Source organism: Lacticaseibacillus rhamnosus (genome assembly GCF_900636965.1).
Classification (GTDB): domain Bacteria; phylum Bacillota; class Bacilli; order Lactobacillales; family Lactobacillaceae; genus Lacticaseibacillus; species Lacticaseibacillus rhamnosus.
Genome location: NZ_LR134331.1, coordinates 2421340 through 2652025, shown reverse-complemented (window position 1 = coordinate 2652025; position 230686 = coordinate 2421340). Strand labels below are relative to the sequence as shown.

General features: G+C 46.8%; 210 protein-coding genes, 10 tRNA genes, 3 rRNA genes, 3 pseudogenes and 1 riboswitch (2 of these 227 running past the window's edge). Of the genes and pseudogenes, 176 read left to right on the top strand and 50 right to left on the bottom strand.

The window, feature by feature from the left end; translation table 11 throughout:
- Positions 1-292, top strand: partial view of a DUF1002 domain-containing protein gene (locus tag EL173_RS13400; RefSeq protein ID WP_005685212.1) — the final stretch only. 692 nt of this gene lie to the left of the window's left edge; 292 of the gene's 984 nt are visible here — the last part of the coding sequence; its start codon lies off the left edge, out of view; the stop codon is at positions 290-292.
- A 49-nt stretch (positions 293-341) separates the two neighbouring features.
- A complete protein-coding gene (locus tag EL173_RS13395) occupies positions 342-620 on the top strand; it encodes a hypothetical protein (RefSeq protein ID WP_005690974.1) in 279 nt (92 codons plus the stop codon).
- Between the two features lie 101 nt (positions 621-721).
- On the opposite strand, the gene EL173_RS13390 is transcribed toward EL173_RS13395, so the two are convergent.
- On the bottom strand, positions 722-1231 hold the full coding sequence (locus EL173_RS13390; protein ID WP_005690976.1) for a YbhB/YbcL family Raf kinase inhibitor-like protein: 510 nt from the start codon (positions 1229-1231) through the stop codon (positions 722-724).
- Positions 1232-1362: 131 nt separating this feature from the next.
- Between EL173_RS13390 and EL173_RS13385 the strand changes: the two genes are divergently transcribed.
- The 8 genes from EL173_RS13385 (at position 1363) to metG (ending at position 10034) form a co-directional block, all read left to right on the top strand.
- The gene (locus tag EL173_RS13385; protein WP_005690978.1) at positions 1363-2289 is read left to right on the top strand and encodes a hypothetical protein; all 927 of its coding nucleotides are present in this window, start codon (positions 1363-1365) and stop codon (positions 2287-2289) included.
- 361 nt (positions 2290-2650) lie between these two features.
- A complete protein-coding gene (locus tag EL173_RS13375; RefSeq protein ID WP_005685217.1) occupies positions 2651-3343 on the top strand; it encodes an NAD-dependent protein deacylase in 693 nt (230 codons plus the stop codon).
- 34 nt (positions 3344-3377) lie between these two features.
- Positions 3378-3974 carry a TMEM175 family protein gene (locus tag EL173_RS13370; protein ID WP_014571654.1) on the top strand — a complete coding sequence of 199 codons (597 nt, stop codon included), beginning with the start codon at positions 3378-3380 and terminating at the stop codon, positions 3972-3974.
- A gap of 24 nt (positions 3975-3998) precedes the next feature.
- Complete coding sequence (locus EL173_RS13365; protein WP_005685219.1) at positions 3999-4904, top strand: lactate/malate family dehydrogenase; 906 nt, start codon at positions 3999-4001, stop codon at positions 4902-4904.
- Between the two features lie 157 nt (positions 4905-5061).
- Positions 5062-5541 (top strand): NUDIX hydrolase, encoded by a 480-nt coding sequence (locus EL173_RS13360; protein ID WP_005690983.1) that lies wholly within the window; start codon positions 5062-5064, stop codon positions 5539-5541.
- Positions 5534-6346: a DUF72 domain-containing protein gene (locus tag EL173_RS13355; RefSeq protein WP_005690985.1), complete on the top strand. Its 813-nt coding sequence runs from the start codon at positions 5534-5536 to the stop codon at positions 6344-6346. Before EL173_RS13360 ends, EL173_RS13355 begins: the two co-directional genes overlap by 8 nt.
- A gap of 311 nt (positions 6347-6657) precedes the next feature.
- Entirely contained in the window at positions 6658-7533 is an 876-nt protein-coding gene (gene pepI, locus EL173_RS13345) for a proline iminopeptidase (protein ID WP_014571653.1), read from the top strand.
- Between the two features lie 518 nt (positions 7534-8051).
- On the top strand, positions 8052-10034 hold the full coding sequence (gene metG / locus EL173_RS13330) for a methionine--tRNA ligase (RefSeq protein WP_005690996.1): 1983 nt from the start codon (positions 8052-8054) through the stop codon (positions 10032-10034).
- A 58-nt stretch (positions 10035-10092) separates the two neighbouring features.
- Here the strand turns inward: metG and EL173_RS13325 are convergent, their stop codons facing one another.
- The 8 genes from EL173_RS13325 to EL173_RS13285 all read right to left on the bottom strand — a co-directional run bounded on the left by EL173_RS13325 (position 10093) and on the right by EL173_RS13285 (position 18655).
- Positions 10093-10539 (bottom strand): hypothetical protein, encoded by a 447-nt coding sequence (locus EL173_RS13325; protein WP_005690997.1) that lies wholly within the window; start codon positions 10537-10539, stop codon positions 10093-10095.
- 50 nt (positions 10540-10589) lie between these two features.
- On the bottom strand, positions 10590-10802 hold the full coding sequence (locus EL173_RS13320; protein WP_005690999.1) for a helix-turn-helix transcriptional regulator: 213 nt from the start codon (positions 10800-10802) through the stop codon (positions 10590-10592).
- 163 nt (positions 10803-10965) lie between these two features.
- The gene (locus EL173_RS13315) at positions 10966-12879 is read right to left on the bottom strand and encodes an ABC transporter ATP-binding protein (RefSeq protein ID WP_005691001.1); all 1914 of its coding nucleotides are present in this window, start codon (positions 12877-12879) and stop codon (positions 10966-10968) included.
- A complete protein-coding gene (locus EL173_RS13310) occupies positions 12866-14692 on the bottom strand; it encodes an ABC transporter ATP-binding protein (RefSeq protein WP_005691004.1) in 1827 nt (608 codons plus the stop codon). Before EL173_RS13310 ends, EL173_RS13315 begins: the two co-directional genes overlap by 14 nt.
- A gap of 53 nt (positions 14693-14745) precedes the next feature.
- Positions 14746-15657 (bottom strand): sensor histidine kinase, encoded by a 912-nt coding sequence (locus tag EL173_RS13305; RefSeq protein ID WP_005691006.1) that lies wholly within the window; start codon positions 15655-15657, stop codon positions 14746-14748.
- Entirely contained in the window at positions 15644-16348 is a 705-nt protein-coding gene (locus EL173_RS13300) for a LytR/AlgR family response regulator transcription factor (RefSeq protein WP_005691007.1), read from the bottom strand. The genes EL173_RS13305 and EL173_RS13300 overlap by 14 nt, the downstream gene beginning before the upstream one ends.
- A 135-nt stretch (positions 16349-16483) precedes the next feature.
- Entirely contained in the window at positions 16484-17365 is an 882-nt protein-coding gene (locus tag EL173_RS13295) for an aldose 1-epimerase family protein (protein ID WP_014571651.1), read from the bottom strand.
- A 291-nt stretch (positions 17366-17656) separates the two neighbouring features.
- Positions 17657-18655 (bottom strand): tagatose 1,6-diphosphate aldolase, encoded by a 999-nt coding sequence (locus EL173_RS13285; RefSeq protein WP_005691013.1) that lies wholly within the window; start codon positions 18653-18655, stop codon positions 17657-17659.
- Positions 18656-18869: 214 nt separating this feature from the next.
- On the opposite strand from EL173_RS13285, the gene EL173_RS13280 reads away from it, so the two are divergent.
- The 7 genes from EL173_RS13280 (at position 18870) to EL173_RS13235 (ending at position 24461) form a co-directional block, all read left to right on the top strand.
- Entirely contained in the window at positions 18870-19361 is a 492-nt protein-coding gene (locus tag EL173_RS13280; protein WP_014571650.1) for a PTS sugar transporter subunit IIA, read from the top strand.
- A 6-nt stretch (positions 19362-19367) separates the two neighbouring features.
- Positions 19368-20147 (top strand): TatD family hydrolase, encoded by a 780-nt coding sequence (locus tag EL173_RS13275; protein ID WP_005691016.1) that lies wholly within the window; start codon positions 19368-19370, stop codon positions 20145-20147.
- The gene (gene rnmV / locus EL173_RS13270) at positions 20144-20713 is read left to right on the top strand and encodes a ribonuclease M5 (protein ID WP_005691019.1); all 570 of its coding nucleotides are present in this window, start codon (positions 20144-20146) and stop codon (positions 20711-20713) included. The genes EL173_RS13275 and rnmV overlap by 4 nt, the downstream gene beginning before the upstream one ends.
- The gene (rsmA, locus tag EL173_RS13265; protein ID WP_024305727.1) at positions 20700-21590 is read left to right on the top strand and encodes a 16S rRNA (adenine(1518)-N(6)/adenine(1519)-N(6))-dimethyltransferase RsmA; all 891 of its coding nucleotides are present in this window, start codon (positions 20700-20702) and stop codon (positions 21588-21590) included. Before rnmV ends, rsmA begins: the two co-directional genes overlap by 14 nt.
- Before the next feature lie 557 nt (positions 21591-22147).
- Positions 22148-22399, top strand: coding sequence for a Veg family protein (locus tag EL173_RS13245; protein WP_005685240.1), 252 nt, complete (start codon positions 22148-22150; stop codon positions 22397-22399).
- 249 nt (positions 22400-22648) lie between these two features.
- Positions 22649-23527 (top strand): 4-(cytidine 5'-diphospho)-2-C-methyl-D-erythritol kinase, encoded by an 879-nt coding sequence (gene ispE / locus EL173_RS13240; protein ID WP_005691026.1) that lies wholly within the window; start codon positions 22649-22651, stop codon positions 23525-23527.
- Positions 23528-23582: 55 nt separating this feature from the next.
- Positions 23583-24461: a cation diffusion facilitator family transporter gene (locus tag EL173_RS13235; RefSeq protein WP_005685242.1), complete on the top strand. Its 879-nt coding sequence runs from the start codon at positions 23583-23585 to the stop codon at positions 24459-24461.
- A gap of 92 nt (positions 24462-24553) precedes the next feature.
- Here the strand turns inward: EL173_RS13235 and EL173_RS13230 are convergent, their stop codons facing one another.
- Both EL173_RS13230 and EL173_RS13225 read right to left on the bottom strand, forming a co-directional pair.
- The gene (locus EL173_RS13230) at positions 24554-25315 is read right to left on the bottom strand and encodes an ABC transporter permease (protein WP_005691028.1); all 762 of its coding nucleotides are present in this window, start codon (positions 25313-25315) and stop codon (positions 24554-24556) included.
- Positions 25312-25962 carry an ABC transporter ATP-binding protein gene (locus tag EL173_RS13225; protein ID WP_005685245.1) on the bottom strand — a complete coding sequence of 217 codons (651 nt, stop codon included), beginning with the start codon at positions 25960-25962 and terminating at the stop codon, positions 25312-25314. The genes EL173_RS13230 and EL173_RS13225 overlap by 4 nt, the downstream gene beginning before the upstream one ends.
- A gap of 221 nt (positions 25963-26183) precedes the next feature.
- Between EL173_RS13225 and purR the strand changes: the two genes are divergently transcribed.
- From purR to EL173_RS13195, 6 genes are all read left to right on the top strand, one after another.
- Positions 26184-27032, top strand: a complete 849-nt coding sequence (gene purR / locus EL173_RS13220; protein ID WP_005685246.1) for a pur operon repressor — start codon at positions 26184-26186, stop codon at positions 27030-27032.
- Complete coding sequence (locus tag EL173_RS13215) at positions 27029-28234, top strand: VanZ family protein (protein ID WP_005691032.1); 1206 nt, start codon at positions 27029-27031, stop codon at positions 28232-28234. The genes purR and EL173_RS13215 overlap by 4 nt, the downstream gene beginning before the upstream one ends.
- 333 nt (positions 28235-28567) lie before the next feature.
- On the top strand, positions 28568-29956 hold the full coding sequence (glmU, locus tag EL173_RS13210) for a bifunctional UDP-N-acetylglucosamine diphosphorylase/glucosamine-1-phosphate N-acetyltransferase GlmU (RefSeq protein ID WP_005691034.1): 1389 nt from the start codon (positions 28568-28570) through the stop codon (positions 29954-29956).
- 97 nt (positions 29957-30053) lie between these two features.
- Positions 30054-31028: a ribose-phosphate diphosphokinase gene (locus EL173_RS13205; RefSeq protein ID WP_005691037.1), complete on the top strand. Its 975-nt coding sequence runs from the start codon at positions 30054-30056 to the stop codon at positions 31026-31028.
- A gap of 96 nt (positions 31029-31124) precedes the next feature.
- Positions 31125-31454, top strand: coding sequence for an ASCH domain-containing protein (locus EL173_RS13200; RefSeq protein WP_005691038.1), 330 nt, complete (start codon positions 31125-31127; stop codon positions 31452-31454).
- A gap of 88 nt (positions 31455-31542) precedes the next feature.
- A complete protein-coding gene (locus tag EL173_RS13195; RefSeq protein WP_014571648.1) occupies positions 31543-31977 on the top strand; it encodes a hypothetical protein in 435 nt (144 codons plus the stop codon).
- Positions 31978-32128: 151 nt separating this feature from the next.
- Here the strand turns inward: EL173_RS13195 and mscL are convergent, their stop codons facing one another.
- Together mscL and EL173_RS13185 are read right to left on the bottom strand one after the other, a co-directional pair.
- Complete coding sequence (mscL, locus tag EL173_RS13190) at positions 32129-32509, bottom strand: large-conductance mechanosensitive channel protein MscL (RefSeq protein ID WP_005714120.1); 381 nt, start codon at positions 32507-32509, stop codon at positions 32129-32131.
- A 62-nt stretch (positions 32510-32571) separates the two neighbouring features.
- Positions 32572-33630 carry a YdcF family protein gene (locus tag EL173_RS13185; protein ID WP_014571646.1) on the bottom strand — a complete coding sequence of 353 codons (1059 nt, stop codon included), beginning with the start codon at positions 33628-33630 and terminating at the stop codon, positions 32572-32574.
- A gap of 71 nt (positions 33631-33701) precedes the next feature.
- Between EL173_RS13185 and EL173_RS13180 the strand changes: the two genes are divergently transcribed.
- Positions 33702-34154 (top strand): NUDIX hydrolase, encoded by a 453-nt coding sequence (locus tag EL173_RS13180; protein WP_005685256.1) that lies wholly within the window; start codon positions 33702-33704, stop codon positions 34152-34154.
- 11 nt (positions 34155-34165) lie between these two features.
- Here EL173_RS13180 and EL173_RS13175 read toward each other — a convergent pair whose 3' ends face one another.
- The gene (locus EL173_RS13175; protein ID WP_005691048.1) at positions 34166-35518 is read right to left on the bottom strand and encodes an HD domain-containing protein; all 1353 of its coding nucleotides are present in this window, start codon (positions 35516-35518) and stop codon (positions 34166-34168) included.
- Positions 35508-36356: a lipoate--protein ligase family protein gene (locus tag EL173_RS13170; protein ID WP_019728263.1), complete on the bottom strand. Its 849-nt coding sequence runs from the start codon at positions 36354-36356 to the stop codon at positions 35508-35510. Before EL173_RS13170 ends, EL173_RS13175 begins: the two co-directional genes overlap by 11 nt.
- A 412-nt stretch (positions 36357-36768) precedes the next feature.
- Here EL173_RS13170 and EL173_RS13165 point away from each other — a divergent pair, with 412 nt between their 5' ends.
- The 5 genes from EL173_RS13165 (at position 36769) to EL173_RS13145 (ending at position 40033) form a co-directional block, all read left to right on the top strand.
- Complete coding sequence (locus tag EL173_RS13165; RefSeq protein WP_005685261.1) at positions 36769-37215, top strand: YwiB family protein; 447 nt, start codon at positions 36769-36771, stop codon at positions 37213-37215.
- Positions 37216-37267: 52 nt separating this feature from the next.
- On the top strand, positions 37268-37939 hold the full coding sequence (gene rpoE / locus EL173_RS13160; protein WP_014571645.1) for a DNA-directed RNA polymerase subunit delta: 672 nt from the start codon (positions 37268-37270) through the stop codon (positions 37937-37939).
- Positions 37940-38166: 227 nt separating this feature from the next.
- Positions 38167-39042 (top strand): TMEM175 family protein, encoded by an 876-nt coding sequence (locus tag EL173_RS13155; protein WP_005691054.1) that lies wholly within the window; start codon positions 38167-38169, stop codon positions 39040-39042.
- A gap of 250 nt (positions 39043-39292) precedes the next feature.
- Positions 39293-39649 carry a hypothetical protein gene (locus EL173_RS13150; RefSeq protein ID WP_005691056.1) on the top strand — a complete coding sequence of 119 codons (357 nt, stop codon included), beginning with the start codon at positions 39293-39295 and terminating at the stop codon, positions 39647-39649.
- A 39-nt stretch (positions 39650-39688) separates the two neighbouring features.
- Positions 39689-40033: a hypothetical protein gene (locus EL173_RS13145; protein WP_005691058.1), complete on the top strand. Its 345-nt coding sequence runs from the start codon at positions 39689-39691 to the stop codon at positions 40031-40033.
- A 100-nt stretch (positions 40034-40133) separates the two neighbouring features.
- On the opposite strand, the gene EL173_RS13140 is transcribed toward EL173_RS13145, so the two are convergent.
- The gene (locus EL173_RS13140) at positions 40134-41321 is read right to left on the bottom strand and encodes an NAD(P)/FAD-dependent oxidoreductase (RefSeq protein ID WP_005691059.1); all 1188 of its coding nucleotides are present in this window, start codon (positions 41319-41321) and stop codon (positions 40134-40136) included.
- A 430-nt stretch (positions 41322-41751) separates the two neighbouring features.
- On the opposite strand from EL173_RS13140, the gene EL173_RS13135 reads away from it, so the two are divergent.
- From EL173_RS13135 to EL173_RS13100, 3 genes are all read left to right on the top strand, one after another.
- Complete coding sequence (locus EL173_RS13135) at positions 41752-43356, top strand: CTP synthase (RefSeq protein ID WP_005686647.1); 1605 nt, start codon at positions 41752-41754, stop codon at positions 43354-43356.
- A 940-nt stretch (positions 43357-44296) separates the two neighbouring features.
- On the top strand, positions 44297-45556 hold the full coding sequence (locus EL173_RS13105; RefSeq protein ID WP_019728457.1) for a UDP-N-acetylglucosamine 1-carboxyvinyltransferase: 1260 nt from the start codon (positions 44297-44299) through the stop codon (positions 45554-45556).
- 96 nt (positions 45557-45652) lie between these two features.
- The gene (locus EL173_RS13100) at positions 45653-45904 is read left to right on the top strand and encodes a type B 50S ribosomal protein L31 (RefSeq protein WP_005686641.1); all 252 of its coding nucleotides are present in this window, start codon (positions 45653-45655) and stop codon (positions 45902-45904) included.
- A gap of 435 nt (positions 45905-46339) precedes the next feature.
- Here EL173_RS13100 and EL173_RS13095 read toward each other — a convergent pair whose 3' ends face one another.
- On the bottom strand, positions 46340-46768 hold the full coding sequence (locus EL173_RS13095; protein ID WP_005710789.1) for a hypothetical protein: 429 nt from the start codon (positions 46766-46768) through the stop codon (positions 46340-46342).
- A 255-nt stretch (positions 46769-47023) separates the two neighbouring features.
- On the opposite strand from EL173_RS13095, the gene EL173_RS13090 reads away from it, so the two are divergent.
- The gene (locus EL173_RS13090; RefSeq protein ID WP_014571608.1) at positions 47024-47698 is read left to right on the top strand and encodes a DUF2238 domain-containing protein; all 675 of its coding nucleotides are present in this window, start codon (positions 47024-47026) and stop codon (positions 47696-47698) included.
- Between the two features lie 15 nt (positions 47699-47713).
- Here EL173_RS13090 and EL173_RS13085 read toward each other — a convergent pair whose 3' ends face one another.
- Positions 47714-48355, bottom strand: coding sequence for an SMI1/KNR4 family protein (locus tag EL173_RS13085; RefSeq protein WP_005691209.1), 642 nt, complete (start codon positions 48353-48355; stop codon positions 47714-47716).
- A 201-nt stretch (positions 48356-48556) separates the two neighbouring features.
- Here EL173_RS13085 and EL173_RS13080 point away from each other — a divergent pair, with 201 nt between their 5' ends.
- The 10 genes from EL173_RS13080 to EL173_RS13025 all read left to right on the top strand — a co-directional run bounded on the left by EL173_RS13080 (position 48557) and on the right by EL173_RS13025 (position 62374).
- Positions 48557-49321 (top strand): hypothetical protein, encoded by a 765-nt coding sequence (locus EL173_RS13080; protein ID WP_005691211.1) that lies wholly within the window; start codon positions 48557-48559, stop codon positions 49319-49321.
- A 146-nt stretch (positions 49322-49467) separates the two neighbouring features.
- Positions 49468-50856 (top strand): UDP-N-acetylmuramoyl-tripeptide--D-alanyl-D-alanine ligase, encoded by a 1389-nt coding sequence (locus EL173_RS13075; RefSeq protein ID WP_014571607.1) that lies wholly within the window; start codon positions 49468-49470, stop codon positions 50854-50856.
- Positions 50857-51129: 273 nt separating this feature from the next.
- Positions 51130-52638, top strand: coding sequence for a degradosome RNA helicase CshA (gene cshA, locus EL173_RS13070; RefSeq protein WP_005686635.1), 1509 nt, complete (start codon positions 51130-51132; stop codon positions 52636-52638).
- A gap of 168 nt (positions 52639-52806) precedes the next feature.
- On the top strand, positions 52807-53181 hold the full coding sequence (gene acpS / locus EL173_RS13065) for a holo-ACP synthase (RefSeq protein WP_005686634.1): 375 nt from the start codon (positions 52807-52809) through the stop codon (positions 53179-53181).
- Positions 53168-54307, top strand: a complete 1140-nt coding sequence (gene alr / locus EL173_RS13060; protein WP_064522064.1) for an alanine racemase — start codon at positions 53168-53170, stop codon at positions 54305-54307. Before acpS ends, alr begins: the two co-directional genes overlap by 14 nt.
- A 111-nt stretch (positions 54308-54418) precedes the next feature.
- A complete protein-coding gene (locus tag EL173_RS13055; RefSeq protein WP_005686632.1) occupies positions 54419-54667 on the top strand; it encodes an antitoxin in 249 nt (82 codons plus the stop codon).
- 19 nt (positions 54668-54686) lie between these two features.
- A complete protein-coding gene (locus EL173_RS13050) occupies positions 54687-55070 on the top strand; it encodes a type II toxin-antitoxin system PemK/MazF family toxin (protein ID WP_005686631.1) in 384 nt (127 codons plus the stop codon).
- 513 nt (positions 55071-55583) lie between these two features.
- Positions 55584-56111 (top strand): QueT transporter family protein, encoded by a 528-nt coding sequence (locus tag EL173_RS13035; protein ID WP_005691221.1) that lies wholly within the window; start codon positions 55584-55586, stop codon positions 56109-56111.
- Positions 56112-56406: 295 nt separating this feature from the next.
- The gene (gltB, locus tag EL173_RS13030; RefSeq protein ID WP_005691223.1) at positions 56407-60873 is read left to right on the top strand and encodes a glutamate synthase large subunit; all 4467 of its coding nucleotides are present in this window, start codon (positions 56407-56409) and stop codon (positions 60871-60873) included.
- Between the two features lie 64 nt (positions 60874-60937).
- Positions 60938-62374, top strand: a complete 1437-nt coding sequence (locus tag EL173_RS13025) for a glutamate synthase subunit beta (protein ID WP_019728346.1) — start codon at positions 60938-60940, stop codon at positions 62372-62374.
- A 79-nt stretch (positions 62375-62453) separates the two neighbouring features.
- Here the strand turns inward: EL173_RS13025 and EL173_RS13020 are convergent, their stop codons facing one another.
- The 4 genes from EL173_RS13020 to EL173_RS13005 all read right to left on the bottom strand — a co-directional run bounded on the left by EL173_RS13020 (position 62454) and on the right by EL173_RS13005 (position 66394).
- Positions 62454-63152 carry a L,D-transpeptidase gene (locus EL173_RS13020; RefSeq protein WP_014571605.1) on the bottom strand — a complete coding sequence of 233 codons (699 nt, stop codon included), beginning with the start codon at positions 63150-63152 and terminating at the stop codon, positions 62454-62456.
- Between the two features lie 296 nt (positions 63153-63448).
- Complete coding sequence (cbpA, locus tag EL173_RS13015; protein WP_005686626.1) at positions 63449-64114, bottom strand: cyclic di-AMP binding protein CbpA; 666 nt, start codon at positions 64112-64114, stop codon at positions 63449-63451.
- Positions 64115-64282: 168 nt separating this feature from the next.
- Complete coding sequence (locus EL173_RS13010) at positions 64283-64879, bottom strand: NAD(P)H-dependent oxidoreductase (RefSeq protein ID WP_005691229.1); 597 nt, start codon at positions 64877-64879, stop codon at positions 64283-64285.
- Positions 64880-64942: 63 nt separating this feature from the next.
- Complete coding sequence (locus EL173_RS13005; RefSeq protein WP_005691232.1) at positions 64943-66394, bottom strand: YhgE/Pip family protein; 1452 nt, start codon at positions 66392-66394, stop codon at positions 64943-64945.
- Positions 66395-66540: 146 nt separating this feature from the next.
- Here EL173_RS13005 and EL173_RS13000 point away from each other — a divergent pair, with 146 nt between their 5' ends.
- Positions 66541-67077, top strand: a complete 537-nt coding sequence (locus EL173_RS13000) for a PadR family transcriptional regulator (protein WP_005691234.1) — start codon at positions 66541-66543, stop codon at positions 67075-67077.
- Between the two features lie 128 nt (positions 67078-67205).
- Here the strand turns inward: EL173_RS13000 and EL173_RS12995 are convergent, their stop codons facing one another.
- Positions 67206-68576, bottom strand: a complete 1371-nt coding sequence (locus EL173_RS12995; protein WP_014571603.1) for a L,D-transpeptidase family protein — start codon at positions 68574-68576, stop codon at positions 67206-67208.
- A 407-nt stretch (positions 68577-68983) separates the two neighbouring features.
- Entirely contained in the window at positions 68984-69991 is a 1008-nt protein-coding gene (locus EL173_RS12990) for an L-lactate dehydrogenase (RefSeq protein WP_003662706.1), read from the bottom strand.
- Between the two features lie 433 nt (positions 69992-70424).
- Between EL173_RS12990 and pth the strand changes: the two genes are divergently transcribed.
- The 29 genes from pth (at position 70425) to rpoC (ending at position 103173) form a co-directional block, all read left to right on the top strand.
- The gene (pth, locus tag EL173_RS12985) at positions 70425-70982 is read left to right on the top strand and encodes an aminoacyl-tRNA hydrolase (protein WP_005691240.1); all 558 of its coding nucleotides are present in this window, start codon (positions 70425-70427) and stop codon (positions 70980-70982) included.
- Between the two features lie 75 nt (positions 70983-71057).
- Entirely contained in the window at positions 71058-74585 is a 3528-nt protein-coding gene (mfd, locus tag EL173_RS12980) for a transcription-repair coupling factor (RefSeq protein WP_014571600.1), read from the top strand.
- A 77-nt stretch (positions 74586-74662) separates the two neighbouring features.
- Complete coding sequence (locus EL173_RS12975) at positions 74663-76237, top strand: putative polysaccharide biosynthesis protein (RefSeq protein WP_005691245.1); 1575 nt, start codon at positions 74663-74665, stop codon at positions 76235-76237.
- Positions 76238-76243: 6 nt separating this feature from the next.
- Positions 76244-76507, top strand: a complete 264-nt coding sequence (locus EL173_RS12970; protein WP_005686616.1) for an RNA-binding S4 domain-containing protein — start codon at positions 76244-76246, stop codon at positions 76505-76507.
- A 92-nt stretch (positions 76508-76599) separates the two neighbouring features.
- The gene (locus EL173_RS12965; protein WP_005686613.1) at positions 76600-77001 is read left to right on the top strand and encodes an FtsB family cell division protein; all 402 of its coding nucleotides are present in this window, start codon (positions 76600-76602) and stop codon (positions 76999-77001) included.
- A 283-nt stretch (positions 77002-77284) separates the two neighbouring features.
- A complete protein-coding gene (locus tag EL173_RS12960) occupies positions 77285-77764 on the top strand; it encodes a S1 domain-containing RNA-binding protein (RefSeq protein ID WP_005691250.1) in 480 nt (159 codons plus the stop codon).
- Positions 77765-77884: 120 nt separating this feature from the next.
- A complete protein-coding gene (gene tilS, locus EL173_RS12955; protein ID WP_005691252.1) occupies positions 77885-79192 on the top strand; it encodes a tRNA lysidine(34) synthetase TilS in 1308 nt (435 codons plus the stop codon).
- A complete protein-coding gene (hpt, locus tag EL173_RS12950; protein WP_024129392.1) occupies positions 79192-79737 on the top strand; it encodes a hypoxanthine phosphoribosyltransferase in 546 nt (181 codons plus the stop codon). Before tilS ends, hpt begins: the two co-directional genes overlap by 1 nt.
- A 61-nt stretch (positions 79738-79798) precedes the next feature.
- The gene (gene ftsH / locus EL173_RS12945; RefSeq protein ID WP_005691256.1) at positions 79799-81949 is read left to right on the top strand and encodes an ATP-dependent zinc metalloprotease FtsH; all 2151 of its coding nucleotides are present in this window, start codon (positions 79799-79801) and stop codon (positions 81947-81949) included.
- Between the two features lie 318 nt (positions 81950-82267).
- A complete protein-coding gene (gene hslO / locus EL173_RS12930) occupies positions 82268-83152 on the top strand; it encodes an Hsp33 family molecular chaperone HslO (RefSeq protein WP_005691260.1) in 885 nt (294 codons plus the stop codon).
- Between the two features lie 62 nt (positions 83153-83214).
- Positions 83215-84216, top strand: a complete 1002-nt coding sequence (gene dusB, locus EL173_RS12925) for a tRNA dihydrouridine synthase DusB (RefSeq protein WP_005686603.1) — start codon at positions 83215-83217, stop codon at positions 84214-84216.
- Positions 84217-84363: 147 nt separating this feature from the next.
- On the top strand, positions 84364-85863 hold the full coding sequence (lysS, locus tag EL173_RS12920) for a lysine--tRNA ligase (protein ID WP_005691262.1): 1500 nt from the start codon (positions 84364-84366) through the stop codon (positions 85861-85863).
- 415 nt (positions 85864-86278) lie between these two features.
- Positions 86279-87848: ribosomal RNA gene (locus EL173_RS12915) — 16S ribosomal RNA — on the top strand.
- 89 nt (positions 87849-87937) lie between these two features.
- Positions 87938-88011, top strand: a tRNA-Ile gene (locus EL173_RS12910).
- Positions 88012-88045: 34 nt separating this feature from the next.
- A tRNA-Ala gene (locus tag EL173_RS12905) sits at positions 88046-88118 on the top strand.
- Positions 88119-88281: 163 nt separating this feature from the next.
- Positions 88282-91199: ribosomal RNA gene (locus EL173_RS12900) — 23S ribosomal RNA — on the top strand.
- A 110-nt stretch (positions 91200-91309) separates the two neighbouring features.
- A 5S ribosomal RNA gene (gene rrf / locus EL173_RS12895) occupies positions 91310-91426 on the top strand.
- Together the 16S, 23S and 5S rRNA genes with 10 tRNA genes alongside form the textbook arrangement of a ribosomal RNA operon.
- Positions 91427-91434: 8 nt before the next feature.
- A tRNA-Val gene (locus EL173_RS12890) sits at positions 91435-91507 on the top strand.
- A 2-nt stretch (positions 91508-91509) separates the two neighbouring features.
- A tRNA-Lys gene (locus EL173_RS12885) sits at positions 91510-91582 on the top strand.
- 15 nt (positions 91583-91597) lie between these two features.
- A tRNA-Leu gene (locus EL173_RS12880) sits at positions 91598-91680 on the top strand.
- A gap of 68 nt (positions 91681-91748) precedes the next feature.
- A tRNA-Gly gene (locus EL173_RS12875) sits at positions 91749-91820 on the top strand.
- Positions 91821-91831: 11 nt separating this feature from the next.
- Positions 91832-91917, top strand: a tRNA-Leu gene (locus EL173_RS12870).
- A 10-nt stretch (positions 91918-91927) separates the two neighbouring features.
- Positions 91928-92001: transfer RNA gene (locus EL173_RS12865), tRNA-Arg, on the top strand.
- Between the two features lie 50 nt (positions 92002-92051).
- Positions 92052-92123: transfer RNA gene (locus EL173_RS12860), tRNA-Gly, on the top strand.
- A 4-nt stretch (positions 92124-92127) separates the two neighbouring features.
- Positions 92128-92201, top strand: a tRNA-Pro gene (locus tag EL173_RS12855).
- Between the two features lie 238 nt (positions 92202-92439).
- Positions 92440-92907 carry a CtsR family transcriptional regulator gene (locus EL173_RS12850; protein ID WP_005686658.1) on the top strand — a complete coding sequence of 156 codons (468 nt, stop codon included), beginning with the start codon at positions 92440-92442 and terminating at the stop codon, positions 92905-92907.
- A gap of 39 nt (positions 92908-92946) precedes the next feature.
- On the top strand, positions 92947-95454 hold the full coding sequence (locus tag EL173_RS12845) for an ATP-dependent Clp protease ATP-binding subunit (RefSeq protein WP_005692081.1): 2508 nt from the start codon (positions 92947-92949) through the stop codon (positions 95452-95454).
- A gap of 441 nt (positions 95455-95895) precedes the next feature.
- Positions 95896-99498, top strand: coding sequence for a DNA-directed RNA polymerase subunit beta (rpoB, locus tag EL173_RS12840; RefSeq protein ID WP_005714598.1), 3603 nt, complete (start codon positions 95896-95898; stop codon positions 99496-99498).
- Positions 99499-99510: 12 nt separating this feature from the next.
- Positions 99511-103173 (top strand): DNA-directed RNA polymerase subunit beta', encoded by a 3663-nt coding sequence (rpoC, locus tag EL173_RS12835; RefSeq protein ID WP_014571597.1) that lies wholly within the window; start codon positions 99511-99513, stop codon positions 103171-103173.
- Positions 103174-103350: 177 nt separating this feature from the next.
- Here the strand turns inward: rpoC and EL173_RS12830 are convergent, their stop codons facing one another.
- Entirely contained in the window at positions 103351-103854 is a 504-nt protein-coding gene (locus tag EL173_RS12830; protein WP_014571596.1) for a peptidase, read from the bottom strand.
- 380 nt (positions 103855-104234) lie between these two features.
- On the opposite strand from EL173_RS12830, the gene EL173_RS12825 reads away from it, so the two are divergent.
- The 7 genes from EL173_RS12825 (at position 104235) to ahpC (ending at position 121069) form a co-directional block, all read left to right on the top strand.
- Entirely contained in the window at positions 104235-104774 is a 540-nt protein-coding gene (locus EL173_RS12825) for an MSCRAMM family protein (protein WP_005692088.1), read from the top strand.
- Positions 104744-115168: a SpaA isopeptide-forming pilin-related protein gene (locus tag EL173_RS12820; protein ID WP_020752300.1), complete on the top strand. Its 10425-nt coding sequence runs from the start codon at positions 104744-104746 to the stop codon at positions 115166-115168. The genes EL173_RS12825 and EL173_RS12820 overlap by 31 nt, the downstream gene beginning before the upstream one ends.
- Before the next feature lie 387 nt (positions 115169-115555).
- On the top strand, positions 115556-115972 hold the full coding sequence (rpsL, locus tag EL173_RS12815) for a 30S ribosomal protein S12 (protein WP_005686670.1): 417 nt from the start codon (positions 115556-115558) through the stop codon (positions 115970-115972).
- A 178-nt stretch (positions 115973-116150) separates the two neighbouring features.
- Positions 116151-116621 (top strand): 30S ribosomal protein S7, encoded by a 471-nt coding sequence (rpsG, locus tag EL173_RS12810; protein ID WP_003567577.1) that lies wholly within the window; start codon positions 116151-116153, stop codon positions 116619-116621.
- A gap of 89 nt (positions 116622-116710) precedes the next feature.
- Positions 116711-118813 (top strand): elongation factor G, encoded by a 2103-nt coding sequence (gene fusA, locus EL173_RS12805; protein ID WP_005692094.1) that lies wholly within the window; start codon positions 116711-116713, stop codon positions 118811-118813.
- A 431-nt stretch (positions 118814-119244) separates the two neighbouring features.
- A complete protein-coding gene (locus EL173_RS12790; protein ID WP_014571595.1) occupies positions 119245-120276 on the top strand; it encodes a helix-turn-helix transcriptional regulator in 1032 nt (343 codons plus the stop codon).
- A gap of 229 nt (positions 120277-120505) precedes the next feature.
- Positions 120506-121069 carry an alkyl hydroperoxide reductase subunit C gene (gene ahpC / locus EL173_RS12780; RefSeq protein WP_005686694.1) on the top strand — a complete coding sequence of 188 codons (564 nt, stop codon included), beginning with the start codon at positions 120506-120508 and terminating at the stop codon, positions 121067-121069.
- A gap of 171 nt (positions 121070-121240) precedes the next feature.
- Here ahpC and psiE read toward each other — a convergent pair whose 3' ends face one another.
- Complete coding sequence (gene psiE, locus EL173_RS12775; RefSeq protein WP_005686696.1) at positions 121241-121678, bottom strand: phosphate-starvation-inducible protein PsiE; 438 nt, start codon at positions 121676-121678, stop codon at positions 121241-121243.
- Positions 121679-122008: 330 nt separating this feature from the next.
- On the opposite strand from psiE, the gene rpsJ reads away from it, so the two are divergent.
- The 34 genes from rpsJ to truA all read left to right on the top strand — a co-directional run bounded on the left by rpsJ (position 122009) and on the right by truA (position 140567).
- Complete coding sequence (rpsJ, locus tag EL173_RS12770; RefSeq protein WP_005686699.1) at positions 122009-122317, top strand: 30S ribosomal protein S10; 309 nt, start codon at positions 122009-122011, stop codon at positions 122315-122317.
- A 25-nt stretch (positions 122318-122342) separates the two neighbouring features.
- Positions 122343-122975: a 50S ribosomal protein L3 gene (rplC, locus tag EL173_RS12765; RefSeq protein WP_005692102.1), complete on the top strand. Its 633-nt coding sequence runs from the start codon at positions 122343-122345 to the stop codon at positions 122973-122975.
- A gap of 22 nt (positions 122976-122997) precedes the next feature.
- Positions 122998-123621: a 50S ribosomal protein L4 gene (gene rplD / locus EL173_RS12760; protein ID WP_005686703.1), complete on the top strand. Its 624-nt coding sequence runs from the start codon at positions 122998-123000 to the stop codon at positions 123619-123621.
- Entirely contained in the window at positions 123621-123923 is a 303-nt protein-coding gene (gene rplW, locus EL173_RS12755; RefSeq protein WP_005686706.1) for a 50S ribosomal protein L23, read from the top strand. Before rplD ends, rplW begins: the two co-directional genes overlap by 1 nt.
- Before the next feature lie 28 nt (positions 123924-123951).
- A complete protein-coding gene (gene rplB, locus EL173_RS12750; protein WP_005686708.1) occupies positions 123952-124788 on the top strand; it encodes a 50S ribosomal protein L2 in 837 nt (278 codons plus the stop codon).
- A 39-nt stretch (positions 124789-124827) separates the two neighbouring features.
- Complete coding sequence (gene rpsS, locus EL173_RS12745; protein WP_003567557.1) at positions 124828-125109, top strand: 30S ribosomal protein S19; 282 nt, start codon at positions 124828-124830, stop codon at positions 125107-125109.
- A 17-nt stretch (positions 125110-125126) separates the two neighbouring features.
- Positions 125127-125480, top strand: coding sequence for a 50S ribosomal protein L22 (rplV, locus tag EL173_RS12740; protein WP_003567555.1), 354 nt, complete (start codon positions 125127-125129; stop codon positions 125478-125480).
- 13 nt (positions 125481-125493) lie between these two features.
- Positions 125494-126156: a 30S ribosomal protein S3 gene (gene rpsC / locus EL173_RS12735; RefSeq protein WP_005686718.1), complete on the top strand. Its 663-nt coding sequence runs from the start codon at positions 125494-125496 to the stop codon at positions 126154-126156.
- Positions 126157-126159: 3 nt separating this feature from the next.
- Positions 126160-126594 carry a 50S ribosomal protein L16 gene (gene rplP / locus EL173_RS12730; RefSeq protein ID WP_005686719.1) on the top strand — a complete coding sequence of 145 codons (435 nt, stop codon included), beginning with the start codon at positions 126160-126162 and terminating at the stop codon, positions 126592-126594.
- Positions 126584-126778 carry a 50S ribosomal protein L29 gene (rpmC, locus tag EL173_RS12725; protein WP_005686721.1) on the top strand — a complete coding sequence of 65 codons (195 nt, stop codon included), beginning with the start codon at positions 126584-126586 and terminating at the stop codon, positions 126776-126778. The genes rplP and rpmC overlap by 11 nt, the downstream gene beginning before the upstream one ends.
- A 20-nt stretch (positions 126779-126798) precedes the next feature.
- On the top strand, positions 126799-127062 hold the full coding sequence (gene rpsQ, locus EL173_RS12720; RefSeq protein WP_005699404.1) for a 30S ribosomal protein S17: 264 nt from the start codon (positions 126799-126801) through the stop codon (positions 127060-127062).
- A gap of 31 nt (positions 127063-127093) precedes the next feature.
- Entirely contained in the window at positions 127094-127462 is a 369-nt protein-coding gene (rplN, locus tag EL173_RS12715; RefSeq protein WP_003567546.1) for a 50S ribosomal protein L14, read from the top strand.
- Positions 127463-127491: 29 nt separating this feature from the next.
- Entirely contained in the window at positions 127492-127803 is a 312-nt protein-coding gene (gene rplX / locus EL173_RS12710; protein WP_005686725.1) for a 50S ribosomal protein L24, read from the top strand.
- Between the two features lie 24 nt (positions 127804-127827).
- Entirely contained in the window at positions 127828-128370 is a 543-nt protein-coding gene (gene rplE, locus EL173_RS12705) for a 50S ribosomal protein L5 (RefSeq protein WP_005686727.1), read from the top strand.
- Positions 128371-128384: 14 nt separating this feature from the next.
- Positions 128385-128570, top strand: a complete 186-nt coding sequence (locus EL173_RS12700) for a type Z 30S ribosomal protein S14 (protein ID WP_005686730.1) — start codon at positions 128385-128387, stop codon at positions 128568-128570.
- 25 nt (positions 128571-128595) lie between these two features.
- Entirely contained in the window at positions 128596-128994 is a 399-nt protein-coding gene (rpsH, locus tag EL173_RS12695; RefSeq protein WP_003567538.1) for a 30S ribosomal protein S8, read from the top strand.
- Between the two features lie 30 nt (positions 128995-129024).
- On the top strand, positions 129025-129555 hold the full coding sequence (gene rplF / locus EL173_RS12690; protein WP_005686731.1) for a 50S ribosomal protein L6: 531 nt from the start codon (positions 129025-129027) through the stop codon (positions 129553-129555).
- 37 nt (positions 129556-129592) lie between these two features.
- The gene (rplR, locus tag EL173_RS12685) at positions 129593-129952 is read left to right on the top strand and encodes a 50S ribosomal protein L18 (protein ID WP_005686733.1); all 360 of its coding nucleotides are present in this window, start codon (positions 129593-129595) and stop codon (positions 129950-129952) included.
- A gap of 22 nt (positions 129953-129974) precedes the next feature.
- Complete coding sequence (rpsE, locus tag EL173_RS12680) at positions 129975-130478, top strand: 30S ribosomal protein S5 (protein WP_005686734.1); 504 nt, start codon at positions 129975-129977, stop codon at positions 130476-130478.
- Between the two features lie 11 nt (positions 130479-130489).
- A complete protein-coding gene (gene rpmD, locus EL173_RS12675) occupies positions 130490-130675 on the top strand; it encodes a 50S ribosomal protein L30 (RefSeq protein ID WP_005686735.1) in 186 nt (61 codons plus the stop codon).
- A gap of 32 nt (positions 130676-130707) precedes the next feature.
- A complete protein-coding gene (rplO, locus tag EL173_RS12670; RefSeq protein WP_005692118.1) occupies positions 130708-131148 on the top strand; it encodes a 50S ribosomal protein L15 in 441 nt (146 codons plus the stop codon).
- Positions 131148-132470, top strand: a complete 1323-nt coding sequence (gene secY / locus EL173_RS12665) for a preprotein translocase subunit SecY (RefSeq protein WP_005692120.1) — start codon at positions 131148-131150, stop codon at positions 132468-132470. Before rplO ends, secY begins: the two co-directional genes overlap by 1 nt.
- A 147-nt stretch (positions 132471-132617) precedes the next feature.
- Complete coding sequence (locus EL173_RS12660) at positions 132618-133274, top strand: adenylate kinase (RefSeq protein WP_005686740.1); 657 nt, start codon at positions 132618-132620, stop codon at positions 133272-133274.
- A gap of 143 nt (positions 133275-133417) precedes the next feature.
- Positions 133418-133636, top strand: coding sequence for a translation initiation factor IF-1 (gene infA / locus EL173_RS12655; protein WP_003567521.1), 219 nt, complete (start codon positions 133418-133420; stop codon positions 133634-133636).
- Between the two features lie 27 nt (positions 133637-133663).
- The gene (gene rpmJ, locus EL173_RS12650; protein WP_003567518.1) at positions 133664-133780 is read left to right on the top strand and encodes a 50S ribosomal protein L36; all 117 of its coding nucleotides are present in this window, start codon (positions 133664-133666) and stop codon (positions 133778-133780) included.
- A gap of 32 nt (positions 133781-133812) precedes the next feature.
- The gene (gene rpsM, locus EL173_RS12645) at positions 133813-134178 is read left to right on the top strand and encodes a 30S ribosomal protein S13 (protein WP_005686742.1); all 366 of its coding nucleotides are present in this window, start codon (positions 133813-133815) and stop codon (positions 134176-134178) included.
- 20 nt (positions 134179-134198) lie between these two features.
- The gene (gene rpsK, locus EL173_RS12640) at positions 134199-134588 is read left to right on the top strand and encodes a 30S ribosomal protein S11 (RefSeq protein WP_003567514.1); all 390 of its coding nucleotides are present in this window, start codon (positions 134199-134201) and stop codon (positions 134586-134588) included.
- 74 nt (positions 134589-134662) lie between these two features.
- Entirely contained in the window at positions 134663-135601 is a 939-nt protein-coding gene (locus EL173_RS12635; protein WP_005686745.1) for a DNA-directed RNA polymerase subunit alpha, read from the top strand.
- A gap of 21 nt (positions 135602-135622) precedes the next feature.
- Positions 135623-136003, top strand: a complete 381-nt coding sequence (rplQ, locus tag EL173_RS12630) for a 50S ribosomal protein L17 (RefSeq protein WP_005686746.1) — start codon at positions 135623-135625, stop codon at positions 136001-136003.
- Between the two features lie 534 nt (positions 136004-136537).
- Positions 136538-137203 carry a hypothetical protein gene (locus tag EL173_RS12625; protein ID WP_019728461.1) on the top strand — a complete coding sequence of 222 codons (666 nt, stop codon included), beginning with the start codon at positions 136538-136540 and terminating at the stop codon, positions 137201-137203.
- A 136-nt stretch (positions 137204-137339) separates the two neighbouring features.
- Entirely contained in the window at positions 137340-138176 is an 837-nt protein-coding gene (locus EL173_RS12620) for an energy-coupling factor ABC transporter ATP-binding protein (protein ID WP_005686752.1), read from the top strand.
- A complete protein-coding gene (locus EL173_RS12615; RefSeq protein ID WP_005686754.1) occupies positions 138152-139018 on the top strand; it encodes an energy-coupling factor ABC transporter ATP-binding protein in 867 nt (288 codons plus the stop codon). The genes EL173_RS12620 and EL173_RS12615 overlap by 25 nt, the downstream gene beginning before the upstream one ends.
- Positions 139011-139808: an energy-coupling factor transporter transmembrane component T family protein gene (locus EL173_RS12610; protein ID WP_005686756.1), complete on the top strand. Its 798-nt coding sequence runs from the start codon at positions 139011-139013 to the stop codon at positions 139806-139808. Before EL173_RS12615 ends, EL173_RS12610 begins: the two co-directional genes overlap by 8 nt.
- A gap of 15 nt (positions 139809-139823) precedes the next feature.
- On the top strand, positions 139824-140567 hold the full coding sequence (gene truA / locus EL173_RS12605) for a tRNA pseudouridine(38-40) synthase TruA (protein ID WP_014571593.1): 744 nt from the start codon (positions 139824-139826) through the stop codon (positions 140565-140567).
- A gap of 219 nt (positions 140568-140786) precedes the next feature.
- Here truA and EL173_RS12600 read toward each other — a convergent pair whose 3' ends face one another.
- From EL173_RS12600 to EL173_RS12580, 4 genes are all read right to left on the bottom strand, one after another.
- Positions 140787-141548, bottom strand: coding sequence for a MerR family transcriptional regulator (locus EL173_RS12600; protein ID WP_005692133.1), 762 nt, complete (start codon positions 141546-141548; stop codon positions 140787-140789).
- A 342-nt stretch (positions 141549-141890) separates the two neighbouring features.
- The gene (locus tag EL173_RS12590; protein WP_005686763.1) at positions 141891-142112 is read right to left on the bottom strand and encodes a P8 family protein; all 222 of its coding nucleotides are present in this window, start codon (positions 142110-142112) and stop codon (positions 141891-141893) included.
- Positions 142113-142296: 184 nt separating this feature from the next.
- Complete coding sequence (locus EL173_RS12585) at positions 142297-143007, bottom strand: ABC transporter ATP-binding protein (protein ID WP_005692137.1); 711 nt, start codon at positions 143005-143007, stop codon at positions 142297-142299.
- A 1-nt stretch (position 143008) separates the two neighbouring features.
- On the bottom strand, positions 143009-144067 hold the full coding sequence (locus EL173_RS12580) for an ABC transporter permease (RefSeq protein ID WP_014571592.1): 1059 nt from the start codon (positions 144065-144067) through the stop codon (positions 143009-143011).
- A gap of 80 nt (positions 144068-144147) precedes the next feature.
- On the opposite strand from EL173_RS12580, the gene EL173_RS12575 reads away from it, so the two are divergent.
- The 14 genes from EL173_RS12575 (at position 144148) to EL173_RS12500 (ending at position 158930) form a co-directional block, all read left to right on the top strand.
- Entirely contained in the window at positions 144148-144765 is a 618-nt protein-coding gene (locus EL173_RS12575; protein ID WP_005692141.1) for a TetR/AcrR family transcriptional regulator, read from the top strand.
- A gap of 281 nt (positions 144766-145046) precedes the next feature.
- Positions 145047-145493 (top strand): 50S ribosomal protein L13, encoded by a 447-nt coding sequence (gene rplM / locus EL173_RS12570; RefSeq protein ID WP_005686771.1) that lies wholly within the window; start codon positions 145047-145049, stop codon positions 145491-145493.
- Between the two features lie 13 nt (positions 145494-145506).
- Positions 145507-145899, top strand: a complete 393-nt coding sequence (rpsI, locus tag EL173_RS12565) for a 30S ribosomal protein S9 (protein ID WP_003567483.1) — start codon at positions 145507-145509, stop codon at positions 145897-145899.
- 399 nt (positions 145900-146298) lie between these two features.
- Positions 146299-147483, top strand: a complete 1185-nt coding sequence (locus EL173_RS12560; RefSeq protein WP_019728459.1) for an MFS transporter — start codon at positions 146299-146301, stop codon at positions 147481-147483.
- A gap of 223 nt (positions 147484-147706) precedes the next feature.
- Complete coding sequence (locus tag EL173_RS12555) at positions 147707-149497, top strand: ABC transporter ATP-binding protein (RefSeq protein ID WP_015764722.1); 1791 nt, start codon at positions 147707-147709, stop codon at positions 149495-149497.
- Entirely contained in the window at positions 149484-151319 is a 1836-nt protein-coding gene (locus tag EL173_RS12550) for an ATP-binding cassette domain-containing protein (protein ID WP_015764721.1), read from the top strand. The genes EL173_RS12555 and EL173_RS12550 overlap by 14 nt, the downstream gene beginning before the upstream one ends.
- 93 nt (positions 151320-151412) lie before the next feature.
- Positions 151413-151631: a type II toxin-antitoxin system PemI/MazE family antitoxin gene (gene mazE, locus EL173_RS12545; protein ID WP_020752297.1), complete on the top strand. Its 219-nt coding sequence runs from the start codon at positions 151413-151415 to the stop codon at positions 151629-151631.
- Positions 151631-151978: a type II toxin-antitoxin system PemK/MazF family toxin gene (locus tag EL173_RS12540; RefSeq protein WP_005692155.1), complete on the top strand. Its 348-nt coding sequence runs from the start codon at positions 151631-151633 to the stop codon at positions 151976-151978. The genes mazE and EL173_RS12540 overlap by 1 nt, the downstream gene beginning before the upstream one ends.
- An 845-nt stretch (positions 151979-152823) precedes the next feature.
- Entirely contained in the window at positions 152824-153492 is a 669-nt protein-coding gene (locus EL173_RS12525) for a B3/B4 domain-containing protein (RefSeq protein WP_005692157.1), read from the top strand.
- 240 nt (positions 153493-153732) lie between these two features.
- Positions 153733-154551 carry an ABC transporter permease subunit gene (locus EL173_RS12520; RefSeq protein WP_014571588.1) on the top strand — a complete coding sequence of 273 codons (819 nt, stop codon included), beginning with the start codon at positions 153733-153735 and terminating at the stop codon, positions 154549-154551.
- Positions 154544-155245: an ABC transporter ATP-binding protein gene (locus EL173_RS12515; protein ID WP_005692159.1), complete on the top strand. Its 702-nt coding sequence runs from the start codon at positions 154544-154546 to the stop codon at positions 155243-155245. The genes EL173_RS12520 and EL173_RS12515 overlap by 8 nt, the downstream gene beginning before the upstream one ends.
- The gene (locus EL173_RS12510; protein ID WP_005692160.1) at positions 155242-156483 is read left to right on the top strand and encodes an acyltransferase; all 1242 of its coding nucleotides are present in this window, start codon (positions 155242-155244) and stop codon (positions 156481-156483) included. The genes EL173_RS12515 and EL173_RS12510 overlap by 4 nt, the downstream gene beginning before the upstream one ends.
- A complete protein-coding gene (locus EL173_RS12505) occupies positions 156434-157966 on the top strand; it encodes an AMP-binding protein (protein WP_005692161.1) in 1533 nt (510 codons plus the stop codon). Before EL173_RS12510 ends, EL173_RS12505 begins: the two co-directional genes overlap by 50 nt.
- Positions 157956-158930 carry an aliphatic sulfonate ABC transporter substrate-binding protein gene (locus tag EL173_RS12500; protein WP_005687795.1) on the top strand — a complete coding sequence of 325 codons (975 nt, stop codon included), beginning with the start codon at positions 157956-157958 and terminating at the stop codon, positions 158928-158930. Before EL173_RS12505 ends, EL173_RS12500 begins: the two co-directional genes overlap by 11 nt.
- A 206-nt stretch (positions 158931-159136) precedes the next feature.
- On the opposite strand, the gene EL173_RS12495 is transcribed toward EL173_RS12500, so the two are convergent.
- Positions 159137-161860: a family 78 glycoside hydrolase catalytic domain gene (locus tag EL173_RS12495; protein WP_005692163.1), complete on the bottom strand. Its 2724-nt coding sequence runs from the start codon at positions 161858-161860 to the stop codon at positions 159137-159139.
- 637 nt (positions 161861-162497) lie between these two features.
- On the opposite strand from EL173_RS12495, the gene EL173_RS12490 reads away from it, so the two are divergent.
- The 5 genes and pseudogenes from EL173_RS12490 to EL173_RS15425 form a co-directional block, all read left to right on the top strand.
- Positions 162498-164012 (top strand): MFS transporter, encoded by a 1515-nt coding sequence (locus EL173_RS12490; RefSeq protein ID WP_014571586.1) that lies wholly within the window; start codon positions 162498-162500, stop codon positions 164010-164012.
- 380 nt (positions 164013-164392) lie between these two features.
- Positions 164393-164447: riboswitch (Fluoride riboswitch) on the top strand.
- Positions 164448-164515: 68 nt separating this feature from the next.
- Positions 164516-164926: a fluoride efflux transporter FluC gene (locus EL173_RS12485; protein WP_005692166.1), complete on the top strand. Its 411-nt coding sequence runs from the start codon at positions 164516-164518 to the stop codon at positions 164924-164926.
- Positions 164920-165270, top strand: coding sequence for a fluoride efflux transporter FluC (locus tag EL173_RS12480; RefSeq protein ID WP_005692168.1), 351 nt, complete (start codon positions 164920-164922; stop codon positions 165268-165270). The genes EL173_RS12485 and EL173_RS12480 overlap by 7 nt, the downstream gene beginning before the upstream one ends.
- A gap of 148 nt (positions 165271-165418) precedes the next feature.
- Positions 165419-165694: a KxYKxGKxW signal peptide domain-containing protein gene (locus EL173_RS15430; RefSeq protein ID WP_370742813.1), complete on the top strand. Its 276-nt coding sequence runs from the start codon at positions 165419-165421 to the stop codon at positions 165692-165694.
- A pseudogene (locus EL173_RS15425) lies at positions 165622-166155 on the top strand (SEC10/PgrA surface exclusion domain-containing protein); the annotation flags it as partial. The gene EL173_RS15430 and the pseudogene EL173_RS15425, both read left to right, overlap by 73 nt.
- A gap of 985 nt (positions 166156-167140) precedes the next feature.
- Here EL173_RS15425 and EL173_RS12460 read toward each other — a convergent pair.
- Complete coding sequence (locus EL173_RS12460; RefSeq protein WP_014571584.1) at positions 167141-168043, bottom strand: metal ABC transporter solute-binding protein, Zn/Mn family; 903 nt, start codon at positions 168041-168043, stop codon at positions 167141-167143.
- Between the two features lie 340 nt (positions 168044-168383).
- Here EL173_RS12460 and EL173_RS12455 point away from each other — a divergent pair, with 340 nt between their 5' ends.
- Complete coding sequence (locus tag EL173_RS12455) at positions 168384-168893, top strand: hypothetical protein (RefSeq protein ID WP_005699231.1); 510 nt, start codon at positions 168384-168386, stop codon at positions 168891-168893.
- 127 nt (positions 168894-169020) lie between these two features.
- Here the strand turns inward: EL173_RS12455 and EL173_RS12450 are convergent, their stop codons facing one another.
- Positions 169021-169662 (bottom strand): SDR family oxidoreductase, encoded by a 642-nt coding sequence (locus EL173_RS12450; RefSeq protein ID WP_014570104.1) that lies wholly within the window; start codon positions 169660-169662, stop codon positions 169021-169023.
- Between the two features lie 278 nt (positions 169663-169940).
- Positions 169941-170858 carry a metal ABC transporter solute-binding protein, Zn/Mn family gene (locus tag EL173_RS12445; RefSeq protein ID WP_005692181.1) on the bottom strand — a complete coding sequence of 306 codons (918 nt, stop codon included), beginning with the start codon at positions 170856-170858 and terminating at the stop codon, positions 169941-169943.
- 197 nt (positions 170859-171055) lie between these two features.
- Between EL173_RS12445 and EL173_RS12440 the strand changes: the two genes are divergently transcribed.
- The 5 genes from EL173_RS12440 (at position 171056) to EL173_RS12420 (ending at position 174440) form a co-directional block, all read left to right on the top strand.
- A complete protein-coding gene (locus EL173_RS12440; RefSeq protein ID WP_005692182.1) occupies positions 171056-171175 on the top strand; it encodes a putative metal homeostasis protein in 120 nt (39 codons plus the stop codon).
- 84 nt (positions 171176-171259) lie between these two features.
- Positions 171260-171529: a 30S ribosomal protein S14 gene (gene rpsN / locus EL173_RS12435; RefSeq protein ID WP_005686799.1), complete on the top strand. Its 270-nt coding sequence runs from the start codon at positions 171260-171262 to the stop codon at positions 171527-171529.
- 339 nt (positions 171530-171868) lie between these two features.
- Positions 171869-172612 carry a metal ABC transporter ATP-binding protein gene (locus tag EL173_RS12430; protein ID WP_005692186.1) on the top strand — a complete coding sequence of 248 codons (744 nt, stop codon included), beginning with the start codon at positions 171869-171871 and terminating at the stop codon, positions 172610-172612.
- Positions 172609-173502: a metal ABC transporter permease gene (locus tag EL173_RS12425; protein WP_005686804.1), complete on the top strand. Its 894-nt coding sequence runs from the start codon at positions 172609-172611 to the stop codon at positions 173500-173502. Before EL173_RS12430 ends, EL173_RS12425 begins: the two co-directional genes overlap by 4 nt.
- Positions 173499-174440 carry a metal ABC transporter solute-binding protein, Zn/Mn family gene (locus tag EL173_RS12420; RefSeq protein WP_005692188.1) on the top strand — a complete coding sequence of 314 codons (942 nt, stop codon included), beginning with the start codon at positions 173499-173501 and terminating at the stop codon, positions 174438-174440. Before EL173_RS12425 ends, EL173_RS12420 begins: the two co-directional genes overlap by 4 nt.
- Positions 174441-174531: 91 nt before the next feature.
- On the opposite strand, the gene EL173_RS12415 is transcribed toward EL173_RS12420, so the two are convergent.
- From EL173_RS12415 to EL173_RS12405, 3 genes are all read right to left on the bottom strand, one after another.
- On the bottom strand, positions 174532-174864 hold the full coding sequence (locus tag EL173_RS12415; RefSeq protein WP_005686809.1) for an ArsR/SmtB family transcription factor: 333 nt from the start codon (positions 174862-174864) through the stop codon (positions 174532-174534).
- Positions 174865-174983: 119 nt separating this feature from the next.
- Positions 174984-175625 (bottom strand): cation efflux transmembrane domain-containing protein, encoded by a 642-nt coding sequence (locus EL173_RS12410; RefSeq protein WP_005692192.1) that lies wholly within the window; start codon positions 175623-175625, stop codon positions 174984-174986.
- 115 nt (positions 175626-175740) lie between these two features.
- Entirely contained in the window at positions 175741-175935 is a 195-nt protein-coding gene (locus tag EL173_RS12405) for a hypothetical protein (RefSeq protein ID WP_005692195.1), read from the bottom strand.
- A gap of 103 nt (positions 175936-176038) precedes the next feature.
- Between EL173_RS12405 and EL173_RS12400 the strand changes: the two genes are divergently transcribed.
- Together EL173_RS12400 and EL173_RS12395 are read left to right on the top strand one after the other, a co-directional pair.
- Positions 176039-177568, top strand: a complete 1530-nt coding sequence (locus EL173_RS12400; RefSeq protein WP_014571582.1) for a multicopper oxidase family protein — start codon at positions 176039-176041, stop codon at positions 177566-177568.
- A gap of 33 nt (positions 177569-177601) precedes the next feature.
- On the top strand, positions 177602-178972 hold the full coding sequence (locus EL173_RS12395; protein ID WP_005692199.1) for an MFS transporter: 1371 nt from the start codon (positions 177602-177604) through the stop codon (positions 178970-178972).
- A gap of 315 nt (positions 178973-179287) precedes the next feature.
- Here the strand turns inward: EL173_RS12395 and EL173_RS12390 are convergent, their stop codons facing one another.
- Both EL173_RS12390 and EL173_RS12385 read right to left on the bottom strand, forming a co-directional pair.
- A complete protein-coding gene (locus tag EL173_RS12390; RefSeq protein ID WP_005686819.1) occupies positions 179288-179653 on the bottom strand; it encodes a hypothetical protein in 366 nt (121 codons plus the stop codon).
- 288 nt (positions 179654-179941) lie between these two features.
- A complete protein-coding gene (locus EL173_RS12385; protein ID WP_005692200.1) occupies positions 179942-182659 on the bottom strand; it encodes an HAD-IC family P-type ATPase in 2718 nt (905 codons plus the stop codon).
- A 399-nt stretch (positions 182660-183058) separates the two neighbouring features.
- Here EL173_RS12385 and EL173_RS12380 point away from each other — a divergent pair, with 399 nt between their 5' ends.
- The 5 genes from EL173_RS12380 (at position 183059) to EL173_RS12345 (ending at position 187986) form a co-directional block, all read left to right on the top strand.
- On the top strand, positions 183059-184666 hold the full coding sequence (locus EL173_RS12380) for an Nramp family divalent metal transporter (RefSeq protein ID WP_005686822.1): 1608 nt from the start codon (positions 183059-183061) through the stop codon (positions 184664-184666).
- Positions 184650-184787: a hypothetical protein gene (locus tag EL173_RS12375; protein ID WP_005692204.1), complete on the top strand. Its 138-nt coding sequence runs from the start codon at positions 184650-184652 to the stop codon at positions 184785-184787. Before EL173_RS12380 ends, EL173_RS12375 begins: the two co-directional genes overlap by 17 nt.
- Positions 184788-185320: 533 nt before the next feature.
- Positions 185321-186064, top strand: coding sequence for a hypothetical protein (locus EL173_RS12355; RefSeq protein WP_014571579.1), 744 nt, complete (start codon positions 185321-185323; stop codon positions 186062-186064).
- A 175-nt stretch (positions 186065-186239) separates the two neighbouring features.
- Positions 186240-187619, top strand: coding sequence for a class II fumarate hydratase (locus EL173_RS12350; protein ID WP_014571578.1), 1380 nt, complete (start codon positions 186240-186242; stop codon positions 187617-187619).
- A 49-nt stretch (positions 187620-187668) separates the two neighbouring features.
- Entirely contained in the window at positions 187669-187986 is a 318-nt protein-coding gene (locus tag EL173_RS12345; protein ID WP_005692212.1) for an SHOCT domain-containing protein, read from the top strand.
- A gap of 24 nt (positions 187987-188010) precedes the next feature.
- On the opposite strand, the gene EL173_RS12340 is transcribed toward EL173_RS12345, so the two are convergent.
- Both EL173_RS12340 and EL173_RS12335 read right to left on the bottom strand, forming a co-directional pair.
- Positions 188011-189156 (bottom strand): NADH-dependent flavin oxidoreductase, encoded by a 1146-nt coding sequence (locus EL173_RS12340; protein WP_005692214.1) that lies wholly within the window; start codon positions 189154-189156, stop codon positions 188011-188013.
- A 29-nt stretch (positions 189157-189185) separates the two neighbouring features.
- The gene (locus tag EL173_RS12335) at positions 189186-189920 is read right to left on the bottom strand and encodes an SDR family oxidoreductase (protein WP_005692216.1); all 735 of its coding nucleotides are present in this window, start codon (positions 189918-189920) and stop codon (positions 189186-189188) included.
- Positions 189921-190379: 459 nt separating this feature from the next.
- Between EL173_RS12335 and EL173_RS12325 the strand changes: the two genes are divergently transcribed.
- From EL173_RS12325 to EL173_RS12245, 12 genes are all read left to right on the top strand, one after another.
- Positions 190380-191333, top strand: a complete 954-nt coding sequence (locus tag EL173_RS12325) for an aldo/keto reductase (RefSeq protein ID WP_005692218.1) — start codon at positions 190380-190382, stop codon at positions 191331-191333.
- Positions 191334-191503: 170 nt separating this feature from the next.
- Positions 191504-191845, top strand: coding sequence for a bacteriocin immunity family protein (locus EL173_RS12320; protein WP_014571576.1), 342 nt, complete (start codon positions 191504-191506; stop codon positions 191843-191845).
- A gap of 290 nt (positions 191846-192135) precedes the next feature.
- Positions 192136-192468, top strand: a complete 333-nt coding sequence (locus EL173_RS12315; protein ID WP_005692222.1) for a hypothetical protein — start codon at positions 192136-192138, stop codon at positions 192466-192468.
- Positions 192469-192640: 172 nt separating this feature from the next.
- Positions 192641-194068: an MFS transporter gene (locus EL173_RS12310; RefSeq protein ID WP_005692225.1), complete on the top strand. Its 1428-nt coding sequence runs from the start codon at positions 192641-192643 to the stop codon at positions 194066-194068.
- Between the two features lie 54 nt (positions 194069-194122).
- Entirely contained in the window at positions 194123-194563 is a 441-nt protein-coding gene (locus tag EL173_RS12305) for an RrF2 family transcriptional regulator (protein ID WP_005692227.1), read from the top strand.
- A gap of 320 nt (positions 194564-194883) precedes the next feature.
- On the top strand, positions 194884-195690 hold the full coding sequence (locus EL173_RS12295; RefSeq protein ID WP_005692230.1) for a CPBP family intramembrane glutamic endopeptidase: 807 nt from the start codon (positions 194884-194886) through the stop codon (positions 195688-195690).
- 49 nt (positions 195691-195739) lie between these two features.
- Positions 195740-195925, top strand: a complete 186-nt coding sequence (locus EL173_RS12290) for a hypothetical protein (RefSeq protein ID WP_005692232.1) — start codon at positions 195740-195742, stop codon at positions 195923-195925.
- Between the two features lie 385 nt (positions 195926-196310).
- Positions 196311-196496 (top strand): hypothetical protein, encoded by a 186-nt coding sequence (locus tag EL173_RS12285; protein ID WP_005686849.1) that lies wholly within the window; start codon positions 196311-196313, stop codon positions 196494-196496.
- Between the two features lie 59 nt (positions 196497-196555).
- Entirely contained in the window at positions 196556-196741 is a 186-nt protein-coding gene (locus EL173_RS12280; protein ID WP_005686851.1) for a bacteriocin, read from the top strand.
- Between the two features lie 468 nt (positions 196742-197209).
- Positions 197210-197368 (top strand): class IIb bacteriocin, lactobin A/cerein 7B family, encoded by a 159-nt coding sequence (locus EL173_RS12270; RefSeq protein WP_005692236.1) that lies wholly within the window; start codon positions 197210-197212, stop codon positions 197366-197368.
- A 178-nt stretch (positions 197369-197546) separates the two neighbouring features.
- Positions 197547-197846: a bacteriocin immunity family protein gene (locus EL173_RS12265; protein WP_005692238.1), complete on the top strand. Its 300-nt coding sequence runs from the start codon at positions 197547-197549 to the stop codon at positions 197844-197846.
- Between the two features lie 1467 nt (positions 197847-199313).
- Entirely contained in the window at positions 199314-199574 is a 261-nt protein-coding gene (locus EL173_RS12245; RefSeq protein ID WP_014571574.1) for a hypothetical protein, read from the top strand.
- Between the two features lie 119 nt (positions 199575-199693).
- Here EL173_RS12245 and EL173_RS12240 read toward each other — a convergent pair whose 3' ends face one another.
- Positions 199694-200470: a response regulator transcription factor gene (locus tag EL173_RS12240; protein WP_005692246.1), complete on the bottom strand. Its 777-nt coding sequence runs from the start codon at positions 200468-200470 to the stop codon at positions 199694-199696.
- Positions 200463-201776, bottom strand: coding sequence for a GHKL domain-containing protein (locus tag EL173_RS12235; RefSeq protein ID WP_019728291.1), 1314 nt, complete (start codon positions 201774-201776; stop codon positions 200463-200465). Before EL173_RS12235 ends, EL173_RS12240 begins: the two co-directional genes overlap by 8 nt.
- Before the next feature lie 175 nt (positions 201777-201951).
- Between EL173_RS12235 and EL173_RS12230 the strand changes: the two genes are divergently transcribed.
- Positions 201952-202086 carry a bacteriocin-like peptide, LSEI_2386 family gene (locus EL173_RS12230; protein WP_005692249.1) on the top strand — a complete coding sequence of 45 codons (135 nt, stop codon included), beginning with the start codon at positions 201952-201954 and terminating at the stop codon, positions 202084-202086.
- A gap of 248 nt (positions 202087-202334) precedes the next feature.
- A pseudogene (locus EL173_RS12225) lies at positions 202335-202964 on the top strand (cysteine peptidase family C39 domain-containing protein); the annotation flags it as partial.
- Between the two features lie 3 nt (positions 202965-202967).
- Here the strand turns inward: EL173_RS12225 and EL173_RS12220 are convergent.
- Positions 202968-204383, bottom strand: a complete 1416-nt coding sequence (locus EL173_RS12220) for an IS5-like element ISLrh2 family transposase (protein ID WP_019728464.1) — start codon at positions 204381-204383, stop codon at positions 202968-202970.
- A gap of 147 nt (positions 204384-204530) precedes the next feature.
- Between EL173_RS12220 and EL173_RS12215 the strand changes: the two are divergent.
- The 4 genes and pseudogenes from EL173_RS12215 to EL173_RS12200 all read left to right on the top strand — a co-directional run.
- Positions 204531-206108, top strand: a pseudogene (locus EL173_RS12215) (peptide cleavage/export ABC transporter); the annotation flags it as partial.
- A 12-nt stretch (positions 206109-206120) separates the two neighbouring features.
- Complete coding sequence (locus EL173_RS12210) at positions 206121-207500, top strand: bacteriocin secretion accessory protein (RefSeq protein ID WP_005692252.1); 1380 nt, start codon at positions 206121-206123, stop codon at positions 207498-207500.
- A 60-nt stretch (positions 207501-207560) separates the two neighbouring features.
- On the top strand, positions 207561-207971 hold the full coding sequence (locus EL173_RS12205) for a hypothetical protein (RefSeq protein WP_005692253.1): 411 nt from the start codon (positions 207561-207563) through the stop codon (positions 207969-207971).
- Positions 207972-208150: 179 nt separating this feature from the next.
- A complete protein-coding gene (locus tag EL173_RS12200; protein WP_005692255.1) occupies positions 208151-209506 on the top strand; it encodes a threonine/serine exporter family protein in 1356 nt (451 codons plus the stop codon).
- 299 nt (positions 209507-209805) lie between these two features.
- Here the strand turns inward: EL173_RS12200 and EL173_RS12190 are convergent, their stop codons facing one another.
- Complete coding sequence (locus tag EL173_RS12190; RefSeq protein WP_005692258.1) at positions 209806-210888, bottom strand: aldo/keto reductase; 1083 nt, start codon at positions 210886-210888, stop codon at positions 209806-209808.
- A 127-nt stretch (positions 210889-211015) separates the two neighbouring features.
- Here EL173_RS12190 and EL173_RS12185 point away from each other — a divergent pair, with 127 nt between their 5' ends.
- Entirely contained in the window at positions 211016-211306 is a 291-nt protein-coding gene (locus tag EL173_RS12185; RefSeq protein WP_005692260.1) for a bacteriocin immunity protein, read from the top strand.
- Between the two features lie 27 nt (positions 211307-211333).
- On the opposite strand, the gene EL173_RS12180 is transcribed toward EL173_RS12185, so the two are convergent.
- The 5 genes from EL173_RS12180 to EL173_RS12160 all read right to left on the bottom strand — a co-directional run bounded on the left by EL173_RS12180 (position 211334) and on the right by EL173_RS12160 (position 215395).
- The gene (locus EL173_RS12180; RefSeq protein WP_005692262.1) at positions 211334-212110 is read right to left on the bottom strand and encodes a hypothetical protein; all 777 of its coding nucleotides are present in this window, start codon (positions 212108-212110) and stop codon (positions 211334-211336) included.
- A 43-nt stretch (positions 212111-212153) separates the two neighbouring features.
- Positions 212154-212939, bottom strand: a complete 786-nt coding sequence (locus tag EL173_RS12175; RefSeq protein WP_005692264.1) for a hypothetical protein — start codon at positions 212937-212939, stop codon at positions 212154-212156.
- The gene (locus EL173_RS12170; RefSeq protein WP_005687855.1) at positions 212936-213268 is read right to left on the bottom strand and encodes a PadR family transcriptional regulator; all 333 of its coding nucleotides are present in this window, start codon (positions 213266-213268) and stop codon (positions 212936-212938) included. Before EL173_RS12170 ends, EL173_RS12175 begins: the two co-directional genes overlap by 4 nt.
- A gap of 130 nt (positions 213269-213398) precedes the next feature.
- Positions 213399-214046 (bottom strand): helix-turn-helix domain-containing protein, encoded by a 648-nt coding sequence (locus EL173_RS12165; RefSeq protein WP_014571570.1) that lies wholly within the window; start codon positions 214044-214046, stop codon positions 213399-213401.
- Between the two features lie 293 nt (positions 214047-214339).
- Complete coding sequence (locus EL173_RS12160) at positions 214340-215395, bottom strand: Mbeg1-like protein (protein ID WP_005692271.1); 1056 nt, start codon at positions 215393-215395, stop codon at positions 214340-214342.
- 192 nt (positions 215396-215587) lie between these two features.
- Here EL173_RS12160 and EL173_RS12155 point away from each other — a divergent pair, with 192 nt between their 5' ends.
- The 11 genes from EL173_RS12155 to proB form a co-directional block, all read left to right on the top strand.
- On the top strand, positions 215588-216796 hold the full coding sequence (locus EL173_RS12155) for a DUF2075 domain-containing protein (protein ID WP_005692273.1): 1209 nt from the start codon (positions 215588-215590) through the stop codon (positions 216794-216796).
- A gap of 168 nt (positions 216797-216964) precedes the next feature.
- The gene (locus EL173_RS12150) at positions 216965-217522 is read left to right on the top strand and encodes a hypothetical protein (RefSeq protein WP_014570066.1); all 558 of its coding nucleotides are present in this window, start codon (positions 216965-216967) and stop codon (positions 217520-217522) included.
- A gap of 274 nt (positions 217523-217796) precedes the next feature.
- On the top strand, positions 217797-220748 hold the full coding sequence (locus EL173_RS12145; protein ID WP_015764705.1) for an MSCRAMM family protein: 2952 nt from the start codon (positions 217797-217799) through the stop codon (positions 220746-220748).
- 1 nt (position 220749) lies between these two features.
- The gene (locus EL173_RS12140) at positions 220750-222105 is read left to right on the top strand and encodes a pilin N-terminal domain-containing protein (protein WP_005692279.1); all 1356 of its coding nucleotides are present in this window, start codon (positions 220750-220752) and stop codon (positions 222103-222105) included.
- Positions 222096-223649 (top strand): SpaH/EbpB family LPXTG-anchored major pilin, encoded by a 1554-nt coding sequence (locus EL173_RS12135; RefSeq protein WP_005692280.1) that lies wholly within the window; start codon positions 222096-222098, stop codon positions 223647-223649. The genes EL173_RS12140 and EL173_RS12135 overlap by 10 nt, the downstream gene beginning before the upstream one ends.
- A gap of 6 nt (positions 223650-223655) precedes the next feature.
- Complete coding sequence (locus EL173_RS12130; RefSeq protein WP_005692283.1) at positions 223656-224480, top strand: class C sortase; 825 nt, start codon at positions 223656-223658, stop codon at positions 224478-224480.
- A gap of 595 nt (positions 224481-225075) precedes the next feature.
- Positions 225076-225801 (top strand): hypothetical protein, encoded by a 726-nt coding sequence (locus EL173_RS12120; protein WP_005692288.1) that lies wholly within the window; start codon positions 225076-225078, stop codon positions 225799-225801.
- Complete coding sequence (locus tag EL173_RS12115; RefSeq protein WP_005692290.1) at positions 225798-226466, top strand: ABC transporter ATP-binding protein; 669 nt, start codon at positions 225798-225800, stop codon at positions 226464-226466. The genes EL173_RS12120 and EL173_RS12115 overlap by 4 nt, the downstream gene beginning before the upstream one ends.
- Positions 226467-226476: 10 nt before the next feature.
- A complete protein-coding gene (locus tag EL173_RS12110; RefSeq protein WP_015764703.1) occupies positions 226477-227646 on the top strand; it encodes an ABC transporter permease in 1170 nt (389 codons plus the stop codon).
- Positions 227647-228666: 1020 nt separating this feature from the next.
- A complete protein-coding gene (locus tag EL173_RS12100) occupies positions 228667-229209 on the top strand; it encodes a hypothetical protein (RefSeq protein WP_014571567.1) in 543 nt (180 codons plus the stop codon).
- Between the two features lie 1203 nt (positions 229210-230412).
- Positions 230413-230686: the 5' end (the start) of a glutamate 5-kinase gene (proB, locus tag EL173_RS12090; protein WP_005692297.1), read on the top strand. 563 nt of this gene lie beyond the right edge of the window; 274 of the gene's 837 nt are visible here — the first part of the coding sequence; its start codon is at positions 230413-230415; the stop codon falls past the right edge of the window.

Genomic DNA, 230686 nt, shown 5'->3' with positions numbered 1-230686 from the left:
TGACAGTCAGCTGAAACAGAATAATCTGACCACGATTATTAATAACAATCAGCGGCAATTAATCATTAACTTGCTAGTGAATGTCCAAAAGGCCGGTTCCTTGAAGAATACCGATTTTAAAGCGCAGGCTGGCAAACTGGCAGATTCAATTCAAAATTCAGCTAAAGGCTTATTCGACAAGCTTAATAGTAGTTTGAATACGCAGGAAAATCGTAATTTCCTACAGAAAATCTGGGACGGCATCGTTAGCTTCTTTAGTGGCATTGTCCAGTGGGTTCGCAGCATGTTTTAGTCAAATCGGACAGCTGCGTGGGATTGGCCATTAAGAGAGGTGAGGTTTCATGATGTTACCAAGTATGCTGGCAAGTACACAGAGCGAAAACGGACACACGCTAACAGGTGCCATCACGATTGGCGCTATTGTTGCCGTCATTATTATCCTGTTCTTGGTTGTTAAACTCCTCGGTGCGATTTTGCGGCACCCGTTTATCAGCTTGGCGCTGTTTGCACTCGGCGGTTTTGCAATTTTTAAATTTGCCTTGGTCGGTATTATCGGCATTGGCCTGTTAGCCGCGGTCGGTGCCGGAGCATTGTGGATGAACACCGGCGATGGCAGTTGAAGGACTGGACTGTAAAGTTGCAAAGTTGAGCTAAATTCAAAAAGCCTGCTGAAACTGATCAGCAGGCTTTTTGAGTAACTTACTTTTTAGCAACCCCGCACTTAAACCCGTGATGGGAGGTCAACTTCTGCCTGGGCTAAAATATGACCTTTCATGGCATGGCGGGCTTCATTTAACCAGAAACCCGGTTGCAGTGGTAACTTAGTATCTAACGCGAAAACAATCAACGTGTAATCGTGATCCTTGTCAGGTGGTTGCGGGCCAACATAGCCTTCCCGGGTAAACGGATCCGTGTTACCCACCAAATGACCGGCCGTCGCATTTTTACCTTCAATCATCGGCACGAGGTTATGATGACTGGCACCAGCAGGAATCTTAGTGACCGATGCCGGAATATTGGCTGCGTTCCAGTGAATCCACGGCAGACCGCCAACCGGAACGGCATCATAGTCGAGGAACCAAAGGGCAAAACTGACGGTACCTGCAGGGGCATCTTCAATCGTAAACGGAAAACTCGTAATCGGGTAACCGTTTTTAACATCAGCACCGGTAGCATGTTTGCCATAACGATCATCAAGCTGGCCGTTAACAAGTGGTACGGATAGTTTCATTTGAATTTCCTCCTTTTTATCGCTACCTTAATGATAGTGGATCAAAAACATGAAAGCCAATCGTTACCGGAAAAATGACTGCTTAATTGGCTCAATATTCCGATCACGCAGGCAAAAGGAGAATTATTGGCATGCAAGAAAATGTTCAGGTATTACTTGACGAGGTTAAACAACACTATGATCATCCGTTAGAAGTGGTCATTCAAGGCGAGGCAAGTGGGGTCTTGACTCACGACCAGAGCCATCAGCGATTGAAAAAAGATGGTACGCTAGAGGTAGTGGTGACGGATACAACGAATGCGGATTACACACTGAGTCACGAATTACTTCACTTGTTGTATCAGATGAAAGGCTATTCGCAGTTGCAATTTCATTTGCTAAGCGGTGATCCTCAAGTCGATGATCAGCTTTACGCCACCAGTACCGCTTTGTATAATGCGGCGATGCATATGTTGGTGGTGGCATGGCAACGCGAACACGGGTTAATCACGGATGCAGTCGTGGCGCAAGTGTTAGCCGGATTCAAGCAAAATGTACCTGCTGAAGCTGACGATCAATTGGTCATCTACCGAATTTTATCGTTACTTGATCTGTTAGGCTTTTTAGATGGCAAGCTGCCCGCTGATTTGGCAGCTGCCTACCCGCAAGCATTGCCTTACGCTCAAGAACTTTTTCAGTTGATTAACGAGCAGAAACTCGATTCACCGTTTGGGTTGCGCCGTGCCATCGTGCATTTGTTTAGCCGCTTTGATGCCTTAATTGAGCAACTAGGCTATCAACCCACAAACGATCAGGAATTCGCTACGTTGTCACCGGTTTTATCCAAACGGCAATTGCGACTCACCTTGGATCAGGTTTACCTAATCAAGCACAGTGGCTACCGCGATCGGGACACTAAGCAGCCTGCTTATGTTGCCATGGGTCGAAGTGATGACCAAAATGCCTTCGTCTTGCCGCTGTCCGAGAACGCAACAACGCCAGAAGCCTTCCAGCAGCTGTATCAACAACCGCTGAATGACGTTCTGGCGCAGTACCAACTGGATTATACAATCCGTTAATGATGACCGAAATTAATAAAGAAGCCGTTAGTGACGGATTGAATACCAAGCATGACTACCTGGTAAAGAACAATGGCAAAGAAAACTAAAACAATGGCCATAATCAAATAACTAAAGAAGTGCGACCACCGAAAGGATTTCATGACAATCAAGACACCTTTCTATCAATCTTTATATAGAATAATATTACACCTTTCGACCGTAGAATGTTAAGAAATACAAAATTATTTTTGGCGGCTGAATGCGCTGTCATGGACTTGAAACGACTTGTCAAGGGGAAACGTTGACGGCAATTAAATAATACTGGTTGGGATGCTTGCTATATTGGTGATAGGAAGAGATAACGACGGAGGGATGGCTAATGTTTGATTTACAGACGGCAGTGACTCAGGCTAAGTATGTGACGTTTATGACCGGAGCAGGGGTGTCAACGGCTTCGGGGATTCCGGATTATCGCTCAAAGGGTGGCCTGTATGCTGATAAGGTTGATCCCGAGTACGCGCTTTCCATTGATAATCTGCAGGCACATCATGAAGATTTTCATGAATTCGTCGTGAACAACATGTATTACCCTGATGCCAAACCCAATGTGATTCATGAAAAAATGGCGGCGATTAGTAATCAAAAGGGCGCCATTGTCACGCAAAACGTTGATGGACTTGACCGCCAAGCAGGAGCCAAGCATGTGGTCGAGTTTCACGGTAATCTGTACCGCATTTATTGTCAGCAGTGTCACCAACATTTTGATTATCAGACTTATTTGAAAAGCGACGTGCACGCAGCAGATGGCGGTATTTTACGGCCGGATATTGTGTTATATGGCGAACCAATCAACCCGGATACGGTCAGTGCCGCCATTAACGCGATTGCGTCGGCTGACTTATTGATTGTCGTTGGCACCAGTTTTGTGGTTTATCCATTTGCTGGACTCATCGGTTATGCGCAACCGGACGCGACGATTGTGGCCGTTAATCGGGAGCAGATCGCCTTGCCTCAAGGTGGCCACATGGTATTGGGAGATGCCACCGATATTTTTGCCGATTTGCACGTCTGATCATTTACAAGGTGCACGAAAAGGGGAATGGCTTGTGAACAAAGGACGGCTAGAAGCATTTACCGATGCTGTGATTGCCATTATTTTGACGATTTTGGTGTTGGAATTAAATCCGCCCCACAGCGGTTCATTGGCTTCGCTTTGGGAACTTCGCGGCGTGTTTGGTATTTACCTGGTCTCGTTTTTAACGTTGATGGTGTACTGGAATAATCATCATCACCTTTTTCAGCTGGTTAAGCGCATTGATTGGCGGGTAATGTGGGCCAACTCGCTATTTATGTTAGCTATTTCAATGTTTCCTTTTGCCACCAGCTGGGTTGGCGAAGGGCATGTTGAAGCGTTTGGACCGGAATTGATCTATGGCTTTGTGGTTTTAATGGCCAATATTAGTTATCTATTGTTGGTAGAGACATTGCGGCGAGTTAATGGACCACACTCTGAATTGGCTGCTTTATACAATCGCCAGCATAACTGGAAAGCAATCGGTTCGATCATCATCGCATTTGTTGCCATGATTTTGGCTTTGCTTTGGCCACCGTTAACGATCATACTGGACTTGGTAATGTTACTCTTGTGGGCCATCCCGGATCAGCGGGTTGAACGGCATTTGCTACATGGCCCGAAAAACTAAACTTTGTGAAAAGGGGTTTTTATCTTGGCAAGAACCATTGGTATTATCGGTATTGGACATGTTGGGGTGACAACAGCATTTAATCTCGTTAGCAAGGGGATTGCGGATCGTCTGGTGCTAATTGACCAAAAGGCTGATTTAGCTGAAGGCGAAAGTTATGATTTGAAGGATGCACTTGGTGGATTGCCGACTTATACCGAGATTATCGTCAATGATTACGATGCTTTGAAAGATGCAGATGTTGTCATTTCCGCGGTTGGCAATATCGGTGCGATTTCAAACGGCGATCGAATTGGTGAAACCCAAACGTCAAAACAAGCATTAGACGATGTGGCACCAAAGTTGAAAGCGTCCGGATTCCATGGCGTTTTGCTGGATATCACCAATCCTTGTGATGCTGTCACCAGCTATTGGCAATATTTACTTGACCTACCAAAGTCCCAGATTATTGGCACTGGCACCTCGCTGGATACTTATCGGATGCGGCGCGCGGTTGCTGAATCGCTAAATGTGAATGTCGCCGATGTTCGCGGTTATAACATGGGTGAGCATGGCGAGTCACAATTTACGGCGTGGTCAACGGTGCGGGTTAACAACGAGCCAATCACGGATTATGCGCAAGTAGATTATGATCAATTAGCTGATGCGGCGCGGGCTGGCGGCTGGAAGATTTATCAGGCCAAACATTATACCAGCTACGGCATTGCCACCATTGCAACCGAAATGACGCAGGCGATCATCAGTGATGCCAAGCGGATTTTTCCGTGCGCTAACTATGATCCTGAATTCGGTATCGCCATCGGTCATCCGGCGACGATTGGCAAGCTCGGTGTTGTTAACACGCCTAAGTTGAAGCTTACCGATGAAGAGCGCGCTAAGTATGTTCATTCCGCGGGCATCATTAAAGCTACAGTGGAAAAGATGAAGTAAGATTAATCCAGTAGCATTGATGTCATGCATAAAAAGACGCCAAATTGTGACCGGTATTCTCTAACGTTTTACTCCAACGTTGAGGGTGCTGATCAAATCGGCGCCTTTTTACTAGAGTTAATTTGAATGTTACGCCTTAATAAGGAGTTTTTCGGGTATGGTTAAAAAATATACGTTGGTGACTGTTGAAACGCCAAGTGGTTGGTTGTTAATCAACCGGACGAATCCACCGTATCGCGGGATGTGGAATACGTTGGGTGGTAAGTTCCTGCCTGATGAAACACCTGCTGTTTGTGCAGCACGGGAGTTACAGGAGGAAAGCCACATTATCATCCCTGCTCATGAGTTAACGGGCGTTGGGCGCGTTTTTTGGCATGTTGATGGCCAATTACGGGGTGAGCTTTACGCCTTTTTCGGGAAAACCGATGAGCCGTTTTTAGGACCGCAAGCGACGCGGGAAGGTATTTTAGCGACTTTTTCCAAAACGTGGCTGCTGGCGGATAATCCCGGGTTGGTGCCGGATCTGCAGCCGTTGCTGAAATATGCGTTGAATGGCGAAAAACATGATTATGCTTCCTACTTTAACGGCGACACGCTTCAGGCATTTCGAATTGCAGATGGTGAGTTCCATGATTAGGGTCGGATTAACCAGCGTGGCCGATCACCCTAGCTTGGCGGCCAATGGTAAGCGCAGTACGTTTGCTGATTACGCCCAGTATTTTCCGGTCATTGAACTGGATACCACGTTTTATGGGTTGAAAACCGCTGATCTAGTGCGACGGTGGCAGGCGCAGGTGCCGGCGGGCTTTCAGTTTATCGTTAAAGCAAGCAAATTGATGACGAAACATGCCGCAACGCAAGACTTGGTGGCCGAATTTTCGCGCTTCAACGACATGGTGGCGCCGTTGACTGCCACGCATCAATTACAAGCGGTTTTGTGCCAGTTCCCACCATACTTTGGCGTAACGGCGGAAAATGTCCGATATTTACAAAATATGAACCAATGGCTGCCTGATCTGCCGGTGGCTATTGAGTTTCGTCATCCTAGTTGGTACTTACCGGCGTATCGTGCCGCAACGATTGACTTGCTCAAAGCTGCTGGCGACATTCATGTGGTGGTCGATGAGGCGCAGACCGTGAGCGGTTCAGTCCCATTGGTGCCAATTGCCACGAACCCTGAACTGACAATTTTACGGTTACATGGGCGCAACCAGGCTTGGGGGCAAAGCGGTGCTAAGACAACGGAACGAACCAATTATCGGTACAGTCAAGCCGAGTTAGAGGCGTTTGCCTTAATCGTGAAGCATTTGAAAAGCAAAAATGTGACGGTTATCTTCAATAACAATGGCGGACATGACGCGGCAGCAAACGCTCAGCAGTTGATTGATATGTTAGGACTGGATTTTCCCGGGTTGGCGCCGCGGCAGTTGGATTTGTTTTAGCGTTTTAATGGTTTTTTTAGACAATTTTCATATTTTGTCTGACAGTATTGCCGATGCGTAGTAAAATCGCAGTAAGTACGTTAGGTTGCGTGCGTGCGATTTTTGGCAACGATAACGTAACGTGTTTGCTAGCGTAGAAGACCGTTTGTTCGTGCTCACCATAACGCGCTCCCCGGCACAGAAGTCGGAGTGTAAGGACCTTAAGCGCAATGGCCAAGAGCGGGCCATCACGCTTAAGGCCGCTTACACTCCGGTTTCTAACCGCGCCGGCTCGCGCTCACTTTCTTGAAAGGTCGAATGTTTGGATGGTTGTGAAGATTAAAGAAGGATACATGCCGTTTCATGAATATAAAACCTACTATCGCATTGTCGGTGAACCTAGTGCCGATAAAGCGCCGTTGTTGATTCATGGTGGCCCGGGTTCGTCGCATAATTATTTTGAGCTCATGGATGACTATGCCGAAACCGGTCGGCAGTTGATTATGTATGATCAGGTTGGCTGTGGTAAGTCATCGCTCCCGGAAGATCCGGGGGTTTATGTGAAGGAAACTTGGGCCGAAGAGCTTGTTGCTTTGCGTAAGTTCCTGCACTTGGATGAGTTACATATGCTCGGTCAGTCATGGGGCGGGATGTTGGAGATGTATTATCTGACTAGCTTTGACCCGCAAGGCATTAAAAGTGTCATGATTGATGGCTCACCGGCTTCAATTAAGTTGTGGGTTCAAGAGCAACATCGGCTAATCAAGTATCTTAGTTACGAAGACCGAGCGGCAATTGCTGAAGCGGAGCGCACCGGTGATTTTACCAACGTGAAGTATCTAGCCGCAAATGATCGCTACATGGAAAAATATTGCTGGGATGATCCAGATGAAAATTCGCCTGAACCATTACGTCGACCAACGAATGGGAAACGCGCTAGTCTGATTGCGGAAGGGCCAAATGAATTTACGGAAAATGGTACCATCAGTGATTTTGATGTGACCGACCAGTTGCACAAAATCCATGTGCCTGTTTTGGTGACGAGCGGAACGGATGATCTGTGCACGCCTTTGATTGCCAAAAGCGTGGTAGACCATATTCCCGGTGCAAAGTGGCACTTGTTCGCTAATAGTCGGCATTTGGCGCTGCTAGATCAACATGATGAGTTCATTCATGTTCTGGATCAATGGTTGGCGGCAAATGATTGACTGCTTGGGGCGTATGGATTTTGGCTTGAGAAGAGTAGCTGGATAAAGGTGGAACGGGCCATCGTGTCTGAGATCGCTTGTGCTCCAGCTTATGCCCATAACCGCGCTCACAGGGCCAGAAACCGGAGTGTAAGGACCTCAGGCGCAATGGTCAAAGCCCGACCATCACGCCTGAGGCCGCTTACACTCCGGTTTCAAAGCGGCCCTGTTCACGCTCACCATAACGCGCTCACCGGCGCAGAAGTCTGCGTGTAAGGACCTCGAACGCGATGGCCAAGCCCGGCCATCACGCTTAAGGCCGCTTATGTTCCAGCTTATGCCCATAACGCGCTCACCGGCGCAGAAGTCTGCGTGTAAGGACCTCAAACGCAATGGCCAAAACCGGGCCATCACGTTTGAGGCCACTTACACTCCGACTTCTAAGCGCGCCGGTTCACGCTCACTTCGATTTCTAAGCGTTCCTGCTCACACTCTGTTATACTAGACTCATTCTGAATTAATGTACGGGAGGCACTTGCATGGCAAGCAAACCAACTTTTTATGTGACGACACCGATTTATTATCCATCTGGCAAACTACATATCGGCAATGCGTATACGACCATTGCGGCAGATGTATTGGCACGATATAAGCGGTTGATGGGTTATGATGTTTTCTTCCTGACCGGGACAGATGAGCATGGCCTCAAGATTGAGCAAAAAGCCGACAAGCTAGGGGTCACACCGCAAGCTTATGTTGACGGGATGGCAGCACAGATCAAGCAACTGTGGAAAATGCTTGAGATCACGAATGATAAGTTTATTCGGACAACGGATAAGGAACATGTCGAGGCAGTTCAGGAAATCGTTGAACGGCTAATTAAGCAAGGCGATGTTTATCTGGGCGAATACACTGGCTGGTATTCAGTCGAGGATGAAGAATACTTTACCGAGTCGCAGCTGTCTGAAGTTTATCGTGATAAAGATGGCAAAGTCATTGGCGGCAAGGCTCCATCTGGCCACGAAGTTCAACTGGTTCATGAACCAAGCTACTTCTTTAAGATGAGCAAGTACACGGATCGTTTGCTGAAGTATTATGATGAGCATCCTGATTTTGTGCAGCCGGCATCGCGTAAGACGGAAATGATTAACAATTTCATCAAGCCTGGTCTAGAAGATCTGGCAATGAGCCGCACCAGTTTTAATTGGGGCGTTCAGATCCCGTCTGATCCTAAACACGTGGTTTACGTCTGGGTCGATGCGCTGTTGAACTATATTACCGCGCTGGGCTATGGCAGCAACGATCACGCCTTATTTGATAAATACTGGCCGGCTAATGTTCAGTTAATCGGGAAGGAAATTGTTCGCTTCCACATCATTTACTGGCCGATTATTTTGATGGCCTTGGATTTGCCATTACCGAAAAAGATTTACGCACATGGCTGGCTGGTCATGAAAGACGGCAAAATGAGCAAGTCAAAAGGCAATGCCATTTATCCGGACATGATTGTGGAACGTTACGGACTGGATGCGCTGCGTTACTACCTGATGCGCGCGATTCCATTTGGTAACGATGGCATTTTCACACCTGAAGACTTCATTGATCGGATTAATTATGATTTGGCGAACGATCTGGGCAACTTGTTGAATCGGACAATTGCCATGATTAACAAGTATGAAGGCGGAATTTTACCTGCCTTCAAGCCGGATGTTACCCCATTTGATCAGGACCTTGGCGATGTTGCGCAGGCAGCGTTGGCGCAATATCACAAGCTTATGGATGAATTACGGTTCTCAGACGCGTTGGATCAGGTCTGGAAGATCGTTTCCCGCGCCAATAAGTATATTGATGAAACCGAACCATGGAAACTCGCCAAAGACCCAGCCAAGAAAGACCAGCTTGATTCGGTCATGGCACACTTGGCTGAAAGTTTGCGCCTGATCGCTTTACTCATTCAGCCAGTGATGACCCATGCACCGGTTCAAATCTTCGGTCAACTTGGCTTAGATCACGAAAACGAAGATCACAAAGTCGTGAAGTGGGGAGCCTTGCCTGCTGGGGCCAAAGTCGTCGAACAAGGCACACCGATCTTCCCGCGGCTTGATGCTGAAGAAGAAGTAGCGTATATCAAGAGCAAGATGACGCCTGGCACGGCTAAAGCAGCTGTCGATGAAAAGACCCGCAAGCCGGAAATCGACTTCAAGCAATTCGATAAGAGCGAAATCCGAGTGGCAGAAATCTTAAACGTTGAACCGGTTAAGGGCGCTGACAAGCTGTTGAAGTTTACCCTTGACGCTGGTGATGAAGGTACGCGCCAGATTCTGTCCGGTATTCGTGAATTTTATCCGGATTACCAAAAGCTGAAAGGCAAAAAGGTCATGGCTGTGGTCAACCTCAAGCCACGCAAACTTAAAGGCGAAATGTCCGAGGGGATGCTGTTATCAGCCGAAAGTTTGGACGGCAAGAAGATCACATTGCTGGAAGTCTCAGAAAACCTGGAAAATGGCAGTTTGGTTGGTTAATTGAACGCTATAATAAAAGGGCACTTCAAAATGAAGTGCCCTTTTTATGCGTTTATGGTTACATTGTTCGATTCAAGTGTACCTGAAGGATGATATTGAGAATTGGGATCATAATAGTGCTTAGTGCAAGAAGAACTATGGCAACGCTTGATACGTCCAATGCTGCCATGACAAACAAGGCGGCGATGTTCAAAAGGACAATCCACTTAATAGAGAGAACGGCTGCTTTGCCGATAATCATTTGATTGCGCTCATCGTTCATCTCATTAGCAAGCCTCTTATCAGAAAGCGATCCATGTTGCAGCTTTTGGATTCGCTGAGTTTCGGTTCGCTGCTGAGTTGCAAAAATAGCATAGCTGACAAGGACCGCAACTGTTACCAAAAGAACCTTTTCGATACTTTCTGGAACAATGGCTTTGCTATACCGGTATAACATGGCAAAGCCAAAAGCGCCAAACCACGCTAACCAACTCGTTAAAGGCATAACGTGCAAAATTCTTTTCATGACGGTTACCTCCTTGGTAAAACAAACAGTGATTGATCATTCAGGATGGGTTATAGCAACTTCGAATCCGCACTTTCATCGATAAAAATGCGTTCGATGGGTAGGTTAAATACATGTGAAAGCTTAAATGCGAGTCCGAGTGAGGGGTTATATCTGCCGTTTTCGAGAGAACTAACGGTTTGGCGCGAAACTTCTAAGCGATCGGCTAAGTCTTGTTGCGTTAAGTGATGTTGATTGCGCAATGTTTCGATCCGATTTTCCAAAAGCTACACCTCGCTTTGTAAAGCTTACTTTACATCATGTAATATAATCTCTTTTGACTAAAATGTCAAGCAAACTTTACATTAGAATTTTAAAAATAATAAAAGGCACACCATGCCAAGATTCTTCATAGTGTGCCTTCTGGGAGACGTCAGAATAAGTTGTCTAATCCGCCACTGCAGTTGTTGTCGTTGCCACTTTTTTACGAGCCGCTTTGATGCGATCTTCGGTGTAGTATTGCGCCTGCGCATTGAATAAATCGCGATAAATACCGGGTTCTGCCATGAGGCTGTTGTGAGTACCGTCCTGAACAATCTTGCCGTGATCGAGTACAACAATTCGTTGCGAAAAACGGGTTGAGCTCATTCGGTGGGAGACGTAGATGGCAGTTTTACCCTCGATGAGCTCATCAAAGCGCTGGTAAATTTCATATTCCGAGATGGGATCGAGTGCTGCGGTTGGCTCGTCAAGAATCATGATCGGGGCGTCCTTGTACCACGCCCGTGCAATGGCAATCTTCTGGGCTTCACCGCCGGAAACGGTCACGCCGTCATCACTCAGCGCCGTCGTAATCGGCGTATCGATGGTTTTAGGCATACGCTTAACCCGGTCGGCTACATCGGCTACTTTCAGGGCTTTCCAGACCCGTTCACGATCGGGGTGAGCAGTAGCGGCAACATTTTCGGCAATGCTATAGGCAAAAAGCCGGAAATCCTGAAAAACCACACCCAAAAGACTGCGATATTCGTTTTCATCGTATTTTTGAATGTCGATATCGTTTAAGGTGATGATGCCTTCAGTGGGTTTAAATAGCCGCACGAGTAGTTTGATCAGCGTTGTTTTCCCACTGCCATTGCGACCGACTAAGGCAAGCCGTTCGCCGATGTTCAGTGTCAGATTCACGTGGCGCAAGGCCCATTGATCGCTGCCTGGATATTTGAAGCTGACATCATGAAACTGGATAGCGAATTCGTTGTCGTTGCGTTTTTCAACTGGCAGTGTGCCAGACTGATCATGGTCCGGCAAGTTGAGAAAATCAACGTAGAATTGCAAATAGTCAATCATGTTGACATACATGGCAACTTGCTGGAGAAATTGATAAGCGACTGTCATGAGTTGCTGAAAATACCCAACGGCAATCATGACGCTGCCAATGGCGAGAACCCCCATTAAGGCTTTGGCTCCGACAAGGATGTACAAACCGATGACGGATAAGGCAATAGCAACATTGGGCCAATGACCGAACTTAGCAATTTTCCAGTAGCCACTCTGAAGCTGATTCATAAAGCGGTGATTGCTGTCACGTTCATTCTTCATGACAAGCGCGGATGCCTGATAAAGCCTAATGACTTGATGATTGTCCATATTTTGCGTGAAGTTTGAAAAATAGGTGAATTGGCGGTTACTTGGCAGAATTTTTCTGATGAGTTGTTGCTGGATCTGATTACTGTGATGAACGCTCCAACTCCCCACGATGATTGGGAAAAGAAGTAACGCGATGATCAAAAGCGGATAACGGGCATCATTGAACCAAGTAGCTGCATGATTGGTTGCCTGCGTGAGGTTGATTAAAGTGGCGACCGCAAAACCGATGGCAATCACTAGCGAGAAGAAGTCTTGAAGGCCATCTTTCATAAGTGATGTGATCCCGCCACTAAAAGCCTTACCTTCTACGGCACCGGCGTATTGATTACGCATATTCGGATCTTGAAGCGTTGTATAGCTCACGGTGAGCAGCTTTTCAGTGGTGGCGCGATCAAGTCGTCGATTTACGCCGGTCTCATGGTCTTCAGCCAGTTTGGCAAACCAATTACTGGCAAGTTGCAACAGATATCTGGCAAGCAAAAAGCCACCAATGAGGAGAATGACTTGCCGAAAAGTTGCATGTTGCTGCAATTGATTCAAGACCACCCCTAAGAAGGCGATGTTTAAATAGGGGATACCGACAGTTGTCAAAGCGCGGAGAAATTCAATCGGGATGGCTAATTTATCGAGCTGGTGGATGATGCGAACCACTCGCAGTGCCCGGTTTGCGGTTTGCTTTGAAGGTTTTGGTTCAGAATGATTAGAAGTTGCCATTAGCCGTTACCTCCTTTGCAGCTGGTTGGTAATACTTGCTTTGAATCTGATACATGTGGGCATAGTGGCCGGCCTTAGCCATCAACTGTTCATGAGTGCCGGACTCAAGTACCTGTCCGTGGTCCATGAATAAAATGCGATCGCAAAAGCGGGTTGAAGCCAGTCGATGCGAGATGAACAGGGAGGTTTTACCGGCCGCTAGTTGGGCGTAATCCTGATAGATTTCATTTTCGGCAATGGCATCCAAGGCGGCAGGTGGCTCATCTAAAATGAGCACTGGTGCGTCTTTATATAATGCCCGAGCCAGCATCAACTTCTGCGCCTGACCACCGGATAATTCAACGCCATCATCGCTGGTGTATCGCGTCATGGGGGTGGCGGCTTTTTGCGGTAAGGTTGCTACGAGTGCGTCTAAGTTTGCGGCTTTCAATGCGCTCATGACGCGGGTTGCGTCTGAGTGGTTGGTCATTGCTACGTTATCGGCTAAACTCTGAGCCAGCACAATGGTTTCCTGAAAAACCGGTGCGAACAAAGCAAACCGAGCTGCTAGCGGTATTAGCTTCGCATCCAAACCGTTAATGGTAATGGTGCCTTCAGTGGGATGCAGCAGTCCCATCATCAGCCGGGCCAACGTTGACTTGCCGGCTCCGTTGATCCCGACAATGGCCAACTTTTGACCGGCTGTGAGTGTGAAGCTGACATCGTTAAGACTGGCACTTTTTGCTTCCGGATAGCGGTAAGTCACATGCGAAAACGTGATGGTGACAGGACGCTTGGCTAATTGAGCTTGCTCCGCTTTTGTCAGTGTCCGTGCCGGCGTTTGCGGTTGTAGTGCCATAAATTCGCGTACCTCTTGTAAGTCGATGCTGGCATTTTGCAAGCCGTTAAAATCAGTGAGTAATTGATCCAGCAAGGTGATGAAACTATTGGTCATGCCAAACATCAAGGTGAATTGGGCGATGGAAAGACGCCCGCGAAGAATCGCCGCAATTAAGGTGCCATAAACAATTGCGTCCCGCACCAAGCCGGCCAGTTGCCCCGCCTGTTCGCCTAAGAAGCGTCGGAGCGAGTTGCGGCGTTGCCAGGTATCTTGCAACGTCAACAGGCGATCGAGATGGTGATGGTACCAGTCGGCCATGCCGAACATGCGGATATCTTTTCCATTTTCCAAAGCATAGGCATTGCGGGTAATGTAATCTTGTTGGCGTCCCAACTTGTTCCACCTGACGTTATTTTGTTGATACCATTGCCGATACCAGCTCATACCGGCGTAACTAATTGCCGCACTGATTAAAACCAGTGCGAAAACCCACGGAACCGCAAACGACAGTGTCGCTAGAAAGACGATCAAGGTAGTCAGGTCAACCAAAGTGCCACGACCGTAAATGTAGATGGCTTCGGCTCCCGCTAACGTGTAACTCAATCCTTTTTTAAAAGCAGTGTGGGCTAGTTCTTGGAGTGTGCCGCTACTAATTTGATCGTAATCAAGATCCCACTGCTTTTGGTGGAAGTCCATTCCAATGTCACTTCGAACTGCAGAACTTGCAACACCGTCATGGGTCATAATCAGATACGCTATTTCACTGGTCAGTGCCAATCCTAGTCCGGTTAACACTGCCAGCCGGGCGAATTCGCCTAAGGTAGCATGATTGGTAATGGCACCGACCAACAGTGCAGGTGTAAAAACGCCCAGCAAAGCCGCAGCTGCCTTGTCAAGAGCCAAGCCACTTGCCGTCCATGCCAAAGCAGGTTTGGATTTGCGTAAATTGGCAAAGTACCAGCGAAGGTTATTCCATAGGCTATATTTTTTCATCGCATTCACCTCGTTGACTTTAACCTACCAAAAAACCGACTCGCTGACGCAAATTATGCGTGAGTGGTCGGTTTGGCTGCGTGAATGGGAATGGCAATTTCGGTCACAAAAACCGAAGCTTCATACTGACGATTGATCATGCCGTCATATTTTGCCACTAATTTATTGACCCGGCGAATGCCCAATCCTCGTTTATCGCTTTTGGTTGAGGCATATTGATAGTCAATGACTTGATCGGCCGGCCGGGTGTTGGTGACCGAGATGTAAAATTGCTGTTTAACGATGCCGATGTAAAGCCGTAGCTGACGTTTTTCGTGGGGTGGCTGTTCACTGATTGCTTCAATGGCGTTATCGAGTAAGTTTCCTAAGATCACAACAAGGTCAACATCCTTGATCAGTGGGGTGTTGCCGACAATGACTTTTTCGTTTACCGGAATGTGCAGTCGTTCGGCCAACGTCAATTTAGCATTTACGATGGCGTCAAGCATGGCGTTACCGGAATGCACGAGTGGATCAACCGCATCAAGCTTGTCTTCCAGTTCATTTAGATATTGGCGCGCGGCAGCAGTATCTTGATTGTCTAAGTAGGCTTTTAAAGCTTGGAGGTGGTCGTGATAATCATGCCGCCAGCCGCGCATATTCGCATAAAGTTCTTGTACTTCTTCTGAATATTGAGCCATCATTTTATCAAGACTGCGGGCAAACACCGCATCCTGGTCGTTGAGAAATTGGCGAATCAAGATGAACTCCAAACTGCCTGCTAACACAGTGATGGTAAAAAGCAAGCCGCGGACAACCGGAAGCGGCCATAACCACCAACTGCTCAACGATACGATGACAATGATGAGGTTTAACCAGCGCACCGGCCAGTTTTGCTGGCGCCGAAAAATCCACCATAACTGCGACATGCAACCTACTACTAGCAACCCAAAGGCGACCAGCCAGAACCAACTAATTGCTGTCATGGGTCAACCCCCGAAAATGCTTGAAGAATGCCTGTTTAACTAGCGGTGCCTGCTGGCGGGAAACGGGATAAGTGGTGCCATCTGCCATCACAACGGTTCGTTTATCCAGCTGCGAGAGGAAATTCAGGTTAATGACGATGGAGCGGTAAATCTGAATAAAGTTGTCATCTAAGCGCGGTAAAAAGTCTTTTAACTGTCCGTTTACCAGATAGTGATTTTTTTGCGTATGGACTTGAAGCCGGTGATCCGTGACTTCGATGGCGCTGATGTCATACATTGGCACGCGTACTAGACCGGCAGCGGTTTGCAATGCCAAGAGTTTTGGCTGCGTCTGGCCAGCTACCTTTTCAATTAGGTGCTTGAGTTTTGCTACCGTAAGCGGCTTGAGGATGTAGTCAATCGCGTTCACGTCGTAACCATCGAACACGAATTCATCATAGTTACTGACAAAAGCGATGGCGGTTTCGGGATCATGTTGGCGGATTTTTTTGGCAAGCGCCATGCCGTCCATGCCAGATCCCAACTTAATATCAAGCAACAGCAGATCGGCTGGTTTTTCTGCAAACAAGAACTGCTCGGCATTTGAATAAGCCGCCACCTGCAATGGCTGTGACGGTTGCGCTAACTGCCGAATGAGCTTGACCGTTGCTTCTCTAGTCGCTGCTTGATCATCAATGACTGCAATGTGCATGAACCCTTCATTCCTTTCACCGCTTTGGTGCTATTGTACCGCAACTATTTTGCAGCCGCTTAGTGATGGTGTTTGTACAAAAAGTGTGCACAAAAAAGCCGTCTGCATAAACTTCAGGCGGCATCAAAAGATTGTTTAGTGCAATTCAACTTTCAAGGCAAGCTGTTTATTGGCACCTGCAGAGAGTGTGGTGTTGCCAAGCTTGGTGTACCAATCGGATGGTTCGCCGGCTTGGTCAGGTAACCCGTCAAACGGTTCAACCGCAATAAACGGAGCCTTTTTATGTTCAGGACTCCAGATAGTGAGATAAGGGAAGTCATTGATATCAAGCGTGAGACTGTGCTTGTGATGCGGGGAGGATAAGGTTGCTTTGCTGATTTCACTGTTAGCAAGAATCACTAACCCACCGTCTAACAGATCATGTGTGAGTGGCAATTTATTGCCTTCTGCGCCTGCAATATCTTCAACGTCACCATTGCGAAACGGTACCGGCCCGATACCAAAGCGCTGCAACGGGCTATTCAACGGTTCAACCGTCAGATCGTAGTCGTCAAAGCTGCCATCCGCCTTCAGTGCAACGTTGAAGGCTGGGTGGAACCCTAACGCAAACGGCATCGAATTGCTGTCATCATTTGTCACGGTGTAATGAATGCTCAGACCATCTTCGGTTAGCATATAAGTAACGGCTAAAGTATATTTAAACGGGAACTTTTTCAAGGTTTCTGAATTTTGGTGCTGGGTGAACGTCGCCGCTGAGTCGCTATGATCGCTGACCTCAAAATCATAGTCACGAGCAAAACCATGTTGGCCCATCGGAAATGTTTTGGCACCTAGCCGATATTGGTCTTCGTTAGATTTACCAATGGCCGGGAACAGAATCGGTGCGTGGCGATTCCAAAAAGTCTTGTCGCCGTTCCAGATATAATCATAGTTATCGGTTTTGTTGACGAGTGACTGCAGTTCAGCACCGCGTTCGGCAATGCTGGCTTTAAATTGTTGATTCTCAATTGTGATCAAGCTTAACAACCTCCTAAAATAAGAAAACGCATTCATCTATCAGTCTACCACTGTGCCAGTCTGCTGCAATGGTTGTCGGTGATTTATCTTTGCGTTGGCCCTTACTCGCCATAACGCGTTCACCGGCGCAGAAACCTGCGTGTAAGGACCTTGGTTGCAATGGTCAAAGCCCGACCATCACGGCTAAGGCCACTTACACTCCGGTTTCTAAACGGGCTGGCTCACGCTCACCATATAAAAAACCAGCCGCATCTGTGGCTGGTTTTTAAACGATTAATTAGTTAAAAAGAATTAGCCTTCAACCTTGTCTGTCCAAGGAGTAGCAGTATCAGCCAAAACCTTGTTCAAACGATCAATGTTAGCTTTACCTTCCGTTTGCAGCCACTTCTTGCCGGCAGCTTCGCCTTCAGCAGCAAATGGCTTAACGCCTGGCTTCCAGGTTGCCCGGCCGCAAAGCACACCGTTAAAGGTTGAACCGGCTTCCTTAGCGAATTTGAGTTCTTCAAGGAACAGTTCGTTGGAAACACCAGCGGACAGGAAGATGAATGGCAAATCGGTTGCATCGGATTGAGCCTTATAGTACTTAGCAGCTTCTTCCTTGCTGTAAACCGGTGTTACGCCTTCATCGGTGTAGCCTTCAACAAACTTTTGATCAACCGGAACTTCAAGCTTCAAAACAGAAACGTTGTATTGCGGCTTGCTGAATTCCTTAGTGATCTTGATAACTTTTTCAGGCTTTGCTTTTGCCCATGCAGCGGTGCCGGTTTCGTTGGTCTTGCCATCGTAGGAAACTAATTCCAAGAACAGTGGCAAATCATTAGCCTTAGCTTCAGCACCAACCCGTTCAACAAACGCATATTTACGATCGTTGATACTATCAGGTTCGTCAGGGTCAATGTACAGCAAGAACTTGACTGCATCGCCGCCTTCGTTCTTGATGCGCAAAGCACTTTGGTTATCAATCAAATCTGGGAAACGGCCAGGTTCAGTCGCATCGTAGCCGGTCTTTTCATAGGAAAGCAAGAGGCCGGACTTAGGATCGCGAACCTTGGCAGCTGGCAGGCCATATTCTGGATCAAGCAGAATCGCGCTGGCGTATTTGGTTAATTCTTCAGAAACAGCTTTCTTGAAATCAACAATCGTGGTTTCGTCAGCTGGCTTGTTAGCTGCAGCTGCAAGCATCTTCTTCAGGGAACCGCGTTGGTCAATGGCTAAAGCCGAGATGACGTTGTTGTCATTGGACAATTGCTTCAAATGCTCTAACTGACCAGCAGTAAGTTTAACAGACATGTAAAAATACCTCCTAGGTAATCCTTAAATGTTCAGTACACGATTAGTATAGAACAAAATGACAATAATAGACATTTTTCGCCGATCATTTTCATGAAACTCAAAGAAAGTCAGTCAATAATAGAAGCTTTAGTCCCAAAACCACCTGCGAGCTGCTTGGCTTGGCGTGCTATACTCTAACCATATTGAGTTTATGTAAAGATAGGTGAAATGCTTGGCTGAGTTTAGTACAACCCCATTAGTTTACTTTTTAGAGACGCCAACCCAAGAAAGTTTTTTTGATGAGATTAGTCGCAAACTGGTTGCCCGCAATGTGATGCAGACAGAGGGAAAAGCGGCACTGATTGCCCGGGAGCAGACATTTCCTTCCGGTATGCAATTGAATCAGATTGCCAGTGGTTTGCCTAATATTGCGATACCACATTTAGAAGGCTCATTGGTGCAGACGGGCTGCTTAGTGGTGGTACATTTTGAAATCCCGGTTGCCTTCAAAGACTTGGCCGATGTGAGTCGGATTTTACCGGTTAGCTGGGCCTTTATGTTGTTCAATCCCGAGCTTAAACAACAACCGTTACGAATGGCACAGTTAATTCGAACTTTGACCCAGTCGCCGGTTGCCAAACTACAACGGCTTTTTGCGGCCAGAAAACCGACCCAAGTTGAGCAGTTGTTGCCACAATTACTGGCAGCAACGGAAAAGGAGTAAGCGTTGATGGACATTTTTGATTCCCATACCCACTTGAATGACACGCCTTATCATGGCAAGGAAGCAAGCTATATTGAAGCGGCGCGGCAGCTAGGCGTGAAGAAAATGGCGATTGTCGGCTCGGATACGACGTTGAACGCCGGCGCGCTGCAATTAGCCCATCAATATGCCAACTTATATGCAATTGTCGGTTGGCATCCGGAATCAAGCAAGGACTATGATGCCGCTAAAGAAGCCGTATTGCTGGAACAATTAGCTGATCCTAAAGTGGTGGCGTTAGGCGAAATCGGGTTGGACTATCACTGGAATACTTCGCCGCGTGAAATTCAACGGCGGGTATTCCGGCGCCAACTGGAACTGGCGCGCTCGCTGCATATACCGGTGTCCATCCACAGCCGCGATGCTTTTGAAGATACCTATACGCTTCTAAAAACGGCGCATGTTGAGGAATTTGGCGCGATTATGCACAGTTTCACCGGTGAAGCAGACTGGGCACGGCGGTTTTTGGACTTAGGGATGTATATTTCCTATTCCGGCATCGTCAGTTTCAAAAATGCTCCGGAAGAACATGCCAGCGCCAAGATAATCCCCAGTGACCGCTTGTTGGTTGAAACCGATGCCCCATATTTAACGCCAACGCCTTACCGTGGCCGCCAGAATCAGCCGGGCTATACGCGCTATGTGGTGGAGGCTTTAGCCAAACTACGCGAAACCACCCCAGAAACGATTGCTAAACAGACATGGGATAATGCCCACCGAATTTTCAAGTTAAAGGAAGACGCATGACAACGATTAAACAAATTGTGGTTGTAGAAGGCCGCGATGATACTAAGCGATTAAAAGAAACTTTTGGCAGGATCGATACCATCGAAACTCGCGGTAGTGCCATTGATGAAGCAACATTGGCGCGGATTCGGCAAGCCCAAGCAAAACGGGGCGTGATCGTCTTAACTGATCCTGACTTTCCTGGTGAAAAGATTCGCAAAACCATTTCGCGTGCCGTACCAGGTGTTACCCATGCATTTTTACCGCGGGCGGAAGGCGTGCCGGATCATAAAGGGTCGCTTGGGGTTGAGCATGCTTCTCCAGCGGCGTTGCGGGCTGCACTCCAGCACTTGTTTACTGAAGTGCCCGATGCTCCGCAAGTGATCAGTCAGCAGGATTTATTGGCAGCGCATTTGATCGGTGGAACCGGTGCTCGCGAGCGTCGGGAACAGCTAGGCGAACAGCTGCACATCGGTTATACAAATGGCAAACAGCTTTTACGGCGGCTGACTGAATTTCAAATCAGTCGCGCAGATTTTCTAGCCGCAGTTGCCCAGTTGAACGAAGGAGCGAATAACCATGCATGAAAAAGTGGCACAACCAGCCGTAACCAATGCCATTTTGAAGCGGCATGGCTTTCATATGCGTAAGGGGTTAGGGCAGAACTTTTTGACCGACCCGCAGATTTTGCAAAAAATTGTAGCAGCAGCTGATGTCTCCGAGCAAGATGATGTGATTGAAATCGGTCCCGGAATTGGTGCACTGACGCAGTTTCTGGCTGATCAGGCGCATCAGGTGGTGGCATTGGAAATTGACGATCGTCTGCTGCCGATTCTCGCGGAGACGCTTGCAGATTATCCTAATACAACCGTGGTCAACGAAGATGTTTTAAAAACGAATTTGACCGAGCTGGTAGCGACACATTTTGATGGGAACCACACGCTAAAAGTTGTTGCTAATTTGCCTTATTACATTACGACGCCGATTTTACTGCACTTGTTGCGGGCACATTTACCACTGCACAGCATGACCGTGATGATGCAAAAAGAAGTGGCAGCGCGATTAAGTGCGACCCCTGGATCGAAGGATTATGGCAGTTTAAGTATTGCCGTGCAACTGGTGGCAGATGTGGCGACAGCTTTTACCGTCAGCCGGCATGCGTTTGTTCCGGCACCAAATGTGGATTCGGCCATTGTTACGTTGACCCAGCGCCCAGAACCCTTGGCAGCGGTAAAAAATCCAGACAGTTTTGACCGGCTTGTCCGTGGGGCGTTTGCGTCTCGGCGTAAAACGCTTTGGAATAATCTGGTGGCTTTGTTTGGTAAACCGAATAAGGCCGCTATTCGTACGGCGCTCTCGGTGGCGGAGATTGCACCGGAGACGCGGGCAGAACAGTTGGCGATTACGGATTTTGCACGGTTGGATGAGGCGTTGCGGGGTGAAGGCTTGGGTATTGCGGGATAGCGGGTTGTCACGTTTGAGGTCATCCGTTCTCCTTTATGTCCATAACGCGCTCCCCGGCGCAGGAGTCTGCGTGTAAGGACCTTGGGCGCAATGACCAAGCCCGGGTCATCACGCCCAAGGCCACGCGTTCTCCTTTACGTCCATAACGCGCTCCCCGGCGCAGGGATCTGCGTGTAAGGACCTCAGGCGCAATGGCCAAGAGCGGGCCATCACGCCTGAGGCCACGTATTCTCCTTTATGCCCATAACGCGCTCCCCGGCGCAGAAGCCTGCACATAAGGGCCTTGGGCGCAATGGCCAAAACCCGGCCATCACGCCCAAGGCCACCCGTTCTCCTTTAGGCCCATAACGCGCTCCCCAGCGCAGGGATCTGCGTGTAAGGACCTCAGGCGCAATGGCCAAGCCCGGGCCATCACGCCTGAGGCCACTTACACTCCGATCCCTAACCGCGCCGGCTCGCGCTTACTTCCTATAAAAATCTTGCCGAAATAAGAAACACATGGTATAATTGCAAATTTCTTGCATTCATGTTATGATATATTGCAAGAGGTGAAGTGCATGCCAATCACACTAGCAAGCATCAAACGGAAGCTCGATGGGAAAATCGGTGAGAATTTAACGGTCGTTGCACAAGCAGGACGCAAGAAGGTTACTCGGCGTCGGGGGACCTTGAAGGAAACTTATCCGGCTATTTTTGTGGTCGATCTCGACCAGAATGAAAATGCGTTCGAGCGTGTCTCTTATAGTTACGCGGATCTTCTGACTAAGTCAATCAAGATCACCTTCGAAGGCGAAGAAAAAGCGTCATAATTTCAGATACTAACCGACGATTAAATCGTTTACTTTGAGCAGGCCTCGATGTCATTGGCATCGAGGCCTTTTGCTATCTTCTTGAAAGACTGATCTGTACAAGGTGACGAATTTTTGACACGCGGCAATGAAAATCCGGACGCAAAACAGTATACTGAAAATAATAACGATACGGTTGATGCATGCATCGGCGTTTGCAGTGTGCTGATCTACCTGCAAATACATGCATCGCCAGAGACTGGTGGTTAGATGGAACTGATCGAGAAAGCACCGGCCAAGATTAATCTAAGTTTGGATGCTTTGTATCGTCATGCTGACGGCGAACATGAGTGGCAGATGGTGATGACATCAGTTGATTTGGCTGATTACGTGAGCATCAAGCCTAGCCATAGCATTCAGGTTTCCACAGATAGCGGTTTTTTACCTGAAGATCCGCGAAATCTGGCCTATAAAGCGGCATTGGCGCTCCAACGCCATGCCAATATCCGCCAAGGTGCGCGGATTCATATTGAAAAACACATTCCCGTCGCTGCAGGTTTGGGCGGTGGTTCGAGTGACGCAGCCGCCGTTTTGCGTGGCTTGAATTCACTATGGCAGTTAGGTTATAGTCGCTCGCAGCTGGCTCGCATCGGCTTACAGGTTGATAGCGATGTGCCTTACTGCGTTTACTCGGAGACGGCCTTGGTTACCGGACGCGGTGATGTGGTCACCCCATTGGGAAGTTTACCGAACTTTTGGGTTGTTTTGGCTAAGCCGCGGGTGTCAGTGTCAACGCCAAGTATTCTTAATGCAATTGACTATCAGGCCGGCCTTTTGCACCCCAATACACCTGAAGTCGTTGCCGGGGTTCAAAACCATGATTTCAACCAAATGATTAGCGGAATGGGGAATAGTTTAGAGGCCATTACGGCAAGTCGTTATCCTGAAATGACCGCATTGAAACAGCGGTTAAAAAAGTACGGCGCAGAAATCGCTCAAATGTCAGGTAGCGGTCCAACTGTGTTTGGTCTTTGTCAGAAGCATTCTCGGGCGATGCGGGTTTACAACAGCATGAAGGGATTTTGTCGTGAGGTTTATCTGTTGCGGCCATTTTGCCTGTCAACGAATAGTCATCGGCTAAGGGGTTGATTTTTAGGTAGCACTAAACCATGATGGAAAAGGAAACTGAGGAGCTGATGATAAGATGGAACAAGTTCAGCCAAACAAAGCCTTTTTCTGGGGTATTCTGCTTAATTTGATTTACATTATTGCCGAGGTTGCGTTTGGAATCGGGATTGGCTCGGTTGCGTTGGTCGCCGATGCCATTCATAATATGAGCGACGTCCTAGGCTTGGGCTTAGCGTGGTTTGCGGAGTGGCTTTCCAATCGGCACCCGACTGTCCAGCGTACATACGGGTATAAGAGTTCGTCGATTTTAGCGGCGTTAGCAAATGCGGCATTTTTACTGGTGGCGATGGGTGCGATTATTGTCGAGGCGATTACCCGATTGTCACAAAATGCCCCGGTTGAAGGCGGCTGGATGATGGTCGTCGCTGGTGCCGGGATTTTGGTCAATGGCGCAACTGCAATTCTTTTTCATAGCGGCTCGCAACATGATTTGAACATTCGTGGTGCGTTTATGCACATGGCTGCCGATGCTGGCGTGTCGCTGGGAGTTGTTTTAGCCGGGGGATTAATCCTGCTGACTGGCTGGGAATGGCTTGATCCGGTCATGTCCATTTTAGTTGCAATTGTGGTTTTGATCGGGACTTGGGATTTATTGCGGGATGCCGTTAATTTAGCAATGGCCGCGGTGCCTAAGGAAATCGATCCAGTGGCGGTTAAAACATTGGTTAACGCCTATCCAACCGTTGCATCTTGCCATGACCTGCACATCTGGGCGCTGAGTACAACTGATGTCGCGTTGACGGTACATGTGGTGCGAACAACTGCTGAAGGCAATGACGCCTTCTTGGACGCACTGAGTTTATCGTTGCGAGAAAGCTTTGACATTGCCCACACCACGATTCAAGTTGAATATGGGCCGTATTTACCGGATAACAAAATGGAGAATCCTTACTGATAGCTGGTAAAAGCGCATCAATATAAAAAGTTGCTGCAGAGGCAAAAAGATTCGCTTCTGCAGCAACTTTTTATTTTCGGAGGACAAGGCCGCTAACGTAATTGCTTTTGATCATTATAAAAGCGGGGGTAACTGCGATAGACCGCGATAAAACTACCAAGGCTGGTGGCGCCTAGCAGCATGAAGGTTACCATGATCTGATACATAATGGCTTTGGTAGGATCGATACCGGCAAAAATCAAGCCGGACATCATTCCCGGTAAACTAACGAGCCCAACAGTTTTAGCCGAATCAATCGTTGGCGCCATGCCAGTTTTGATAGCATTGACGATGAGCGTCTGACTGGCTTGTTTGAGGTTGGCGCCCAATGCAAGACGTTCAAGTACTTGTGGTCGTAAGTCTTTAAATTCGGTGTTGAGGCTGCGGTAGGCTAAACCGATCGCGACCATGACGTTGCTGGCAATCATCCCACTGATCGGAACAATCTGTGCCGGAATAAACCGAATGGCCTTTACCGACACTAACATGAGCAGCGTTAACCCAGTTGCAGTGGTGACGGCTAACAGGCTGGTGACAAACGCAGCAGGAATGGTGCCGGCACGTTTTTTGGCATTCCAGGCAGCGTTGAAAATGATGATGGCTACCATGGCTAAAGTCAGCCAAACGGCATCCGCTTTAATAATATAGGTCAAAACAAACCCGACAACCGTTAGCTGGATGACCGCGCGTAGAACCCCTACGATCAGATCCTTGGTCATGCCCAGATCTTCTTTGAGGTTAATGACCAATGCAATCACAACTAGCGCTAAAGCCAACAAAAGTGCTAACGGCGAAACGATTAACTGACTATTCATACCTTGGCAACCTCCTCAAATTGACCGGCAACCAGCGTCATGAGATTCTTGGCGGTCTGCAGTTCACCTTCATCATGCGTCACACGAATCAACGTGATGCCTTTTTCATTTTGGCGATTCAGAAGTTCATGAATAATCGTTTTAGTATCCGGGTCGAGTCCGGTTGTGACCTCGTCTAAAAGCAGCACTTTAGGCGGGAAGAAAAGATGCCGCAACAAAGCGACTCGTTGGCGTTCACCACCGGATAAGTTTTGCGTTGGCGCATCGAGCATACTTTTAGCCAAATCGACACTTTCAAGCGCGGCTTCGGCTTGTTCGCGTGGCATTTCAGTGTTGCGAATCATAAATGGAAACCGCAGATCGTCAGCAACCGTGGCGCCAAATAATGCCGGTTGCTGGGCGCAGTAAGAAACTTCACGCCGATAAGCGATCGGATCGTAGTCGGCTTGGGCTTTACCGTTGTATAGAATGGTTCCGTTAGTTGGCGTCAATAAAGTCGCCAACAATCGCAACAAGGTGCTTTTACCAGAACCCGAATGGCCCGCAATGGTCAGATCAATCCCCCAAGGAATATCCAGATTGATGTCGTTTAAAATAGCTGTTTGCGTTGGTGCAAAGGTCATATGATGTAATTCAAAACAGTTCATGATGATTTCTCCACCCCTCTTTGTAACCATTCTAATATAGAAATAAATACAAGGCTACTGAGACGACTTAAAAATTATCTGAGTGAACTAGGGACAAATGCGAACGTTCGGTGAGAATTTGTCGTAAAAGGGTCGAAATTTTCGTTAAAAGCATTTATACTGGATAAGATTATCCCACAATGTTAATACAGAGCTAAATATTCGGAGTTAGGAGCGGAATAATGAAAGTTAGACGCAGCGATCGATTAATCGACATGACAAGGTACTTGTTGGAACGGCCTCACACACTGATACCGTTGACTTTTTTCTCAAAACGCTATGAAAGTGCCAAGTCATCTATTAGTGAGGATTTGGCTATCGTACGCCGGACTTTTGCCCAGCGACAAACCGGCATCCTTGAAACTGTGCCCGGTGCCGCTGGTGGGGTTCGTTATATCCCAATCATGGGTGAAGATGAGGCGGAAAATTTCATTGCGGCCATGGCCAAGCGACTTTCCGAGACTGATCGACTGTTGCCAGGCGGTTATGTGTATCTCTCGGACTTACTTGGTACACCGAGTGTTTTACGTCAAATCGGGCGGCTGATTGCGACCCAGTATCGCGAAGCCAATGTGGATGCGGTCATGACGGTAGCCACTAAAGGCATTCCGATTGCGCAAAGTGTTAGCCAATATCTGAATGTGCCGTTTGTTATTGTGCGCCGCGACTCCAAGATCACGGAAGGTTCGACGGTTTCGGTTAATTACGTTTCCGGATCCTCGGCTCGGATTGAAAAAATGGAGTTGAGTAAGCGCAGTCTGCCGGCTAATTCGCGGGTCTTGATTGTCGATGATTTCATGAAAGGCGGCGGCACCGTTAACGGCATGAAGGCGTTGATCGATGAGTTTAACGCAAAAATGGTCGGAATTACGGTTTTTGCTGAGGGCAAGTTTGACGGCGATCGCATGGTGAACGATTACACTTCGCTTATTCGCGTTGACAAAGTGGATACAAAGGCAAATACGCTGCATGCCACAGCCGGTAATTTTCTTAGCCAGAATCGGCAGTTGCTTGAGGTGAGTCATCAATGAGTGCTTACCTTGGACCGGTTAGAACAGCAGTAGTCACATTTCCGTTTTTAGCGCTGCTGCTTGCGCTACCGTTTCTGGTGGTTGTTTATCGGCGTTACGGTGCGTTTAGCTGGTGGCGGGCGATTGTCATTTATTCGTTTGTATTTTACCTGCTGTCGGCTTATTTTCTGATCATTCTGCCATTGCCGGCTCGTGAGGCTGTCGCACAGTTTACTGGGGCGAAGTATAATCTGACGCCGCTAATGGCACTGCGGTATTTCATTCATACGACCGTCTTTGTGCCGAGCAATCCTCACACCTGGCTGGCCGCGCTCAAGCAGTCCAGTTTCATTCAACCTTTCTTTAATATCGTTTTAACGATCCCATTTGGCTTTTATTTGCGGTACTACTTTAAACGCAGCGTACCGCAGATCATTGTGATGAGTTTTGGGTTGAGTTTATTCTTCGAGCTGACACAGCTGTCCGGATTATATGGCTTTTATCCGCGGCCTTATCGACTATTTGATGTGGACGATTTGATTCTTAACACGACAGGTGGTTTGGTTGGCGGGGTGCTGGCGCCGATTCTGATGCGGGCGTTGCCATCCCGCGATACCATTGACGCCAAAAGCCAGGCTCGTGGTGCGCGGGTGACTTTTGCCCGACGATTAGCCGCTTTTTTAGTCGATTTTGTCTTATTCAGCCAAGTTATCGGACTTATGATCAAATTCCTATTTCATTTGTTAGGGTTGGATCAATTGCCGGACTTTTTGAGTGAAGATGTTTTGCCGCTATTTTTTGTCTTCGTCATTTGGCCTGCCTTTAACAACGGCCAGACACTTGGAAAAGGATTGGTGCGCATTAAAATTGTGCGTACTGATGGTCAAGCTGTCGGATTTTGGCGGCTTTTATTGCGCGAAGGACTGCTATATGGCTTGGCGTTTTCCAGCTTGGTAGGGTTGAACAATTTCTTTATTGCGTATTTTGCTAAGTTTCAACGAACTCAGATTAATCTGGCTGCGTTAGGATTCTTTGCAGTTTTGGTCTTTCTGTTCATGATTAATTTTGTTTGGGAAGTGGGCTCACGGCATTTTCGCTTCTTCTATGATGCGTGGGCTGATACGACTCAAGTTAGTACGTTTGAAGTGCCAGCGGAGGTTAAGCAGCAGGTTGACGATGCGAAATCGGATGTGGATGAAAAGCATGACAGGTTGAATGAATAGTATTTGGAAAACAGGCTTGGGATGTCGACGGGCCTGTTTTTTGTTTTGGTTGGGTTTTAGGAGAGGGTAGGGTTTTGTGTGTAAGGATCTGGCGCGATGGTCAAAGCTCGGGCCATCACGTTTTAGGACGTACATCCACCTTTACGCCCATAACGCGCTCCCCGGCGCAGAAGTCTGCGTGTAAGGACCTAAAACGCAATGGCCAAGAGCGGGCCATCACGTTTTAGGCCGCTTACACTCCGACTTCTAACCGCGCCGGTTCGCGCTCAGTTGTTGTCAGTATCGGCTGGCTGGGCTATTATGAAATAAGATAATTAGGAATGGAGTATTCATATGTCAAAGAAATTCACCATCATTCTCGCGGCCGGTAAGGGGACGCGGATGAAATCGAAGTATTATAAGGTTTTGCAACCGGTCTGTGGTAAGAGCATGGTCGAGCATGTGGTGAGCCAGGTGGAAGCCATTCATCCTGACGCTATCGTGACCATTGTTGGCCATGGTGCCGAAGAAGTTGAAAAGACACTTGGAAAGCGGACTGAATTCGTGTTGCAGGCGGAACAGTTGGGCACCGGTCACGCGGTATTACAAGCAGAGCCATTGTTGGGGCAAAAGGAAGGCTCCACGCTGATTATGAGCGGGGATACGCCTTTGTTTACGGCTAAGACTCTCAATGATCTGTTTGCTTATCATGAAGCTAAAGGCGCCAATGCAACCATTTTGACTGCCAATGCCCCGGATCCTACTGGCTATGGTCGGATTATTCGCGATACTGACGGTAATGTCATTAAAAATGTGGAACAAAAAGACGCTACTCCGGAAGAAGCATTGATTTCCGAGATCAACACCGGGGTTTATGTTTTTGATAATCAGGCGTTATTCAAAGCGCTGCACCAGGTTAAGAACAACAATGCACAAGGCGAGTATTATTTGCCGGATGTCTTAGGCATTTTACGGGCAGCGGGTGAAAAGGTTGCTGCTTATCAAATGCCGGATTACACCGAATCTCTGGGCGTTAACGATCGGGTTGCATTGGCACAAGCGACCCGGCTCATGCAGCAGCGCATTAACGAGCAGCATATGCGTAATGGCGTCACGCTGATTGATCCGGCAACGACTTACATTGATACGGATGTGAAAATCGGTGCCGACACCGTGATTGAACCAGGCGTCTATTTGAAAGGTAAAACCATGATTGGTGAAGATTGCCACATTGGTACCCATTCAGAACTACTGGATGCCACGCTGGAAGATGATGTTACCGTGACAAGTTCCACCATCGAACACGCGGTGATGCACGCACACAGTGATATCGGCCCCAACTCACATTTGCGGCCAGATGCAGACATTGGCGAATACGTTCATCTTGGTAACTTTGTAGAGATTAAAAAAGCCAAGATCGGTGCACGCACCAAAGTCGGTCACTTGACGTATGTCGGTAATGCAACCTTGGGCAGCGATATTAATGTGGGTTGCGGCGTTGTGTTTGTTAACTATGATGGCGTTCAAAAATGGAATAGTACGATTGGCGACCATGCCTTTATCGGTTCTAACTCTAACATCGTGGCCCCAGTTGAAGTGGCGGATCATAGTTTCATTGCGGCGGGTTCGACGATTACAAAAGATGTACCGTTTCACGCAATGGCGATTGCCCGTGCGCGTCAAACGACCAAAGAAGATTACTGGAAACGACTGCCGCTCGCGAACGATCCAGATTGGAATTAGGTTATAATTCGTTTTATATGCTTGCTTTTTTTCGTCAATCCGCTAAGATTTTTGTGGAACAATTATTCGCAGCCTATAATATTTCGTGGAGGAACATATGTCTGAGCAATACGGTGACCCGAGATTAAAGATTTTTGCCTTGAATTCGAACAAACCACTGGCAGAGAAGATTGCTGCCGAGGTTGGTGTGCAACTGGGAAAGTCGTCAGTGAAGCGGTTTAGCGATGGTGAAATTCAAATCAACATCGAAGAAAGTATTCGTGGCGATGATGTGTATCTGATTCAGTCCACGTCCAGTCCGGTTAACGACAATCTGATGGAACTATTGATTATGATTGATGCTTTACGGCGGGCCTCGGCACATACGATTAATGTCGTGATGCCGTATTATGGCTATGCACGTCAGGATCGCAAAGCGCGGTCACGGGAACCGATTACTGCTAAACTGGTTGCCAACATGCTTGAACGTGCCGGTGCAACCCGGGTCTTAGCGCTTGATTTACATGCTGCCCAGATTCAGGGCTTCTTCGACATTCCGGTTGACCATCTTGTCGGTGCACCATTGTTAGCCGACTACTTCTTACGCAACCATTATGACGGCGCTGATACGGTTGTGGTTTCGCCTGATCACGGCGGCGTGACCCGGGCGCGTAAATTAGCAGAATTTCTCAAGGCGCCGATTGCAATTATCGACAAGCGGCGGCCACGGCCAAACGTTGCTGAAGTTATGAACATCGTCGGCAATGTTACCGGTAAACAATGTATCATTATTGACGACATGATCGACACCGCGGGCACCATCACCCTTGCAGCCCAAGCGCTGAAAGATGCCGGTGCAACCGAAGTCTTGGTCGCAGCCACCCACGCAATTTTCTCCGGCCCGGCAGTTGAACGGTTGACCCACTCGGCCATCGAAAAGGTGGTCGTAACGGACTCCATTAACTTGCCAGCTGATAAACACATGGATAAGTTAGATGTTGTTTCTGTTGGCCCATTAATGGGACGCGCAATCATGCGGATTCAGGAAAACCGCTCCGTGACTCCATTATTCGAAAATCGATTCACCAAGTAACATCAAGTTTGCGCACCTTCACTGTAAGGTGTGCTTTTTTGATGGCTCAGGTGTGGCGCGGGGACTTAGCAACGTGATGACAAGGAGAAAAATGGTATGGAAATGGGACTCGCGCATGATCAGTTTCTGTTGGTGCAAGCAGGAACTAAAACAATAGAAATTCGCCTCAATGACCAAAAGCGCCCACAGCTAGAGGTTGGTGATCAAATTGTGTTCGAGGATCTCGCCACTCAGCAACAAGTTACCAAGAAAGTCACTCAGCTTGAAAAGTTCGGAACCTTTTCCCAGCTTTATCAGCAATATCAGGGTACCGCCGTGGGAAGTGCACCAACCGATTCCGTGGCTAAAATGGTCGCTGACACCTATCGCATTTATACGCCGCAACAAGAGAAAAAACATGGCGTTTTGGCAATTCATTTGGGCTAACCCTATACAAAAGTGATCGTTCGGCTTATGATATCAGCATTCAGATAGGACCCGGTAGCTTGATTAGGTGATGTGTGGGGTGGCTGGTATGCACAAACGACTGAGACTCATTGCAGCGTATGGCTTGTTAATGCTTTTCTTTCACCTTAAGAAAACAAGTGGGTTCGATTTCACGCCCACAATCGGTGATGGTTATTTATTGATCAGCTGGCTGGTCTTGGCACCGCGCTACCTTGATCAAATTGACCACAGCGCCCAACGATTTGCTTCTACTGGCCGTTCAACCAAAGATTATGTAGCTGACATGGAAAAGAATATGAATCTTTATCAAGACTTTATTTACGCGACGACACCGGTAATGGCAACAATCCTAGAAAGCGGCGGTATTGACACTATTGGCGTTGTGATTGTCAAATTTGTGTTTCAGGTATTGCTAGTCTTGACGGCACCCATACTATGGACTCTGGCGCTTGGCTTCAGACAACTTCAGCAAGCATGGCACAGGATCCACTTGCGACAGTGACCGTAAAGAATGCTATGCGGACGGTTTCTGAGTTGTTTTCGCAGCAGGTTATTGAAGGTTCATAAATGATGGGAATAAACAGAAATGGCTCAAGGATAACGCTGCTGCGTCTTCCTTGAGCCATTTGATTTTTATTGACTTTTTTAATCAATTAAACCTGCGAATGGTCGTTCTTCTCCTTTAATAAATCGCGAATCTCCGTGAGCAATTCCGCTTGGGTAGGCCCGGCAGCTTTGGTCGGCTTGGCGGGCAAGAAACGATTGACACTGCGAACGATCATGAAAACAACAAAGGCGATAATCAAAAAGTTAATCACATCGTTAAGAAAATTGCCGTATGTAAATTTGGCGCCTAATAACGTAACGGATAAACCGCTAAGATCGGTTTTACCGGCAAAGATTGATAAAATCGGGTTAATCAGGTTCTTAGTCAAGGAGGTAACCAGACCGGTAAAGGCACTACCGATAATCACCCCGACAGCTAAGTCCAAAACGTTGCCCCGCATGATGAATTGACGGAATTCTTTTAACATCAACATAACCCCCTCGTATAGTTAGTGTACCGAAATTGCCACCTACTCTGCACGTTAAGCGCTCAACCCAGTTGCCAGGCCCGGATGAATTGCCCTAACGCGATCAGAACAATCACGCCGAAAGCCACGGCATGCCGGCGCTTGTACAAAACCACCAAGGCTAGGTATTCACGAATAACCGCATTAGGCAGAAAATAAAAGGATGTATTACCGCCGACGCCATTAGCAGCAATACCCGCCATCCGCGCGAAAATGCCCGCTCGAAGCAAGTGATAGTTGTTGGTAAAGAAGCTGGCTTTATAAGGAGCTTCTCCAATCTCTTGGATGATCAACCGTTTTGAAAACCGCATATTTTCAAGGGTGGTAGTTGACTGATCTTCAAGTAAGGTATCGGCCTCGGGAATCCCTTTTCCCAAAGCGTAACGCTGCATGGCGAGTGCTTCGGAAATAGCCTCATCTGCGCCTTTACCCCCGGAAAAAATAATTTTTGGAGCGGGGCGGCCTTTTTTTAATTGCTTGTGATAAAACTTAATGGCCGTATCAATGCGACTGGCAAGTAACGGTGACACTTGATCGCCATGCAGTAGTCCGGCGCCAAGCACGATGAGAAAAGTTCGATTATGCGGTTGTGGCCGGAGATTGTACAGGATTAACGCGGTCAAGAAGTTATAAAGCGTTAATAAGACATATAACCCGCCTAAGCCAAAGAAGACTGCCAAGGCGACGTATAAAGGTTCGGGAATAAAACGGCGGCCAAACGAAGCAGCAATTTCCAACAACAACAGTCCGATGGCAATATAAAGCGTCAACATGTTACTTAACGAATGGCCTTCACGCCGCCACACAAGGATAGCATTCCATAGCAGCCAAAATAAGTGCAAGGCAAACAGCAAGAACACAATTAAGACCGTAATCACAAAAAGCGTTCCGGTTACAGCAATAAGTAGTAGGTTACCGGATTTTAGAATCGCGGCTGCCAAAGCGATCAAAAATACCACGGCGAATAAGTTGAACAGCCAGCCGTTAAGCAAACGCCGCGGTTCAATGGTGAAGCTGATAGCAAAAATAATTCCCAGCAAAAGGGGGATGGTAAAGACAAATAACGTTTCCTGAGCTGACATCGAAAAGTCTCCTTGTGTAGAGGTTAGAAATTGATTAGGGTATAATGTGATTAAAAGCGGAGGGATGCAATATGATTGATCCTGTGTTTGGTCGAAAAGATCCAAAGTTAGATTATCACACCCGAATTGGCGCGTATGGCGTCATTCCGGATCATAGCGGCGCGCGGTTGCTGATTTTGCAAGCGCCGAACCATGCATTATTCTTACCGGGAGGCGGCGTTGAAAAAGGCGAAACCCCCGAAGAAACGCTGGCACGGGAGTTGTTGGAAGAATTTGGGGCAACCGTGCATGTGACCAAAAAGCTCGGCAAATCGTCTGAGTATTTTTATTCCCATCATCGTCAAACCGCCTATTACCATCCGGCGACGTTTTTTGCCTGTGATGAACTGGCTTTTGTACAGGATCCACTTGAAACCTTCAATACATTGATGCTCATGCCGATCGATCTGGCCTTGGCCGAATTGAAACGGCCAACACATCGCTGGGCCGTGGCTAAGTGGCTCGCCCAGCAACCCAAACAGTGAAGCCCACCTTGCTAATCCGTTAAGTGTGGATCAATCACACCACCGTTGAGCAGATAACGTTGGAACTTTTCATAGATAGGTGAAAAGAGGCTGCTATCTTCAGAGGCGAGCATTTCTTTTGGAAAATAAAACCGTTTATCGCCTGTTGCCCGACCACTCAGCGCAGCAACCAATGGTGATAAGGTTGACAGTTCCTCTAAAGTGCCGTCTTTTTGCATGATTTCGATTTGGGTTTTCGGGTTCGCTGAGGCAGGATCATATTGATCATATGGCAAGTCGAAACTATCATTTTCAGCGGTGTAATATTGCGGATCAAACCCGGCTTGAGCCACCAACGCGCGTAGTTTTGGAAGCAGCGCGGCCGTTTGATCGGTAAATGTCACTGATTTCAGTGGGCGGCGATTCAAGAAGCGATCCGCAAAGTCGCTTAAGATACTGTCGGGATAATCTAACCAGTACGTAAAGTAGGTGTTGAGCACGCCGTCATCTAACTTGAGGTAGTCGGTTAAGCTAAAGGATTGCTCGAAAAAAGGCACCAGTAAGCGTGGTGAAAACCCGGGTTCAAACTGTCCGGACTCATACAGAAACTTAGCCCGTTTTAGTAGGTGGAAGAGAATGACCTCCATGCCGCGGGATACGGGGTGAAAATAGACTTGTTGATACATCTGAAAGCGGCTGACAACATAATCTTCTACCGCATGCATCCCGTTGGCTTCATAAGCGATACCATCAGAATAAGGTCGCATCACCCGCAAGATTCGAGAAAGATCAAAAAGCCCGTATTTGGTGCCGGTATAGTAGGCATCATGCAGCAAGTAATCCATTCGGTCGGCGTCAATTTGACTGGAAATCATCTGGACGACTTGCGGATTGGGATAAGTATGGTTGATCACTGAAGCCACCTGCTCGGGAAATTCCGCACTCACACCACGCAGGATACGGTTGACATTGGTATGCGGATCCGTGAGAATAGCGCGGGTAATTGCCTCATGATCTGTCCCGAAAATATGCTCAAACGTATGTGAGTAGGCGCCGTGGCCAATATCATGCAACAGTGCAGCACACAGGACAACCGGACGTTCAGCGTCATTCCAAAGGCCATCACCAGGCGTTTGACTGGGATAGTTAATGACAAAGTTGTCGCACATCTCCCGCGCAATTTCATAAACCCCAAGTGAGTGGGCAAAGCGCGTATGCTCAGCTCCTTGAAAGACATAATCCGAGACCCCTAGTTGTTTGATTCGCCGCAACCGCTGAAACTCCGGGGTATTGATTAAATCAAGAATCACGCGGTGTTGGACGTGAACATAATTATGAACCGGATCGCGAAAAACTTTTTCCCGTGGTAATTTTTCAAATTGCATGATGTTCTCCCATCTTTTTTAAGTTGCGATTGCGTGTACGTAAATCGGCGGTGGCTGCAGCGAGCGCTTGATGGTAAGCAGGATCGCGCAATATTGCCGGCATCGAGTTCATGTCGGCTGCGATGCCGTAAGTTGCTAAGGCATTCAATATGGCAAGAATCGCCTCATTACGCGTCAGTGGCCGATCAAGTAAATCGCTAAGGGTGGTCATCGTTTCTGAACGGATAAGCGGAAAAGTGAAATGGGGACTGGCGCTGGCATGTCCAGCCCGATAAAATCGACGTAGTAAATCGCAGCGAGCATTTTGATCACCGAAAATGCTGCAATAAAGCATCACGACCACCCCGGCCTGATTCCGGCGCTGGGCCATGCCGGCGAATTTTTGGCCGCCGACACTCAAATCGTATTTGCCGGGACAATAGGAATGCGTGATTTCACTGGTGGCAATTTTCAGCGCTGGAAATGCTGTCCGAAATAGTGACGTCATAAGCTCATAAGCAGTATCGATGGTCAGGCGCGTTTCATTGGGTAAAAAAAGCGAGACATTCAAAACGCCGCTGTCGGCAATCACCGCTAGCCCACCGGAATTGCGGACAAAGACGCCATATTGTTCGCTGCTCAGGACTGGCAGCCCATGCCCCAATTGTGGTAACTTTAAATCTTGCATACCGAGAATGACGGTTTGTTCAGCCGTCCAGAAATGCAGCATCAGCGGTGGATGGAGCTCGGGATGGGCTAATAACGCATTGGTGTGGGCAAAGCTGAGCAGCGCCTCATCTTTGGTGAAGTCTTGCTGGAAGATGGCTGCTTGCTGACCAGCCAGCGACGTTAGGTCCATTGTGCGCCTTCTTTCATAATAATAGATTACCTATATTATAGCGAAGGTGACCGAACACGTCAGGCACAAAGCCATTTTCATTGGGATAAAGGTGTTTGGGGGTGCGGAAGTCTGGCGTGTAGAGTTCTTGGGCGCGTGTTCTCTTTTATGCCTATAACGCGCTCCCCGGCGCAGGGATCTGCGCCTTAGGCCACTTACACTCCGATCCCTAACCGTGCCGGCTCGCGCTCACTTTCTAAACGCGTTCGCCAGCCCAGAAACCTGCGCATAAGGACCTTGGGCGCAATGGCCAAAGCCCGGCCATCACGCCCAAGGCCACTTATGCTCCGGTTTCTAACCGGGCTGGCTCACGCTCTGTACTCGACCCTCTTGACCTGTGAGCGTACAATACTCTATAGAAAGGATTGACATTATGGATCTTTCACAAGGAGTGCCGATTCAGATTCACCTTGAAACGTTTGTGACGCAAGGTGATGATCAGGAGACACATGTTTTTGATGAACCTGGAACGTTGGTACAGATGGGGAACGCACTTTATATTCGCTATCAGGAAGTGGACGAGGATGCAGGAACGAGCATGCCGGTCACGATGAAACTGCGCGAAGACGGTGATATTCAACTTTCGCGTGGCAGCAGTAATGGCGATACCCAGTTGAAACTGTTTTTTGCGGATGAAAAACGGGTTTTGACCCGCTATCGGACGCCATACGGTATTATTCCGGTTGAAACGGTGACACCTCGGATTGATGTGCGAATGACCACGGAACCGGTTGCGGGTGAAATTTATGTTGAGTATGAGCTTTTTGCCAATCGCCAACATTTAGGAAATTATCGGTTGCGATTGCAATTTAAGGCCTGAGCGGGTATGATAGAAAACAGACTGTAAAGACTGTGGAAAGGGCGTGTATCGGTTGAAACTCAAAGCATTTGCCAATGCCGATAAATCAGAATTATCAATGATCGAAGTAGCCCATGAGATCCTCGAAGAAAAAGGGGATACCATGGCGTTCGTTGATCTGGCCAATGAGATCCAGAATTATCTCGGTAAGAGTGACGAAGAGATTCGTGAACGTTTGCCGCAATTCTATACGGATCTCAATGTGGATGGCAGCTTCATTTCTTTAGGCGATAACGTTTGGGGCCTGCGCGCTTGGTATCCATACGATTCCGTTGATGAAGAAGTTAACCATCCGGAAGACGAAGAAGAAGTGCCGCGTCGCAAGAAACGTAAGAAAGTTAATGCGTTCTTGGCGGATGTTGCCGATGACGATGACGTGATCGATTACAACGACGATGATCCTGAAGATGAAGATCTCGACGCTGATAGCGATGACGATGATTTCGATGATGATGACAGCACTGGCTTTCATGATAAGATCGGCAAGGCCGGCGATAGTGACGATGACAGCGATGATGATCCTGATGATGGACTTCCCGATGGCATTGAAGGTCAGCTAGCTGAATTTGGCGACAATGACAGCGATGACGATGACGACACCGATGACATCACAGCTGACTTCTCCGGCGATGACGATGATGACAGCGATAATGATGACGATGAAGACGACAACGATAAACATTAATGGCTTAACGGTCACACTTTTTTAAGGTGTGGCTTTTTTGTTTTCACGAGCTTGACATTTTTTCTGAAAAGCTGATACTGCCATCATAGTGTAATGACTCACGCTTTTCATGATGCGTTTCCCAGCGCAGAAATTTGCGTGTGAGGGCCTCAGCCACAATGATCCAAGCTGATGGCTCGCTTACACTTCGATTCTAAGTACGCTGGCACACACTCAGGAGGCTATTTATGATTTCAGAGGATCTTAAAACCCGTCTGGATACGTTTATCGATGCTATTCTTGCTATTATTATTACGATCATGGTTTTGGAATTGCCGGCGGAGAGTTGGCAAAATCATACACATATCAGCGCGTTTTTTCTAGCGGTTGGCATTTATGCAGTTAGTTTCTGTTTTGTAGCAAATATTTGGTATCAGCAAGCAACTTTGTTTAGTCAGGTCAAACAGATCCCGCGGCGAATTGTCATCTGGGAATTTATTTTAGTTTTCCTACTTTCGCTGGTACCGGCATTGACGCGCTTGATGTCTGGTGACGTTGAAGTGCTTTCGGTGGTTATTTATGGTGCACTGTATCTTTTAGTGATTACCGTTTTTCGCATTATTTCACGAACAATTGTGCATCAGCAAGCTAGTAATAAGGCTGAAATGCAACAAATCTACACGAGCATTTACGGCGCCCACAACTTGGAAAATTTCTTGATGATTGCCGCAATTATGGTACTGGCGGTATTTTTACCTAAAGCTGCTTATATTTTGTACATTGCCATTCCAATCCGCTCATTTTTTACAATCGACAGCGATGCCCGCGAACTCACCGGTATGCAGCAGATGGCGACAACAGGGCAGCGGAATTACTTGAAGATGAATCGAGATCAGCAGATGCGATTCCGGCGGCTTGTAGGTGAATACATTCGCGATTTGCGCAGTGCTCATGGCGACCAAGCGGCAAACAAGGCTGCTTGGGAAAAGTTTAGCCGTACTGCGCAACAGGAATTGAAAATCGATCCGGCAATGCTTGATCAGTGGTTTACGACATTTCGGCAAAGTAAAAATAAAGATTATCGTAATAAGACGCCTAGACGACCAGATTCAAGGCGTTCATGAGCAGCATTAGAAAATTTTCAAAACCGTTGACGTAAAAAATATAATTGGTATATCTTGAAACAATTATTTATTTAATCTTTGGATAGGCGAAGTTTTGGGTATTGTTAAAACGAATAAAAGAATGTTGGCGATACCGGCTTGTCGGGGCAAGCTGTACATTCAGCGGGATGCTTATTGAGTGTTATCCCTGACGTTGGAACCAGTTTCTAGGATCGTTAACGTTCAGTCACCATGATTGCGGAGATTTTTTATGACATATTTTGATAAGATTGTCAATTTTATTGCGAAAACATGTCAGGTTTCAGATCTTCTAGAAAAAGAAGAGAATGATGACTTTGTTTTCTTTAAGGTTAGGGGCCTTTCATCCTACAACAACCTTATGCACGCGCTAAATTTTCTTTCAGCAATGGCCGGTTTCCTTGAACAGCTAAGTCTGCCGCTGCAAATTCAGGTTACACAAATACCACTTTCCGGGAATGAATCTAAGGTTGACGTCATCGTCACAAAGCTGCTCAAATCTGAGTATCATCATGCCGTTCAAAAGCTTGAGAAGGCTGTCAATCAAACTAATAAAAATGCAAACGGTGGAAAACGATTCGGTTTCTAAGATTGTTTTTAATTAGCCGCTATTAGTTGGAGGAACGCTATGACATATTTTGATAGAGCCATCAATAACTTTGCTAAAGCTTCTAAAGTAGATAACCTTCTAGAAAAAGAAGAAATTGAAACCTTTGTCATTTATTTCATTAACAATCTTTCATCTTATGACAACCTCATGCATGCACTCCAGTTTCTTGCGGCACTATCCGATTTTTTTGAACAATCAAATCTGCCGTTGCGGATTCAGGTCATGGAAATACCGCTTTCAGATAATGAATCTAAGGTTGATTACATTACCATCAGGCTACTCATTACTGAATATAACCATGCTGTCCGCAAGATGGAGGAAGCCGTTAACCAAAACGATAGAAATGCAAATCAGGGGGAATGACTTAATACCATACCTTTAGGCATCAAAAAAGCAGCGATATTCGCTGCTTTTTTGTGATCATCATTGACCTAGTACGTGCTTGTTGCTTTTACCTGAACGTTTAAAGCGGCCAACGTCCTTGTTTCAACATCGTGCTCAAATTGGCGTCTTCAAGCAGTGACTTATCTGTGATCACACGCTTGAGTACCTTGGCAATGAAGCCGGTGTACTTGTGGCTCTTGCCGATTTGGGCGATGCCGTCTTGACTGCCAAGCGATGCCACAGTGCCCTTAGATTTGTAAACAAAGTCCGTTAACGGTTGACCGTTTAGTGCTGCGGCGACATTCTTGCCGGCGTGATCGCCTTCTTGGGAGGAGATTTGCGCCGTGGTTGGATAAGGTCGGCCAGCGTCTGTCATCACTGCCGATACATCCCCGATGATGAAGACTTCAGGATGGTCGGTTAGATTCAGGTGATTGGAAACAACTACGCGATTGCGGCGTTGGTTGAAGCCGGAATCGGCGATCACATCGCTGCCTGAAACACCGACTGTCCAGATGATCGTGTTGCCTTCGACCTTCTTTTCCTGATCGCCGTCAGCATAAACAACGGCATTGGGTTCGATTTTGGTAATCTTGGAACCGGTCATCATCGTAACGCCATGGCTCTTTAGATAATCCATTGCATAATTTGCTAACTTTTCATCGAACATCGGCAAAATACGCGTTGCCATTTCCATGGAGATGATTTTGACAGGTGGCGTATCATACTTTTTGGCTAATGCCGGCAGACTATGTGTCAATTCGCCTAATAATTCAACCCCGGTGAACCCTGCGCCTGCGACAATAACCGTTAAGTCTTTGGGATCTTGTGACTGCTTGTAATTGGCGACACGCAGTTCAATTGTCTTGGCAATCGTTTCGGCGGAGGTCACATTGTCCAGTGGCAAGGCGTTTTCTGCGGCGCCAGGTAGCCCAAAGTCTTCAGAGCGGAAGCCGAGCGCGATAATGAGATAGTCGTAACGCAGCGGCGCATGATTTTCCAGTATCACTAGCTTGCTCGACACGTCAACCTTGCTGACCTTTGACTGGATAAACTGAACATCTTTGGGAAGAACCTGCTGGATATTAAATGTAATTTTCGTTGCAGGCACGGTACCTGCTGCTACTTCATGAAGCTGTGTGCGCTCTTCATGATTGGCGTTTTGGTCAACCACTGTGAGCGTCGTTCCTTTTGGCGCGAGCTTACTCAAAGTTTTAACGGCCCGAATGCCCGCATATCCGGCACCTAAAATGACAACATCTGCCATTGATTTACCAATTCCTCATTTACAAAATTGTTTTTACATGCGTTCAATTGACCACAACCTTATTGTAACAATCTTATTGCTATTCACAAATGTTAGGCTCATATATTTTAGGAAATTGAGTGAAAAAGTGAGCGTGTTTTTACCAAGCTTCAGGCGAGATGATGGACATGGGCCTCAGGAGACTGATAAAATTCACTGATGGAGCATCGTTGACCTGACGTATCCTTTTATTCAGTTAGGTTTGAGTTTTTCGTTCATGGTTTTGATACTTACTTTTTTTCATTAATGCTTGACGGATCTCGTACAATTGGTTAATATACATTTTGGGCGCTTTACAGAAGTGTAAAGCCAATACGGTTCAAGCTCCCTGTTCGTATGAATAGGGAGCTTGTTTTTGTTTTTCCCGATTAATTTAAAAAGGAGACTGGCTATGACCAAGTATATTTTTGTTACCGGTGGGGTCGTATCGTCATTAGGTAAAGGGATTGTTGCTGCATCCCTGGGTCGTTTGTTAAAGAATCGCGGTTTGAAGATTACGATTCAAAAATTTGATCCATATATCAACGTTGACCCAGGCACCATGAACCCTTATCAGCATGGTGAAGTGTTTGTCACCGATGATGGTGCTGAGACTGACCTCGACCTTGGCCATTATGAGCGGTTTATTGATATTAACCTGAACAAGTACAGCAATGTCACAACCGGGAAAATTTATTCTGAAGTCCTGCAACGCGAACGCCGCGGTGAATATCTCGGCGCAACGGTTCAGGTCATCCCCCACATCACCAACATGATCAAGGAAAAAGTTATGCGCGCTGCCAAGCATAGCGATTCCGATGTCATTATCACCGAAATCGGCGGTACTGTCGGGGACATTGAATCCTTGCCATTTCTTGAAGCAATTCGCCAAATGAAACGTGATGTTGGCTCGGAAAATGTTTTCTATATCCACGCAAGCTTGGTACCATACTTGCGCGCGGCAGATGAAATGAAAACCAAGCCGACTCAGCATAGCGTCAAAGAATTGCGCAGTATCGGGATTCAGCCCAACATGCTAGTCGTACGAACCGAAAAACCGATTACAGAAGAGATGAAGAAGAAAATTGCGTTGTTCACTGATGTGCCGGAAAATGCCGTCATTGAATCACGCGATGCCAAGACCCTTTATTCAATTCCGTTAGCCTTACAAGCCCAAAAGATGGATCAGATTGTTGTTGACCACTTTGGCTTCGATGTTCCGCCAGCCGATATGACTGATTGGACTAAGCTTGAGCACAAGGTTCAACATCTCACGCATCAAACTAAGATTGCCTTGGTTGGTAAGTATGTTGCGTTGAAAGATGCCTATATCTCTGTTGCCGAAGCACTTAAGCATGCTGGTTACTACTGGGATTCCGATATCGACTTGCAAATGTTTCAGGCTGAAGACGTTAATGATGACAATGTAGAAAGTCTGTTACAAGGTTTTGATGGCATTTTGGTTCCCGGTGGTTTTGGCGATCGCGGATTAGAAGGCAAGATCGCGGCCATTCGTTATGCACGGGAGAATGATATTCCATTCTTGGGCATCTGCTTGGGTATGCAAATGGCTTCGATTGAGTTTGCACGTAATGTCTTAGGACTCAAAGATGCTGGAACAACCGAGACACATCCTGATGTCAAGGATCCGGTCATTGATTTAATGCGTGATCAGGTCGGCGTGAAGAATCTTGGCGGAACACTGCGGCTTGGCCTTTATCCATGTGTCTTAAAGCCGGGATCCGTCGCAGCAAAGGCTTATGACAATGCTCATGAAATCGAGAAACGTCATCGTCATCGTTATGAGTTCAACACCAAGTACCGTAAGCCAATGGAGGAGAAAGGCTTGGTCTTTTCAGGGGTTAGCCCGGACGACCGTTTGATGGAAATCATTGAGTATCCGAAGAATAAGTTCTTCGTTGCCTCACAGTACCATCCAGAGTTCCAATCACGGCCAAACAAGCCAGAAGGACTGTTCAAAGCCTTCATCCAATCAGCTGGCGATTTTAAAAATTAGTATTTTTGCGTTTGAAAACTGCCTTGAGGTTAAGTCCTTGAGGCTGTTTTTGTATTTGGGAGAAGGATTGCGCGAGTCGTCACGGTTGAGGGGGCCGAGGGGGCTTATCTTATGTTCTGGTTTACGTCCATAACGCGCTCACCGGCGCAGGGATCTGCGTGTAAGGACCTCGAACGCAATGGCCAAACCCTGGCCATCACGTCTGAGGCCGCTTATGTTCTGGCTGACGTCCATAACGCGCTCAGCGGCGCAGAAGTCTGCGTGTAAGGACCTTAAAGCGCAATGGCCAAGAGCGGGTCATCACGTCTGAGGCGGCTTATGTTCTGGTTTACGCCCATAATGCGCTCACAGTCGCAGAAATCTACACATAAGGACCCCCAGACGCAATGGCGAAACCCGGGCCATCACGTCTGGGGCCACTTATGTTCTGGCTTACGTCCATAACGCGCTCACCGGCGCAGAAGTCTGCGTGTAAGGACCTTAAGCGCAATGGCCAAAGCTCGGCCATCACGCTTAAGGCCACTTATCTGGTTTACGCCCATAACGCGCTCGCCAGCCCAGAAACCTGCACATAAGGACCTTGGGCGCAATGGCCAAAGCCCGGCCAGCCATCACGTCTGAGGCCACTTATGTTCTGGCTTACGCCCATAACGCGCTCACCGGCGCAGGGATCGGAGTGTAAGGACCTCGAACGCAATGGTCAAACCCGGGCTATCACGTCCGAGGCCGCTTACACTCCGATCCCTAAGCGCGCCGGTTCGCGCTCACTAACTTTTAGTCCTTGTTTTTTGCGTGCTGATTCATTAAAATTGTATATTGAGTGCATGGCGAATGGGTCATGGCTTGCCTACCAGTGTTCGTGATTGATATTTGAAGCATAAAATGCAGGTCAGCTTCAGCCTACTTGAAATGAACGACCTTAAGTGAGGATTTAATTCAAATGGAAAAAATGCTGATCCACGGCGGAAAGAAATTATCCGGTGAAGTTGTGATCGGCGGTGCAAAGAACAGCACGGTTGCTTTGATTCCGGCTGCAATTTTGTCGCGCACCCCGGTGACGCTTGATTCAGTGCCGCATATTCAGGATGTCTATAATTTGATGGCGATTCTGAGTGATATGAATGTTAAATCGGATTTTACCGAAAATGTTCTGACGATTGATCCAACCGAAATCAATGATGTGCCGCTGCCAAACGGTAAGATTAAGAGTCTGCGCGCCTCCTATTATTTTATGGGCGCGTTATTAGGGCGCTTTGGCAAAGCAATTGTTGGGCTGCCTGGTGGCGATGATATCGGTCCGCGGCCTATTGATCAGCATATTAAGGGATTTGAAGCGTTGGGTGCTTCAGTGAGCAATGAACACGGGGCGATGGCAATTAAGGCGCCGGCTGAAGGCTTACATGGTGCCCGTATTTTTCTGGATATGGTTTCAGTTGGCGCCACCATCAATGTCATTTTGGCGGCGGTGACAGCAAAGGGACGAACGGTCATCGAAAGCGCTGCTAAAGAGCCGGAGATTATCGACTTAGCAACCTACCTGAACAATATGGGTGGCAAAGTTCGCGGTGCCGGCACGGACGTTATTCGCATTGATGGGGTGCCAACGCTCGAGGCGCATAATTCGCATACGATCATTCCCGACCGAATTGAAGCAGGCACCTACCTAGCCATGGCGGCTGCAGTAGGCGAAGGCGTTAAAGTTAAGAACATCATTTCCGAACACTTAGATGCATTTTTGGCTAAGTTGGAAGAAATGGGTGTGGTGATGGATGTGGGCGAGGATAGCATTTTCGTCTATCCATCCGGCGACTTGAAAATGGTCCAAATTAAAACAATGCCGTATCCGGGATTCGCAACGGATTTACAACAACCGATTACGCCACTTATGTTAAAAGCGCATGGTGAAGGCTTGATTATCGACACCATTTATCCCAAACGAGTTCGGCATATACCGGAATTGTTACGTATGGGCGCTGACATTACGATTGAAAATGACGTGATTATTTTGCACCACTGCGATCATCTTCAAGGGACCGAAGTTGCGGCCGAGGAAATTCGGGCCGGTGCGTGTCTCATGATTGCCGGGCTAATGGCTGAAGGCACCACCACGATTACGAAGGTCGACAATATCTTGCGCGGCTATGACCGGGTTGTGATGAAATTACGTGGTTTAGGTGCAGATGTTGAATTAGTAGATTGAGATTGCGTTTGCTGTTTGCGCGTGATAGACTGTTAGAGTTGTAGTCAGAGTATCTCTAGATCAGGCAATGATTTAGGGCAAAAGGAGTAATTGATTATGAAGCAAGGCATCCATCCAGATTATCATCTAGTTGTATTTATGGACTCAGCAACTGGTTTCAAATTTATTTCGGGTTCAACCAAAACTTCAAAAGAAACTATTAAGTGGGAAGATGGCAAAGAATATCCGCTAGTTCGGGTTGAAATTTCATCTGATTCACATCCCTTCTACACCGGCAAGCAGAAGTTCACGCAGGCTGATGGTCGGGTTGATCGTTTCAACAAGAAGTACGGCTTCGACAAGAAATAAGCAAAAAAGCAGCCTTTTGAGGTTGCTTTTTTGTTAGCTTCAACTTATATAAGCATAAGCCGTTTTATTTATTAAACATATTTCTTGTTGAAAATGGAATTACATATCATTAAGGAATTGATATACTTAAATCAATAAGGCAGAGGTATTTTAGCCTTAAGCTTACACATTAACTTACACTCCCAAAAAAGTTCCCCCAAACTTTTCCACCTTTAATGGTGGTTTTTTTGTGTTCTCAAAGTCTTGAGCGTGGGCATTATATTTTTAATATAAAATATTTATGGGTTCCCTAAATCGGCCGTTAAAATGTGAATTCTGTCGAGAGGTATATTTTGCTTCGATAAAGTTTTTTGCGGCTAAACTGAAGGTTACGTGATTAACAAAACCGAGGATAACAAAAAAACAGCCTTTCAGCTGCTTTTCTTACGCTAAGACTTATTGGGCTTGCGGGATAACTTGGTTGATTAAGTTTTCAATTTCGGGGCCTGACAGAATCTGTTGTTCTAATTTGAGATTTTGAACAACCTTACCATCATGGATGATAATGAGATACGAATCCTTGTACCCGTCGTTTAGATAAATAAACGTGATATCAGATACAATCGTCACTTGTGCAGAAGCGGCGCCGCCCATAATTGGATCGGCGCTGGCGTCACTGTAAAAACTGATGGTACGCTCTGGATCGGGGTCGTTCAACAAGGTGAGCTCAAATTCGAGCTTGGTCGCAGTGTGATCAGTGTCAAAATTTGCATCATGCGTCAGATCATTGACATAATAAGGAAAGTTAAACGCTTTGGCGACTTCTTTGACGACGGACTGGCTCATGGCAATAAGTTGATCTTCGGGTAACGTTTTGATTGGCATGGAATCACCTCCTAAAGCTGAGTCTACACCAAGCGCTTACAAAAGCATATTAATTGCACTGATGCCAGAAAATGGCGGGCTTCGTTTCTCGAGTTTGCTCCTGAGCCAAAACCCACGACTTAAATGGCGCACTCCCGACCCCCATATTGATGGAAGTGGGAGCCGGAAACAGACATAAACAAAAAGCGCGGGTTGCTTCTGCGTGTGCCAGGAGTAACCAAGCTGGTTCACAATCACAAAGAAAAGAGGAAAATGATGACTAAACGATCGAATTTTTTGTATTGGTTAAACATCGGTGGCGATATGCTTTACTTACTGATTGTCGGCGGGCTTTATCTTAGTGGTCATTCTTTGTTTCATGGTCAGATGATGCTACTTGCTCAGGTGGCATCAGGCATCTTAATTGTTAGTTTGCCGCGTTTGATGGAGCACTGGTGGCATTTTCGTTTTCCGCCGAGTTTGATTTACTTATTTGAAATTTTTATCCTCTTGAGTGTTTTACTGGGTACAGGATTGCAATGCTATAGCGTACCGTACTGGGATAAGTTTGAGCATTTATTCAGTGCGGCGATGCTTGCTGGGCTTGGCTTTGCTATTTTTACAGCGTTGACGCCGGCAAAACGGTTGGCCGCGACAAGTCCATTGCTGATGGCTTTATTTGCCCTCGCGTTTGGAACAACCATCGGGGTATTGTGGGAGTTTTATGAGTTTACATTTGATGGATTATTGGGTATGAACATGCAGCGATATATGGCTGCTGGTGGTGAACTATTACGTGGTCGGGCTGCGCTCATGGATACGATGGGTGATTTATTGATGGACTTTCTGGGTTCATTAGGGTTGGCGTTGGTTGGCTATTTTGGCATTAAACGTGACTTAAGCTGGTTGAAGACGTTTGCTTTTCAACCGCATCAAACTCGTCATAAATGAGTTGCCTGGTGCTACTTAATGCAGTAAATGTTGCAGGTTCATGGTGACATTGGGCGTAAGCAAGTTGGGCTGATAGCGCACGAGAAAACGGTACTCTTCTGCAGCAGCTTGGCGTTTAGCCGGATCATCGCTGGCGGCTAGCCACATTAACCATTGGCCGAGTGTTTCGCCAGACATAAATTCGCGGGCGTGATCAAATAAGGCCGGCCAATCTGAAGCCGTTGCCATCACGGCCATGTGACCGAAAATCTGTGGGTCGACCGGTAGCTCAGGTAGCTGAATCGGGTGCGGTTGCAGGCGTTTGAGAAACGTATCAAAGTCCGGCGCAACCGTCAGCCATTGGTCGACTTCGGTGTCAATGTAACGTATTCGGCGAACCTCATGATGCAAATCAAAGCCGAAGTATTGGTGAGCAGTGTGGGCAAAAGGCAAAAAGTCTGATGGCAGGTCGTCTGAGGTGATTGCCGGACCGGGTGTTGCCAGTGCATGAAGGCCGACGCCGGTCAAACCATCGCTTGTCGGCTCCGATGTCGACAACCACCAATTTTTAGGGAAAATCCCATTTTGAATGATTGAAAAATAAGTCGAAGGTATGAGGTCGGTTTCTGGAATTGTTGGTAAATTAGGTTGTGGGATCTTTTTTGGCCATGGTAGCATGTTGCAACCTCCTCTTTTCTTGTTAGCGCCAGTACCTAGGCGATGGGTGCGCTTTTTAGCGTGTTTTCATAGCTGCAGAGAGGGCCGGTGCCTAACCGTGCAGTTTGTCGATGTCACGTGCGCTTTAAATTCATCATACTGCATGAATGAAGAGCCGCGAAAGTCGTATAATAGTGGTGGGAGTATTAAGGGGTTTTAACCATGCGGAATGCACTGATTTATGTTCACCATGAACCATTAGCCCATTTGTTTTTGACTTATGGGATTTCGGCGAGTGATTTGCTGAATAGCCAGCAAAAACTGCCGGAACATTTGCTCCTGTTGCCACCTGTCAATGAACAGGAACAGATTGATCCGCACACTTGGTTTAATATTATCAATGGCAAGGATCAAGTGCGGGATTTTTTGCGTAGTAAGGAAGGGCAAACCCGCTGCTGGTTGGATTATTCGCGTTCGCGGTTTTTGCAGGAACTGACCCCTAATGAGATCGCAGAACTGCTATACTTAGGTCATGCGAAAACGCATCTGAACTCACCGTTTTACTATAAATTGCAAAATGAGCTGGTTTATTTGCCGATGCGTAATGGCACGGTCAATATGTATTTACGGCATGAAAGCTTATTTGAGGCCTTTTTAGCTGCGGCGATCAATAAATACTTACGACGAATTGCCAATGAACAGCCATTTTGGTTGCGGCTGCGACAACAACACTTTTCACATTTGTCGCACGGTGCCTATACGCAGCTGCTACCTTTACTTGAAGATGGTGTGGTATTTGATTTCCGTCACGTTCAGTTTTCGCGTGAACGGATCACGATTCCGTTGCTGGCGCTGCATGAGCGGTTTATTCCGGATGGTATTTTTCCGGATGAGACGGCCCGTAAACTCGGTAAGCTAGTTTTAATGCGGCAAAAGAATCAATGGTTGCTAGATCCCGATAGAAATCAAGAAAAAACCGAGCGCTAAAGAAACTGCCTGTTGTGGGGCAGTTTCGTGTTTTTAGGCAGGAAGAACCTGTTGTAATTGCAAATTGTTCCGTGATTTTGATTGAAAAATGTTTGTCATCTTGTTGAAAAACGAGGTGAAGTTGAAGAATTGGAGTCGAGTTAATGATGAAAATGACATTGGCAGAGATCGCACGTGTCGTAAAAGCCCAGCCACTCTCTGAAACAGTCGGTTCGCAAGTGGCAACCGGGGTGGCATTTGATTCGCGGCGATTGAAGCCGGGAATGTTATTTGTCCCATTGCATGGCGAGCGTGACGGGCACGAGTTTATTCCAGCGGCGGCTGCTGCGGGGGCAGTCGCAACTTTTGTGGCAGAGGACCATCTGCCAATGACGACTAAACTGCCAACATTGGTGGTCCCGGATCCGCTGGCAGCCATGCAGAAGTTAGCCCAGTATTATTTGCTAATGAAAGTGAACCCTAAAGTCGTTGCCATCACCGGCAGCAATGGGAAGACCACGACAAAAGACATGACTGCGGCGATTTTGGCAACGCAATACCATGTTGTGAAGACGCCGGATAATTACAATAATGAAATCGGTGTCCCAATGACGATTCTCAGTATGGAGCCCAATACCGAAGTGCTGGTGCTTGAGATGGGGATGGATCGGCCCGGCCAATTACATGCATTGTCATCGTTGGCCGAACCGGATGTGGCAGTGATTACCATGATTGGCGAGGCCCATATTGAATTTTTCAAGACGCGCGCTAAGATTGCAGATGCCAAGATGGAAATTACGGATGGCTTGAAAGAGGATGGCACCTTTATTTTTAACGGTGACGAACCGTTATTGGTGAGCCGCGCTAAGCAAGTCACCCAATCACAAGAAACATTTGGTTTACATCCGGAAAATACGCTTTTTGCCCATTCGATTAGCGGCCATCGCAATCATACCGAATTTACCGTCGAACAGTGGCCGGAATTGACCTTTTCAATTCCTATTATGGGTGAATACAATGTGGTCAATGCTTTGGCTGCGTTGCTAGTAGGTCGGCGTTTCCATGTCAAACCGGAAGCCATGCAAAAAGCACTGGCGCATTTTCAGGTGACGGCTAATCGCACACAATGGTTAATTGGCGATGTCGGCGAGCAGATTCTGAGCGATGTTTACAATGCCAACCCAACCGCGATGAAAGCAGTCATCCATGATTTTAGCGAATTTCAGACGGCAGGACGCCACATTGCTGTTTTAGGTGACATGCTTGAACTTGGCGATCAAAGCCGGGCGTTGCATGCGGGACTAGCCGATGCACTTGATCCGCACGAAATTCAGGAGGTTTACTTATACGGTTCGGAAATGCAGGCACTTGCCGAAGCGTTAACGACAAAGTATCCGCAAGATCAAGTACACTATTACCCGCTGGATGCCAAAAGTACCATGATTCGCGATTTGCAAAACGATGTCGGGCACGATGACATGGTGTTGCTAAAAGCGAGCCATGGTCTGCATCTGGAAACTGTTTTGGCTGCGCTGGTCGCAGGCGGACATGCGTGAATCGGACTTTGAACAAGATATTGAGGGGCATCAGTAAGTTTAATTTTCTTGAAAATACTAAAAGCTTTTACTACTTTTAATAGATGAAAGTGGGCATTACCTGTGCCTGGTTAACATATCTCGCAATCGCCGTCCTTGTTTTTCGATAGTGGACGTGCTACTATTGTTGGGATATGTTTTTTTGTCATTTACTGAAAATGCACGTGACGCCCGCGGATTTCTTGAAAACACGCTTGGGTAAACGCGTGCAAGAATTCTCAAGGAGGAACTCATTTGAAGTTTAAAGAACTAGGTTTGGATCATGATCTCTTAAAGGCAATCGCCCAGTCAGGTTTTGAGGAAGCGACGCCGATTCAAGCGGAGACGATCCCACTGGTTCTGGAAGGCAAAGATGTGATCGGTCAAGCCCAGACCGGTACCGGGAAAACGGCAGCATTTGGCTTGCCAATTCTGCAACACATCGATAAAGCCGACCGGAGTATCCAAGCATTGGTCATTTCCCCAACTCGGGAATTGGCGATTCAGACCCAAGAAGAGCTTTACCGTTTAGGCCGCGACAAGAAGATCAAGGTTCAGGCTGTCTATGGCGGCGCTGATATTCGCCGCCAGATTCGTCAGCTTGCTGACCATCCGCAAATTGTGGTTGGGACACCTGGTCGGATTCTTGATCATATTGGTCGTCATACCTTAAAGCTGGAACACCTTGATACCTTGGTGTTGGATGAAGCCGATGAAATGCTCGATATGGGCTTCATTGACGATATTGAAAAGATTGTTGAACAAATGCCGACTGAGCGTCAAACTCTACTGTTCTCCGCGACGATGCCGGCAGCGATCATGCGTTTAACCAACAAGTTCATGAAAGAACCTGTGATTGTCAAGATTAAGGCTAAGGAACTGACAGCAGATACCGTTGAGCAATATTATGTTCGGGCCAAGGACTATGAAAAGTTCGATGTCATGACACGACTATTTGACGTTCAGGATCCGGACTTGGCGCTGATTTTTGGACGGACCAAGCGTCGTGTTGACGAACTGACACGGGGATTAAAGGCGCGCGGATATCGGGCTGAAGGTATTCACGGCGATTTAACCCAGCAAAAGCGAATGAGCGTTTTGCGGCAGTTCAAGAGCGGCCAATTAGATTTTCTGGTTGCAACTGATGTCGCTGCTCGTGGGTTGGACATTTCTGGTGTCACCCATGTTTACAACTATGATATCCCGCAAGATCCGGATTCCTATGTTCACCGTATCGGTCGGACGGGACGCGCCGGACATAAAGGGGTATCCGTTACCTTTGTCACGCCAAATGAAATTGAATATCTGCACACCATTGAGGATCTCACCAAGAAGCGGATGTTACCGATGAAGCCGCCGACAGCTGAAGAAGCATTAATGGGCCAGATCTCCAGCGGCTTGGCAACCATCAAGGAACAAGTTGAAGCTAACGATACCGAAAAGTATGAAGCAATGGCTGAAACCTTGTTGGAAAACTACACCCCGTTGCAGCTGGTTTCGGCGTATCTCAAGGCAGTCAGCCCTGACGATGCGAGTGCCGTTCCGGTTAAAATTACACCAGAACGTCCATTACCACGTCGCGGCCGCAACAATCACGGCCATGGTAACAATCGTGGCGGTTATAAAGGCGGCTACAAAGGCAAGCGGCGCGATGGCGGCTATCAAGGTAATCGCGATGGCAAGCGCAGTTATGACAAGAAGCGCAACTTTGGCGACAAACGTAAAAACGTTAAGCGTAATTTCAAAATCCGTACGGGTGAATAATCACCAGTACGTTAATAGACCGGTCATTCATGCGAATCAATGACCAGCGCTGAAAAACGATCCTGGTGATGCAAGTCTGCATCTTCCGGGATCGTTTTTTCGTGCTCACTAGGCGGTTGTTTGGTGAAATGTTAAAATAGCGGTATCACAGATTTTTGGGAGGCGGCCATGATTTATGGTATTGGAGTTGATGTGACGGACTTGGCGCGGATTCAAGCGGCTCAAGAGAAGAACCATGGATTTGCTGCTAAGATTTTGACGCCGAAAGAATTGGCGAATTATCAACAACTCGATGGTCGGCGGGCGGTGGAGTATTTATCCGGTCGCTTTTCGGCTAAGGAGTCCTACTCAAAAGCTTTTGGGACAGGGCTGGGTAAAGTTGCCTTGCAAGATGTGGAAGTTTTGAATAACGAACTCGGCAAGCCAATTGTGACGAAACATCCCTTTCCCGGAAAGGCATTTGTTTCCATTTCCCATAGTGAGACTTTGGTGTTTACCGAGGTAATATTAGAAAAAGAAGGTCCTGAACGTGACGATCGGTAACTTGCGACCAGCAACGGTTTTGATTGATGAAACGGCAATTTTGCATAATGTTCAACATGAGGTAGCGCGCTTGAAGAAGCAGACGCAACTGTTTGCTGTGGTGAAGGCGGATGCGTATGGACACGGTATGTTGCGGGTGGCGCATGTGGCTAAAGCGGCCGGTGCCAGCGGTTTTTGTGTGGCGTTGCTTGATGAGGCATTGGATTTACGAGCGGCTAACTATACAGAGCCAGTGCTGGTGTTGGGAATCGTTCCGAGTCAGTATGCTGCCATTGCGGCTGCGCAGATGGTTTCGTTACCGCTCAGTAGTGTTGACTGGCTCAAGCAGGCCTTGCCAGTTTTAGAGGCGCAACCGGAGTTACCACCATTGCGGCTGCATATCGCTTTAGATACCGGTATGGGGCGGATTGGTTTTACGGATGATCAGACACTTTTGGATGCCGTTGCCTTCATTCAAGCGCATCCCAAGGCGTTCACAATTGAAGGGATCTTCACGCATTTTGCTACGGCTGATGATCCTGATGATGCTTACTTCAAACAGCAAGTTGCCAAATTCAACCATATGGTGGCTTTGTTACCGCACCGGCCACGCTATGTCCATGTGTCAAATTCGGCAACAAGTCTTTGGCATGCAGCATGTAACGGCAATATGGTTCGTTATGGTGTGGCAATTTACGGTTTGAATCCATCAGGTGATGTGATTCCGACCACACCGTTTCCGCTTGAGCCGGCTTTGTCACTGGAGAGCGAATTAACTTTTTGCAAGCAAGTTCATGCCGGCGATGGGATTTCTTATGGGGTGACGTATCGCGCTACAGGTGATGAGTTTATCGGGACGGTGCCAGTCGGTTATGCAGATGGCTGGCTGCGGCGGTTACAGGGCTTTCACGTCTTAGTTGATGGTCATCCGTGTGAAATCGTCGGGCGAATTTGCATGGATCAGTTCATGATTCGCTTGCCAAAAGCTTATCCGGCAGGTACCAAAGTTGTGTTAATCGGGCAAAGTGGCGATCAGGAGATTACGCTTCTGGACGTTGCTAAGTATAGCCACACCATTCATTATGAAATTGCCAGCAATTTAACATCGCGGTTGAAACGTCAAAGTATCAACCCGATTGCGCGTTAATATCGGTTTTAAGTAACTGGCTTAGATGAATCGATTTTTTTGACAGGTAGCCCATCAGCTGATTTTGTGCTAAAGTATCACCATGAACTTGGGAAGTTGGAGGAAGTTGTCATGAAGAAGGAAACGTCAGTAACGGTCGCGCTTGATAGTGCTATCAAAGCGCGTTTGGATGCCTATTGCGAGTTGAATGATATGGGTGTTCAGGATGTCATTACTGAAGCAGTGGCGAAGTTTTTGCAGTCACAAGCACCTGAGATCAATCAATTGATTTCTGGCTATGTGGCAATGGGACAAATCAATACGGAAATCAGCCATGCTTTCTCCGCCTGCGAAAGTGAGGCATACGCCCATATTCGATAAGCAGCAAGGGGGCCAAAGCATGGATGTAACAGTCAAACGCGGGGATGTATTTTTCGCCGATTTATCGCCGGTTGTCGGGTCGGAACAAGGCGGCAACCGGCCCGTACTTATTATTCAAAACAATGTTGGTAACCATTATAGCCCCACTGTTATCGTGGCTGCCATTACCTCCAAAATCCAAAAACCCAAAATGCCCACCCATGTCGGTTTGCGCGCCAAGCAAGACGGGGTTGAGCGTAATTCAGTCATTTTGCTTGAACAGATTCGTACAATTGATAAGCAACGGTTACAGGCACGCGTTACCGCTCTTTCAAGTGCCAAAATGGCAGCGGTGGATCGGGCACTGGCGATATCGGTCGGACTCGTCAGCTTGCCTAAGCCGAAAACATATAATAAAAACTAAGCAAACGCCTCGATGAAAAAGAGGCGCTTTTTTGATGAGCGTGAGCCAGCCCGGTTAGAAGCCGGAGTGTAAGTGGCCTTGGGCGTGATGGCCGGGCTTTGGCCATTGCGCCCAAGGTCCTTACACGCAGGCTTCTGGGCTGGCGAACGCGTTATGGGCGTAAACCAGAACATAAGTGGCCTTGGGCGTGATGGCCGGGCTTTGGCCATTGCGCCCAAGGTCCTTATACGCAGGCTTCTGGGCTGGCGAACGCGTTATGGGCGTAAACCAGAACATAAGTGGCCTCAGGCACAATGGCCGGTCTTTGGCCATTGCGCCCAAGGTCCCTACACGCAGGCTTCTGGGCTGGCGAACGCGTTATGGGCGTAAACCAGAACATAAGCGGCCTCAGACGTATGGCCGGGCTTTGGCCATTGCAACCAAGGTCCTCACACGCAGATCCTTGCACCAGGGAGCGTGTTATGGAGAATAAGTAATACATAACCAAGCTTAAGTAAGGGAGCGGTAAACGGCATGAAGCAAACAAAAATGGGTATTCGCGGTTGGGTTTTAAATGCTTTGGTGGCGGCTATTTATATTGTTTTATCGTTAGGACCGGCCAGCCTTAATCTTGCCAGCGGGGCGATTCAGTTTCGACTCTCGGAAAGCTTGAATCATTTAGTGGTCTTTGATCGTCGCTACTTGATCGGCGTGGTTTCTGGCGTCGTCATTTTTAACGCGATTTTTTCGCCATTAGGCTGGCTGGATGTTGTCTTTGGTGGCGGTCAGAGCCTAATTGGGTTATCGGTGGTAGCTTGGTTGGCGCCTAAGCTAAAGCAATTATGGCAACGTTTTGCGTTGAATATTGCGGTCATGACCCTGACGATGGCGTTGATTGCAGTTGAGATTATTTGGACCGGTCACTTGAAGTTTGCCACCATGTTTTTGCCAACATATGGATCTCTGATGCTGTCTGAGTTCATTGTCATGACTCTTTCTGCCCCAGTGATGCTGGCACTTGATCGGATTGTTCATTTTCGGACGGCCATGGCGCAAAAATAGGGATGGTGCCTAAGTTCTTTCGTGATACAGGGTTTATTTGGAATCTTGAAGACTTATTTGAAGTTATAAGCGTGTCATGGTACAGCGGATAAACGGTTCTAAAGCAGCAAGTTGCCTGCTTGGAGCCGTTTTTTTGTGGTTATGACGGCAATTTAATTTGTGCATGACAAAACAAATATGCGCAATCATCACGCGTGTTCGGTCAAAAAAATCTTGTCAATGAGACATGATTAGAATAATATGAGAACAATAACGCTGATAAGGACCGGACGTTAATGAATAAGGCGGAGATTCTATGAAAAGATTAAAAGATGATACCAATCTAATGTATTTGCCTGAATATGAGCATGCGGCTTGTGGCATGGGTTTTATTGCCCAAGTTGATGGTCATGCCAGTCATGAAATCGTGGAAAAGGCATTGACTATGTTACAGCGGATGAATCATCGTGGGGGTACTGGCGCGGAACCTGATACCGGTGACGGTGCCGGAATCCTGATGGCAATGCCGGATGCGTTTTTTCGCGATGAAATGACGCAAGCAGGATTGACACTGCCGGCTAAGGGTGACTATGCGGTTGCCCAATTGTTCTTACCCCATGATGAAGCCAAAAAGGCCGCCATGCTGCAGGCTGTGGTTGATCAAATTGACGACGCGGGCTTTCCGATACTTCGGACCCGTAATGTGCCGTTTATTTATGAAAATTGCGGCCCGGCTGCGCAACAAGCAATGCCGGGTTTTGTTCAGATTGTGGTGCAACGTCCGGCTGACACAAAGGCCGGGCGTGAATTTGAGGATCATTTATATGCGTTACGCCGCCAGTTGGAAAAGACCTTTGATCGGCAATCAATGTACATTTGTTCTTTTTCCAGTCGCACGCTAGTCTATAAAGGCATGTTGCATGCGTATCAAGTCAGTCTTTTTTATCCGGATTTGCATCGACCACAAATGCAAAGTGCTATCTGCCTGATTCATTCGCGTTTTTCGACCAATACGTTTCCCAGCTGGGATCGGGCACAACCGTTTCGTTTTCTGGCGCATAACGGTGAGATTAATACGCTTAAGGGCGCCGAAAATTGGATGACAAGCCACGGCATCGAAATTTATGACGAAACCGATTCCGACTCTGCTAAGCTGGAAAACTGCATGGAATACTTATATCGACACGGCCGTTCAATTCCACAATCATTGCTGATGATGGTACCGGAAGCCTGGGGTGCGGGTACCGAAATGTCGGATGAACAGCGCGCGTTTGACGAATATAATGCGACGTTTATGGCACCGTGGGATGGTCCCGCTGCTTTATGTTTCACCGATGGCATTCAAGTCGGCGCATTTCTTGACCGTAACGGATTGCGTCCATCGCGGTATACCTTGACCAACCAACGCCAACTGGTCGTCGCATCAGAATCCGGGGTCGTGGATATTGATCCCGGCGATATTGTTGAAAAGGGGATTCTGGCACCTGCAGAAATGCTGCTGCTTGATACAAGTACAGGACGGATTTTCAAAACCGATGAGCTAAAACGGCATTGTGCAGAAGGCTATCCATACCAACAATGGATCAATGCTAATCGGCTCACACTTGATCAATTGCCAGAGGTTCAGCCTAAAGAAGACATTGCACCTGATCAGCTCAAAAAACTATGGTTGCGGCACGGGTATACGCATGAAGTCATTCAGACAGCGTTGATCCCGATGGCTGAAAACGGCGGCGAACCTGTCTTGGCGATGGGGTTTGATTCGCCACTAGCAGTTTTAAGTAACCACCCGCAATCACTCTTCACCTACTTCAAACAATCTTTTGCGCAGGTGACTAACCCACCGATTGATCCATTGCGGGAAAAAGTAGTCATTGGAACATTTGGTTTTCTTGGCCGCGATGGCGATTGCACGCGCGATACTGCGGACAATTGTCACAAACTCAAAATTGATAGCCCTATTCTGGATGATCAAGCATACGCCAAAGTACTTAGTTTGGATTTGCCGCTTTTGAAGGTCGCTAAGTTATCTTTAGCCTACGATTTGACAGACCGACCTGATCGCCTGGCACATGTGCTCAAAGAATTGTTTACCCAAGCAGAAAATGCGATTGATAACGGGGCGACGATTCTAATCTTGACTGACCGGCCAGTTGCCGATAACCAGCTGACGATTCCGGTTCTTTTAGCCGTGTCGGGATTGCACAATTATCTGGTACGCCAAGGCAAAGGGACAGCGGCATCGCTAGTGGTGGATACGGCCGAAGCTTGCGAAATTCATCATTTTGCCTGCTTGGTCGGGTATGGTGCGGCGGCCATTCATCCTTATGGCGCATTTGCCACCTTGCGTGAGCGCGGCTATGACCAGCAGCTGCCGTCATTTTGTGCTGCTGCCACCAAAGGCATTATTAAGATTATGAGTCGGATGGGGATTTCGACGACTGCCGGCTATCAAGGAGCCCAGCTGTTTGAAGCGGTTGGACTGGCGGATGATGTCGTTGCCCAATACTTTACGGGCACCCCAAGCCGAATCGGCGGGATTAACCTGAATCAGTTGGAAAATGAGTACTATCAGAAGTATCAACTGGCTTTCAGTCATCATGCCATTGATGATTTACCTTCAGGCGGCAGCTTCCAATTCAAGGCGGATGGAGAAGCGCATCTTTATAACCCTAAGAGCATTTACCAGTTCCAAAAAGCGGTCAGAAGCGGTGACTATCAGGCCTATCAGCAGTATGCAGCCGAAGTAGAACAGGAAGCCAAAACAACTCCGGTCACCTTGCGTTCGATGTGGACGATCGTGCCAAGCGGCCAACAAGCGGTTCCTTTGAGTGAGGTCGAACCGGTCAGTGCCATTGTGAAACGCTTCAAGGCCGGGGCGATGAGTTTTGGTGCCCTTTCAGAAGAAGCGCATGAAACCATTGCGATTGCGATGAACCGGCTGGGCGCCCGAAGCAACTCGGGTGAAGGCGGTGAAAATCGCAATCGGTTCCATGTCGGGGCAGATGGCGTCAACCGCAACAGTAAGATCAAACAGGTTTCCACGGCACGATTTGGCGTCAATACCGAGTATCTGATGAGTGCCGAAGAAATTCAGATTAAAATGGCGCAAGGGGCTAAACCCGGTGAAGGTGGGCAACTACCTGCTGGCAAGGCATATCCGTGGGTGGCGAGCATCCGGGGTTCGATTGCCGGTGTTCAGCTGATTTCACCACCGCCGCATCATGATATTTACTCGATTGAAGATTTGGCCCAGTTGATTTACGATCTCAAACAAGTCAATCCTTATGCCAAGATCAACGTTAAGCTTGTGTCCTCGACCGGAGTTGGCACGATTGCCGCCGGAGTGGTGAAAGCCGGCGCGGATACGGTCGTCATCTCAGGTTATGACGGCGGAACCGGCGCCGCTCCTCGAAACTCCACGCGTGACTGTGGCTTGCCGTGGGAAATGGGATTGGCAGACGCCCACCAGACGCTGGCATTAAATCGATTGCGGCAGCGAACGACTTTGGAAGTTGACGGTAAACTCTTAACCGGGCGCGACATTGCGGTTGCGATCATGTTAGGTGCCGAAGAGTTCAGTTTTGGCACCCTGACCATGGTAGCGCTGGGATGCGTGATGATGCGAAAATGCAATCTCAACACCTGTCCGGTCGGCATCGCCACCCAGAATCCGGAATTGCGCAAACTCTACGCCGGACGCCCGGAAAACGTCATGCATATGATGCAATTTTTAGCCGAAGATCTGCGCGAACAAATGGCGGCTTTGGGTTATCGCACCGTAGATCAAATGGTTGGACACGGAGAACACCTAAAACCTCGCTATGTGCCATATGGCAAGGCAAAGACATTGAATTATGACCGAATGTTAGGCAAGACGGTTCCGATTGCGCGTAAAAAAGCCAATCCATTTAAGCCGAAATATGACTGGCCGGATTTGGATCGGTTTGCTGAAACCAGTCTTAAACAGCAAAATGCCACCTCGATTGATTTACCGATTAATAATGTGGATCGGGCGGTTGGAACGCGCCTAGGCGGATGGATTGCCGCGCATTTTGGCAATAATGGGTTGAAACCGGGGCAGCTGCAGTTTAACTATCACGGTACGGCAGGCCAGAGTTTTGGGGCGTTTATTACGCAAGGATTAGCCATCAAACTGGTCGGGGAAGCTAATGACTATGTGGGTAAAGGGCTTTCTGGCGGCCGGTTGATTGTGGCGGCACCAGAACAGGCGCGAGAACTTTATACGCATTCACCGATCGTCGGCAATGTTGCATGCTTTGGTGCAACAGGCGGTGAGGCTTACTTTAACGGGCGGGCCGGTGAACGTTTCTGTGTCCGTAATTCCGGGGCACAAGTGGTCGTTGAAGGCGTCGGCAATAACGGCTGCGAATATATGACCGGTGGGGTTGCCGTCATTCTAGGGCGCACAGGGCGCAATTTTGCGGCCGGGATGACCGGTGGCGTTGCGTATGTTTACGACTGGACACATGACTTTGCCAAAAATTGCAGCCAGGAGCTCGTGGACTTGTACCGGCTAGATGAAGCAGGCGATGATAGTGTGCTGCTGGATTTATTGAAAAAGCATGTGCAATATACACAATCCGAGACGGCCGAAATGATTTTGACACACTGGGAAACCGAGAAAACAAAGTTCGTGAAAGTTTATCCGCGTGATTATCATAAGATGCGCGATCTCATTCAAAAGTTTACCAAGCCCGAGTTGTCTGAAGAACAGGTCATTGAGCAGGCTTTTGACACGGCGATGGGCAATGGACACTAGCCGATGATTTTGATAAAAGCACGACTAAAGAAGTACCTACGAATGATATGAGGAGGGCAACGTGATGGCAGATCCCAAAGGCTTTTTGAAGTATCAGCGCAAAGATAATCCCATGCGTCCAATTATGCAGCGGGTCAAGGATTTTGATGCGTTGGAACTGGACGTCAGCATGGAGGAACGACGTAAACAGGCAGCGCGGTGTATGAATTGTGGCATTCCATTTTGTCATCATGGCGTCTTTTATGGTGGCGGTCGCGCGGTCAGCGGGTGTCCCAATGACAATCTGATTCCCGAATGGAACGATCTGGTTTACCGTGCAGAAGACAAGCGCGCGTTTGAACGGTTGAGTCGCTCCAACATGTTACCGGATATGACAGGACGCGTTTGTCCGGCACCCTGTGAAGTTTCCTGCGTTCAAGCACTTAACGGTCCCGGCGTTACCATTCGTAACAATGAAAAGTACATCATCGAGCAGGCGTTCAAAAATGGCTGGGTTGTTGCATCCGGAAATCCGCTGCAACGTACCGGGAAAAAAGTGGCGGTCATTGGTAGTGGTCCGGCTGGCATTTCCGCGGCGTGGCGGCTTAATCAATTAGGCCATTCCGTGACAATATTTGAACGGGATGATCGCTTCGGTGGCTTTTTGATGTATGGCATTCCCAACATGAAGCTGCCAAAGATCGTTGTTCAGCGGCGTATCGAAACACTGAAGCAAGTCGGGATTGAATTAGTTGCCAATACGGAAGTCGGTAAAGATATTTCCGCAGATGAACTCAAGCAGCAATTCGACCGGGTTATTGTTTGCACAGGTGCTCGCCAGGCTCGTGAGTTACCAGTCCCGGGGCGCGAGTTAGGCGGTATTGTTCAGGCAGTTGATTTTCTCAAGACAGCAACTCAGACAGTCCTCAAAGATGGTACCCAAGCGAATACCCAATTGAAAGGTAAACGCGTCTTGGTTCTCGGTGGCGGGGACACGGGCAATGATTGTATTGCAACCGCGATTCGCCAAGGTTGTGCCGGTGTGACGCAACTTGAAATTACCCCGGCGTTACCACCCAAGCGTACTGCTGGCAATCAGTGGCCAGAGTGGCCCATGACGTTAAAAGCCGGTTATGGCCAGAAGGAGGCAAAAGCGCTCTTTGGCGGCGATGTGACCACCTATGCCGCTACGGTGACTGCTTTCTTTGGCGAGCATGGTCAAGTGAGTGAAGCCGAGATTAGCCAAGTCGATCATTTTAAACCGATTGCGGGAACAGAGAAGAAAGTCAAAGTTGATCTGGTAGTGCTGGCCATGGGCTTTACCGGTCCGGAAGCCGATGTTTTTGATGCATTTGGGATTACTGCCAAGAATACTAACTTCACAACCAATGATACCCAGGTTTATGTTGCTGGTGATTGTCGCCGCGGCCCCAGCTTGGTTATTTGGGGGATTCACGAAGGCCGCATGTGTGCGGAAAAAGTCGATGCATCCTTGCAAACATTGGCAAGTGAAGCGTTATAGGTTGGCGGTTTAGCCTTTGAAAAAAGTCCCCTGTGGCAACGAATAAGTTGCTACAGGGGACTTTTTTGATAGGCATCTGTTAATGAATTGAAACCGGCGTTCCTGTTGGGATATGTTCATAAATCCATTTGGCATCAGAAATACTCAGCCGCACGCACCCGTGTGATCCCGGCTTTTTACCCAACTTTGCTGCTTCGGATTGAATGTAGTTACCGTTGACATCTGTCGGTACGGAATGAAAAAGATAGGTACCATGTAAGTAAAAACTGGTGTAATAATGTGCACCCATTTGCTCGTTAGGATTAAAGAATTCATAACCGCGCTCATCCTGAATGGTAAAGTCACCGTGCGGGGTTGTGTCGTCAATGCCCGTGGATGCATACATTGTATAAAGCGTTTTGCTGCCATCTTTAATAAATACCCGCTGCTTTTTCAAGTTTACATGCAAAGAGAGGTTGGGATGCTTGGAGACGTCAGGATAAGGCCGACTTTCGGAAGGTGCTTTCCAGTCAATCTTCTTAGGCGTAACCCGAGTAATTTCAGCAGCGGTGTAACTCGGCGTGTGGTTAGTCTTGGCGAGTTTTGTGACCGATGCATAGCTTGACGCTGTCGAAGCTGACTCTTTAGCATGTTGTCCGGTAAAGACTGCGATCAAACACACCGTTATGAAGACAGCAATGAAAAGCAGGCGATTCCGGTACTTTGGTTTCAGATGATGTGAATGAAGGTAATGCATCATCGCGGCAAGATGATGCATCAGTTCGGTTATTCGTTTCACATGTAGCATCCTTTCTATTCGCACTTGATGCATTTGCAGCAATAAAAATAAAACAACTTCACTGTTCACTGTATTATAAAGGATCGCCAAAGTCCAAACCAGTGCACGATTCCAGCACCTTTGCTCGTATCATCATGGCATTTTTCAACCATCACAAAAGCCCGACAGTCAATGCTGCCGAGCTTTTTGTAAGCGTGAGTCGGCTAGTCGGAAACGAACGGCTAAGTGGCCTTAATGGTTGTGTCCGAGGTTCTTACACGCTTGTTTTGTACTGATGGCGCACGTGATTGGGCAGATTAAAGCTCTTCGTCTACTCGAAGCGGCTGACCGGATTGGAGATCATCAATTTCGACAACCCGGAAGCTCTTCTTCTCTAGTCGAGATACAATTTCATTTAATGTATTTTCATCTGTACCGGCCGGCAAGGTGAAAAGCGTCCGCCGCACAAACTCGTCACGCTTAGCATCCAACGTGATACAACCGGAAATCGAAACGTAGCGAGCAAGGATTTTACTCATTTTTGCCAGGTCTCCACGTTCACCAGTTGACATGACCGTCAAAACGTAAGAGCCGACATCGACATTCCAAGCTTCTGACAGCATCCCAAGCAGTTTAGCGTGAGTCAAAATACCATAGAAGTTGGCATTTTCATCTAAAACAGCAATGTACGGCAGATCCTTGATGTTAAAGAAGACCTTAAAGAATGGCGCATTGACCGGAATGGTTTTGGTTGCATTCTTCAGCAGATAAGTAACCGGCAAACTCATATCGCCGCCTTGAGATTTATGGCGATAGATATGCATCTTGTAAATATTGCCGCGGAAGATCGTGCCGCTCTCATCTAGGATCGGCACACACCGAAAGCCGGAGTCTTCAAGGATCTTCAGCGCTTCTTCAAGGGTAACCGTTTCCTTGACAGTGGTCAGGAATTCCTTTTTTAATACTAACGACTTAATTAACATGCGCTTTCCTCCATCAAACAACTATCACTTTATTAAAATGTTCTAATCTTGCTTTATGATACCATAGTTCGCTGGCGGTGTAACGTTTTTCTGGGGTGTTCATGCGGAAGAAGACTGTCAGCGACCTGATAGCTATGTTTGATGAGTGCCGGTCAATAACTCTGACTTTCAAAAGAGCAGGGGTCGTTTCTGGCATGTCACCAGATAATGATCGCGTTGGGTTTTCGATGCATGACTGATGTTGCCGAAGTTATACCACTTGGCTTTCTGAATGCCCAATTGTTTCAGCGTTTTATTGATGAAGATTTTCTGAATGCTGTTTCCAGATGTGGTACGGAACCAAAATGTTGGTGATGTAGAAGTGGTGAAAACATAGGCTCGTTTTAAATTAGTCAAGCAGCCGCGGACGCCAGTTTTGGTGACAGTATGCGTTAAACCGTCGCCTTCCTTCATCACTTTATCAATGAAACCTTTGAGCATGCCAGGGACGCTGTTCCACCAAATTGGCGTGACGAAAATGATCCCTTGAGCTGTTTTTAATTGATCAAGATAATGTTTAACAAGCGGATCATGTGTTTGCCCTTGATGGAACAAGCGCAACTCTTCAATATCGTAAAAAGGTTGAAAGTGATCGCCGTATAGGTCGATGAGTTGATAATGAAGACCATGATCGGTGAGGTTTTTTTCTAAGTGCGTTAACACAGCATGATTAAAGCTGTGGGTGTAAGGGTGACAATACACGATCAAAATTAATTTAGTGGCCATATTCCTTGTGACGCCTCCTGGATGATGACATGCGATCTGCTTTTTTGCTGATTGCCAGCGAGACTAGTTGATGGATGACACGACATCATCAACAAGATCGCTAAACTTTTCGTGTTTACGATCCAACTCAAGTTTGACAATGACTAAACCATTGATGACAAGGGTGACTACTAACATGACAACCAAGTCGTGGGTCATTTGACCGCCTATTGAAATTGCTTCGCGCATGGCGTGGATGCCATAGGTCATGGGCAAGAATGGGCTAGAGATACGGGTGAAAACATTGGCTGTTTCCAACGGATAGACGCCGGTCGAAGCACCTAGTTGAAGAATCAATAAAATGGTGACCAGGTATTTGCCGAAAGCACCAAGAATGGTATTTAGGCCAAAAACACAGGTTATGAAGGTGATAGCCGTGACCAACATTGCTAAACAAGTGTTGCCAATGGATAACGGTTTTAGTCCTAGGCTCATGACAACGATGGCCTGACAGCCTACTTGAATCCCAATTAGAACTAACAGCAGACTATATTTGCTCCACCACCATGCAATTGCTTTGGTTGGTTTTGTTTTTGGTGAGTACATGTCGTACATAAAACTAAGCGAGATGCAGCCGACATAAAGGCCGATTGCAATCGCGAATGGTGCCATGCCGACGCCGTTAGTAGGTGTATGGGAAATGTCAACACGGGTTAAAGTGACAGGGGCGGATAATAAGTGAATATTCTTGGAGGCGACGGCTAGTCTGGGCTGCGTTTTAAGTGATTGGGTTAAGGCACTTTGAACCTTTGCCGTACCAGCTGTTAGCGAGGTCGCAGCGTTAGATAGTGCAATGTTCGATGAGGTTAGCTGCGTTGCCAACGGTTGGGCTGTACTCGGAAGGTTGTTACTGAGTGCGGTGATCGCCGTTTTCTGTTGCGACAGACCAGTGGATAAGGCTTGACTGCCGGCATTAAGTGCATCAATGGCAGTTAGTAATTTTGCGTTGCCTTGGGTTCCAGAAACGACCCCTGCCGTTAGATTTTTAAAGTAAATAGCGGAAATCTGTTGGTTGAGCTTGGCTTGAATAGCAGTGGCCGTGCCCTTTGCTATTTGTGAGGCAAAGAAATCTGTTCCTGGATTCACTTTGTACGTGATATTCATGGCCGTGGGATGTTGCGTTAAAAGTGATCGGGAGTCTTTTGAAAAATGATTTGGAATTTCAATGACAAGATAATAGTCGCCATTTTTCAAACCGCGGTCAGCTTCTTGTTTTGAAGTGACGTGATAATGCATTGAATCTGACTTGAGCACCCCTTTGACAAGATCTTTTCCGGCGTTAACCGCTTGACCGTTGTCGGTTATACCAGTGTCGTTATTGACAATTGCGGCAGGTAAATCCTTCGTGTGCTCGTAGGTGTTCCACATTGAAGAGAGATAGACACCTGAATAGATTGCCGGAATAAGAGTAATGAAGAAAAGAACAACGATCACCATTGGTCGTTTTAAGACAGATAACCATTCTGATTTAATCATGTTGCGCCTCCATATTTTTTTCGTTTATATTAACGGGATTAATATAAAAGGATATTAACGCGCCCTCATTTATATGTCAAGAATTAATATTGTTTCCGTTAATATTAACGTGGTAAGATATAGACAACATCATTGGAGGTTTTAGCATGAATAATGAGCAGATTATCCTTGGCTTGCTATATAAACATTCGAGAACAGGGTACGAATTGAACGAAGTCTTTAAAAATATTTTCAGTCATTTTTATGACGCTTCTTTTGGTATGATTTATCCAACCTTGCGACGTCTAGAGAAGAATGGCCTTGTTTCCAAAAAAATGGTCGTCCAAAGTGGGCGACCAAATAAAAATCAATATGCCATTACTGAAGAAGGTAAAAAGGTTTTTGAAGACTCGCTTGATGCGTCAGTTGTTCCGGATACCCGTCATTCAGATTTCTTGATGCGACTCTACTTTGGTGAATACGAATCGGATACAGCCTTACAAGCGATGATTCAACAGCAAATTGGGTGGTTAGGAATGCAAATTGACAAATTACAGTTGCGGCTAAAAGAATGGCCAAACATGACTAAAACCCAGCATCTTTCTTTTTCGGTTGGCATTGCCGAGTATGAGGCGCAGATCAAGACGTTAAAAGCATATTTACAGACAGACGAGCCAAAGGGAAACGACTCAGAGCACCGCTAGTCTTCGAGGTGACAGCTGTAATTCTGATTGGATAAACATGTACGTCCAATCATGGCCAAAAAAAGACTTGATTCCGTAGTAGTTTGGAATCAAGCCATTTCTTGTACCTTCATTTTATCAGGTACGTCTTAATACACGATCACAGGCGTGCCTTCGTCAACTGCGGCATACAACTTTGCCATGAAGTCTGGCGGGTTGTTGACACATCCATGCGATCCGTGTTCCTTGTACCAGTCGCCGCCGTACTTAGGCTGCCACGGACTATCGTGGAGGCCGACCCCGGTGTAATCAATTGGCATCCAGTACGAAACAGGACTGGCGTAGTCGCTGCCATCGTCGTTTTTTCCACGTAGCGTTGCGTTACGCTGTTTGGACCAGACATAGAAGACGCCGGATGGGGTGTCTTGACCTGGCTTACCGGTGACAATGTCGGAGTCCATGACGACTTTACCATCTTTAATATACCATTCATGTTGTTTTTCTTTGGATACTTCAACGTACGTGTTGCCAATGTCGCCGTCTGTTGAGTAACCGGAACCGTTGTGGACAATTTCTTTATTGAGATCCTGTCCGGCTTTGACACTGGCAACAATCATGGCGGTTGTGGCGCTAACATTAATGCTCCAGCCATAGGTGCCAGCAGGAACACTCACTGTTCCTTGTTGTTGCGAGTTGAATTGACGCGTTTTTTTGATGGTGCTGTACTGTTGCGATAAGGCAGAAACGTAATTGGTAACGGCCTGACTTGAAACCGTTGCCTTGCCATTATCGTTTATGATCCAACTCATCACGGTTGCTTGCGGAACGGTCACCGTTTTGGTCTGAATCTGCAATGAAACATTAGTCCCTGCCAGCTTGTTCATGTCGCGTTCGGTTGTTTGCAAGCTGCTACTAGACGCGGTAACAGTCGGCTTCTTGTACGCAGCGGCCAGATTAACGGTTTGCTGATGATTATCAAGGACATTCGTTACCGTTGTTGCAAGCTTATCCGCATCGATTTGGGTACCGTTGACTTCTTTTTGAATCTTATATTTAGTGCCATCCGCGACTAGTTTTGCATTTTCCGGCCCCTGACGCCCTTGATTAAGCTTGTCAGCAGTCGTCTGAGCAAACTTGGTTAAGGCCGTCTTATTAATTGACGGGTCTTCCTCGGCATGGGCTTTTTGGCCCGCAAAAATGGAAGTTGTCCATTGCCAAGGATTTTGCTTATTCAGCACTTGAGTAAGTCCTTGATTGAAGTCTTGACTGATACCCAAAGCACTGCCTTTGACTTTCAAGACTTTTTTATCATCTTCAACAAAGGTATATTGGCGTTCACTAAATTGTTGGATGAGTTTCTTATTTGCCGCGCTAACGGTTTGATCGGAAACATCAACGCCCAGAACTTCTGTATTGGGCAAAAAATGATCGCGGTAGTGCATACTTCGGAAGATATAGAATCCGCCTAGAAGAATGACTACGGCGCCGAGCGCGAGGAGCCACCATTTTTTCTTATTCACTGATTGCTGCCTCCTGCTTCTTGTTTGTTCCTGTTTCGTAACAAGCACTTCCTTAAAAATGACGTTATTTTTACTTATTATAAGATACCAACGCCGGAAATAAAAGCAACGCCTCTCGAACGGTGGTGAAGGAACTGCGGTATCATACCACTTACAGTTAATGAACGGTAAACTTAAAAAAACATTATGAAACGAAGCGCAAGCCAATGACTTTGAAAAGCACAGACTGGTGATGATATGGGAATTGAGTCGGCCATCTTCGGTATTGGTTGACGCCACCTGCATCGGTTGTGGTGGCGTAAACGAAATCAACCCCAGAGACGTTTTTCATCTCTGGGGTTGATCCACTTTGATACTCACTGATTAAATCACGGTTGACGCCGGTTTAAAATCAGTTATGGTGAAGATTACTGACGTGTTTCGATGTCGTTCTTAGCAAACGCATCGGTCAGAACTTTCTTCAATTGTGAAGCCGACTTCTGCATGGATTCTTCTTCGTGGTCGGTCAATGGGATTTCCAGAATGTTCTGGATACCATTGCGGTTGATCACAGCAGGTGTACCAATGTAGATGTCGTTCAAGCCGTATTGGCCGTCCATGTAAACGGACAATGGGAGTACCGCATTTTCATCGTTAAGAATTGCTTTGGAAATCCGTGCCAAAGCAGTTGCGATACCGTAGAAGGTTGCACCCTTGAGTTTGATGATTTCGTAAGCAGCGTCACGAACGTCTTCAAACATCTTAACGAGTTTGTCTTCTTTGATTTCTGGATGTGCTTTAACCCATTCAGCGATGGTAACGCCACCAATGTTAGCGTGGGACCATACAGGAAATTCTGTGTCGCCGTGTTCACCCATGATATATGCGTGGACGGAACGAGCATCAACGTTAACCATTTCAGCAATGGATTGACGGAAACGAGCGGTGTCCAGAGAAGTACCTGAACCAACAACCCGGTTCTTCGGGAATCCGGAAAGCTTCCAAGTAGCATAAGTCAAGATATCAACTGGGTTAGCAGCAACCAAGAAGATACCGTTAAAGCCAGAATCCACGATAGGGTCAACAATGGACTTCAAAATCTTCAAGTTCTTGTTAACCAGATCCAAGCGAGTTTCGCCAGGCTTTTGAGGAGCACCAGCAGTGATAACAACCAGATCAGCATCCTTGGCATCGCTGTATTCAGCAGAATAAATCTTCTTAGGACTGGTGAATGGGAGCGCGTTACTTAAATCAATTGCGTCACCTTTCGTCTTGTCCTTGAAAATGTCAACGATCCCGATTTCTTGAGCGATACCTTGCAAAACCATTGCATAGGCATAGCTTGAACCAACGGCGCCATCACCAACGAGAATAACTTTTTGGTGATCCTTATCCGTAATACTTGCCACGGTGATATCATCCTTTCTTATGTGCATGCAAACTGCATTTCATTGTGAGTATAACACATTATCAAATCACTGAAACAAAATTGACTGACTTTTTCATGATTTTGTCATTGTTAAAAAGCGGGGCTGAGCCTTACAATGCCAAGGCTTGTGAATCCTGAGACAAGCTGGCTTTCAGGAACGTAAACGCTTGCAACATCTATTTTCACGAATTAACAAAACTTAACAGTTCGCAGAAAGGGAGACATACAGTCAGTCAGCCGGCATGTGTTATACTACTTACTAATAGAAAACAGTGCGCGGACATGCAGCATTTAACATTCGGCGAAGCAACACCAAGCAGCTAACTTCTTTATCTGGGTTAGGCGTTTGGTGTTCTTCGCTTGGCTTGGTTAAGTGTCAGCATCACCGGTAAACCAAGCAGGATTGCATGAATTTAAGCTCGATACGATGAGGAGATAATATGAAAATGATTGTGGGTCTGGGAAATCCCGGACGTCAATATGCAGGCACGAAGCACAATATGGGATTCATGGTGGTTGATGGCTTGGCACAGCGAATGGGGCTCACCCTTAACAAGCTTGAATTCGATGCTGCCACAGCAACGACACGTGTTCATGATGAAAAAGTTTTCCTGGTTAAACCACAGACCTATATGAACGCGTCGGGACGCGCAGTGCGGCAGTTAATGATGTATTACCAGATTAGGTTAGACGAAATTCTAGTGGTACACGATGATATGGATCTGACATTGGGCAAGTTACGATTGCGCCAGCGAGGATCAGCCGGCGGTCACAACGGTATCAAGGACATTATCAGCGCTACGGGAAGTGACGAATTCTATCGGTTAAAGATCGGCATTCAGCACCCGCAGCGGCAGCGAGTTGTGGACTGGGTGTTGACCCCATTTGCCAAAACCGATCAACCAGTGATTGATGCTGCTATCACTAAAGCGGATGATGCATTGGAAGATTGGCTAAACGGCATGCCATTTGCCCAGTTGATGAATAAGTTTAATTAAAACTTGCCCCTCGCTGGCTGATGAAGCTTGGGGTAATGGGTAAACTTGAAGAATATGAAAGAAGCAGGTGGAGCGATGAATTTAATCGACATGGTGCAGGCAGATCCGGAACTGTCGGCATTATGGCCTAAGCTCGAGACAGGCCGCCATTTGGTGACAGGACTATCAGGTTCGGCCAAGACGGTCTTTTTTGGCGCACTCTTGCAGCAGCAAAAAAAGCAGCTGCTGATTGTCGAAAATAATCGGTTTCATGCAGACGAGTTGGCAGCAGATTTGAGTAGTTTATTAGGCGATGCGCTTGTTTATGATTTTCCGGTTGAAGATGTATTGGCGGCTGAAGTGGCGGTCAGTTCACCGGAAACCCGCAACGACCGGATCAACGCACTGACCTTTATTCAAAGCGGCCAACCGGGCATTATTGTTACCAGCCTGGCAGGATATAAGCGAATTTTACCCGCACCGGCTGCATGGGCGGCAAGTGAGTTGGTTGTTGATATGGATTCAGAGCTTGATCCGCAAACGGTCGCCAAGCAGCTTGTGGCGATGGGTTATCGGCGTGATTCATTAGTGAGTGCGCCCGGCCAATTTGCCATTCGCGGTGGGATTATCGATATTTATCCATTAAATCAGGATGATCCGATTCGCATTGAGTTGTTTGATACGGAAATCGACTCGATTCGCAGCTTCGACATTGCTACCCAGCGCAGTTTGAAAAAGCTTGATCAGATTGTCATTGCACCGGCTACTGACATGATCGCTTCCGATCAGGTGCTGACCGATGCCGGTGCGCGAATCGGTAAGCAGGCAACAGCTTACAAAGCGAAAGTCAAGGATGCAGCGGCAAAGCAAGCGATTACCGATGGCTTGTTGACGACCAGCCAGCAGTTACAAGCATTAGAACGGCCAGAAAACCTGGCATTGTATGCGCCGGAGCTGTATCCGGAACATCACCGCATTACTGATTATCTTGCCGGTGATGCGCTGGTAGCGTTTGATGATTACAGTCGCCTGTTGGATAGTGATACGAATTTGGTGCAGGATACGGCTGAATGGTATTCACAGCTGCAAGAGGAAGGCCGTTTGTTGCCTAAAACACCTAATCCTACGATCCAAGCGCTTAATCAGCGTGATCGGCATCCGCGGCTTTACTTGAGCCTTTTCCAAAAAGGAATGGGTCAGTTGCGGTTGGATAGCTTGACTAACGTGCCGAGTCGCAATGTTCAACAATTCTTTAGTCAGATGCCATTGCTCAAAACCGAAACGGATCGGTGGGTGAAACAAAAGCAGACCGTGGTTTTCCTGGTTTCCGATAAGAACCGTTTGGATAAGCTGAGTGCTACTTTACATGATTTTGAGATTAGTAATGTGGTGACCGAACCTAATCAGCTGCTTTCAGGAAAAGTTCAGTTAACCGATGGCAGTCTGAAGAACGGCTTTGAATTGCCGGATTTGAAGCTGGTAGTGGTGACAGAACACGAGCTGTTCAATGCTCGGCAGCGGCGGCGGGCTCGCCATCAGACGTTGGCAAATACGGAACGCCTCCGCAGCTATAATGAATTAAAGCCTGGCGATTATGTTGTTCATGTCAACCACGGGATTGGGCAATATACCGGCATGGAGACGCTTGAAGTTGACGGTGTCCATCGCGATTACATCACCATCGTTTATCGCAACAATGACAAACTGTTTATTCCGGTTGACCAATTAAATCTGGTTCAGAAATATGTTTCTGCAGATGGCAAAACGCCTAACGTCAATAAGCTTGGCGGTACCGAGTGGCAAAAGACCAAACGCAAAGTGGCGGCTCGAATCGAAGACATTGCCGACGAGCTGATTGACTTGTACGCAAAACGGGAAGCGGAAAAAGGTTATGCTTTCGGGCCGGATGATGATCTGCAGCAAAAATTTGAAGATGAGTTTCCTTATCCCGAGACGCCTGATCAACTGCGATCGGCAAAAGAAATTAAGCGGGATATGGAGAAACCCAAACCCATGGATCGCTTGCTTGTCGGGGATGTGGGCTTTGGCAAAACCGAAGTCGCGTTACGGGCAGCATTTAAAGCAGTTGACTATGGTAAGCAGGTCGCAATTTTAGTACCGACTACCATCTTGGCGCAGCAACATTTTGACACCATGAAGGATCGATTTGCCGATTTTCCGGTTAAAATCGGCTTGTTATCGCGCTTCCAGACACCGCATCAAAATAAAATGACGATTAAAGGACTCAAAAACGGCACGATTGACATTGTTGTCGGCACCCATCGACTGCTTTCTAAAGATGTGGCATTTCGTGACCTCGGTTTGTTGGTGATTGATGAAGAGCAGCGTTTTGGGGTGAAGCACAAGGAACGGATTAAGCAACTGAAAAGCAATGTGGATGTGTTAACGCTGACGGCAACGCCAATTCCACGTACGCTAAACATGTCGATGCTTGGCGTGCGGGACTTAAGTGTCATTGAGACGCCACCGACAAATCGCTATCCGATTCAGACCTTTGTGATGGAGCAAAACCCCGGGGTCATTCGGGAAGCCATCGAACGCGAAATGGAACGCGGTGGTCAAGTCTTTTACCTGCATAATCGGGTGGAGGATATGGAGCGAACCGTGAGTCAATTGGAAGAGCTAGTGCCTGACGCTAGCATCGGGTATGCCCACGGTCAGATGACGGAAACCCAGCTGGAAAATGTCATCTATGATTTTCTGCATGGCGCGTATGACGTATTAGTGACCACGACCATTATTGAAACCGGGGTCGATATGCCGAACGCCAATACGCTGATTATTGAAAATGCGGATCATTATGGATTGTCCCAGTTGTATCAGTTACGCGGACGTATCGGGCGTTCCAGCCGTGTTGCTTACGCTTATTTCATGTATCAACCGATGAAGGTACTTAATGAAGTGGCCGAAAAACGGCTGCAGGCGATTAAGGATTTCACGGAATTAGGTAGCGGCTTTAAGATTGCGATGCGTGATTTGTCGATTCGCGGTGCGGGGAACTTGTTAGGCAAACAACAGCATGGATTTATTGATTCGGTTGGGTATGACTTGTACACGCAGATGTTACAAGAGGCGGTTAACAAACGCCGCGGACTTAAAACCGTTCAAAAAACCGATGCGGAAATCGACTTGGGTCTGGAAGCATACCTGCCAACGGATTATGTTGCCGACTCGCGCCAGAAAATTGAACTGTACAAACGGATTCGTGAAGCAGACAGTGATGAAGCCGAAACCGAGATTAGTGAAGATTTGATTGATCGATTCGGCGATTATCCACAGCCGGTGACGAATCTTTTGGCAATCGCACATCTGAAACGTTTCGCTGATTTGGCTTGGGTGGATCACGTCCAGAAAAACGACCAGAAAATGACGGTGGTGTTAACCCCGCAAGCGACTGCTAAAGCACAAGGCGAACCGATCTTCAAGGCGTTGGCGGCTACGACTTTGAAAGCACAAGTAGCAATTGCCGATGGAAAGCTGACGGTAACGCTCGCTGTGCCAGCAACCATGAAAGAAGACGAGTGGCTAGGGCAACTAACTGCTTTCATGAAGGGATTGCTGGCGGTTGTGAATCCGCAGCCGGGAAAAAAGCCTGCCGCCTAATAAGATGAACTGCTGGATATCGATGTGCGCTGCGTTATTTTGGCACAGCGATGCAGCGATGTTGATAGGAGATCACCATGCATAATCAACAAATGAAACATTTGATGCGCGGTGCGTGGATCTTGAGTCTTAGTTCCTTGATTGCAAAGATTCTAAGCGCCGTTTATCGCGTTCCTTTCCAGAATATGGTTGGCGACACTGGGTTTTACGCCTATCAGCAAATTTATCCGATTTATGGACTGGGCATGACGTTTGCGTTGTCAGGGTTTCCGGTTTATATCTCCAAGCTGGTTGCAGAAGCTGACAGTCTCGAAGCCAAACGAACAGTGGCCCATCAAAGTCGGGTCATTTTGACTTGGATTTCGTGGGCGTTATTTTTGGGACTCGAATTTTTTGGGGCCGCAATTGCGCAGGCGATGGCGGATCCGGAATTGTTGCCGTTAATCCAAATGGTGGCCTTTATGTTCTTAACCATGCCGCTACTGGCAACTGGCCGCGGTTATTTTCAAGGCACTTTTGATATGGTAAAAACCGCAACGAGTCAAGTGGTTGAACAGCTTGTCCGGGTGGCGGTGATTCTGCTAGCGGCTTGGTGGTTTCTGCAATATCACTGGAGCGTTTATCAAATGGGCGCTGTTGCCATGAGTGGGGCATTTTTTGGCGGGGCCGCCGCTGCTTTGACTTTATGGCGGCCTTATCGGCAAGTTTTTGGTCAGCAGCAGTATCAATTTCCCGGGCTTCACGCATACGGCCGCTTAATTAGTCGGTTTATCCGTGAAGGTGGGGCGATTACGCTTTATGCGGCTTTGTTGATCTTGCTACAGCTGATTGACAGCTTCACGGTGACGAAAGGTTTGACTGGTTCAGGGATTGCAATGGCAACTGCCAAGAGCTTAAAAGGGGTTTATGATCGCGGCCAGCCACTGGTCCAATTGGGTTTGGTGGTGGCAGCGTCTTTGTCTACAACGTTGCTACCCAGTCTGACTCAGGCGCGGCAATTACGACAGCGCCGCCAGTTCATTCAGCGCGGAGCCGAATTAGTCCATTTCAACTTAGCCTTTGCGCTGGCGGCGGCTTCGGGACTGATTGTCTTGATGCCGGCGATTAATCTATTATTGTTTGGCGATACGGCTGGCACTTATGCCTTGCAGTTATATGCACTTGCCATTGCCGTTGTTGCCATGATCAACGCGTATAATGCGATTTTGCAAAGCCTTGATCGGTATACAGGGATCAGTGTGGCCTTATTACTCGGCATTGTGGTGAAGGCGCTGAGCAATGAACCACTGGTGATGCGCTTTGGAACAGCAGGAGCAAGCGGGGCGACAATTTTGGCCTTGGGTGTGATCCTGTGCTTGATTTATTATGCAGTTCCTGAGACGATCAAAGGCAGAAGTGCACTGCGGCTGTTTGTACCCAAGCTTGTTGCCGTGACCGGGATTATGACGGTTATTGTGCATGTTACGGTGGGATGGATTCCGCTGAGCTCAAGAACTGTGGCAGTCGGTGTCACGTTGCTTGGCGTTGTCATCGGCGTCGTGGTCTTCTTGATTGCCGGAACATGGCTGCGATTGTTGACGTTACGCGAGATGCTAGATCTGCCAGGCGGGAAAAAGTATTTACGATTGTTACGACGAATAAAAGCGAGGTAAAAAGACATGCGATTGGATAAGTTCCTTAAAGTCTCACGAATCATTAAACGGCGCACCGTTGCCAAGGAAATTGCGGATAAGGGCCGGATCACGATCAACGGTAAAGTTGCCAAGTCGAGTACCGATGTTGGAGTTGGCGACACGCTGGTGATTAATTTCGGTAACAAAACATTGACCGTACGTGCGGACGATTTAGTTGAAACAACGAAAAAGAACGAAGCGGCCGATATGTACACGGTTTTGAAAGAAGATTATAAAGAAACATTTTAATGCCGATTTATTGAACAGCAGCCCCTCTGATTTGTTATACTTGATTTACTGAAGTAGTGATACACGGCTGGTGAAAACGAGGGTGCAGACAGATGGCGAAAAATAATATCAGTCAATTAAATAATGCATATACACGTGAACACAGGCAAAAGTCGACACGTGTGCCTAAGTCGCGGGCACACGCGGTACATATGAAACGAATTCGTAATTTGCTAATTGTGATGGTTGCTATTTTGGGCTTAGGCGGCGTCAGTTTAATGCGCACGCAAATGACACTGGGGGAAACAAATCAGGCGGTTGCCAAAGCCAAGTCTAATTTGAATAAATTAAAGGCGAACAAAGCCGCCCTTAAAGTTCAGGTTGACCAATTGCATAATGACGATTACACGGCCAAGCTGATTCGTGAAAAATACCTCTATTCGAAACCGGGAGAGATTATTTTTAATTTGCCGGATAAAGCAAACAAAGTGCCGGACTTAAACGTTACCCAATGACGCGATAAACGGGTTGCAATAAACGCAAGTGCCGGTCGTTTTTTATATTCGCGTCCCTGCAGTCATTTGGCTACTTTAGAGTTGTTGGTTTGAGATTCAGTGGTATTCTTGATGAGGTGGCAAGCATTGGCGGGGAGCACAGACGCTGAAATGTTTTCTTCATGGCGAATTGCCTTTGACGACTGCATTCAGTTGCTTTGGCTAGGCTAATACGTCGTGCTTGCGTGTCTTTTCACTCATGCTATACTTATAGATACATTTAATTAGGAGGACTTCTTTTTTTATGGCAGTTGAAGTTGGTACGAAAGTGGCTGGTAAAGTCACCGGGATCACGAAATTCGGTGCATTCGTTGAGTTAGGCGATGGCAAGACCGGATTGGTGCACATTAGCGAAGTCTCTGACGCTTATGTCAAAGATATTCATGATGTGCTGCATGTTGGCGAACCGGTGACGGTTAAAGTCCTTTCGATCCAAGATGGTAAGATTGGCCTGTCTATCCGGAAAGCAGTTGACAAACCGCAACAACGTGAAAATGATCATTATCACGAAAACAGACACGCACCCGCGCCACATGCTGGCAATAACCGCTTCCAAGGCGGCGCACGCAATAGTGGCAATCGATTCGGCCACAAAGCCCAACCGGTAAAAGGCGATTTTGATGCGATGATGTCCGGCTATTTGAAAGAAAGCGAAGATCGCCTAAGTGTTCTTCGCCGCAACACCGAAGGCAAACGCGGCGGCCGAGGCGGTCGGCGTAGTTAAAAAAATCAGGTCTGGGACAAACGGTTATTTGTTCTGGGCCTATTTTGTTGCCAAGCCGATTTGATGGTGGTTATGCGATCAATATGCTTGGCCGAGTATGCTAAGCGGAGGAGCAGACACATGAGTCCAAAGCTTTTTGAACAGTTTGAGTTTACGCCGCATACCCGGGTGTTAGTGGCTGTTTCCGGAGGCGTGGATTCGATGGTCTTGTTGGACCTGGCAGTTCGAGCACCGAATCTGGATGTCGTTGTCGCAACGTTTGATCATCGTTTGCGGCCAGAAAGCCGACAGGAGCAAGCATTTGTGGCGGCTGCAGCAGCGCGTTATCATGTTCCGGTTGTGACTGGAACATGGCAGCGATCGGCCGCCACTGCGGTAAGTGAAGCTGCGGCGCGACAGGCACGCTACGACTTCTTGAATGCGAGTGCCGATTCTCAGGCAGCCACGGTGATCATGACAGCGCATCACGCGGATGATCAACTTGAAACGGTCCTGTTTCGGTTAGGACGCTCCGGTGATCCGGCCGCCCTTGTAGGAATTCGTCCGGATCAACCGTGGCGTAAAAAGCGTTTGGTGCGTCCGCTGCTGAATTTTAGTAAAGATGATATTCGAGCTTATGCAGGCAGGCACGGTCTGGATTTTTGCGACGATCCATCCAATGCCGATACGCGTTATGCCCGCAATCAGTTGCGCCATCAAGTGATTCCGGCATTTAAAAAGCAAAATCCCGAGTTGTTGCGGCATGTCCAAAGATTTACAACGGAACAGTCTGGCCTGGTTGCACTGGCTCAAATGCAACTGACTGAATGGCAGCAGCGGTTGCGGATTAATTCGGTGACAATTGATTGGCGCGCGGCAGCAAATCAGCCGCGCACGATCCAGCTGATGCTGCTGGCAACCTTGCTACGCCAATGGCAGCCGAGAGTTAACCACGGACTGCTCATGCCGATCCTGAAAAGCCTGAATGATACTCGCGAACGACGATTTGATCTTGGCGCTGGCGTGACGATTGCGGTTCAAGCGGCCAAAATTGTGAAGTTGGTGCCAAAACCAAAACTAGCGCCGGCAACATTTTCTCGTATTGGCCAAAAATGCCAAACTGCTCGCGGTACATTTCAGCTACGAACAAAAGTGGCTGGTGACCAAGGTATTCCGGTACGTGTGCGCTTGCCGATTACATTAAGGACCCGCCAGGCCGGTGATATTGTTTACCTGCCTAATGGCGTGAAGCAGAAGCTGCGGCGATTTTTTATCAATGCAAAGGTTCCGGCCCGAACACGCGATCAATTACTGGTATTAGCGCAAGGTCATCAGATTTTTTGGATTGAAGGTCAGCCTTTAGAACGATTGTCGCTCCCTGCTCAAACTGATATACTCCATGTTGTACTGGTGAAATTGCCAGATGTTGACAGAAGTGAGGATAAATGATGAATCCCGATATTTTAAAGGTTTTGTATTCTCAAGACGATATTCACGCCATCACGACAAGACTTGGCGCGGAACTTAAGCGTGATTACGCGGGGAAGAATCCGTTAGTGGTGTGCATTTTAAAAGGTGCCATCATGTTCATGACTGATCTTGTTCGCGAAATTGATGATTATATGGAACTCGATTTTATGGACGTGTCAAGTTATGGTGATGCGACTGAATCTAGCGGTGAGGTCAAGATTATTAAAGATCTTGATGCCAGCGTGAAGGATCGCGATGTCTTAATCGTTGAGGATATCGTTGATACAGGACGCACCTTGAAGTACTTAACCGATATTTTTAAAACCCGCAAAGCAAAATCGGTCCGCATTTGTGCGCTGATGGACAAACCTGAAGGACGGGTTGTTGATGTTCAGGCAGACTATGTGGGAACCACAGTGCCAAACGAATTTGTGGTTGGGTATGGCTTGGATTATGCCGAACGTTATCGTAACTTACCTTATATTGGGGTATTAAAGCCAGAAGTCTATGCGGCAAAATCTTAATCTAAGCGCCGTGTTTGTGGTAGTATATAAGGAACTAATTGAATGTTGCCGGAGGTTCTAAATGAAGAAAAAACAAAACGGCCTGTTCAGTAGCACGCTGACGTATATCATCATTTTTGTGCTGCTGGTCACCGGTTTTGCGTATTATATGCGCGATAATGGGACAACATCGTCCCAAGAAATTGAAACAAGCACCTTTATGTCCGAATTAAAAAAGGACAATGTCAAAAGCTATTCGCTCCAGCCATCTGGTGGCGTTTATAAGGTCAGCGGTGAATACAAGAAGGCTGAAAAGTCTTCCGGTACGAACAACTCTCTGAGCTTTTTTGGCAATCAGTCAACCAAAGTTACCAAATTCTCGACTTATATTCCGACGAATGATGCAACTTTGAGTCAGATCCAAAAAATGACCAATGCCAACAATGTCAAGACCAATACGCAGGAGGAATCGCAGTCCGGTGTTTGGTTTAGCTTGTTGATTACAGTTGTACCGATTGTCATCATGATGATCTTCTTCTATATGATGATGAATCAGGCAGGTCAAGGCGGCGGCTCCGGTCGCGTGATGAGTTTTGGCAAGTCGCGGGCTAAACAAGCCGATAAAAATGCCAATAAAGTTCGCTTCTCTGATGTTGCCGGTGCAGAAGAAGAAAAGCAGGAACTGGTTGAAGTGGTTGAGTTCCTGAAAGATCCGCGTAAATTCTCGGCATTGGGTGCCCGTATTCCAGCCGGGGTTTTGCTTGAGGGTCCTCCTGGTACTGGTAAAACCTTACTAGCCAAGGCGGTTGCTGGTGAAGCCGGCGTACCGTTCTTCTCGATTTCCGGTTCTGACTTTGTCGAGATGTTCGTTGGTGTCGGGGCTTCGCGTGTTCGTGATCTTTTTGATCAGGCTAAAAAAGCAGCTCCTTCAATCATCTTCATTGATGAAATTGATGCGGTCGGTCGTCAGCGTGGCGCTGGTATGGGCGGCGGTCACGATGAACGTGAACAGACATTAAACCAGTTGCTGGTAGAAATGGATGGGTTCACGGGTAATGAAGGCGTGATTGTCATTGCTGCAACGAACCGTTCCGATGTTCTTGATCCGGCTTTGCTGCGTCCAGGTCGTTTTGACCGGAAGATTTTGGTTGGCCGACCAGATGTTAAAGGCCGTGAAGCCATTTTGAAGGTTCATGCAAAGAACAAACCGCTGGCACCAAATGTCGATTTGAAGGAAATTGCCCGTCAGACTCCTGGTTTTGTCGGGGCTGACTTGGAAAACCTGTTGAATGAAGCGGCGTTGGTTGCAGCGCGGCGAAGTAAGAAGCAGATTGATGCAGCTGATGTGGATGAAGCTGAAGATCGTGTCATTGCTGGGCCGGCGAAGAAAGACCGCGTCATCAGCCCGAAAGAACGGACGATGGTTGCGTATCACGAGGCTGGGCACGCCATTGTCGGTTTAGTCTTAAGCGATTCACGAACGGTGCGCAAAGTTACCATCATTCCGCGTGGTCGTGCTGGCGGATATGCAATTATGCTGCCAAAAGACGATCAATTCCTGCTAACCAAGAAGGAATTGACCGAACAAATTGTTGGTTTACTTGGTGGTCGCACAGCTGAAGAAATTATTTTCGGCGTTGAATCCACTGGAGCTTCCAATGACTTTGAACAGGCAACGCAAATTGCACGCAGTATGGTCACACAGTATGGGATGTCTGATCGGCTTGGAACCGTTCAGCTTGAGACTGAAGGGCAGCCGTTCTTGGGTGCTCAGTATGGCCAAACACCGCCATACTCAGAAACAACCGCAACGGCAATTGATGATGAAGTGCGGCGGATTATTGACGAGGCCCACAAACAGGCCTACGAAATTATCCAAGCCCATCGTGACCAGCACAAGTTGATTGCCGAAGCATTGCTTAAGTACGAAACCTTGAATGAAAAAGAAATTCTCAGCTTGTTCAATGACGGCAAGATGCCAGAACGCGATCAAGACGAATTTCCAAGTGAAAAGGCCGCAACTTTTGAGCAATCCAAAGCAGCCTTGGAACACAAGGATAAAGAAAAGCAAGCAGACGAAGAAGCACATGCTAAGTCTGAGGGTCAGTCGAATGCTGATCAAACAGACCAAGATGCGCATGATGACAATACGACGGACAGTGTGGAAAAGCCAGACGACACAACACCTGGCAGTAACCCGTCCGATGACGATCATCAGAATCCGCAAGCCTAAGTATAAAAACACTGCCAAATGTTGGTGGTGTTTTTTTATTAAGCGCGAACCGGCGCGGTTAGGGATCGGAGTGTAAGCGGCCTCGGACGTGATGGCCCGGTCTTGGCCATCGCGTTCGAGGTCCTTACACGCAGATCCCTGCGCCGGTGAGCGCGTTATGGGCATAAGCCAGAACATAAGTGGCCATAAATGTGATGATCGGACTTTGACCATCGCCATCAAGGTTTTGACATGTGGGTTTCTGCGCCGGCTTTTCAATAACGGCAATTTTTGGTAGAATAGCCACGTTTAACTTTCAGAAAAGAGGATCAATCCAACATGAGTGACTACATCGCGAGTGCATTGTCGCGCAACGCCCATTTTCGAATTTTCGCAGTCGACGCCACGCAAACGGTAAGCGAAGCACAACGACGCCATGACACCTGGAGTGCGGCTTCGGCTGCGCTGGGCAGAACTTTAATTGCCACAGCGTTATTAGCCGCATCGGGATTAAAAAACACGAATGACTTGCTGACTGTGCGTATCAAAGGGGATGGCCCGGTTGGCTCGATCGTCACAGATGGTACGCAACTCGGAACCGTTCGCGGGTATGTTCAGGAGCCGCACGTGAATCTTCCCCTCAATCTCGTCGGTAAAATCGATGTGGCAAAAGCAGTCGGCAAACACGGCATGCTTGCGGTGACGAAAGATATCGGAATCGGCGAGCCGTTTACGGGACAGGTACCACTGGTTTCAGGTGAGCTAGCAGAAGATTTTACGTATTATTTAGCTAAGTCTGAGCAGATTCCCGCGGCAGTCGGACTCTCTGTATTTGTCAATGCCGATAACACGATTAAGGTTGCTGGCGGTTTCATGCTAGAGGCGTTGCCCGGTGCGACCGATGCCGAATTGTCAGAACTGGAAGCAAACGTCAAAACACTACCGCTTGTATCGGAGTTATTAAAAAGTGGCCTGACTCCCGAGCAGATTATCCAACGTGTTGCAGGCAAAGAGCCCGTTCGCTTCCTGGATACCCAAGCATTGCGGTTTGCATGTAATTGTTCCAAGAAACATTTTGGCGATATTATGGCCACTTTGCCGCGGAAACAATTGCAGGAAATGATTGATGAAGACGGCGGTGCCGAGACGACCTGTAAGTTCTGCGGTAATCAATATCATTACAGTGTGGCCGATCTTGAAGCTTTGTTGGCCCGGCATGAATAGTTGCAGTATTTGCTTATTTTAAGTAAAGTTAACAACGCGAAAGCAAGAAAGAGGTGGCTTGTATGTGGCACATTGCCGATGTTGAGATCCCAAACCGACTCGTTGTTGCACCCATGGCTGGTGTGACGAATGCGGCTTTTCGGGTGACAGCCAAAGAATTCGGTGCTGGTTTGGTCGTTTGTGAAATGATTAGTGACCGCGGCATCATGTACAAAAATAAAAAGACGTTAAGTATGCTGTTTGTTGATCCGCGTGAACATCCGATTTCCATTCAGATTTTTGGTGGCACCAAGGAAACGTTGGTGAATGCAGCTAAGTTTGTCGATCAAAACACGGCTGCAGACATCATTGACATCAATATGGGCTGCCCTGTACCGAAAGTTACCAAAACCGATGCGGGGGCACACTGGCTTTTAGATCCGGAGAAAGTTTACGAAATGGTGGCTGCTGTGACCGATGCGGTTTCAAAGCCGGTCACGGTTAAGATGCGCACGGGTTGGGATGAAGACCACATTTATGCGGTTCAAAATGCATTGGCAGCTGAACGCGGTGGCGCTGCCGCATTAGCCATGCATGGGCGGACACGCAAGCAGCTATATTCTGGACATGCTGACTGGAACATCTTAAAAGAAGTCAAACAACACCTGAGCATTCCATTTATCGGGAATGGTGACGTGCGAACCCCACAAGATGCCAAACGGATGCTTGATGAGGTTGGCGCCGATGCAGTCATGGTGGGCCGCGCAGCATTAGGAAATCCGTGGGTCTTGAAGCAGATGGCAGCTTATCTTGATCATGGCGAGCTGATTCCGGAACCAACACCGCGCGAAAAAATCGCCACTGCCAAGTTACAGTTACAACGGTTGGTTGACCTGCACGGAGAACACCAGGCCGTTCGTGAATTCCGGATGCAAGCAGCCTATTATTTAAAAGGCATTCCACGCTCGGCAAAGACCAAAGCAGCCGTTAATATGGTTGATACGCAAGCAGAAGTCAATCATATTTTTGATGACTTTGTGGCGCAAACTGAAGCGCGCGCCCGTCAGCGTCAAGGCAGCCATTAAGCCATAAAACCTTTGATGATAAAAGGCGTTCAAGGATGATTGATTGACAATTAATCATGGCGAACGTCTTTTAATGCGTAGAAGGTTGCTTTTTAGCGGTAAAATTGTCATCATCAAAGAGTGGTATAAATTGAAACGGAGGAACTTGTGTTGGCTAAGGATAACGGACAGCAACCAGAAATGAACGATCAAATGATTGCGCGGCGGGAAAAGATGGATGCCTTGCGAGAAGCAGGAATTGATCCATTCGGTCACCGGTTTGACCGCACGCACTCTGCAGCAAAGGTACGTGAAGAATTTGGCGAAGACGACAAGGAAACGCTACTCGAAGAAAAGCCGGAAGTGACGATTGCTGGACGCATGATGTCCAAACGCGGTAAAGGTAAAGTCGGGTTCGCTGACATCCGTGATCGCAGCGGTAAAATGCAGATCTATGTTCGTAAAGACGTGGTTGGCGATGAAAACTACATGATCTTTAAGAAGGCAGATTTGGGCGATATTTTGGGTATTAGCGGCGAAGTCATGAAAACCGACTCGGGTGAGCTGACTGTCAAAGCCAATCACGTGACGCATCTAGCCAAAGCATTACGCCCATTGCCGGATAAGTGGCATGGCTTAACCGATGTCGAGCAGAAGTACCGCAAGCGATATTTGGACCTTATTTCGAATCCTGACAGTTTTGATCGGTTTGTTAAACGCACCAAAATCGTGAGTGCTGTTCGTGAATACTTGGATAACCACGGATTTCTTGAAGTCGAGACTCCGGTTTTGCATAATCAGGCCGGTGGTGCGAATGCGCGGCCATTCATCACGCACCATAATGCGTTGGATATCGATCTTTATTTGCGCATTGCATTGGAATTGCACTTGAAGCGGTTGATCGTTGGTGGCATGGAGCGTGTTTATGAAATCGGCCGCGTTTTCCGCAACGAAGGCATCGACACGAAACATAATCCGGAGTTTACGGAGCTAGAAACCTACGCCGCTTATTGGGATCTATCCGATGTCATGGTCGAAACCGAGGGCATCTTTAGATTTGCCGCCCACAAAGTCCTTGATTCCGGGAAACTAACTTATCAAGGGATGGACATTGACTTAGATGCACCATTTGCCCGTATCAACATGTTAGACGCTATCAAGGATAAAACCGGCGTTGACTTCTGGCCGGAAATGACTGTAGATGAAGCGCGTAAGTTAGCTGATGACCATGAAGTTCACTACGAACCTTATTGGAAGGTCGGGCATATTATCAGTGCCTTCTTTGATCAGTTTGTTGAATCAACGCTTATTCAACCGACCTTCATTACCGGCCATCCAATCGAAGTTTCCCCGTTAGCTAAGAAGAATCCAAAAGATACACGATTTGTTGAGCGTTTTGAACTTTTTGTCGGTGGCGGTGAGTACGCCAATGCCTTCACCGAATTAAACGATCCGATTGATCAGCGTCAGCGTTTTGAAGCGCAAGCAGCTGAAAAAACGGCAGGCAATGAAGAGGCACAAGGTATTGATGACGATTATGTTGAAGCGTTGGAATATGGCATGCCGCCAACAGGTGGACTCGGAATCGGCATTGATCGCTTAGTTATGCTGTTAACCGATGCACCGTCAATTCGCGATGTTCTTTTGTTCCCAACATTGCGCCCGTAGTTATGTGATAATGTCGCCATTTTGGGCGGCATTTTTATTTTCCGAAAGTTCCAACACTTTTGTGGTGCTCTCACGATCATTTTACGAATGATATAAGGTATTCGATAAAAAATATCCGGATACCTTTTTTTAATTGAAAAAGTTGTTGACGATAGCGCAAACCGTTGGTATGATAAAAAGCGTCGTAAATGAGCAACGCTGATGTGCAACAAAACATCAAAAAAAGTTATTGACAAGCGTTGATCGCTTGTGATAATATGTCAAAGTTGTCTTTTGACAAGGTAGTCCTTTGAAAACTGAACAAAGTTTCGTTTAAATGTGCAGGGTCCTTGATACTTCGGTATCGAGGCAAAAAGTAACATTTGCGAAGTCAATTCGCTAGAACAACAAATCGAGCTATTCAAACAGCTCATATTTATATGAGAGTTTGATCCTGGCTCAGGATGAACGCTGGCGGCGTGCCTAATACATGCAAGTCGAACGAGTTCTGATTATTGAAGGGTGCTTGCATCTTGATTTAATTTTGAACGAGTGGCGGACGGGTGAGTAACACGTGGGTAACCTGCCCTTAAGTGGGGGATAACATTTGGAAACAGATGCTAATACCGCATAAATCCAAGAACCGCATGGTTCTTGGCTGAAAGATGGCGTAAGCTATCGCTTTTGGATGGACCCGCGGCGTATTAGCTAGTTGGTGAGGTAACGGCTCACCAAGGCAATGATACGTAGCCGAACTGAGAGGTTGATCGGCCACATTGGGACTGAGACACGGCCCAAACTCCTACGGGAGGCAGCAGTAGGGAATCTTCCACAATGGACGCAAGTCTGATGGAGCAACGCCGCGTGAGTGAAGAAGGCTTTCGGGTCGTAAAACTCTGTTGTTGGAGAAGAATGGTCGGCAGAGTAACTGTTGTCGGCGTGACGGTATCCAACCAGAAAGCCACGGCTAACTACGTGCCAGCAGCCGCGGTAATACGTAGGTGGCAAGCGTTATCCGGATTTATTGGGCGTAAAGCGAGCGCAGGCGGTTTTTTAAGTCTGATGTGAAAGCCCTCGGCTTAACCGAGGAAGTGCATCGGAAACTGGGAAACTTGAGTGCAGAAGAGGACAGTGGAACTCCATGTGTAGCGGTGAAATGCGTAGATATATGGAAGAACACCAGTGGCGAAGGCGGCTGTCTGGTCTGTAACTGACGCTGAGGCTCGAAAGCATGGGTAGCGAACAGGATTAGATACCCTGGTAGTCCATGCCGTAAACGATGAATGCTAGGTGTTGGAGGGTTTCCGCCCTTCAGTGCCGCAGCTAACGCATTAAGCATTCCGCCTGGGGAGTACGACCGCAAGGTTGAAACTCAAAGGAATTGACGGGGGCCCGCACAAGCGGTGGAGCATGTGGTTTAATTCGAAGCAACGCGAAGAACCTTACCAGGTCTTGACATCTTTTGATCACCTGAGAGATCAGGTTTCCCCTTCGGGGGCAAAATGACAGGTGGTGCATGGTTGTCGTCAGCTCGTGTCGTGAGATGTTGGGTTAAGTCCCGCAACGAGCGCAACCCTTATGACTAGTTGCCAGCATTTAGTTGGGCACTCTAGTAAGACTGCCGGTGACAAACCGGAGGAAGGTGGGGATGACGTCAAATCATCATGCCCCTTATGACCTGGGCTACACACGTGCTACAATGGATGGTACAACGAGTTGCGAGACCGCGAGGTCAAGCTAATCTCTTAAAGCCATTCTCAGTTCGGACTGTAGGCTGCAACTCGCCTACACGAAGTCGGAATCGCTAGTAATCGCGGATCAGCACGCCGCGGTGAATACGTTCCCGGGCCTTGTACACACCGCCCGTCACACCATGAGAGTTTGTAACACCCGAAGCCGGTGGCGTAACCCTTTTAGGGAGCGAGCCGTCTAAGGTGGGACAAATGATTAGGGTGAAGTCGTAACAAGGTAGCCGTAGGAGAACCTGCGGCTGGATCACCTCCTTTCTAAGGAAACAGACTGAAAGTCTGACGGAAACCTGCACACACGAAACTTTGTTTAGTTTTGAGGGGATTACCCTTTCTACACGCCTATCGGGCCTATAGCTCAGTTGGTTAGAGCGCACGCTTGATAAGCGTGAGGTCGATGGTTCAAGTCCATCTAGGCCCATCAAGCGTTCGCTTGTTAATTAAACAACCCTTATGGGGGATTAGCTCAGCTGGGAGAGCGCCTGCTTTGCAAGCAGGAGGTCATCGGTTCGATCCCGTTATCCTCCATTGGCCGTCAGGCCGATCGTTGACGTTAGTTGGCGATTCTTTGTTCTTTGAAAACTGGATATCATTGTTGTAAATGTTTTAAATTGCCGAGAACACAGCGTATTTGTATGAGTTTCTAATAATAGAAATTCGCATCGCATAACCGCTGACGTAAGTCAGTACAGGTTAAGTTACAAAGGGCGCACGGTGGATGCCTTGGCACTAGGAGCCGATGAAGGACGGAACTAATACCGATATGCTTCGGGGAGCTATAAGTAAGCTTTGATCCGGAGATTTCCGAATGGGGGAACCCAGTACACATCAGTGTATTGCCTGCAAGTGAATACATAGCTTGTTGGCGGCAGACGCGGGGAACTGAAACATCTCAGTACCCGCAGGAAGAGAAAGAAAACTCGATTCCCATAGTAGCGGCGAGCGAAGTGGGAAGAGCCCAAACCGAGAAGCTTGCTTCTCGGGGTTGTAGGACTGGACATTGGAGTTACCAAAGTTCGACGTAGTCGAAGTCAGCTGGAAAGCTGCGCCATAGAAGGTGAAAGCCCTGTAAACGAAACGGCGGACTCTCCGTCCAGGATCCTGAGTACGGCGGAACACGTGAAATTCCGTCGGAATCCGGGAGGACCATCTCCCAAGGCTAAATACTCCCTAGTGACCGATAGTGAACCAGTACCGTGAGGGAAAGGTGAAAAGCACCCCGGAAGGGGAGTGAAACAGTTCCTGAAACCGTGTGCCTACAATTAGTCAAAGCCCGTTAACGGGTAATGGCGTGCCTTTTGTAGAATGAACCGGCGAGTTACGTTTGCCTGCGAGGTTAAGATGAAAAGTCGGAGCCGGAGCGAAAGCGAGTCTGAACAGGGCGCTTCAGTAGGTAGATGTAGACCCGAAACCAAGTGACCTACCCATGACCAGGTTGAAGGTGTGGTGAAACACACTGGAGGACCGAACCCATGTATGTTGAAAAATGCTGGGATGAGTTGTGGGTAGCGGTGAAATTCCAAACGAACTTGGAGATAGCTGGTTCTCTCCGAAATAGCTTTAGGGTTAGCCTCGGAAGATGGATCATGGAGGTAGAGCACTGTTTGAACTAGGGGCCCGTCAAGGGTTACTGAATTCAGATAAACTCCGAATACCATTGATCTTACTCCGGGAGTCAGACAGTGAGCGATAAGGTCCATTGTCGAAAGGGGAACAGCCCAGATCACCAGTTAAGGTCCCTAAATTTATGCTAAGTGGAAAAGGATGTGGCGTTGCACAGACAACTAGGATGTTGGCTCAGAAGCAGCCACCATTTAAAGAGTGCGTAATAGCTCACTAGTCGAGTGGCACTGCGCCGAAAATATACCGGGGCTAAGCATAATACCGAAACTGTGGGTGCACCCGTCAGGGTGCGCGGTAGGAGAGCGTTCTAAGGGCGTTGAAGGTCGATCGTGAGGACGGCTGGAGCGCTTAGAAGTGAGAATGCCGGCATGAGTAGCGAAAGATCAGTGAGAATCTGATCCACCGTATGACTAAGGTTTCCTGGGGAAGGCTCGTCCTCCCAGGGTTAGTCGGGATCTAAGGCGAGGCCGCAAGGCGTAGTCGATGACAAGCAGGTTGAGATTCCTGCACTAGTTTATTTTGTTTAAGCGATGGAGGGACGCAGGAGGCTAAGGAAAGCGCACGGCTGGAAAAGTGCGTCCAAGCAGTAAGTCCGGTAGCGAGTGAAATGCTTGCCGCCTTAAGGACAAGCTGTGATGGGGAGCGAAATTAAAGTAGCGAAGTTCCTGATGTCACACTGCCAAGAAAAGCTTCTAGTGAGAAATAAACTACCCGTACCGCAAACCGACACAGGTAGTCGAGGAGAGTATCCTCAGGTGAGCGAGCGAACTCTCGTTAAGGAACTCGGCAAAATGACCCCGTAACTTCGGAAGAAGGGGTGCTGACCGCAAGGTCAGCCGCAGTGAATAGGCCCAAACAACTGTTTATCAAAAACACAGGTCTCTGCTAAATCGTAAGATGATGTATAGGGGCTGACGCCTGCCCGGTGCTGGAAGGTTAAGAGGATGAGTTAGCGCAAGCGAAGCCCAGAATTGAAGCCCCAGTAAACGGCGGCCGTAACTATAACGGTCCTAAGGTAGCGAAATTCCTTGTCGGGTAAGTTCCGACCCGCACGAAAGGCGTAATGATTTGGGCACTGTCTCAACGAGAGACTCGGTGAAATTATAGTACCCGTGAAGATGCGGGTTACCCGCGACAGGACGGAAAGACCCCATGGAGCTTTACTGTAGCTTGATATTGAGTGTTGGTACCGCTTGTACAGGATAGGTAGGAGCCGTAGAGATCGGAACGCTAGTTTCGATGGAGGCATTGGTGGGATACTACCCTAGCTGTATGAACACTCTAACCCGCGCCACTAATCGTGGCGGGAGACAGTGTCAGGTAGGCAGTTTGACTGGGGCGGTCGCCTCCTAAAATGTAACGGAGGCGCCCAAAGGTTCCCTCAGAATGGTTGGAAATCATTCGCAGAGTGTAAAGGTAGAAGGGAGCTTGACTGCGAGACTGACAAGTCGAGCAGGGACGAAAGTCGGGCTTAGTGATCCGGTGGTTCCGTATGGAAGGGCCATCGCTCAACGGATAAAAGCTACCCTGGGGATAACAGGCTTATCTCCCCCAAGAGTCCACATCGACGGGGAGGTTTGGCACCTCGATGTCGGCTCATCGCATCCTGGGGCTGTAGTCGGTCCCAAGGGTTGGGCTGTTCGCCCATTAAAGCGGTACGCGAGCTGGGTTCAGAACGTCGTGAGACAGTTCGGTCCCTATCCGTCGCGGGCGCAGGAAATTTGAGAGGAGCTGTCCTTAGTACGAGAGGACCGGGATGGACGTTCCGCTGGTGTACCAGTTGTGCCGCCAGGCGCATCGCTGGGTAGCTATGAACGGAAGGGATAAACGCTGAAAGCATCTAAGTGTGAAGCCCCCCTCGAGATGAGATTTCCCATTCCTATATGGAAGTAAGACCCCTGAAAGATGATCAGGTAGATAGGCTGGAAGTGGAAGTGCAGCGATGCATGGAGCGGACCAGTACTAATCGGTCGAGGACTTAACCAAGTAAAGCGCAAACTGGCGTAACGCCAGCGCGCGTTTCGATGAAATACGTTAAGTTCCGGTAAAAACAACAACAATGATAGCCAGTTTTGAGAGCGCAAAGTTCTCATAAGTGTGGTGGCGATAGCAAGAAGGATACACCTGTTCCCATGCCGAACACAGAAGTTAAGCTTCTTCACGCCGAGAGTAGTTGGTGGGAGACTGCCTGCGAGGGTAGGAAGCTGCCACGCTTACATATGGAGGATTAGCTCAGTTGGGAGAGCGTCTGCCTTACAAGCAGAGGGTCACAGGTTCGAGCCCTGTATCCTCCATTGAGCCGTTAGCTCAGTTGGTAGAGCAACTGACTTTTAATCAGTGGGTCGACAGTTCGAGCCTGTCACGGCTCATTTAACCCACCTTTTGCGGGTGTGGCGGAACTGGCAGACGCGCTAGATTTAGGTTCTAGTGGTTTTTGACCGTGGGGGTTCGAGTCCCTTCACCCGCATTGTATCTTACATGATTTGCTCGGGCTCTAAAGGCTGCTCCTCGGTCACAATTGAATAGCTTTGATATGCGGAAGTAGTTCAGTGGTAGAACATCACCTTGCCATGGTGGGGGTCGCGGGTTCGAATCCCGTCTTCCGCTTTTCACTTTATGCCGGGGTGGCGGAATTGGCAGACGCACAGGACTTAAAATCCTGCGGTCAGTGATGACCGTACCGGTTCGATCCCGGTCCTCGGCATTTTGTTGAAGCACCCATAGCGCAATTGGATAGAGTGTCTGACTACGAATCAGAAGGTTGTAGGTTCGACTCCTACTGGGTGCATCATTGGTCGCTATGAAGCTGTGGCGCTGATCAAATTTCATATTCGGTATGCGGAAGTAGTTCAGTGGTAGAACATCACCTTGCCATGGTGGGGGTCGCGGGTTCGAATCCCGTCTTCCGCTTTACCGGGAAGTAGCTCAGCTTGGTAGAGCACTACGTTCGGGACGTAGGGGTCGCAAGTTCGAATCTTGTCTTCCCGATTCTTGGATCACGACAATCGTGGTCCTTTTTTCGTTCTCCAAAAAACATTGGTCATGGTGGCTGCCTGCGTGTAGGTGACCGTAAACTCAGCGCCTATAACGTGTACAGCCACTCACATTCTGAATTCTAACCGGTACTGTTTTCGTTTACCTCAAAGCATATATTTGTATAAATACATTGATGCCAGTATAATGTGTAATAGTCAAGATTGGTCAAAGTCAAAAAGGATTGAATGGCATGCAGCGCGAAAATATTTCGGATATTATTGAGACATACTTAAAAACGATACTGGCACAGGAAGCGGCTGTTGAGATTCGGCGAGCGGAAATTGCACGGCGCTTTAATTGTGTTCCTTCGCAAATTAATTATGTTATCAAGACGCGTTTTACACCGGCACGTGGGTACATTGTTGAAAGTAAGCGTGGCGGCGGTGGCTACATTCGGATCGTGAAGGTCAAATTGACAGATGATCAGGATCTCATTCAAATCATGCGCCAGCACATTCCTAGTCGCTTGCGGTTACGCGATGCACGGGATTTGCTGCAGGAACTGTTTGATAATGGGCTTATTTCCCAACAGTCCGGCAATTTAATGCTAGCCGTGATCAATCATGAGACTTTGGGAATTCTTGATCAAGAAACAGAAGAACACTTACGATCGCGTTTGTTTCTTGCATTTTTGGATCGTTTGCGGTATGAAAGATAAAACAGTTTATAATTGGCTTTTTAAAAAAGGAGCGTGCTTATGGACAACTTATTTACCCCTAGTGCTAAAAATGTGTTGCTTTTAGCCCAGGAACAAGCGAAGTACTTCCATCATCATGCTGTTGGCACGGAACACTTGCTTATGGCTTTGGTTATGGAAAAGGATGGTATCGCTGGTAAGACGCTGCGTCAGTTAGGGGTCACAGAAAATGATGTCCATGACGAGATCGAGCGCTTCACAGGATATGGAACTGTTGATGCCGCCAGTCAAGCTAGCGATAGTTATTTGCCATACTCACCAAAAGGCAAGGAAATTCTGGCATTTGCCGGGGACGAAGCAAAACGCTTAGGGGCGTTAAAAATCGGCACCGAGCATATTCTGCTGGGACTATTGCGAGAAGACGATATTTTAGCTGCGCGGATTTTACAAAACTTAGGGCTCAGTCTCTCGAAGACGCGTCAGATGGTCTTCAAGAAAATGGGCATTGCGGATACGGCGGCAAAGCGGCGGCCAATGGCACGTGGCGGCGCTCGCCAAGACGGTCAGGGGACACCAACGCTTGATGGCCTCGCCCGTGATCTAACCCAGATGGCGCGCGAAAATCGGATGGATCCGGTGGTTGGTCGCGACAAAGAAGTTCGGCGCTTGATTCAAATCTTGGCTCGGCGCACTAAGAACAACCCGGTCTTGATTGGTGAACCCGGTGTCGGCAAAACGGCCATTGCAGAAGGCTTCGCTGAAAAAATTGTGGCTGGAAAAGTGCCGGATGATATGCTGAACAAACGCTTGATGATGCTTGACATGGGTTCGTTGGTTGCAGGCACTAAGTATCGTGGTGAGTTTGAAGATCGGCTGAAGAAAATTATTGATGAGATTTATAAAGATGGCAATGTCATTTTATTCATCGATGAATTGCACACATTGATCGGTGCTGGCGGTGCTGAAGGGGCAATTGACGCTTCAAATATCCTGAAACCGGCATTGGCACGTGGCGAGCTTCAGCTAATCGGCGCCACGACTTTAGATGAATATCAAAAGTACATTGAAAAAGATGCGGCCTTGGAGCGGCGGTTTGCAACAATTCAAGTTGACGAACCGACTGAGGAAGAAGCCGAACAGATTCTGAAAGGTTTGCGTCCGCGTTACGAAGCACACCATGGCGTTACGATTACCGATGAAGCGCTGCATGAAGCGGTTGTGTTGTCGTCACGTTACATTACAACGCGTTTTCTTCCGGATAAGGCTATTGACTTGGTCGATGAAAGTGCGGCTAAAGTTCGCCTTGATAAAGCTAACGTGGAGACCAAAGCTGATAAACTTCAGGATGAATTAGCTAAACTGGTTGCCGACAAAGAAGATGCAATTGATCATCAAGACTTCGAAACGGCTGCTACAATCCGGACTAAAGAAGCGGGCGTCAAGGCTAAACTTGCCGATACGCCTGAACCGGTGAATGAAAGTGGTGTTCGTACCGATATCAAGGTCACGGGCGCAGACGTTGCCGAAGTTGTATCGCAATGGACCGGCGTGCCGGTCACGCAACTGCAGAAAAAGGAATCTGAACGGTTGGTTAATCTCGAGAAGATTCTGCATCAGCGAGTTGTTGGCCAGGATGAAGCCGTTTCAGCAGTTGCACGGGCAATTCGGCGTGCTCGTTCCGGGTTGAAGGATCCGACCAGACCGATTGGCTCCTTCATGTTCTTGGGACCAACCGGCGTCGGCAAAACCGAATTAGCTAAAGCGTTGGCAGAAGCGATGTTTGGTTCCGAGGACGCCATGATTCGGGTCGATATGTCCGAGTATATGGAGAAATTCAGTACGAGCCGGTTAATCGGCGCAGCGCCAGGCTATGTCGGTTATGACGAAGGCGGTCAATTGACGGAAAAGGTTCGCAACAAGCCATATTCGGTCGTTTTACTCGATGAAGTTGAAAAGGCGCATCCTGATGTCTTCAACATTTTGTTACAAGTCTTGGATGATGGCTATTTAACCGATGCTAAGGGTCGGCGGGTCGATTTTCGGAATACCATTTTGATTATGACCAGCAATATCGGAGCAACTGCCATTCGCGATGATAAGACAGTTGGATTTGGTGCAAAAGATCCAACAGCCGACTTCAATGCCATGAAGAGTCGGATGTTGGCTGAACTGAAAAAGAGCTTCCGTCCAGAATTTCTTAATCGAATTGACGAAACTGTTGTCTTCCATAGCTTGAACAAGGCTGAGTTGCATGAGATCGTCAAGATTATGACCAAAACCGTGCTTAGTCGTATCAAAGATCAAGGAATTGACGTTAAAATTACGCCAGCCGGGATTGATGCGATTGCCGCGGCTGGGTTTGATCCTGAATATGGTGCGCGCCCGATCCGCCGTGCCTTGCAAACGGATGTTGAAGACCAACTCAGTGAGCTATTGCTGACGGGTCAGGCTAAAACCGGTGATTTGATTCAAATCGGCGCTAAAAAAGGCAAGCTGACGTTTACAGTCAAGGAAAACAAAGGTAAGCATAAAGAAAACGGCGCTTCTAAAGAACCTGTCAAGGCATGATCAATAGCAGGCTCAAATATGTCAGGTTCCACTAATAACGCTTAAAAAGATCGGTCTTAGAGGTGAAGCATTATCTCTGGGACCGATTTATTTTGCCAAAACAGTCAGTGATGGCGGGACGCGATTTTGATGCTATCTGGCCTTGCATTACTTTGACGATCGACACCTTGCATTACTTTGACAAGCAGGTGCTTGACATTGTTACTCCGCACGCGTATTATTAAATAAATCGCATTTCGGTTTGGACAGGCTGTCAGGACGATCTATTGTCCGTTCTGACTAATGAAAAAAGCAAAAACAGCAGGCTGGTTGAAGGTCGATCTGTTTTTGGTTTTTTTTTGCTCAAAATGTCTGCGGGATGGTCAATGTCATGTAAATTTAACAATATTTACATTATTTTTACAATCATCAAGCCGGAAAATCTTACAAGGGGTGAATAATTTGGCAGGACACTTAGTGAATTATGGTAAGCACCGGACACGCCGGTCTTATGCCCGGATCAAGGAAGTTTTGGATCTTCCTAATCTGATCGAGATCCAAACGAATTCTTACCAATGGTTCCTCGATGAAGGTCTTAAAGAAATGTTCGACGATATTATGCCGATCGATGACTTTCAGGGGAAACTGTCACTGGAATTTGTCGGCTATCAACTGCTGGAACCGAAATATACTGTCGAGGAAGCACGCCAACACGATGCGAACTACTCCGCACCATTGCATGTAACCTTACGTTTGACGAATCATGAAACTGGCGAAATCAAGAGCCAGGACGTCTTTTTTGGTGATTTTCCATTAATGACGAAACAAGGAACGTTCATTATCAACGGGGCAGAACGGGTTATCGTTTCCCAGCTGGTTCGTTCTCCTGGCGTTTACTTCCATAGTGAAACAGATAAGAATTCACGGGTGACGTATGGCACGACTGTCATTCCTAACCGTGGGGCATGGTTGGAATATGAAACCGATGCGAAGGACATTGCGTATGTCCGGATTGATCGCACGCGGAAGATTCCTCTGACCGAATTGGTTCGCGCATTGGGCTTTGGCTCCGATCAAGACATTATTAATATGTTCGGGGATAACGATTCGTTGATGCTCACGCTTGAAAAAGATGTGCATAAGAATACGGATGATTCCCGTACTGATGAAGCCTTGAAGGATATTTATGAACGTCTACGTCCAGGCGAACCTAAGACTGCTGATTCATCGCGGTCACTTTTGTATGCCCGCTTCTTTGACCCGAAGCGTTATGACTTAGCCTCTGTTGGGCGTTACAAGGTGAACAAGAAGCTGAGCCTGAAGACCCGGCTATTGAATCAGGTTTTAGCGGAAACACTGGCTGATCCGGATACAGGTGAAGTCCTTGCCCAAAAAGGGACCAAAGTGGATCGCCAAGTGATGGATAAGCTGGCACCGTACTTGGATCGGGATGATTTCAAGACGGTCACTTATCAACCTTCTGATCAAGGTGTGATGACCGATCCGATTGAGCTGCAGAGTATTAAAGTTTACTCACAGGTGACCCCGGATAAAGAAATTAATTTGATTGGCAATGGGCATATTGGCAAGAAAGTTAAGCATATTTTGCCAGCTGACGTTTTGGCATCGATGAACTACTTCCTGAACTTGCAGGAGGGCCTTGGCACGGTTGATGATATTGACCACTTGGGTAATCGTCGTATTCGTTCCGTTGGTGAATTATTGCAAAATCAGTTCCGGATCGGGCTTTCGCGGATGGAACGGGTTGTTCGCGAACGGATGTCGATTCAGGACACCGCAACCGTTACACCGCAGCAATTGATCAATATTCGGCCAGTTGTCGCTTCAATTAAGGAATTCTTTGGTAGTTCCCAGTTGTCACAGTTCATGGATCAGACCAATCCGTTGGGCGAATTAACCCATAAACGGCGTCTGTCTGCCCTTGGACCTGGTGGCTTGACTCGTGATCGTGCGGGTTATGAAGTTCGAGATGTTCATTACACCCATTATGGCCGGATGTGTCCGATTGAAACCCCTGAAGGCCCGAACATCGGGCTGATTAACAGCTTGGCTTCATACGCGGTCGTTAACCCATACGGCTTCATTGAAACGCCATATCGACGGGTTTCATGGGATACGCATAAGGTTACCGACAAGATCGATTACCTGACAGCTGACGAAGAAGATAACTACATTGTTGCGCAGGCAAACTCGCCACTAAACGATGATGGGTCCTTCGTTGATGACACGGTTTTGGCCCGGCATAAAGATAACAATATTGAAATTTCACCAGACAAAGTCGACTACATGGACGTTTCGCCTAAGCAGGTTGTCGCAGTCGCAACCGCCTGCATTCCATTCTTGGAAAACGACGACTCTAATCGTGCGTTGATGGGTGCTAACATGCAGCGTCAGGCGGTACCTTTGATCAACCCGCATGCCCCGCTTGTCGGGACCGGGATGGAGTACAAAGCCGCCCATGACTCTGGAACCGCGGTTTTGGCTAACAATGCCGGTACGGTTGAATATGTCGATGCTAAGCAAATCCGGGTACGTCGTGAAGACGGTGCCTTGGACACTTACAAATTGATGAAATTCAAGCGTAGTAACGCCGGTAAGAACTACAACCAACGTCCGATTGTTACGATCGGTGACCATGTCGATGTCGATGAAATCATTGCTGATGGACCAGCCATGCAAAATGGTGAATTGGCATTGGGGCAAAACCCAATCATCGCCTTCATGACTTGGAACATGTACAACTACGAAGATGCGATTGTGCTGTCTGAACGGTTGGTTAAAGATGATGTTTACACGTCAATCCATATTGAAGAATATGAATCAGAAGCACGTGACACCAAACTTGGACCTGAAGAAGTCACGCGTGAGATTCCAAACGTTGGTGAAGAAGCCCTCAAGGATCTCGATGAATTCGGGGTTGTCCGTGTCGGTGCCGAAGTTCGGGATGGCGACATTCTGGTTGGTAAAGTAACGCCTAAGGGAGTCACGGAATTATCTGCCGAAGAACGCCTGCTGCACGCAATTTTTGGTGAAAAAGCACGTGAAGTTCGCGACACATCGCTGCGGGTTCCGCATGGTGGCGGCGGTATTATTCAGGACGTCAAAATCTTCACCCGTGAAGCTGGAGATGAATTATCTCCTGGCGTCAACATGATGGTACGGGTTTACATCACGCAGAAGCGGAAAATTCAAGTTGGTGACAAGATGGCCGGTCGTCATGGGAACAAAGGGACGGTTTCCGTCGTTGTGCCTGAAGAAGACATGCCATACTTGCCAGATGGTACCCCAGTCGATATTTGCTTGTCGCCAATGGGTGTGCCAAGTCGTATGAACATCGGGCAGGTGCTGGAATTGCATCTGGGCATGGCTGCTCGTAACTTAGGCATTCATGTTGCAACGCCAGTCTTTGACGGTGCCAACGATAAAGACTTGTGGGCAACCGTTAAAGAAGCCGGCATGCCATCTGATGGGAAGTCAGTCTTATATGATGGCCGTACCGGAGAACCATTTGAAAACCGGGTATCTGTCGGTGTCATGTATTACATGAAGCTATCTCACATGGTTGATGATAAGATCCATGCGCGTTCAATTGGACCTTACAGCTTAGTTACCCAGCAGCCTCTTGGTGGTAAAGCTCAGTTTGGTGGCCAGCGGTTTGGTGAAATGGAAGTCTGGGCCCTTGAAGCTTATGGTGCAGCGTATACCTTACAGGAAATCTTGACTTATAAGTCCGATGACGTTGTTGGCCGAGTTAAGACCTACGAAGCCATCGTTAAAGGCGATCCAATTCCAAAGCCTGGCGTACCGGAATCATTCCGTGTGCTTGTCAAGGAATTGCAAGCGCTGGGACTTGATATGAAGGTTCTAGGTGCTGATAAGCAGGAAATCGAATTGCGCGACATGGACGATGACGAAGACGATGTTGTTTCTGTCGATGCATTAGCGAAGTTCGCAGCTCAGCAAGAAGAAAAGAAGGCACACGAAGCCGCAACCCAAGCAAGTGACGGTCAGTCTGCCGACAATAGTACCGACGATAAGAAATAGGAGGTTAGCCCTTTGATTGATGTCAATAAGTTTGAAAGTATGCAAATCGGCTTAGCCTCGCCGGACAAGATCCGCAGCTGGTCTTATGGGGAAGTCAAAAAGCCCGAAACGATCAACTATCGGACCCTAAAGCCTGAGCGGGACGGCTTATTCGATGAACGTATCTTCGGACCGACCAAAGACTGGGAATGTGCCTGTGGTAAGTACAAGCGAATCCGCTATAAGGGAATCGTTTGTGATCGCTGCGGCGTTGAAGTCACCCGGTCCAAGGTTCGGCGCGAACGGATGGGTCATATCGAATTAGCTGCACCGGTGACGCACATCTGGTACTTCAAGGGAATTCCTAGCCGGATGGGTCTGGTACTCGACATGTCGCCACGTTCACTTGAAGAAATCATCTATTTTGCTTCCTATGTTGTGATTGATCCAGGCGATACGCCAATGGAGAAAAAGCAGCTGCTAACCGAACGCGAATATCGCGAAAAGCGGGAAGAATATGGACAGACCTTCAATGCCAAAATGGGTGCTGAAGCCATCAAGGAATTGTTGCAGGATGTTGATCTCGAAAAAGAAGTCGCTGAATTAAAAGAAGACCTGAAATCAGCTCAGGGTCAAAAACGGACCCGTGCGATTCGCCGTCTGGACATTTTGGATGCGTTCAAGGAGTCCGGTAATGATCCGGCATGGATGGTTATGGACACGATTCCTGTTATTCCACCGGATTTGCGGCCAATGGTTCAGCTTGAAGGAGGCCGGTTTGCGACCTCTGATCTAAACGACTTGTATCGCCGGGTCATCAACCGTAACAACCGTCTGAAGCGTCTGCTTGATCTCAATGCACCAAGTATTATCGTGCAAAACGAAAAGCGCATGCTGCAGGAAGCCGTCGATGCCTTGATCGATAACGGTCGGCGCGGACGTCCGGTTACCGGACCTGGTAACCGCCCGCTGAAGTCCTTGTCCCACATGTTGAAAGGGAAGCAAGGCCGATTCCGTCAAAACCTGTTAGGTAAGCGTGTCGATTACTCTGGCCGTTCGGTTATTGATGTTGGCCCATGGTTGAAGTTTTATCAGTGTGGTGTTCCGCGTGAAATGGCCTTGGAACTCTTTAAGCCATTTGTCATGCGCGAACTGGTTAAGCGCGATATGGCAAGCAATATTAAAAATGCTCGCCGGAAGATTGATCGCCAAGATGATGATGTCTGGGATGTCCTCGAAGATGTGATTAAGGAACGGCCAGTCCTTTTGAACCGTGCGCCTACTTTGCATCGACTGGGTATTCAGGCATTTGAACCTGTCTTGGTTGATGGTAAGTCCATTCGCTTGCACCCACTGGTCTGCGAAGCTTATAACGCTGACTTTGATGGTGACCAGATGGCGATTCACGTACCGCTATCTGATGAAGCAATGGCAGAAGCGCGCATGCTGATGCTGGCAGCGCACCACATTTTGGCACCTAAAGACGGCAAGCCAATCGTTACCCCTTCTCAAGACGTTGTGTTAGGTAACTACTACCTGACCATGGAGCAGAAGGGCCGCGAAGGCGAAGGCATGATCTTCAAGGATACCAATGAAGTGTTGATGGCGTTGCAAAATGGCTATGTTCATCTGCACAGTCGTGTCGGGATTGCGGCGAACTCCTTTACGGACAAACCGTTTACTGATGAGCAGAAACAAAAGATTATGGTGACGAGTGTCGGCAAGGCGATCTTTAACGAGATCATGCCAAAAGACTTCCCGTATTTGAACGAACCGACTCAGGACAACATCGTCAATGGTGTGCCGGATAAATACTTCATAGACAAAGGTGAAGACATCCATGCTTATCTTGAAGATGCACCTTTGATCGATCCATTCAAGAAAGGATTCCTGTCTGACATCATTGCCCAAGTCTTCAAGGTTTATAAAGTTCAGCGGACCAGTGACTTGCTGGATGACATGAAGACACTCGGCTATACTCAGTCAACGAATTCCGGTTTGACGGTTGGGATTGCCGACATTACGAACTTGAAGGAAAAGCCAGAGATTGTGGCGGCAGCCCATAAGAAGGTTGCAACGGTTTCTAAGCAGTTCCGTCGTGGTTTAATTACTGACGATGAACGGCATGACCGGGTCATTCAGATCTGGAACGACGCTAAAGATGAAATTCAGCAAAAACTGGTTGATTCTTTTGACCCGAACAACCCAATTTCCATGATGTCCGATTCCGGTGCTCGTGGTAACATCTCAAACTTTACTCAGCTTGCCGGTATGCGTGGTCTGATGGCTGCGCCTAACGGAGGGATGATGGAAGTTCCTGTTATCTCGAACTTCCGTGAAGGTCTAACCGTTATGGAAATGTTCATGTCAACTCACGGTGCACGTAAAGGGATGACCGATACGGCGCTGAAGACGGCTGACTCAGGTTACCTGACCCGTCGTTTGGTTGATGTTGCCCAAGACGTCATTGTTCGCGAAGAAGACTGCGGTACTGATCGTGGGTTGGTTGTTCGTGCAATTCGTGAAGGTAACGAAATGATTGAACCGCTGTATGATCGTTTGGTTGGCCGGTTCACGATGAAAGACGTTCTTGATCCAAAGACTGGCGATGTGCTGGTTAAACGCAATACGCTTATGGATGAAGACATGGCTCAGAAGATTGTGGATGCTGGTGTTGAAGCCGTTACCATTCGTTCGGTCTTTACCTGCAACACGAAGCATGGTGTTTGCCAGAAGTGCTATGGTCGTAACATGGCAACCGGCGAACAGGTTGAAGTCGGTGAAGCTGTCGGGACCGTGGCGGCACAGTCAATCGGTGAACCAGGTACCCAGCTGACCATGCGTAACTTCCATACCGGTGGTGTTGCTGGTGGCGAAGATATCACGCAAGGGCTGCCTCGTGTTCAGGAAATCTTTGAAGCACGGAACCCTAAAGGTGAAGCGGTTATCACTGAAGTTACTGGTGAAGTAACGGCAATTGATGAAAACCCAGCCGAGCATACGCGTGAAATTACCGTCAAAGGTGACACCGATACCCGGACTTACAGCGTGCCATATGCTTCTAGTGTGGCCGTTGCAGAAGGAGATCACATTAACCGTGGCGAACGCTTAACTGGTGGTTCAATTGATCCTAAGCAATTGATCAAGGTGCGCGATGTGATGGCAACCGAAAACTACCTGCTTTCTGAAGTTCAGAAAGTTTACCGTATGCAAGGGGTTGACATCGGTGATAAGCACGTCGAAGTAATGGTACGGCAAATGTTACGTAAGATCCGCGTCATGGATCCGGGCGACACGAATATTCTGCCAGGCACCTTGCTCGACATTGCGGACTTCAAGGAAAAGAACACGCAAGCAATCATCAGTGGCGGGATCCCGGCAACGGGTCGTCCGGTCTTGCTGGGGATTACCAAGGCTTCTCTGGAAACTAACAGCTTCTTATCAGCTGCTTCCTTCCAAGAAACCACGCGTGTCTTAACCGATGCATCCATTCGCGGCAAGAACGATCCACTGGTTGGTCTGAAAGAAAATGTCATCATCGGGAAGATCATTCCGGCTGGTACCGGGATGGCCACCTATCGTCACGAGGAACCTAAGAGTGTCGGTACAGTTTCCGACAGTGTTTATTCGATTTCAGACATCGAAAAGCAGATGAAGGAAAAAGACAACCAGCAAAGCGACACTGATAAACAGTAATCGCCTTGTCGGTGGTCAAACTGAAGCATCTGGCCACAAAAGAAGCGGCGTAAGTATCTTGAAAAAGATACTTGCGCCGCTTTTTTATATGCACGCGAGCTGGAACGGTCACGAGCTGCTTACATACCAATCTCTGTGCCAAGGCATACGTTTTGACTTGTACACAAATGACCACGATCAAAAAATGCCAAGGCAATTAGCTGCCAAACTAAAGCAACCGTAACCGATCGCTATATGACTAATCATCGGTAACGTCTCTAAACGGGTAATGAACCAGTGACCGCCAGCGCTGATACAAGCAATTAACGTGATGACCAAGGCAGCTTCTAATTGCAGAACGCCACCTAATAATGCAATCAGTAAAACATCAGCACTGCCTAAACCGTGCGACATCAGTGCTAACCCGCCAACCATGGAACCTAACATCATTAAATTAAACAAATTGCAGGGAAAAACCACAATGATACCAAACCACCAGCCACAAAAATTGATGAGTGAAACGCTGCGTTCATGCCAATCAGCAATGCTAAACATAAGCAAACCGATACTGAGGAAAAAAGGTAACCAGGTCGTACTGCTTATCCCTAAAAGAATCGCCAAAACACAATGAACTGACTGATTAATGCTAGTTAAACGCTTTGTTACGCTGATCACGGTTAGTAAAAATAAAGTTAGAATCAAAGCCACCACCTCACTTCATAGAATAAATTTCGCTAAAAAATGGATGGCGCTTGATAACGATGCAATATGATCGATTTAGCAATATCGACAACGCTTTCGTAACAAAAAGTAAGTAAAATGACAAATGTATTTCTCTTAAAACCTGCATTTTTAAAAACTTTTCAGGCTAAATCGTGGGAGAAAAAAGGCCACGGTTAACCAAAATATTATTTTGGGAAAATATATATTTGATGAGTATTTCATATAAACGCTTCAATATTATAAAAAGTGTTATACAATAATGGTGAGCTTAAGGTTAATTAATACATGCATAATTTATAACTTAATGGCCTCATGGGGAAGGGCCAGACAAATCTTCTAGGAGGAGGAAGAGGAAAATCATGGAGGAGCTAGGTGTCAAGAAAACATGGCACTTCATGTTTAAGGTTGGGGTTTATTTTACCGTGATCCTAGGCATGATCGTGCAACTGCTTTCACCAGCACTGACCCTTGCAGCCGAGAACCCGACACAAGCAGTGACTGGTGCACTCACGATTAAGAACCAAGATGAACAAGGCTCACCGTTAAATGGGGCTAAGTATGAGATTCGCAATGAATCCCATCAAGTTGTGGCAACTAGCAGTATCAGTCAAGACGGGCAAGCAACCATCTCGAACTTGCCAGTCGGAAACTATCTGCCACGGAAACACAGTCTGTCGCAGGTTATACAGCCATTGAACAGACGAAAAACTTTAGCGTCGCAGCTTCTGAGCAAACCACGTTACTGTTTAAGAGCCGTGCATCTGCCACGATTGCCAGTAACAGTGAGCGTTCAGCTTCGTCGTCAGCAAAGGCGGCAACTCCGGGCACTCATGCAAGCGCAGCAGCAGAGACAAACGATGATGTTAAATTGCCCAATATTTTCACTAATGTTGTTTTAAAAGACGGCAATGGGCAACCATTAGGTACAGAGATTGAGCAGCAGAGTACAGTCAAGCTGGAGATGACATTTATAATACCGGAAACAAGTACGCCGTTTCCAGCAGGCGCTTCATTTACAACGACGCTGCCAAAAAACCAGATTGACTTTGCCCAAGATGGTAGCGGTGTGTTTGATGGGGACGTAGCTGAATACAGTTTTGACCACACCACTGCTCAGTTGACCATCAAACTATTGAAGGCTGTTAGCTTTGGCTCTTGGAAGGTGAACATCACCACCAACTTTAAGCAGCTCACAGCCAATGACTCACTGGACCAGACACTGGTATTTCACACGAAAGATCACGATACCAAGATCCCAATCAGCTTCAAATCGAATGCGGAGCCTGTGGAGGTAGCTGACCCTAAGGCAACACCGCAAAGTTTCAACCCGACTGGTATTGAAGGTAGTGCTAAGTTTAATTTAAATGGCGCTGAAACTAGTAAGACCGATCCGACTAAATGGGACAGTGATCCAGCTAAGCGATCTAAAAACGCGGACATGGAACTGACCTTGACCGCACAAGGCAGCGGTGAAACCTATCCGAAATCACTGACTTTTAGTGATAGCGATTTGGCGAAAATTAAGGTTTCATCTGCACCCGTGAATGTGTTAGGTGACTTTACCGAAGCCACAAAATCGCTGGTAGCAGGGCGAGATTATCACGCGGTCTTATCCGATGACAAACGTACCGTTAAGATTTATTTGACAGGCGGATTTAAAAAGTCCACTGGCTATCAAGTAGATTACACGGCAAGTATTGATCGTTCTTTGGACGATACCGGTAAAATGGGCAGCGCGTTAGTTGAAGGGTATCGTTTTCTGACCGGTTCGCAAACAAATAACGGGTATGGTTACAAGAGCGCCACGATGCGTAATTCAGGCGTGGCGATCACCAAATCCGGCGATATTACCAACAACTTTCGGGCAATGAACTGGCAGATTGATTGGGACTTTAGCATGGACACGATGAAGGCTGGAGCTACTTTAACCGATCGTTTTGGTAAACAGGTGAATGGAACCGATGATCATGGTCAGCCCAAGATTGAAAAAGACGATAATCAGTCGCTTGATACCCAATCTTTGAAAGTCTTTCAGGTTACGTTCGACCAAAATGCAAATCCCACTGTTTCGAAAGATGATATTGCAAAATATTTCAAATTAACGGATAAAGGTAACGGTGAGTTTACTTTAACTTATCTGGGTGGCGGCGACTTACCTGACAATGCATCATTTCGAATTCAATATCAAACGAAGCTAAAAAATACACCGGAAAACGGCAGTGACATATCCAATATTGTCAATGATCAAAGAAATCATTACACACATGCCACTTATCCCGTTAGATTGCCAAGCGCAATCCAAAAAGTTAGTGGCAAGATTGATGCATATCTTGGGCAAATGACATGGCGGATTAATGCTAATCGAACGTTCCGTAATATGCGCGATGGAAAGATATTTGATTTATTCCCGGATGGGGTCGACAAACTAGATACTGATCCGACTGCCGCCAATATCAATACTATCTCTGGGGAGTATGTGACTAAAGATGATGACGATGGTGCAAATGACGGTATTTTAGTTTACGCACAGGATCCAGATGGGAATCGAACCTTACTGAAACCGGAAACCGACTATACCATGAGTACTAACGATGGCGATGTTCAGACTGCTGTCAAACAATACAACGATAAAGACAAGATCGGTCAAATCGATGCTAATGGTCAAGAAAAGGGAATTCGTGGATTTGTCGTGACACTCAAAGGCAAGTATGCCGAAACCGATTCTCAAATCGTCATTTATACGCATACAAAGCTGGATATGCTGAAGTTGGGGCAAGTTGGTCACGATAACGATGCTTTAGCTAAAGCGCTCAACAATCGCGCCTTTTTCTTCTTTGACCTACCACCAGGTGATGATGAAGTCGCAAGTGGAGGTGGGAGTTCAACACCAACGCCACAAAAAGGTTCCTTCAGCGGTGCCTTGAAGAATTCCTGGAGTGATGCACCAGACACGCAGTATTGGGGTGTGTTGGTCAATCAGCTAGGCCTTAAATATGGTCATTTGCATTTGACTGACATTTTGCCGCGATTCGATGGGGTTAATTACGAGCTAATTCCTGACTCCATCAAGTTTTATGAAGTCACGGGACCAGATGGCGTTGATCCATCAAATACCGGTGATCCAACGACTTCCGGTGATGTAAAAGAAATCAAAACCAATCCATACTACGGCACTAGTGGCTGGGTATCCACCGCATTAACAGCTGATGATGCTAAACAGCAAAGCTTATTGCCGACCAATCCACCTGATACGTGGCTTAAGAACAATAAAGATCTAACCCAACAATTGGATTTCGATTTTCCCAATATCGACACCGGTCGTGTTTGGGTTGTTTTCAAGACAAAACGTGCTAATCAATGGAACTATAACGATCCTAACTTTACGAACCAAGCAACCGTGACAGACACTAAGACGACAACGACGATTCCAACGTTTAATCCGTCTGCCTCTAAATCGGCGCAGAGTTACTGGACGCCGATTAATAAAACAGTTAGCGAAGATGCCAAGCAGAAGAATGTGCTTAATTGGCATGTTCAACTGGAGAATATTCAAGATAAATACCGACCAATGGTGAATCCAATCATTACGGACACCTTGGAACCCTACGGAAGCGGCGCAGAAATCAATGCCACCAGTTTTAAAGTGACGCTACAAGTCGGTTCAGCAGATGAAGTCACTTTAGATAAAGGAAAAGATTATGACCTTGCCTTGGACGGTAATAACTTCACGGTCACCTTCCATCGAACTTTTGGTAATTTGACACAAACCGATGGCAATCCGTTAAATAACTATCGGGTCAATGTTTATTATGCAACGAGTAGTAAGAATTCAGGAACTGTTGGCAACACAAGTGCGGTTGCGTGGGATGGAAGTCAAACGACTAAAAAACCAAGTGACGGTGTACCTGAAAATGCCAGAATTGCCACTACGAATGGTTTCCTACCTTCATGGGATTCCGGCATCAGTGGTGAAACCATTACCCAACTGGCCAATTTAGTGGTCGAAAAGAAAGATAGCGTTAGCGGCGCACCAATCCCTGGCGTTAAATTCCGCGTCAGTGATGGTACCCACACGTTTGAAGCGACAACTAAATTAGATGCGAATAGCCAAAATTCAACCGCCACTTTCCAAGGCTTACCACTTGGTGATTACACGCTGACAGAACTTAATACGCCAGCAGGTTACAAACCAATGGCACCACAAAAGATTAGATTGAATACCACGTCTGACAGTGGCACCGCGATCCAGACGCAAGAAGTTGAAAATCAACCTTATCAAATCATTTTGACCAAGTATGATAACCGTGCTGAAGGCCAGTCAGAAGCCAACCGCAAACAATATCAGCTTGCCAATGCCACTTACGATTTGATTGATACGGACACCCAGAAGAAATTACTGACAGACTTGAAGACTAACGATGATGGTCAGATCACGGTCGGCACGGCGACAAGTTTTTCAGGTAATTACACGAATGATGACTTTAAGCCAGATTTGAAGGCCGGCCAATATGTGCTTGAAGGGCTTAAGCCGGGGCATTATAAGTTGATTGAACGCGAAGCACCGGAACATTATCGCGGTGATGCCCATGATCAGGCCAATGTCACCAGCGGACCGGATAAGCAACTTTGGATCGACAGTCTTAATGCCGGCAGTGTCACGACAGCCATTAGCGATGAAACGCCAACAGCAACGGTTGCGGCCTACGATCAAAAGAAACCGGGACAGTTGGACCTCAAGAAGCAGGCAGAAACGATTAAGGATGATCACTTCCCAGATCGTCAGCCGATGACAGGGGCAGCGTTTAAGCTTTATCGCTATGGGGATGATGGCAAGCTTGACTATGATAAGTCGTGGCAAGCCACTGTTACCAATTCCGATGGCACCGTTTCGTTTAACGCCAATGATTTATATGAAGGCAAGTATCAATTAATTGAAACCAAAGCACCAGCTGGCTATGTCATTCCAACTGATTTGGCTAAAGGTGTGGACGTTGAGATCACAGGTGACCAAACGCTGAAGTTCCCAACCATTGAGGAACCAGTTTTCCGACGCGCTGTCACTTTGAACAAGACTGATGGTGATTTTGGTAATCCAATTGCTGGGATCACCTATGCCCTTTATCGTGAAAATGGAACCGAGCTTGCTAAAGACCTAGTCACCAACGAAAAGGGCCAAGTCAACTTGCCGTTTAATTTACCGGCAGGCTCGTATTACTTTAAAGAAACTAAGACATTGCCACCATATCGGCCAAATACTGATAAGCATTCATTTACCGTAAAACAAACCGATCAAACACAGACGGCAGCAGCCTTAGCGACTGAGAACAAGCAAAAGCCGATCACTGTCGATGTCACAAACTATCAGGTCAAGACGATTAATGTCAAAAAGGTTGATAGCCAGTATAAGGATCACATGCTGGCCGGAGCAACTTTCCGGTTGACTAACAGTGCCGGCTACAGTCGTGACATCACAACTGGTAAAGACGGCTTGGCTTCATTTGGCGACCTGCTGCTGGGTCATTATTCATTGACTGAAGTAAAAGCACCAGCAGGTTATAAACTCGATACAACCGTTTATCCAATCACTTTGGCTTCTGGTGAAACCCCAAGCGCAATTACGGTGACCAAGGAAATCGCGGATGATCCGTATCAGGTGGCTTTGACCAAGTATGATAATCGCGCTGATAAGTCTGATGATGCAGCAACGCTTAAGAAATACTTGTTGCCGGGTGCCACATATAAACTTGTGGACACCGTGAAGAACAAGACTTTGAAAGCTGGCATGAAGACTAACAGTGACGGCCAGCTGAAGTTTGGCGCGGCAAGCAGTTTTGACACGCCACTCAAAGCTGGTGAGTATGCGGTTGAGGGCTTACAATCTGATCGTGCTTATCGCTTAGTTGAAACTGAAGCACCAAAGCACTATCGCGGGGATGCCAGCGATCAAGCAAACTTGACAACCGGTGCTGAACGTCAGCGCTGGGAAGCAAGCTTACGGGCTGGAAGTGTCAATTTCACAATTAAGACGGATCAGACGCAGCTAAAGGTAACGGCGACCAACCAGAAGAAACCTGGACAGCTAGCCATCAAGAAGCAGGCGGAAACGATCAAAGATGACAAATTCCCTGATCGACAGCCGATGACCGGTGCTGAGTTTAAGCTTTACCGGTACGATGAGGATGGCACTCTTGATCGGGACAAGACTTGGACGACTACCATCACCAATAACGATGGCACCGTCACTTTTAACGATGCCGATCTGTACGAAGGCAAGTACCAGTTAGTTGAAACCAAAGCACCAACTGGCTATGTCATTCCTGATGACTTGGCTAAGGGTATAGATGTGACGATCACTGGTGACCAGACACTCACATTGCCAACGATTGAGGAACCAGTTTTCCGGCGCTCAATCGCCTTGAACAAGACTGACGGGAATTTTGGCAATCCAATTGCTGGGATCACTTATGCCCTTTATCGTGAAGACGGTACTGAATTAGCCAAAGACTTAGTCACAAACGAAAAAGGCCAAGTCAACTTGCCGTTCAACTTACCGGCAGGCTCGTATTACTTTAAGGAAACTAAGACGTTACCGCCATATCGGCCAAACACTGACAAACATCCGTTTACCATTAAACAAACGGATCTAACGCAAACGGCTGCGGATTTGGCAACACAAAACAAGCAGAAGCCGATAACAGTCGGCGTCACGAACTATCAGATCAAAACGTTGAACGTGCAGAAAGTCGATCGCACCTATTCAGATCATGTATTGGCAGGAGCGGTCTTCCGCCTCACTAACAGCACAGGCTACAGTCGCGATGTCACCACCGATGAAAAAGGGATTGCCTCATATGGCGACCTACTGTTGGGCAATTACTCACTAACTGAAATTAAAGCGCCAAGTGGTTATCGGTTAGATCCAACAGTACATGCGATTACGTTATCTTCAGCGATTACACCAACGCCGATCACGGTGAATAAGCAAATTGCTGATGATCCTTATCAGGTCACCTTGACCAAGTACGATAACCGCGTCAAGAAGACGGATGATGCAGCGACGCTTAAGAAATACTTGTTGCCGAATGCTACGTATAAATTGGTGGACACTGTAACCAACAAGACTTTGAAGGCTGACTTGAAGACCAATGATGACGGCCAGTTGAAGTTTGGAGCAGCAAGCAGTTTTGACACCCCACTTAAGGCAGGCGAATACACCATTGACGGCCTGAAGCCTGACCGGGCCTATCGCCTAGTTGAAACCGAAGCGCCGAAGCATTACGAAGGCGATGCGACTGATCAGAAGGAACACACCAGCGGCGCTCAGAAGGATGCTTGGGAAAAGAGCCTGGCTGCTGGGAGCGTTGACTTTACGATCAAGGCTGATGAAACCCAAGTGAAGTTAACTGCAACCAACCAGAAGAAGCCGGGTCAACTAGCCATTAAGAAACAGGCTGAAACGATCAAGGATGACAAGTTCCCTGACCGTCAGCCGATGACAGGAGCTGAGTTTAAGCTTTATCGTTATCAAGAAGATGGCAAGCTTGATCAAAGTCGTTCATGGCATACTGTTATCACGAATAACGACGGAACGGTTACTTTCAAGGATTTGGATCTGTATGAAGGCAAGTACCAGTTAGTTGAAACCAAAGCACCAACCGGCTATGTCATTCCCGATGACTTGGCTAAAGGCGTGGATGTTGAGATTACTGGCGATCAAACACTGAAGTTCCCAACGATTGAGGAATCCGTTTTCCGGCGCTCAATCGCCTTGAACAAGACTGACGGTAATTTTGGGAACCCAATTGCTGGGATCACTTATGCCCTTTATCGTGAAGATGGAACCGAGCTTGCTAAAGACTTGGTTACAGACGAAAAAGGCCAAGTCAACTTGCCGTTTAATTTACCAGCAGGCTCGTACTACTTTAAGGAAACCAAGACATTACGGCCATATCGACCAAATACGGATAAGCATCCGTTTACCGTTAAGCAAACGGATCTAACCCAGACGGCTAATGCCTTAGCAGCCGAGAACAAGCAGAAGCCGATTGCGGTCAGCGTCACGAACTATCAGATCAAGACGTTGAACGTTCAGAAAGTTGATCGTCAGTACACCGACCATACGCTGGCAGGGGCTATTTTCCGCCTCACCAATAGCACTGGCTACAGTCGCGATATCACAACTGATGAAAAAGGAATTGCCTCATTTGGCGATCTATTGTTGGGTAGTTACTCGCTAACTGAAGTCAAAGCGCCAAGTGGTTATCGACTAGATCCAACGGTACATGCAATCACACTATCCTCAGCGATCACGCCAACGCCAATTACGGTCAATAAGCAAATCGTTGATGATCCGTATCAGGTAACTTTGACCAAGTACGATAATCGTGTCAAGAAGACGGATAATGCAGCGACACTTAAGAAGTATCTATTACCAGGTGCCACGTATAAACTAGTGGACACTGTGACGAACAAGACTTTGAAGGCCGACATGAAGACTAACGATGACGGTCAGCTGAAGTTTGGAGCGGCAAGCAGTTTTGACACCCCACTCAAAGCTGGCGAATACACCGTTGAAGGCCTAAAAGCCGACAACACCTATCGTCTGGTTGAAACTGAAGCGCCGAAGCATTATGAAGGTGATGCGACTGATCAGACCAAGCATACTAGTGGCGCTCAGAAGGATGCTTGGGAGAAGAGTTTAGCTGCCGGAAATGTTGACTTCACGATCAAAGGTAGTCAAACCCAAGTGAAGTTAACTGCAACGAACCAAAAGAAACCCGGACAACTAGCCATCAAGAAACAGGCGGAAACAATCAAAGATGACAAATTCCCTGATCGACAGCCGATGACCGGTGCTGAGTTTAAGCTTTACCGGTACGATGAGGATGGCACTCTTGATCGGGACAAGACTTGGACAACTACCATCACCAGTAACGATGGTACCGTCACTTTTAACGATGCCGATCTGTACGAAGGCAAGTACCAGTTAGTTGAAACCAAAGCACCAACTGGCTATGTCATTCCTGATGACTTGGCTAAGGGTATAGATGTGACGATCACTGGTGACCAGACACTCACATTGCCAACGATCACAGAGCCACTTTATCGGCGTACTGCCCAACTAGCTAAAACGGATGGTGACTTTGGCAATCCAATTGCGGGAATCACGTATGCACTTTACAAGGATGACGGTACCGAGCTTGCCAAGGATCTAGTGACAAATAAGGATGGCCAAGTTACGTTACCATTTGATCTGCCAGCCGGACAGTATTACTTCCAAGAGACTGGAACCTTGCCGCCATATCGGCCAAACACTGACAAACATCCGTTTACCGTTAAACAAACGGATCTAACGCAAACAGCAGCTGATTTGGCAGCACAAAATAAGCAGAAGCCGATAACGGTCGGCGTCACAAACTATCAGATCAAAACATTGAACGTTCAGAAAGTTGACCGTCAGTACACGAATCATACGCTGGCAGGAGCTACTTTCCGCCTCACTAACAGCACAGGCTACAGTCGCGACGTCACCACCGATGAAAAAGGGATTGCCTCATTTGGCGATCTACTGTTGGGCACTTACTCGCTAACTGAAGTCAAAGCGCCAAGTGGCTATCGACTAGATCCAACGGTACATGCAATTACGCTGTCTTCAGCGATCACGCCAACACCGATTACGGTCAATAAGCAAATCGCTGACGATCCTTATCAGGTTACCTTGACGAAGTACGACAACCGCGTCAAGAAGACGGATGACGCAGCAACACTCAAGAAGTATCTGTTGCCAGGTGCCACGTATAAACTAGTGGACACTGTAACCAACAAGACCTTGAAGGCTGACATGAAGACCAATGATGACGGCCAGTTGAAGTTTGGAACAGCAAGCAGCTTTGAAACCCCACTCAAGGCAGGCGAATACACCATTGAAGACCTGAAGTCTGACCGGGCTTATCGTCTAGTTGAAACTGAAGCGCCGAAGCATTACGAAGGCGATGCGACTGATCAGAAGGAACACACCAGTGGCGCTCGGAAAGAAGCTTGGGAAAAGAGCTTGGCTGCTGGGAACGTTGACTTTACGATCAAGGCTGACGAAGCCCAAGTGAAGTTAACCGCAACGAACCAGGAGAAGGCAGGTCAGGTTGTCATCACGAAGAAAGCGGACACTACTGGTGATCAACGCTTCCCTGGTAAGATGACAATGATCGGTGCTAAGTTTACGCTGTATCGTTATCGTGAAGATGGTACGGTCGATCATAGTAAGTCTTGGCATGCAACGATTACCAACCAAAACGGAATCGTAACGCTCAGTGATCATGATCTATATGAAGGTAAGTACCAACTGCTTGAAACCCAAGCTCCACGCGGTTATGTCATTCCAGACAACTTGGCCAAAGGAATCGATGTGAACGTCAAGGGCGATCAAAAGATTAGCCTTGACCCAATCATTGAACCTGAATTCACTCGATCCGTTCAGTTGCAAAAGACGGATGGTAATTTTGACAAGCAACTTGGCGGGGTTACCTTTAATCTCTATGGCAGTGACGATCGGGTCCTGGCTAAGGATTTGGTAACGGATCGCAATGGCCAAATCAAGTTGCCATTTAATTTACCGATTGGAACGTACTACTTTGAAGAAACGAAGACCTTACCGAAATATGAACTCAACACCGATAAGATCACCTTTAAAGTCGAACAAACTGATTTGACACAAACGGCCGCTGCATTGGCCAAACTCAATCAACAACAGCCGATCAAGGTCCAGGTGGCAAATTATCAAGTCAATACATTGGTCGTCAAAAAGGTAGATGCGGCGAATACCGATCATGCATTAGCCGGTGCGGTTTTCCGGTTGACCAATGATCAGGGTTATCGTCAGGAAATCACGACCGATGCTAACGGTTTGGCGTCCTTCAACCATCTGAAACTGGGAAGGTACTGGTTAACTGAAATCAAGGCGCCTGCTGGGTACAGCATTAACCCTGATTATGCGCAACCAGTTGCTGTAGAAGTCAAAGCAGGCGACACGATGCAATTAGTCATTGCGGATAAACGGCACACGTTGCCAAGCACTGACGGAACTGGTGGAGCTGGAACTGGATCGGGATCTGAAGCCGGATCTGAAGCTGCCGGTTCTGGAAGCCATGGTAATAACGTTCGTCATGAACAGCCATCACGCCGATTGCTCTTTGGCAGCTTTGGCGATCGTGATACTGTCACCTTAGTTCTATTAGGTATTTTGATTCTGACCATTGCCGGCAGCACCGTGATTTTACGTCGGCGCAAACGTTTATAATCATTAAGTTGGTCGTTACGTTTGGTTAGAGATTCGAAAAAGTTCTGTGAAGCTGCCTTTCGGGGTTGCTTTACAGAACTTTTTTGCTATGGTTGAAGTTAGTCGGTTATTTAGAAATATAACCGTGAAAAGGTTGTCGTTCATACGCTTTTGTTAAAAGTTCACCATTTCAAATGTCAAGTGAATGTTCTATTGTTTTCCTTGACACCAGCGCGCATAGGATAGTACACTATCAAAGGTGCTTTTTTCCAGTTTATTCGGGTTGTCCGGACGTGCTGACTGGGTTAAGAGCCGTCGCCGTTCGGTTGGCCGTTTTTTTATCACAAAAAATGAACCGCCTGGATGTGTGGACTTAAAAAAGATGCAATATAAGGAAGGAGAAGCTTAATGCCTACTATTAATCAATTAGTTCGCCAAGGTCGTAAATCCAAATCAACCAAGTCAGACTCTCCTGCGTTGAACTTCGGTTACAACAGCAAGAAGAAGAGCCTTACCAGTAATCCAGCACCGCAAAAACGTGGGGTTGCTACTCGTGTCGGTACCATGACACCTAAGAAACCTAACTCAGCTTTGCGGAAATATGCTCGTGTTCGTCTGTCCAACTTGATCGAAGTGACAGCTTATATTCCGGGTATTGGCCATAACTTGCAAGAACATAGTGTTGTCTTGATCCGTGGCGGCCGTGTTAAGGACTTGCCAGGGGTTCGTTATCACATCGTTCGTGGTGCGCTTGATACCGCTGGTGTTGACGGCCGGATGCAAGGTCGCTCGAAGTACGGTGCAAAACGTCCTAAGAAGAAGTAAGCAAAATCAGTGCGGATTAGCCGCATGATGATGACAACAAATTTTTAGATCCGCTTTGTGCGGTATAGACAGAATATGCGTCAGCCTAAAAGAAACTCAGGAATCGCTTTGGGTTGCTAGCCGAGCCGGTTTGTGAGCAGCTTGGGCAGACGAATACTTTTAAGAGGAGGCAAAATGCATGCCACGTAAAGGCAGTGTCGCAAAACGTGATGTTTTACCTGATCCAGTTTACAATTCAAAGCTGGTTACCCGTTTAATCAACCACTTGATGATTGATGGTAAGCGCGGGAAGGCATCCACTATTTTATATGATGCATTTGATATGATTAAGAAACAAACCGGGAACGAACCGTTAGACGTTTTTGAAGAAGCAATGAAGAACGTTATGCCGGTCTTGGAAGTTAAAGCTCGCCGTATCGGTGGTTCTAACTACCAGGTGCCGATTGAAGTTCGTCCGGATCGCCGGACCACCTTGGGCTTGCGTTGGATTGTTCAGTATTCGCGTCAACGCGGTGAACACACAATGGACGAACGCTTGGCTAAGGAAATCATGGACGCCGCTAACAACACCGGCGCCGCAGTGAAGAAGCGTGAAGATACCCACAAGATGGCTGATGCTAACCGGGCATTTGCACATTATCGTTGGTAAGATGGTTTGGCTATTATATCCGCGGTTTGGTATATAGTAGCCATTCTTTGTATAAAGCCAGTTGAATCAAGAGAGGAGCAATACGCCACATGGCCAACAAACGTGAATTTCCGTTAGACCGTACCCGTAATATCGGGATCATGGCTCACATCGATGCCGGTAAAACGACCACGACTGAACGGATTTTGTATTATACCGGTAAAATTCATAAAATCGGTGAAACTCATGAAGGAGCTTCACAGATGGACTGGATGCCACAGGAACAGGAACGTGGGATCACCATCACCAGTGCTGCTACCACGGCTTTCTGGAAGGATCACCGGGTCAACATCATTGACACCCCCGGACACGTTGACTTCACGATTGAAGTTGAACGTTCCTTGCGTGTGTTAGATGGTGCGATCACCGTTTTGGATGCCCAATCCGGTGTTGAGCCGCAGACTGAAAACGTTTGGCGTCAAGCGACAACATACGGGGTTCCGCGGTTAGTTTTCGTTAACAAGATGGATAAGATTGGTGCGGATTTTGACTATTCATTGTCAACTTTGCATGATCGGTTGCAGGCAAATGCCCATGCCGTTCAGTTGCCAATCGGTGCCGAAGATAAGTTCGAAGGGGTCATTGACCTGATCGAAATGAAGGCCGACTTGTACGATGAAGATGAACTCGGGACGAAGTGGGATACGGTTGACATTCCTGATGAATATAAGGAAGCTGCCGAAAAAGCCCACAACGAACTTGTCGAAGCCGTTGCTGACGTTGACGATGGCATCATGGACAAGTATCTTGAAGGCGAAGAGATTTCCAATGCTGAATTAAAGGCTGCTATTCGTAAAGCAACCATTAACTTGGAATTCTATCCGGTTTTGGCTGGTTCAGCTTTCAAGAACAAGGGTGTTCAGATGCTGTTGGACGCGGTTATTGATTACCTGCCGTCACCATTGGATGTTCGTCCGTATCATGCAACCGATCCTGATACAGGCGATGCCGTTGAGCTGACCGCTGGTGATGACAAGCCGTTTGCTGCTTTGGCCTTCAAAGTTGCGACTGATCCATTTGTTGGCCGTTTGACCTACATTCGGGTATACAGCGGCACACTGGAAGCTGGTTCCTATGTGTTGAACGCAACAAAAGACAACCGTGAACGTGTCGGCCGTCTGTTGCAGATGCATAGTAATCACCGTGAAGAAATTCCGGAAGTCTTTTCCGGCGATATCGCTGCTGCTATCGGTTTGAAGAATACCACCACAGGGGATTCTTTGACGGATGTTAACCACCCATTGATTCTTGAATCATTGGATGTTCCGGATCCGGTTATCCAGGTTTCCATCGAGCCTGACTCTAAAGAAGACCAAGACAAGCTGGATATCGGTTTGCAGAAGCTCTCTGAAGAAGATCCGACATTCAAGGCTGAGACCAACCCTGAAACTGGTGAAACACTAATTGCCGGCATGGGTGAATTGCATTTGGATATCATGGTTGATCGTCTGAAGCGTGAATTCAAAGTGGCTGCTAAAGTTGGTGAACCACAAGTTGCCTATCGTGAGACCTTTACTAAAGAAGCGTCTGCACAAGGTAAGTTTGTTCGTCAGTCCGGTGGTAAAGGTCAATATGGTGATGTTTGGATCGAGTTCACACCAAACGAAGAAGGCAAGGGCTTTGAATTTGAAAATGCCATTGTCGGTGGGGTTGTTCCGCGTGAATATATCCCAGCTGTTGAACAAGGTCTGAAAGAAGCCATGGCAAACGGTGTCTTGGCTGGCTATCCATTAATTGATGTGAAGGCCAAACTATATGATGGTTCTTACCATGAAGTCGATTCTTCTGAAGCTGCCTTTAAAGTGGCTGCTTCCATGGCGTTACGTAATGCCTCGAAGAATGCTGGCGCCGTGATCCTTGAACCGATCATGCACGTTGAAGTCGTTGCGCCTGAAGAATACCTTGGCGATGTTATGGGCCAGATCACGGCACGTCGCGGTCGCGTTGAAGGTATGGAAGCGCGCGGTAATGCGCAATTGGTTAACTCAATGGTTCCGCTGGCCGAAATGTTTGGCTATGCAACCACCTTGCGTAGTGCAACCCAAGGCCGTGGTACTTTCACCATGACCTTTGACCACTACGAAGCTGTACCAAAGAGTATCCAAGAAGAAATTATCAAGAAAAATGGCGGCGGTGTTGCTACGAAAGACTAGTCTTTCGTGATCACCGACGACAAAAACGGTGTTGCCTGTTCAAGGCAGCACCGTTTTTTATTGAGCGTGAGCGTGAACCGGCGCGCTTAGGGATCGGAGTGTAAGTGGCCTTGGGCGTGATGGTCGGTCTTTGACCATTGCGCCCAAGGTCCTTACACGCAGATCCCTGCGCCGGCGAACGCGTTATGGGCATGAGCTAGAACATAAGCGGCCTTAACCGTGATGGTCGGTATTTGACCATTGCGCCCAAGATCCTTATACGCAGATCCCTGCGCCGGCGAACGCGTTATAGAAAGTGAGTGTGATTTCGCCCGATCTCTAGGCTGGTCAGTACATTATGAGCGTGGAAGACTTCTTGAGATGATTGACGGCACGTTTTTTGAACGCGTATGATACTGTTATTATTAGGTGACGTTAGGAAGTGGCGCAACGTGTCAAGCCAGGAACGAATTGTAACGATTATGCTGCGACTCATGCGAGGAGAGGTATTAAACAAACAAACCTTAATGCACGAGTTTAATAAAGATGAGTCTTCCATTCGGCGTGATATTAGTGTCATTAAACGGATGTTCGATGACGTGATGGATGAGCCGGATGTATTTGTCGCAAGTACCACGGGTGATTATCGCTTCAAGTCAACTGTACTATCAACTGGCCACAGTCCCTTAAATGACGGGCAGTTATTAGCAATGACGCTGATTTTGACCGCAAGTCGGGGCTTGGCAACTTCCGAGATGAAAACGCTACTTCACCAGTTGCTGCCTGAAGGGCCGGAGCATCGAAGCCTAAGCGATGTGGTACGAAATCCGATCTTCGAGTATAAAGGGGTACCAAAAGTAGCACTCACAGCACGGTTGGCACGTTTGAGTCAGGCGATTTTGAAGCATGAGACCATTAGCTTCGATCATACTTATCATGGCGTAACCCGTCATTTTGATCGGCGCCTACCAACTGGATTATATTTTGGCGACTTATTTTTTTATCTCATTATTGATGGTAGTGACGAGCAGCCTGATGATCCGGACAATGGTCAGTTTGTGCGCTTTCGGCTTGATGATATGAGCCATATTACTTACCATGGACGTCAACCGCAACATGCCTATGAAGCACGTTTTCGCGGCGGCCGGTTACAAAAACACACATGGTATCCATACTTAGGCAAGCCAATTAATCTGGAAATCCTGTATGGCTATGACCCGCGTTTTGTCCTTGATCGTTTTCCGGATGCCATCGTTCATGATGAAAAAGTCGATGAGCAGCCAACGTCCAAGAATCCTTACGCGCAAAAGTTCTACCACATCACCATTCCGGTTAATGATGGCTTTGGCATTCGTATGTGGTTGCTAGGACAGGCAGGGTTAGTCAAAGTGCTTGCGCCAAAGTATATTCGTGATTATGTCATTCGCGGTTTAGAAGAAGGTTTGGCACATTATCGGCATGAAGAAAGGAATCGTTTGCGCTAGGAAGTTCACATAACGCCTTAAGAGCATACTTTTAAACACACTGTCTATTGAAACAGATGGTGTTTTTTTAATCGGCGGTTTGGAAAGAAGGCAAGCTAACCAGCAACATTTTTGATTTATGTGGGTAACTGTCACAGGTAATTCGTGGCAATTTAGGCTTGAAAATGCGGGCATGAAAAGGTACCGTTAAGTTGTAAATAATAATCATTCTAAAAATGGAGGGAATATTATGAGCTTTATTGGACAGCATTTACCGGACTTTTCATTGACCGCCTATCAAAATGGGGATTTTCACACGGTGACAAATAAGGATTTGCAAGGTAAGTGGGCAGTAATCTGTTTCTACCCAGCTGACTTTTCATTTGTTTGTCCCACAGAACTAGGCGATTTGCAGGATCACTACGATCGTTTTAAAGCTGCAGGAGCCGAAATCTATTCCGCTTCTGAGGATACCGAATTTGTGCATATGGCATGGGCAGAGACGAGTCCGACGATCAAGAAAATTCAGTATCCGATGCTTGCCGATCCGGCTGGTAAACTGGCAACGGCGCTGGATGTTCGGGATGAAGCGAGTGGTCAAGCGTTCCGCGGCACCTTCATTATTGACCCGGATGGCGTGATTCAAGCTTATGTCGTTAACAACTTCGGCATCGGTCGTAACGCTGACGAAATTTTGCGGACGCTTCAGGCAGCACAATTTGTTGCCGCTCACGGTGATCAGGTTTGCCCAGCGAACTGGCAGCCTGGCGAGAAAACCTTGAAGCCGGGTGCTGACTTGGTTGGCAAACTTTAATTAAAGGGAATTATCTAATTGTGAATGCTCCGGTCAGGATATATTCACGCAAAAAGGAATCGCAACGGTCAGCTGCGATTCCTTTTTGCGTGAAGTCATATAACCCGAGCTAAAGAACAAGAATACATCAGAGCCTGGATCAGTAGCTAAGGCAAAACAAGATCGCCACAGTCAAAAGTGCTGATCGATATCAATATCCTGTTCTCCGCGCGAGTGTTTGAAATCGCCACTAACAAAGGAGAAGACCGTCAAAACGCCTGCTAAAACGAGAATTGCCAATGTCAAAAGCAAGGTTTCGGTACCACGATCGTGTAAGACCAACAGCTGCCGTAAAATGGCCGTCATCGAAATGAGAATGAGATAACGAATCGGAATATGGTGCCCCTCTTCAATGTAGCGAATCAGCATAATGACAAATTCAAACAGCATAAAGAAACTCGTGACTTCCTGAATGACCTTGCCGAATAGGTCAGCCGATAACGGTCGAAGGATTAAACTCCCAATGTCGATAATGTAGCGTAACATGAAGATGACGACAACAATAGCGAGCAGACCGAGCAAAAGATCCAAGGCTACGTTGATAAACTTTTTATAGTGATCGAATTTCATGGCATGCTCCTTAATCAAATCGAATACTGGATTTAATTTGAATGTAGCACATACAGCTGATCAGTAAAACAAGTTTGCTTTTCTCAGCATCAAGCGCACAAACTTTTTTGTGCAAATCGAAAGAAAACCTTGTAATGGCGGGGGAGTTTTTGTATACTATCAAGAGTGCTGTTTCTCAAAGGGGATAACTATGCACTTGGTTCCAGAGATGAACCAGAGTAGCGTGGATGTGAGAGGTTGCGACACGCCCGGCCGCTTTGCCACGGTGGCGAGTTGGTAATTTTCACGGAGCTAGTCTACTAACTGATAATAGACGAAGGAGGTCACACAATGGCAAAACAAAAGATTCGGATCCGGCTTAAGGCTTATGAACACCGGATTCTCGATCAATCCGCAGACAAGATCGTTGACACTGCAAAGCGTACAGGCGCAACAATTTCAGGTCCGATCCCTCTGCCAACGGAACGTACAATTTACACGGTTTTACGTTCCCCACATAAGTACAAGGATTCACGTGAACAATTCGAAATGCGGACGCACAAACGTCTGATTGATATTGTTAACCCAACACCGAAGACAGTTGATGCTTTAATGAAGCTCGATTTGCCAAGCGGCGTCGATATCGAAATTAAATTATAATTCTTAGAAAATAGGAGGTGTACCCATGGCACGTAAAGGAATCTTAGGCAAAAAAGTTGGCATGACGCAGGTCTTCACCGATAACGGCGAACTTGTTCCCGTTACTGTAATTGACGTAACACCCAACGTTGTAATGCAAGTCAAGACCGTTGAATCTGATGGTTACGAAGCAGTTCAGTTGGGCTACGGCGATATGCGTGAAGTCTTGACGAATAAGCCAAGCGTCGGTCACGCCAAAAAGGCTGACACGACCCCTAAGCGCTTCGTTCGCGAAATCCGCGATGTAGCGCTTAGTGATTATGAAGTCGGCAGCGAAGTTAAAGCTGACGAATTCGCAGCAGGCGACATTGTGGACGTCACCGGTACTTCCAAAGGTCATGGTTATCAAGGTAATATCAAGAAAGATGGTCAGTCCCGCGGCCCTATGGCACACGGTTCTCGCTACCATCGTCGTCCAGGTTCACTTGGAGCTATCATCAACAAAGTCTTCAAGGGTAAGAAACTTCCTGGCCGGATGGGTAACCATACCCGCACCATGCAAAACCTGCAAGTCGTTGCCGCCGATACAGAACACAATGTCCTGTTGATCAAAGGCAATGTCCCAGGTGCTAACAAGTCCTTTGTTACAATCCGTTCTGCTGTTAAAGCAGCTAAATAATACGAAGGGAGGACAATAACTAATGGCTAACGTTACTTTATATAAGCAAGACGGCTCAGAAAACGGCACGGTTGAACTCAACGATGCAATCTGGGCAGTCGAACCAAATGAAAACGTCGTGTTTGACGCAGTTGTGATGCAACGCGCTTCCCTTCGTCAGGGTACTCACGCCGTTAAAAACCGTTCCGCTGTTTCAGGCGGCGGTCGTAAGCCTTGGCGCCAAAAGGGTACCGGTCGTGCCCGCCAAGGTTCAATCCGCAGTCCACAATGGCGCGGCGGTGGGATCGTCTTTGGCCCGACACCACGCAGCTATGCTTACAAGCTGCCTAAGAAGGTTCGGCGCTTGGCGATTAAATCCGTACTTTCACAAAAAGTTCTCGATGGCGATCTGGTCGTTGTTGATGGCTTGAGCTTTGATGCTCCAAAGACCAAGGCATTTTTAAATGTCTTGGACGGACTCAAAGTCAACGATAAGGCACTGGTTGTGCTTGAAGATGGCAATGATGTTGCTGCCAAAGCTGCACGTAACCTGCCGAATGTGAAAGTTGTTCCTGCAGAGGGTATCAACGTCTTGGACGCTGTTAACTACAAGAAATTGATCTTAACCCAATCTGCGCTCCAAAAGATTGAGGAGGTGCTTGCATAATGGAAGCACGCGATATCATTTTACGTCCGATCGTCACCGAGCAATCGATGGCTGAAATGGACAACCGTAAATACACATTCGAAGTTGCAATTCATGCAACAAAGCCCCAAGTTCGCAAAGCAGTTGAAGAAATCTTCGGCGTGAAGGTTGTTAATGTCAACATTGCAAACGTTCGCGGCAAGAAGAAGCGCCAAGGTCGTTACGAAGGCATGACGCGTCGTCGTCGTAAGGCCTTGGTTGCCTTGAGCGCCGATTCAAAAGAAATCAAGATCTTCGCTGATGAAGATAACGATAACAAGTAACAAAAATTTGTTATAGGAGGTTAAACACGTGGCGATTATTAAGTACAAACCAACAAGCAATGGCCGGCGCAACATGTCCGGCTCAGACTTTGCTGAAATCACCAAGACAAAGCCTGAAAAGACTTTGCTGGTCAGCCAAAGCCATACAGCAGGGCGCAATGCTCACGGACACATCACAGTGCGTCATCGTGGCGGTGGTCACAAACAGTTTTATCGTGTGATCGACTTCAAGCGCAATAAAGACAATATGGCCGCAACGGTTAAAGCAATCGAATACGATCCAAATCGGACCGCTAACATTGCATTATTGCATTATGAAGATGGGGTTAAGTCCTACATCTTGGCACCAAAGGGACTTAAGGTTGGCGATAAGGTTTACTCCGGTGACGATGTTGACATCAAAGTCGGCAACACATTGAAGTTAAAGAATATCCCAGCTGGTACCACCATCCATAACATTGAACTTAAACCTGGCAAAGGCGCACAACTAGCACGTTCTGCCGGCGTTTCCGCTCAGTTACTGGGTAAGGATAATGATAAGTACGTTACCATCAAACTTGCTTCCGGCGAAGTTCGCTTGGTATTAGCCGAGAACCGTGCGACTATCGGTGCGGTTGGTAACGAACAACACGAATTGATTAGCATTGGTAAAGCTGGCCGTAAGCGCTGGTTGGGCTTCCGTCCGACTGTTCGTGGGTCAGTTATGAACCCTAACGATCACCCGCATGGTGGTGGTGAAGGTAAAGCACCAATCGGTCGTCCGTCACCATTATCACCTTGGGGCAAGAAGACCTTGGGTAAGAAGACCCGGGATCACAAGGCTAAATCCGAGAAATTCATCGTTCGTCACCGCAAGACGAAGTAAACACATTGAAGTGTTACATCGATTAAAGGAGGTCACACAATGGGTCGCAGTCTTAAAAAAGGACCTTTTGCCGACGCTCATCTCCTGAAGAAGATTGAAGCGCAGGCAGATAACGACAAGAAGACCGTTATTCGTACATGGTCGCGTCGTTCTACTATTTTTCCAAGTTTCATTGGCTACACCATCGCCGTTTACGATGGTCGCAAGCATGTCCCGGTTTTCGTGAGTGAAGACATGGTTGGTCACAAGTTAGGCGAATTTGTTCCTACGCGTACCTTCCGCGGTCACAACACCGATGACAAGAAGACAACAGCACGCTAGAAAGGAGCACAACATTCATGGCTGATCAAATTACGTCTGCAACGGCAACGGCCAAGACGGTTCGGATTGCTGCTCGCAAAGCGCGCTTGGTAATCGACTTGATTCGTGGTCGCGATGTTGCTGAAGCACTGGCGATTCTTGAGTTCACACCTCGTTCCGGTTCTCCGATCATCGAAAAGGTACTCAAGTCTGCTATTGCTAATGCAGAACATAACTATGACTTAGATGCACAAAACCTTTATGTAAGCAAAGCTTATGTCAACGAAGGCCCGACCCTCAAACGGTTCCGTCCTCGTGCTAAGGGGAGCGCATCACCGATCAATAAACGGACAAGCCACGTTACCGTGGTTGTATCCGAAAAAGAAGCATAAGGAGGGATAACGCGTGGGTCAAAAGATTAATCCAACCGGTTTCCGTGTCGGTGTCATCCGTGACTGGGATGCCAAGTGGTATGCAGACAAAGACTTTGCTGACTACTTGCATGAAGACATTGAAATCCGAAACTTCATCAATAAGAAGCTGCAAGATGCTTCAGTATCACGTATTGAAATTGAACGTGCTGCAAAGCGCGTCAACATTTCCGTTCATACTGCTAAACCGGGTATGGTTATCGGTAAAGGCGGTTCTGAAGTTGAAAACTTGCGCAAGCAGCTCAATAAGCTGACTGGTCGCCAAGTTCACATCAATATTGTAGAAATCAAAAAACCTGATTTGGATGCCAAGCTTGTCGGCGAAAACATCGCGCGTCAGCTTGAACAACGGATCGCATTCCGTCGTGCAATGCGTCAAGCAATGCAACGTACCATGCGTGCCGGTGCTAAGGGAATCAAAACCCAAGCTTCCGGTCGTTTAAACGGTGCTGACATTGCACGTCGTGAACATTACAATGAAGGTTTAGTTCCGCTGCATACCTTGCGTGCCGATATCGACTATGCATGGGAAGAAGCAGCAACGACTTATGGCCGGATCGGGATCAAAACCTGGATCAATCGTGGTGAAATTTTACCTGAAAAGCCACAGCAAAATAATGCGAAAGGAGGGAAATAATCAATGTTAGTACCTAAGCGTGTCAAGCATCGTCGTGAATTCCGTGGGAAGATGCGCGGTGCAGCCAAGGGCGGCAAGAACGTTGACTTCGGCGAATATGGTTTGGAAGCATTGGAATCCCATTGGATCACCAACCGCCAGATCGAAGCAGCGCGTGTTGCAATGACCCGTTATATGAAGCGTGGTGGGAAAGTATGGATCCGCATTTTCCCTCACAAGTCCTACACCAGTAAAGGTGTCGGCGTCCGGATGGGTAATGGTAAAGGTGCACCAACTGGATGGGTTGCAGTCGTTAAACGTGAAAAGATCATGTTTGAAGTCGGCGGCGTGTCCGAGGCAGTCGCAAAGGAAGCTTTGCGTTTAGCATCCAACAAACTCCCAATCCGCACCAAGATCGTTTCACGCGAGGAAGTAGGTGGGCAATCAAATGAAGGCTAAAGAAATTACTGCATTAACCACTGCTGAGATGCTCGACAAAGAGAAGCAATATAAAGAAGAACTGTTCAACTTGCGCTTCCAACAGGCGACTGGCCAATTGGAAAACACCGCTCGCTTGAAGCAAGTTCGGAAAAACATTGCACGGATCAAAACGGTCCTTCGGCAACAGGAACTCAATAAATAATCGGAAAGGAGACATTTACCTTGGCAGAACGTAATTCTCGTAAAGTTTATCAAGGCCGCGTGGTCTCGGATAAAATGGACAAGACCATCACCGTGGAAGTCAGCACATATAAAACACACCCTGTTTATGGCAAACGGGTTAAGTATTCCAAGAAGTTTTATGCGCATGACGAAGACAATAGCGCTAAAGTTGGCGATATTGTCCAAATCGCGGAAACTCGTCCTTTATCACGCAATAAGCGTTTCCGTTTATTGAATATTGTCGAAAAGGCAGTTATCATCTAATCATTTTTAGAGTGAAAGGAGGACCAAATCCGTGATTCAGCAAGAAAGTCGTCTTAAAGTAGCAGATAACTCAGGCGCGCGCGAAATCCTTGTCATTAAGGTACTTGGTGGTTCATACCGCAAGACCGGTAATATCGGGGACGTTGTTGTCGCAACTGTAAAACAAGCAACACCAGGTGGCGTTGTCAAGAAGGCTGATGTTGTTAAAGCTGTGATTGTTCGTACCAAGTCAGGCGCTCGCCGTGCTGACGGTTCCTACATCAAGTTCGATGAGAACGCAGCTGTCATCATCAATGCTGACAAGAGCCCACGTGGGACTCGTATCTTTGGACCTGTGGCACGTGAATTGCGTGACGGCGATTTCATGAAGATCGTCTCCTTAGCGCCCGAAGTGCTTTAATCATTCTGACCAAATAGGAGGTGCGATACATGAAGTTCAAAACTGGTGACAAAGTGCGGGTCATGCGCGGCAAAGATGCCGGCAAAGAAGGCCAGATCACGAAAGTCCTCAAGAGCGCTGACAAAGTCGTTGTTGAAGGCATCAACATGATCAAGAAGCACCAGAAGCCGAACAATACGAATCCGCAAGGCGGTATCATCGACAAAGAAGCACCTATTCACGTTTCAAACGTGATGCTTCTGGATCCTGAAACCAACAAGCCGACTCGCATCGGTTCTGAAGTTAAAGATGGCAATAAAGTGCGGATTGCTAAGAAGTCTGGCACCGCAATCGATAAATAATAGGGAAGGAGGACAAACTTTTTCATGGAGAATCGTCTTGAAGAACGTTATAGCAAAGAAATCGCCCCTGCATTGGTAAGCAAGTTCAACTATAAGAGCACCATGCAGGCACCTAAGATTGAAAAGATCGTTTTGAACATGGGTGTTGGTGATGCAACTCAGAATGCTAAGTTATTGGATGAAGCGGTAGAAGAATTGACGCTAATCTCTGGCCAGCATCCGCTGATCACCAAGGCCAAGAAGAGTATTGCCGGTTTCCGCTTACGTGAAGGTATGCCAATCGGCGCCAAGGTAACATTGCGCGGCGAACGCATGTATGATTTCTTAGATAAGCTGATCAATGTTTCCCTGCCGCGTGTTCGTGACTTCCACGGTATTTCCCCAAAGTCCTTCGATGGCCGCGGGAACTATACATTGGGTGTTAGAGAACAACTGATCTTCCCAGAAATCGATTACGATAAGGTTAATCGGGTTCGTGGGTTGGATGTTGTGATTGTTACAACGGCAAATACTGATGAAGAGGCACTCGAGTTGCTCACGCAAGTCGGGATGCCATTCGCCAAATAAGGGAGGTCCGCTACTTGGCTAAGAAGTCAATGATCGCTAAAAACAAACGGCCTGCAAAATTTGCAGTCCAGGAATATACGCGGTGCCAACGGTGTGGCCGTCCGCATTCCGTATATCGTAAATTCAAACTCTGCCGGATTTGCCTTCGTGAGTTAGCACATGCCGGCCAAATTCCAGGCATGCGCAAAGCTAGCTGGTAATCACTAGACAAAGGAGGTTAAATCAATGGTCTTGACCGATCCAATCGCAGATTACTTGACCCGGATCCGTAACGCTAATATGGTGCGTCACGAATCCTTGGTCGTACCTGCATCAAAGATGAAGAAAGACATTTCTGAGATTCTTAAACGTGAAGGGTTCATCCGTGACTACGAAGTTATCGATGATGACAAGCAAGGCGTGATCCGCATTTTCTTGAAGTATGGTAAGAACAATGAACGGGTTATTTCCGGCTTGAAGCGGATTTCCAAACCGGGTTTGCGCTCATACGTTAAGAGTGATGCTGTTCCTAAGGTTTTAAACGGTTTAGGGATTGCAATTATCTCAACTTCCGAAGGTGTTATCACCGATAAGGAAGCTCGTGCCAAAAACGTTGGCGGCGAAGTACTCGCTTACGTTTGGTAATTCATAACATCAAAAAGGAGGTGCCGATAAGTGAGTCGTATTGGTTATAAAGTCATCAAAGTCCCAGCCGGTGTTACTGTTACCAAAGATGGTGACAATATTACGGTTAAGGGCCCTAAAGGCGAATTGACCCGTCATTTTGCCCCGGAAATCGAATTACATCAGGAAGGCGACGAAATTAATTTCACCCGTCCCGATGATTCCTACAAGGCCATCCATGGTACGATGCGTGCCAACTTAAACAACATGGTCGTTGGGGTTACCGAAGGCTATAAGAAAGAAATGAAGCTGGTTGGTGTTGGATACCGTGCGCAGAAGCAAGGCGAAAAACTTGTTTTGAACGTCGGTTACTCACATCCAGTTGAAATGACCGCGCCAAAAGGTGTTACTGTTGAAGTCCCAAGCACCACTCAGATCATCATCAGTGGGATCTCAAAACAGGTTGTTGGTCAATTCGCAGCCGTTGTTCGTTCCGTCCGTGCACCTGAACCTTATAAGGGTAAAGGTATTCGTTATGTTGACGAACATGTCCGTCGTAAGGAAGGTAAGACTGGTAAGTAGTCGTAACCTTCAACAAATTTAACAAGAGGTGAACATTGTGATTTCAAAGCCAGATAAGAATAAGACTCGGCAACGGCGTCACGCCCGCGTACGAGGCAAGATTTCTGGTACGAGCGAGCGCCCACGCTTGAACGTTTTCCGTTCCAATAAAAACATCTACGCGCAATTAATTGATGACGTAGCGGGTGTGACGCTAGCAAGTGCCTCCACTCTTGATAAGGACATTAAAGATCCTGAAAACAAGACTGACGCGGCTGCTCAGGTTGGTGCATTAATCGCCAAGCGTGCAGTTGCAGATGGTCATAAAGTTGTGGTCTTTGACCGTGGTGGTTATCTGTACCATGGTCGCGTTGCCGCTTTAGCTGAAGCAGCACGTGAAAATGGCCTCGAATTCTAGAAAAAAGGAGGATAACCAACACATGGCATCATTTATCGATCCAAACCAATTGGACTTAGAAGACCAGGTCGTTGCCATCAACCGGGTTACAAAGGTTGTTAAAGGTGGTCGCCGTCTACGGTTTGCAGCAATTGCAATCGTTGGCGATAAGAACGGTCACGTCGGCTTCGCAACCGGCAAAGCCCAAGAAGTACCTGAAGCAATCCGTAAAGCTGTTGACGCAGCTAAGAAGAGCCTCATTGAAGTGCCAATTGTCGGCACCACGATTCCTCATGAAGTAATCGGCCACTTCGGCGCTGGTGAAGTTTTACTGAAGCCTGCTGAAGAAGGTTCTGGGGTTGCTGCTGGTGGCGCTATCCGTTCCGTTATGGAACTTGCCGGAATTGCTGATATCACCAGCAAATCCCTTGGCCGTAACACGCCAATCAATATGATTCGGGCAACAATGGATGGACTTACACAGTTGCGCACCCGCGAACAAGTTGCTGAATTACGCGGCGTTTCTGCGTCATCGCTTGAAGACTAGGAGGTAAACACATGGCTCAATTGAAGATTACTTTGACCCGTAGTGCTGCCCACCGTCTTCCTAAGCAACGTAAAATTGTGAAGGAATTAGGCTTAAATCGGGTGAACAGCTCGGTGATTAAACCAGACAACGCAGCCACTCGTGGTGCGATTTTCCAGATTTCACACTTGGTTTCGGTTGAAGAAATCAAAGATTAATACATTATTTCGACAAGGAGGTGCCCAAGAGTATGCAATTGCACGAATTAAAGCCGAGTGTCGGCTCCCGTCATGCCCGCAAGCGTCTGGGCCGTGGTACTTCTAGCGGTCAAGGTAAGACAGCTGGTAAAGGGACAAAAGGTCAATTGGCACGACAAGGCGGCAAGACGCGTCTTGGCTTCGAAGGTGGCCAGATGCCATTATTCCGCCGGATGCCAAAGCGCGGTTTCAACAACATTAACCGCAAAGAATATGCAATCGTTAACCTTTCCGATCTTAATCGCTTCGATGACGGCGCTGAAGTTACACCAGCAGCCTTGATCGATGCCGGTATTGTTAAGAACGAAAAGAACGGTGTTAAGTTGCTGGCAGACGGTAAACTTGAGAAAAAATTGACCATTAAGGTTGCAAAAGCTTCAACCGCAGCAAAAGCTGCCGTTGAAGCAGCTGGCGGTTCGATTGAGGTGATCTAATGCTGAGGACCCTAAAAAACGCGCTCAAGGTCAAAGACATCCGTAACAAGATCCTCTTCACTTTAGCGGTTTTATTGGTCTATCGATTAGGTACACTGATTGCGGTTCCCGGTGTTAATGCCAAGGCGCTGCAGTCAATCGGCTCGACAGGCTTGATCTCACTGCTGGATACTGTCAGTGGTGGCGGATTGGCACAATACTCCATCTTTTCGATGGGGGTTTCGCCGTATATTACGGCACAAATTGTGGTTCAGCTGCTGCAGATGGATATCGTTCCGAAATTTGTCGAGTGGAGCAAGCAAGGGGAAGTCGGTCGGCGTAAGCTGAATCAAGTTACTCGTTATCTGACCATCGCTTTTGGGTTCTTTCAGGCAATTGGGATTACGGCCGGCTTTCAAACGTTAAGTTCGATGGGCTTGGTTAAAAATCCGTCCGTTAGTACCTATATCACAATCGGTATCATCCTTACCGGCGGCACAATGTTGCTAACGTGGATGGGTGAACAGATTACTGATAAAGGCCTTGGTAACGGGGTTTCGCTGTTGATCTTCTCCGGGATTGTGGCACGCCTGCCTTCAGGTCTCCAAGAGTTATATCGAGATAACGTTCAGGTATACTCTGGTTCTGAAATCTGGAAAGGAATTGCATTTTTAGCAGCTTTGGCAGTCATCGTGATCCTGGTTATCACGTTTGTCACCTGGGTGCAGCAAGCTAATTATAAAATTCCAATTCAGTACACTCGGCGCGTTACCAGCGCGGGCAGCAACAGTTACCTACCGCTTAAAGTTAACGTTGCCGGTGTTATCCCGGTTATTTTTGCGAGTTCCTTTATTGTGACGCCGCAAACAATTTTAATGGCTTTTCAGAAGAATCATGGGACTGACGGATGGTATCAAGTCATGACTAATATCTTCAATATGCAAAAGCCAGCCGGAACTGCGATCTATACGCTTTTGATTATTCTGTTCACGTTCTTCTATGCGTTCGTTCAGGTTAATCCCGAGAAGGTCGCAGAAAACTTAACCAAACAAGGCAGCTATATTCCCGGTGTTTGGCCGGGTAAGGAAACCGAGAATTATATCTCACGGCTACTCATGCGCTTATCAACAGTGGGTGCTTTGTTCCTTGGTTTGGTTGCCTTACTGCCACAACTGGCTGCCAACATTTGGGGGCTGCCGCAATCAATCGGACTTGGTGGTACGAGCCTGTTGATTGTTGTCATGACCGCTATTGAATTGGTTCGCCAATTGGACGGCTTACTCATGAAGCGTGAGTACGTCGGATTTATTCGCGGCGATTTGGTTAAGAACGATAAGAAGTAAACGATATCAGAAGTCAGCCATTTTCAAAGGTTGACGCGTTAAAAGCAGCGTACAAACTGGCAAGTAGTTTCAGCGTTAAATTGTTTAGAAGCTGTTCACAGCAGTTTTAAATACATGCCAGCGCGTACAATTAGAGGAGGATGCAACGTGAATCTCATTTTAATGGGACTTCCCGGTGCAGGGAAAGGCACGCAGGCAGAACGGATTGAGGATACTTATCCGATAGCACATATTTCCACCGGAGATATGTTCCGAGCCGCGATGGCTGCTGGCACAGCATTAGGTAAGGAAGCAAAAGGCTTTATTGATAAAGGTCAACTGGTACCCGACTCGGTTACCAATGGCATTGTCAAGGAACGCCTTGCTGAGTCCGATACCGATGCGGGCTACATGCTTGACGGCTTTCCGCGCACCATCCAACAAGCAGAGGCACTCGAAACGATCACAGCTGATCTTAAGAAGCCGTTAGATGCTGTTATCAATATTGATGTTGCGCCTGCAAAGTTAGTTGACCGCTTGTCTGGTCGGTTTATCTGTAAGACATGTGGTGCAACTTATCACAAAATCTACAACCCGCCAAAGGTTGCCGGCACATGTGATCGCTGTGGCGGCCACGAATTCTTCCAACGCGAAGATGATAAGCCGGAAACCGTTAAAAACCGTCTTAAAGTAAACATCGAGATGAATACGCCATTATTAGACTTCTACCAAAAGAAGGGGTTGCTCCACACTGTTAATGGTGATCAAGACATCGATAAGGTGTTTGCAGATATTAAGACGATTTTGGCTGCTGTGGCAAAGTAAGTGCTTGGACGATTGCACGCCCCTCATGACTGTTTTCAAAGTCGAAGAATTATGGTACAATATCGCGGTATGCGGTGAGTGCCAATCGGCCTCACCCTTTTCGCGCGTTAATAGAACCAATAATTTTTAGGAGGAAACACTTCGTGGCAAAAGACGATGTAATTGAGATCCAAGGCACCGTGACGGATACCCTACCCAACGCGATGTTCAAAGTCAAGCTTGAAAATGGTGCCGAGATCCTCGCCCATGTTTCCGGTAAAATTCGGATGCACTACATTCGCATTTTACCAGGTGACAAGGTGACGGTTGAACTTTCACCTTATGATTTGACCAAGGGCCGGATCACATACCGTTTCAAGTAGTTGCCAACTCAAGGAGGCTAAATTCTCATGAAAGTACGTCCATCTGTTAAAAAGATGTGCGAGCACTGCAAAGTGGTCCGTCGTAAGGGTCGGGTCATGATTATCTGCTCTGCAAACCCAAAGCATAAGCAACGCCAGGGATAATATAAATTAAAAAATAGGAGGTGTCATTGTACATGGCTCGTATCGCAGGTGTCGACTTACCACGTGGTAAGCAAATTGTCATTGCCTTAACTTATATCTATGGTGTCGGCAAGACAACCGCTCAAAAGGTTCTCAAGACTGCCGGTGTTCCGGAAGATGTTCGTCAAGATGACCTGACCCCAGAACAAGAAGACAAGATTCGTGCAGCTTTGGACTCATACAAAGTTGAAGGCGATCTCCGTCGTGAAGTGAACTTGAACATCAAGCGATTGATGGAAATCGGTTCATATCGCGGCATCCGTCATCGTCGTGGCTTGCCGGTTCGTGGACAAAATACCAAGAACAATGCTCGTACCCGTAAAGGGAAAAAAGCAACGATGGCAGGTAAGAAAAAATAATTAAAGGAGGTCATTGATCGATGGCAGGTAGAAAAACTACGCGGAAGCGCCGTGTCCGCAAAAACGTTGAATCTGGCGTGGCTCATATCCACTCAACCTTCAACAACACCTTAGTAATGATCACGGACCCTCGCGGCAATGCGATCGCTTGGTCCTCTGCTGGTGCACTCGGGTTTAAAGGTAGTCGTAAGTCAACACCGTTTGCTGCGCAGATGGCTGCTGAAGCTGCGGCGAAGGAATCAATGGAACATGGCATGAAGTCGGTTGAAGTTGCGGTTAAGGGCCCAGGCTCTGGTCGTGAAGCTGCAATCCGTTCACTTCAGGCAACAGGTCTTGAAGTTACTGCGATCCGTGATGTTACACCGGTTCCGCATAACGGTTCTCGTCCTCCAAAGCGTCGTCGTGTTTAATTGTTACCCTTCGACCGTTATGGCGGTCAGGCAGACAAATCTTCACTTCTCGTTTTGAAAGGGGTACAAACTAGATGATCGAATTCGAAAAGCCGAACATTACCAAAGTTGACGAAAGCACCAACTATGGCAAGTTTGTGGTTGAACCGTTGGAACGCGGCTACGGTACTACGTTAGGTAACTCGTTGCGGCGGATCCTTCTTTCTTCATTACCGGGCGCAGCTGTCAGCAGCATTCAAATTGATGGGGTACTTCATGAGTTCTCCACAATTGATGGTGTATTGGAAGATGTGACTCAGATCATTTTGAATATCAAGAAATTGGCACTCAAGATGAACACTGATGAAGATAAGAACATCGAAATTGATGTCAACGGTCCGGCTAAGGTAACTGCTGCTGATATCGTCGCTGATCCTGATGTTGAGGTCTTAAATCCTGAACAGTATATCTGTACTGTTGCAGACGGCGGGCACTTCCATGTACGTATGACCGTTAAAAAGGGTCGCGGGTATGTGGCAGCTGACCAGAATAAGTCTGATGACATGCCAATCGGTGTTTTGCCGATCGACTCGATTTTCACCCCGATCAGCCGGGTTAACTATCAAGTTGAAAGCACCCGTGTTGGCCGTCGGAATGATTTCGACAAGTTAACGCTGGATGTTTGGACTAATGGCTCAATCTCGCCACGTGAGGCCATCAGCTTAGCAGCGAAGATCCTGACTGAACACCTGGATATTTTCGTCAATTTGACGGATGAAGCTAAGAACGCTGAAATCATGGTTGAAAAAGAAGAAACGCACAAGGAAAAAATGCTTGAGATGACCATCGAAGAGCTTGACTTGTCGGTTCGTTCCTACAACTGCTTGAAGCGTGCCGGGATTAATACGGTCCAGGAGTTAACCAACAAAACAGAAGCCGATATGATGAAAGTTCGTAACTTAGGCCGCAAGTCACTTGAAGAAGTTAAAAACAAGTTGGCAGATCTTGGCTTAGGATTGCGTAAAGAAGACTAATTTCGAAAAGGAGGCCAATCCATGAGTTACCGTAAATTAGGGCGGACCAGCTCACAGCGTAAGGCAATGCTACGCGATTTGACAACGGATCTGCTGATCAACGAACGAATCGTTACAACCGAAGCCCGCGCTAAGGAAGTTCGTTCAACTGCTGAAAAAATGATCACCTTGGGCAAGCGTGGCGATTTACATGCACGCCGCCAAGCAGCAGCTTATGTGCGCAACGAAATTGCGAGTGTCGAAGAACAAGAAGACAGTGTGATTGTGAAGTCCGCTTTACAAAAACTGTTCAGTGACTTGGCACCAAAATACGCAGATCGCAAAGGCGGCTATACCCGCATTTTGAAGACTGCGCCACGTCGCGGTGACGGTGCACCAATGGTTATCATTGAGCTCGTCTAAATTCAGTTAAAAGGGCTGGCCCTCGAGGTCAACCAACTTTGATCATTTGATCGATGGAGCGTTACGATGATGGCAGGTATAATCCTGCTTAGTCTAGCTTGAGAGCACCGGGCAACCGGTGTCTCCATCATTAAATGATTTTTTTGTGCAATCGCAAACTATTGCGATCAGCAGTCGGCATGTAAGCGACCATGGACGTGATACCCGTTTTGACCATGGTGTTCATGGCTCTTACATGTGGATTGCTGGGCTGGTGAGCGCGTTATGATGAAGTATGAACCAGCGCCTCGAAAGCAAGCGTAACCAAGCTTGTTGCCGTAATTAAATCTATCAACTAAAAAGAATTCTCTTCGCCGACACGCGGAAGAGAATTCTTTTTAAATACTGGGGTCGAGTTAAAAAAGCATTAGCCTTAAAACAAAGCCAGCCATGACGCGCGGTAAATTGGTCCTCAATTCGCCAAACTTTCTAGCTCCATCGCACTACTAATCCGATTTTTCCTGTATACTGCGACATAATGGAGGTCATGCTAATATGCGTACTTGGTTTCATTATCGAACGCCGCTGCAACTTGGCTTATTGTTGGTTAGCGGCTGGACAATCCTTTCAATCCTCTTTGTCGTTTTGATACTCGCATTTACGCCTGCAAGTACGAGTATAGGTGGGCTGTTTATTCCCACTGTTTATCGGTTGGACAATGGGGCGGTGGCCATTGACTGGTCTTCGTATCTGTGGCTTTTTGCGGCTTTATGTGGCTACTTAATGGGGGCACGCTTTAGACGAAGCAAGACACCATTTTCTTTAATGAAGGCCTATACACCGCTTATTGTTTTATGGTTCCTCGTGGTGGTTTTGGCGCAGTGGTACCCGCTTGCCAATCTGATGTATCCCCACTCATTGGATGGGTTTTTGTTACAGGTGATTCTTAACTTTAGCTGGGTGATGCCTGCCGGTAGTATTTCGCTACTTGTGGGTTTATCGGCAAAAGGTGGACGCGTAGCCCTCATGTTTTGGCTCATTTTCCTTATCCAAAGTCAATTCTATCGGCAATTGGTTGTCAATGGCCAGAGTCGGTTTGGGATTGTGATGTCTCATGTTGGAATGGTGCAAGTACAGGCATGGCTTCTAGGGCTGATTGCGTTGATTTTTACGGTCTTTTTCGGGTTTCTTTGTACCGATCCGGATATTACGAAAAGATGATTGAATTGGCTAATTAGTCCCGGCGGTCACTGAAACGACTAGCGGTACATCTCGTATTTGAAGTAGGGATCGTCCAACAATTCGGTAAAATATGGTATCATTGTTCGGTATACAAAGCGTAGGAAGAAGGGGCATTGTGGGCAACGTCATTCATGTTCAACACTTGAATTACACTTATCCGGAAGCAAAACGTCAAGCACTGACAGATGTGTCGTTTGATGTGGCTAAAGGTGAGTGGCTGGCAATTATCGGCCATAATGGTAGCGGTAAGAGTACGCTGGCGAAAAATTTAAATGGACTGCTGGCGCCAGAATCGGGCACGGTTGAAGTTGCCGGGATGACGCTTAGCGAAGAAACCGTGTGGGATATTCGCGCCAAGGTTGGGATTGTTTTCCAGAATCCGGACAATCAGTTTGTGGGTGCGACGGTTGCCGATGATGTGGCATTCGGACTGGAAAATCGCGGTGTCCCACGAGATGACATGATTCGCCGGGTGGATGAAGCCCTCAAACGCGTTGGCATGACGGCTTTTGCTGACCGGGAGCCGGCGCGGTTGTCTGGCGGCCAGAAGCAACGGGTGGCGATTGCCGGCATTATTGCCCAGCGCCCGGAGATTATTATTCTGGATGAATCAACATCAATGCTAGATCCGGCCGGTCGCCAGGAAGTGTTGGGTGTGATTCGTGAACTCAAAGATGAATTGGGGCTCACCGTTTTGTCAATTACCCATGATATTGATGAAGCGGCATCTGCGCATCGGATTATTTTACTTAATGACGGGAAGATTAACGAAATCGGAACGCCTAGCGAGATCTTTGCACATGGGACAGACCTATTGCGCTTAGGGCTTGATGTGCCGTATTCCGAGCGGTTAAAAGACGCCTTGATTCAGCGCGGTGTCACAATGCCAGAAGCATATTTGGACAATGAAAGGTTGGTAGACTACCTGTGGACATTACATTCGACCATGTGAGCTTTACGTATCAGGCAGGTACGCCTTTCGCTGGTGACGGGATCAAAGATGTTTCCGGAACCATCCATGATGGCAGTTATACGGCGATTATCGGCCACACCGGTTCGGGTAAGTCGACCATTTTGCAACACTTGAATGCATTACTAAAGCCGACTTCCGGAACTGTCACGATTGGCGATAAGGTCATCACTAATGAAACGAGTAATAAGAATCTGAAACCGTTGCGGCAAAAAGTTGGTATGGTTTTTCAGTTTGCCGAGAATCAACTGTTTGAACAAACCGTGGCTAAGGACATTGCTTTTGGACCGCAAAACTTTGGTGTGAGCGAGCAGGATGCTTTAGCGTTGGCGGATAAAATGATTACGATGGTCGGTCTGCCGCATGATGTATTAGAAAAGTCGCCATTTGATCTGTCTGGCGGGCAAATGCGAAGAGTGGCCATTGCCGGTGTGTTGGCCATGCAACCGGAAGTTTTGGTGCTGGATGAGCCGACAGCCGGTCTGGATCCGGCTGGGCGGCACGAAATGATGCAAATGTTTGAACGCCTGCATCGTGAAGAAGGGCAGACAATTGTGCTCGTGACCCACCAGATGGACGATGTGGCGGATTATGCCGACACGGTTTGGGTGATGGCAAAGGGACATTTGATCAAAACCGGAACGCCGCGGGAGATCTTTGCCGACTCGGCTTGGTTGAAGGCGAATCAGCTAGGGTTACCTAAAACCGCTCAAATGGCACAACAATTGACTGCAAAAGGGTTTCACTTTGATCCGCAGCCGTTAACCGAAGCCGAGTTGGCGGATCAATTGCTGCCACAGATCGGAGGTGGCCAGCGTGGATAAACTATTACTTGGACGCTATATTCCCGGCCATTCATGGATTCACGAGCTTGACCCTCGCACCAAGTTGATGGCGAGTTTCTATTATATCGGGATTGTTTTTCTAGCCAACAACTGGCAAACGTATTTAATGATGTTTGTGGCGACTTTGTTCATGATTTGGCTGTCCGGTATTAAACTTGGCTTCTTCTTGCGAGGCGTCCGGCCGTTAATCTGGCTGATCTTGTTTACCGTCGCTTTGCAGGTATTGTTTGTTCGTGGCGGTACGGTTTATTGGCATTGGGGTTGGTTATGGATCACGAAGCTAGGGCTGATTAATGGGGCCTTTATTTTCGTTCGTTTTGTGCTCATCATCTTTATGTCAACCTTGCTGACGCTAACAACCCAGCCGCTTTCACTGGCTGATGCGGTCGAGAGTCTGTTAAAACCGTTACGGGTTATTCACGTGCCGGTGACCGAGCTGGCCTTGGTTTTGCAAATTGCCTTGCGATTCGTGCCGACATTGATGGATCAAACCACTAAAATTATGAATGCCCAACGAGCGCGTGGCGTTGACTTTGGTGAAGGTAATATTTTTCAGCAAATGAAAGCTGTTGTTCCGCTACTGATCCCGTTGTTTGTTTCTAGCTTCACCACCGCTGACGAGTTAGCAACAGCGATGGAAGCCCGTGGGTATCAAGGCGGCGACAATCGAACCAAGTATCGGATCTTACGTTATCATCAGCGTGACTGGATTGCTGCGGGCGGTATGCTTGTTTTAACCGGACTTTTGCTGTTACTGCGCGCGTATTAGAAAGGAACCACTGTATTGACGCATTATAAAGTGACACTGGCTTACGATGGCACCAACTTTGCCGGCTATCAAGTTCAGCCCAAGCAGCGAACGGTTCAAGGTGTTCTGCAAAAAGCTCTGACGAAAATGGCAAAAGGGCAACCGGTGCATGTTGATGGCTCAGGCCGGACAGATTCAGGCGTGCACGCGCTAGGACAGGTCATTAGTTTTGATTACCCGGGAAATATTCCGGCTGAGTCGATGTTGCGGGCAATGAATTCACTGATGCCACTGGATATTGAAATCCTAAAAGCTGAAATTGTCGCGGCGGATTTTCATGCGCGCTATTCAGCGAAGGGAAAGCGATATCGGTATCGGGTGGCGCGTGGCTATTATACGAATCCGTTTAATCGCCTTTACACAGGACACTATCCTTATAAGTTGGATGTCAAGCGGATTGAGGTTGCGTTGAAAGATCTAGTTGGTACGCATGACTTCACGAGTTTTGCAGCTAGTGGCGGTGTGATTAAAGATAAGGTCCGGACGATTTATGAGGCAACGGTTGAAGAAGATCCGGCTACCAATGAATTGATTTTTGAGTTTTATGGTAATGGCTTTTTGTACAACATGGTGCGGATTTTGGTGGCGACGGCTTTGGAGATTGGCAACGGCCGGCGCGATGTTCATGATTTTCAACGGCTTTTTGAAGTTAAGGATAGGCAGCAGGCAAGAGGCACGGCCCCTGCTTCGGGATTGTACTTGAAGGAAGTTTATTATTGACCCTCACACACAAACTTTTTTATTGGCTTTGTGGTATTTCCCTGATCTTTTGCATTTTGAAGTACCGAGTTGACAAACTATGCAACCAAAAGAGGCTCTAAGGACTGGTAGGTCAGTCTTTAGAGCCTCTTTGCAAATGAATTCATCCTGCTGAAATTGACAGCTGGTTAGTCACGCCAAAATGCTTAAACAGCGCACACGAAATGAAATCTTGGTGCGTTAACGCGTGTAATGGCGAATGATGGCGTTCAAAGTTTTGGAAGCACCTTTTTTACCTGTGCCGTCTTCATAGTACTTGGTGAAACGCGGATCGGAGACGTACATGGCTGCCAGACCGCGGTGAGCTTTTTCGGAATATTGTTCAGATGGCCAGGTGAGTTGGAGAAACTGTTTGTGCAGTTTGAAAAGATGCTTGGCGGCGGCGGTGTTGTAATCGGTCGTACCAACGAGTGGCTTTAGTTCCTCAAGAATCTTCTGTTGCAGTGCGGTCAGTTGTGCGACTTGTGCTTGGGACATTTTGCGAAACTTCTCATTGCTGGCTTCGACGACATCTTCTCCGTATTGGTCGCGGACTTCTTTACCAAAATGTTCTTCATTGTGCTGAATGGCTTGTTGCTTAAAAGCAGCAAATTTTTCGTTGTCTGTCATGGTGTTAACCCCTTTTTCTAAAGTTTGATCCAAGGTTTGAAGTAGTAAGCTAAGTTGGTCGCGTTTGGCGGTGATGCGTTGCCGTTGCCGGATGAGCGTGGCGGTTAATTGGTCGGTTGGACCGTCAAGCAGTTGTTTGATTTGGCTGAGTGGCATTTCGAAAAGTTGTAAGAAGCGGATGACCTGCAGGCGATTGACCTCAGCTTGCGTGTATTGGCGGTAGTCGTTGTTGGGATTGCGGGTTGGCTTTAGTAAGCCGATTTTGTCGTAGTAGCGTAGTGTGCGGATGGTCACACCAGCTAAGTCAGCGAGTTGCTTGGTTGAGTATGTCATTGACTGGCCTCCCTTGGATCAATTATAACTTTAAACGGTGACGTGGGGTTAGGGTCAAGGGGGGAAGGTGGATAGTGAGTTTGAGGTTTTGTGGTTTTGAGGTTGGTGGGTTGCGGAGGACATGCTATTAGGGGCAATTAGCATGTCTTGCCGTACTTTCTATAACGCGCTCGCAGTCGCAGAAGTCTGCGTGTAAGGACCTTAAGCGCAATGGCCAAGTGCGGGCCATCACGCTTAAGGCCGCTTACACTCCGACTTCTAAGCGCTCCTGCTCGCGCTCACCCAAAAAGAACCGCGTCCCTTTTTGTGGGGGCGCGGTTCATGATGTTTAGTTTTGTGATCTTACTTCTTGAGAACCTTTTCTGCTAGGGCTTTGACCTCATCGTCGGACATGTCTAGGACTGGTTTCATTTCTTCTTCAGTCTTGATGGTATCACGGCTGTTCTTTTCCATGTAATAATCCCACAGCGCATCACGGACAGGTGCTTCGCTGTTGCTCCAGTCAAATACCTTGTTCATTGGTTCATCGAGAAACAATGTCTTTTCAGGATCTACTGTTGCCATAATGATTACCTCCATGATATAAACTCATTTTTGATACAAATTCATTATAAGCCTTTTGCTGGGCGATGATGCAAATTTTTAGCACTGTTTTTAAAAGAGTGCTAATTCGGCCTATCTGATAGCGCTTAGATGCTGCTGCTATGCGGAATAGCGGCAAGCTTAAAATATTAAAAAAAGATTAAATCTACGCTGGATTCGGTGTGACTTTTTTGGCCGCTCTGTCTCTGAGTTGCTTGAGCTGACCATCGCGCATTTCATATAGCGTATCCACGTCATCCAGCAAACGCGTGTCGTGGGTGATCATGATGACACCGCGCTTGGTTTTGTGGGCAATATCAGCCAGAAGTGCCACGACTTGCAGTGCCCGTTTGGTGTCGAGGCTGGCGGTCGGTTCATCGGCTAAGATAATCTTCGGGTCGTTGTATAACGCACGGGCAATTGCAACCCGCTGTTTTTCGCCACCGGATAAAGCGGACGGATAATTGGTGGTCAGGTCGCTGATACCGAGTAGGTTAAAGAGCTCGGTCATGGAGCGTTTGTGTTGGCGATGATGATTGAAACGGTCTACTAAGGCTAGCTGATCTTTAACGGTCAAAAAAGGAATTAGGTTGCTGGCTTGTAAGATAAAGCCAAACGTATTAAACCGCAGATCGGTCCGCTGACGTTCATTAAAATGCGTGGTGTCCTGACTGTTAATCACAATCTGACCGTCGCTGGGTTGCTGGAGATTGCCGATAATCGTTAACAAAGTTGTTTTACCTGAACCGGATGGCCCGATGACGGCGGCAAATTCACCGGCATGCAGCGTAAAGTCGGTGGGGTGCAAGGCGACTACCGCCGTATGGCCACTGCCGTAAACTTTGCTGACTTGCTTGAGTTGAACTAGTGTGGTCATGTTACTCGCCTCCAATCGCAGCTAAAGGATCAATGTGCAAAATCCGGCGTAGTGAGAATAACCCGCCAACCAGGGACATTAAAATTAAGGCGGCAGCGATCGCGATAAAAAGCGGCGGATTAGCATAAAATGGCATGGCTTTTGGTAAAATAAATTGCGTTAATCCCAACAGTCCGGCACCGATAGCAACGCCGGTGACCGCAAGCATCAGGATTTGCCAGAACAAAGCAGCAATAATTGCCCGCGTGCGAATGCCTTGTGCCCGCATGACCCCGTACATGGCAATTTTTTGAATGGTTAAAATGTACATGAAGATGCCAATGATTAAGAGCATAATGCCAATCATTGCTCCGATCATTAAGGCAAAAGTCGAAGTTTCAGCTGTATAGCCGGGGATGTTTTCGACTAAGGTTGCTTTGGAAATGGATTGGGTCTTGGTCGGGACATTTTTAAACGGCTTTGTACTGATCACCGCGGAGGCCTGTTTAACTTGGCGCTGTCCGAACTTTAGCTGCCGAAAAGTGCCTAAAGTTGTGTAAAATACAGGTACCGTGTAAAAGCGCCGGTCATGCGTCAACCCGACAATCCGATACGTTTGACTGCTGCCGTTTAAAGTGATGCGATCACCTTGGTGCAAACCATAAATGGTCACACTGTCATCCGCGAGCACCTCGTTGTGATGGATTGGCAGGCGTCCGCTTGTGACAGTCGGCTTCAGCTTGCCGTTGAGGTTGATGCCAAAGACGTTACTATTGACTTTCTTATTATTCGCGGTACTTTCCGCTACAACCGCAACTTGACCGAGGACGGCGGTGTGCTTGGTGCTGACTTTGGTGATTTGATCCGCGCTCAATGTCGAACTCAGGAGATTCTTGTTGGCATATTTTGACAGGAGAACGTAATTACCCGGCAATGCGTCAATGGCGGTGCGATTGTTACGCGCTAAACCTGTAGCCAAACCGGTTAGAAAAAAGACCAGATAGGCAATTAAAACAAAGGTCGCCATGACGAGCAGATAGCGGGCTTTGTTGTGAATAATCTCTTTATACGCAAGGAACATCACGATCACCTCCATATTTGATTTTGCACAATCAGTATATCACTTGTTTATCAGTTGATAAATGAAAAGGGCTTGGAAAAATGACACAACGAAATGACCAGAAGAAAGCGACCGTGCAGCGGATCTTAACCGCCGCTCAGGTATTATTTATGAATCACGGTTACACAGCGGTGACCACCCGAATGATCGCTGAAGCGGCTGACGTTCGCCAACCGCTGCTGTATCACTATTTTAAAACCAAAGAGGCCTTGTATCTTGCTGTTGTCATGGCGGTAAGTGAAGACATGGCAAGTAAAATTGCCCATGAACAAATAGATGCCCAAAATTTTGGCAAAAAAGTCAAGCGCCTCGGACATTTACTCACCGATGACAACATGATGAACTTGCAACTCGTCTTACATGATGTCGGGAATTTAAGTTCTAAGGCGCAGGCGGATGTTTTTCAGGCATGGCAAGTCGGCTTGTTGTCGCCGTTAGATCGGTTTTTTAGCACCTTTGACGAACAGCTGGCGCCGACATATCGCGTTCGTGACGTGACCCTCTATTTTTTAACCGTTTTAGCCGCTTATCTGCAACCAACTGTAGGTACCGGTCGCGGGAACACTTTTCAAAATCAATTGTCGCTTGATCGCGCTTTGCAGATGTTTTGTACCGGTGTTTTGCGGCCCGAAGCCAATGGGGAAGGATACGAGGATTGAAGCATCGAGTGGGCTGTTGCAGACACGGTACTAATGGAAGCAGTAAAATTAAAGCACCGTTTTTAAGAAGTATTTGATGTACGCAAGCGCATTTGGGACAAGCAACATCTTGAAGTTAAAAGAACGCGAACTGCGAGTGCAACTTTATAGTAGGATACTGAATTTTACATTGACTTGAGCGCTAATCGTTGGTATTCTAGTAGCTGGTATTGTTTGCCCCACGATAAGCCCCGGAAACTTAACGTGTTCAAACAAGCACAGAATTATGGAGGAAACAAATCGTGCGTACAACATTTTTGGCTAAGCCAGGTGAAATCGAACGTAAATGGTATGTGATCGACGCAACGGATATCGCGTTGGGCCGTTTATCATCTGTCGTTGCTTCGATCTTGCGTGGTAAGAACAAGCCGCAATTCACCCCAAACGTTGATACAGGTGACAATGTGATCGTTATCAACGCTTCTAAGTTAAAGTTGACTGGCAAAAAAGCCTCAGACAAGATTTACTATCGTCACAGTCAGCATCCAGGTGGTTTGAAACATGAAATCGCTGGGGATCTCTTGCGGGACAACCCGGCTCGTCTGGTTGAATACTCTGTTAAGAAGATGCTCCCGACCAAGAACACTCTTGGTCATCAGCAATTCTTGAAGCTTCATGTCTATGCTGGGGAGGAACACCCACATTTGGCACAGAAGCCAGAAGTACTCGACATTTCAAACTTAATCTAAGGAGGCAATTACTGTGGCACAAGTACAATACGCAGGTACAGGTCGTCGCAAGAACTCCGTTGCCCGGGTCCGTTTGGTTCCTGGTACCGGCAAGATCACGATGAACGGTAAAGACGTTCGCGACTACCTTCCATATGAAAACCTGATCACCGATTTAAGCCAACCATTTGGCATCACTGAAACTACAGGCAGCTATGACGTGCTTGTTAACGTTAATGGCGGCGGTTTCTCTGGCCAAGCTGGCGCAACTCGTCACGGCATTGCCCGTGCCTTGTTGACCGTTGATCCTGACTTCCGCGGCCCGCTTAAGAAGGCCGGCATGCTGACCCGTGACCCTCGTATGAAGGAACGGAAGAAGTATGGCTTGAAGAAAGCTCGTAAGGCTAGTCAGTTCTCCAAGCGTTAATTCGCCGAGAGCGACCGGCAAAACGGTGCATGTTATATGCATCAACTTTGGAACCACCTGGACAGTTATCTGTTCGGGTGGTTTTTTTGCTGTCCAAAATACGTTTCATTTTTAGGAGATTTGGAAACTTTCGCGGTTTACTTGCAAATTTATCATTTTGATCCAGCGCCTAGCAATTGAAGAGCAAAATTAACGATTGATAAATTTTAGCTTAACCCTTATGATGAAAAGCATGTGTTTGTTCAAAGAAATTTCACGGTGTCCTTTTAGTGATAGGCGTCTGAAGTCAGCGTGATTGATCGCGAACAATGACGACAATTCAATCTGGCGAGGTCATTAAAATGATAAGTGCATTACATACAAATACCATCGAATATTCGGACAGCGAGGAATTGCATTATGATTAAGCGAATGCAAAACGCGCTCCCTTTGCTTCTTGGATACGGCTTTTCCTTACTGGGCGACATGGTCTATATCTACGGGATGAACTGGTTCTTAGTTGAGCAAACGCATCAAACAGAACTTTTGGGATTGATTAACGGTATCAGCGGCATGGTCCTTATCGCTGCCAATGTTTTTGCTGGCCCGATTGTTGACTCGTTTAACCGCAAACATATGATGATTTTTGCTGATCTGTTAAGCGGCCTGACCTGTTTCATGTGCGCCTTTTTGCTTCGCGATGTTGTGGCAGGCAAACTGCTATTGATTCTGACGAGTTCGGTGCTTAACGTTTCGTTGGCATTTAATTCGCCGTCAGCAAAAGCCGTTGTGCCTAATGTCATTCATGAAAGCCAAATCGAGCCTTTTAATTCGGTTCAAAATACGTTGTCAAGTACGATCAAAGTGGTTGGCCCGTTGGTTGGCGCATTGTTATTGAAGCTTCACAGTAACATTAATGGCTTTATTTTAATCAATGGGGTTTCGTTTGTTTTGTCCGCTTTATTAATCTCAACCATCCGGTATACCGAAAAAAACAATCATAAAGAAAAATTGCAGATCTTGCCCAAATTAAAGTCTGGCATGGCGTATGTACGAAAGAAAGAAACGATCTTGGGGTTGCTGATATTAATTGCCACGATTAATTTTTTCGCTGAAGCTTACACGCTTTCACTACCATATTTGGTCAAGGTTTCGTTAGATTTAAATGGTGATTGGTATAGCGCAGTGATCAGTATCGAGGCGATTGGCGGCATTGCCGGAGGCTTGTTGTTGGCACTGTTTAACCAAAAAAGTGGGAAGAATGGTTACTACATAGATGTACTTTTGCTTGCGTTGTCCATTCTCATTCCCGGGATCTTTAGAGTTTATCCTGCGTTACTTTTTGCCGCGTTTATCAATGGCTTCTTTGGTACGAGATTCAATGCCAAGGTATTCACCGCGCTACAGATAATCACCGAGAATGATTATCTGGGTCGCGTTTTTTCAATCTTGTTTATTTTTAGTGCGCTTTTGATCCCACCAGCTGACTTTTTATTTGGCCGTGTGATTCCAATCTTGGGGTGGAATGCCTTGATCCTTAGTGCGATTGGGCTGGCGTTGTCGTCATTGCTTATTTGGATGCGATTTATTCGAAAGCTAGACTAGTGATGTCGAGACTGTTTTTGGTACAAAAGGACGACATGCTTTACGGCGGTGTTATTTTGGGTGTAAATTATGATTTAATCATTTATCGAATGGTATATGTATGTGAAAATTTGCTCCAAAACTTGTACAAAGCAATCCTGTTGTTGGCGCTTATTTTTACTGCGAATGGTGACTTTTGCTTTTAACAAACGTGAACCTTGGGTGATATCAGGGGGTGGCCGTTATGGGACAAGCCGGCAACTGGCGCTATGTACTTGCTAAATTTATTGGCAAATATCGCTTCAAGTTCGGAGCCTTATTGGGCGGGCTGTGTTTGGTCGAAATCGTTTATGTGGTCGGTATTTCATTGCTGCCGCCGCTCGCAGTCATTTTGTTACAAACCAAGCAGTTGAATGTCGGGTTGACGATATTAGTTATCTTTATTTCTGGTGTTATTGTCTATGGTATCAGAATTTTGGATCTATTCTTGCAGCAGCGCCTGTCAATATTGACGTTTGATTTCCGTTTTGATTATGTACCGGTGTTTTCGGAGCATATTTTCGGCTGGGATCAGCGCTTGATTGATTCGGTGGCGGGAAAAACGGTCATCGATCAGGCGTATGAAGCTATCTATAATGGGGCTAATGTTGGTATCGGGGCGGTTGTCGATCAGACTATTATTTTGGTGCGCACGGGTTGTCAGATTGCGGTGTTACTGGTGATGATGGGGACACTGAGTTTTTGGCCGGCTGCAGTGGTTTTTGGACTTAATGTCTTGCAGTACCTGTTTCAGCGGTTGAGTAATCAGTGGTATTTCAAGCATAAAGAAAGCCAGAATCGTATCACTAGTTATCAAAATTATTTTGTTCGAACGTTGATGAAGCGTTCGACCGGCAAAGATATTCGCTTGTTTGCGATGCTTGGGGTTTTCCACCAGCACTTTAGCGATTTAATTCAGCGCTTAGTGGCATGGCAGCGACATTATGCCAATATCACGTTAATGGTGAATCTCGGTCAGCGTATCGTGAATGTCGGCGGCCTAGCGCTGTCATTACTGATTTTGCTGGCAACCCGTAATATTTCTGTTGCCAGTCTGCTGTTTTTCATCACGGCGATTCAAACGCTTAATTCTAACTTTGGTCAACTCAGAGATGCGTATGCGGCGGTAGGGAAAAATCTGGTATTTGTCGATAACTTTCGAAAATTTATGGCATTTCCCTATCGCCACCACCAACGAAAAAATACCGATCATTTTAGCGGCTCTGGCGCAATCAACGTGACGCATGTGGATTATCAAGTCAACAAGACGCCTATTTTGCACGATGCCAATCTTTCCATTGCCCCAGGTGAGTTAATCGCAATCGTAGGGGAAAATGGTGCCGGCAAGTCGACACTCATCAAATTGCTTTGCGGACTTTACGTGCCAACAGCCGGATCGGTTGTCATGGATGGCCAAGCAATTTCGGACTGGACGCCTGCCGCTATTCAGCGTCGGGTGGCCGTTGAGTTTCAAGATGACGTGATACTTCACTTCACCATTGCAGAAAACGTTGCTTGCACCACACCTGAAAAGATCGACTTGGGTCGGGTTAAAACGGTGCTTGATGAAGTGGGGTTAGGTACTTTTGTCGCTGGGCTTCCTCAAGGCGTGCAGACTTTTATCGGTAACGAATTGGCGGATGATGGGATTCAATTGTCAGGCGGGCAAAAAGAGAAACTGTTATTTGCCCGTGTACTGTATCGTCAAGCCGACTTCAATATTCTTGATGAACCGACAGCCGCGCTTGATCCTTTGAGTGAGAAACAATTTTACGATTTAATCGATGAAAAACTCGTCAATAAAACCACGATTATTGTCGCTCATCGGCTTGGTGCGCTTGCGGTTCGGAATGTCAAAATCTTTGTGATGAAAGACGGAACCGTGGTGGCAGCGGGAACGCATCATTGGCTTCTGGAAAATTCTGCTGATTATCGCGCTTTATGGGAAGCACAGCGTTCAATGTACGTTGGAGGTGGCGATCATGAAACAGCTTAAAGACCAGCTCCAAGAAGCCTTGGCAACAGGACGCTTGATTGCTCGGTTTGGGAAAAGCCTTTTTGTGCTGGCAGTATTCACGAGCACACTGAACGCCATTGCGCCGCTTCTGATTATTCTGGGTAATACCCAAATCATTAATGCTATTTTGGCAGGTCATCTAGAAACGGTACCGACACTTATTGGCTATTTTTATGGGATGGCTGGCGGGGCTTACCTGATGGCTGTATGCATTCAGCGCTATTTGGAAGTCAAAACGCTTCAGGCCAATGAGCAGCTAAAACTGGCAATGTATGAAGCTTGGGAGCAGGTTGATTTTCAAACACTTGAGACTCAGCGCTATTTTGCCAAGATGATGAAAAGTGAGGCGTCATTTCGTTACTCAGGCGGGATTCCGGTTTTCTTTAGCCAATTACAAAACCTGATTCAAGGGGTTGTGACCGTGATTGTCGGTTTAGGCTTGATTAGTTGGCTGGTGGTTGCCGGGACGACACGCAGTCAAGAGATTACCGCGGTAGTTTTAGTGACGGTTCTTACATTATTTTTGGGCGAAGCATTGCTCATTCACGTCTATCAATCTCTGACGCGCACAAGTTTTAAGTTGTTCAAGGATTTGATGGGCTTGGAAAGAAAAATGAACTATTTTCTGATGAATGTCGTCAACGCCTATGAAGGACTTAAGTCTATTAAGATGTGGGGGTTAGGTACGCCGATTCAACAACGCTATCGAGCAACGTGGACTGAGGAAAAGACTGCCAATCATAAGCTGGTAGTTAACGACAGTGGTTCGCAAATGATCACTGCTTTAATGGCGGCGTTTGCGACGATGGCTTTGTTTCTATTAATTGTGTTTAAAATTTATCGCGGCTTGTTGCCGGTGGGGCAGCTTAATACCTTATTTGGCAGCGTGGTTCAAATGACCAGTGCTGCTAGTTTGATCGTAGCGACTTGGCAACGATTCCTGCGCTTTGAGAATCAGATGGGGTACGTCAATGAGATCTTGACCACTAACGGCCAAACAACAACGCCAACAAGTGAGACCCCGCCAGTTCAGCGTCAAAATACCATTGTTTTTGATCATGTTTCGTTTGCCTACCCGGATGGCGAGGAGGTCTTGCATGATATCTCCTTTACCCTCGACTTAACCGGTGTGACTGCGTTGATTGGTGTAAATGGCAGTGGCAAGACCACCTTAGTCAAATTGTTGCTGGGACTTTATCAACCGACTGCCGGGAAAATCTTATTTAACGGTCATGATATTGCTGAAATATCAGCGGCTGCTTACTTAGGACTATTCAAAGTAGTATTCCAAGACTATGCCATTTTTGATTTTACAATTGCTGAAAATATTACTGCCAGCACTCAACCAGATACGGATCGGCTCGCACAGGTGATGGCAGCCAATGGGATTGACAGTTTGGTGGCGCACTTGCCAAAACAAGCCGCCACTGAAATCGGAAGTTATCAGCAAGACAACTTTCAACCCAGCGGCGGGCAACGCCAACAGCTTGCAGTGGCTAGAGCACAGTACAAGCGAGGCATTTATCAAATCCTTGATGAACCTTCCGCGGCGATGGACCCGTTAAAAGAGTTGGCTTTATTTACAAAAATCAAACGGCTGTCTAAGGAAACCCCGTCACTATTCATTACGCATCGTATCGGCGCGGTGACATTAGCCAATCAAATTATTTTATTAAAAGCTGGACGAATTGACGATATCGGAACGCGAGAAGAGCTTCTTCAACGTTCGGCCTATTTCCGCGAATTATGGCAGAGCCAAGCTGAATTGTATGGTGATGTGCATGTGCTGCGAGATAGATAAGGCGCTAACATTTGACGTTGATTAATGGCTTTTCTTTCCGCTTTGTGATACGTGTAATACATGGTATACCTCAAGGGGCAGAAGGAGGCGATTATGATGGATGTGAAAGTTGTAAAACGTGGAAACTCGTTAGCTTTATCACTTCCGAGCAGTGCGGGTTTCAAACGAGGCGAGGCGTTTTTGCTGATTTCAGATGAAAAAGGTGGTTATCTGTTGATCCCAAAGGTAAAAAATCCCTATACCAAAGCAAAACCATTATCATTCCATCAAGAAGAAGCTTGGCCGGATTTTGACTATGAGGATATTGAATAATGACATATAAGGCTAAGCAAGGTGATGTGGTGTGGCTTGATTTTGATCCGTCCGAGGGTCATGAAATTAGAAAAAGATGCCCAGCTGTTGTTTTAAGCAGTAACGCATACAATCGTGCAACCGGATTTGTGATTGTCGCACCAATTACCTCAACAATTCGGACACTACCTGGTTATGTTGATATTGTATCCAATAAAATTCGTGGTCAGGTTGTCACTTCGCAGGTTTATTCTCTGGATGTCACTGAACAAGGCAACCGAAAAATCGATTTTATTGAAAGAATGAACATTGAAGATTTTTATACAGTCGCTCAATTCACCAAAATGAATTTTGATTTTAAATTTTAGTTTTCGTTACAGTGACTGTGACCGTACAAAGTCCATCAACATCAAATATGTTTGAATTGTCAGTAAATGGCTATCAGGTGAATGGATTGACTTTTCCTAATACTCGAATTAGCATAGGGTTAATTCAAAATCGTTAAAGACGCAAGGAAGAGTAACAGTGATTTCGGTCCGCAGAGAATCCGGCTGGTGGAAAAGGATGACTGCAAACACTGTGAAGATGAGCTTTGCCATGTCACTAGCTTGTTAACGCAGACTAGTCGGTCGGAGCCGTTAACTTTCCGGACCTCGAAAGATCATGAATTTCGGCGTCGTTGAGGCATTGCTTGTGAAGGTAATGTAAATTTGGGTGGTACCGCGCTGCAGCATTCGTCCCTTGGCAAAACAGGGATGGATGCTGTTTTTTGAGTGAGCGCGAGCCAGCCCGGTTAGAAACCGGAGTGTAAGCGGCCTCAGTTGCAATGGCCGGTCTTTGGCCATTGCGACTGAGGTCCTTACACGCAGGTTTCTGGGCTGGCGAGCGCGTTAATGTGAGCGCGAGCCGGCGCGTTTAGAAGTCGGAGTGTAAGTGGCCTCAGGCGTGATGGCCGGTCTTTGGCCATTGCGCCTGAGGTCCTTACACGCAGGTTTCTGGGCTGGCGAGCGCGTTATGGGAGTAAGCCGGAACATAAGCGGCCTCAGTCACAATGGCCGAGCTTTAGCCATTGCAACTAAGGCCCTTACACGCAAATTTCTGCACCAGGAATCGCGTTATAGAACGCAAAGTCGCCCCCAAAACCAACCGAAAAACAGAACTCCCTCCCGCCTAAAAAAGCAGCCAGCACACCCCCAGAAAGTGAGGAATAGCCATGAACTTCATCATCGATCCCAAAGTACTAGCACTAGGCGTCAAAATCCGCGGCGTTGAGCTAACCGGCATCGACAATCACCACTACCCGCAAGCTCTAAAACAAGCCATTTCCACAGAGATTGCAACGGTTTTGGAAACATTGAATCGCGATCAGATTAAGCAGGATCCGATTATTCAGGGCTTTTGGGACTTGCATCGCGCTGTTCATCTGCCTAAGCGCAACAACACCCCGGCGCCAGCAACATTATTGAAGCTAATTTTGAAACGCGGGGAGCTTGTACCCATTAATCCAGTGGTTGACTTATACAACCTCATTTCGATTCAAAGTCACCTTGCACTTGGCGCCCACGATATTGAACACATTGATGGCAATGTCAATTTACGGCTGACTGATGGCACCGAGCGCTTCGTTCCCATCGGTGCAGACGACCAGCCGGAACCGGTTAAAGCAGGCGAGTATGCTTATGTTGATGACAGCAACGAAATCATTTGCCACTTAGAAACCCGGCAAGTGGAAAAAACGAAAGTGACGCCTGAAACCACCCATCTTTATTACATCGCCCAAGGAAATGAAAACACAAGCCAAGCGTTGGTTGACCAAACGGCCCAACGCGTGATTGACTTAACAACCAAATATTTAGGTGGTCAAGGCAAACTGCTTAATTGATCTTGCTGAGGAAATTTGCTTCACCGGCTTCTTTTTAAATGACGCCAATTGTTATCAATGGCCCATTTTTCTTTTTAAAAATACATCTGATCCACGGGAATGCTCGCTTTTAACTGTTATTGACAGTGAAGCGGGCGTTTTTTCATGCCGTTTTCGTCACGAACTCTTCAAACTTGCTTAAGTCAGCTTTAAGTTACCGCTACTAGTATGAACATCATCAACTTAAGGGAGATGGCGCTGATGCAAGAAGTCACGACACTGACGCAGGAGCCGAAAAAACGGGTTAAACCGTCTGTGAATTGGTTAAAGATCCTGCCTTGGCTGGTACCGCTCGCGTTCCTGATGAGCTGGCAGGCGGCGGTCAGTTTTAACTGGGTGACGAGTTCCTTGATTCCCGCACCGTCAACGGTCATTCAAGACGGAATCTCGCTGTGGCAAAGCGGTGAATTGCCAAAGAATATTGCCATTAGTCTTTATCGAGCCACGGCTGGGTTTGCGATTGGCGGTAGTGTCGGCTTCGCACTCGGCCTGATCAACGGGTTAGTCAAACCGATTCGTGCTTTGCTTGATAGTCCGATTCAAATGTTGCGGAATATCCCGCACCTTTCCTTAATTCCGCTCATGATTATCTTAATGGGCATTGGCGAACCGGCCAAGATTGCGTTGGTTGCCATCGGGGTTATGTTCCCGATGTATATCAACACGTATCAAGGCATTGTCGGCGCAGATCCGGAGTTATTGGAAATGGGCCGTGCTTATGGCTTATCCCGACGCGCATTGTTCACCCGCGTTGTTTTCCCGGGTGCCTTAGCCAATATTCTTATGGGCGTGCGGTATGCGCTAGGGGTGATGTGGACAACCTTGATTGTTGCCGAAACGATCTCCGCCACATCCGGCTTAGGCTACATGGCCACCAATGCACAGGAACTTATGCGGATGGATACCGTGTTACTTTGCATTTTGATTTACGCCTTACTGGGCAAGCTCTCCGATATGATCGCAAAAAGCTTGGAGCGCCTATTCCTCGGTTGGCGGCAAGGAGGGACTGAAAATGACTAACCCAATCGTCAAACTTCAACATATTGAAAAAGTCTATGGTGATAAAACCGTTCTTCATGACATTCAACTCAATCTTTATCCCGGCGAATTTTTAGCACTAGTCGGGATGAGTGGCGGCGGTAAAAGTACGATTCTGCGCTTAATCGCCGGACTTGAAGCCCCGACTGCTGGCAAACTGACGCGCGCAAACGACTTGGTAATGCGCGTGATGTTCCAAAATGATCGGCTTTTACCATGGTTAACCAATCTCGATAATGTTTCGTTCAAAAATCATGATCCGGCAGTGGTTAAGGAGGCTAAGTCACTGTTAAAAGCAGTCGGTTTGGCCGATAAAAGTGATGGCTATCCGGCACAACTGTCTGGTGGTCAAAAACAACGCTTGGCATTAGCACGAGCATTGTTGGCCAAGCCCCAACTGCTCTTGCTTGATGAACCGCTGGGCGCCTTGGATGCATTGACCCGTCAACGGATGCAAGATCTCATCTTACACATTTTCACTACCCAAAAGCTGAGTACGATGTTGATCACGCATGATGTTAATGAAGCGGCGCGGATGGCAGATCGGATTATCGTGGTTAAAGATGGTCAGTTGGTCGCTGAAACAGCGGGTGCTCGTGGTGAGTCACCAGAAGTTATTGCCCAAACGGCAGCGCGGGTATTGAAGGCCATTTTAGCAGAGCCGGTGACCGTATGAAACAGGTACAGGCAACAGCGAATGCTACGACGGCAAAGCCAACTAAGCATCGCTACCTTTATGAGATTGACTTAATGCGATTGATCTTCATTGCCGGCGTTTTGTTGAACCACACCACCACGGCATTTCAACATCAAATGTCTTCTGGTTTTGCCAGCACGGCTTTGCTCGCCACCCACCTCATGATTCACTTCACACGCATGGGCTTCATGTTCATGACGGGGCTGGTGCTGACGATGGTCTACTACTCCCGGCAACGTAACTGGCCGCGGTTCTTCAAAAAACGCTTCACAACAGTTGGCGTTCCCTATGTCTTGTGGAACACAATCTTAATGATCAGCGCCGTGCTACTGGGTATTGGCGGGTTCACCGTTGCCAACTTCTGGCCGGATTATCTCAGTGCCTTATTGCATGGTGATCAATTTTATCTGTATTACGTCTTGGTAACCTTACAACTGTATCTGTTATTTCCGGCGATGCTTTGGCTATTCAAAAGAACGGAGAAGCATCACGGCGCCTTGTTGCTAGCTAGTTTTACTTTGCAGTTACTCATCGTCGCAGGTATCAAGTACGGCCTGCCGCATGTCGACACGAGCCACTGGTTATGGTGGTTTAGAGCATATGGCGTCAATGTTGTGACCTACCAATTCTTCTTCATTGCCGGTGGTTTATTCAGCCTACACGCCCAAGCGGTTAAAACCTGGTTAATGTCCCATCAGCGCCTGATCGGCTGGAGCACCTTGTTTCTCAGCTTAGGAACAGTTGGTCTTTATGGCTTCAACAAACAGATTCTTGGACTGACTCACAGTGCTGCGGTTTCACCTCATCAGCCGTATATGTTGGTATATGACGTGGTGATGATTGCCTTTGTTGCCATCCTTGGTCAAAAGTATGCCAGCTGGCACGCCAAACAGCCAACGCACTGGATTGCTCGTTTGGTTGGTCATGGCGCACAAGTTTCGTTTGGTGTCTATCTTTGCCAAACCATTGCCATCACGCTATTAGGTGGTGTCTTGGGACTGGTTCATCTTAGTAATCTCATGTTAATGCTGCTGTTGCCGCTGGGTTATCTCAGCATTCTCGGCATTTCCTTTGCCATCGCTTGGTTTTGTTACAAAGTTTCCCCGTTTGGATGGCTCATTGGTCGTCCGCAGTCATTGTTGTTAGCTACGAAAGGAGTCCTGAATCATGAGCAAACTCACCGATCAGTTATCTCAGAATCTCATCAATCATCGTGATTACCCGTTAGTCAAATCCGTTGAGGCCAATACTTGGTACACCGGACGCGATTTGGAAGAAGATGTTGCCGCGTTACGTGATCAGTTTGCTGAGCAGAAAATTGGCGCAGGTGACCAAGTCTTAATTGCTTTACCGAATTCGCCGGTCTTTTTACCGCTTAATCAGGCGCTCTGGGAAATTGGGGCTGTTGCTCATCCGATTGCTGCCAAAACCCCGCTACCGGAATTGTTGGCAGAATGGGAAACCTACCACTATCAAGCCGTCATCACATTGCCAGCAGTGGGTAAATCCTTAGAAGCCCCGTTAGTTCCATGGGAGAAAGTGCAACTGCATACCATTTCCGAGTTGGCAATCCTGACCGATGCGAGTCAGTTGGCTTATCGGATTAATGCCCCTCAAGCACGACCACAAGAGGACGACTTGGCATTAATCCTCAACACTTCCGGGACCACGGGCAAACCTAAACGAGTCGGCTTGACGCACCGGATGTTATTAAATGCTGCGCTTCATGATGCCAAGAGTCACGAACTATCGCCGGATGATACCGCGATGGTGGTCATGCCGATGTTTCATATTAATGCCCAGGTCATCTCGGTACTTGCTACTAGGTTGTCAGGCGGTAAGCTGGTGATTGCGCCGAAGTTTTCCGCCTCGGGATTCTGGCCGACGATTGAAACCAATCATGTCACGTGGGTCTCGGTGGTTCCGACGATCATTTCAATCTTGCTGATGAATCAACAGGCGTTAGCGGCTTATCACAGCAACATTCATTTACGCTTTGTCCGCAGCTCGTCCTTTGCATTACCAGAAGATAAACTGGTCGCCTTTCAGTCGCATTTTCACACTCAGGTTCTGGAAGGCTACGGCATGACTGAGACGGCTAGTCAAAGTACGCTTAATCCGATTCATGCCCCGAAAATCGGTTCAGCCGGTAAGCCGGTGGGGACTGAGTTGCGAATCAAATTAGCGGATGGCACCTTTACCAAAAAGCCATTTGTTGAAGGCGAAATCGTTCTGCGTGGCGATCACGTTATTCATGATTATCTTGAGCCACACCCGGAATCTTTTGAAAATGGCTGGTTTCTAACCGGCGACCTCGGATATCTGGATCAGGATGGGTATCTGTTTGTCAAAGGCCGACGCAAAGAAATGATTAACCGCGGTGGTGAAAAAGTGGCCCCAGCCAAAGTCGAAAATGTTCTAAACGAACTGGACTGGGTTGCCCAAGTGGCGGTTATCGGCTTACCGGATAATTTATATGGTGAAGCGGTCACAGCCGTTGTCATTCGCCAAGATGCCACGGAAGACCCGCAAAAGGCCAAGCTTGATTTACTCAATTTTGCCCGTCGACATTTAGCCGCTTATGAATGCCCAACCGAAGTCGTTTTTGTCAAAGCTTTTCCGGTGAATGCTACTGGTAAGGTGCTGCGGCCGAAACTCCGCAAACAATTAATGCAAGGCGGGAAGCTATATGAAGCGTAAGTTACGACTGGTTTTATTGTTAGTGGGCTTAGTTGCTTGGCTGAGCGTGGCGGTTTACGGTTATACTCAAACCACCACGGCATCGAGCAACCTTGAGACCGTCACGATTGGCTATCAAAAAGCCGATCCTGTCGACATTGCCCGGCAGCGCGGCGAATTAGCCAAAAAGTTGAAAGCTAAAGGCTATCAGGTTGAGTTCAAGGAGTTCTCTGACGGGGCAGCCTTGATGACGGCACTTAAAAGCGGTGCCATCGACTATGCGCGGGTCGGGGATACGCCGCCTGTAACTGCCAAAGCAACTGGCACGGACATTGCACTAATTGCCGCTGGGGCCACCAAAGAATATGGTAGTGGTATTTTGGTTGGTAAAAATAGCGGCATCACCAGTCTTGAGCAATTAAAGGGCAAGACCATTGCGTATCAAAAAGGCACTGCCGCCCAGTACCTTATCATCCAGGCGCTCAAGAAAGCCGGACTCAGCACCAGTGATGTGAAACTGGTGAACATGGATCAAAGTTCGGCCTCGGTTGCATTTGCTAAAGGTAGCGTCGATGCATGGGTTACCTGGGATCCATATACGTCAACGGCCCAAGTCAATCAAGGTGCTAAGCTGTTGACCAACGGCACCGGCTTGACCAAGAACCGTGATTTCCTGATTTCAACCCAGAGCTATGCCAAGACCCATACATCATTAAGTAAGTTACTGACGACTGAACTAAATGACGATATGACTTGGGCCAATAGCCATCATACGCAACTCATTGCGATGCTCAGTAAAACCCTGAATCTCTCCGATGAAGTGATTAAAAAGATGGTAGAACGGCGCACCTATTCCATGACGCTGATTAGTGCCAACAGTAGCATTGTGGCAGAAGAAAACGCCATTGCCGATGTGTTTTATCAGGATGGGGTTATCACGACGAAGGTTGATATGAAGACAACTTTGGTCAGCGATTCCAATTAAAACCAGCTAGATGATTCAGTCGGCAACAACCATAACGCGTTCACCAGCTCAGGGATCTGCGTGTAAGGACGCTTACACTCCGACTTCTAATCGCGCCGGCTCGCTCTCACCACACAAAAAACCAGCTCGACAGTCAATTGCTGCCTAGCTGGTTTTTGTTTAATGTAAAATTGACAAAAGTCGTGAAAACTTAAGATTGGTAGACACTAAGCTTGATATTGAATCTGATAGCGACCCATGGGGATGGTTAAGGTGTCGTGGTCATGTTCGATCGAAGCGGTCCAGTCTTTTCCGTACTGGTCGTGAACGACAATGGCCTGGGCATCATCAGGTAATTCAACTTGTGCGGTGGTATTCATTGGCACGGTTACGTCAAGCATCTGGTGTGTTGGCTCGTGACGATAATGCAGGGTGATAAGTCCCTTGACTGATGGCGTCGTGAGATCTAAGTGCTTCAAATTGCCAGGGCGAACTTTGACTCTGAAGGTTGTAAATCCAGGCGCGAGCGGCACGATGCCAAAGACCCCTTGAACAATCGTTAAGCCGGGAGTGGCGCCCCACGGATGGGATAAGGTGAGATTTGGCTTGTACGCATTACTCCAAGCTTCCGGGGCAATGGTTGCTTTTAAGCTGTCTAAAATCGCCGCAAATGACTTATGATCCTTGTGGTTGTCAGGGTCGGTCAACAGCGTGATGGCGTCGGCTGCGTGACCGGCTTCAAAGAGTCCTTTGAGCATGAAGTAGATAAAGTAGATACTACCGACAAAATGACCATTATTGGCGACAAAATGACTTAACCGATCGGCCATATTCTGATCAGTATAAACGCCATAGCAAAGCGCGTAAGCAGACGCGTGATGTGATGTATGGCGATTGACAGATAGATCCGCGGTTAACGAATCGAAGAACCGGCCTGTTTGCGGGTCATATAATTTATCAATCAGATTCGTCTTAATGATTTCCGCTCGTTTTTGGTAACGGTCAGCGTCATCAGGATGATGAAGGACGCGCGCAATTTTGGCCATCGTCGCGTAAGCACCATGGAAAATCGCGTTAAATGGCGTATTGTAAGTACCTTCCACAAAGCCGTCACGTTCGGAAATCGGCCAGTCCACCAGCCCATCGTTGGTGACCAAGCCGACTGCAGCGTCAAAATTGTCGACACCTTGGCTGTTCTTCAGCGAACCAGTGAAACTTTGCGAAGCGCCGTCAAAACTTTCTGCGGACTTACCGCGATTTAGCTTGTACTGCAAGTCAGTGTAACGAGTCTGCAGTAAATCATCATCACCGGTATAGAGATAATCAAGCCAAGCCATTTCAATTGCGAACAGTTTGTAATCTTCGGGCCAGGTTGGATTGTCAATTAAATAATCCAGAGAATGCCTAGCCAGTGAGTAGTTTGAGGAGACACTATAACTCGTATTGGCATTGACAAGGAGATCGCCTTCATACGGCCGGCGTTCGCGTGCTTGTGAGTCGACAAAAACATCCTGATTCGTCGCCTTGATCGTATACTTCGACAACTCGTACTCACGATTTAACAACTCACTGTCACTATCAAACTGGCTCTCATTATCCGGAAATGCTTGTTGCAGGGCCCAACCATTAATGGCATCAAGCGGCAAATCACCTTCAAATCCTAACAGTTCAACATAGCGGAAGTTTTTCATTTGTAAAGTGGTGAATTGATTCTGTCCTTTTACAAGCGTCCAGTTTTCGATGTAATCAGGTCCGCACGCCATCTCATGCCGGACGTGGCCGTCTTCATTTAGTTGTTCACCCATCATCACGGTGACACGCTGATCGAAGGCACTGAACAGATTGACCTTTAGCCCGCCAATGATCTCTTTTCCCAAGTCCAACAGATAGTTTTGATCGGAAAAAGTGAGCACCCGTTTATTGCGATCATGCACTTCCACGCGTTCGGTATTTTCGCTTCGAAATGGCACCAGCACTTCATTGTCGGCAATCATTTGGTGAGGATTCTGCCATGCAAGCGGCCAATTATGATCGTCAAATGCGCTGCTGGTCCAGTTCTGAGGATAGTAACGCATGTCGATATTTTCACTGACCATACCGAAATATTGGGTTCTGATCTTAACGCCATAATCGCCAAAGGCACTGCTGCCATCTAATGCGCGCCAGGTGTTGTCAGTGGTCGTGGCAACTTCTTTCGTTCCGTCATGTTTATACAGGATCAGCTGGCACCAGAATGCCTGCCTATCTGAACTTGCAGTGGCCAAGGCTGCAACGGTATTCGCCCCGTCTTGCAAAAAATCGGTAGCTTCATAAACGTTATAGTAAATAGCTGTTTTTTCTGTTCCATGATCGTGTTCCTGTTGGCGAGCCGAGCCAACCCCCAGACAATGACCATTGAGATAAAGATCGAAACTTTGAGCAAAAACCGGTTCATTACCCCGGGCCACCGCAACAATGACGGCAGTATCAACCTCGCTCAGATTGATTTTGAGTTGAGGGCTGCGCAAAAAGACAACCTGACCGATGTGTGCCAGCTCTTGGGCCGTTTTGGGTTGAGGTTGGCGCCAGATGCCATGCTTAACCGGTAGCGACGGATCGGCACAGATCAGTTTGGCAGGCTGGGAGAAGTCACTGATATTTCCGGCGTTGTCTTTGATGCGCACTTGCCAATAATACAATTGACCAGCAACGAGTTGATCGGATAACTTTGCAGCCGTCACCGCGGTATTATTCGAACTCGTTACCCAACCACTATCGTACAAATATTTATGATCCTGACGATCCTGAAGGCGCTGAAAGACCGTAAGCTGATACGCGCTTTGCGATGCTCCGGTGCGATTGCTGTGGTTCCACCAGCTGAAATGCGGTTGCGTTTGGACGTTATAAGCAAAATGTTGCAAGTTAACGCGCAGATGATCCGGCGCGAGTAACGATGGTGTTATATTTGGCATGTCTAATTAGCTCCTTTTTAAGTAAAACGCTCTTTTTTTTAGCGTACTTTTTAAAAATTGAAAATGCAATATGGTATTTAAGCGTTTACTAAAAGTCGCTTTTAATATGAAGTTATGAAATGCGTGATATCAGTTATTGCTTAAAATCTTGCCTTTTCATAGATGGAGATTTGTCCCAAACTTGCTAGATTGATGTCCCTAAAAATCATTTTGCTAATAAAGATGCGTTAAAAGTACTACTGAATCGATCAGATGGACGTCACGAAATCCTGAATATACAAAGAAAAAGCGTCATCGTTTGCAAAACTGGTCTAGATATTATTTTTCATTTGCTGTAAATTTCACAAAAATCTACAACAGCATATACAACGATCAAGAACACAAATAGGTGATTCCGATTTGTATAATGGTATTGATAAGCGACGAGAACATGAAGAGGGTTAAAAGGCCAAAACTAATTCTGATTCTGTAGATATGTCCTTATTTTGGGACATATCATTAGCAATCGCGCTGATTTTACTAAAATAGTCAAATTTAGATAGCGATTTTACGAAAGTGGTGTTAACCTCATTTTTGTAAACGTTTACGAAAAGAACCGAATCACTATTTGTTGCTAATTAAATGGGAGGTTTTCATCGTGAAGAGAAAAGTCAGGTGGCGTAATGTTATTGGTTACGGTGCCGCAGATTTATTTGGTAATGGGGCCCTAACCGTTGCCTCCACATGGATGTTGTTTTTCTACACATCCTTTGGCGGATTATCTCCAGTGCTTGGAGGTACGATCCTTGCGATTGCACGTGTGGCTGATTCCTTTATTAGTCCTTTGATGGGTTACTTAACGGATCACTTCGGTGCAACTAAATTAGGACGGAAGTTTGGTCGCAGAAGATTCTTCCTGCTAATTTCCATTCCGCTGATGTTTATCTATGTCATTATCTGGATTTCACATATGGGCTTCTGGTTTTATCTTTTCACATACCTGCTCATGGAAGCTTTCACAGCGTTGGTTATGATTCCATACGAGACGCTGGCCGCTGAAATGACAGATGATTATGATATGAAGTCACGTTTATCCAGTTCGCGGATGCTTTGGTCAGCTTTAGCAACCTTCCTTGCTTCATGGCTGCCAGGTCGCGTCTTTGCCATTATGGGTAAAAATAATCCAAACGCATTCTTAACCATCGGGATCATTCTTGCTATCGTCTTCATTCTTGCCATTGGCTTGACGTACTTCTCAACCTTTGAACGTGAGACAGATGGAACGCCGGAAGAACGTAAAGCTATTATTGAAGAAAGCAGTCATAAAGGCGAAAATCCTTTAGTATCGCTTTGGAACATGATTAAGGATATGGGTTCGGTCTTCCGGATTAAATCCTTTGCACTTCACTTAGTTATTTATCTGAGTTCATTTACAGCACGTGATATTGTCGGGGCAACCTATGTGTTTTACATTGTCTATGCCATGCAGAGCAATCCGACTGAAGCTTCCAATATTTTGACGTTTGGTTCCATTATCGGGATCCCATGTAACTTGGTATGGCCAAAGATCATGAGCAAACTTGGACCTTCCAAGTTATTGCGGATTATGTATGCAATGATGTTCTTCACGGTTGCTTGCTACGCCGGTTTGTACTATGGCCAAGCAGCTGCGACTAGCTGGGGCATCATGACCTTATATGCACTTCAGGTAACTTGGGGCATTTCAAACTCCGGTACCGGCTATGTGCCATGGACTGTTTACACGTTCATTCCTGATGTGGACGAAATGGTCACCAAGCAACGGCGCGAAGGTATCTTTGCCGGTATTATGACCTTTGCTCGGAAGACAACTTCCGCGCTGGCACCATTTTTAACCGGGATTGTTTTATCAGCATTTGGATTCAATGAAGGCGCCAAGACGCAAAGTGCCGCTGCGATAAACGGTTTAATCATCTGGATGTTAGTTGGTACAACGTTAATGCTGTTACTCGCGTTTGTTACTTCCTACTTCTTTAAGTTGGATCGTGAAAATCACAAGATCCTTCGTGATGAAATCGATCGCTTGAAGGCAGGCGGCAAGATGGCGGATGTTGATCCCGCCGTCAAAGCAAAAGTTGAAGATCTGACTGGCTTTGGTTACGACCAACTCTGGGGGCACAATAATATTGTGTGACCAAGCGATCGCTCGACTTGGTAGACTAACCATGGTGACAACATCAAATAATGCTGCTAACGTCATTTCTCCAAAATAGCGTTTTTAAGTCATGTCGATAGTGACAACACTCCCATGTTTTCTTAGTTTCGACTGAATGACTTTCCCGTGATAAGCGGGTACCATTTTAAAGCCGAAAGTCAGTGCGCGTTCACTGACTTCGACTGAAATTAAAAAGTCCGGACTGTTTGTTGCAGCGCGGGCTTTTTACTGTGGCAAGTATTTTGGGTTGGCAGTCGGTCAGCTGGGTATAAGCTAATCTGCGTCATGTTTGTCTACAGTGGAAAATCAATCACTTTCCGGCGCTGTTTTCCCATGCAATTATTTGATATAATTTCAATGAATTAAATGGCGATGGTGTTCGCCTATACGTAAGTTGATGACACCTACCTTGTAATTAACGGGGTAGGTGTCTTTTTTTGGACACATGTACGGCAACGCGCGGATGAAGAAAGGAGCAATCTATGCAACAACGGGAACAAGTAAGGCTTAGTTGGGTGCTGGCAGTATTTGTCGGTGGTTTTTTCGGCGGGGTCATGCGATATGGCCTTAGTTCAGTCACGATGGACGGTCAAACCATGGTGGGTACGACAATTGTGAACTTATTGGGCAGTTTTCTGCTGGCGTTTACGACTTATGGGCTAGACATGAGATTTGACTTGCCAGAGTGGCTGTTGTTAGGCATTGGAACAGGGGTAATCGGTGGGTTTACGACCTTTTCGACGCTTATGCTGGACTTTGTTAATTTGGTGGCAACGCATGCGGTCTATGCGTTCGTGTTGCTAAGCTTAAATCTTATCGGCGGACTGCTGGCAGCAGCTGGCGGATTCTTTGTTGCAAAATGGCTACCACGAAAGGATAAAAGCTCATGGTAATTTTGGTCGGAATTGGTGCTGGTGTGGGAGCTGTTTGTCGGTATTTGCTGACGGTGTTAGGGCGGATGCTGTGGCCCGGAAAACCGGTTGCCACAATGATGATTAATGTGCTTGGGGCATTTTTGGCGGGATTTTTAGCTGGCTTGCCCGCGTTTTCTGCTTTTCGGGTGTTGTTGCTGACTGGATTTTGCGGTGGCTTTACAACTTTTTCAACGTTTATGGCAGACGCGTTTATTTTGATTCGTAATCGGCAGTGGCGCGTGTTTGTTGGGTATTTTTTGGGGAGTGTGTTGCTGGGGGTGGTGGCGATGGTAGCGGGGTTAAGGGTTTCATTACTTATATGAAACTATCAAAAAGGTTGTAAAATACTTTGCTTGACGAGTCATCTCAAGAAGCGCCGTATTGCATAGGCATAATACTCCTAATTCAAAAATATAATAAGTTTTGTACCAAGCTTTAGCAGATACAATATTGATGCTATTGGAGGAGTAAATATGTTTATATAACCGCTTCAAAGAACATGTCGTCAATGACAAGAAGAAAATGTACAAGCGCGGTAGTCAATGGGTTGTTGCTTCAGCGTTTGTCGTACTTTTTGGCAGGACAACTTTAGGCGTTGCCAATGTAACGCTTTCTAAAAATGGAAATGCAAGTCAAAAGGCACCTGTAGCCCTGCAAAGTCAGCAAAATGAATCGCGGGCATCAAAAGTAGCAACTCCTCAGTCAGTGCAGGGGCAACCGCAACAGGAAGAGCTGATAATACGGTAGCTAGCTCGGCAGCAGTGCAGAATACGGCCAAAGCGGGTTCAAGTTCAGCGGCTGCTACATAAGCTGCTGCAAGTGCGGGCAGCTCAGCATCTTCCAGCGCTTCGAGTTCGTCAGCCTCAAGTATAGGCAGTTCTGCTTCCTCAAGCGCGTCCAGCTCATCGGCCTCAAGTACAGGCAGTTCAGCATCTTCTAGTGCCTCAAGTTCATCAGCCTCAAGTGCAGGTGCCACAGCATCATCAAGCACTTCCGGCTCCTCAACTTCAAGTGCTGCCGTGGCACCACTAGGAACCACTCAGTCAACCAATCCACAACCTATGAGTCGGATGGTCCAGAAGAATGGCAAGCACGCTTATCCAGCTACAGGTGAAGGGCAAACGGGTCTTCTTTTAGCCGAAGCCGGTGCCGCTATCATCGCTGCTCTTGGGTTCGCTGGCGTTCGTAAAGCGCGTCATGCAAAGTAATTGATATTAGCCTGCTAAACATGTGGGATGATTAGCAGGCGAGACAATTATGATGAAAAAATGGCTTTTATACTCTCGCTTGTGAGAGTGCTATTGCAAGGTTTTGGTAGTTAGAGATAAGGGTAGACACATCGGAGAAATCGGCGCAGCATGAGCAGACCGAAAGCCGATATTATTTCAGGTTTATGGTCTTCAAAAAGGTGCTGGATTCTTTCATATAGGTCAGTCGTAAGGAAACCAGGAATCAACGGATCGTGGGGGTCTCGTTATTCCTTTCATCCAAATGTGAGGCAGACTGGCGATGAAAAAACACCTAGACAGAGGGTTCAATCGCTGTGGGAGTGGTTGCTCAGCGTCTAGTCGCCATTTAAAATATAAAAAAGGTCACAGCACTAAGTTTATCGATGGCCTTAAGTAGTCAGTTTGCATTTTTATTAGCGAGCTGGCTATTTTTTGGAAAAATAACGTCAAGAATGATGGAAGGCTCGCCCAAATTTATAGTGAAGAAGAAAGGTCAGAAAAATTGCTGGGTACTTTGCAGTATGATGATCGGATTATCTTAGGGAAGACAGTTGGTTTCTGGACACATAAAAAGCCGCCTCACCTGCAGATGAGACGGCTTTTGGTATAGTAACCATCAATCAAAATCTTGCATTTGTTTTTGGTTGGAGGCTACTGAGGTTTGTATAGAACAAGTCCTCCTGCAAGCGTGCTTGTTCTTCTTCGTGGGGATCGCGTGGTGCGGCGATCAAGTGCTCAACGCGTTTAAAAGTATGTTTGAACAATGACATTTAAAACATCTCCCCTTTGGTTGCTCCTGTTTACAACTCTATTGTAGTTCAACCGGTCAAAAATTCAATTGGTATAAGGGGTATGAAAACGAATTCATTTCAAAAAGTTTACGAAAATGTTTCATATGTCACATGGCTTCACAAACTATCATGTTTTAAACGCATGCTACTCGTAGGTTTTGCGGTCAAGAAGGTTACTTAGTGTCCGTCTGATTTTGGATTTTTTCCAGTTGTCGATATTGATCAGTCATCCAAGTGCGGTAGTTTTTTCCTTTAGGCAGTGTCTCGGTGACGTTCAGAACAGGTACCTTGTTTTCCTTGGCTAGCTTAATGAAACTATCGATGGTTTTTGAACTGGCTTGGCTATTGTTGACGAAGAAGGCGATTTTCTTTTCTTTGATGTCGGTTTCAATCGCATGGATATCTTTGGCGCTGTAATCAGTACCTTCTTCAGTTGCCTGGGCAAAATGACGGTTGTTGACTTTGTAGCCCAGATAATTGAGGGCATAGCCGAAGACGGGTTCGGACACATCGACTTTTTGACCATGAGCATTTTGCTTGAGCTTGGTAATTAAGGCATTGAGGGAGTTAAGCGAGGCGATGTATTTCTTGGCATTGGCTTTAAAAATCGCCTTTTTTGCCGGCTTTTCTTTGGCAAATTTGCTGGCTAACGCATTGGCAAGTTTAGGCATGGTGCGTGGATCATACCAGATGTGTTCATTATCGCCTTCATGTTTAGCCATCAGATCATCAGCAACGCGTAAATACTGTTTGGATTTGTTTTCCGACTTGATCAGCTTATCCATCCAGCCATCATAACCGATGCCGTTAGCGATGATTAAATCAGCTGTGGCCACTTGTTTGCCGACTTGGGTGGTTGGTTCATAGTCATGCGGATCAATGGCAGGATTGTCGATAATGGACGTGACTTGTACTTGCTTGCCGCCAACCGCTTTGGCAACTTCGCCATAAAAATCAACGGTTGCGACGACTTGGATCTTTTCATGATTTCCTGATGATTTGGTATTCGTATTGCATGCGGTAACAACTGTTGTTAGTAGTAGCAGACTGATGACTGTTAATAACCGTTTTAACATAACTGAATCTCCTCGTTTAACCGTAATGATGACGCGTTTAAGCGTAGCGTACTGGCGATATTGACGCAAGCTAAAAGATGCCATATTGATGACTAATCGTAGGAAACGCTAATCTGGCATAATATATCCATTTGTATAAGATTGAAAAATATTGAAAACATGATGCCGGTAGTTCTGGGACTATTTTTGATGGTCATGAAGTCATGGTGAACTTTTTATCCAAAAGCATCTGCAATCATATTTGTCATTTGCGGTGACTTGTTTGACGCTGTATCACGCCTGTGGTTGAATGAACTTAATGAAGAATGGTTGTGAACAGTTTGATCGAGGGGGAATTGTGTTGCGAAAATGGCTATTGATCACCGTAATCTGTTTGACAATGGTCGGGGCCACCGGTTGTCAGTCCAAGGCGTCTAAATCGTCACAGGATGCGGGGTCAACGATGATTAAAACAAATCACTATACCAAAAACGACCTGCAAAAGCGGTACACGCGCATTTCTGATATTGTCATGAAAACGATGACAAAAGTATCGTTGCAAAGTGATAGTAAGGAAATTAGCAAGACAGCCAAAAAAGGGCTTGGGCAATTGGATGATATTCGCCTCGAATTAGCAAACAATAAAACAGAGGACGGTTTAACCAAAGCCTTGACTGATTACAATAAGCTTGGCAGCGAGCTCTTAACCAGCGCAATAAATAATGATGCGAAAACTTATCAGGCTAACGGTCAAGGCTTCTTCAAACAGGCCGTGAGTGTCGGTGAAAAGTATTTTGGCGATCAAATTCCCCAATCAATTCGCAATTTTGCCAACAATCAACAAGCTGTCACAACTGAAAGTAGTAAATAGCGTCGAACTGCCAAAACGGTTTGACTAGTAAAAAAATTTCATCCTCATGTGCCGGTGATGCTTTTTGTAGAGCGGTCACGCTAATGAAGATGAAATTTTTTTGTGGTGGAAAAACTTCACGCTAAGATTAATAGAAGGAAGGTTTATCGCCTTGCGTATGCGGCTGGTCAACGCCAAGCGATTCACCGATGTGTTGATGCGGATGATTGATTAAGTTAACAACCAGATCAGCAATACTACTTCGGGAGACTTCTGTGCCTTTGAAGGGTTCCCCTTTTTGCGTGAGTTCATAACTTACAATGGCTTTATTGGATAGCCAAGCAGGGCGAATAATGGTGTAGGCTAAGTCGGAATTTTCGATGACTTTAGCCGCTGCAGCATAGGTTTCAAGGTAACCGCCGTCTAACATCTTATGGTTCCAGCGACCAAATGCACCTGGCACTTCATCGTAAATACCAAGTGTTGAAATCCAAATTAAGCGTTTGATGTGATTGGCATCCATCGCTTTGACGACCGACTTGGCTTGATCCTCAATCCCTGAGTTCCCTAAGTTGGCGTAAACAAGATCACTACCGCTCATTGCTTTTGTCAGTTTGTCCGTATCAGTGACATCACCGTCGTAAACCGTTTCTCGTTGGCGGTCAACATCAGTGATGCGCTTGGCATGGCGTAAAAACAAGTTGAGATGATGCTGAGTTTCTTTTAGCAAGCGGTGGCGCACCAAGGTCGCAATTTGGCCGTGTGCTCCTAGAATCATCACATTTGCCATACTCATCTTCCTTTCTTGTGCCGGCTCTAGTGTAACACTTCCGATTTAAAACGCCTGGGGCCACTTACACTCCGGTCTCTAACCGCGCCGGGTCGCGCTCACTAAAAAAAGTCCGCAATTTGCGGACTTTTCCTGACCAGACTGTTCGATGCTTTTGACTCGAACTTATGGTTTGTTGGGTCATCAATGCTAAACCATTGATGGATTTTTTCGGTACAGGGTGAGTGATACCGAAGTAAAGGGAAGTGTAACAAACCCTTGTGGTCAGACGAGTTTGATTACTTACTGCTTGTTGTTGCTTGATTTTGGATCTTTTCGAGTTGTTGGTATTGGCTCATCATCCATGTGCGATAGTTTTTGCCTTTAGGAAGTGTTTCGGTGACATTCAAAACTGGCACGTTATTTTGCTTGGCAAGTTTAACAAGGCGTGAAACTGTTTTAGATGTCGCTTGAATGTTGTTAACGAAAAAGGCGATTTTCTTTTCCTTGATGTCGGTTTCAATACCATGAATATCCTTGGCGCTGTAATCGGTACCTTCTTCGGTTGAGTTAGAAAAGTGGGCGTCGTTGATCTTGTAGCCTAGGTAATCTAAGGCATAACCGAAGACTGGTTCCGAGACGTCAACAAGTTGACCGTTTGCGTTTGATTTGAGTTTATTAACAAGTGCATTGAGGTCATCTAATGAAGCGATGTATTTCTTTGCGTTGGCTTTGAACTTGGCTTTATTGGCCGGGTCTTTTTTGGCAAATTTATCCGCCAGCGCATTTGCCAGTTTTGGCATTGTCCGCGGATCATACCAGATATGTTCGTTGTCGCCTTCCTTTTTGTTCATCAGATCATCGGCAACTCTTAAGTAGCTTTTCGATTTGTTTTCCGATTTAACGACTTTGTCCATCCAGCCGTCATAGCCGATGCCACTGGCAATGACGAAATCGGATGTTGCAACTGCTTTGCCGACTTTGGTGGTTGGCTCATAATCATGCGGATCAACAGCCGGATTGTTAATCACCGACTGCACCGCGACCTTATCACCGCCAACTGCTTTGGCAACCTCACCATAAAAATCGACGCTAGCCACTACCTGAATTTTATCGTTGCTAGCGCTGGATTGCTTTGCGGCACCATTATTGCCACACGCGACTGCAAAAACTGCTAAGAGTGCGACACTGATACCTGCAAGTAATCGCTTCATCATAAATACCCGCTTCCTTCCAAAACGTAATCATTACGATTTAAACTCTAAAGCAAAAAAACCGGCTTGACAAGTCTTTTTTTGAATTGGGTCAAAGAAGCGTTCGTCCTGAAAAAGTTATTGACAGTCAAAACAGCTGCATGATACGGTTAAATTCGTCATTAAGCGTAATGATTACGATTTAAAGGGAGAGGGAAATTTTGGAAAAAACGGATTTAGCAAGTGCGCGGCGCCGGATGAAGAGTCCCAACATTAAAACGCGCAAACGAGCATTAAAAATTCTACACGATACGAAGCGCAAGCAGCAAAAATCCAGATAAGCGTTCGTATACGCCTATTGTCGGTGTCGGAAAATAGGTTGGTTAATGAGATGGCTCGTCACATTTTATAGAAAGAGGAAGCTTATGGCCAAAAAGTCAAAAATTGCCAAGGCAAAACGGCAAGAGAAGTTAGTTCAACAATATGCAGCAAAACGCGCAGAACTGAAAGCAAAAGGCGATTATATCGGACTCAGCAAGTTGCCACGTGACTCCAGCCCAGTACGATTACATCATCGCGACGCTTTAGATGGTCGTCCGCACGCGTATATGCGTAAATTTGGCATCTCGCGACTTAATTTTCGCGAGTTGGCACACAAAGGCCAGATTCCCGGTGTTCGTAAAGCCAGTTGGTAATACGTACGCAGAAAAAATAACAACCGGCCTTTTAAAAAGTTGCGACTGATTTGTAACTTAAATAACGGGAAGATAAACAAAGGCCTATGAGTAATTAATGAAATTACTCATAGGTCTTTTTATAGTCTCAAATAAGTTCCAATAACTGCATGCGATTACATTTTTGATTTATCGGGATTTATAACTATGACTTGAGACGGACACGATAAAGCGTTGGTGGCCAAAATGTACCGCGTATAAAAATTTTAAGTATGCCTTAAAAAACACTTGCCAGTCTCTCTTCTTTTCTGTAAGCTTAGGGTGAAAGCGAATTAGGTCACCCTAAAATTGGAGGTTCTTATGTTAACAGTCAAGAACCTGACCGTTGCCTACGCTGACACACCGGTGTTTGCTGATGTTGCCGTTCATTTTAACGCAGGTAAGATCACCGGGATCATTGGGCCTAACGGAGCAGGTAAATCGACCTTGATCAAAGCTATTCTAGGTTTGATCAAGGTTCAATCAGGGAAGGTCGACTTTTCCGGCCACACCCTCAAGGAAGTGCAACAAGCGATTGCTTATGTCGAGCAGCGCAAGGATTTGGATCTGACTTTTCCAATTAACGTGTTAGATCTTGTGCTGACTGGCACCTATGGACGTCTGGGGTTGTTGAAGAGCCCCGGTAAAAAAGAGCGTCAGGCGGCACTTGAAGCGCTGGAACAAGTCGGGTTGGCGGATTTCACCAAACGCCAGATCAGTCAGCTATCAGGCGGCCAGCTACAGCGCGTGTTTGTGGCGCGTGCCATTGTGCAGCAGGCTGACATCATGATCCTGGACGAGCCATTTGTCGGTATTGACATGAAGAGCGAGCAGGAAATCATGGCCATTTTGAATCAGTGGCGCGATGCCGGAAAAACACTGATTGTCGTTCATCACGATTTAAATAAAGTTTCAAATTATTTTGATGAACTTGTGGTGATGAACCACGGCATTATTGCTGAAGGACCGGTCGAAGAAGTGTATACGGCTCAAAATATCGAACGGGCATTTTCGGCCGATCTTTCCAACGTGCTGTTTGCAACCAAGGAAGGGGCGAGCGTATGAGTTCATTAGCTGAATTTTTCACCGCGTTAGGAAAATATGATTTCCTCCAAAGTGCGTTAATTACTGCCATCATGGTAGGGATCATGTCCGGTTTGATTGGTAGCTTCATTATTTTGCGCGGCATGTCGTTGATGGGGGATGCAATTTCCCATGCGGTGCTTCCGGGCGTTGCCGTTGCTTATATGCTGGGTGTCAACGTCATGATTGGGGCTTCGGTGTTTGGCATTATCGCCGCGCTGTTGATCGGTTTTGTTGCGGCAAATAGTAAGATCAAAACCGATACCTCCATCGGCGTGGTGTTCAGTGCGTTTTATGCGCTCGGATTCATTTTGATTTCGATGGCAGAAAGCGCTACGAACTTGCATCATATTCTGTTTGGTAATATTTTGGCGGTCAGCGATAGTGATATTATGACCACCGCGGTTGTGTTAGGGATTGTCATTTTATTCGTGGTGTTGTTCTATAAGGAATTGTTGATCACATCGTTTGATAATACCTTTGCTAAAACTTATGGGTTGAATACCACTGCGATTCATTACGCGTTGATGCTGGTTTTAACCTTGGTAACTGTTTCGGCCTTGCAGACGGTGGGGATCATTTTGGTCGTTGCTATGCTGATCACGCCTGCTGCCACTGCTTTCTTATGGACGGATCGGCTTGAAACCATGCTCGTGATGGCAGCAAGCGTCGGGGTCATTTCGTCTATCACCGGGTTGTATTTCAGCTTCACCTTTAACTGGGCATCCGGTCCGGCAATTGTGCTCGTAGCGGCGGTATTGTTCGCCATCTCGTTCGTCTTTTCACCAAAACAGGCATTCTTTAGTTTCAGTAAGCGTCAGCGGACCAAAACAGCCGCGACGACTCAAACCGCGGAGGAAGTTATTCGATGAAGAAGATTTTAATTACGGTGGGCGCCTTAATTGTGATGATTGGCGGTGTCTTTTGGTTCATCAACAGTCGGAGCACGGCTCAAAAAGATTCAGCAAGCACGAATCAAACGTTGCGGGTGGTCACAACCAATTCGATTTTGGAGGATATGGTTCAAAATGTCGGCGGCGAGCGGATCAAGCTGTACAGTATTGTTAAACGCGGCACGGATCCGCATGAGTATGAACCGCGCCCAACCGATGTGGCGGCAACCAGTGAAGCCGATGTTGTGTTTCATAATGGTTTGAACCTTGAAACCGGTGGGAATGGCTGGTTTAAGAAGTTGGTTAAGACGTCGCACAAGGAATTTGATAAGGATGTTTTCGCTGCAAGTAAAGGCGTGACCGCCCAACACTTAACAACGAACACCAAGGAACAGGATCCGCATGCTTGGCTAGACTTAGCTAACGGCATCCAGTATGTTAAGACGATTACCAAGGTGCTTAAACAAAAAGATGCCAAAAACGCTGCTTATTACCAGAAGAATAGCGATCGTTACGTTGCCAAGTTGCAAAAACTACATGAAACCGCGCTGTCACGCTTCCTCGATATTCCGGAAAAGCAACGCGTGTTAGTGACGTCAGAAGGGGCCTTTAAGTACTTTTCCAAGGCTTATCATGTGACCCCGGCATACATTTGGGAAATCAACACCGAATCTCAAGGAACACCAGAACAAATGCAGACGGTTCTAGCTAAGATTCGTGCATCCGAAGTGAAACATCTATTCGTGGAAACCTCGGTCTCACCGAAGTCCATGAATAAAGTGGCCAAAGAGACCGGGTTGTCGATTTACTCGAAGATTTTCACGGACTCGCTGGCGGCTAAGGGTACTCAAGGCGATACGTATTATACGATGATGAAATGGAACCTTGATAAGATTCACGATGGATTGGCAGGTTAGCTTTAAGGATCAGTATGAAAAAGAAACAAGGTATATCCTGATACACATTGAAGTGTAAAGGAATATACCTTGTTTTTTTCTCGAAAATGAGTCATTGACCGTGTTGCTTACCTCGGGCGACATGATCTGCGTGGGCGAGCATGGCATCAATGACCGCAATAATGTGGGGGTCATCGAGTTGATAATAATTAGCTTTGCCGACACGTTTTGCACTAACGAGTTGGTGCTTGCGTAAGAGCGCTAACTGGTGGGAGACAACGGATTGCTCAACGCCCAATAATTCACTAAGCTTGCTGACGTTGAGCACTTGTTGTTCGAGTAATTTCAGCATCTGCAATCGAGTCGGATTACTGAGCAGTTTGAAAATACGCTCAGCTTCGGCAAGCTTGGCCGATTCAACCAACCTTAGCGTCGTAGCAGTCATTAACGGGTTCCTCTTTTCCATTGATGAACGAATAACAATCAAAGTGATACAAATGACCTTAAAGCAAGACGTCTTTTCATTCAAGGCGCTTTGCTCTAAGGTCATTTTTCCGGAAAGATTTATTCCTCGTTTTCGCTGTGGCTCAAGCCGGTTTGCAGTGCTTCCCAGCCTTCACTGGCAACAAAATAAACTAAAATCAACGCTGCAACCGAATCGGCCCACCACCAATTAAATAGCCAAGTTAACAAGCTACCGATCAAAACAGTAGCCGCCATGTAGGCACAGGTGATATTGCACATGCCGTCTTCGATAAGTGCTGGAGAATTAAGCTTGTGACCAAGATGACGTTTTCTAAGTGTCAAAAATGGCATCACAATAATAGACGCGATGGCAATGCCGATACCGCTCATACTACTTTCAGCGGCTGCGTGCGTCACAAGATTGAAACCTGAAACCCCGATGACGTATAAGCTCAGCAGCAACAGCACACAGCCGACCACAAGACTTGAGCGTTGTTCTGCACGGGCGACCGCCGAAGCACTTGCACCGTTACTTTCTTTTTTCAGTCGCCAGATTAAAGTGGCACCGGAAATAATTTCCAGAAAACTATCCAGCCCAAACGCAATTAACAGAATTGACCCTGCTTGAAATCCTGACCAGAAGCCGATCAAAAATTCAAACGCCATCCAGCCAGTAGAAAAATATTCAACTCGAATGGCGGTTGTCATATCAGCGTTTTTGGCGATGACAAATGGTTTCATCTTGCTGCCTCACTCTTTATTTATTTGCTAACATATGATATTGCAAACATATGTTAATGTCAACATAAAATAAAGGTGAGGTAGCCAGACAATCAGCATCAAGTCTGCTTAAAGATCAATGCTGCGTGGCATGGTGATGCGTTTCATGGTCAGCTTGATACGCATTTACCAATCCCGAGATTGCATCAAGTGACATGATAATGCCCATCAGCCACATGGCAGCCATGTTATGCATGGTGGCAATTAATACCAGTAACACAACATTCAGTGCCAACATCAACCAGCCCATGGATTTTGACATCATTTTCATCTTCCTCCCTTCTTTTTACGAAGCACCTACTTTAGATTAATTCCAAATTACGTTTATGGCAACCCTAAAAAGTGCTAGAATTTGAAGCGAGGGGGGAACGATGATGAAAACCTATACCGACTATTTCTTTGATGAGCCGGCGTTTGACTTGCATGATGGCGGTTATGTGCCACTTGAAGTAAGCGATGCGCCAGCCAAACCCTTAAATGTGCCGCCGTTGCTAAAACCTGATAAAGAAACGGCAACCGATGTGTATTACACCGTCACGGCACAAGCAGGGGAGACACAGTTGCTTCCCGGCGCAAAGACAAAAACATGGGGTTATAATGCTAGCTTGCTTGGGCAAACGATTGTCTATCGCCGCGGCCAGCATGTTCATGTGACACTGAAAAACACCTTGCCTGAACTGACAACTTTCCATTGGCATGGCGCTAATGTAAGTGGCCCTTATGTGGATGGTGGGTGCCATGCGCCGGTTTATCCGGGCGAAAGTAAGCAAATTGATTTCACCTTGGATCAACCGGCGGCAACATTGTGGCTGCATGCCCACCCGTGTCCTTCAACTGCCGAACAGGTCTGGCATGGCTTGGCGGCAATGGTCATTGTTAAGGATCAGCATGAAGAAAGCTTGCCATTACCACGCAATTACGGAGTTGACGACATTCCGGTGATTTTGCAGGATCGCCGGTTTCATGAGCAGAATCAGTGGAATTATCGGGCTGATTATGATCCGGATGGCGTTGCTGGTCCGACCGCGATGATTAATGGCACCATTAATCCTTATTTCGATGTGACCACCCAGAAAGTTCGGTTACGGTTTTTAGATGGCGCTAATCGCCGGGAGTGGCGGCTGCATTTTTCCGATGATTTGCCGTTTACCCAAATCGGCGGTGATGGTTCGTTGTTGCCGGAACCGGTGGCCTTGACGCATTTGATGCTGACGTGTGCTGAACGGGCAGAAGTCATTGTCGATTTTGGTCAGTATCATGAAGGCGATGTGGTCACGCTTTACACCGATAATGTGCCTTTGTTGAAGTTTCGGATTCATACTTTCAAGCCGGATCACACGCAATTGCCGGACAAGCTCTTTACGGTGAAAGCACCTGCAGTTGATCCTGCTTTGCCAGTTCGCCATGTGGTGATGCAAGGAATGGATGAAAGTGTCGCGATTGACGGTAAAAAGTTTGCCATGCAGCGAATTGATGCGACTCAACCGATTGGCAAAGCTCAGTATTGGGATGTTACCAACAGTAATGCTGCGCCCGGGATGGTTCATCCGTTTCATGTGCACGGCACGCAATTTTTGATTTTGTCCCGTAACGGGCATGCGCCATATCCAAACGAGCACGGATTTAAGGATACGGTTGGTGTTAATCCGGGTGAAACAGTTCGGTTGTTAGTGCGCTTTGATTTGCCAGGGGTTTACATGTATCACTGTCATATTATTGAACATGAAGACGGTGGTATGATGGCGCAAATCGAAACGTTTGATCCGACAAAACCTAAACAGGAATACAAATTGATGGACATGGATACATTGATGACAGCCTTAGCGAAGGAACGTGGGGTCAAACCATCTGAATTATGGATGGGCGGTATGCAGTCGTATGAAAAAATGGGTATGAAAATGTGAGGCACCAAAAATCAAATAGAAATCGATGATGTTATGAATGGTACAACGATTAAACATCGCGGCGCTTTTGTCGCAACTTTGCTGACAGGAACGTTTTCGATGTCAATTTCGCAATCTTCTTTGAGTACGGCCTATCCGGCTTTTATGAAGGCATTTGGTTTGGGCGCGGATACGGTCGCGTGGCTGACGACGGGATTTATGCTGGTCATGACGCTGATGATTCCGGTGAGTCCGTGGCTGTTGCATAATGTCCCGTTTCAGCGGCTTTTTCAGGCAATTGAGCTGATTTTTGCAGTTGGGACGGCTTTATGTATCTGGGCGCCAAGCTTTGCGGTTTTGATGATTGGTCGGTTACTTGAGGCGGTTGCCGTCGGGATTATTTTCCCTAGTTTCCAGACAGTGCTGCTGACGATTACGCCGCACAGTGAACGCGGTAAAGTGATGGGAACAGCCGGCTTGGTAATGGGATCGGCGCTGGCGGTGGGCCCGATTATTTCAGGGGTCTTGTTGACGTGGTTTCCATGGCAAGCGTTATTCCTATTCTTCCTAATTGTTTCAGTGCTTGTACTGGCAGTTTCGACTGTCACGATTGCCTCGGTGATGCCGCTGGAACAGACCCGGTTAGACTGGGTTTCGTTTATCTTGTCGGCGAGCTTTCCGATTTTGCTATATGCCTTAAGTGCGTGGTCAAAACAAGGCCTGCGCGTTGGGGTGATTAGTTTGTTGATCGTCGGAGTCTTGGCAGGCGGTATCTTTGTGATTCGGCAGTTGAATCGCCAACCACCGATGCTGCAAATGCGGGTTTTTGCAACTGGCATGTTTACCAAGGCAGTCTTCTTAACCGGTATTTCTTACATCGGCTTGATTGTTACGACGATTCTGATGCCGTTGTATTTTCAAACCTTGCTAGGACTTTCGCCGTTAGTTTCCGGCCTGTCACTTGTGCCAGCAGCCGTCTTACTGAGTTTACTTAATCCGGTTAGTGGACGCTTGCTTGATCGCTTTGGTCCGCGGCTGGTCGCGATGATCGGGATGGTTCTGATCACAGGCGGTTTTGGTTTACTGGCGATTTTTGCTCGTCATCTGCCGTTGCTAGGTGCGATTGTGTTAGCGATGGCAACAGAAGCAGGGAATGCCTTTGTGATGATGCCTTCTGTGACGGCTGGCGCGAATGCCTTGCCAAATGAACTGGTGGCCGATGGAACCGCGGTTACCACAACGGCCCGACAGTTATTTGGCTCAGCCGGCGTGATGTTTGCGACAGTATTGTTGGACAACATGCAGGTGACGTTAAATAGCCACGCTGGCGGCTTTGCAGTTACCTTTGCTGTCTTTGCCGGCGTGGGCTTAGTTGGGCTATTGCTGGCCTTGACATTGCCAAAAGCGGTTGAACAAAAGCATTAAAAGAACGGGTCATTGGGTGAAAACGTCACAACAATGGCTCGCTTTTTTATGTATTTTGCAAGTAATTCTCATAGAAGAACCGAAAAGAATTGCAGGCTGTCGTTTGATCAGATTATTCATCATTACCCAAAAATAAATAGTGTCAACAGTGTAACGGCAGGGGTTTTAGTAATTCCAGCGACACCAAAACGCCGCCTATCTTTTCTTCGGATAGGCGGCGTTTTGCTGCAACTAAGCTGCTTGACTGGATGACTTAGCCGCAACTGATCGGGAGAGGAGCAGCATCGCGACTAGGAAAGGAGGTAACGCGGTTGCTCAGTCAACGAAAATCAGTTCAATTTCGGAATCAGCCGGTTTGACATTGACTGACAAATGACGGTTGAGGTCGGCAACCAGTTTGCGTGCAAAAGCCATTTTCTCATCGAAATCAGTCATATGTGAGGTGAAAGGAACACTTTGATAATCGTAATTTTCACCGATGAATCCGGGGTCGGTGACATAACGCAAATTATTTTGGTCATGACGACTGCCCGGTTTTAAGACGGCATCCAAGTACTGATACAAGATTGCCGGCTCGTAGTTCAGCGGTTTCTCAAGGGTGGTGGTAATCTTATAGCCATTTGCTTCGCCGGCAAATTCTTCATTAATTTGGACTTGTGTGAGACCTTGATACAATTTCAAAACGATCAGCTCCTCTTCTTTTCACTTCCAGTATACCAGTTGTCGGCTTATTTAAAAGAGAAATTTTAGGATTGCCTGAAATATTTTAAGGCGAAAGAATCGGCACAGCATCACGGAACATTAATTCAGAGATCGCCTTCGAAAGCCCAAAAAGCCCGATAAACTGGTGGATGATGAACCAGTTTATCGGACTTTTTGTATACGCATAAGGTTTGTTAGGGAAACCTTACTTATAGTCTTACCATTGTTAATGCCAAAAGAAAAGAAAAAGTTTAGGCTGTCCAAACATTATTTACTGATTTTTGTGGTGGATTGAAACGCATCGTGGCCGTGAAGCCGTTGCCAGCGCAGGCGGATGATTTTGTCGATTTCAGTCACGATCAAAATCACAGAACCGGCTAGAACAGCAATGCCCCATTCACGCCACGACATCGAAGCAGTTTGGAAGATTTCCTGCATAAAAGGTACATAGGTCAGGAAACATTGCAGTGCAAGCATGATGCCGATAATCGCAAACGCCATGGGATTACTAAAGAGATTTTTTGAAAGTGCCAGTGTGTTTGTACGGATGTTAAAGAGATAGAAGATTTTTCCTAAGACAATCATGTTCACCATCATGGTGCTTGCGGTGACGCGGTCTGTTAAGTGGTTGGCTGTCAACCAATCGAACGCCCACAACCCGATACCGGCGATCATCATGGCTACATAAGCAATTTGAAAGACATCATGTTTGTGCATCATTGACGCATTTTTCTTACGTGGTGGGCGCTCCATCGTGCCGGCTTCGGCAGGTTCGAAGATGAAGGCGAATTGAATGGTGATGGCGCTGACCATGTTAATCCACAACAGCTGACTGGCACGTAATGGCATCGCTTGTTGGGTCAGGATGGTGAATACGATCACCAGTCCTTCGGCAAAAGAGGTCGGTAATAGGAACAAAATGCTTTTTTTGATGTTTTGGTAAATGCGGCGTCCTTGAGCGATGGCCGTTTCCATGCGGGCAAAGCGGTCATCGGTCAGCACCATGTCGGCTGCATCTTTGGCAACATCGGTCCCGGATTGACCCATGGCAACTCCGACGTCGGACTTTTTAAGTGCTGGTGCATCATTGACGCCATCGCCGACCATGGCGGTGACGTTGCCGGCATCTTGTAAGACAGAGACAATCGTCAGTTTGTCTTTTGGTGTGGTCCGGGCAAAGACGTCGGCATTGAGGATCATCTGGCGTTGCTTTTCTTCCGGCAGTGCTGCTAGTTGCGTGCCGGTGACGGCTGTAGGCGAATCGGCCATGCCTAGCTTTTTGGCGATGGCAAGAGCCGTCTCGGGGTGATCGCCGGTGATCATTTTGACTTTGACACCGGCGCGCCGCATTTGCTTGATCGCCGAAATCACTGACTCGCGTGGCGGATCAATAATCGCGGTGAGTCCTAGAAAATCGAGCCCTTGCTTTAATAATGCTGGCGTGATTTCGCTAGTGTCATCCGGAACGATTTTCTGGGCAACGGCAATGACGCGTTGCCCTTCCGTACTGAACTGACTCGTTAACATTAAATAGTGGGACTGATCAAAGTCGGGATGAGCCGCCGCAACAAGCGGTAACAACTTATCCGGAGAACCTTTTACAAACAGACAGGTGTGGCCATCCGCGCATTTTGCTAATTTGGCCATGTAACGATTGTTGGAATCAAATGGCATCAAGTCGCGTTCGGTGTTAGCGGGTTCGTCCTTGAAGGCTTTGTAGTAGGCAGTGAGGAAAGCACCATCAGTAGGTTCACCGTTGATGACATAGCGGCCGTCTTCTTGGTGCAATTCAGTGTCATTGGCTTCAAATCCAGCGGTTAGCAAAGCGGTTAAATCCGGATGGTTAGCCGGTTCGATGGTTTTTCCGGCAAGGGTGAACTGCCCTTTAGGGGTGTAGCCTGAGCCGCTTACCTGATAAGTGGCCTGAGGGGTGATGACGGTGGTAATGGTCATCTCGTTTTTGGTTAGCGTACCGGTTTTGTCGGTACAGATAACATCGACTGAGCCTAAAGTTTCCGCAGCTGGCAAGGTTTTGACAATGACGTGTTGTTTCTTTGCCATATTGGAAACACCCATTGCCAAGATAACGGATGTGGTGGCTGGCAGACCTTCTGGCATTGAGCCAACGACCATGGTGACGATGGCAAGGGCTAAGACAGGCAGACTGTATTTACCGATGATCATGCCGAAGATAAATAGTAAGACCGCTGCTGCGATAATGGCGTACGAAATTCCTTTACCGATACCGTCAATTTCGCGCATCATCGGCGAGCGGCCTTTACGTACGTCCGAAACCGCCTGGGAAATCTTACCGAACTCAGTATCGTGGCCGGTTGCAACCACGATGCCAATACCACTTCCGCCTGCAACCGCTGTCGAGGCAAACGCCATATTGCTTTGATCGGCAAGTGGTGTGTCTGCTGGCAGGATATCAGTCGTTTTGATGACCGAATTTGCTTCCCCGGTCAGGACAGCTTCTTGAATCGTTAAGTTGTCAATATCAACGAGGCGTAAATCGGAGGGAACATTATCGCCGGCCTCCAGAAAAACAACATCGCCGACAACCAAATCGGCACTGGGAATATCAAGACGCTCACCGTCACGATAAACAGTTGCTTCAGGGGCCAGCATTTTTTTGATTTTTTCAAGTGAATCGCTGGCGTTGCTTTCCTGATAGTATCCAATAATCGCATTGACGATAATCACTAAAACAATAACCGAGGTATCAGTGACATCGCCAATGACGGTGGTTAGGATTGCGGCAATGATCAGGATATAAATGATTAAATTGTTGAACTGCCGCAGAAAGATCAGCCACTTTGGCGTTGGATGCGATTCGATGGCATTCGGGCCATTGGCTTCTAAGCGTTTAGCGGCCTCTGTTTTAGAGAGACCGTGGTCAAGGGACGGGACCTGCAACATTTGCTGCAGATCCTTGATACTGTGCGCTGTTGCTGGCGGTTGCGAGTCGGGAACTTCTTCCATAAGTGATTCCTCATTTCGTGATATAAATTTTTTGGTACTATCTTTATCATATGGTATGCCTAAACCGGTTGCAATCAATTTGCGATTTCAATTTAATGCGAGCTAAAAAAGCGTTTATCTTTTATATCGGGATTATGATGACCTAATGCTTTGAAACGGTTTTCTGAAAGCAATCGGCTGTAAGCGTGATTAGCTATTGCCGTGAATCGGGCACTGCTTAGGCATTTTGAAACAATGGACACTTTACAAATTAGTCACTGAAAATACAATTAATTTTCATAAAATAGTTGACGATATCAGCTTCAAGGCATATCCTAAGAAAGGATTAAGTTAGGGAGACCTAAAAGGCCTTGTTCCCCAGGGACTTAACTTTTTTCAAGATGAAAGGGGAGACATATTGTGAGTGATGATCACAAGAAGAAACATTCCATGAAGCTCATTCAATACGCGAACGGGCCGTCATTGGAAGAAATTAACGGTACAGTTGAGGTGCCACACGGGAAAGGCTTTTGGCGAACGCTATTTGCTTATTCCGGACCAGGAGCATTGGTTGCCGTTGGTTACATGGATCCAGGGAATTGGTCCACGTCCATCACCGGTGGTCAAAACTTCCAGTACTTACTGATTTCCGTTATTCTAATGTCAAGTTTGATTGCGATGCTGTTGCAGTACATGGCAGCTAAACTTGGCATTGTGAGTCAAATGGATCTTGCCCAAGCGATTCGTGCAAGAACGTCGAAGAAGCTTGGGATTGTCTTGTGGATTTTGACTGAGTTAGCGATTATGGCGACTGATATTGCCGAAGTTATCGGTGCCGCTATTGCGCTTTATCTTCTGTTCCATATTCCACTTGTTATTGCGGTGCTGGTCACGGTCCTCGATGTTCTGGTATTACTGTTGTTGACCAAGATTGGGTTCCGAAAAATCGAAGCTATTGTTGTTGCTCTTATTCTTGTCATTTTACTGGTCTTCGTTTATCAAGTTGCTTTGTCGGATCCTAATATGGGGGCTTTGCTTAAAGGCTTCATTCCAACTGGCGAAACATTTGCAAGTTCACCGTCAGTCAACGGTATGAGTCCAATTCAAGGGGCTTTGGGAATCATCGGGGCGACGGTTATGCCACATAACCTGTATCTGCATAGTGCGATTTCTCAAACTCGTAAAATTGATCATAAAGATCCGGAAGATGTTGCTCAAGCCGTTAAGTTTTCAGCATGGGACTCCAACATTCAGTTGACTTTTGCCTTTGTTGTTAACTGCTTGCTACTCGTTATGGGGGTTGCGGTCTTCAAGAGCGGTGCAGTTAAAGATCCTTCCTTCTTCGGTTTGTTCCAGGCATTGTCTGATTCTTCCACACTGAGTAACGGTGTTTTGATTGCGGTTGCCAAGTCCGGTATTTTATCCATCCTATTTGCGGTTGCGTTGTTGGCATCAGGTCAAAACTCAACCATTACAGGTACGTTAACAGGGCAGGTTATCATGGAAGGCTTCATTCATATGAAGATGCCGCTGTGGGCGCGGCGCTTGGTTACTCGTGTTATCTCCGTTATCCCGGTTATCGTCTGCGTTATGTTGACTGCTCGGGAAACGCCGATTCAGCAACATGAGGCGCTCAATACATTAATGAACAACTCACAGGTCTTCTTGGCCTTCGCGTTGCCATTCTCAATGTTACCGCTGCTAATGTTTACGAATAGTAAGGTTGAAATGGGCGATCGGTTCAAGAACACTGGCTGGGTTAAAGTGCTCGGTTGGGTTTCCGTTATCGGTTTAACTTATCTGAACCTGAAAGGTCTGCCAGATTCAATCGCCGGATTCTTCGGTGATAATCCAACGGCCGCACAAACCAACATTGCTAATATGATCGCTTACGTTCTGATTGCAGCTGTTTTGGCCCTCTTGGCATGGACAATTTGGGATCTGTATAAAGGTAATAAGCGTTATGAAGCTCATCTTGAAGCTGTAGCCGATGAAGAAGAGGCGAAAGCAAATGATGACGTACAATAGTCTTGTCGCGTCTTTGGTGATGAGTTGCGATGGGATCGAGGAGTCAGAAGGCTACGATCCGTGGTTATTCGCAATTCTTGGATTGGAAAATGAGCAATCTAAGGTACGCCAAAACAAGTAAGATAATTGTTGGCCATTGTTGTATATGTTAAAAAAGCCGCTTTGATCAGCTCAACATGATCAAGGCGACTTTTTTGTAAGCGCGAGCCGGCGCGGTTAGGGATCGGAGTGTAAGTGGCCTTGGGCGTGATGGCCGGTCTTTGGCCATTGCGCTTAAGGTCCTTACACGCAGACTTCTGCGCCGGGGAGCGCGTTATGGGCGTAAGCCAGAACATAAGCGGCCTTAAGCGTGATGGCCCAGGTTTGGCCATTGCGCCTGAGGTCCTTACACGCAGATCCCTGCGCCGGGGAGCGCGTTATGGGCATAAGCCAGAACATAAGTGGCCTTAAGCGTGATGGCCCGCACTTGGCCATTGCGCTTAAGGTCCTTACACGCAGACTTCTGCGCCGGGGAGTGCGTTATGGGCATAAGCCAGAACATAAGCGGCCTTAAGCGTGATGGCTGGGCTTTGGCCATTGCGCTTAAGGTCCTTACACGCAGACTTCTGCTCCAGCAAACGCGTGACGGTCATCAGCGATGAAAGTGGGGATGAGATGGCACATTTAAGTGAGGTTATGACTCAAGCTGTACCAACTGAAACAGCGACCGGATTATCGCAGCATGCGACTGATTTGCTGATCGGACTCATGTATGCGGATCGGCTGGATTCTGAGAGTAACACCAAGAAGCGGAAAATATTTCGTGGTGGTCGACCATTTTTTGAGCGCTATGGACAAATTGCAGGGGTAGAGCATCGGGGTAAATTGAAAAAAGCACGGCGGGAGCTTGAACTGAATGGCGCCTTGGATTGTGCGCAACCAGGGGATAAGTCCTATCAATTAACGCAGACGCCATGGCAGATTTTTAAACAGTTCAACGGGATGATGGCCTCCCCGGTTCAAGTGAGTCGAACCTATGATGTTAAATCCTTTAGCGAGCTATTAAAGCGCAGCAGTCTTGCCCATAAAAACTTTCCATTGAATACGGAAGGGGCAGTTATGCTGCAAACTGATACTTTTGGCAGTGAACAACCCTTGATGTATGCTGTTTCGCCAGCAACTTATCACCGGTTGACCAAAGCCGAAGCAAGGATGAAAACAACGGTACCAGACACCCGTCAGCGACTGGTTAACGTTCAGGCTTGGTCAATTGATCCGGCATTGATTAGCGGCTGGCTGCACGCTGGCCTACCCACCCCGCAAGCCGATCCGATTCACCAATATTTAGCGGCTTTATCATCTTCATCGCTTCAATTTCAAAAAGAAGCGGCACGGCTGGTTGCGGCAATGCTTTACTGAACTTTGATCTCAAGACTGCATCGACAAGGTGTAGCGTTTGGGGTATCGGCCTTAGCGATCATTAGGTGCTAAGGCTGTTTTTTTATGCTTTTGGTTTGCTTGGCAGTGCGATCGTGTAAAATAGGACTATCATTAACAAGCAATCGCAGCACATGTGATTAAGATGGAGGTAGCGATGACGACGAATACACGGATTGAATCAGATACTTTGGGACCGGTTGAAATTCCGGAAACGGCTTTATGGGGACCGCAGACTGAACGCAGCCGTCATAATTTTCAAGCCGGACCGCTTATGCCGTTGCCGCTCATCAAAGCGCTGCTGCAAATCAAAAAAGCGGCGGCGCGGGCGAATGTGGCAGCTGATATTTTGCCTGCTCCCAAAGGCCAACTGATCACGCGGGCTGTAGACACGTTATTGGCTTTGCCTGATGAAAAATTACAAGCTGATTTTCCGCTGCATGTTTACCAAACAGGATCCGGCACCCAAACAAACATGAATGTGAATGAGGTTGTCAGTCATCAGGCAGCCAAACTCAATCCTGACTTACCCATTTTACCTAATGACGATGTTAACCATAGTCAAAGTTCAAACGATACATTTCCGACCGCGATGAACATTACGGCCGCGATTGCTGTCAATCACTTGCTGGCTGCTGTTGATGGCTTGATCGCGGCATTGCAAACGAAAGCCAAGCAATATGACCATACCGTTAAAATTGGGCGGACACATTTGCAGGATGCCACACCGTTAACTTTTGGCCAGGAAGTCAGCGGTTGGATTGCGATGTTAGCGCACGATCGAACGGCGATTGAACAATTGCAACCGGCACTTTTTCGCTTGGCCATTGGCGGTACGGCGGTTGGTACCGGATTAAACGCAGCGCCAAACTTTGGGCGGATTGTGGCCGGGCGTTTGAGTGATGTCTATCACTTGCCACTGACCGCCCAAACAAATAAATTTGCGGCATTGGCAGCCCATTCTGAAATCAGCAATGTTCACGGGGGTATTAAGACATTAGCCGCCGATCTGTTGAAAATTGCCAATGATATTCGGTTTCTGGCAAGTGGTCCACGAGCAGGTTACGGTGAATTGCGGATTCCAGCCAATGAACCGGGAAGCTCGATCATGCCTGGGAAGGTGAACCCAACGCAAGCAGAGGCACTTACCATGGCAACTGTACGGGTGATGGGCAATGATACCACCATCACCGTTGCCGCCTCCCAAGGTAACTTTGAGCTGAATGTCTATAAACCAGTGATCATCAGTACGTTTCTTGAATCGACGACGTTACTGACACAGACGATTACCAGCTTCACGCAAAAACTGGTGGCAGATTTGACCGTCAATGCCCCGCGCATGCAGGCACTCGTTGCGCATTCCTTAATGACGGTGACTGCCCTTACGCCGCATATCGGCTATGAAAAAAGTGCTGCCATCGCTCAGCTAGCTGAACGCACGGGAACGGATCTCAAGGATGCGGCAATTCAAACCGGTTACGTGACTGAGGCGGAGTTTGATGCTTGGGTTGACCCGGCTAAAATGACTGGAATTTAAAGCCAGACACCACTGGTCAATAGCGAAAGTCACGATTGGAGCGAGCGACATGAAAAATCAAAAAATGGGATTCTTCGGGTTTTTGATCATCATCTTTATCATTGCCATGTTGGTACAATATTGGTATATCTTTGTCGCAGTCCTTGTCCTTGGCGGTGCGGCTTATTTGTACTACTATCGGCGCCAACAAGCCATTGCAGCCCAGGCAGCCAAAACGGCTCAAGCCCAAGCAGCGGAGCAGGCGACTATTGCCAGGCTAAAAGCATACAAAGATCTGTTAGATACCGGAGCCATCACGCAGGAAGATTACAATCACAAAAAAGCCGAGCTGTTACGGCTCGACTCACATGAAGAACTTAAATTTTAAAACGGTGGCCAATAACTTAAGGGTTTAATGTTCGTCATTGGTTGCGGTAGTTAACGGAACGCCTTTAGCACCGCCGGAAATACTTTCGATAAAATCGAGGAAAGTTGGCGCAATTCCCAACTCGTCAAGGTCTTCAGGGGCGATCTGATAGCGGATCGCCTTTTCGTCGTGGGCAAGAATTTTTTGCACCCAATGTGGCTCGCGAATCATTTCATGGCCGATAGCAACCAGATCAAATGCTGCCGCGGCTTTTTCGGCCTCTTCAGGGGTCTTAATGCCGCCAACCACAATGATCGGCAAGGCGCCGGCGACATGATCGCGAATAACGTCATTGATGATGGCAGGATTATCCGGATCACGCAATGATGTCCGCCATACGTCAGACTGGGAGACGTGCAGGTAGTCGATTTTGGTGGCTTTTAAAGCATCAATGAGCGCTAATGTGTCGTCTAAAGTGATGCCGGGCTGTTCTAACTCTTCCGGTGAAATACGGTAGCCCAACAGGAAGGGGCGATCGGCAGTTTCGGCAATGACTTTTTCCGCTTCATGCACCACGGCTAAGGGGAAACGCATCCGCTTGTCTCGTGTGCCGCCCCATTCGTCGGTTCGCCGGTTAGAATGCGGGGAGTAGAATTGCTGAATCAGATAGGTGTTAGCGCCGTGCAGCTCCACGCCGTCAAAACCGGCTTCGATTGCCCGGCGCACTGCCTGACCGAAATCGTGAATGGTTGCTTTAATTTCTTCAGTTGTGAGGGCTCGCGGCGTTTCATAACCAGAACGAGGCGCGGCAACCGCACTGGCACTGACGGGTTGCTGCCCGCGCAAAATCTTGCTATTGCTCATACGACCAGCACTAAAAATCTGCAAAACCGCTTTAGAGCCGCCTGTTTTCATCGCAGTTGCCAGACGACTTAGGCCGGGAATGAACCGATCATCGGCCACACTTAACTCGCCTTCAAACCCCTTCCCAAGCGGATTAACATTGGCGGTTCCGGTAATGAAAAGGCCAACGCCTCCAGCGCGCTTTTGATAATATTCAATTTCGTCTTGCGTGACCGTACCATCTTCAAAAGAAAGCCGAGTCGTCATCGGCGGAATGACAATGCGGTTCTTCAGGGTGATGGGCTGATTTTTGAATGTAAAAGGTTTTAGAAAAGTATAATCAGACATATAAACTCCTTTGAAAAGATTCAACGCGTTTAACGCTGCTGAGTGACCGGACGCAACAGCACTTCGTTAACCGCTACATTGTCTGGTTGATCAATGGCGTACAAAACCGCGTTGGCGACATCGGTAGCGGTGAGTCCGTTATTTTTCTCATCGGCTTCTACTGCTGCGCGGCGCTTCGGATCACTGATGGTACTGAACAACTCAGTATTCACAGCGCCCGGGGAAATCATGGTTGTTTTAATGTGGTTGGCTGCCTGTTCCTGACGCAAACCGTCCATAATTGCCTGAATTGCCCATTTAGTGCCGGAATAGACAGCAGTTCCGGGATGCACGATATGACCGGCCACAGAATCAGTCGTAATGATTTGGCCACTGTGCCGTTCAATCATATGCGGTAAAACGGCGGCGATACCATAAAGGACGCCCTTGATATTCACATCAACCATCCGTTCCCACTCATTAACTTTCAACTCAGCCATTTCTGAAAGCGGCATAAGACCGGCATTATTGAACAAAACGTCAACGTGTCCAAATGTCTTAATGGCTAAGTCGACTAGGGATTTGACTTGGTCTTGATTCGTGACGTCGGTTGCTTGGTAACGAATCTGATCGTTTCCAAAAGGTTCCGCCAACTTGGCAAGGCGATCCTCACGCCGCGCGCCAATCACTAACTTTGCACCGGCTTGCGCCAATACCTGCGTGGTTGCAGCGCCAATACCGCTTGATGCGCCGGTAATCACGACGACTTTATCTTTAACAGTCATTTTGAACCCTCCTGATAGTTTCTGCTAATTAAAAATAAGTGTTATCACCTTTAAATTAACGCGCTCAAAAGCAGCTGACAAGTCGTTTTATTGAAATTCTCATATTATCTTGACCTTAAGTGGGCTTTAGGGGATAGAATTGAGGTGGCATTGGAGTGTGGGCGCTGGGGGTTGTGGCCGGCGCACACTCACCATAACGCGCTCCCCGGCGCAGAAGTCTGCGTGTTAGGACCTTAGTCGCAATGGCCAAAGCCCGGCCATCACGCCTGAGGCCACTTACACTCCGACTTCTAAGCGCGCCGGCTCGCGCTCACGCTATAACGCGTTCGCCAGCGCAGGGGCCTGCGTGTAAGGACCTTGGTCGCAATGGCCAAAGCCCGGCCATCACGCCCAAGGCCGCTTACACTCCGGCCCCTAAGCGCGCTGGCTCACGCTCACTAAGAAAGGAGTTTTGCTGTCATGAAACAAGTGCAATTAGGTGGTTCTAATTGGAAAGCTTCCAGTGTTGCATTGGGAATTATGCGGATGAATGTTTTGTCTCCGGAAAAAGCGGCTTCGGTTTTGGATAGCGCCTATGACGATGGGATTGATTTCATCGATTCGGCGGATATTTATGGTAAAGGTAAGTCGGAAGAGGTTTTTGGCGAGGCTTTGAAGCAAGCTAAAGTTAACCGTGACCAGTTGTATATTCAGTCTAAAATCGGGATTGTGGTAGATCCAAAACGTTCACACGGCAGCTTGGTTTTCGGCAAACGGTATGACTTTTCCAAAGAACACCTATTGTCAGCGGTTGATAGCATTCTGCAGCGCTTGCAAATCGACTATCTGGATTCGGTTTTACTGCATCGTCCGGATCCATTGATGGAAGTTGATGATGTGGCGGCTGCTTTTGATGAATTGCAGCAAAGCGGTAAGGTGCGGCATTTTGGGGTTTCTAACTTCAATCCTGAACAAATTGCGCTGTTGCAAGAGAACCTGCATCAACAACTTTTGATTGATCAAGTTCAGTTCTCCGTGGCCCACACTGGCATGGTTGATGCGGGCATGCATACCAACATGGCCGATGACCGGTCTGTTGATCATGATGGGAGCTTGCTGCCATATCTGCAACGCAAACATATGACCCTGCAGGCATGGTCGCCGTTCCAGTACGGGATGTTTGAAGGTACCTTCATTGACAGTCCCAAGTTCAAAGCATTAAATGACGAGCTGCAAAAAGTTGCCGATCATTATCACACGAATAAAAATGCGATCGCTGTTGCGTGGTTACTGCGGCATCCGGTGGGCGTTCAGGTTATTCTCGGTTCAATGAATCCTGAACACATCAAAGAAAGTGCAGAAGGTGCCGATATTACCTTGACGCGGCAGGAATGGTATGACATTTACTTCGCGGCTGGCAACGATTTGCCGTAATGGTCAAGACAGAGGGGCACTTCCTGTAGGCGCCCTTTTTGGTTGCGTTCCTAATTCAGGTGGCAATAGATGGCGCTTGATTTTTGACTCGTTCAGGTGCATACTCTGGAAAAATTCCTTGATGCAACTGTACAATGGTAGCAGGGTCTATCGTTTTAGGAGGCACTGTCATGTCAGACAAGAAACAAGCGTTATTCGAAATGTTGAGTAAAGCCTATAGCAGTCCGGCCGTGAAAGCTGATGCCAAATTAAAGCAAATAATCGAATCCAACGCGAAACAACTGGAAGATGCAGAGGACAAAACAGCTTATGTCGCAGTCGTGACCCAGCTATCGCATGATATTTCCAAGTATTATCTCATTCATCACACGATTCCAGCCGAGATGATCGCCGTTTTCAATGCGATCAAGGCGGATGTGCCAGCAGATCAAGTCAATGCCAAGCGTTATCGCGATCAGGCGCTGGCTGCTGGGCTGATTGCTATTCCGATTGTCTGGGGTGGCGGGCATTAATTAGCCGCATGGGATATGAGCTTGTTCGATGCTGATGAACTGTGTCATTTCGGCCTTTTTACGACTATGCTGAAATACGCGCTTCCGATTAGTCGTGGTTAATGCGCCACGGCTTTTTCTATGCGCTTTGGACCGGGCGATTCATGTCCGCAATAACGTTAATCGGCGAAAAGGCTACGTTTATCGAAAGTTTGACCTGAAGCTTGATAAATTTGGTATATTGCAGTTAGCAATTCAAGAAAACGCTATCTTAATGCAAACACTTATCGACCAGACATGGAGGATCACTCATGAATATGGTGCAACGAAATCAGATTCTGTTTATTTTGACCGGATTAAACCTGAGTCTGAAACAAGCGGCTAGTGGTGGCCTGATGGAGACAGAAGCACAGGAAGTTGTAGATGAGGCCTTAGATATTTTAAAGCGGCCTAATGTGCTCAAGAATCGAGCCGCAGATTACGCCTTGTCGCGACTATACGCACGGTTTACGCGATTAATCGGCTTGCAAGGAATGAAACTTTCAGCGGAGGCCAATCAGTGGTGGCAGGCGGTAAAAGACTTTATGGAAAATGACATTCATGGCGAATTGAGTCAGGTAGGCGGGCCGCACTTTATTATTTAGACAGTTGTTGCCCAAGCCATGGTCTGATTCCAGTAACCGGCCCGAAAAGAATTCGCTTGTAGCCGCGTGTTTCCATAGAATTAAGGAACACGTGGTTTTTTTGCTTAAAAAAGATTTGCCATATTAGTATAAACGGAATATACTAAGTGAACCATAGAAAGGGGCATCTCATATGAGCAAAGAAGAAGACAAGGAATTAATCAATGATGGCCTGGCTGACGACACCGTCATTGAGGAAACAGATGCGGCAATCACCCAATCGCAGCGCATGTCAGCGACTCAAATCATTATTTTAGGGCTGGCACTGATTGGGGCTTTTCTAGGTGTGCTTGACACATCGATTGTTTACACGGGTACCGTTAAAATGGCGGCACAATTGCATTTGAATGCTGGCGCGTTGTCTTGGGTGCAGGTGGCCTATGCGCTAACTTATGCTGGGCTGATGCTAGTAGGCGGTAAATTAGGCGATATTTACGGACGCAAACCATTATTCATTGCGAGTTTAGCTATTTTCGGAGTTGGCAGTCTGGCAGTCGGGGCAGCTACCAATGCGCTTGTCATGATTAGCTTTCGCGCTGTTCAAGGCGTGGGCGCGGCCATTCTTGCACCGAACTGTTTGGCTTTGTTAACAGACACCTTTCAAGGAAAAGCACGACAGCGGGCAATCGGCTACTATGCTTCCGTCATTGGAGCCGGTGCAGCGGTTGGTTTAGTCATTGGCGGCTTCTTTGCAACGTTTGCGTCATGGCGGGTCGGTTTCTACATGAATGGTCCGATCGCATTAATCATGGTTGGTATTGCGGCAAGATATTTACCTAGTGCAAAACGCCAAACCGGAAAGATTGACTGGATTGGTACGATCTTGTCAGTATTAGCGATGACTTCAATCTCATATGGGTTAGATGGCAGTCCATGGCCAATCCCCACGTTGCTGATTTCAGCAGTTCTTTGGGTTGCATTCATTGCTAGTCAAGGTCGCGTTGCCCACCCGACAATGCCACTGGAAATCTTTACGGATAGGGAACGGATGGCTTCTTATGTCAGTTCTCTGTTGTTTAGTGCCGCTGCAATCGGCTTTTGGTTCTACACACCTCAGTTTATGCAAGGCGTCTTAGGATTAACGCCATTTATGACTGCATTAGGCATGGTGCCAATGGCCATCTTACTCTTCATTGTGGCAGTCAAGGCCCGGACCTTCGTTGATCGGTGGCGTAATTCAAAGGTCATGATCTTCGGATTTGTCACGGTGCTACTTTCATTGGCTGAACTGGCAGTGGCATCACGGTTTGCCAATTACTGGTTTTTGTTACTTGGGACACTCGGATTTGCGGTAGGATTCGCGCTGGCATTTGCCACACTCGCTACTTCAGGTTTGGCTAGAATTCGGCCGGAAATTTCGGGAGCTGCATCAGGCGTCTACAACACCGCCCGACAATTTGGCGGCGCTTTAGGACTGGCAATCTTTGCGGCGTCAACTAGCAGCTTAACTAAGATTGCGGATGTATTCGGACAGGCAATGTTGATTGGCGTCGGCATGACCATTGTTGGCCTGATACTTGTCGTCACGCTCATTATTCCGGCAGAAAAAGCCGCCAAGTAACGGTATCATTGGTATAATAGAATATACACAATCGTTTAATGGGAGGTATATTCGATGGCTTTTTCAGTCGCATTTTCGCAAGCACTTGAAATCACGGCCTACGTCAACGCAAAGTCCCAAGCACAACATGAAGACTATTTATCGATTCAAAAGATTTCCGAAATGCTAAACATTCCGGTTCCTAGCATTAAAAAAATTTCGTCCACACTTAAAAAAAGTGGTATTTTAACGTCGAAAACCGGTCTCAATGGCGGTTTGCGATTAGCCAAAACGCCACAAACGATTACAGTTTATGAGATCTTAACGGCAATTGAAGGGACGGCGCCGTTATTTAAGCTTCATCAGGAAATCGATCCGGCCGCGTTTGTCAACGGCGAGCGCGTCACGAGTTGGTTAACAGCAAGCACCAACGTTCTAAACCGAGCCGAAGATGCTATGGTGCAAGTGCTAAAGCAGACGAGCATTGCTGATTTGGCTGAAGCCGCAGAAGCGTAAAAATCGAAATCTAACTTTTCATCGCCTCATTCAAGACTAACGTTGGCGCGTTGGTATTGGATGAGGCGATTTTGCTTACGGCATTTTCAGGATCGTGCAACTGTGGGGCAGTCAGTAAATAGTCAGCAAGTGCGCCTCCATTGGCAAACCTTTTCGGAAATGGGGACGATTAACGCGTTGTCAAGTTTCAAAATACAACGATTATCGGCGAAAACCCGACGTTTAAAAGTTAATGATCCGTAACATGCGCAGCCTCGGTATATTGTGGGTAGCGATATCGAAGCTGCGTTGCATTGAAACGTGCGAGTGAAGGTGGATAAATGGAAAGAAAACGTCATTTGCTATTGTCGCCAGGATTTTGCGTTTTATATATCTTGCTTTTGGTTGTGCTAATCAGCCAGCTGCTTTTAATTCCAGCAGTTTACACGCTGAAATTGGACTTCTGGGCTGGGAATATCTTATTTAAAGCCATCATTTTACTGGTGATGATCGCACTTAATTGGCTGTTACTGAAACAAGTTATCGTCTTAAAAGTGACACTTAGTCGACCACGATTGAAGCCAGTTATCATTTGGGGACTGCTCTTTATACTTATCGCTTGGTTCACGGTTACAAATCGAACACCGATTGACGTCTTGCAAGCAGCTGTGATTGGTACTATTGCCGCTGTTCCCGAAGAGTATTTGTTTCGTGGCGTCATGCTTGGCGGGTTGATTCGGGCGTTTTATGTTGCCCATCATCGCCATGCCAAATACCAACTCTTATTTTGCATAGGGTTAAGCAGTCTTGTTTTTTCATTGGCTCACCTGAGTAATTTGCCTGCTCAAGGGCTTGTGATAACAATTGCCCAAGTGATCCAGGCATTTGGCATGGGGGCTATTTTTGCAGCACTTTATATTCGTTACGGATCGTTGCTTATGCCAATATTGATCCACTTTTTGATTGATTTTGTTATCACTTTGGTTAGTGGACCGTATCCGAAAGAAGCGCCTAGTGATCCCAACGCTATAACGATGACGATTGTTCACGCATTCCTTATTGCCGGGATTTACCTGGCGATTGCACTGCGACTTTTTCGCCGTGGCCAAAACAATGAAAAGTTTCTGGCACGATTGTCGCATTCGTAAACTGGCTGTATGTATCAATTATGATAGAACGAGTTTAAGGAGAAAAACGATGTCTACGCGACTGACTAAACTAGTCGATTATGGGTTGATAATCGCTACCATTATTTTTGCCATTTATACGGTCACATCGGCAATTGGGTGGACCAATCATGGGAGTTTTGTGACGCCAATGTTGATTTTGATGACGTTGTTAATGCTGTTAAGCGAGCGGGAGGAAAAGCAGAAGAGCGCGTGAATCAAAAAAGATTTTGGCGCTGCTTATTAACATTTATTGTCGGTTATATGTGTGCAGTTTGTCATCATTTCCCCGGCGAATGGATGCACATGCTGGCCGCGAGCCTAATCGCCTTTCTAAGTTGGCTTAAGACTGGATGCTCACAGTGGCGAAAAAGACATGGGTAAAAGTAAATACAGTTGCAGTTGCTTGAGTTTTGAAGAGAAGGCGGCAATATCAAATAATCGCCGGGTTTTTAACGATAAACGTCAAAATTAGGTTTTTTACGACGATTTTCTTGCAAAAATCGACGTTAAAAAATTCATTCCCACAAACCTGGCTGTCTACTTTATATTGATGGGGAAGAAGGGAAGTCCTTCTAACAAAGGGAAAGGAGGAAAATGGGATGACCATGCGAACAGGACTAGCTTTGAAGGAAATCTCGGGAAAAATGCTTGAATTGACGAGCGGTGGGAATGTTCCTTTATCCAATTGCAGTGTGGATCCACCAAACGAACGCCATCCGCCAGCTTACGAATCGGCATTTAAGTATAAACTGCCGATTGTTCATCCAATTAAGGTGGCGACTTAAGTGATAATTTAGGCTGATAGATAGATTGAAAGGCTCATAAAGGAAAAAGGAGGAAGAACATGGATCATTTAAAAACTTTAAACACGGCTGATTTGGCAAGTATTTCTGGTGGCGATAATGGTAATCTGTGGACCTTTATCGGGAAGGCCATTGGTTCAACCGCGCGTTCTTGGGCTGAAGGCGCCATGTTTGCGCCAGCCATTGGTCCTGCCAAAGAGATTGTTGACAAACTTAACGGCAATTAGTATCCGGGATGAATAGGCACTCGAACGGGCAAACGTATGAATAAGATAAATCTTTTAATGTTAGCTACGTTTATCTTGGTATATCTATTAGGTGTTTTGGTATATACGTGCTGTAAAAAAGATGGTCACTATCGCGTTTGGAATGATAAATATCTCGACAGTGAGCATCAGATAGCCTTTAAACGTGCTTATATTTTGAATGCCATCTGGTTTATTACCTACGCTTAAACTTTGAGTGTTCCGTTCAATGCCTAAGCTGTACGCTGTAATGCTGCCGTACAAACCAAGTAGCAGAATTTCGATGGTGAAGGTCAAGTGACTTTAATCCAGGCATGCCGCTGATGACTCCATGGTTGTATTTGCAAAAAGTTGTGCGGTAGATGAGCATTTTATCGCCACAATATCCATAACAAAGACTTTTGGATCAACTGGCGAGTAGTTTCTTACAAATACAAGGAGGTAATTTTAATGACTAAGTTGAATGAAGCTGAATTGAGTAAGATTTCCGGCGGTATCGGACCGCTCGCAATCCCTGTCGCTGCTATTCTTGGATTCCTGGCAACAGATGCGTGGAGCCATGCTGATGAGCTGGTGGCGGGAGTCAAGCAAGGATGGGAACGATCGTAATAACGGTGCGTTAATTCTTAAGCGTTGTCGCCGTTGTAAAAGTATCTCTGCCCAGAACAAGCCTTTTATCTGTGGGCGAGCATGTTCTTTCTGTCATTGCTACGGCAGATCTGGCAATGCACGGCGCCAAACGTGTTACAAGTGAAGGTGCACTAGCGCAACTTTTTTGGAGTGAAAGATGAAGAAATTGAAATGGTTTTCTGGTGGGAATGAACGGGCTGAACAAGCGATACAGCTTATCGATGAACTGCTTCGCGACTTCGATGACAGTTCTTCCCATAGTGATCGCTTACGGACAGTGCTAAGGAACAATAGAGAGGCCTTAATTTACAAGCAAGCAGCGGTTCCATTTATTTTAAGCCGCATGAATCTAGAAATCTCTAATGCCCTGTTGCAAAACAATATCTTGTTAACCAAGCAACAATCTGACAAATTCGAGCAGCTTTCTTCGCTGGCGAATATCAGATATGGGTACTAGAGGCCACTCCTAAAACGGTGAGTGCGCTTGATTATGGTTAGGCTCACTGATTCATTTGGTGCAGATCAAACTCCGATTGCGATGCTGGTTGGTATGGGCCTGTTGTCAATGGATGATGCCTAAAAGGTTGTCCATTTTATAACGGCGACGTAGGCAAACTAGTTTCGAATATAACGGTCTAACTTAAAAAGACAGAGCCAAAACTGATCGGTCGATAAATGATTTAGTGATGAGCAAAGCGAAGGTACGATGACGATTCTTAAAACTATGCGCACATAGCTTAATGAAGCTTCTTTCTGGATTATCGTTTGTATCTGTTTCGGCGGGTTTTCGCTCAGTGATGTCTTAAACAAGCTGATTGTCGATTGCTTGGGTTTTGATTTTTTCATCGTCCGGGCGTTCATAGAGATGCTTTCAATCTTCATTGTTTTGATTCTTTTCTCTAAATTAAGTGTCACATCTTCAAAGGTTAAAGACCGTAAACGCTCTAAATAACAAATTTTCTTTGTTTGATTTCAAAGTATTGGTAAGGTGGCAGTGTTATTGTCAGTGGGAAGCCTGTCATCTCAAGGAGACAGCAACTATTGTGACACAGCCATCTGCCAGGCTATAATAATGCAATATCGGCTGTTCATGACGGCAAATGAGATTTTAGGTGACACTACTGATATTTGGGAACTGTTTTTAGTGTCAGAATCTTGTTACACTATGTTCGATCAGCCAAAAAACGCAAAAGTCTCCTGATTTGTATTGAAACAAAAATACAAATCAGGAGATCTTGCGCGTGAGTATGGCAGAACTGATGCTAAATAAGATGAGCTTTCAAAACCCACGATTGTTTTTTCTTCCTGACAGTAAAAGGCCTTTCGGAAACAATATTAAATAGGTAAAATGGCTTCATTTTTGTGACTTCTTACTTGTATGATGACCTTAGCAGAACGTATAGTATCTCCGAACCTGTGCTCGCTAATTTGCCGCTTCAATGTAAATTTAAAGGAAGACTCAAGGAGCTTTGCTTATGACAGTTGTGATATATTCTATACTTTTGATTCTGGCATTTTTCTTCACATTCGTATTTGTAACTGCGATCGGCTGGCAGATGATAGACCTCTTAAGACATCGGCTTCATCCGCGAACATCTTTTTGGGAGAAATATTCCCAATTGACGCAGTTGGCCATTAGTATATTGCCTTTTTCTTAGAAGGCGGGAGAACATAAAGAACAGGTTACTAATGGATTACTGAAAGAAGTAAAAATAAGTCTGCTCGTAAACGAGGTGAGCGTAATCGATCAATTTGCAAGATTATCATTCCAACAGAAAGTGTCGTTGCTTGTTGCCATTGGGGTTTTAATAATGGCGTTTTGGTACTTTTCACCGGGAATTTTAAAGGGGATTTATGACGCTGGTTATCAAACGGGTCAGTCGATAGCACGTTGGTTGAAGTAGAGCTGATGAAGGGTAGCACTGTGAATCTTTATTACGCAACATGGCTTATCTTTTTGGCAACTTTGTTTGTTTTCAAAGATCGCAAATTTGTTAAAAGAATGATTTCCGCGATTTTAGATGATGGAAGTTTAGTATTTGGTATCAGAACTGTCATATGGTTGGCTCTTTTAGGGCTTTTCTTTGTCACAAATCACACTGATTGGCCTTCAGCAGTCCTTATACTGCTCATCGTTAGTGCAGTAATTTTAATTGATTGGCATAAAACCTTTCAGGAGGAATAGTATTTCCAACCTGTATAAACCAACCAAATAACGCATCCTTGATATTGAGGATGCGTTATTTGTGCGTTCAGCTGTGTTGATTAACAGAAATCTAGGATGATTGCCCAGTCACACTCTTCTTAAGATAAAGCTCGTGTGCCTGTTAAGATGTTGCGCAACTCGCCCATTCTCCGAATACTGACCTCAAGTTTATCTTGATTGTCCATATAAACGAATCGGTTTGTGATGTCCAGACGCATAACATGTGCGGGATTAATCAGGATACTCTTATGGCATCGACACAAGTTGGTATATTTGGTTGCCAGTTCCTTAAGGTTGCCAGGAAAGGTTGTAATTTCATTTTCTGCATGAAGCTCCAGTGTCCCTGAGACGCCGGGAGCAGTTTGAATATAGATGAGCTCATCCATTTCAAGTGAAAAAATGCTGGAGTTGATGCTGTAGCTAAACAATCTGGGAGATGCGACCTGACGCGCCTTTAAACGTTTTATTGCATAAAGAATGTTATTTCGAATTTTCTTTTCTGTCTTCGAAGGTGAGTTCTTGTTGATCATGTCCAACGGTGCGATTTTGTGCTCTAAAATCCTTAAAGCTTCATCTACATGGCTGGTGATGAAGAGGATATCGACATAATATGACTTTCTCCGAATGGCTGTGGCTACATCTACGCCGCTTGTCGCTGAATCTCCCAGCTCGATATCAAGGAGGAAGATACTATCATTGATGGCTGACCAATCGACAGCTGCAAGCAGTTCAGTTGCTGACGTTGTTGCCAGCCGGATCTTGGCGGGTAGTTCTTCAATCAGAAGGTACTGCTGCACAGTTTCTTGGATAAAGGTTAGATAGTCAGGGTTGTCTTCGAGAATATAAATGTTTAGGATTGTTTTGTTTTTAGGCATGGGCTTTTCCTCCTATAAATAGCGTGATCTTTAATTGATCATTGTTGATAATTGCTTTACGCATGCTGATATTGGGATTTTGTTGGATTAGGTCATTGATAATGGACATGCCTTGCCCGTGGCCTGAGCCCTTTGTTGTAAATCCTTTTTGGTTAAGTCGAGTTAAATCAAAGCCGTCAGGAATCGGGTTTGCAACAACAATTTCTAAGTGATCGCGGGCGGGTAATAAGAGAACTCTGAAAGACTTAAGTTTAAGTGTGGCAGTTTCGTCAATAGCATTATCAATTAAAATGCCCAAGATTCTGATAATTGCAAATCCGACATCACTTTCCAGGGATCGGACTGTATCTTTGGTATGCATGTACATTGTTATGCCACGGTTTGCAGATTCGGACCATTTGAGATACAGCAAACTCCTGAGCGGATCACTTTCGATCAAAGCTAAGGCATCTTTGCCTATCTCAGCTTTTTGAAGTGCATCCTGTGCTTGAGTGACAATCGTTCGAACGTCTGATGAGTGGTGTGGTGATGATTTCTGCAAGCTAAGCTGTAACGTTGCAAGTAAGTTTTTGTAATCATGAAGAATCCTACTGGTATTGATACGTTGCTGCTCAAGGGCTGAATAGTACGCGCGTTTTGAAGCTTCCGCGTGCTTGATAACTAACAACTCCAAAGAATACTGATATGATTTTACGATGAAGAATAACGAGAATACATTGATAACCATAAAAAGAATTAAGGTTAACAAAATAAGAAGTGTTAGGATATCGGTGATTTCAAGAAATGAAAAAGCAAACTCTAAACAGTAAAGCGAAACGCAGGTCACTATTAAATAAATAACTGCCGGTCTCCAAATAGCTATTTTTTTTTGGATTTGTTCACGGATAGAATTAATGAATAGCTTCTTTTTCATTAACACCTGAGACATGACAATTGCAAATATGACATCAATGATCAGCTTGATGCTATTTGAGATAGTGGATGATTGGACAGATAGAAACAGAAATACGATTTTAGTGACTAGTAATTGAAGGTTAATAACAATTAAGTTAAGTTCTAGAAATAAGAAAACCCAGAAGATATCAAAACGCTGATATTTTTTTGAAATATTTGTTGCATATAAAATACCAAATGTTATTTCACCAACTGATGAAAGAAATGTGGAGAGCGTTCCTGCGGCGAGTGACCATAAGAAAATATGCCTGAGTTTGAAGTCGTTAAAGTAAATATACGAAAGGAAAGTAAGATCAATCAAAAAGATCGGTAAGTGAAACAAGAAGTAATACAAGTCTGTAGAAATAATCATGCTATAATCTTTACCTTTCTGTTTGTAGGCGGTTAACTTCCTAAAAATTGCCAAGGTGCTCGAAAATCTGCGTTAAATGGCGAAAAAGCTACGTTTATTTTTTGCCTAACCAAAATTTTTAAAGATCTGGTACGATCACTTTGAACGAAAGACAAAACGAAGGGAGAAAAAGGTAATGAAAAAATTTAAAGATGAGGAAATGCCAATGATGACAGATCTTGAACTTTCAAGTTTTGTTGGCGGAATGCTCCGAGATGAAGGTTTTACGTTTAACAAGTTTAAGAACTGGCTAACGAGTATCTTTGGCTAGTTTTCTTACGTGTGGGAGAAGAACACTCGTAAAAGAGGTTACAAATAATCTCGTATTGCGAGCTACACAATATAAAAATTATTAAATTTGCATATATTTATAATTTTTATATTAATATAACTGCTATGGCCCTCGATAAAATGCATGATAGCACAATTTACCTAGTCAATATAGTGCTTTTACTTATTTTTTGTTCTGGAGAGGCTGATGTCAATTGGCAATTCAATTTTTAAAGTGGAGATAATTACATGTTTAAACACACCCCCAAACTAGGCCAGATCACCTACTACAAACGCTTCTACACCGCACAAGTTGACGAGCGTGACTGTGGTGTGGCTGCGTTAAACATGCTGCTTAAATACAATGGGTCGGACTATTCGTTAGCCCACCTGCGCGAGTTAGCGAAGACAAATCAGGATGGCACGACGGCTTTGGGAATCGTTCGGGCCGCTGAAGCACTAGCGTTTGAGACAAAACCGGTACAGGCGGATATGCAGTTGTTTGATCTTGAGGATGTGCCTTATCCGTTTATTGCCCATGTGCTGAAGCGCGGTGAATTGCTTCATTACTATGTTGTTTTTAAAGCAACGCGCACGAGTATTCTGATTGGCGATCCTGACCCGTCAGTGCGCATGACCTGGCTTTCGCGAGAGGTGTTTGAAAAAGAATGGTCGGGTGTGGCCATCTTTATTGCACCGGCGCCGCAGTATCAGCCGCGTAAGGAGGACAAAGGCAGTTTGTTTGCGTTTGTACCCATGCTGGCTAAGCAAAAAGGTATTATCGCGAACATTATTCTGGCCGCGGTATTGATTACGGTCATTAGTATCGTTGGGTCGTATTTTTTGCAGTCTATTATTGATACGTATATAGTGCCTGGTGATTTAGGCTGCGGTTTCTGGCCGAATTTCAGTCACTTTATAGTTGATTTGATAATGCAGGCCACCCTGTTCGACCACAATAGAAATTGGTACAGAAAAAAGCTTAAGGAGGAGGTCGATATTTGCCAATGCAATCGCGCTATCCACCGTTACCACCAAGGACTCAGCCGTTCTGGTGTTCACTAAGTCAAGCCCAAGTGAACCTTTCAAGAAGGCAAACTTGCGCTCAATGGCACCGCGACGGTTTTCCGCACTGACATCGGCTTTGCGCTGTTTCGGATCCACATGTTTGGGCTTTCGACCCAGCTTTGGCCCATTAAGTTTAATGCCTAGCTTCTTACACAGATTGATGTTATCTCGCGTGCGATAGAGAGTATCGACCAGCACCTCATCCGGATATTCACCCACTAGGTCAAAAGCATGGTCAAGCGTTACTTCAAGATCAGTGCTTTCGTTAAATGAATTGAAGTCGAAACGCTCTACATCAATCACGCCATCCAACATGGAACAGTCAATCTTGGCGCCAAACTCAACGGACTGCTTTGCCTTACCTCGCACGATTGGCCGGATATACGGCTGTTGAAGGCTAACGATGCGATTCTCGACATGGTGAGTGTGGTTCTCAAACATGAAGAGCTGCTGCTCATAGACTTGTTTAATCACTTCCAGACGCTGTGCTTGCCAATCAGTGAGCTGACCGCCTTGCGCAAGCAGTTCCGCCACATATCGCAGATCTCTTCGGATGTATTGTAGCTGAGCCTGAAGCTGTTTGCGGCGTTCCTTGTTTTGACGCCGCGGTTTCCTCGAAAAAGCGGTCCACTTACCTTTTGCTTCACGTCTGTACGTCCGCGGAATTTCCACACCTAACCCGTGGGCCAGATCTGTGACCATTTGTTCGAGATTCAAACGACTCTGGTTAAGCAGCGTTGTATCTTGGGGATACTTGATCTTGACCGGAACGGCAGTCGCATCACTAATCAAAACATGTGTCCCCTCAGGTAGATCGGCCTCCAACCGCTCGCGCGTGAAGTCATTAGTAATGTTGCGGATCAAATCTGAGATGGCTGAAAGCCGTTGGCGAAAGTGCACCAACGTTGTGTGTTCAAATGGCTTCTTAGCGCGATATTCGGGTAATCCGATGAAGTACTGATAGGCTGGTGTATCACGGATATCGTCGACAACTTGGCGGTCGGTCAGGCCTTTCTTCAACTGGATCAACGTTGCGCCATAAAGCAATCGAAATGGCTTCGCTGCTCGGCCGGTTTTTGAAGGGAACTGTAATTGGTATGCCTCTTCAAGTTTGGCCCATGGGATCAATTCTGCATATTGAACCCACTCGTTGTCCGGGCTGAGCGGTGTTCCCAGAGCGCTTCCAAAGGATTCAAGTGATAGTTGCGTTGCTTTTTGACGATAAACCATGATCAATTCCTCCGATAGGTCAGCGATAAGTGCAAGGGTAAATCCCAAAGCATAGGCATTTCGGGCAAATAAGGCTTACACTTATTATACACTTAACTATTGTCAAAGCCTATCATGAAAGTACTTTTATAGTTTTTCACCATCCACTATATACCGAATGCCATGCGGACGACGATGGGGATGATTGCTAGTGGCCTTTTGGTGGCTTACTTGCTGCAAGCTGTGTTGACTTATGGCCAGAATTTTTTGATGGCGGTGTTGGGGCAGCGGCTTGCGATTGATGTCATTTTAGGGTATGTGCGCCACTTATATGAATTGCCGATGTCGTTTTTTTCAACTCGGCGGACCGGAGAGATTGTGTCGCGGTTTGCGGATGCCAATAAAATTATTGACGCGCTGGCGAATACGATTATGACGTTGTTTTTGGATGTCTGGATTGTCCTAATATTAGGCATTGTTCTAGGGATCCAAAATGGGACTTTGTTTTTAGTGTCATTGATTGCCGTGCCGTGTTATTTGGTGATTGTTTTTGCATTTCAGCGGCCGTTTGATCGGTTGAACCAAGAGACGATGGAAAGTAACGCAATCTTGAGTTCATCGATTATTGAAGATTTGAATGGCATTGAAACCATCAAGTCCTTGACCGGCGAACGAGTTAGCTATGAACGGGTTGATCGGGAATTTCTAACCTATTTGAAGAGGTCGTTTAGTTACACCAAGGCAGATCAGTTACAGCAAGCGATTAAAGGCCTGTTGAAGCTGGCGTTGAACGTTGTGGTGTTGTGGATTGGGGCAAGTTTGGTGATTGCCAATCGAATGAGTTTGGGGCAGATGCTGACCTTTAATGCGCTGCTGTCATACTTTACGAATCCGCTTGAAAGCATCATCAACCTACAGCCAAAGTTACAAATGGCGCGGGTTGCTAACAATCGCCTGAATGAAGTTTATCTGGTCGAATCGGAATTCAAAGAACAGCGGCACTTGACGGAGCGGCATTTAATCGAAGGTCCGATACGCGTTCGGGATGTCTCGTTTAAATATGGTTTTGGCCAAGATGTGTTAAAAAACATCAACCTTGAAGTGCCGGAAAATGCTAAATATACCATTGTCGGTATGAGCGGTTCTGGTAAGTCGACATTAGCAAAATTATTAGTTGGCTTTTACCCGGTTGATGCCGATAAAGGAACCATTACGTTTAATGGCATTCCGGTCAAAGACATTAACCTGACAACATTACGGCAATATATTGAATATGTACCTCAGGATCCGTTTATTTTTTCGGGCACGGTGTTGGAGAATTTGACGTTAGGTAGCCGTTCGGATGTTTCGGAACAAGATTTGACGCAGGCGTGTTTGGCTGCGGAAATTGCCGCAGACATCGCAAACTTACCGCAGCAGTGGCAGACCAAATTGTCAGAAAGCGGCAGCATTTTATCAGGCGGTCAGAAGCAGCGGCTGGCGATTGCACGGGCCTTGTTGTCACCGGCAAAAGTACTGATTTTTGACGAATCGACCAGCAGTCTGGATACCATTACAGAGCGAAAAATTGTCGATCGCTTGCTGGCAATGACGGATCGGACCATTATTTTTGTTGCCCATCGCTTAACTATTGCGGCTAAAACCGAACAAATTGTGGTGATGGATCATGGCAAAATTGTGGAACAAGGTGACCATGCAACGTTGTTAGCCCAAGACGGTTATTACGCGCGCCTGGTTCATGAGTGAGGTGAGCTTTAGATGATGGATCCCAAAAAACTTGCAACGACCGAATATTACCAGCACCGCTTTCGCAATTTTTCAACGATGATTATTATGCCTAGTACGATTCTTTTCTTAGGCTTGCTATTGTTTCTGATCTTTGCTCGGCGCGAGGTAACTGTGCTGACAGCTGCCGAAATTGAACCGGTAAAGGCAGCCGTGACAGTTCAGGCGACGGCCGCCAATCGGATCGTCTCGAACCGCATGAAAGAAGGCAAGCGCGTGAAGAAAGGCGAGACCTTACTTGTTTACCACGATGTCGCCAATCCAACACAAATCAAATTACTCAAGCAGCAACTGGCAACGCTAAAAGAGCAACAGCAGCAATTGGATGTTTTGAAACAAAGTGTTACCGAAAACAAAGATCTTTTTTCAAAGGCAGACCGATTCGGCTATCAACAACAGGTGCAAGATTATCTGAGTCAACGGCGAGTGCTGACACTGACAGCAGAGGCTGAGCAGGCAACCCAAACCGTCGCTAGTGAAAAAAACAAAGAGATTGATCGGTTACTAAGCGCCAGTATCCAAACGAGCCAAGCAAAAATGGCCGCTATCTCCGAGGCAAAAGCGGCGATTCAGGCGAACAAACCCTTGGCCAGTCGCCACGCCTATCACTACCTTTATCAACAATATGAAAGTGAGATAAAAAATACCGACGCGGAGGCACAGGCGAACCTTAAACGCCAGTACCTTGCTCAATTACAGACACAGTTGGATGAGGAACAAACCAATTTGACGTCTTTAGAGCAGCAACGGGCCGGTCAAAAACAAGCAGATGTATCGGCTCAAAAAGCGGGAGAGACTCAGGCTAATCTAACCGCATTACAAAGTCGGTTGCAGCAAACAGCCGTTGCGGAACAGACGAAGGTTCAGCAACAGGTCCAAGCAGACGAGGCTAAGTTAGCTACCTTGAATGATGAAACTCAAAACTATCATGTCAAAGCAAGTGCCAGTGGCGTTTTGCATTTAGAAACTGCCTTGGCAGGGAATCAATACGTCCCTTCAGGAAGCGTGTTGGCACGAATTCTGCCGGATTTAACGGAACAAACGGTTGCTGACATAAAATTAGGCGTTTCGCCGACAGAGATCATGAGCATCAAGCGTGGGCAGAAAGTACGCCTGCGAATTGCTGAGAATGTGCCGACCCCTACCATATTAGATGGCCGGGTTTATGCGATTGACGTCGCCCCAACACGCGATCCGAAAGTTGGTAACTTCTTTACGGTCAAGGCGCGGGTGAAATTATCTAAATCGCAGCGGCAGTCCCTTTATTATGGATTAGCCGGCCAAGCATCTGTTATCACCGGCACAAAGACTTATTGGGATTACTTTGCAGATAAGATGTTTAACCATCGATAAATCGGTATTTACCGCTTTTGTCGTTTAGTAGCGAAAAGGCGATGCCCATTATTTAAGAAAATGACCATAAAAAACGATACGGATCAAGTTAATCAAATGAAAGGCGGTGATCGGCGTATGGATTACGAGGAAGAATTAGAAACAAAAGGCTATATCGACTGCCTGTTGCATGAATTACATGAACAACCGCAGCTCATCCGCCAAACGAATATTGAAGAAGTTGTGGAAAGAACCAAGGAAGAGATTATCCGCGATGGTTTCCATGGCTATGAATTACGACGGCATGTTTTTCGGATGATACTAAGAATTGATTTTATCCTCACGACTGAAAGTGTACGGTTGAGTCAAGAAGGACGAGATGCGATTGATGAGCTACGAAGGATCGCCAATGGACAGAAGAAGGAAGATCCCCGTCGCTTTTTGCGAATCCGGCATTTTCTGGCGCAGCGATTCCAACATCATATGCAATAAGTTGAGACCGAGAAATGATTGCTAGTTTGTGCGTGCTTGTCATGAATAAGGCGGTCAAATCCGTTAGTTTCAAAAAGTCAAAAATACACCCTGTTATGAATTGTGCTAGAATAGTGAATGTTTATTTTCAATTTTTTTGGAAAAGACAATCCCTATAAGAAGAAGGATTAGCACGAGTTATGAAGGCAAAAGATAACCAAGCGGATCGGGGAGACCAACCGCTTTCAGAAAAACATCATATGCAGATTCCGTGGTATGACGTGATTGTCAGCGAAGAGCGGCAAGCGGATCATGCCACCCTTGAAGAGCGCGCGTCACTCGTCGGCCGAGTCGGGATCATGTTGCTGGCGTGTGGTACCGGGGCGTGGCGCGTGCGTGAGGCGATGAACACCGTTGCTCGAGCATTGCGGATGTCATGTTCAGCAGATATTGGCCTAATTTCCTTATCGTATACCTGCTTTAGCAATAACCATGCCTATTCTGAGGTGCTTTCACTGCCAAAAAGCGGTGTGAATACTGATAAGTTGGATGCGTTGGAACGTTTTGTGCGTCATTTTGACAAAGAGTATGCGACTCAAACCGTCCGGGATATTCACCATCGACTTGATCAAATTCAAAAAATGTCTGGCAATTACGATCCGTTGCGCGCCGGATTGGCAGCAGCCTTGGCGTGTTGCGCTTTCGTCTTTTTGTTAGGCGGCGGTCCTATCGAAATGGTTTGTTGTTTTGTTGGTGCAGGGATCGGTAATTGGCTGCGTGAAATCATGATTCGGCGTAACTGGACACTGCTGGCTTGTATCGGTGTCAGTGTGGCGGTTGCCTGTTTGGTTTATTTTATCGCTTTTCGCGGATTGGAAATGGGACTGGGCATTGCAGCGCGGCATGAAGCGGGGTATATCGGCGCCATGTTGTTTGTGATTCCGGGCTTCCCGTTTATCACCAGTATGCTGGATATTTCGAAGCAGGATATGCGCTCGGGAATGGAACGACTACTGTATGCGTTGATGATTACCATTGTGGCTTCGCTGGTTGGTTGGCTGGTCGCGATGGTTGTCCATTTACGCCCGGAAAACTTTGTCGACTTAGGCTTGAGTCCGGTCCTTCTTTTGATTTATCGCCTCATTGCCAGCTTTTGTGGGGTCTTCGGATTCTCGGTGATGTTTAACAGCCCCCGCCGAATGGCAATCCAGGCCGGGTTGATTGGGGCAGTGGCGAATACGTTGCGGCTTGAATTGGTGGATCTCAATACGATTCCCCCTGCTGCGGCGGCATTTATCGGCGCACTGGTGGCTGGGCTGATTGCATCGGCGATTAATCGCGTTGATGGCTATCCGCGGATTTCGCTAACAGTGCCATCAATCGTCATCATGGTGCCTGGCTTGTATATTTACCGGGCAGTTTACAATATTGGATTGAATAATATTGGCGTCGGTGCCGAATGGATGACGCGTGCCGCACTTATCATTATGTTTTTACCGCTGGGCTTGTTTACCGCTCGCTTGATTATGGATTCTCGCTGGCGGCAAAGTGATTAATTAATATGACTTTTTAGCAACACAAATAACCCCACTTCAAATCGGAGTGGGGTTTTGTGATGGTTATGACTTGAATCGTCAACTGGAAGTGTGGGTGCTTTTTGGTGAACTCGTTAGTTGTTATGTAGCAACAGCGCTGTTGCAGAAGAAAGCTGCCGGCAGCAACGAGTTAACGCAAGCATCAAACCAACTTGGCAAGCGTGATCGTCATCACACTCAGATGGCTTGTACAGTCAGCTTACACTTAGATAAATCGGTGAGGGGGTTCATTTGACAACCGCTCACTGATTATTAGTTGACTACCACTCGTAACCAACCGGATTCTTGATCATGCGCTCGTAAACATCTTTAACGACTGCCATCTGATCAGGGGTTAAGGCAGGCATTTCGGCTGCGTCGGTGTTACGTTCGATCTGGGTCGGGTTGCTGGCACCGGGAATGACCGCTGAAACGGCATCGTACATTAGAATAAACCGTAGTGCCGTTGCGGCCAGATTGTCAGATCCTAACCGCTCTTTTAGTTCGCGGGCTGCTTTGACGCCGGTTAAATAGTCAACGCCGGAGAAAGTTTCGCCTTTGCTGAAGTGTTCGCCATGGCGGTTGTTGGCGCGCTGATCTGTGGGGGCAAATTGGGTCTTTTCATCGAACTTTCCGGTCAGGAGGCCGCTTGCCAAGGGTACCCGCGCGAGAATGCCGACATTGTGTTGTTTAGCCAGCGGGAAGAAGGTGTCGGCCGGGCGCAGGCGGAACATATTGAAAATCACTTCAACAACCGCAGTGTCATAGTCGAGCGCTTTAATGCCTTCTTCGGCCCGTTCAATGCTGACGCCATAATGCCGAATCTTACCGGCTTTTTGCAAGGCATCCAGTGTAAAGAAAGTTTCAGGCTGATAGTAGACTTGCATGGGCGGGCAGTGTAACAAGACAACATCAAGACTGTCTAAGCCCATATTCTGGCGCGATTCGTCAACATAACGGCGAATATGATCCGGATCAAAATGCTCGGCGGTCAATGGCTCTTCTTTGCGGCCAATCTTAGTGGTGAAATGCACATCGGGATGCTCTTTAACGAATGCTCCTACCATCTTTTCGCTTTCACCGCCTTGATAGCCATCAGCGGTATCAAAGAAGTTAACGCCACGATCATAGGCTTCGTCCAAGGTTTCGCGGGCGACATTTGCATCGAATGGCGCACCCCATTTGCCCCCTAGTTGCCAGGTGCCAAGCGAAACTTCACTAATTTTGTAGCCGGTTTTGCCCAATAAACGATATTTCAATTGAAAGATCCTTTCATAAGTGACATGATAAGCTGCAAATAGAAAATTGATCTTTGGCTCCCGGTTCACGGATATTAGGATGAGCACAAGATCGGTATACTGCATGAATAGTCTAGCACAGCACAAAAAGCGTGTCAGTGTTCGGACGACTCGTGTTAGTTACTTTCTACGTTGATAATAATGACTGAGTTGAGTATATACCAGCTAGTAGAAGGATGGATGAGGTGAAGAGATGAGTAAGAAAACCCAACAATTATTTCAGGCGATTGATATAGCTTATAACGATCCAGAAATGGCGAAACATCCAGAAATTCGGCAACAGCTTTTAGAGGCGGCCAAAGACCTAAACCGTGATGTCCCTTATCAAATGGTGGCCCTCAAACTCAGACGGACCATTTCCCGGTATGTGTTACTCAATCACTTACAGTCACCTGCCGCGTTAAGCCAATTGTACACAACGATTGGGGCAACCGGCGATCGTTATTTTGGGGAAGCAACGTTCTTTGGTCAGCTGTTTAGATAAAGCAACGCGTCAACGGCATCTTTGGCGTCATACTTCAGGTGGCTCGAAACGAAAAAACGACGATGCAACGGCCCCCACGATTCCGATGATGCCAAAGATGACCGTTATCTGAGAGACGGGGAGGGAAAGTCCGAGTGCGGCTATCAGCCAGATGCCGGTCCATGCTAGATACACAAGGGCAGCATACCGAAACCACAGCGCCATCCCTAGATTGAAGGCACCTAAGACGAGGCTGAATCCCAGAAGTGATGGCCGAGAGATAGCCAAGTCTAGCAGACCGTGTGAAAAATAATCGATCAGCGCAGGCGCAAAGAAGATGGCGACTAGAGCTGCGAGCCAAGTTAAAACAGTTTTACGTGCTATCTTGTTAAAGAAGATGCCACGTCCGTAAGAAATAGGAATCATAATAAAGACATTCGCGCCGGCTAATGCAATGTTGCCGGCCGTAAGCTGACGATCTTGGCTGATAAACATGAGAAAAATACTTTCAATCAACAGGAACATGATCAACGGCCAGAAGATGGCGAAATGATAACTCACCGAAGCGCGCGGTAGTTCTTTTAAAATGTTATCTGCAGCAGTTTGGGGATCGTCGCTGAAGAAACTGGAAACGCGATGACCAGCTTGGTAGGCATCAATGAGCGTTGTCAGCAGATCGCTGATGGCATGTTCAACTGCGTAAGGGTCTTTGGACAAAGCACCGCGTAAATATTGAACAACCGTTTCCGTGTAGTTATGATCGAGACCGTGGATTTGCTTAAGCAGTTGGTCATTAGCGGCACGCAGTTTCATTAACTTTTTCATGGCGAATGCTTCTCCTGTGTATGGTTTGTGATCAATCGCGGCCTTAGGCGATTAATCCGGAGCGGGGTTCGGGATGATAGAACAATAAGAGTGCTGCGAGGACAACGCCGGCGATGGCAATGCCGACCGTGAATGCTGAAATTGGCAAAAGTAGTCCGGCAAGTGCCAGTAGCCAAATCGTTGACCAACCTAAAAATAGTTTAGCGATTTGCCGAAAACTCAAAGCCACCGCCAAGTTGAGCACGGCACAACTGCCGCAAATGATGGTGAGGGTCGTATGCGAAAAGGCAAATTCAGAATGACTGACGGTTAAGTAACCCAGTATTAAAGGGACGATAACAAGAAGGGTGACAACCAGCAGCAGACCAAAGATTGTTTTGGCCGAGAGCTTATTGAATGAGGCGCCGCGTGCAAATGGCAACCCTAAAAAGGCGAAGACAACAGTAAGCGGCGCAATGGTATTACTTAAAGATAACTGATTGTCTTGACTGACTAACATCGTAAAAATACTGGAGGAAAAAAGAAACATGAGGATCGGCCAGTATTGATCAAACAAGTACCACCAAGAGACGCGTGGCAACTCGGCTAAGATGTTATCCGCTGCTGTTTGGGGATCGTCACTGAAGAAGCTGGCAACGCGATGGCCGGCCTGTTGCGCATCGATTAGGGTTGCAAGTAAGTCACTAATGGCGTGTTCAATGGCGTATGGATCCTTGAACAAAGCACCGCGTAAATATTGGATAACAGTTTCCGTGTAAGTGTAATCAGTGCCGTGAATATTTTTCAGCAGTTGGTCATTTGCCGTTCGCAGCCGATTTAATTTTTTCATGATTCGGTACCTCCTTGGTTAAGCTGTGCCATTGCTTGGGCAAGTTGTTGCCACTGTTGCTGAAAGTCAGCCAAAGCGTCTTGACCGGCATCAGTGAGGTGATAATATTTGCGATCGGGGCCATTGCCGGTAGGACGGCGAACGCCAACGATGAGCTTGTTTTTTTGTAGTTTAAGCAATAACGGGTAGATGGTGCCTTCCGGGATGTTGCCAAAGCCCAATGTGCCCAGTTTTTCATGCAAGCCGTAGCCGTAAATGTCACCTTGCTGAATGATCCGTAAAATGGCGCCTTCGAGGATGCCCTTGAGCATTTGGGATGAAGGTTGCATGCACTGGCCTCCTTTTGATACCTTGTTAAGCATAGTATACCCAGCAGCCTGTACCTTGTAAAGCAAGTTATCAGATTTTAAAAAAGCCAGCGCAAATGGCTGACTTAGCGGGATGATGAGTCAAAAGAGCTTACGGCTGTTCTTTTAGTTCGGCAAAACCAAAGATGGCAAAGATAATGCTGAACGCCTCAGTTAGTGGTTTTATGAGCAGACCTATATAAAAGCCGATTAAAGAAACAACAGATCGGTTTGATGCTGCTCTGGCGGTGTTTAATGACGCTGCACCATCGAAACTCAAGACGAGTAAAACTGTGCTTAATCCAACAGCTAACAGAATTAATAGCAGTCGGTGTGCCGTACCTTTGATCCAAGTATGGTAATCAGGATAATGCGTTGCCATCACGACTAAATTAATTAATAGTGCCAAAAATAGCCATCCAATAGTCTTAGAATTGCTCGATGTGATCTGTACTGCCCAAATGGCCAAAATCAGTAAGATATTCAAAAAGTATGTAATTTGGAAGTACTTTTGGTAACGCTGTGCTTGTTTGCTGATGGTCTCATAATGTTGCACGATATCTTGATCCTCCCTAAGTAATTGATCCAACGAAATTTGATATAAATCACTGATACTAACCAAGGTGCTAATATCAGGAAAACTACGCCCATTCTCCCAGCTGGAAATGGTTTTGGCTGAAACATGTAATTGCGTACCAACCTGCATCTGGGTTAAATGATGTTGCTGGCGAGCCTGTTTCAGTTTGTCACTAAATTGCATTTTCTCTTCACCACCTGTTCTCATTGTTAAAGCAGATCTAAAAAGGTACAAGGATTTTTTACTCAGGAAGACTCTAAGATTCGTAGAGTTGTTGATATGACGGGATTCTGGGCGGATGCTAGTTTGTCTTTTTGTGGGCCGCGAACTGACGGCATGTAGGTTAGTTTGAACTTTTTGTCACAGTAGTGCAAAAAACTCGAAGTGAGTTCGGCAGGTTTTTGCCGTTCTCGCTTCGAGTTAAAAGAGACATTTTGAAGTTTATTGCTAACAAGCCCAAGTTGACATGGAAATTTTTAATGCGTTTTTACCAGCGATCCTGCCATCGCTCCGAGCAAACAGCGGAACGATTTGCCTAGCTGCTGGCGATGATGCTTGTCTAATTCGTGAAAGGCATGTAGATAGTGGCGCCAGTGGTTTTTGGTTTTGGCTAAATCGTCTAAGGTGATGGCGTTGCCGCTTCGAAGCATGGTGTATAAGGCGTCAACGGTGATGGCGGTCGCTTTGGTGTCCAAACCCGCCAACCATAGCGCAAAAGTTTTCTGAAAATAGCGCGATATCCAAGTGGTCGTTGGCAGCCGGGCGAAAGTATGGTCAGCGATATTCCAGGTGAGGACGTCATGCTGGCCGAAAAGTTTGACGTGACTTTTAACAACTTCAAAGTTAGTTGCCGGATCGAGACTGACCCCAATGAGTGAACTTTGGGGAACGAGTTTGGTGACGCGATCACGGTGGTTGGGATCGAGTGGGACGCCACTTGGCCCATCGAAGCTGTATACATGCGCGATTTGATCAGCAAGCGGTTGCGGCAAGTTGTCAAAAGCGTAAATGGCGAGACTGCCGCCTTTAGAATGTCCGGTCAGATAGTAGGTGCCGGGATGGCGGCTAATTTGCCGGGTCAAGTAGCTCAGAGCACGGCGCTGGGCAGGAATGGTGGGCATGAAGCTCATGTTAAGATCTTCCTTCCAGCCGACTAACTTGTTGGTGGTTCCGCGAAAACTCACGCAGTAAACATGCGGCGCCAAGGTGAAGGTGATGGCACCAAAATCTTCTTCATTACGGTGACTGCAGGTCTCAAGCCAATTGGTCCAAGTCACCCGCGCAAACCGTGCACTTTGCCGCATCGCTTGTAACATTGCTTGATGCGTCGGAATTGCCCAAGTCGTTAAAGTTGCCTTGTTCAGTCGGCTGCTATCATTCAGATCAGCAAAACGCGCGTAAGGTTGGCCGATGAGGTAGTTAAAATTCAAATAACCCAGTTGTGCAAAAAGACCGGCATCCAACTCAGTTAATCGTGTCTGTTGAAAAGGCGCTAAATTGAGGCGTTGCGGGTAATCAGCAATTGAAGGCATGGCAATACTCCTAGTTCTTGAATAACATTTTTAGTCACTATCCTAAGTGTAACCGGTTTACGTGAATAACGTATGTAATTTGCATTGACTTTGGTTTTTTTAAGGTTATTTTTAAAGTTGTTATAGTTAACTAACTAAGCTGCGTATGGTCACTAGCTTTGATCATGCTATATTGATGACGGAGGTGTCGACATGCCAGATCTAGCTCAGTCAACATTCATTTTGCCGCAAGACGCGACATTGACCATCGCACAAGCAGCATTGAAGCAAAAAATTCATAATTTTATCATGGCTAATTATCAAGCCGACAAAACGCATTTGCTCATCGTTTCAGGCGATGCCGGTTCCGGGAAAAGCGTGGTGTTAGACGCGGCCTTTGCACAACTGCAACAAGCCGCGCGTGCAGGAGTCGGACCGCTGGCAGGCACTGATAATAAACTGCTTGTGAACCATAATGAAATGTTGAAGATTTACAAAGAAATAGCCGGTGCCAAGTCCTATTTTCGCAAAAAGGACTTTATGAAGCCGACACCTTTTATTAATGCCTATCGAAAAGCCGGCAAGCGTGCCGATATTGTTTTTATTGACGAAGGACACTTGTTGCTGACAGCGCCAGACCCGTACAACAATTTTCGGGATGCTAATCAATTGACTGACATTTTACAATTGGCGCGATTGGTTGTGCTGGTGTTTGATTTTCATCAACTAGTTAAACTTAAAAGCTTTTGGACGCAGGCTTTGCTGAAGCGAATCACCAGCGGCTATTCGGTGGCGCATTTTCAACTAACTGAACAAATGCGGGTGGGGGATGCTGCGGTCAATAATTGGATTGATCAGTTTGTTCGCGGGCGCATCACCCCGCTGCCGCATCCGGAGAAGTTTGATTTTCGGGTTTTCGCCGATGGTCAGCCAATGTATCGCCTAATCCAGCAACGTGATGCGGAAGTTGGGTTGTCACGATTGATTGCAACAGCTGATTATCCGTTTACGGTGCTGGATAAGAAGACCTGGTATGTCACGGCTGGTTCATTGCGGCTGCCGTGGGATAAAATTAATTTTACCGATCGGCCATGGGCACAACGACCGGAGACCTTACATGAAGTTGGCTCGATTTACACGATTCAAGGGTTCGATTTGAATTATGCCGGGGTTATTTTAGGGCCGAGTCTTGGCTACAATGCAGAGAAGGATCGTTTGACCGTCAACCTTAGCCAATATCAGGACAAAGAAGCATTCAAAAAACGCCCTGATTTAGCGGATACGCAAGCCGCTAAAATTGCGATTGTCATGAATGCTATTAATATTTTGCTGAAACGGGCTAAGTATGGCTTGTATTTATATGCTGCAGATCCGGCGTTACGGCAGCGACTACTTCAAGCGCATGATTTAGGAAGAGAATAAAGTCGCTTCGGAGAGATATGTAACTGCTTAAATACTGAATGAAACCGTTGGCGCCATCGCTAGGAGAACGTGGAAAAGGCTATAAAAATAATTATTAAACTAATTGAGCAATTAAAGACTTTACGTTATTCTAAAGGTGGTTCAAATCTCAAAATAGGAGTGGTTGACATGGCTGAAAAGTATACAGCAGAAATTGTGCCATTGAATGCAGAGAAGATCGGTACTAAGGCCCATGGTACTGCCGAGTTCACTGTTGACGGGGCGCAGTTGCGTATTCATATTGAGATGTTTGATACACCTGCAAACGTCCAGCATTGGGAACACTTCCATGGTTTTCCGGATGGCAAGCCGGCTGAAATAGCCACCGCGGCCCAAGATGCTAATGGTGACGGCTTTGTTGATTTACCTGAAACGGAACCGGTTTCCGGTACAACGATGGTCCCGTTTGATGCCGAGCCTGCTAAAATGCACGTACCCAATGACAGCTATCCAGTAGCCGATGCTGACGGGCACTATGCTTATGACAAGCTCGTGGATTTAAAAGAGCTGCAGAAGGCGTTCAAGGCAGCATTTGGTAGTGAAGATTTGCAATTGGATAAACGGGTTGTTTACATTCATGGGGTTCCGGACAGTTTGGAACTTCCAGATACGGTTAAAGGAACCGTCATGAACTATGATGCACACGTAACATTGCCAATTGCCGTGGGTAAAATTGTCCGCGCTTAGTAGCAAAATATAATTTAATAACGTAGGTTGTTCCCGATCTGTCTGAGCGTTTCCAGCTTAGTCAGATCGGGATTTTTTGTGGTGTAAATTCCAATCCCTAGCAATTACTGAATGGTCGTTCATATATTCGCTAATAATTATCATTTAAGAAGTAATATACCGGAGAAAACTTTATTTATAAAATAACAATTATTATAGTTCCGTTTACGCAGTTCATCTTGTTACGCTTAATTCAGCAACAAGTGAAAAACGTAACATGAAAGGAGGCACCCGATTGCCTAGGAAATGGATTCATATGCTGATGATACTGCTGATGCTGGTCACGCAAATTGGCAGTACCGCGGTCCCGGTAGCTGAAAGCGCTCAGACTAATCCGAAGCACGATGTCCGGGATGCGTCAGTGCAGCCGAGCACTCGTTCTGCCGCATCCGAAGCTGCTGAGTTTGATTTGGAAGCAGCGGCTAGTGCGCCATCAACCAGCGCGGCCGCCAAGCAAGCGACTACAAAAGATCGGCAGCACATCCAGCTAGAAGCAGGAAAATCCTGGCATGGCGATGGTCACACGTTAACTTACAACTTTGACGTTCAACGGTCTGAAATTCAGGTTAAGTTGATTTTAGCCAAGCCACAGGATCAAACGGGGCAGCAAGTCGTCAAGTTCGCTAATGCCCAAGGATTCACGTCCCAGCCTGCACATACTAACGGTGAAATAACGCGCCGGCTTGCAGAGAAAACGGCAGAAAAAGGTGAGTACCTTTTAACCAAAAAGCTGCCAGATACGAAGCAGCAAGCAGCTAGTGTGAAACTCAGTCTGGATGGATTTAATGACGCTGCTCAGGTATTAGCGCTTGATGTCGACTTGCAGCTGCCTGCGCGTCTGGTTAACGATGATGTGCAGGAACCGGCTGCACTCAGCAAAGATGCGCACAGTCTGATTTTACCGCCGTCTGCACTTGGGACGATTAAAATTCACGCAACCAAAGCTGATGGCGCCGCACTATCGGATGAAGAGGCGCAAATTTATCGCAAACAGAGTAGTAGTACTCGTTCAAAATACGGATCACGTTGGGCGATGGAGAATGGCGTTTCATCAGATTATGTGTCGCGTTCTGATGCCACCGCCATTATTTTTAAAGATGCGGTTCAAAATTCCAATGGCCCCTCTAACCTGCTAGATGCCAAGATCAAAGTGGATATTGATCATGTCGGCTCAGCAAGCGATCTTGATGGGAACCGCTTTGAGATTGGTGCTTATGTTGAACTAACAGGTATTCGCGTCCGTCCAGTCGAATGGAGGGATACTCCTCAGGACGTCGGCATCGACTTTTCCAACAACTTCTTTTCCGGGATGTCATTTGCCAATGTTTTGTACTATGACTGGCGCGTGATTTTTTATGACAAGGCAACTAGACAGCGGTTGAACTTTATCCCGCAAAGTGAGGCCAATCAAAATTCGACCCTGACGTTTACCTCGTTGAATCCTGGTGAGTTTGTCTGGACGGAGCAGGCGGGGATGACGCCCACTTATGACGATCGGTTTATCACGGATTGGCAATTTGAGGAAGGAACCTGGATCACCTCAGATAAAGCGACATTTGAAACCCAAAAACTGGGCGCTCGCGGAGATGAACAGCGCGGCTATACCTCACAGACCTGGGGAAACTGGGTCGATCCAATTGATCACGAGAATATGACGGAATGGGAAGATCGACTAGGTGCGCCAACATTTGGGCGTGGTGCCGTTGCGTTTACTTTAAACGGTACCAGCCACACCTTTAGACGCGGCACTTATTCCAACGGCGGCGGCACTTGGGTTGCCAATGGGAGTGGACAAATCGAGTTGATTGACCCAAATGTCACCAACAACAAAAGCGTGAGCGCAAATGCCGAAGCCGGTGGCGGGGCCGAGGAAGATAAGACCGGCACCATCTGGACCGCAAATGATTTAGACGATCAGGTGGTCAATCAGCATTACAACGGCGAGCCATTTTACTACTACATTAACCAGGAAGTCTACAGTATGGGCGATTACGTGGTGAAGCCGACCAAAATTGTTGTGACGGACCTGCTACCGGAGCATGTCGAGTTGATTCCGGACAATAACAACAGTCCCCCAACTTATCAAAAAGCGTTCCAGCTCTTTAATGCAACTGATCCGGATGCGGTTAGCCAAGATCGGAAAATGGCGCTGACTGAGGACGTGTCGGATTTTGTCGTGACGCAAGAAGGCGATCGGCAGCGAATCACGCTGACAATCGGACGTGAGGATGTGCAGAAAATTCATTTTCATAGCGGCTTTTTCTCGCTTCGATTGAAGGTGCGGCCAACAAAGGATCCGGACACACTGACAAAACGGCTTACGCTGGTCAATCAAGCGACCGTTAAATTTTTCGACACTGAGGAACGTTACAGCAAGGAAACCAACGCGGTGCAGGTTCATCTTGATCCGGCAGGCAGGTTTCCAGCTGAATTTACCAAGAAAAACCAGTATGGCGCAGTGGTGCCGGGTAGTCGGTTTGTCTTGAAGCAAGGAGACACTCAACTGCAAACAGCAACTGCCGATTCGCAGGGGAAAGTCTCATTTGGAACGCTAAAACCCGGCGACTATCAGGTAAGCGAAATCGCCGCTGCCGGTCACGAGTTACAGACCGAATTTGATTTAAAAGTGGCAGCTGACGGTACTGTGACAGTCGGCCGCAACGGCGAGATTTGGCCAGACACCACGGTGATCAACCAACTGAAACCCACCGAACTTGAGTTGATCAAAATTGAAAAAGGTAAAAACAAACTCGCCAATGCAAGTTTTGCCTTATACCGCGGCAATCAAACCACCCCTGTTGCACAAGGAACGACCGATGAAAATGGCCAGCTGCGATTCACACATCAGTTGACCCCGGGAACTTATCGCTTAACGGAAACCAAAGCGCCTGCCGGATTTGATCGGCTGAACGGATCGTTTACCTTCAAGATTAACGCGCATGGCACAATGGTAGATCTTGCGTATAGTGGCAGCGATTTGAGCAGTGATGAGTATGGGTTTGAATTTATCCCTGATGCAGGGGACAAGTTGAATCGGATTCGCTTCACACTGACGAACCATTCGTTGGAAACACTCCTACCAAAAACCGGGGGTAGCGGTATCTTACTGTTTGTCATGGTCGCAATCAGTGCGTGTGGCGGCGGCTGGCTGCTTTACCTGTATTTGAAGCGAAAGGAGGCCCATTAAGATGCGACGATTTTATTGGTGGCTTGCCCCGTTGCTTCTATTGATTGGTATCGTGCTTGGCAACACACCACAATGGGTTCACGCGGCTGATCAAACTGCCGAGATTGTGATCCATAAGCGAATTTATCGGGATATTCGCCAACCGGAAGACGTTTGGTATGAAAATGACGGTCATCGGATTGACCCGAATAACCCGGATAAAGATGGCTACAAATTATTAAGCAAAACCAGCGGGCTGAATGGCGCTAACTTTGAGGTCTATGATGCCAGCTCCTTATTGAAACCGAATATGACCCCTGAAGCAATTCGGGCTTTAGTTGATCGTTATCAGAATATGACGCGTAAGCAAGCACTGAAATTTGCCCGGGCCAACCTGAAATTAGCCGGTCAAGGGAACAAAGGCATCGGCCTGATGAATACAAAAACCGATCCAACACTCGGTGAAGATGGGATCAGCCGAATAACCGTTTCTGTCGATCAACAGGCACCGACTAAAGCTTATCTGATGATCGAGGTGGCACCGGATCCTTCAACCGAACTCAATGTGGACTTAGAGCGCAAAAGTTCGCCGATGTTAGTTGTTTTTCCCGTCACAGATCCTATCAGTGACAACCCGCTCCGGACTGTTCATCTGTATCCGAAAAATGTCGGTTATGTCCGCGATCCGTATTTCTTCAAGTTCGGCGTGCACCCTGATGGTACGAGTAAACGGTTAGCCGGTGCGATCTTTGCTATTTACCGAATTGAGAATGGTAAGAAGCTTTATCTCGATATGTCGCCAGTAACCGACTTGCGCAACAAATGGGTGAGCACTACTGATCCGTTGCATGATGACCGCGTGAACAAATTTGTTTCCGATCAAGATGGGCTAGTCAATACAGGCGAACGCTTTTTACCCGCCGGAGAATATTTCTTTGAAGAATTGCAAGGCGTTCCCGGCTATGAAGTGGATGCTAAAAGCCGCGCGATCAAAATCGAGATTCCTGATTCATGGGAAGACGAAGAGGGCAACCGGCGCTTTGTGTTAATTGACGGCCAGCCGATGCAGGAAAACTTTGGCGGGGTGGTGACACCGGAAATGATCAGTAGCGGCTACCCACGAGTTTATAACTATGCCGATAAGCAGGCGCCGACAACCGGTGATCAAACCGCGGGGCCATCAACGACCCAGCTTGGCAATCACGGGCAGGATACGAACGGCACCGGAACGCATCCGTCTAAGCGTCAATCCGGTTATTTACCGGCTATGTCCGATTGGCGCAATTTACGCTTTGTCCTTTTAGGGAGTCTGTTACTACTACTGGCCACTTACTTCTTCATTAAAAATAAGAAAGCGAGGCACCACGCATGCAAGTAACGTTTAAAAAGATCGGGCACAGTCTCTTGGCAGCACTGATGCTCATGAGCTTCCTTCTGCCGCTGCTCAGTGCCGGCAAAACCGTACATGCCGCGACAACAACTGTGGATTTCACGCTGCACAAAATCGAACAAACCAGTGACGAACAGATTCAAAATACCGGGCACGACCTTGGACTGACCGGACGCAAACCGGTGCAAGGCGCCCAATTTAAAATTTTCAACGTGACGGATGCTTTTTACCAATTATTGGAAAATCATGATAAGACAACCGCTGCGAGCATGATATCGCAAAACCTGGGTCAATATGTGAATCTCCAGGATCCTAATGCCGCAGCTGTCACGACTGATGCAGACGGCTTGGCGGCATTCAAAGGATTAGCCGCCAAAACCAATGGCCGGCATAGCGTGTACGCATTTCACGAAGCCGTGACCCCGCAACCGTATCAAAAAGCAGCAGATATGATCGTGAGTCTGCCAGTGCGGCATGATGACGGGACAGATCTGACCAACATTCATCTTTATCCTAAAGACAGTCTTGTTACCAAAAATCTGACGGAAATCAATGAACAAGCGGTGGCAACAAAAGATCTCCATGATGTCGCGGTTGGCGATGTGCTCACGTATCAGGTTCAGTTCCAGATTCCGCATGATATTGGCGCGCTGGCTGATCACAGTCAAGACACTTTTAAGTACAACCAATTTAAAGTGCTGGATTATATGACCAAGGAAGGCCTTACTTTTAAGGCATTGACGGCAATCACGGTTGACGGTCAGGACATTTTAAAGGCATTAACCGGAAAAATGGCCTTCATGACTTCCAATGATGCAGCTTGGCAACACACACACAACTATCCATTCGGGTTTGAACTGGACTTTCTAGGCGGGGTCGATCCCGATGCGGTACGAAACCTGTTGACCCAATATGCCGGCAAACGCGTGACCGTTGCCTACACCGGAATCGTCAATGAGAAAATGGTCCCAGACCAAAAAGTCAGTAACACGGCTGAAGTGAGCTTTGATCCTAACAGCAAGATTACCGTCGATGGTCCGGAAATCCAGACTGGCGGGATTCGGTTCTTCAAACACGAAGCCGGATCTTCCAAGAGTTTGGCCAACGCGACTTTCATCTTACAGCGAATGAACGGCAATGTGCGCGAATATGCAGTTCTTGAAGGCGTTAACGGTATGGTCGGAACCTACCAACCGACCAAGATTACCTGGACAACGAATCAAGACGCGGCAACGAAACTCAAGACCAGTGGAGCCGAGACAGCCAACTTAACCATTCAAGGGCTGTTGCCAGGGCGATATACCTTGGTTGAAACCGCGGCACCAGAAGGCTATGAAATTCTCGATCCGACAACAGATTTTGAAGTCATTGCCGGTACTTGGGGTACGAAAACGATTCGCATCGCCAACACGCCGGTGAATCAATTATTGCCAATGACAGGCGGAATCGGACTCTTCGCCTTCCTGATGATCGGGGCCATCTTAATGGGTGGCGGTCACCTAATGAAGAAAAAGACCAGCAAGAAAGTCTAATAGCCTATGACAAAAAAAGCGTCGGGGACAAGCCGATTGTTACGCTGGTTCGTCATCTTACTTTTCACTGCGGGGGCCGCGTGTTTCTGCTATCCGTTCGCGGCAACGGCGATTAATGAATTGCTACTAACCAGTCGCCGAGCAGCAGCACAGCAAGAAGCCAAGCAAAATGCCGCTGTCCAAGATGAGCAACGGGCAGAGGAGAACCGTGCACTTGCCCAGACTGGTTTGCGCCCGGGACAGGATCCGTTTCAAAGCAGGCAAAAGTTTAACCAAGCCTATGTGAAACGGCATCTGATCGGGCGAGTGGTTATCCCGAAATTAGCGGTGGACCTGCCCCTTTTTGACACCACCAACAACACGTTGTTAGATCAAGGGGCAGTGGTGTTACCAGGTACTAGCTATCCGCGGGGAGGCAAGAACACGCATACAGTTGTTTCGGCACACGGCGGCTTACCCACTAAACGCTTTTTCACCGATCTAAACAAGTTGAAACGGGGGCAGAAGTTCTTCCTCCAAGTCAACGGCAAAAAGATGGCGTATCAGGTCTTTCGGATCAAAACCGTGCGGCCGGATGAAACCCAGAGCCTACGCATTGAACCGGGACGCGATTTGGCCACGTTAATGACCTGTACCCCGTATATGATCAACTCCCACCGCATACTAGTGACCGGCAAACGGGTACCTTATACCGAATCACTTGAGCACGCCGCCGAGTCTGCTGATCACTGGCGCTTGTGGTTAAGTATCGCGGTTGTCGTCGGAGTGCTGGGACTGGCATTGCTGAGTTTCTATCTGGCTCGGCGCTATCTTCGCCGGCCGCGGGCGTAATCAGAAAAGAGAATGTTAGAAATAAGGAAGTTCGCCGTTGTGCAGGGATAGTTCTGTGGACGGCGGGCTTTTTTGTGTTTCGAGCAAGGGGGATGTATCGGGTTGGCAGAGCTTGCAAACAACTAAGAGTTGCTAACTATCCGGTTGCAAATTGTCTTGGTGAAGGGGTGATAAACGTACATAAAAAGGCAAGCAATGAGCTCAGATATATGAATGTAGGTACGACATTGTTGAAAACATTTATGAGCATTATGTGCCTAAGCTTAATCAGTGCAACCCGGTCGAATGTAAACGTCGTGAAAATGCAAATAATCGTCAATCTTAAAAAATAACTAACGGTTTTTAAGCGATTTGCGACGTTAATTTTTTATTGGGCAAATGAGCGAGTTCATCTGCTATCTTGATGTGGGAGGAAGTCAACAGGTTTAACGAATAACGCTTTTGGTGGATTGATTTTTGGCCCATAAGAAATCTTGGTTGAATCTACAAAATCCTATTGCCTTAATTGAAGTCTAAACAAAATCCGGAGTGTGCAGGGGCTGCTTAACTTGTGCCTCCGGATTTTTGATATCGTAAGTTTTGTGGAGAGGGTAAGATGAGAAAAAGACTGGTTATTTTGGGATCAATTTTGTTAAGTTTTGTCGGCTTGTATGCTTTGTTAACTAGTTATCAATCGGCGACAACAACAACGGCAAAAGCGACAGCAAAAGAATATAAAGTTGTCAGGCAAAAGGATTTGGTGTTAAGCGGCGTTGTTAGAGCAGAGGAAATCAAGGTCTTGGACTCGACAAGCCCCGAAAATGTGAAGATCAAAAATGGGGAGCATATTACAAAAGGACAAGTGATTTACCAAACAGGGTATACTACGCCAATTTCTGGCACATTTATCGTTAAGGAAGATGGCTCATATGCTGTTGCAAGTGACGCGAAGTATATCGATGCCTCCGTAACCGAGCTAGACCGCCACTTAATTTTGCAAGGTATGCAGGTAAAAGTGGCCAACATTGATGGGTCTAAAAAGTATGATTGTGTCGTAAAAAAAGTTGACGTTTTACCGTCAAGTGAAGAAAGCATCACCAAGTATCGACTTCAGGTACCCATTCAAGGAGTTAATGTTGGCGTACACATGGATATCAATATTCCTTATAGCAGCGTCTTGATCCCTGGAAAATTCGAAGATAAGGGGCAAATCCTCATCAAGAAATCCAATTCCAAAGCCTTCAAAAAGCGAAAGATCAATATCATAAGAACGATGGGACTAAAATATGCTTCAATCGCGGAGGTGCCGGTTGGATCCGTTTTGAAGGAGGTCGCAAAATGATTTCACTTCAGAATATCAATAAGACATATTTTTTGAAGAAAAAAGGTCGAGGACAACAAGTACTTCGAAATATCAATCTGGACGTTGATGACGGTGAATTTTTAGCCATAGTTGGTCCGTCCGGTTCCGGTAAATCGACACTGCTACGAATTATTGGCATGTTGGATAATGAATACACCGGCACTTATCAATTTAACAAACAAATCATCGGCGATCTGAGTGACGATATTGTTTCCGAAATTCGTAATCATCGGGTTGGTTTTATTTTCCAAAACTTTGAACTGCTTGCCAGATATACTGTTGGCGAAAATATCAAGCTGCCTTTACTTTATGGAAAAGATCGCGATGATCCAGATAATCACGTTTTAGAACTTCTGGAGATGGTTGGACTCCAGGATAAAATTGACGAGTATCCAGCTAGTCTATCCGGTGGGCAGCAGCAAAGAGTGGCAATAGCGCGATCACTCATTTTGAACCCTAGCCTTATCATAGCCGATGAGCCAACAGGAGCTTTGGATACCACCATGTCCAAAAAAATATTGCAGATACTGTTAAAAGTCAGTGGCCAGGGAAGAACTGTTATTATGGTCACCCATTCACCAGAAGCTGCCAGTTTTGCCAGTCGTCAAGTCAAGATTGTTGACGGTGTACTGACGGAAATATGAGGGTAGAAATGTGAAAATCAAGTTTTTACTGAAGGAACTAGTAAATTCCTTATGTGCAAATAAACGGCAAACTTTATTGACAATGGGATCGCTGATGATTGGAATCATGAGCATATTGCTTGTGCTCGGTCTGGGAAATGGCGTTCAGGATTCAATATCTAGGCAGATTGCTGATGTGACTGGAGGAGAAAAAGGGTTCATCGTCAGCTTCATTTCAAAGCAAGATGGTTATGGATTCACGGAAAAAGATCAAGAACGACTGGAAGGGCTTACTTCTGTCAAAAAGGTCTCGTTGAAGAACGATGCTACGGTCAACGATGCCATTTTGAAATTTAATGGTACTGGTAAGCACGAGCAAATCACGTATGATCAGATTTCAGAAAAAACTCTAAGTACAACTAAGGATATTTCATTAATTGCGGGGCGAAAATTAACATCTTTGACTAAAAATGGCGTGAGAACAATTGCCATAAAAAAGGAGCTAGCCAGTAAGCTCATGCACGCTGGAAATATACTCGGAAAACAAGTTAGCGTAAACGGAACAAATTATGATATCGCATCGATTTATGAAGGCGTTGTGGAGACTCCAGATGTTTTGATGTCGCGACAAGCGTATTTAATGACTAGAGGATTGAAAGATCAGTCAAACCGGATTAAGGTCACTTATCGCTCCAGTAGATTAAGGACTGAAAGGGCGGTTATGAATTATTTGAACAAATACGGTGACAACAGTTCGATGGGAAGATATCAGCTATTGAATGTGCAACAAATAGTCAGTCAGTTAAATAGAAATACTTCTTTGGCTACAGATTTGATTGCAGGGGTTGCCGGTATATCGCTAATCGTTGCGGGGTTTGGCATCATGGGTTCAACGTATTCTTCTATTGCCGAACGAAAAAATGAAATCGGCCTTCGACGTGCTTTTGGAGCCAAGCGAAAAGATATCAGAAACCAATTCATGGCGGAAGGGTTGCTTATGACGATCACCGCATCCATTATCTCTGTTGTATTAGTTAAAGCCGCTAGTTTAATGTTGGGGCGATCGTTGGGCATCCCCATTATCATTACTTGGAATAACATGTTAGTAGCGGTGCTAATACCCAATATTATCGGGATGATTTTCACCTTTTTTCCGGCTATGTCAGCTTCAAAAAAGAATGTGTTAGATCTATTGAGGTAACGAGCTATTAATTTTACCAAAGTAGAAAATTCAATAGTATCCGTGGCAACCGTTGGCGTAATGTAAATTCTTTAATGATTGGGAAGATGCAGAATTGAATAAAAATTGTACTTTGATTTATTTACGGATTTTCATTTAGGTTGATGGCGCGGGTTGCAATGAGAGCTATTTGTCGGATAAAAAAATAGGATCTAGGATGAGCTCTTAAAACTGAAAGGAGGGCAAGGTAAGCGATTATTAAGCTATTAACCTTGCTGTAAATGAAATGAGAAAAAGTGATTGGTTTATATTGGCATTGACTTTGATCGAGATGCTGGCCACATTCTTACTGCGCGATTCGCTAAGTTTAGTGATGCTGGTTTTTTTAGTCATCTTAATCCCCTTAGTCCTAATGGCCTTTTTGGGAGGACGTGTGTTATTTCATTACAACGACAAGTTTTCATTTTTTAACACTTTTGTAGTTGCAGCAACAAGCACTATTATTAGTCTTCCATTTTCTATGATATTTCCTTGGCAGGCGGTAATTGAAGAAGGCTCTATAATTAGGGTTAATCCAAATATAAGTGCCATCACCTCAACGTTAATTATCCAGTATTTACTAGTTTCAGTTGTATTTCTCTTTTGTAGTCTATTAAACAAAAATAAATGAGACCAGTCTATTGATTGCGAGAAAGATCTAAGTTGTCCATTGTCTTGGATGGGTTCGATTTGATCGTAAACCGGTGCCTTTTAATGGATACATTTGAGGAACAGGAATACTTATCGCTCGTGATTATGAACGCTGTGCATAAGCTTCCGCCAATTATCAGGTAGTACGCCGATTAGTTGGCGGATTTTTGGTTGGCTACAGAATAAAAATGGTTTAATGACTATAAATGCTTAGTTGATTGTATTTCTTTAAAGCTTTTGCAAAACTAATTGTCTCCATTTTAATAACATGTGTATTGTTAGCAGTCATCTTAGTTGAAATGATAAACTTATTGTGACGATATTTAAAAAGTAATATTTGGAGGCATGGGGATGCGGGTAAAACAACTGATTATGAAGATTCTGATTGCGAGTCTTGCGATGACAGCAGTAGTGGGACTGCCAAGAGGTCAGGTTAAGCCAAAAACGATGTCGCTTTCAGCTCGGCAAACAATTCAAACACACGCGGCACAGAAGACCATCGCATTATTTCAACAAATGGCCGTCTTTCCGGATGGCAGCCAACGCCCACTTGCTGGCGGCGTTTTTGCTTTTTACCGTTTTGACATACGGGGACGGAAGCAATATCGCATGAAAAATGGGCAGTGGCGGCTTATTGGCAATCCGCTGACAACTAAGGGCGTTTATCTTGCGCAAGCCGATCATTTGGGTGTGGTTGGCGTAACGGGAAAGCTGACAAATGGGCATTTTTACAGTGAACGGCTGCGTCTGCCAGAAAGATACGCAGTCAAATTGCCGCTGCCGGTTAAAGTTCACGTCAATCAGGGACATGTTACTGTTAACGGTCAACCGGTGGGCCAAAATAGAGCATTGCCGCGAATCTATGCCTTACGGGTGGCGGTGGAGAGGCAATAAGGTATTTGTTGAGCGGAATTTACGAGGGGAAGCAGTGCAACGCATTTTTGATCGCTAAATATATCAGAAATTGAAAAAACGTTCTGATTCCTTACAGGCGTTCTATTTTTCTCACTGTTTGTTTTGATGAATGAGTCCGGGTTCTTATTTTCGTTATATATCAAACGTTATGTAATCTGTATTTGGCAAAAATTCCGTGCATGCTTTTTGACACAAAATGCGAATCATGTATAATCTGCATCAACAAAGGCTTAGATAGCATTTTATAAAACAATTGATAAACGCGGAGCAAAGCCGTATTCGAGAAGCGTATCTTTTTTAAGCTAACAATTGATGCGGTCTTGAAGTCTGGGGACACGATGATGCTATAGCGGCTGTTAGAAAGCGTGCAACGATAATTGTTCAAGAACTGTGGTGGTCACGCGGCAAGGTAAGCACCGCGTAGGCAGCTTGGAATAGGCATCATTGTAGCTTCTTTGGAAAGCTATTTGGTTAACCAGTAGAAAGAATGACATCTATTCAAATTACGGGTTCAACAAAGACTAAATATTGAAAGAAGTTGAAGCGACATGAAACAACACCGTAACTTCGCAACCGCTCTTGCAGGAGCAATGAGTGTGGGATTTATCCTTGCCAAGTTATCGAACATTCCTTTTAAGTGGTGGATTTACGTTGGCGGTGTCTGTGGCTCCTTCCTCGGAGAATGGTTGTTCGTCACACGCAAAGCAAAGCGTAAACATAAGCACGCTGCTTAAAGTTAAGAGTCAGTAATTAAACATCGGCTTGTCATACCAATTAAAATGCGTAGACAACTTAACCTTGACGAAACGAGAGAGCTCTTTGTAAAAATTGTTGATGATGCCATTGTTCTCCGCGCATTGCCAACATCTGATGAATGGGCAGACTTGTTTAAAAATACACCCTGTATAGATGTTACCAGAACCGAATAACCCGCTTGACTTTTCCCGACACCCCGCATACAATCACTTCATCAAGTCATAGTAGCGGCTCACAGAGATCAGGACGTTTGCTGAAAGTTCTGAATGGCTCGCGAATCCAAGCTTGAACTGAAGATTGACGAAATTAAATAGTAAAAAAGCGCAAAGCACGGCTTTGAACGAGAATGGTACCGCCTTAACGGGTGTCTCGATCAAGGCGGTGCTTTTTTAATATTCTGGTAATCGGCGGTAAGTGGAGGTAGCGATGGTGAAGCGGATGCTGCATTGTAAACGGTTAGTTGTCAAAATAGGGACGAGTAGTTTGATTCATCAAAATGGCAAGGTTAATTTGCAGACCATAGATCGGCTGGCGTATACGTTGGCGGCTTTGACGAATCAAGGCTATGAGCTGGTTTTAGTCACGTCTGGTGCGATTGGGGTGGGCATGGCCAAGCTTGGTGTGACGGTGCGGCCTGCCGAAATTGCTCAGCAGCAGGCGTTGGCGGCGATTGGTCAATCAGAGTTAATGACGTTGTATA

Excerpts from the sequence above, each read along its gene's own strand:
- EL173_RS13395 (WP_005690974.1), top strand. The coding sequence starts at position 342 with ATGATGTTACCAAGTATGCTGGCAAGTACACAGAGCGAAAACGGACAC.
- EL173_RS13390 (WP_005690976.1), bottom strand. The coding sequence starts at position 1,231 with ATGAAACTATCCGTACCACTTGTTAACGGCCAGCTTGATGATCGTTAT.
- EL173_RS13385 (WP_005690978.1), top strand. The coding sequence starts at position 1,363 with ATGCAAGAAAATGTTCAGGTATTACTTGACGAGGTTAAACAACACTAT.
- EL173_RS13375 (WP_005685217.1), top strand. The coding sequence starts at position 2,651 with ATGTTTGATTTACAGACGGCAGTGACTCAGGCTAAGTATGTGACGTTT.
- EL173_RS13360 (WP_005690983.1), top strand. The coding sequence starts at position 5,062 with ATGGTTAAAAAATATACGTTGGTGACTGTTGAAACGCCAAGTGGTTGG.
- EL173_RS13355 (WP_005690985.1), top strand. The coding sequence starts at position 5,534 with ATGATTAGGGTCGGATTAACCAGCGTGGCCGATCACCCTAGCTTGGCG.
- metG (WP_005690996.1), top strand. The coding sequence starts at position 8,052 with ATGGCAAGCAAACCAACTTTTTATGTGACGACACCGATTTATTATCCA.
- EL173_RS13325 (WP_005690997.1), bottom strand. The coding sequence starts at position 10,539 with ATGAAAAGAATTTTGCACGTTATGCCTTTAACGAGTTGGTTAGCGTGG.
- EL173_RS13315 (WP_005691001.1), bottom strand. The coding sequence starts at position 12,879 with ATGGCAACTTCTAATCATTCTGAACCAAAACCTTCAAAGCAAACCGCA.
- EL173_RS13310 (WP_005691004.1), bottom strand. The coding sequence starts at position 14,692 with ATGAAAAAATATAGCCTATGGAATAACCTTCGCTGGTACTTTGCCAAT.
- EL173_RS13305 (WP_005691006.1), bottom strand. The coding sequence starts at position 15,657 with ATGACAGCAATTAGTTGGTTCTGGCTGGTCGCCTTTGGGTTGCTAGTA.
- EL173_RS13300 (WP_005691007.1), bottom strand. The coding sequence starts at position 16,348 with ATGCACATTGCAGTCATTGATGATCAAGCAGCGACTAGAGAAGCAACG.
- EL173_RS13285 (WP_005691013.1), bottom strand. The coding sequence starts at position 18,655 with ATGTCTGTTAAACTTACTGCTGGTCAGTTAGAGCATTTGAAGCAATTG.
- EL173_RS13275 (WP_005691016.1), top strand. The coding sequence starts at position 19,368 with ATGGACATTTTTGATTCCCATACCCACTTGAATGACACGCCTTATCAT.
- rnmV (WP_005691019.1), top strand. The coding sequence starts at position 20,144 with ATGACAACGATTAAACAAATTGTGGTTGTAGAAGGCCGCGATGATACT.
- EL173_RS13245 (WP_005685240.1), top strand. The coding sequence starts at position 22,148 with ATGCCAATCACACTAGCAAGCATCAAACGGAAGCTCGATGGGAAAATC.
- ispE (WP_005691026.1), top strand. The coding sequence starts at position 22,649 with ATGGAACTGATCGAGAAAGCACCGGCCAAGATTAATCTAAGTTTGGAT.
- EL173_RS13235 (WP_005685242.1), top strand. The coding sequence starts at position 23,583 with ATGGAACAAGTTCAGCCAAACAAAGCCTTTTTCTGGGGTATTCTGCTT.
- EL173_RS13230 (WP_005691028.1), bottom strand. The coding sequence starts at position 25,315 with ATGAATAGTCAGTTAATCGTTTCGCCGTTAGCACTTTTGTTGGCTTTA.
- EL173_RS13225 (WP_005685245.1), bottom strand. The coding sequence starts at position 25,962 with ATGAACTGTTTTGAATTACATCATATGACCTTTGCACCAACGCAAACA.
- purR (WP_005685246.1), top strand. The coding sequence starts at position 26,184 with ATGAAAGTTAGACGCAGCGATCGATTAATCGACATGACAAGGTACTTG.
- EL173_RS13215 (WP_005691032.1), top strand. The coding sequence starts at position 27,029 with ATGAGTGCTTACCTTGGACCGGTTAGAACAGCAGTAGTCACATTTCCG.
- glmU (WP_005691034.1), top strand. The coding sequence starts at position 28,568 with ATGTCAAAGAAATTCACCATCATTCTCGCGGCCGGTAAGGGGACGCGG.
- EL173_RS13205 (WP_005691037.1), top strand. The coding sequence starts at position 30,054 with ATGTCTGAGCAATACGGTGACCCGAGATTAAAGATTTTTGCCTTGAAT.
- EL173_RS13200 (WP_005691038.1), top strand. The coding sequence starts at position 31,125 with ATGGAAATGGGACTCGCGCATGATCAGTTTCTGTTGGTGCAAGCAGGA.
- EL173_RS13195 (WP_014571648.1), top strand. The coding sequence starts at position 31,543 with ATGCACAAACGACTGAGACTCATTGCAGCGTATGGCTTGTTAATGCTT.
- mscL (WP_005714120.1), bottom strand. The coding sequence starts at position 32,509 with ATGTTAAAAGAATTCCGTCAATTCATCATGCGGGGCAACGTTTTGGAC.
- EL173_RS13185 (WP_014571646.1), bottom strand. The coding sequence starts at position 33,630 with ATGTCAGCTCAGGAAACGTTATTTGTCTTTACCATCCCCCTTTTGCTG.
- EL173_RS13180 (WP_005685256.1), top strand. The coding sequence starts at position 33,702 with ATGATTGATCCTGTGTTTGGTCGAAAAGATCCAAAGTTAGATTATCAC.
- EL173_RS13175 (WP_005691048.1), bottom strand. The coding sequence starts at position 35,518 with ATGCAATTTGAAAAATTACCACGGGAAAAAGTTTTTCGCGATCCGGTT.
- EL173_RS13170 (WP_019728263.1), bottom strand. The coding sequence starts at position 36,356 with ATGGACCTAACGTCGCTGGCTGGTCAGCAAGCAGCCATCTTCCAGCAA.
- EL173_RS13165 (WP_005685261.1), top strand. The coding sequence starts at position 36,769 with ATGGATCTTTCACAAGGAGTGCCGATTCAGATTCACCTTGAAACGTTT.
- EL173_RS13155 (WP_005691054.1), top strand. The coding sequence starts at position 38,167 with ATGATTTCAGAGGATCTTAAAACCCGTCTGGATACGTTTATCGATGCT.
- EL173_RS13150 (WP_005691056.1), top strand. The coding sequence starts at position 39,293 with ATGACATATTTTGATAAGATTGTCAATTTTATTGCGAAAACATGTCAG.
- EL173_RS13145 (WP_005691058.1), top strand. The coding sequence starts at position 39,689 with ATGACATATTTTGATAGAGCCATCAATAACTTTGCTAAAGCTTCTAAA.
- EL173_RS13140 (WP_005691059.1), bottom strand. The coding sequence starts at position 41,321 with ATGGCAGATGTTGTCATTTTAGGTGCCGGATATGCGGGCATTCGGGCC.
- EL173_RS13135 (WP_005686647.1), top strand. The coding sequence starts at position 41,752 with ATGACCAAGTATATTTTTGTTACCGGTGGGGTCGTATCGTCATTAGGT.
- EL173_RS13105 (WP_019728457.1), top strand. The coding sequence starts at position 44,297 with ATGGAAAAAATGCTGATCCACGGCGGAAAGAAATTATCCGGTGAAGTT.
- EL173_RS13100 (WP_005686641.1), top strand. The coding sequence starts at position 45,653 with ATGAAGCAAGGCATCCATCCAGATTATCATCTAGTTGTATTTATGGAC.
- EL173_RS13095 (WP_005710789.1), bottom strand. The coding sequence starts at position 46,768 with ATGCCAATCAAAACGTTACCCGAAGATCAACTTATTGCCATGAGCCAG.
- EL173_RS13090 (WP_014571608.1), top strand. The coding sequence starts at position 47,024 with ATGACTAAACGATCGAATTTTTTGTATTGGTTAAACATCGGTGGCGAT.
- EL173_RS13085 (WP_005691209.1), bottom strand. The coding sequence starts at position 48,355 with ATGCTACCATGGCCAAAAAAGATCCCACAACCTAATTTACCAACAATT.
- EL173_RS13080 (WP_005691211.1), top strand. The coding sequence starts at position 48,557 with ATGCGGAATGCACTGATTTATGTTCACCATGAACCATTAGCCCATTTG.
- EL173_RS13075 (WP_014571607.1), top strand. The coding sequence starts at position 49,468 with ATGAAAATGACATTGGCAGAGATCGCACGTGTCGTAAAAGCCCAGCCA.
- acpS (WP_005686634.1), top strand. The coding sequence starts at position 52,807 with ATGATTTATGGTATTGGAGTTGATGTGACGGACTTGGCGCGGATTCAA.
- EL173_RS13055 (WP_005686632.1), top strand. The coding sequence starts at position 54,419 with ATGAAGAAGGAAACGTCAGTAACGGTCGCGCTTGATAGTGCTATCAAA.
- EL173_RS13050 (WP_005686631.1), top strand. The coding sequence starts at position 54,687 with ATGGATGTAACAGTCAAACGCGGGGATGTATTTTTCGCCGATTTATCG.
- EL173_RS13035 (WP_005691221.1), top strand. The coding sequence starts at position 55,584 with ATGAAGCAAACAAAAATGGGTATTCGCGGTTGGGTTTTAAATGCTTTG.
- gltB (WP_005691223.1), top strand. The coding sequence starts at position 56,407 with ATGAAAAGATTAAAAGATGATACCAATCTAATGTATTTGCCTGAATAT.
- EL173_RS13025 (WP_019728346.1), top strand. The coding sequence starts at position 60,938 with ATGGCAGATCCCAAAGGCTTTTTGAAGTATCAGCGCAAAGATAATCCC.
- cbpA (WP_005686626.1), bottom strand. The coding sequence starts at position 64,114 with ATGTTAATTAAGTCGTTAGTATTAAAAAAGGAATTCCTGACCACTGTC.
- EL173_RS13010 (WP_005691229.1), bottom strand. The coding sequence starts at position 64,879 with ATGGCCACTAAATTAATTTTGATCGTGTATTGTCACCCTTACACCCAC.
- EL173_RS13005 (WP_005691232.1), bottom strand. The coding sequence starts at position 66,394 with ATGATTAAATCAGAATGGTTATCTGTCTTAAAACGACCAATGGTGATC.
- EL173_RS13000 (WP_005691234.1), top strand. The coding sequence starts at position 66,541 with ATGAATAATGAGCAGATTATCCTTGGCTTGCTATATAAACATTCGAGA.
- EL173_RS12990 (WP_003662706.1), bottom strand. The coding sequence starts at position 69,991 with ATGCACATAAGAAAGGATGATATCACCGTGGCAAGTATTACGGATAAG.
- pth (WP_005691240.1), top strand. The coding sequence starts at position 70,425 with ATGAAAATGATTGTGGGTCTGGGAAATCCCGGACGTCAATATGCAGGC.
- mfd (WP_014571600.1), top strand. The coding sequence starts at position 71,058 with ATGAATTTAATCGACATGGTGCAGGCAGATCCGGAACTGTCGGCATTA.
- EL173_RS12975 (WP_005691245.1), top strand. The coding sequence starts at position 74,663 with ATGCATAATCAACAAATGAAACATTTGATGCGCGGTGCGTGGATCTTG.
- EL173_RS12970 (WP_005686616.1), top strand. The coding sequence starts at position 76,244 with ATGCGATTGGATAAGTTCCTTAAAGTCTCACGAATCATTAAACGGCGC.
- EL173_RS12965 (WP_005686613.1), top strand. The coding sequence starts at position 76,600 with ATGGCGAAAAATAATATCAGTCAATTAAATAATGCATATACACGTGAA.
- EL173_RS12960 (WP_005691250.1), top strand. The coding sequence starts at position 77,285 with ATGGCAGTTGAAGTTGGTACGAAAGTGGCTGGTAAAGTCACCGGGATC.
- tilS (WP_005691252.1), top strand. The coding sequence starts at position 77,885 with ATGAGTCCAAAGCTTTTTGAACAGTTTGAGTTTACGCCGCATACCCGG.
- hpt (WP_024129392.1), top strand. The coding sequence starts at position 79,192 with ATGAATCCCGATATTTTAAAGGTTTTGTATTCTCAAGACGATATTCAC.
- ftsH (WP_005691256.1), top strand. The coding sequence starts at position 79,799 with ATGAAGAAAAAACAAAACGGCCTGTTCAGTAGCACGCTGACGTATATC.
- hslO (WP_005691260.1), top strand. The coding sequence starts at position 82,268 with ATGAGTGACTACATCGCGAGTGCATTGTCGCGCAACGCCCATTTTCGA.
- dusB (WP_005686603.1), top strand. The coding sequence starts at position 83,215 with ATGTGGCACATTGCCGATGTTGAGATCCCAAACCGACTCGTTGTTGCA.
- EL173_RS12850 (WP_005686658.1), top strand. The coding sequence starts at position 92,440 with ATGCAGCGCGAAAATATTTCGGATATTATTGAGACATACTTAAAAACG.
- EL173_RS12845 (WP_005692081.1), top strand. The coding sequence starts at position 92,947 with ATGGACAACTTATTTACCCCTAGTGCTAAAAATGTGTTGCTTTTAGCC.
- EL173_RS12825 (WP_005692088.1), top strand. The coding sequence starts at position 104,235 with ATGGAGGAGCTAGGTGTCAAGAAAACATGGCACTTCATGTTTAAGGTT.
- rpsL (WP_005686670.1), top strand. The coding sequence starts at position 115,556 with ATGCCTACTATTAATCAATTAGTTCGCCAAGGTCGTAAATCCAAATCA.
- rpsG (WP_003567577.1), top strand. The coding sequence starts at position 116,151 with ATGCCACGTAAAGGCAGTGTCGCAAAACGTGATGTTTTACCTGATCCA.
- fusA (WP_005692094.1), top strand. The coding sequence starts at position 116,711 with ATGGCCAACAAACGTGAATTTCCGTTAGACCGTACCCGTAATATCGGG.
- ahpC (WP_005686694.1), top strand. The coding sequence starts at position 120,506 with ATGAGCTTTATTGGACAGCATTTACCGGACTTTTCATTGACCGCCTAT.
- psiE (WP_005686696.1), bottom strand. The coding sequence starts at position 121,678 with ATGAAATTCGATCACTATAAAAAGTTTATCAACGTAGCCTTGGATCTT.
- rpsJ (WP_005686699.1), top strand. The coding sequence starts at position 122,009 with ATGGCAAAACAAAAGATTCGGATCCGGCTTAAGGCTTATGAACACCGG.
- rplC (WP_005692102.1), top strand. The coding sequence starts at position 122,343 with ATGGCACGTAAAGGAATCTTAGGCAAAAAAGTTGGCATGACGCAGGTC.
- rplD (WP_005686703.1), top strand. The coding sequence starts at position 122,998 with ATGGCTAACGTTACTTTATATAAGCAAGACGGCTCAGAAAACGGCACG.
- rplW (WP_005686706.1), top strand. The coding sequence starts at position 123,621 with ATGGAAGCACGCGATATCATTTTACGTCCGATCGTCACCGAGCAATCG.
- rpsS (WP_003567557.1), top strand. The coding sequence starts at position 124,828 with ATGGGTCGCAGTCTTAAAAAAGGACCTTTTGCCGACGCTCATCTCCTG.
- rplV (WP_003567555.1), top strand. The coding sequence starts at position 125,127 with ATGGCTGATCAAATTACGTCTGCAACGGCAACGGCCAAGACGGTTCGG.
- rplP (WP_005686719.1), top strand. The coding sequence starts at position 126,160 with ATGTTAGTACCTAAGCGTGTCAAGCATCGTCGTGAATTCCGTGGGAAG.
- rpmC (WP_005686721.1), top strand. The coding sequence starts at position 126,584 with ATGAAGGCTAAAGAAATTACTGCATTAACCACTGCTGAGATGCTCGAC.
- rplX (WP_005686725.1), top strand. The coding sequence starts at position 127,492 with ATGAAGTTCAAAACTGGTGACAAAGTGCGGGTCATGCGCGGCAAAGAT.
- rplE (WP_005686727.1), top strand. The coding sequence starts at position 127,828 with ATGGAGAATCGTCTTGAAGAACGTTATAGCAAAGAAATCGCCCCTGCA.
- rpsH (WP_003567538.1), top strand. The coding sequence starts at position 128,596 with ATGGTCTTGACCGATCCAATCGCAGATTACTTGACCCGGATCCGTAAC.
- rpsE (WP_005686734.1), top strand. The coding sequence starts at position 129,975 with ATGGCATCATTTATCGATCCAAACCAATTGGACTTAGAAGACCAGGTC.
- rpmD (WP_005686735.1), top strand. The coding sequence starts at position 130,490 with ATGGCTCAATTGAAGATTACTTTGACCCGTAGTGCTGCCCACCGTCTT.
- rplO (WP_005692118.1), top strand. The coding sequence starts at position 130,708 with ATGCAATTGCACGAATTAAAGCCGAGTGTCGGCTCCCGTCATGCCCGC.
- secY (WP_005692120.1), top strand. The coding sequence starts at position 131,148 with ATGCTGAGGACCCTAAAAAACGCGCTCAAGGTCAAAGACATCCGTAAC.
- rpmJ (WP_003567518.1), top strand. The coding sequence starts at position 133,664 with ATGAAAGTACGTCCATCTGTTAAAAAGATGTGCGAGCACTGCAAAGTG.
- rpsM (WP_005686742.1), top strand. The coding sequence starts at position 133,813 with ATGGCTCGTATCGCAGGTGTCGACTTACCACGTGGTAAGCAAATTGTC.
- rpsK (WP_003567514.1), top strand. The coding sequence starts at position 134,199 with ATGGCAGGTAGAAAAACTACGCGGAAGCGCCGTGTCCGCAAAAACGTT.
- EL173_RS12635 (WP_005686745.1), top strand. The coding sequence starts at position 134,663 with ATGATCGAATTCGAAAAGCCGAACATTACCAAAGTTGACGAAAGCACC.
- rplQ (WP_005686746.1), top strand. The coding sequence starts at position 135,623 with ATGAGTTACCGTAAATTAGGGCGGACCAGCTCACAGCGTAAGGCAATG.
- EL173_RS12625 (WP_019728461.1), top strand. The coding sequence starts at position 136,538 with ATGCGTACTTGGTTTCATTATCGAACGCCGCTGCAACTTGGCTTATTG.
- EL173_RS12600 (WP_005692133.1), bottom strand. The coding sequence starts at position 141,548 with ATGACATACTCAACCAAGCAACTCGCTGACTTAGCTGGTGTGACCATC.
- EL173_RS12590 (WP_005686763.1), bottom strand. The coding sequence starts at position 142,112 with ATGGCAACAGTAGATCCTGAAAAGACATTGTTTCTCGATGAACCAATG.
- EL173_RS12585 (WP_005692137.1), bottom strand. The coding sequence starts at position 143,007 with ATGACCACACTAGTTCAACTCAAGCAAGTCAGCAAAGTTTACGGCAGT.
- EL173_RS12580 (WP_014571592.1), bottom strand. The coding sequence starts at position 144,067 with ATGTTCCTTGCGTATAAAGAGATTATTCACAACAAAGCCCGCTATCTG.
- EL173_RS12575 (WP_005692141.1), top strand. The coding sequence starts at position 144,148 with ATGACACAACGAAATGACCAGAAGAAAGCGACCGTGCAGCGGATCTTA.
- EL173_RS12560 (WP_019728459.1), top strand. The coding sequence starts at position 146,299 with ATGATTAAGCGAATGCAAAACGCGCTCCCTTTGCTTCTTGGATACGGC.
- EL173_RS12555 (WP_015764722.1), top strand. The coding sequence starts at position 147,707 with ATGGGACAAGCCGGCAACTGGCGCTATGTACTTGCTAAATTTATTGGC.
- EL173_RS12550 (WP_015764721.1), top strand. The coding sequence starts at position 149,484 with ATGAAACAGCTTAAAGACCAGCTCCAAGAAGCCTTGGCAACAGGACGC.
- mazE (WP_020752297.1), top strand. The coding sequence starts at position 151,413 with ATGATGGATGTGAAAGTTGTAAAACGTGGAAACTCGTTAGCTTTATCA.
- EL173_RS12540 (WP_005692155.1), top strand. The coding sequence starts at position 151,631 with ATGACATATAAGGCTAAGCAAGGTGATGTGGTGTGGCTTGATTTTGAT.
- EL173_RS12525 (WP_005692157.1), top strand. The coding sequence starts at position 152,824 with ATGAACTTCATCATCGATCCCAAAGTACTAGCACTAGGCGTCAAAATC.
- EL173_RS12520 (WP_014571588.1), top strand. The coding sequence starts at position 153,733 with ATGCAAGAAGTCACGACACTGACGCAGGAGCCGAAAAAACGGGTTAAA.
- EL173_RS12515 (WP_005692159.1), top strand. The coding sequence starts at position 154,544 with ATGACTAACCCAATCGTCAAACTTCAACATATTGAAAAAGTCTATGGT.
- EL173_RS12510 (WP_005692160.1), top strand. The coding sequence starts at position 155,242 with ATGAAACAGGTACAGGCAACAGCGAATGCTACGACGGCAAAGCCAACT.
- EL173_RS12505 (WP_005692161.1), top strand. The coding sequence starts at position 156,434 with ATGAGCAAACTCACCGATCAGTTATCTCAGAATCTCATCAATCATCGT.
- EL173_RS12500 (WP_005687795.1), top strand. The coding sequence starts at position 157,956 with ATGAAGCGTAAGTTACGACTGGTTTTATTGTTAGTGGGCTTAGTTGCT.
- EL173_RS12495 (WP_005692163.1), bottom strand. The coding sequence starts at position 161,860 with ATGCCAAATATAACACCATCGTTACTCGCGCCGGATCATCTGCGCGTT.
- EL173_RS12485 (WP_005692166.1), top strand. The coding sequence starts at position 164,516 with ATGCAACAACGGGAACAAGTAAGGCTTAGTTGGGTGCTGGCAGTATTT.
- EL173_RS12480 (WP_005692168.1), top strand. The coding sequence starts at position 164,920 with ATGGTAATTTTGGTCGGAATTGGTGCTGGTGTGGGAGCTGTTTGTCGG.
- EL173_RS12460 (WP_014571584.1), bottom strand. The coding sequence starts at position 168,043 with ATGTTAAAACGGTTATTAACAGTCATCAGTCTGCTACTACTAACAACA.
- EL173_RS12450 (WP_014570104.1), bottom strand. The coding sequence starts at position 169,662 with ATGGCAAATGTGATGATTCTAGGAGCACACGGCCAAATTGCGACCTTG.
- EL173_RS12445 (WP_005692181.1), bottom strand. The coding sequence starts at position 170,858 with ATGATGAAGCGATTACTTGCAGGTATCAGTGTCGCACTCTTAGCAGTT.
- rpsN (WP_005686799.1), top strand. The coding sequence starts at position 171,260 with ATGGCCAAAAAGTCAAAAATTGCCAAGGCAAAACGGCAAGAGAAGTTA.
- EL173_RS12430 (WP_005692186.1), top strand. The coding sequence starts at position 171,869 with ATGTTAACAGTCAAGAACCTGACCGTTGCCTACGCTGACACACCGGTG.
- EL173_RS12425 (WP_005686804.1), top strand. The coding sequence starts at position 172,609 with ATGAGTTCATTAGCTGAATTTTTCACCGCGTTAGGAAAATATGATTTC.
- EL173_RS12420 (WP_005692188.1), top strand. The coding sequence starts at position 173,499 with ATGAAGAAGATTTTAATTACGGTGGGCGCCTTAATTGTGATGATTGGC.
- EL173_RS12415 (WP_005686809.1), bottom strand. The coding sequence starts at position 174,864 with ATGACTGCTACGACGCTAAGGTTGGTTGAATCGGCCAAGCTTGCCGAA.
- EL173_RS12410 (WP_005692192.1), bottom strand. The coding sequence starts at position 175,625 with ATGAAACCATTTGTCATCGCCAAAAACGCTGATATGACAACCGCCATT.
- EL173_RS12405 (WP_005692195.1), bottom strand. The coding sequence starts at position 175,935 with ATGAAAATGATGTCAAAATCCATGGGCTGGTTGATGTTGGCACTGAAT.
- EL173_RS12400 (WP_014571582.1), top strand. The coding sequence starts at position 176,039 with ATGAAAACCTATACCGACTATTTCTTTGATGAGCCGGCGTTTGACTTG.
- EL173_RS12395 (WP_005692199.1), top strand. The coding sequence starts at position 177,602 with ATGAATGGTACAACGATTAAACATCGCGGCGCTTTTGTCGCAACTTTG.
- EL173_RS12385 (WP_005692200.1), bottom strand. The coding sequence starts at position 182,659 with ATGGAAGAAGTTCCCGACTCGCAACCGCCAGCAACAGCGCACAGTATC.
- EL173_RS12375 (WP_005692204.1), top strand. The coding sequence starts at position 184,650 with ATGATGACGTACAATAGTCTTGTCGCGTCTTTGGTGATGAGTTGCGAT.
- EL173_RS12355 (WP_014571579.1), top strand. The coding sequence starts at position 185,321 with ATGGCACATTTAAGTGAGGTTATGACTCAAGCTGTACCAACTGAAACA.
- EL173_RS12350 (WP_014571578.1), top strand. The coding sequence starts at position 186,240 with ATGACGACGAATACACGGATTGAATCAGATACTTTGGGACCGGTTGAA.
- EL173_RS12345 (WP_005692212.1), top strand. The coding sequence starts at position 187,669 with ATGAAAAATCAAAAAATGGGATTCTTCGGGTTTTTGATCATCATCTTT.
- EL173_RS12340 (WP_005692214.1), bottom strand. The coding sequence starts at position 189,156 with ATGTCTGATTATACTTTTCTAAAACCTTTTACATTCAAAAATCAGCCC.
- EL173_RS12335 (WP_005692216.1), bottom strand. The coding sequence starts at position 189,920 with ATGACTGTTAAAGATAAAGTCGTCGTGATTACCGGCGCATCAAGCGGT.
- EL173_RS12325 (WP_005692218.1), top strand. The coding sequence starts at position 190,380 with ATGAAACAAGTGCAATTAGGTGGTTCTAATTGGAAAGCTTCCAGTGTT.
- EL173_RS12320 (WP_014571576.1), top strand. The coding sequence starts at position 191,504 with ATGTCAGACAAGAAACAAGCGTTATTCGAAATGTTGAGTAAAGCCTAT.
- EL173_RS12315 (WP_005692222.1), top strand. The coding sequence starts at position 192,136 with ATGAATATGGTGCAACGAAATCAGATTCTGTTTATTTTGACCGGATTA.
- EL173_RS12310 (WP_005692225.1), top strand. The coding sequence starts at position 192,641 with ATGAGCAAAGAAGAAGACAAGGAATTAATCAATGATGGCCTGGCTGAC.
- EL173_RS12305 (WP_005692227.1), top strand. The coding sequence starts at position 194,123 with ATGGCTTTTTCAGTCGCATTTTCGCAAGCACTTGAAATCACGGCCTAC.
- EL173_RS12295 (WP_005692230.1), top strand. The coding sequence starts at position 194,884 with ATGGAAAGAAAACGTCATTTGCTATTGTCGCCAGGATTTTGCGTTTTA.
- EL173_RS12290 (WP_005692232.1), top strand. The coding sequence starts at position 195,740 with ATGTCTACGCGACTGACTAAACTAGTCGATTATGGGTTGATAATCGCT.
- EL173_RS12285 (WP_005686849.1), top strand. The coding sequence starts at position 196,311 with ATGACCATGCGAACAGGACTAGCTTTGAAGGAAATCTCGGGAAAAATG.
- EL173_RS12280 (WP_005686851.1), top strand. The coding sequence starts at position 196,556 with ATGGATCATTTAAAAACTTTAAACACGGCTGATTTGGCAAGTATTTCT.
- EL173_RS12270 (WP_005692236.1), top strand. The coding sequence starts at position 197,210 with ATGACTAAGTTGAATGAAGCTGAATTGAGTAAGATTTCCGGCGGTATC.
- EL173_RS12265 (WP_005692238.1), top strand. The coding sequence starts at position 197,547 with ATGAAGAAATTGAAATGGTTTTCTGGTGGGAATGAACGGGCTGAACAA.
- EL173_RS12240 (WP_005692246.1), bottom strand. The coding sequence starts at position 200,470 with ATGCCTAAAAACAAAACAATCCTAAACATTTATATTCTCGAAGACAAC.
- EL173_RS12235 (WP_019728291.1), bottom strand. The coding sequence starts at position 201,776 with ATGATTATTTCTACAGACTTGTATTACTTCTTGTTTCACTTACCGATC.
- EL173_RS12230 (WP_005692249.1), top strand. The coding sequence starts at position 201,952 with ATGAAAAAATTTAAAGATGAGGAAATGCCAATGATGACAGATCTTGAA.
- EL173_RS12220 (WP_019728464.1), bottom strand. The coding sequence starts at position 204,383 with ATGGTTTATCGTCAAAAAGCAACGCAACTATCACTTGAATCCTTTGGA.
- EL173_RS12210 (WP_005692252.1), top strand. The coding sequence starts at position 206,121 with ATGATGGATCCCAAAAAACTTGCAACGACCGAATATTACCAGCACCGC.
- EL173_RS12205 (WP_005692253.1), top strand. The coding sequence starts at position 207,561 with ATGACCATAAAAAACGATACGGATCAAGTTAATCAAATGAAAGGCGGT.
- EL173_RS12200 (WP_005692255.1), top strand. The coding sequence starts at position 208,151 with ATGAAGGCAAAAGATAACCAAGCGGATCGGGGAGACCAACCGCTTTCA.
- EL173_RS12190 (WP_005692258.1), bottom strand. The coding sequence starts at position 210,888 with ATGCAGTATACCGATCTTGTGCTCATCCTAATATCCGTGAACCGGGAG.
- EL173_RS12185 (WP_005692260.1), top strand. The coding sequence starts at position 211,016 with ATGAGTAAGAAAACCCAACAATTATTTCAGGCGATTGATATAGCTTAT.
- EL173_RS12180 (WP_005692262.1), bottom strand. The coding sequence starts at position 212,110 with ATGAAAAAGTTAATGAAACTGCGTGCCGCTAATGACCAACTGCTTAAG.
- EL173_RS12175 (WP_005692264.1), bottom strand. The coding sequence starts at position 212,939 with ATGAAAAAATTAAATCGGCTGCGAACGGCAAATGACCAACTGCTGAAA.
- EL173_RS12170 (WP_005687855.1), bottom strand. The coding sequence starts at position 213,268 with ATGCAACCTTCATCCCAAATGCTCAAGGGCATCCTCGAAGGCGCCATT.
- EL173_RS12165 (WP_014571570.1), bottom strand. The coding sequence starts at position 214,046 with ATGCAATTTAGTGACAAACTGAAACAGGCTCGCCAGCAACATCATTTA.
- EL173_RS12160 (WP_005692271.1), bottom strand. The coding sequence starts at position 215,395 with ATGCCTTCAATTGCTGATTACCCGCAACGCCTCAATTTAGCGCCTTTT.
- EL173_RS12155 (WP_005692273.1), top strand. The coding sequence starts at position 215,588 with ATGCCAGATCTAGCTCAGTCAACATTCATTTTGCCGCAAGACGCGACA.
- EL173_RS12150 (WP_014570066.1), top strand. The coding sequence starts at position 216,965 with ATGGCTGAAAAGTATACAGCAGAAATTGTGCCATTGAATGCAGAGAAG.
- EL173_RS12140 (WP_005692279.1), top strand. The coding sequence starts at position 220,750 with ATGCGACGATTTTATTGGTGGCTTGCCCCGTTGCTTCTATTGATTGGT.
- EL173_RS12135 (WP_005692280.1), top strand. The coding sequence starts at position 222,096 with ATGCAAGTAACGTTTAAAAAGATCGGGCACAGTCTCTTGGCAGCACTG.
- EL173_RS12130 (WP_005692283.1), top strand. The coding sequence starts at position 223,656 with ATGACAAAAAAAGCGTCGGGGACAAGCCGATTGTTACGCTGGTTCGTC.
- EL173_RS12120 (WP_005692288.1), top strand. The coding sequence starts at position 225,076 with ATGAGAAAAAGACTGGTTATTTTGGGATCAATTTTGTTAAGTTTTGTC.
- EL173_RS12115 (WP_005692290.1), top strand. The coding sequence starts at position 225,798 with ATGATTTCACTTCAGAATATCAATAAGACATATTTTTTGAAGAAAAAA.
- EL173_RS12100 (WP_014571567.1), top strand. The coding sequence starts at position 228,667 with ATGCGGGTAAAACAACTGATTATGAAGATTCTGATTGCGAGTCTTGCG.